Raw genomic sequence first — 223922 nt, 5'->3', positions numbered from 1 at the left:
GGCGCGGGGGCGATGATGTCCTTCCTGTCGGCCTTCGGGCAGACCTTCCTGCTGTCCGTCTTCGCGGCCGAGATCATGGCCGAGTTCGGCCTGACCGACGGCGGCTGGGGCCTGACCTACACGGTGGGGACGGGGCTGTCGGCGGCGATCATGGTCTGGGCCGGGGGCCTGGCCGACCGGTTCCGGGTGCGGGTGCTGGGCAGCGCGGTGCTGGTCTGCCTCGCGCTTTCCTGCCTGTTCATGGCCGGCAACCGGATGGTGGCGCTCCTGCCGCTCGCCATCCTCGCGCTCCGGCTCTTCGGGCAGGGCATGGCGTCCCATGTCGCCCTGGTGGCGATGGCGCGCTGGTTCGTCGCGACGCGCGGCCGGGCCCTCGCCGTCGCCACCTTCGGCTTCGCGGCGGCCGAGGCGACGCTGCCGCTCACCCTCGTCGCGGCGAAACGCGTCCTCGACTGGCGCACGCTCTTCGTCCTGATGGCGCTGGTCGCCCTGCTGGCGATCCCGCTGCTCTGGGCGCTGCTGCGGACCGAGCGCACGCCGCAGGCCGATGCCGAGGTGAACGTGCAGGCCGGGATGGACGGGCGGCACTGGACGCGGGCAGAGGCGCTGCGCCACCCGCTCTTCTGGGCGCTGGCGCCGTCCCTGATGGCCTTCCCGGCCTTCGCGACCGCCTTCTGGTTCCACCAGGTTCATTTCGCCGAGCTGAAGGGCTGGTCGCATCTCTCCTTCGTCGCGCTCTTCCCGCTGGGAACGGCGGCCTTCCTCGGCTCGACCATCGTCTACGGCTGGCTGATCGACCGGTTCGGGACCGGGCCGCTGCTGCCGATCTACCTGTTGCCGGTCGCGGCCGCCTTCACCGTCCATGCCTGGGGGCCGACCCTGCCCTGGGGCCTCGCCGGGGTGGTCCTGATGGGGCTGGCGGGGGGCGGGCAGGCCACCCTGCCCTCCGCCTGCTGGGCCGAGTTCTTCGGAACGCGGCATATCGGGTCGATCAAGGCGGCGGTCGCGGCGCTGATGGTGCTGGGATCGGCGCTGGGGCCCGGGATCTCGGGGCTTCTGATCGATGCGGGGGTGGACCTGCCCATGCAATACCAGGCCTATGCGGTGATCTTCCTCGCCTGCGCGGCGCTGGTGCTGCCGGTCTCGCGCCGGGCGCGGGCGACGCTACCGGCGCCGGCGTAGCGTCACGTAATAGGCCCCTGCCCCGCCATGGCGCTGATGGGCCTGCGTCACCTGCAGGACGGCCCGGTCGAGCGGCGGCAGCTCCAGCCAGTGCGGCACCTGGTGGCGCAGCGCCCCCTCCACGACCGGCATCGGCGCCAGCTCGTCCCGCGCGCGGCCCTTGCCCGTGATGACGAGCAGGTGCCGCCGCCCGTTCATCTGGCTGGACAGGACGAAGGCGACCAGCGCGGAATGGGCCTGGGCCAGCGTCATGCCGTGGAGGTCGATCCGGGCGTCGGGCGGGGTCTTGCCGCGCGAGAGCCGCTTGTGGGTCTTGGCGTCCATCCGCACCGGCTGCGCCGCGACCCGCTCGGCGATGGTGGGCTGCAGGTCGTGCGGCCGGCCGGGGGATGCCCGCTCGCCCACGCGGAAGGACGGTAGCGGCGCGGCGGGTGGGGCGGGCGGATCCGGCACGCGCGCCGGCGGCGCCTTCGGCGGCGGCGGGGTGCCCTCGGTCGCGGCCCGCGCCCGGTCCAGCGGATCGGCGCTCTTCGCCACCCGGTCCCAGAGCGCCCGCTCCTCCGGCGACAGATGCCGAGGACGTCGCATCAACCGTCCCCCGACCCGGGACCGGGAACGGGATCCGGCAGCATCGCATAGGCGCGCTGGATCGGCAGCAAGGCCACCATCCGGCCGCCGTCGCGGATCCGCCCCGCCAGCGCGCCCGCCGCCGCGCCGGTCCCGTAGAAGATGTCGGCCCGCTGCGCCCCGGTGATGGCCGAGCCGGTATCCTGCGCGATCATCAGCCGCGCCATCGGATCGGCGCCCGCCTTCTCGATCCAGACCGGCGCGCCCAGCTGGTAGACCGACGGATCGACCGCGATCGACCGCAGCGGCGTGACCGACCGGTTCATCGCGCCCAGGGGACCACGCTCGGGGGGGACCTCGTTCACCTCGCGGAAGAAGACGTAGGACGGGTTGTGCCAGAGCAGCGCCCGCCCGTCCTCTCCGTTGCGGCGGACCCAGGACCGGATCACGTCGGCGCTGACCTGGTGCGGCTCGTACTCGCCGCGCGCGACTAGTTCCTGCCCTAGCGAGGCGTAGGGATGGCCGTTCGCCCCGGCAAACCCCAGCCGGATCGCGTCGCCCCCCGGCAGCGAGATCCGGCCGGAGCCCTGGATCTGCAGGAAGAACAGGTCGAGCGGGTCGTGGACCCAGGCGATCTCGAGTCCCTGCCCGTCGAACGCGCCCTCGTCGATCTCCTGCCGGGTCGGCCAGCCGGCCTCCGGCGGGTCGGGCAGACGGTAGACGGGGATCGAGTAGTAGGCGCTGGGAAAGCGGTCGCCGCGGATCTCGGGCTCGTAATAGCCGGTGAACAGCATGTCGGCCCCGTCCTCGATCAGGACCGGCCGGAAGGCATGCTCGAAGAAGGCGCGGGGATCGGACCGGGCGGCATCGCCGAGGGCGCAGAGCGCCGACCAGTCGGCGCCGCGCATGTCGCCGCAAGTCGAGAGGAAGACGTCGAGCGCGGCGGCGTGATCGTCCTCCGCCCAGCCCGACAGATCCTCGAAGTCCAGGAGGCTGATCTGCCTGTCGGCCATCGCCGCCCCCCCGCAGAGGACCGGGCCCGCCGCGAGGGCCAGGCCTGCCGCGACCCGCCGCAGCACCCGCCTATTCGCCCGTCGCGACGAGCGTCCAGTTCGGGTCGGCACTGCCCATCGTGCGGGCGAAGGTCCAGACGTCGCGCTGGCGCCGGATCGCGGTCGGGTCGCCCTCGACGATCTGGCCCGAGGCGTCGCGCACGACCGAGGTCAACTCGCCGGCGAAGCGCACGGTGATCTCGGCCTCCTTCGTGGCCTCGTCCCAGGTCGCGTCCTTGACCGTGATCTCGCCCAGTCCGACGAAGGTCGCCTCAACCTTCAGGCCCTTGGCCTTGCGCTCCTCCACCACCTCGGCGAAGGCCTGGTAGATCTCGTCGCTGATATAGGGCTTCACCGCGGCGAGGTCGTCGCGCTCGAACGCCATCAGGATCATCTCGTAGGCACCGCGGGCGCCCTGCAGGAACTCCGACAGGCTGAAGGACCGGTCGGCCTGCTTCATCCGCGCCAGCGCGGCGGCGGCGTCGGACCCTTCCGGCACGTGGTCGACGATGTCGCGGTCGGGGCCGCCCTCGATCACCTCGAAATCGTGGCGTTTCGGCGCGGGATCGTCGCGGTCGACCTGCGGCGGCTTCTCGAACCCCTCGCGGGTGCCGAGAACGGAACGCAGCCGCAGGATCAGGAAGATCGCGATCCCCGCGAGGACGAGCAGCTGCAGGATGGGTCCGTTCATCTTTGGTCCTTCCGGGCCATGGCATAAGGGGGCGTCGTGCCTATGTAGGGTCCGCCGGGGCCTGCGTCTACCGCTGGCCCGACAAGCTGGAAAGGGCCCGCCCATGTGGCTGTTCGCCGCCTTCGTCGCCGTTCCCCTGATCGAGATCGCGCTGTTTATCAGCGTCGGCGGCTGGATCGGCCTGTGGCCGACCCTCCTCATCGTGATCGTGACCGCGCTGATCGGCACCGCCCTCGTCCGCAGCCAGGGGGCGCAGGCCATGCGCGACCTGCGCTCCAGCCTCGACCGGCTCTCCGACCCGACAGAGCCGCTGGCCCATGGCGCGATGATCCTGTTCTCGGGCGCGCTGCTGCTGACGCCCGGCTTCTTCACCGACGCCGTGGGCTTCCTGCTGCTCGTGCCGGGGGTGCGCGTCGCGGTGCTGCGCGAGGCGAGAAAGCGGGTCCGGGTCGAACGCTTCGCGATGGGCGGCGGCGCCGGGCCGCGGCCCGGCCCCCGCCCTGGCCCGGGTTTCGATCCGCGTCCCCCCCGCGGCGCCGGGCCCGACGACCGCGTTATCGAGGGCGAATGGGAAGAGGTCACGCCGAGGCGACCGACCCACCGCCCCTCGGGCTGGACCCAGCACTGATGGGGCCCGGCCGCGGTTGAGCAGGCCCGTCCCCGCTGCTACCAACACCGCCGAAGAACAGACGCATCAGGGAGAGACGCGACATGGGCGAGACGCCGGACACGCCGCAGGGCGACGCAGCCGCCGGGGGCCAGCAGGCCCAGAAGGTCAACATGAAGGTGCTGACCCAGTACATCCGCGACCTCAGCTTCGAGAACGGCCTGGCGCGGAACGGGATCACCGGGCAGGTCGAGCCGGACATCTCGGTGCAGGTCAAGCTCGACGCCCGCAAGCGCGGGGCCGACAACCAGTACGAGGTGATCACCAAGCTCACCTGCACGTCGAAGTCGAAATCGGGCGGCGAGACCCTGTTCGTGCTCGAGCTGGAATATGCCGGGATCTTCCAGGTGGAAGGCGTGCCCGAGGCGCAGCTGCATCCCTACCTGCTGATCGAATGCCCGCGCATGACCTTCCCCTATGTGCGGCGGATCGTCGGCGACCTGACGCGGGACGGCGGCTTCCCGCCGCTGAACCTCGACCAGATCGACTTCCTCGCGATCTACCGGCAGGAGATCCAGCGCCGGATGGAGGCCCAGCAGGCCGCCGGCGCCCCGACGAACGGCGCGACGCAGGCCTGAGGAAGGTCCGGGGCGGCTTCGGTCCCTCGGTCCCTCGGGGGCCCGGGCAGCTGCGGCCCTAGCCGAAGCTGCGCCAGACCGCCCCGTCGCCCAGCCGCTCGACGAAGGCGGCATGGGCGGCGGCCTCCTCGTCGGTCACCCGCGACGGCAGTGCGCGGGGCCGGGGACCGGGCCGCCAGGCGCCGCCCGTCTCGCCCTCGCCCGAGGATCGCGCGGGCCCGGCGAGCACCAGATCCGGCTGCCGCCCCCCGATCAGTTCCAGGTAGACATCGGCCAGGATCTCGCTGTCGAGCAACGCGCCGTGCAGCGTGCGCGAGGAATTGTCGATCCCTAAGCGACGGCAGAGCGCGTCGAGCGAGGCGGGCGCGCCGGGAAAGCGGCGGCGTGCGATCAGCAGCGTGTCGATGGCGCGGTCGTCCGGCAGGCGGGGCAGGTTGCACCAGCCCAGCTCGGCATTGAGGAACTTCATGTCGAAGGCGGCGTTGTGGATCACCAGCCGCGCATCGCCGACGAAGTCGAGGAAGGCCTGCCCGATCTCCTCGAAGACTGGCTTGTCGGCGAGGAACTCGTCCCCGAGACCGTGGATCTCGAACGCGCCCTGCGGCATCGACCGCTTGGGGTTGATGTACTGGTGGTAGGTGCGGCCCGTGGGGACGTGGTTCAGCAGCTCCACCGCGCCGATCTCGACGATGCGGTCGCCCTGCTCGGGCTCGAACCCCGTCGTCTCGGTATCCAGAACGATTTCGCGCATCTAGCTGCCCCGCCGCATGTCCTCCACGATATGTAGCACGTCCGCGCGGGCGGATTCCAGCGATCCGCTGTCGATCAGGTAATCGGCGCGGGCCCGTTTCTCGGCATCCGGCATCTGCCGGGCGAGGAGCGCGTCCAGCTGGTCCCGGGTCATGCCGGGCCGGGCGAGGACGCGGGCGGCCTGGGTCACGGCATCGGTCGAGACGACGGCGACGGCATCGCAGAGGCCCTCGAGCCCCGTCTCGTAGAGCAGCGGGATGTCGAGCAGGACGAGCGGCGCCTCGGTCCCGGCGAGGAAGGCGGCGCGGTCGGCGGCGACGAGCGGATGGACGATCGCCTCGAGCCGGGTCAGGGCGGAGGGATCGGCCGCGAGGATGGCCTTCAGGCGGGGCCGCGACACGGCGCCGTCCTTGATCGCGCCGGGAAAGGCGGCCCCGACCGGGCCCGTGCCCGCGCCGCCGGCAGCGTAGAGCCGGTGGACGGCGGCGTCGGCATCCCAGACCGGCACGCCGAGATCGCGGAACATCGTGGCGGCGGTGGACTTGCCCATGCCGATGGACCCGGTCAGGCCGAGGATCCGGGTCACTTCAGGACGGCGTCCCGCGCCTCGCGGTCGACCTCGGGCCGCTTGCCGAACCAGCGCTCGAATCCCGGGACCGCCTGGTGCAGCAGCATGCCGAGCCCGTCGACGGTCGTGCATCCCTCGTCCTCGGCCACGCGCAGCAGGCGGGTCCGGAGCGGGGCGTAGACGATGTCGGTCACCAGCTTGCCCGGGCGCAGCCCGTCCAGCGGTACGCGGAGCTCGGGCTGCCCCTCCATCCCGAGGGAGGTCGTGTTCACCACCGTCTCGGCCTCGTCCACGGCGTTGCCGGCCTGCACCCAGTCGAGCACGCGCACCCGGGTCCCGAGATCGGCGCGCAGCGCCTCGGCCTTGGGGCGGGTACGGTTGGTCAGGATCACCTCGGGCACCCCGGCCTCGAGCAGGGCCGCGATCACCGCGCGCGCCGCGCCGCCCGCGCCGAGCACGCAGGCCGGGCCGCGGGAGGGGTCCCAGTCCGGCGCTTCCTGCCGGAGATTGGCGAGGAAACCGTGCGCGTCCGTGTTGTCGGCCAGGATCCGGCCGTCCTCGAGGAAGGTGAGCGTGTTGGCCGCCCCCATCAGGATCGCCCGGTCGCTGGCCTGGTCGGCGATGTCGAGCACCGCGCGCTTGTGCGGAATCGTGACGTTGGCGCCGACGAAACCCATGCGAGGCAGGGCGCGGATCACCTGCGCAAGGTCGTCCTCGCCCACCTGGAGCGGAACGTAGTGCCCCCGGATCCCGTAGCGGCGCAGCCAATGCCCGTGCAGCCCGGGCGACAGCGAATGGCCGACCGGGTTGCCGATCACGCCGGCGAGGGGGATTGCGGGGCGGGTCACGATGTCAGTCGGCCGGTCAGGGTCAGGTGATTCAGAACTTCGAGGAGCGGCAGCCCCAGGATCGCAAAGTAATCGCCCTCCACCCGCGAAAACAAGCGCACGCCTTCCTCCTCGAGCTTGTAGGCCCCGACCGCGTGCCGGATGCTGTCCCAGTTCCGCTCGACATAGCCTGCGATCCATTCGGGGGACCGGGGGGCCATGTGCATCCGCACGGTGGAGACATGGCGCCATTTCGGCGCGCCGTCCTCGGCCAGGACCGCGGCCGAGAGGAGACGGTGGGTGCGCCCCGACATCGCCGTCAGCTGGGCGATCGCCTCGTCCGGATCCTCCGGCTTGGCGAGAACCGCCCCGTCATGGTCGAGCACCTGATCGCAGCCGAGGACCAGCGCGCCGGGCCGCTTGGCCGAGACGCGGATCGCCTTCGCCTCGGCCAGCGCATCGGCGGTGTCGCGGGGCGAGGCGCCCTCGGCCTCCAGCGCCCGGCGCAGCGCCGGCTCGTCGATCGGTGCCGGCTGGACGGCGATGGCGAGCCCGGCATTGCGCAGGAGCGTCGCGCGGATCGCGCTAGCGGAGGCGACGATCAGGTCGGGATCGGTCGGGTCGGTCTCTGTCATGGGCTCTCGGACGGCTCCTCTGGGCAGCCCTGTGGAAAAGGGCGGGACGGAACGGGGGCGGCCTGGGGAGGACCGGCGGCCCCGCGGGCGTCCCGGCGCCGCCCGGCCCGCGGCGACCGAATCCGTCCCTTCGTCGACGGCGGTTCTCCCTTGAGGACGGGGAGGAATCGGTTCTGTGGAAAACCCCGGCCCGGTCCGGGAGTCAAGGCGGATCCGGTGGGAAACGGGGGACGACAGCGAAGGGTAAGATCATGTTCTGGAACGGAATAATGAATGATCAGCCCTGCCATGCGGAATGCGCCCGGCACGGCAGCCTGTGGACAGAGCTGTAGACTGTCCCGGCCGCGCGACTTCTCCACACCCCCTACTACCACATCATCCTTCTTTTCTTTTTCTTTCTATTGAGGGAAAGCGGGGCATGACCTGGCTCTCGACCCTCTATCCCTGGATCAAGGCGTTTCACGTGATCGCGGTGGTCGCCTGGATGGCCGGGCTCTTCTACCTGCCGCGGCTCTTCGTCTATCACGCCGAGCGGGCGGAGCGGGGCAGCGCGCTGGAAGAGACCTTCCTCGTGATGGAGGGCAAGCTGCTGCGGCTGATCATGCGGCCGGCGATGATCGCGGCCTGGCTGGCCGGGCTGGCCCTGATCGCGATGGGTGCTCTGGATTTCGGCGCGGTCTGGGGCTGGGCGAAACTGGGCGGCGTGGTGGCGATGACGGTGTTCCACATCTGGCTCGCACGGCGGGCCAGGGATTTCGCGGCCGGGACCAACACGCTCGGCGGCCGGTCCTGGCGCATGGCGAACGAGGTGCCGACGCTGCTTCTGGTGGTGATCGTGGTGGCGGTGATCGTCCGCCCGTTCTGAGCCCCCGGCGCGCGCGAGCGTTGACAGGGCGTCCCGGGCCGCTTACCTGCTGCAATCAGCGGCCCGTCCGGGATCCGCGTCTCATTGCCATGACCTGCGTCAGACCCCGCCTGCGAGCGGCGGTCCGCGCCCGCCCATCCCACGGATATTACCGATGACCCTCGACCGTCTGAACCTCGCCGATCTCAAGGCGCAGAGCCCCAAGGATCTTCTCGCCCTCGCCGAGGAGCTGGAGATCGAGAACGCCTCGACCATGCGCAAGGGCGACATGATGTTCGCGATCCTGCGCGAGCGCGCGGACGAGGAATGGGTGATCGGCGGGGACGGCGTCCTCGAGGTCCTGCAGGACGGCTTCGGCTTCCTGCGCTCGCCCGAGGCGAACTACCTGCCGGGCCCGGACGACATCTACGTCTCGCCCGAGATGATCCGGCAGTATTCGCTGCGGACCGGCGACACGGTCCAGGGCGTGATCAAGGAGCCGAACGACAACGAGCGCTACTTCGCACTGATCACGGTCGAATCGATCAATTTCGAGAGCCCCGAGAAGGCCAAGCACAAGGTTGCCTTCGACAACCTGACGCCACTCTACCCGGACGAGCGCCTGACGATGGAGATCGAGGACGACCCGACGATCAAGGACCGCTCGGCCCGGATCATTGATCTGGTCTCGCCGATCGGGAAGGGACAGCGCTCGCTCATCGTGGCGCCGCCGCGGACCGGCAAGACAGTGCTGCTGCAGAACATCGCCCACTCGATCGAGCGCAATCACCCTGAATGCTACCTCATCGTGCTGCTGATCGACGAGCGGCCGGAGGAGGTGACGGACATGCAGCGGTCGGTGAAGGGCGAGGTCGTGTCCTCGACCTTCGACGAGCCGGCGACGCGGCACGTGGCGGTCAGCGAGATGGTCATCGAGAAGGCCAAGCGCCTGGTGGAGCACAAGCGGGACGTGGTGATCCTGCTCGATTCCATCACGCGACTCGGCCGGGCCTACAACACGACCGTACCGTCGAGCGGCAAGGTGCTGACGGGCGGCGTCGACGCCAATGCGCTGCAGCGGCCGAAACGCTTCTTCGGGGCGGCGCGGAACATCGAGGAGGGCGGGTCGCTGACGATCATCGCGACCGCGCTGATCGATACCGGCAGCCGGATGGACGAGGTGATCTTCGAGGAGTTCAAGGGGACCGGCAATTCCGAGATCGTCCTCGACCGCAAGGTGGCGGACAAGCGGGTATTCCCGGCGCTCGATATCCTCAAGTCCGGCACGCGGAAGGAGGACCTGCTCGTCGACAAGACGGATCTGGCCAAGACCTACGTGCTGCGGCGGATCCTCAACCCGATGGGCACGACCGACGCGATCGAGTTCCTCTTGTCCAAGCTGAAGCAGACGAAGACGAACTCGGATTTCTTCGATTCGATGAATACCTGATAAACAAATAAAATCAGTACCTTGTCGTCGGATACCATCTTTGCGGAGGCTACGGCGCAGGGGCGGGCCGGGGTCTCTATCGTCCGGATCTCGGGTCCAAAGGCCCGGGAGGCGGGGGAAGGTCTGGCCGGCGCGCTGCCCGAGCACGGACGCGCGCTGCGGCGGCTGGTGGACGCGTCGGGCGCGCTGATCGACGAGGCGCTGGTCCTGACCTTTGCCGGGGGGCGAAGCTTCACCGGGGAGCCGGTGGTGGAGCTCCAGTGCCACGGCAGCCTCGCCGTGGTTCGCGCCCTGCTCGACCGGCTTGCCGCGATGCCCGGGCTGCGCCTGGCCGAGCCGGGGGAGTTCACCCGGCGGGCCCTCGTGGCGGGCCGGTTGGACCTCGTCCAGGTCGAGGCGCTGGCGGACCTGATCGACGCCGAGACCGAGATCCAGCGGCGGCAGGCGATGGAGGTCATGTCGGGGCAGCTCGGCCGCGCGGTGGAAACGTGGCGGGGTCTGGCGGTTCGGGCCATGGCTCTGGTCGAGGCCACGCTCGATTTCTCGGAGGACGAGATCCCGGACGGGTTGATGGACGAGGTCGGGGCGATGATCGCCGATCTCTCCTCGCGAATCGAATCGGCGCATCGGAACGGGCAGGGGGCGGAACGGGTGCGGCGGGGATTCGAGGTCGCGATCGTGGGGCCGCCGAATGCCGGAAAGTCGACCTTGCTCAACCGCCTCGCCGGACGTCAGGCGGCCCTCACCTCCGAAATTGCCGGTACGACGAGAGACGTGATCGAGGTCAGGCTGGACCTGGGCGGCTTGCCGGTGACCGTGCTCGATACCGCGGGGTTGCGAGAGGACGCCGACGGGGTCGAAGCGGCCGGCATCGATTTCGGTCGGCAGAGGGCGGCGGCCGCCGACATTCGCGTGTATCTCGGTGACGCGGAAGATGCCGGTCCGGATGACCTCGTCCTGGTACCGAAGGACGACGATGGGTTGGCAGGCGGTATTTCGGGCCGAACCGGGGCCGGCGTCGATTCCCTGATCGGGCAGGTCGTGGACAGGCTTCGGACGCGTGTCCCGACGGGAGCCTACGCCATTCGGGATCGGCATCGTCTTGCGATGGAAGCAGCGATGGGCTACCTCGCAGGGGCCGAGGACGGCATACTTGCGGGCGCCTCGCCCGAGCTGATCGCGGAGGATCTGCGGCTGGCGATCAGGGCGCTCTCGTCCATTCTCGGCCATGTCGACGTCGAGGATCTGCTCGGTGACATCTTCGCTTCGTTCTGTATCGGGAAATAGGACGTTTCACGTGAAACATTTCGATGTCGTCGTCGTCGGTGGCGGTCACGCCGGAACCGAAGCAGCCGCAGTCGCGGTTCGCGGTGGCGCCCGGACGGCGCTCGTGACCATGCGGCGCGACACGATCGGGGCGATGAGCTGCAATCCAGCCATCGGGGGCGTGGGGAAGGGGCACCTCGTTCGCGAAGTCGACGCGCTCGACGGGATCATGGGGCGTGCTGCGGATGCGTCCGGTATTCAATACCGGCTCCTGAACGCGAGCAAGGGCCCGGCGGTCCACGGTCCACGGACGCAGTCCGACCGCGCGCTCTACGCCCGTTTCGTTCAATTCACGTTGGCGGGGCTACCCGATCTCGACATCGTCGAGGGCGAGGTCGTTGACGTGATCCTCGACGGCCAGCGGGTCCTCGGGATCCGCCTCGGCGACGGATCGGAAATCCGGTCGGAGGCGGTGATCCTGACGACCGGCACCTTCCTCGGCGGAGTCATCTACAGGGGCGAAGAGCGCGAGGTTGCCGGACGTGTCGGGGAGCGTCCGTCGAACCTGCTCGCGCGGCGCCTCTACGAGATGAAGCTGCCGATGGGGCGGCTCAAGACCGGAACGCCGCCCCGCCTCGACGGCCGAACGATCGCCTGGTCCCGGCTGGAGCAACAGCCGGCGGATGGCAATCCCGCCTACCTGTCGTTCCTGACGCATGGCGTTGGCTGCCGGCAGATCTCCTGCGGCATCACGAGGACCAATCCCCGAACGCATGACATCATCCGCGCAAACCTGGATCGTTCCGCGATCTACGGTGGGGCAATCCAGAGCAACGGACCCCGCTACTGTCCGTCGATCGAGGACAAGGTCGTCCGCTTCGCGGACAAGGACAGCCATCAGGTCTTCCTCGAGCCGGAAGGTCTGACCACGAACGTCGTTTATCCGAACGGGATCTCGACCTCGCTGCCGACCGACGTCCAGCTGGACTACGTGCGGAGCATGGAGGGGCTCGAGAAGGCCGAGATCCTGACCCCCGGCTACGCGATCGAATACGATTACGTCGATCCCAGATCGCTCGACACTTCGCTGCACCTTCGGGCTCTGCCGGGCCTGTTCCTCGCCGGGCAGATCAACGGCACGACGGGGTACGAGGAAGCGGCGGCCCAAGGTCTGGTCGCCGGCCTGGGGGCGCTTTGCCGTATCGGCCTCTCCGACGGCATTCCCTTCGACCGGTCGAATTCCTTCATCGGAGTGATGGTCGACGACCTGACCACGCGGGGGGTGACGGAACCCTACCGGATGTTTACCTCGCGTGCCGAGTTCCGGCTGAGCCTTCGTCCGGACAATGCCGACCGGCGTCTCACCCGGCACGGGATCGAGGCGGGCATCGTCGGGAAGGAACGCCAGGACCTCTTCGAAGCGAAGCAAGAGATGATCGCGTCCTTGGTCGATGGATTTGCCGGCGACCGTATCACGACTGCGGAACTCGAGGCTTCCGGGGCCAAGGCGCGGGAGGGGCGGAGCATCTTCGAGGCGCTCCGGCTGTCCGACTTCGACGAGAAGGCGTTGATCGCGTTGCGGCCGGATCTGGCTCGACTTCCGCCTGACGTTCTTCAAACGATCCGCGCCGACCGGCTCTATGCGACCCATGCGGAACGACAGGCGGCAGAAGCCGTCCGCCTGAAGGAGGAGGAGGCGACGGCCCTCTCGGCGGATCTTTCCTATGAGAGACTTCCCTCACTTTCGAACGAACTCGCGCGGAAGCTGTCCGCGGTGCGACCACGCACGCTGGGTGAAGCCTCCAGGATAGAGGGGATGACGCCCGCAGGTCTCGCCGTTCTTCTGGCAGCCAGCAGGACGAAGTCGGTCGAGCGTGTCTGAGGTCATGGGCGTTTCACGTGAAACATGGCAGGATATCGGCCGGTACGAGGCGCTGCTCCGTACCTGGAACAGCAGGATCCAGTTGGTATCTCCGTCCTCGTTGACGGAGTGGCAGACGCGGCACGTCGAGGACGCGCTTCAACTCGTCGACATTGCGCCGAGACCGCGCCGATGGGTTGACCTGGGTAGCGGCGGAGGATTGCCCGGAATCGTGGTTGCAATCGCGTTCCGGGGCAGTCTCACGCGGATCACGATGATCGAAAGCGACCAGAGGAAGGCGACGTTCCTGCGAACAGTCTGCCGCACACTGGACCTCGATGCGGACGTCCTCGCGGAACGGATCGAGACCGCGCCTCCGCAGGCGGCCGACATCGTCAGCGCCCGGGCACTTGCGCCCCTCCCGCGGCTCCTTCCGCTGGTGCGCCGGCATCTCGCCCCGGGCGGAACCGCGATCCTCCCGAAGGGGGCCTCTTACCGGCAGGAGCTGGAGGAGAGCGACCTTACGGGGTTCGACCACGAGATCCTGCCGAGCCGGACATCGCCCGACGGTGTCGTCCTCTGCCTGCACGCCGTTTCACGAGAGGGGTGACTACGATGGGTCCGCGCATCATCTCGATCGTCAACCAGAAGGGTGGCGTCGGCAAGACGACCACCGCGACGAATCTCTCCGCCGCCCTAGCCGCGACCGGCAAGAGCGTGCTGCTGGTCGACCTCGATCCCCAAGGCAACGCTTCGACGGGGCTGGGGATCGATGGCGCGCGGCGGTCTCTCACGACATACGATCTGATCGCGGGCGAGCATGAGGTTTCCGAGGTCGCCATCGAGACGCGGTATTCCGGCCTGTCCATCGTCCCGGCGACCACCGATCTCAGTTCGGCCGATCTCGATTTCGCCGGCGCACAGAACCGGGTTTCGCTCCTCAAGCGACGTCTGCAGAGCACCCCGCTCGACTACGACTACATATTGATCGATTGCCCGCCCAGTCTCAATATATTGACGATCAATGCGATGGTTGCGTCGGACTCGGTGCTGATCCCCCTCCAGGCGGAGTTCTTCGCGCTGGAAGGCCTGTCGCAGCTCATGCTGACGATCCGGCAGATCCGGTCGACCGCGAACGCGTCGCTCGGGATCGAGGGCGTCGTCCTGACGATGTACGATCGCCGCAACAACCTGTCCCAGCAGGTCGAGGCCGATGCCCGGGACAATCTCGGCGATCTGGTGTTCCGCACGCTGATCCCCCGGAACGTCCGCCTGAGCGAGGCGCCGTCCTTCGCCATGTCCATCCTCGATTACGACCCCGCCTCGGCCGGGGCCCGTGCCTATGTCGCGCTGGCCGAGGAACTGATCGCCCGTCATTCCGTCCCGCAGGAGGCCTCCCATGTCGCAGCCCGGTAACCGCCCGCGGGGCCTCGGCCGCGGCCTCTCCGCCCTGATGTCGGACGTCGCCCCCGTACAGGGGGATGAATCGGGCGCGGCGCGGCGGCCCGACACCCGTCTGCCGATCGAATCGATCGAGCCGAATCCCGACCAGCCGCGCCGCAGGTTCGACGAAGGTCACCTGCGCGAGCTCGCCGATTCGATCCGCGAGAAGGGGGTGATCCAGCCGATCATCGTCCGCGCCGCGCCGGGGCAGGAGGGGCGCTACCAGATCGTAGCCGGGGAACGGCGCTGGCGCGCCGCGCAGATGGCGCAGCTGCACGACATGCCGGTCCTGGTGCGCGACTATACCGACACCGAGGTGCTCGAGGTCGCGATCATCGAGAACATCCAGCGGGCCGATCTCAACCCGGTGGACGAGGCGGCGGGCTACCGGCAGCTGATGGACAGGTTCGGCCACACGCAGGAGCAACTGGCCCAGGCGCTCGGCAAGTCGCGCAGCCATATCGCCAACCTGATGCGCCTGCTCGGCCTGCCGGAAGAGGTGCGCTCGATGCTCTCCGCCGGCACGCTCACCGCAGGCCATGCCCGCGCGCTGATCGGCCATCCCGAAGCGGTCGAGCTCGCTCGCCGCGTCGTCGGCGCCGGTCTGTCGGTGCGCGAGACCGAGGCGCTGGCCCGAAAGGCGCCCGCCGCCAGCCGTCCGCGCCCCAGCCGGGCCAGCCGCGAGAAGGATGCGGATACCCGCCAGATCGAGGGCGATCTCGCCGCGACGCTCGGCATGGGGGTGAGCATCGACCAGGACCCGGGGGAAGAGAGCGGTTGCCTCACCCTGCGCTACAAGTCCCTGGCCCAGCTCGACGACCTGCTGCGGGTCCTGTCGGGCGGATAGGGGCCGCGCCCCTCAGGGCAGAAGGCGACGCAGGATCTCGTTCAGAAGGGGGCGCCCGGCATCGGTCGCCCGCAGGCGGCCCCCCTGGCGGGTGACCATTCCCAGGCCCTCCAGCTCGGCGACACGGCCCGCGAATCCGGGATCGGCCCCGCCGAGGCGGGTCTCGGCGATCCCCTCGCGGATCCGCAGCCCCATCAGCAGGGCCTCGCCGAAGATCTCCTCCCCGTCCAGCGCGACCTGCGCGGAATATCCCGACCCGGCCCGTTCCACGGCACCGATCCAGGCGCCGGGCGCCATGTGGGACTCCGTGGCGTGGCGGATCCCGTCCAGCGTCAGACGGCCATGCGCGCCCGGACCGATCCCGGCATAGTCGCCGCCGGTCCAGTAGACCCGGTTGTGCCGGCTCTCCTGCCCGGGCCGCGCATGGTTCGACACCTCGTAGGCGGGCAGGCCGGCCGCGTCCGTCATCTCCTGGGTCGTGTCCCACAGGTCGGCGGCCAGGTCCTCGCCCGGCAGGCCGTGCAGGCCCCCGGCGGCGAAGCGCGCGCCGAAGGCGGTGCCCGGCTCGATCGTCAGCTGGTAGAGCGACAGGTGATCGGGTCCCAGCGCCAGCGCCCGGGCCAGCTCGGCCTCCCAGGCGGCGAGCGACTGGTCCTGGCGGGCATAGATCAGGTCGAAGGACACGCGGTCGAAGATCGCGCGCCCCGTCTCGATCGCCGCCAGCGCCTCGGCCGCATCGTGCCGCCGTCCCAGCGCGCGCAGGTCTCGGTCATCGAGCGCCTGCACCCCGATCGAGACCCGGTCCACGCCCGCCTCCCGGTAGCCCCGGAACCGGCCCGCCTCGATCGAGGTCGGGTTCGCCTCCAACGTGATCTCGATGTCGTTGGCAAAGGACCAGGCCACCCGCGCGGCCGACAGGATCCGCTCGACGGTCCGGGGCTCCATCAGGCTCGGCGTGCCGCCCCCGAAATAGATCGACGAAAGCCGCCGCGGCCCGGTCTCGTCCCGCACCCGGGCGATCTCGGTCTCGAAGGCGGCGGCCCAGCGATCCTGATCGACAGCGGCGACGACATGCGAGTTGAAGTCGCAATAGGGACATTTTGCCTGGCAGAAGGGCCAGTGCAGATAGAGCGCAAAGCCCCCGTCCCGCCCCCCGTCTCCTGCCAAACCGCCGGTCGCTTCAGCCAAGGCAGGCGGCCTCGAAGGCGGCGAAGGCCCGCCCGCGATGCGACAGGCGGTTCTTCTGCCACCTGTCCATCTCGCCGAAGGTCTCGTCGAAGCCCTCGGGCTGGAAGACGGGGTCGTAGCCGTGTCCCTGCGCGCCGCGCGGGGGCCAGACGATCTGCCCCGGCATCGCGCCCTCGAAGACGGCGTCCTCCCCGTCCGGCCAGGCCAGGACCAGCGTGCAGCGGAACCGGCCGGTGAACGGGGCGGGGCGCCCCGTGGCGCCGATCTCGCGCCAGGCCCGCTCCATCGCCATCGCGAAGTCCCGGCCCGACCCGGTCTCGGCCCAGTCCGCGGTCCGCACTCCCGGTCGGCCGTCCAGCACGTCGATCTCCAGTCCCGAATCGTCGGCCAGGGCGGGCAGGCCGGTCGCCTTCGCCGCCGCATGGGCCTTGATCCGGGCATTGCCGACGAAGGTCTCTTCCGTCTCCTCGGGTTCCGGCAGGCCGTGATCGGCGTTCGACGTCGCCTCGATCCCGTAGGGACGGAGGAGATCGGCGATCTCCTCCAGCTTGCCGGCATTGTGGGTCGCGACGACGATCCGCGCGCCCCGCTCCAGCCGCCTCACCGCCCGGTCGCCGCGAGTTGCGCGGCGGACAGCGCCGCGCTGCCGGTCACGGCGAGATCCAGCAGCGCGTCCATCTCGCCCCGGCTGAAGGTCGCGCCCTCGGCCGACATCTGCACCTCGATCAGCCGGTCCCCGGCCATCACGAAATTGCCGTCGACGCCGGCCTCGCTGTCCTCGGGATAGTCGAGATCCAGCACCGGCTGCCCGGCATAGATCCCGCAGCTCACCGCCGAGACGGGAATCTCCAGCGGATCGACCGTGACCGCGCCCGCCTTCATCAGCTTGTCCACCGCCAGGCGCAGGGCCACCCAGCCCCCGGTGATCGAGGCGCAGCGCGTGCCCCCGTCGGCCTGGATCACGTCGCAATCGACGGTGATCTGCCGCTCGCCCAGCGCGACCCTGTCGACGCCCGCCCGCAGCGATCGGCCGATAAGGCGCTGGATTTCAACGGTTCTTCCGCCCTGCTTGCCGGCGGCCGCCTCGCGCCGCATCCGCGTCGTGGTCGCGCGCGGCAGCATCCCGTATTCCGCCGTCACCCAGCCGAGGCCGGAATTGCGCAGGAAGGGCGGCACCTTCTCGTCCACCGTGGCGGTGCAGATGACATGCGTGTCGCCGACCCGGATCAGGCAGGATCCCTCGGCATGCCGCGTGATCCCCGTCTCGATCGACACGGCGCGCATCTCGTCCGTCTTGCGTCCCGATGGCCGCATGGTGCTTCTCCTCGTGATCCCGGGTCCTGTCAGCGCCGCGCCATACGCCGCGGACCCCGCGAATCCAAGGGGCCGCCCGTTGACGCCCGCCCCCGCGGGGCGCTAACTCGGCCCGCCCCGAAAGCCGCCGTGCCCCCGCCGATGCCCGACCGCATTCCCGATCTCGACAGCCTGAACGACCGCTCGCGCGAGGTGTTCCGCCGCGTGGTCGAGGGCTATCTCGCGACCGGCGCCCCGGTCGGCTCGCGCACCCTGACCCGCGCCCTGTCGGAAAGTGTCTCGGCCGCGACGATCCGCAACGTCATGCAGGATCTCGAGCTGATGGGGCTGCTCGGCTCGCCCCATGTCAGCGCCGGCCGCGTACCCACGCAGGCGGGACTCCGGCTCTTCGTCGACGGGCTGCTCGAGGTGTCGGATCTCGACGGGACGGACCGCGCGATGCTGGACGACACGGTCGGCCCCGGCGGCGGCGATATCGGCGGGCTGCTCGACCGGGTGGGGCAGGCGCTCTCGGGCGTCACGCGCGGCGCGTCCCTCGTCCTCGCGCCCAAGCACGAGGCCCCGATCCGCCATATCGAGTTCGTCTCGCTGGGCCCCGACCGCGCCCTGGTGGTGCTGGTCTTCGCCGACGGGCATGTCGAGAACCGCGTCTTCGTTCCGCCCCCGGGCCAGACTCCCTCCTCGCTGCGAGAGGCGGCCAACTTCCTCTCCGCCATCGCCGAGGGTCAGACCCTGTCCGAGCTCGCCGATGTCGTGAAGCGCGAGATTGCGACGCGCCGGCAGGAGCTCGACAGCCTCGCCGCCGAGATGGTCGAGCAGGGGATCGTCACCTGGGTCAATCGCGGCACGAGCAACGAGCGGCTGATCGTGCGCGGCCGCGGCAACCTTCTCGGCGGGGACGAGACCGATCTCGACCGCATCCGCAGCCTGTTCGACGACCTCGAGCGCAAGCGCGACATCGCCGATTTCCTCGAGCTGACCGAGGGCGGCGAGGGGGTGCGGATCTTCATCGGATCCGAGAACAAGCTCTTCTCGCTTTCGGGTTCATCTCTGGTGGTTTCTCCCTATATGAACGCCGACCGGAGAATCGTGGGCGCGGTCGGCGTGATCGGCCCCACGCGGCTGAATTACGGGCGCATCGTGCCCATCGTGGATTACACCGCGCAGCTGGTCGGGCGGCTCATCGCCGACCGCAGCGGCGGTCTGGACTGAACGGGAAAGAGAGCAGCAATGGCACAGGACCGCGACGAACCGCAGAGCCTCGACGACCTCGCCGCCGAGGCCGACGCGATGGAGGCCGAGACCGAGGCCGCCGCGGCAGAGGGCGTGGAGGCCGAGCTCGAGGCCCTCCGGGCCGAGCGCGACGAGCTGAAGGACCGCTTCGTCCGCGCGCTGGCCGAGGCCGAGAACGTCCGCAAGCGGGCGGAACGTGACCGCAAGGAGGCCGAGAACTACGGCGGCTCCAAGCTCGCCCGCGACCTGCTTCCCGTGCATGACGCCCTCGCCCGCGCCCTCGAGGCCGTGCCGGAGGAGAAGCGCAGCGAGACGGCCGGCCTGATCGAGGGAGTCGAGCTGACGATGCGCGAGCTGCTCAACGTCTTCAAGAAGCACGGAATCGAGCCGATCTCGCCCGCGGTCGGCGAGCGTTTCGATCCCAAGGTCCATCAGGCCATGTTCGAGGCGCCGGTGCCCGAGACCAAGGCCGGCGACATCATTCAGGTGATGGCGCAGGGCTTCCTGCTGCACGACCGCCTCCTGCGCCCGGCGCAGGTCGGCGTCTCCTCGACGCCGGCGGCCTGACGGGATCCGGCGGTCCTGCCCCCGGGCGGGACCGCCATGCCCGCCGGGCCGCGGCCCGGCCGGGCCGATCCCCTCCGGCCCGGGCCGCCGCTCAGTCGGGGCGGCCCAGCAATCCCTTCAGCTCGTAGAGCCGCTCCAGCGCCTCGCGCGGGGACATCGCGTCGGGCTCCAGCTCCCGCAGGCGGGCCTCCACCTCCGACGCGCGCACCGGGGCGGCCGGCGGGGGCGGCGGCGCGGCGGCGAAGAGCGGCAGGTCGTCGATCAGCGTCTCGCGCTTTCCGCCGCCCTCGCGCTCGCCCTTCTCCAGCGCGTCGAGCACGACCCGCGCGCGCTCCACGACCGAGGGCGGCAGCCCCGCCAGCCGCGCGACCTGCACCCCGTAGGACCGGTCCGCGGTGCCGTCCCGCACCTCGTGCAGGAACACCACCTCGCCGTCCCATTCTTTGACCGTCACGGTCGCGTTGGCGACGCCGTCCAGCCGGTCGGCCAGCCGCGCCAGCTCGTGGTAATGGGTGGCGAAGATCGCGCGGCATCGGTTGACCGCGTTCAGATGCTCCAGCGTCGCCCAGGCGATGGACAGGCCGTCATAGGTCGCCGTGCCCCGTCCGATCTCGTCGAGGATGACCAGCGCCCGGTCGTCCGCCTGGTTCAGGATGGCCGCCGTCTCGACCATCTCGACCATGAAGGTCGACCGCCCCCGCGCGAGGTCGTCGGACGCGCCGACCCTGCTGAAGACCTGGCTGACCAGCCCGATCCGCGCGGTCCGGGCCGGCACCCAGGCCCCCATCTGCGCGAGGATCGCGATCAGCGCGTTCTGCCGCAGAAAGGTCGACTTGCCGGCCATGTTCGGCCCTGTCAGCAGGCGGATCGGGGTCTCGCCCAGCCGGCAATCGTTGGCGACGAAAGGTTCGCCCGACCGGCGCAGCGCCGCCTCGACGACCGGGTGGCGTCCACCCTCGATCTCGAAGGCGCGTCCGCCCTCGATTCCGGGGCGGCACCAGTCGCCCTCCACCGCCAGATCGGCGAGACCGGCGGCGAGGTCGATCTCGGCCAGCGCCCGGGCCAGCCGCCCGAGCGGTCCGGCCGCTTCCAGCACCGCCGCGCGCAGCCGGTCGAAGACCGACCGTTCCAGCTCCAGCGCCCGGGCCCCCGCATTGAGGATCCGGGTCTCCAGCTCGGACAGGTCGACGGTCGTGAACCGCACCGCGTTGGCGGTGGTCTGCCGGTGGATGAAGGTCTCGCTCAGCGGCGGGGCCATCATCCGGCCGGCATGGGTGGCCGTCGTCTCGATGAAATAGCCGAGCACGTTGTTGTGCCGGATCTTCAAGCTCTGCACGCCGGCGATCCCGGCATACTCGGCCTGCATCCCGGCGATGACCGAGCGTCCCTCGTCGCGCAGCCGCCGCGCCTCGTCGAGATCGGGATCGAAGCCGGCGGCGACGAAGCCGCCGTCCCGCGCCAGGAGGGGCGGCTCGGCCACGAGGGCGGAGTCCAGCAGCTCCGACAGTCCCTCCGGCGCGGCAAGGTCCCGCTTGGCCTCGGCCAGGATCGCGGGCAGACCCTCCGGCAGTCGCGCCGCGACCCGCCCGGCCACCTCGAGCGTGGCGCGCACCGCGCCGAGATCGCGCGGGCCCCCCCGCTCCAGCGCCAGGCGCGACAGCGCCCGGTCTAGATCCGCCGCGCCGCGCAGGATGTCGCGCAGGTCGCGGCGCAGCGCCGCGTCCTCCACCAGCGCCGTGACCCCGTCCTGCCGACCGGTCACCACGCCCGCATCGCAGGACGGGGAGGAGAGCCGCCGCTCCAGCAGGCGCGCCCCGGCGGCCGTGACGCTCCGGTCTATGGCAGCCAGCAGCGATCCCGCCCGGCCGCCCTCGCTGCCCTGCACCAGTTCCAGCGACCGGCGCGTCGCGCCGTCGATCTGCATCGTCCCGCCCGGTCGTTCCTGCACCGGCGGGCGCAGCAGCGGCAGCCGGCCGCGCTGCGTCAGCTCCAGATACTCGACCAGCGCCGCCATCGCCCCGATCTCGGCCCGCCCGAACGTGCCGAACCCGTCGAGCGAGCCGATTCCGAAGACCTTGCACAGCCGCGCCGCCCCGCCCGTGCTGTCGAAGGCGCCACGGGGCAGGGGGGTCACCGCCGCGCCCTGGTCCTCCGCCACGCCGGCGAAATCGCGCTCCGTCTCCTCCGCCAGCAGAAGCTCGCGCGGGGACAGGCGCGCCAGTTCCGGGCCCAGTCGGGCCGGGGCGCAGGCCATGACGGCGAGGGCCCCGGTCGAGATGTCGACCCAGGCCAGCGCCCCCTCCTCGCGTACCGCGCAGAAGGCGGCGAGGAAGTTGTGCCGCCGCGCGTCGAGCAGGCTTTCCTCGGTCAGCGTGCCGGGCGTGACCAGCCGCACCACGTCGCGCGCCACCACGGATTTCGAGCCGCGCTTCTTCGCCTCGGCCGGGTCCTCCATCTGCTCGGCGATGGCGACGCGAAATCCCTTGCGGATCAGGCCCAGCAGGTAGCCCTCGGCGGCGTGGACCGGCACGCCGCACATCGGGATGTCCTGCCCCAGATGCTTGCCCCGCTTGGTCAGCGCGATGTCCAGCGCCTCGGCCGCCGCGACCGCGTCGTCGAAGAACATCTCGTAGAAATCGCCCATCCGGTAGAACAGCAGCGCGTCCGGATGCCCCGACTTGATGTCGAGATACTGCGCCATCATCGGCGTGACGGTCTCGCTCATGCGCTGTCCCCGGCCTTCGAAACGGCGGCCACCCTAGTGGCCGGCCCGGACAGGGGAAAGGCGCCTCCCCGTCGCGGGGATCGAAAATGCCCTCGGCGCCGTGCTCGGGCCCGGGCCCGGCCTAGGCGCCCCCGGGAATGGCGTCCCGCAGCATCGCCTCCGCCTCGTCCCGCTCGCCCCGGCCGACGATGGCGAAGGGGCGCTCGATCATCTCGTTGTAGGTGGCGAAGAAGTGCTCGATGTCCCAGGCGAAGCCGTGCCGCATGTCCGACAGCGTCTCCACCCCCGAGAAGACGCGGCTCATCTTCGCCACCGCGACGATGCGGTCGTTGCGCGTCATCTGGCCGTCCTCGTCGTTCTCCATCTTCAGCACGCCGATCACCCGCGCCTCGATCAGGGCCCCGGCAGGGACGGGGCCGGCGGTCACCAGCAGGATGTCGAGGGGGTCGCCGTCGGGCGCCTTCGTGTTCGGCACGAAGCCGAACGAGAAGGGGAAGCTCACCCCTTCCGGCAGCTCCACCGTGATCCGGACCAGCCCGTGATCGTCGACGTCGTATTTGTGGCGCGATCCCTTCGGCGTCTCGACGAAGACATGGACCGACCCGTCCTCCGTCAGCGGGGCGACATGGGTGAGGGCCTCGTGGAACATCGCGTCCTCCCGTCCGGCATCGCGTCCCCACCTAGCGCGTTCCCGCCCCGCGGGGAGGCAAGCGACTGGCGCCCGCCCGCGGGGCCGGGCACAAAGACCTGACGGCGCACCGGAGGAGACCCGCCATGGCCAAGGCCCGCATGACCCGCGAGGACGCGCTCGCGTTCCACATGAACCCGACCCCGGGCAAGTGGGAGGTGAACGCGACGGTGCCGATGGCCACGCAGCGGGACCTCAGCCTCGCCTATTCCCCCGGCGTCGCGATCCCCTGCGAGGAGATCGCGGCCAATCCCGGCCTCGCCTACGACTACACGAACAAGGGCAACCTCGTTGCCGTGATCTCGAACGGGACGGCGGTGCTCGGCCTCGGCAATCTGGGGGCGCTGGGATCGAAGCCGGTGATGGAGGGCAAGTCGGTGCTGTTCAAGCGCTTCGCCGACGTGAACTCGATCGACATCGAGCTCGACACCGAGGATCCCGACGCCTTCATCCAGGCGGTCCGGCTGATGGGTCCGACCTTCGGCGGCATCAACCTCGAGGACATCAAGGCGCCCGAATGCTTCATCATCGAGCAGACCCTGAAGGAGCAGCTCGACATCCCCGTCTTCCACGACGATCAGCATGGAACGGCGGTGATCTGCGCCGCGGGCCTGATCAACGCGCTGCACCTGTCGAACAAGAGGATCGAGGACGTGCGCATCGTCCTCAACGGCGCGGGGGCGGCGGGGATCGCCTGCCTCGAGCTGCTGAAGTCGATGGGCGCCCGGCACGACAACTGCATCATGTGCGACACCAAGGGCGTGATCTGGCAGGGCCGGACCGAGGGGATGAACCAGTGGAAGTCGGCCCATGCCGCCGCCACCGACGCCCGCACGCTGCAGGACGCGATGAAGGGGGCCGACGTGTTCCTCGGCGTCTCGGCCAAGGGCGCCGTGACGGCGGAGATGGTGGCGAGCATGGCCGACAACCCGGTCATCTTCGCCATGGCCAATCCCGATCCCGAGATCACGCCGGAAGAGGCGCATGCCGTCCGCGTCGACGCGATCGTCGCGACGGGACGCAGTGACTATCCCAACCAGGTGAACAACGTCCTCGGCTTTCCCTACCTGTTCCGGGGCGCGCTCGACATCCATGCCCGCGCGATCAACGACGAGATGAAGATCGCCTGCGCCGAGGCGCTGGCCGCGCTGGCGCGCGAGGACGTGCCCGACGAAGTGGCCGTCGCCTACGGGCGCAAGCTCACCTTCGGGCGGGACTACATCATCCCCACCCCCTTCGATCCGCGCCTGATCCACCGCATCCCGCCCGCCGTCGCCCGGGCGGGGATGGAGACGGGGGCCGCCCGCCGGCCCATCGTCGACATGGAGGCCTACGAGGCGCAGCTGCGCGCCCGGATGGACCCGACGGCGAGCATCCTGCGGGGCATCCATGCCCGGGCCCGCGCGGCGCAGGCGACGATGATCTTCGCCGAGGGGGACGATCCCCGCGTCCTGCGCGCCGCCGTCAGCTACCAGCGCGGCGGCTACGGCCGGGCGCTGGTCGTCGGGCGCGAGGGCGACGTGAAGGCCAAGCTCGAGGCCGAGGGGCTGGCCGACGCGGTGCGCGAGCTTCGGGTGGTGAACGCAGCCAACACCCAGCATCTCGAGACCTACAAGGATTTCCTCTACGAGCGCCTGCAGCGCAAGGGGATGGACCAGCAGGACGTGCATCGCCTCGCCTCGCGCGACCGGCACGTCTTCGCGGCGCTGATGCTGGCCCACGGGCACGGGGACGGGATGGTGACGGGGGCGACGCGCAAGTCGGCCCATGCGCTGGAACTGATCAACCACGTCTTCGACGCGGGACCGCATGACGGGGCCGTCGGCGTCTCGGTCGTCATGCATCGCGGGCGGATCGTTCTGGTCGCGGACACGCTGGTCCACGAATGGCCCGACGAGGAGGATCTGGCCGACATCGCCGAGCGCGGCGCGATCGTCGCCCGGCACCTGGGCCTGACGCCCCGCGTCGCCTTCCTGTCCTTCTCGACCTTCGGCTACCCGGTTTCCGAGCGCGCGACCAAGATGCATGCCGCCGCCGGTGTGCTGGACGGGCGGGGCGTCGATTTCGAGTACGAGGGCGAGATGACGGTCGACGTCGCGCTCAATCCCCGCGCGCGCGAGAACTACCCGTTCTCGCGCCTGACCGGGCCGGCCAACGTGCTGGTCGTGCCGGCGCGGCACTCCGCCTCGATCAGCGTGAAGCTGATGCAGGAGATGGCGGGCGCGACGGTGATCGGGCCGATCCTGACCGGCATCGACAAGCCCATCCAGATCTGCTCGACCGTCTCGACCGCGTCGGACATCCTGAACATGGCCGTCATGGCCGCCTGCGAGGTGAACTGATGGCCGTGGTCAATCTCGGCTCGATCAATGCGGACATGGTCTATTCCGTCCCGCATATCCCGGCCCCGGGCGAGACGCTTGCCGCGACCGGATTCAGGTCCTATCTCGGCGGAAAGGGCGCGAACATGTCGGTCGCCATCGCCCGCGCGGGCGGCCGGGTCCGGCATGTCGGCGCGGTCGGGGCGGACGGGGACTGGGCGGTCAGGCGGCTCGAGAAGGCAGGCGTGGAATGTCTTCACGTCGCGCAGGCGGACGAGGCGACGGGCACCGCGCTGATCTTCGTCGACCCGCAGGGCGAAAACGCCATCGTCATCCATCCCGGGGCGAACGCCGCCGTCCCCGCCCAGGCGCTTCAGGATGCGATCGAGGGGGCCGCGCCGGGCGACTGGTTCCTGACGCAGAACGAGACGAACCTGCAGGACGAGGGGATGCGGATCGCCCGGGACCAGGGCCTGCGGCTGGCCTATGCCGCGGCCCCCTTCGACGCCGCTAGGGTCACCGCGCTGCTGCCGCTCGGCCTGTCGCTGCTGGTACTGAACGCGGTCGAGGCCGATCAGCTGCGGCGTGCGACGGGGCAGGACCTGGCGGATCTGCCGGTGACGGACGTGATCGTGACGCTGGGTGCGAAAGGTTGCGACTGGATCCGGGGCGGGCAGGTCCGACGGTTCGATGCGATCCCGGTCACGCCGGTCGACACGACGGGCGCAGGGGACACCTTCTCCGGATACCTCGTCGCGGGCCTCGATTCCGGCCTCGGGATGGAGGCGGCGATCCGCCGCGCGCAGGCGGCGGGCGCGCTGATGGTCACGCGGCACGGCACATCGGACGTGATCCCCACCTCCGAGGAAACCGACGATTTCGCCCGGAACAGAGCCTAGGTGAGGGCGCCGGGTGCCGCGGCCCGACCGGCGGGGCCGGCCGGGGCCCCCTAGATGAAGGGCGCGTCCGGCCCCCAAAGCGCCTCGATCCGCTGGTCGCGGCCGCACCGGTCGCGGTAGCGCTCGTAGGCGACGGATTTCGGCACGGCCAGACCGACCGTGCTGAAGGCGAGCCGCTCGTCCGACTTGTAGTAGTCCTGGTGGTAATCCTCGGCGACGTAGAACTGCTCCAGCGGCAGGATCGGGGTCACGATCTCCTGACCCAGTTCCTCGGCCGCCTGCGCCTTGGCGGCTTCGGCCGCCTGCCGCTCGGCCTCGGTCTCGTAGAAGATCGCGGTGCGGTACTGATCGCCCCGGTCGCAGAACTGCCCGCCCGCATCGACGGGATCGACCGACCGGAAGAACAGGTGCAGCAACTGGTCGACGCTCACGACGCTCGCGTCGTACTCGATCCGCGCGACCTCGTAATGCCCGGTCCCACCGGACGAGACCTGCTCGTAGGTCGGGTTCGCGACCTCGCCCCCGGCATAGCCCGAGACGACCTCGCTCACGCCCTGCACCTTCTCGAAATCGGCCTCGACGCACCAGAAGCATCCGCCGGCGACGACGAGCTCCTCTGCCTTGGCGGCGGAGCCGAGGGCGGCGAGGGCGATGGCTGCGGCAAGCGTGCGGGTCATGGCGTGTCTCCTGTCGGGTCGCGGGATCAACCTTGTCACCCGCAGCCACGTTCCGGACAGGTTGCAGTTGCCCCGGTCACGGTCTCTTTACCCCGCGCGGGGCCGCCCCTAGCGTCGCCCCCGCGAAGGAGAGAGCCCATGACCGACGATCACGCCGCCACGCACGAGGCCGAGGAGGATGCCCGCAACGCCGAACTCCTGATCTGGGTGGACGGCCGGTTGACCCCCCGGGCCGAGGCGAAGGTCAGCGTCTACGACAGCGGTTTCATGCTGGGCGACGGCGTATGGGAGGGGATGCGGCTCTATGACGGGCGCTGGGCCTTCCTGGACGACCACATGGACCGGCTCTTCGAGGCGGCCAAGGCGATCGACCTCGACATAGGGCGGGACCGGGGCGCCGTGATCGCCGCGCTGGAGGAGACGCGCGAGGCCAACGGGATGACGACCGACGCCCATGCGCGGCTGATGGTGACGCGCGGGGTGAAGCGCCTGCCCTTCCAGCATCCGCGCCTGTCGGTTCAGGGGCCGACCATGGTCATCATCATGGAACATTCGAAACCGAGGATCCCCCGCCCCATCCGCCTTGCCACCGTGCCCCACCTGCGGGGACTGCCGATGACTCAGGACCCCAAGCTGAACTCGCATTCCAAGCTGAACTGCATCCTCGCCTGCATCGCGGCCGAGAAGGCGGGCGCGGACGAGGCGCTGATGCTGGACGTGCATGGCTTCGTGAACACGACGAATGCCTGCAACTTCTTCATCGTGCGCAAGGGCGAGGTTTGGACCTCGACCGGGGATTACTGCATGAACGGCATCACCCGGGCGAAGGTGATCGAGGTGTGCCGCGCGAACGGCATCCCGGTCTTCGAGCGGAACTTCAGCCTCGTCGACACCTATGGCGCGGACGAGGCCTTCCTGACCGGCACCTTCGGCGCGCAGACCCCGGTGGGCGAGATCGACGGCCGCGTGATCGGGACCGGGCAGCTCGGCCCGGTGACAGAGCGGATCCGGGGGCTCTACAAGGCGCTGGTCGCGGCATGAGGCTCGCCGTCTGGTCGGGGCCGCGCAACCTGTCGACGGCGATGATGTACGCCTTTGCGGGTCGCGCCGACTTCGCCGCCTGGGACGAGCCGTTCTACGCCCCGTTCCTCGCCGCGACGGGCCGGGACGATCCGATGCGGGACGCGATCCTCGCGGCGGAGGAGACCGATCCGGGAAAGGTCGCCGAAAGATGCGCCGGGCCGATCCCGGGCGGCAGACCGCATTTCTACATGAAGCACATGCCGCTCCACATGGTGGACGGCTTTCCGATGGGCTGGGCGCGGGACTGCGTCCATGTCCACCTGCTGCGGCATCCGGCCCGGGTCATCGCCAGCTACGGGGTGAAGCGCGAGGGCGCCACGGCCCACGACATCGGCTTCGAGAGCCAGGCCGGGCTCTACGACCGGATCGGCGGGGTGGTGATCGACAGCGCGGATATCCGGAACGATCCCGAGGGGATGCTGCGCGCGCTCTGCGCCGCCGTGGGGCTGGACTTCGACCCCGCCATGCTGTCCTGGCCCGCCGGCCCCCGCCCCTATGACGGGGCCTGGGCGCCGCACTGGTACGACGCGATCCATCGCTCGACCGGGTTCGCGGGGCCCGAAGGGCGGTTGCCGGTCCTCGACGGCGCGCAGGCGGCCCTGCTGGAGGGCGCGCTGCCGCATTACGAAAGGCTCGCGGCAAAGAGAATCCGCTCCTGATGCAACTCCTGCGGGGACTGCCCCGTGACTATGCGTGACGGTCCCGAAGACGGGGACCGAGACCGACAGGAGTAGACAATGACCTTCAAGACCTTTGCCCTCGCTGCCGCCACCACCGGCCTCGCCTCCGCGGCGATCGCCCAATCGGACATGACCCCGATGGTCACCGCCGCCGACCAGTCCGTCGAGAACGGCGTCGTCAGCGCCGACAGCATCATGGCGCCGCAGAACGGCTGGATGGTCGTGCATCGCACCGATGCCGAGATGGCCCCCGGCCCGGTCGTGGGCTACGCCCCGCTGCGCGAGGGCGAGAACCTCGACGTCGCCGCGATCCTGCAGGAGGACGTAGCCGCGGGCGACATGCTGATGCTGATGGTCCACGGCGAGGACGGCGGCACGCAGACCGGTGTGTTCGAATACACGCTCGGCGCGACCGAGGACGGCCCGATCCGCGTCGACGACGCGCTGGTCATGACCGTCATCACCGCGCAGTAACGCCGCACCCTGTCTCCGGCGGGCCCCTCTCGCCGGATCGACGGAAGGGGCCGGACCCGCTGTCATGGGTCCGGCCCTTTTTCCGTGCCGTTCGGGCCGGGCGGTCAGCCGCGCCCGATATAAGGCATCTTGCTCGCCATCACCGTCATGAACTGCACGTTCGCGTCCAGCGGAAGCTCGCACATGTGCAGGACCGACCGGGCGACGACCCCGACATCCATCACCGGCTCGGCCGCGATGCTGCCATCCGCCTGCGGCACGCCCTTCTGCATCTGGGCGGCCATCGGGGTGAGCGCGTTGCCGATGTCGATCTGACCGCAGGCGATATCGAAGGGCCGCCCGTCCAGCGACAGCGACCGCGTGAGGCCGGTGATCGCGTGTTTCGAGGCGGTATAGGGGGCCGAGCCCCAGCGCGGCACATGCGCCGAGACCGAGCCGTTGTTGACGATCCGACCGCCCTGCGGATCCTGCGCGCGCATCGCGCCGAAGGCGGCGCGCGCGGCGAGGAAGGCGCCGAAGACGTTGATCTGCAGCAGACGGTGGATCTCGCCCGGGTCCAGCTCGTCGATCGGGGCGCCGGGCAGGCCGATTCCGGCATTGTTGAACAACGCGTCGAGCCGCCCCCAGGCGCCCACCGCCTGCGCGACGGCCGCGTCGATCGCGCCCGTTTCGGTCACGTCGCAGGGCAGGACCAGCGCGCCGGCACGGCCGGCGGCCGTCTCCTCCAGCGGGTCCGGCCGGCGACCGACCAGACCCACATTCCAGCCGGCGTCGAGGAAGGCATGCGCCGTGGCCCGCCCGACGCCGCTTCCGGCGCCGGTCACGATGATGGTCTTCGTCATGGCGGGCCCTTCAGTGATTGTCGCGCGGCAGGTGCTTCACCACGCGCTGATAGGCCGTCGCCAGCTCGATGCAGCCGCCCTGGGCCAGTTGCCCGACGGTGGAGCGGTAGATCTCCTGCCAGGGGGTCTGGTGCACGATCTCGGGCGGGGTCCACTCGGACCTGCGCCGGGCCCACTCGTCCTCGGGCACCAGCGCGTTCATCGTGCCCTCGTTGAGGTCGAGCCGCACCATGTCGCCGGTCCGCAGATAGGCGAGGCCCCCGCCGACCACGGATTCGGGGCTGGCGTTCAGGATCGACGGGCTTTCCGACGTGCCGGACTGACGCCCGTCGCCGACCGTCGGCAGGTGGTTGATCCCCGCCTTCAGCAGCGCGTCCGGCGGCTGCATGTTCACCACCTCGGCGCTGCCCGGATAGCCGACGCAGCCGACCCCGCGGATGAAGAGGATCGAGTTCTCGTCGATGCCGAGCGAGGCATCGTTGATCCGGTCGTGGTAATCCTCCGGCCCCTCGAAGACGATGGCCCGCGCCTCGTGCACGCCCTCGTGCCCCGGATGCGACAGGAAGCGGCGGCGGAAATCCTCGGAGATGACGGAGGTCTTCATCAGCGCGCTGTCGAAGAGGTTGCCGTGCAGCACGATGAAGCCCGCATGCTCGCGCAGCGGCCGGTCGTAGGGGCGGATCACGTCGTGATCGACGCTCTCCTTGCCCTTCAGGTTCTCGCCCATCGTCTTGCCGGTGGCGGTCATCGCCCCCTCGCGGATGCGGCCGGCCTTCGCCAGCTCGGCCATGACGGCGGGCACGCCGCCCGCGCGGTGGAAGCTTTCGCCCAGATAGGTGCCCGCCGGTTGCATGTTGACGAGGAGCGGCTCTCCATGGCCGATTTCCTGCCAGTCCTTTACGTCCAGCTCGACCCCCGCATGCCGGGCGATGGCCTGCAGATGCGGCGGGGCATTGGTCGATCCGCCGATGGCGGTATTGGTGACGATGGCGTTCTCGAAGGCCTCGCGCGTGAGGATGTCGGAGGGTTTGAGATTCTCGAACACCATCTCCACCGCGCGCTTGCCGGTCTGGTAGGCCATTTCCATCCGCTCGCGAAACGGGGCGGGGATGGCGGAGCTGCCGGTCAGCGTCATGCCCAGCGCCTCGGCCATCGCGTTCATCGTGCTGGCGGTGCCCATCGTGTTGCAATGCCCCAGCGACGGGGCAGAGGCGCAGACCCGCTGCATGAACTCCTCGTAGTCGATCACCCCCTCGGCCAGCAGGCGCCGCGATTCCCAGACGATCGTACCCGATCCCGCGCGCTTGCCCTTCCACCAGCCGTCCAGCATCGGACCGCCGTTCAGGGCGATGGCCGGGATGTCGACCGTGGCCGCGCCCATCAGCTGCGCCGGCGTGGTCTTGTCGCAGCCGGTCGTCAGCACGACGCCGTCCAGCGGGTAGCCGTGCAGCACCTCGACGAGGGACAGATAGGCGAGGTTGCGGTCCAGCGCGGCGGTCGGGCGCTTGCCCGTCTCCTGGATCGGGTGGACCGGGAATTCCATCGGGATGCCGCCGCCGTCGCGGATGCCGGCCTTGATCCGGTCCATCAGGAAGACGTGGATCTTGTTGCAGGGCGAGATGTCGCTGCCGGTATTCGCGATGCCGATGATCGGCCGCTCGGATTGCAGCTCCTCCCGGGTGAAGGCCTGGTTCTGGTACCGCTCGAGATAGAGCGCGGTCATGTTCGCGTTGTTCGGATTGTCGAACCATTCCTGCGAGCGGAAACGCTTGTTGGCGCGGGTATTGCTCATGTCGTCCTCCCTGTCGGGGCGACGTGGCGGCCCCGGACCCGTTGCCGGCACAATCGGATTTGGTATACCAAAATGCAAGAGCCGGGCAGGCCCGATCGGGCCGCCGCCCCGGCGAAAGGGGGGACGACATGCTGCCGCAGAACGGAACGCTGGTGGGCCGGATCTGGCGCCCGGGCCATGGACCCGCCCTCGTCACGATCCGGGGCGAAGAGGTGGTCGACATCACCGGCCGCGAGGCGCCGACACTCTCGGCCCTGCTCGACCGCGAGGATCCGGCCGGTTTCGTCGCGGGCGCGGAAGGGGAGGGGGTCTGCACCCTGCCCGAGCTCTGCGCCGCCTCGACCGAAACCGCCGGGCCCGACGATCTGCGCTGGCTCGCCCCCGCCGACCTGCAGGCGATCAAGGCGAGCGGCGTGACCTTCGCCGCCTCGATGGTCGAGCGGGTGATCGAGGAGCAGGCCGCCGGCGATCCGGCCCGGGCGCAGGCGATCCGCGAGAAGGTGGGAGAGGTGGTCGGCGCCTCGCTGCGCGGCCTCGTCCCCGGCTCGGACAAGGCGCAAGAGGTGAAGCGCGTCCTCACCGAGGCGCGCCTCTGGTCGCAATATCTCGAGGTGGGGATCGGCCCCGATGCCGAGATCTTCACCAAGTGCCCGCCGATGGCGGCGGTGGGCTGGGGCGCGGCCGTCGGCCTGCACCCGGTCAGCCGATGGAACAACCCCGAGCCGGAGGTCGTGCTCGCCGTGTCGTCCCGCGGCGACATCGTGGGGGCCACGCTGGGCAACGACGTGAACCTGCGCGATGTCGAGGGACGCTCGGCCCTGCTGCTGGGCAAGGCGAAGGACAACAACGCCTCCGCCTCGCTCGGCCCGGTGATCCGGCTGTTCGACGAGGGCTATTCCCTGGACGATCTCCGCCGCGCCGAGGTGCGCCTGCGGGTGGAGGGGGAGGACGGCTTCGTCATGGACGGATCCTCCTCGATGGCCGAGATCAGTCGAGACCCGGCCGATCTCGTGGCGCAGACCATCGGCCGGCACCACCAGTATCCCGACGGGCTGATGCTCTATTGCGGGACGATGTTCGCCCCGGTGCAGGACCGGGGCGCCGCGGGCCAGGGCTTCACCCACCACCCGGGCGACGTGGTCACGATCTCGGAGCCGGGGCTCGGCGCGCTGACCAACACCGTGCGGCTGTCGACCGAGGCGCCGGAATGGACCTTCGGGACCGGCGCGCTGATGCGCAACCTCGCCGGGCGGGGCCTGATATGACGGATGTGGTCATCATCGGCGGCGGCGGCGTCGTCGGGCAGAAGCTGGCCCGGGCGCTGGTCGCGCGCGGCTCTCTCAAGGGCGCGCCGGTCGGCCGGATCACCCTCGCCGACATCGTGCAGCCTGCCCCGGTCGAGGGAACGGAAGGCGTGGTCTGCGACATCACGGATCCCGGCTCGGTCGCCGCCGCGATCCCGGATGGGACCGACGTGATCTACCACCTCGCCGCCGTGGTCAGCGCCCATGCCGAGGCCGAGTTCGACGAGGGCTGGGCGATCAATCTCGGCGGCACGCGCAACGTGCTGGACCGGGCGCGGGCGCTGGGCACCGCGCCGGTGCTCGTCTTCACCTCCTCCATCGCGGTCTATGGCGGCGCGGCGGCGGACCCGCTGGGCGATCACAGCTATCCGAACCCCCAGACCTCCTACGGGGCGCAGAAGGCGATCGGCGAGATCATGGTCAACGACTGGTCCCGCAAGGGCTTCGTCGATGGCCGTGCCGTGCGGCTGCCGACGATCAGCGTCCGGCCGGGCCGGCCCAACCGCGCCGCCTCGGGCTTCATGTCCTCGATCCTGCGCGAGCCGCTGAACGGGCAGGTAGCGGTCTGCCCGGTGGGGCGCGACTACCTGCATTACTACCTCTCCCCCCGCAAATGCGTGGAGAACCTGATCCGTGTGGCCGAGATCCCGGCCGAGACGCTGGGGGTGAACCGCGTCCTTCAGATGCCGGGGCGACGCTGGTCGATCGGGGATCTCGTGGACGCGCTGGAGGCCGTCGCGGGACCCGAGGCCGTCCGGCTGATCCGGTGGGAGGACGATCCGGACCTGCGCCGCATCCTCGACGGCTGGCGCCACGACATCCATGCGGACCGCGCCGAGGCGCTGGGGCTGGAGGCCGATGCCAGCTTCGAGGAGAACGTGCGATACTACATCGAGGACGACCGTCCCGCCCCCTGAGCCGCCGGGCGGGTTGCACTCCGCCCCCGGCCGGGCTTTGTCGCGGGGGACGAATAGGCAGGAGCCGCCGATGTTCACCGTGACTCTCCTCACCGCGCCGGAGGAGCGCCGCCTCGAAGGCGCGCTCGTCGCCTCGCTGCGAAACGCCTGGGGCGGGGGCGAGCTGCGCTGGCTCTCCCCCGACGAGGCGGCGGAGTTCGACCTGCCCGCCCTGCCGGACAATCTGGACCGGGTGCGCGCCGACCTGGACGCGGGCGGCACCGATCTGGTCGCCCAGCCGTCGGAGGGGCGGCGCAAGCGGATGCTCATCGCCGACATGGACAGCACCATGATCCGGCAGGAATGCATCGACGAGCTGGCCCGCGTCGCCGGAATCGGGGACCGGGTGGCCGACATCACCGCCCGCGCGATGAACGGAGAGCTCGATTTCGAGGCCGCCCTGATCGAGCGGGTGGCCCTGCTGAAGGACCTGCCGGAGACGGCGATCGACGAGGTGCTGAAGCGCCACATCACCTACACGCCCGGCGGGTTCGAACTGGTCGCGACGATGAAGGCGCAGGGCGCGCATACGCTGCTCGTCTCGGGCGGGTTCACCGCCTTCGCCGCGCGGGTCGGGGCGGCCCTCGGCTTCGACGCGCACCGGGCGAACATTCTGCTGGCCGAGAACGGAAGGCTCACCGGCGAGGTCGCCCGGCCGATCCTGGGTCGCGCCGCCAAGGTCGACGCGCTGGACGAGACGATCGGCGCGCTCGGCATCGGGGCGCAGGACGTGCTCGCCGTGGGCGACGGAGCGAACGACCTCGGCATGCTGCAGCGGGCCGGGACCGGTGTCGCACTGCATGCCAAGCCGACGGTGCAGGCGCAGGCGCGGCACCGGATCAACCACGGCGACCTGACCGCGCTCCTCTACCTTCAGGGCTATGCCAGATCGGACTTCGTGACATGAGTATCTACGCGATCGGCGACATCCACGGCCAGAGCGCCATGCTCGACGAGGCGCTGGACCGGATCGAGCGCGACGGCGGCCGCGATGCGCGGATCGTCTTCCTCGGCGACTATACCGACCGGGGTCCGGATTCGCGCGGCGTGCTCGACCGGCTGTCGACCGGGCTGGCCGAGGGGCGGAACTGGGCGCCGATCAAGGGCAATCACGACCGCATGTTCGAGCGCTTCCTCGACAGTGGACAGGTCCACGACGCACGCATCGCGTCGGGCAAGGGATGGCTGCACCCGGCGCTCGGCGGGCAGCGCACGCTCGGCTCCTACGGCGAGGTCTTCCTGCATCCGGACAATGGCGGGCGGGACACGCTGCTGTCCTACGAGGTCGACCTGTCCGATGCGGACAGGTCGGACGACATCGCCGCCGCCGCGCGCGAGGCGGTGCCGCGGGCCCATCTGCGCTTCCTGCGGGATCTGCCGCTGATGCACCGCGAGGACGGCCTGCTCTTCGTCCATGCCGGGCTGCGGCCCGGCGTGCCGGTCGAGGAACAGGACGAGGAGGATCTTCTCTGGATCCGCGAGGGCTTCCTCGAGGAGGATCACGATTTCGGCCCGCTGGTCGTCCACGGCCATACCGCGCTGCACTATCCGCAGGCCTACCGGACGCGCGTCAATCTCGACGGCGGGGCGGGCTACGGGCGCGAGCTGGTGCCGGCGGTGTTCGAGGACGGCGCGGCATGGCTGCTGACCCGGGTGGGGCGGCAGGCGCTGGTTCCGTAAGGGGGGATCACCTGGTCGGAGTGAGAGGATTCGAACCTCCGACCCCCTGCTCCCGAAGCAGGTGCGCTACCAGGCTGCGCTACACTCCGACCGGTGGCGCGGACCTAGCCCGGCCCGCGCCCCGATGCAAGAGCCGATCAGACCGATCTCCGCGGCCGTCCGCGCAGCGCGACGATGCCGCGGCGCGCGGTGCCCTCGGGCAGGCGCGGGGACTTGAGGAAGGTGCCGGTATCCGGTCGCAGCTTGGTCCGCAGCACCGGGGTGAGGCCCGAGGCGCCGCGGCTCTCGCGGAAGACGATGTAGAGACCGCTGGCGATGATGATGCCCGCGCCGATCATCGTCGTCCGGTCCAGCGTCTCGCCGAAGAAGATCAGGCCGAAGATCGTGGCCCAGACGATCTGCGAATACTGCATCGGCGCGACCACCGCCGCCTCGCCCGCCTTGTAGGCCGCGATCATGGCGAGGCCGCCGACCCAGCCCAGCACCGACATCATCGCGATCACGCCCAGATGCGCGATCGGCATCGGCTCGTAGAAGAAGGCGAGCGCGCCGCCCATCAGGACGAAGTTGGCGAGCATCGGGTAGAGCATCAGCACGACCGGCCGCTCGTCGGCGCCGATCTTGCGGACGATGATCGACGCGGCCGAGCCGCCGAAGGCGCAGACCAGCGCCGCCGCATGCCCCAGCGAGAGCTGCGTGTTGCCCGGCTGCAGGACGAAGATGACCCCGGCGAGTCCGACGACGATCGCCCCGCCCCGATGCAGGCCCACCTTCTCGCCCAGGACGGGGATGGCCAGCAGCGTGATGATGAGGGGCGAGGCGAAGATGATCGTGTAGACCTGCGCCAGCGGCAGCACGCTGAATGCGTAGAACCCGGACAGGCCGGTCGCGACCGCGGCCACGGTGCGGACGAGCACCCAGCGCGGATGCACCGGGATCAGCGTGCCCGGGTTGCTGTCGCGCATGATGGTCACGACCGCCAGCGGAAAGCTGAACATGACGGAGAAGAAGATCAGCTGGACGGGCGAGTAGCTCGCCCCCATCGTCTTCACCACCGCGTCGTGGCTCGAATAGAAGGCAAAGGCGAGGAGGGCGATCAGCGCGCCTCTGGCATTGTGGCCCATCGGGTCGATCCGGGATTGTCGTGACGGGGTCCGACAGATTCCGATCCGGCCGGAGGGTCAAGTCCCCCGGACGGAAAGATGCCGAGGATTGCGCGGGCTTCGGCCCGCGCAACCGCGCGTGGGGCCCGGATCAGCCCTTCGCCAGCGCCGCGACGATGGCGTCGCCCATCTCGCTGGTGGAGACGGGGGCCTTGCCCTCCTCTCCCAGCAGGTCGGCGGTCCGCAGCCCGTCGGCCAGCACCGTCTCGACCGCGCGCTCGACCCGGGCCGCGTCCTCGCCCCGGTCGAAGGAATAGCGCAGCGCCATCGCGAAGGAGAGGATGCAGGCGATCGGGTTGGCCTTGCCCTGGCCCGCGATGTCGGGGGCCGAGCCGTGGACCGGCTCGTAGAGCGCCTTGGGCCGTCCGTTCGCCATCGGCGCCCCGAGCGAGGCGGAGGGCAGCATGCCGAGCGAGCCGGTCAGCATCGCGGCGAGATCCGACAGCAGATCGCCGAAGAGGTTGTCGGTGACGATGACGTCGAACTGCTTGGGCCAGCGGGTCAGCTGCATGGCGCCGGCATCGGCGTACATGTGGCTGAGCTCCACCTCCGGGTAGTCCTTGCCGACCTGCGTCACGACCTCGCGCCAGAGCACGCCCGATTCCATGACGTTGGCTTTCTCCATCGAGCACAGGCGCTTGCCGCGCCGCATCGCCAGCTCGAAGGCGGAGCGGGCGACGCGGTCGATCTCGCTCTCCGTATAGCGCTGGGTGTTGACGCCGACGCGCTCGTTGCCTTCCTCGATGATGCCGCGCGGCTCGCCGAAATAGACGCCGGAGGTCAGCTCGCGCACGATCATGATGTCGAGCCCCGAGACCACCTCCGTCTTGAGGGACGAGAAATCGGCCAGGGCGTCGAAGCACTGGGCGGGGCGCAGGTTGGCGTAGAGGTCCATCTCCTTGCGCAGCCGCAGCAGGCCGCGCTCGGGCTTCAGCGAGAAGTCGAGGCTGTCGTATTTCGGACCGCCCACGGCGCCGAGGAGGACGGCGTCCACCTCCTGCGCCCTGGCCATCGTGTCGTCGTGCAGCGGCGTGCCGTGCGCGTCGTAGGCGCAGCCGCCGACCAGATCCTCGGACACGTCGAAGACCGGGCCGCCATTCGCCCCGAACCAGTCGATGACCTTGCGGACCTCGGCCATGACTTCGGGACCGATGCCGTCGCCGGGCAGGATCAGAAGGGACGGGTTGGTCATCTTGCGGCTCCTCTGTCGCGCATCGACCGGCGGGGTAGGCCGGGGGTGGCGCCGGGTCAAGGGTCGCACGGCCGGCCGCGGACGGGGCGCGAGCGGCAAGAGGCGCGGCCCCCGTGGGGCCGATGATGCGGGAGCGGGCCGTCAGGTGACCGGGCGCTGCCAGGTGGCCGGAATCGTCGGCCGATCGGGTTGCAAGGTGACCGGGGTTGCAAGGTGACCGGGGTTTTCGGTCGATCGGGGCAGCGCCCCGTTCGGACGCCGGGCCGAAGCCTTGCCGCAGATGGCTCGCGGATGACCGCCGGGGTCCCTGATCTGCTGCGAGCCGTTCACCGATCGTCCCCCCCATCCGCGCCTGCGGGCTGTCACCTCCGACGGGCCGGGATTCGGCCGAAGCGCGCCGTCGGGTGGGGGGGCGCCGGCTGGCACTCAGTCCGGGCGGGCGAGGTCCACCCAGACCAGCCGGTGCGGCCCGGCCGCTGCCACCGCCTCGGCCAGCGGGTCGCCGGGGGGCGGCCAGAGAACGCCGCTCTCCGTCACGATCCAGTCGCGCGACGGCAGGACGTAGCTGACGCGCAGGTTTCCCGGTCCGTCCCATTCCGCCGTATCGAGGGACGGGTCGCCCCGCTGGTCGGGATCGGCGGCGCCGGCCCCCCCGCCGCTCTGCGGGGCGGGATCCTGGAGGCGGGGATGGGCGAGCAGAGCGCGGATCGCCTCGCGCCGGCCCTCGCCGTCCTCGGGGTCGAGTTGCGCGTTCCCGAGGATGGCGACGGGGCCGTCCGGCGGCGCGCCCAGCACGCCGTCCAGCCAGAGCTGCCAGAGCCGGACCTCGTCCGCGTTGCGCAGCCCGTTCCGATCCTCCGCCCCGTCGAAGACGGGCGGCGTGGCCGAGAAGGCGGCGATTGCGACCGGCCCCCCGGGGGCGCGGACCGGCACGACCCAATGGGCCGTCGACGACAGGCGCTGGACGGCCTGCGCCCCCTCGGACGGGAAGGGGGCGCCGTCCGGGACGGGCAGCGTGGCCCCGGGCAGGTCGCGCCAGAGCAGGCCGGTGAAGTCCCGCAGTCCGGCGGTGTCGATCTCCCACCGGGAGAGGAGGGCGGGCGCCCCGTCGCCGGCGAAGCGGCCGTAGCCCTGCGCGTCGCGCGGCGTGCCGGTGCGGCCGTCGCCATCCATGTCGAGGCCCGTGGCCATGCCGGAATTGGGCCGGGGCGAGACGACATGCGGCAGCGCGAGGCCCCGTTCAGCCAGCGCGGCCGAGAGGGCCGCCAGCCCCGCGCCCCCCTCGTCCCAGTCGGTATCCGTCAGCAGCAGGATGTCGGGCGCGGCCGCCGCGATCACGTCGAGCGCGGCCTGCATCTGCGCGTCCTCGCCCCCCAGCAGGTCCCGCAGCATCAGCCCCGGCCCCCCGCGGGAGAAGGGGGCGGCATAGGTGGCGAGGCGGATCGTCTGGGCCTGGAGGGCGGTGCCGACGACGATCCCCGCGATCAGGGCAGAGAGGATCAGACCGGCGCGAAGGATCCGGCCGCGGCGGCGCTCTCGCGTTTGCGCTGATCGCTGATGAGGTCGGCGACCCGGTTCAGCGCGATCCCGCGCTTCAGCATGGAGGCGGGCAGAAAGGCCCATGCGGTCATCGTCCAGATCAGCGCGTGCGGGTTGGACAGGTCGATCGGGTCGACCAGGGCCGAGGTCACCTTGACCAGGGCCGGGATCAGGAATGGCAGCAGGAATCCTAAGATCAGGTTAAACTGTGCATCCGACCGCAGCCGGTCGACGACGTCGCCCCCGCGGGTCGGGTCGAAGGTGGGCAGGTTGACCCAGACGTTGAACGTCCCGTCCCGCGCCGGCCAGCCCCGCAGCCGCATCACCAGCACGAAGAGGCCGAGGCTGAGGATCGACACGAGGTAGCTCAGCCCCGCCGCGGTCCGGACCCCCTCGACCACCGGCTCGGGCGTGGGGTCGGGCAGCATCAGGACGACCAGCCGGACCGGCGAATAGGGAAAGTCGAGCGCAAGCGCGATCTCTCCGCCGAAGCTTTCGAACAGGCGGGTCAGCGTCGAGGGCTGCGTCTCGCCCCGCAGGATCAGCGTCAGCGCGAAGACCGTCAGGAACAGCGCACCGAAGCGGATGCGGTTGAACGGGGGCGCGTCGCGGAACTCGACGAGACTGGGGGACGAAGCGGAATATTCGACGAAGGTGAAGGCGGCCGCGATGATCGCGACCAGCCCCACGATGAGGGTCGTGTCCGAGGTCGTGTTGGGTAGCATCACGGAGGGAAAGGTGATGAGCGTGACGACGAGCAGCGCGCGCAGCGCGGCCCCGGCGATCCGGTTCAGTATCATGTGCCTGCCTTCGACCGGGTCGTCCCCGGTCTGACGCCAGGATCCGATCCGGGGTTCGCCCGCGAGACGCGGAGCGCTGTGCCTCGTTTCTGCCATAATGCTGCCCCCGTCCGGCCGTCCCGGCAATCGCCTCTCCGTGATCTTGGTCCCGGGTGCGGCCATTTTGCGGCAGGACTGGTGCGAAATTGCACCCCGGGTCGCGCAAGTGACTGGCGCACAACGACAATCCGAAACACTTGCGCCCCACAGCATGGTGGGGCGCAAGGGAGGGTCGAACGCCATATCTGGGGCGGAAGTCGAGGCGCGGATCAGACCCAGGGGCGATCCGCCGAGGCCTTCCTCTCGAACTCGTCAATCGCCGGCGCCTTCTCGAGGCTGAGCCCGATATCGTCGAGCCCGTTGAGAAGGCAGTGCTTGCGCCAGGGATCGACCTCGAAGGGAATCGTCGTTCCGTCCGACAGGGTGATCCGCTGTGCCTCGAGATCGACCTCGATCCGGGCATTGGCGCCCCGCGTCGCGTCCTCCATGCACAGATCGCGCTCGGCCTCGGGCAGGACGATCGGCAGGATGCCGTTCTTGAAGCAGTTGTTGTAGAAGATGTCGGCGAAGCTGGTCGAGATCACGCAGCGGATGCCGAAATCGAGCAGCGCCCAGGGGGCGTGCTCGCGCGACGAGCCGCAGCCGAAATTGTCGCCCGCGACGAGGATCTGCGCCTCGCGGTAGGCGGGCTGGTTCAGCACGAAATCCTCCACCTCCTCGCCCTTGTCGTCGTAGCGCATCTCGTCGAACAGGTTGATGCCGAGCCCCGAGCGCTTGATCGTCTTCAGGAACTGCTTGGGGATGATCATGTCCGTGTCGATGTTGACGAGGGGCATGGGCGCGGCGATGCCGCTGAGGGTCGTGAACTTGTCCATGTGTCAGGTCCTTTGCAATGTGAGATCGGGGCCGAGGCCGAGTCGCCGCAGGGCGGCGTCCGGGCGCTCGGCCCGCCAGAGGTCGAGGATCGCGGCGATGCGGGCGGGATCGCCCTGATCGGGTCGGTCGGCCAGCGCGGTGCCCGCCTGCGAATCGGTGGCGAGCGCGGCGCGGATCGCCGCGTGGCGGGCCGGGGGGACGGGCGCGCCGAGGCAGGTCTCCACCGCGGCCACGGGGTCGCGGAGGAGCGTGTCGTAGGTCAGGACGGGCGGCACGTCCGGAAGGGCGGCGACGTCGCGCAGGCCCTGGACGAGCGGATCGACCACCGCCTGCGGATTTTCGTCGCCGAAGGTGCGGGCGACGCTGGCGGCCCACTCCGCGATGTCCCGGACCATGAGGACCGGCGCGACAGTGCCCGAGGCGCAGATCGCCCGGGCCCCCTGGCTGGCTTGGCTGCGGAACTTCAGCACCGGCCGCGACAGCCCCCGCACCGCGTGCCGCACCGCCCGCCCGGCCCGGTCCGAGAGCGCGGCCTGCACGTCGGCCCTCGCCGGCCAGCGGCGGGCGAGCGTGCCGATCCCGGTGAAGACGTCGAGCTCGGACAGCACGTCCGCCCCGGCCGCGCCCAGCGCCCGTGCCAGCAGGGTCGAGCCGCAGCGCCCGATGGAGAAGATCGCGGGGACGGGGGCGGCGGGGACGGGTCCGTCCACCTCCTCCCACGGGAGCAGAAGGACGGACCGCGCCCGTCCGGCCTGGACCGCATAGGGGAAAGGGGCGCCCACGAGGTCGCGCATGGCCACGTCGACGGCCACGACCCCGCCCGAACCGGACAGGCAGTAGAGGGACAGCTCTGACGGAAGGTCGACCGCCCGTCCCCGGGCGAAGTCGCCGGGCGCGGCGATGGCGCGGGGATCGGGGCGGATCACGCGGTCGACCCGCCAGGCGCGGGCCGGCGCGCGGACGGGATCGACCAGCGCGGCACGCAGGTCGGTCCCGTCCGCTGCGGCGCCGCCATCCATCGCCCGTCCCGCCCCCGTCTCGTCCCGCCAGGTCCCGTCCGGCGTCAGGCCGGCGCGGCCATCATCTCGCGCACGTCGGTCAGCCGCCCGGTCAGCGCCGCGGCGGCCGCCATCTGCGGCGACATGAGATGCGTGCGCCCGCCGCGCCCTTGCCGGCCCTCGAAGTTCCGGTTCGAGGTGGCAGCGCAGCGCTCGCCCGGGGCCAGCTGGTCGGGGTTCATCGCGAGGCACATGGAGCAGCCGGCGAGCCGCCATTCGAAGCCGGCATCGAGAAAGATCTGGGCCAGCCCCTCCTCCTCGGCCTGCTTGCGGACGAGGCCCGAGCCGGGGACGACCATCGCCCGCTTCACCTTGATCTTCTTGCCCTCGAGGATCGCGGCCGCGGCGCGCAGATCCTCGATCCGGCCATTGGTGCAGGACCCGATGAAGACGGTGTCGATCTCGATATCCGTGAGCTTCGTCCCCGGCTTGAGGTCCATGTAATCCAGCGACCGCTGCGCCGCGCCGACCTTGCCGCCGGTGAAGTCGCTGGCGGCCGGGACGGAGGCGGTGATCGGCAGCACGTCCTCGGGCGAGGTGCCCCAGGTGACGACGGGGGCGATGTCCTCGCCCCGGATCGTCACGACCTTGTCCCAATGGGCGTCGTCGTCCGATTTCAGCGTCTTCCACCAGGCGAGCGCGCTGTCCCAGTGCTCGTCCTTCGGGGCGTGCTCGCGGCCCTTCACGTACTCGAACGTCTTCTCGTCGGGCGCGATCAGGCCGGCGCGGGCGCCGCCCTCGATGGCCATGTTGCAGACGGTCATCCGCCCTTCCATCGAAAGGGACCGGATCGCCTCGCCGCAATACTCGATCACGTAGCCGGTGCCGCCGGCGGTGCCGGTCTTGCCGATGACGGAGAGGGTGATGTCCTTGGCGGTGACGCCCGGCCCGAGCTGGCCGGTGATCTCCACCTTCATGTTCTTCGACTTCTTCTGGATCAGCGTCTGCGTGGCGAGCACGTGCTCCACCTCCGACGTGCCGATGCCGTGGGCGAGCGCGCCGAAGGCGCCGTGCGTCGCGGTATGGCTGTCGCCGCAGACGACGGTCATGCCGGGCAGGGTCCAGCCCTGCTCGGGCCCGACGATGTGGACGATGCCCTGCCGGATGTCGCTGACCGGATAGTAGTGGATGCCGAAATCCTTGGCGTTCCGGTCGAGTGCCTCGACCTGGATGCGGCTCTCCTCGTTCATGCCGCCGCGGATGCGGTCGGGCGTGGTGGGCACGTTGTGGTCGGGCACGGCGATCGTGCGCCCCGGCGCGCGGACGGTGCGGCCCGCCATGCGCAGCCCCTCGAAGGCCTGCGGGCTGGTGACCTCGTGCACGAGGTGGCGGTCGATGTAGAGCAGGCAGGTGCCGTCCTCGGCCTCGTGGACGACATGGGCATCCCAGATCTTGTCGTAGAGCGTCTTGGGGGACATCGGTCCTCTCCCTTCGTGACGATATGAAACGGACAGGTATCGCGGCGGCGCCCGGGCGGGCGCCGGCGGCGGTCAGAGCCGGGCGAGGACGGAGCGCGTGGCGCCGTGGAAGCGCCACGGAAGGCGGGCGCGGTCGTCCATGTCGAAGACCTGTGTCATGCGCGTCGCGATACACGATTCCCCCTCGCTTCGACAAGATGGCGCGAATGGGGCGGAAAGACGGTCCCCGCGCACGAAAGGCGCGACAATGATCGTTCGGCAGGCACTCTGTTTCGCTGAAAGACGGCAACCTGCGATTGTAATGAAAATTTTCTTCAGACCGCCGCCGCCACGCCGCCGAAGCGCCCCACGCCGGACAGGGCGTCGCCACTGCATCGCCACATTCGCGGCTGTATGCCCCGGTATGGCCCCGATCCCACGTTCCGGATCCTCGGGTCCTGGCTCCATTTCCGCGAAAATTGGACCCGATGACCGCCCTTTGCCGCGATTGTTGCCGGCCCGCTGCCGGGTCCGGACGGATGGCCGGACGGTGCGGCCCAGGCCTGCCTCCTCTCGGGCGCCGCGCGGCAGACCGGCTCGCCGCACCCTCCTCGCTACAGCCTGGAGTTGAACGCCCCCGGGCGGGCCGGATCCGGCCGCGATCCGGCGATTGACCTCGGGGCGGCGCGGCCTCTAATCGGCGCTGCATAAAGGGTTTTTCGAATGCTCCGCATGCCGGCGGGTGGGCCGGCAGGGGCGAGGATCGGATCGTGGCGCGACCCTCGAAGCGGGGGGTCGCCGGGGCCGCCACGGGGCCGGATTTCGATTTTCAGGTCTTGCGCGGCGGTCTCTGGACCGACCGCCGCGCAAGGTTGGGACGCCGCCCGAGAGGGCGCGCCAAGGGTGATGCGATGTCGACGATTCCGAGATACGGCCGGATCGCTGCGATCCGTGCCGTCGCCGCCGAGGCGGCCGCGCCGGCCCGTGTGGACGGCGTCCGCGCGGAGGGCCCCGGGCGGACCTTCTACCGCGACCGGGCCAAGCGCTGGATCGACATCGCGCTGGTGCTCGCCGCCGCGCTGCCCGTCCTGATGGTCGTCCTGCCGCTCGCCCTCCTCGTGGCGCGGGACGGGGCGAACCCGTTCTTCGGACAGGCGCGGGTGGGGCTGGACGGGCGGACCTTCCGGATGTGGAAGCTGCGCTCGATGGTCGTCGACGCCGAGGCGGCGCTCGAGAGGCACCTCGCCGCCGATCCCGCGGCCCGGGCGGAGTGGGATCTGCAGCAGAAGCTGCGCCGCGACCCCCGCGTCACGCCGATCGGGCGGATCATCCGGCGCACCTCCCTTGACGAGCTTCCGCAGCTCTGGAACGTGCTGCGCGGCGACATGAGCCTGGTCGGTCCGCGTCCGATGATGGTGTCGCAGCGCGCGATCTATCCCGGCAAGGAATACTACACCGTCCGTCCGGGCCTCACCGGATTGTGGCAGATCTCCGAGCGCAACGAGACGAGTTTCCACGAGCGGGCGGTCTTCGACCGGGCCTATTGCGAGACGCTCTCGCTCGGGGCGGATGCACGGATCCTGTCGCGGACCCTCGGCGTGGTGGTGCGCGGGACGGGCTACTGAGCGCGGCGGCGGGGCGCCGCCACGGCGGGATCGGGCGCGGTCGCATCTGTCCCGTCCCCTGCGACGCCAGCGGCCCGCGTCGCCGCCGCGGCGCGGATCAGGGTCAGCGTCCGGTCGGCCCAGGCGGTCCAGTTGAGGCGGGTCTCGTATTCGCGGCGCGAGGACAGGCGCAGCGCGTCGTAGGCCGCGGGATCGGCGAGATAGGCCGTCACCCGCGCCGCGAAATCCGCCGCGCGGGCATCGGCGGGCAGGGCATGGCCGTTCCGGCCCTCGCGCACCGGCACCCCGCCCACGTCGTAGCAGAGCGACGGCAGGCCGTAGGCCGAGGCTTCGCAGAAGGCGAAGCCGTAGCTTTCGAACGAGGGCATGACGAGGAAATGCGCGCTGCGGAACAGCCGGGTGAAATCCGCGAACTGGGCCGGATCGGCTTTGTCGAGATGCCCGTGCACGGTCACGCCCGGCGCCGCGCGGGCGTCCGGCGGGTCGCAGCCGACCACGTCGAGCCGCACGTCCGCCCCCTCAGCCCGCAGGCGTTGCAGGATCCGCAGGACGAGCGGGCCGCCTTTCGCCTCCCACTGGCGGCCGACGATCAGCAGGCGCGTCGGCCCGGTCCCCAGCCGGGGCGGATCCTCGGCCGGCCCCGGATCCGGCACGTTGGCACCCCAAGGCACGTGGAGCGAGCGGCCGGGGTCGAGCCCGTAGCGCGCGGTCGCGGCCTCGGCCAGCCAGCGCGAGGGCCAGAGGAGCAGGTCGGTCGAGCGGAAGACCCGCCGCTCCGCCGCCTCGATCAGGGGGTCGAGCAGCCGGGATGCCCGCAGGTAGGAGCCGAAATGCCGGCCCACCTCGGAATCGCGGTAGATCGCGGGCGTCGCGTCGGAGGTATGGACCGAGACGGTCCCCGGCGGCGGCCGGACGCCGAGAAGGGCGTGGAAGGCATAGGGGCAGAAGACCGCGTCGAAGCGGCCGGCCCGCAGCGCCCGGTTGACGGGGGCGGCGGCCAACCCCCCGGCGGCCAGCCGCGCCCGCCAGAAGGCGCGGACCCGGACCGAGGCGGGCATCGCCTGCACCGCGCGGCGCAGCGGCTCGGCCGCGCCCCAGTGCAACGGCAGCTCGGTGATCTGCGCCCCCCGCGCGGCGAGCGCGTCGCGCAGGCGGGCATTGCCACCGGAATAGCTGCCGTGATCGTCCGGCGACTGGTCGCAGAGATACGCGATCCGGAGGGCGGCGCGCGGGGCGTCCGCAACGTCTCTCATCGAGGAGCTCCCACCAGGACCGACCCTTCCCAGATCCACCTTCCGGCCATGCCGCCCGAAAAGCAAACGCGCAGGGCCCGATTCCCGCCCTACAGCGCGGTCAGGGTCGAAAGCTGATCGCGCGGCGGGCAATTTCGCGTCAGGAGCGCGGCGATCGCGTCCCGCGGCGTCGCTTCGGCGGAAGGCGCGGGGTAGAACGGACCGGCCCGGGACCCGGGCCGGGCTGAGAGTCGCAACAGGGACGGAACGGACGACGATCCACGATGCCGAACGCGATCGCCATCCTCGCGCTGCTGTCCTGGCCGCTGGTCTCGCTGGGCCTGTTCCGCTGGCTGCCCGCCGGGCGGGCGCTGATCGCCTCGATCGTCGTCGCCTACCTGCTGCTGCCGCCGCTGCCCGCCGCCTTCGACCTGCCGCTGCTGCCGCCGCTGACTAAGGACACGCTTCCGCCGTTGGTCGCGCTGGTCCTGTGCCTCCTGCTCCATCCGGGCCGGATCGAGCTGATCCCGCGCAGTCCGCCGCTGCGGGCGCTGCTGGCGCTCTACATCCTGGCGCCGGTCGCCACGGTGCTGACCAATGGTGAGCCGATCTTCTTCGTCACGGCCGCGCTGCCGGGGCTTGGCCCGCACGAATCGCTGGCGATGATGGTGCAGCAGGGGCTGCAGATCCTGCCGCTGCTGCTGGCGCGGTCGCTGCTGCGCGAGTCGCGGGACGCGCGCGACATGCTCTGGGCGCTGGCGATCGGGGGCCTCGTCTACTCGCTGCCGATGCTGCTGGAGGTGCGGCTCGCCCCGGTGCTGAACCTGCGCATCTACGGGTATTTCCAGCACGATTTCGGCCAGATGGTCCGCGACGGCGGCTATCGCCCGATGGTGTTCCTCTATCACGGCCTCTGGGCCGCGTTCCTCGCCATGTCGGCCGCCCTCGCCGCGTTGGCCCTGGCTCGGGAGGAGGGGGGGCGCCGTTCGGTCTCGCTGCTCGCGGCGGCCGGCTACATGCTGGTCGTCCTCGTCCTGTGCAAGTCGATGGCAAGCCTCGTCTACGCAATCGCCTTCGCCCCGCTCGTCGCCTTCGCCCCGGCGCTGACGAAGGTGCGGCTGGCCGCCGCGATCGCGGTGCTGGCCCTGGTCTACCCTATGGCGAAGGGCGCCCATCTCGTGCCCGAGGACGAGATGCTGGCCGCCGCCACGTCGATCGACGCCGAGCGGGCCAATTCCCTCGCCTTCCGGTTCGAGCAGGAGCGCCTGCTGCTGGACCGCGCGGCCGAGAAGCCGCTCTTCGGATGGGGCAGCTACGGGCGCAACCACCTGCACGACCCGGTGGACGGCACGATCCTGACCATCGCCGACGGGCGCTGGGTCATCACCATCGGCGTGCTGGGCTGGCTGGGCTTCCTCGCCGAGTTCGGGTTGCTGACGCTGCCGATCCTGACGCTGGCCTGGCGGGCGCGGGGCATGGAGGGCGGGACGGTGCCCGGCGCGGTCGCGGCGCTGACGCTGCTGCACGCGATCAACCTCGTCGACCTGCTGCCCAATGCGACGCTCTCGATCCTGACCTGGACGATCTGCGGCGCACTGATCGGCCAGGCGGAGCGGTTCGTCCCCGTCCGGCGCAGCGCCGCGCAGCCCGTCCGGACGGTGCTGTGAGGCGCCGCATCCTCGTCATCGCCGAGGCGGCCAATCCCGAATGGGTGAGCGTGCCGCTGATCGGCTGGTCGCTGGCCCGCGCGCTGGCCGACATCGCGGAGGTGCATCTGATCACGCAGGTCCGCAATCGGGGCGCGATCCTGCGCGCGGGGCTGGAGGAGGGGCGCGACTTCACCGCCATCGACAACGAGGCGATGGCCCGCCCGCTCTGGCAGCTGGCCGAGCGGATGCGGATGGGTCAGGGCCGGGGCTGGACGGTGATGCAGGCGCTGGGCGCGCTGTCCTACCCGTCCTTCGAGCGGGCGATCTGGCGGCGGTTCGGTCCCGGGCTCCGGGCCGGCGAGTGGGACCTGGTGCACCGGATCACGCCGCTCTCGCCCACCAATCCCTCGCCCCTCGCGCCGCGGCTGAAGGCGGCGGGCGTGCCCTTCGTCCTGGGGCCGCTGAACGGCGGGGTTCCCTGGCCCCGCGCCTTCGACGCCGAGCGCCGGGCCGAGCGGGAATGGCTGTCCTACGTCCGCGGCGCCTACAAGCTGATGCCCGGGCGCGGACGCACGCTGGAGGCCGCCGCCGCCATCGTCGCCGGGTCGCGCCACACCGCGTCGGAGCTGCCGGAGCGACAGCGGCACAAGGTCGTCCACCTGCCCGAGAATGCCGTCGATCCGGCCCGTTTCCCCGCGCTGGCCGCGCCGCGCGGGCCCCGTGCGCCGGGGCCGCTGCGCGCCTGCTTCATCGGCCGGATGGTCCCCTACAAGGGCCCCGACATGGTGCTGGACGCGGCCGAGCCGCTGCTTCGCGACGGCCGGATGAGCCTTGACCTGATCGGCGACGGCCCGCTCATGCCCGCCCTGCGCGCGCGGGCGGCGGCGATCGGGCCCGGCGTCACGCTGCATGGCTGGCTGGGCCACACGGAGGTGGCGCAGGTCGCGGGGCGGGGCGACGTGCTGGCCTTTCCCTCGATCCGCGAATTCGGCGGCGGCGTGGTGCTGGAGGCGATGGCGATGGGCCTCGTCCCGGTCGTCGTCGACTATGCCGGCCCGGCCGAGCTGGTGACCGCGGCGACGGGGGTGAAGCTGCCCCTCGGGCCGCGCGCCGACATCGTGCGCGACCTGCGCGCCGCGCTGGAACGGATGGCCGCGGATCCCGCCGCGCTCGCCCCGATGGCCGAGGCCGGCCGCCGGATGGTGGCGAGCCGCTACACTTGGGCCGCGAAGGCGCGGCAGGTCTCGCGCATCCACGACTGGGCCAGGGGCCATGCCCCGCGCCCCGACTTCGACCTGACGGGAGAGACCCGATGACGACCCGCCTGATGCTGACCCTCGCCCTGGTCCTCGGCCTCGCCGCCCCGGCGGGGGCGCAGACCACGAAGCTGTGGTTCTGGGGGCACTCGCTCGTGAACCACGTCTCGGGCAGCGACGAGACGACGGTGCCGCACTGGCTGGCACATCTGGCCCGGGCCGAACGGCGCCGGTTCGCCGCCGAGGGGATGTTCGGTTTCCTCCAGCAATATGCCGAGCTGCCGCCCGAGCCGGGCTGGTCCTTCGGCCGGGTGGAGCGGGCCTGGCGGTCCAACCGGCTGCCCTTCGGCGAAGTCGGCTGGGACGCCGCGATCCTGTCGCCGCCGAACTTCGTCCAGTACCAGGCGCCGGACCGGCCGCTCGACTGGGACAATCCCGACAACCTCTCGCCCGTAGAGCTGGTCTCGACCGCCTTCGGCTGGGCCGAGGCGGAATCGCCCGGCGTGCCGCTCTGGCTCTACGAGGGGTGGGCGGACATGGCCGAATGGGGCTACCCGCCCTCGCCCCGCTCCTATCGCGACTGGGCCGAGTACAATGCCGGGCCCTACCACGACTGGACCCGCCGCCTCGCCGAGCAGGTGGGGGCCGAGATCGGCCGCGAAGTCGGCGTGATCCCGACGGCGCGGGTGCTGGCGCGGCTGATCGACGGGCCCCTGGCGGACCTGCCCCCGACCGAGCTCTTCTCGGACGACGCGCCGCACGGCACGCCGACCATGTACCTGATCGCCGCCATGGTCGTCTGGGCGCAGATCGAGGGGCGCCCGCCGCCGCCCGACACCCGCCTGCCCGAGAGCATCCACCCGCTCGTGCGGGACGATTTCGCCACGATCTCGACCGCGATCTGGCTTGCCGTCACGGCGCCGGAGGCGGAGCCGGCCGCCGTCTTCACCGCCCCGACCATCGCGCCCGAGCCCGAGGTCGAGGTCGAAGCGGGGATCGAGCCGGCCGTGCTGATCGTCCCGGACGTGCCGGAGACGGGCCTCGCGGATCCCGCGCTGTCCTTCGGGCTGAACGGCGTGAACGACTGGACGGCGGAGCAGCCCTTCGTCGACCTGATGAGGACCGCGCGGCCCTGGATCGGCCACGCGGGGGAGGAGTGGGGCGCCTGGGATTTCGACGCGCTGATGGCGGGCGGCTACCTGACGGCCGAGGGCTGGCCCCGCGCCCTGCCGGAGGGGGTCGACGCGCTGGAGACCTTCGTCCTTACCGACCAGGATCCCGGCGCGGTCTCGCTGATCGGGCGCTACGTCGTGACCTGGGCGGGGGAGGGCACGCTCGAGGTCGGCGGCCTCGCCTTCGACCAGGAGCGGCGCGGCAAGGAGATCGCCTTCTCCTACGTGCCGGGCGAGGGTCTGGTCTCGATCCGGCTGACCGCACTCGATCTCGAGGACCCGATCCGCGACATCCGCGTCTTCCGCGAGGCCGAGCGCGAGCTGGTCGAGCTGGGCGAGGTCTTCAACCCCGCCTTCGTCCGGCGGATCGCCGATGCCCGGCAGCTGCGCTTCATGGACTGGATGCTGACCAACGGCTCGCCCGTGACCGCCTGGGAGGATCGCCCCCGGATGACCGACGCGACATGGTCCTGGCGGGGCGTCCCGCTGGAGGTCATCGTCCGGCTCGCCAACGAGACGGGGGCCGAGCCCTGGGTGAACATGCCGCATGCGGCAGAGGACGATTACGTCGCGCGGGCCGCCCAGCTGGTGCGCGACTCCCTGCGCGCCGACCTGCGGGCCTGGGTGGAATACTCGAACGAGACCTGGAACTTCATCTTCCCGCAGACCGCCCATGCGGGCGAACGCGCGCGCGAGACCTGGGGCGAGGACGCGCCGGAGGAGGCGTGGATGTGGTGGGCCGGCGCCCGCTCGGCCGAGGTGGCGGACATCTGGTCCCGCGTCTTCGCCGGACAGGAGGACCGGCTGGTCCGGGTGGTCGGCGTCCATACCGGCTGGCCGGGCCTCGAGGAGGCGCTGCTCGGGCCCGACGGGTCCCGGCTCGATCCGGCGGCGCATTGGGACGCCTATGCCGTCAGCGGCTATTTCGGGCACGACCTGGGATCCGAGCGGGTGGACGAGCTGCGCGCGGCGATCCGCGACGGCGGCGGTGCCGAATGGGCCGAGGCAACGCTGCGCGAGGGATCCGTGGCCGAGCTCACGGGCGAGCTCTGGCCGCATCACCGCGCGGTCGCCGACGATTGGGGCCTCGACCTCGTCATGTACGAAGGCGGCACGCATGTCGTCGGAACCGGGGACGCGGTCGAGGATGCGGGGCTGACGGCCTTCTTCACCGCGTTCAACTACTCGCCCCGGATGGCGGATCTCTACCGCGAGCTCGCGGCGGCGTGGCGCGAAATCGGGGATGCGCCGTTCAACGCCTTCGTCGACGTGGCGACCCCCTCGAAATGGGGCAGTTGGGGCGCGCTGCGGCATCTCGACGACGCGAACCCCCGCGCCGCCGCCTTGGCCGGGATCGCGGCCGAACCATGGGGCGAGGCGCGCGACGCCTTTCGCCACGGCCTGTGGATCCGCGCCGGGTCCGAGGGCGGCCGGATCGAGGGGACGCCCTTCGGAGACCTGATCCAGGCTGGCCCGGGCGACGACGTGATCGTCGCGACGCCGGGCGACCGGATCCACGGCGGGCCGGGCCGCGACCGGGTGATCCTGCCCGGCGGGCCGGACGGGCTGAGCGAGAGCTGGGACGGCGGCGCGCTGGTCCTGTCCGGCCCCTGGGGCCGGGTCCGCGTCGCGTCGGTCGGCGAGATCGGCTTCGCCGGGGACGACACCGTCCTGACCGTGATGGAGGACGGGCCATGAGACGGGCCGACCCGGACCCGTCCGGCGGACCGGGGCGGGCGACCCGGCCGTCCCGTAGGGCGACCGGCCGGCGCGGCGCGACGCGGTGCGCCCTGTCGGGCCGTCCGGCCCTGCGCCGGCCCGTAGACCCGCCGGCCCTGCGGGTGCCGGACGGCCCCGTCGATGCCGGACGGGGCGCAGGGGCCGCCCGCTCAGCCCGCCCCCTGCCGGATCAGCCGGATCAGCGTATCGGCCCCCCGACCGGCATGGAAGGCGGTCTCGACCCGCGCGCGGCCGCCCGCCGACAGGCGGAGGGCGAGGTCGGGATCGTCCGCGATCCTTGCGATGGCGGCGGCGAGGGCCGGGGGATCCCGCGGCGGGACGAGAAGCCCCGAGATACCGTCCTCGATCAGCTCGGTCACGCCGCCCGCGCGGGTGCCGATGGTCGGTACGGCGCAGCTCATCGCCTCCATGTAGGCGACGCCCAGTGGCTCGTGCCAGCTGGCCAGCGCGAAGATGTCGGCCCGGACGAGCCCGTCCCGGACCGCGCCCTCATCCACCGCGCCCAGGAGCCGCACCCTGTCGCGCAGGCCGAGGGCGTCGATCCGCGCCTCGAGCTCGGCGCGGTAGCCGCTGCCGCCGGCATCGTCCTGGCCCGCGATCCGCAGCGTCACGTCGCGCCCGGCCTCGACCAGCAGGCGCACGGCCTGCATCAGGTCCTGGTGCCCCTTCACCACGTTCAGCCGCCCGCAGGCGAAGAGGCGCAGCGGACGGCCCGGCCCCCATGGCACGTAGGGCGCCGGCCGGACGAGGCGGTCGGTATCGACGCCCATCGGCTGGATCCCGATCACCGGCGGCAGGTCGGGGGCGAGCGCGTCCTCCACCTCGCGTCTCAGCCGCTCGGTGATGATCGTGGCGAAAGCGGCGCGGCGCCACTTGAACCGCTGCCCCGCGCCGTAATCGGACAGGGGGCCGTGCAGCGTCATCGACCAGCGCGGCCCGCCCGCCGCCTCGGCCAGCGCGGCCACCAGCGCGGCGCGGGCGCAGGAATGGACATGGACGTGATCCAGCCCGCGCGCGCGGGCATGGCGCAGCAGCCGCCCGGCCGCCGGCAGGGCGAGGGCCACGTCGCGGGCGAAGGCGCGCCCCTCGCGCCGTGCCTCGCGCAGCAGCGCGGCCCAGGGCTGGCGGGGTGCCGCGCGCAGGGCCGAGAGCGGGTCGGCGGCGCCCAGATAGGTGGTGCGCGCGATCGCCTCGCGCGACCAGTCATGGGCGACCAGCCCGGGCGGTGGAAGACGGGTCGACAGCAGGTCGACGGCGATTCCCCGCGCCTCGAGCTCGGCGATCTCGCGCCAGTAGAAGATGTGCGTCTGCCCCGGGAACTGGGGCACAAGGTAGCCGAGCCGCATCGTCCCTCCCGCTGCCGCGGGCCGGACCTTGGCGGCGGCGCCGCCACCGGGCAAGGAAAAACCGGGCAGGGACAAACCGGGCAAGGTCAAACCGCGCAGGGGAAAAGCCCGTGACCCTCGCCGTCCTGATACCCGCCGCGAACGAGGCGGGCCGCATCGGCCCCTGCCTCGACGCCGTGCTCGCCTCGACCGGGATCCCGGCCGGGGCGCGGATCGTCGTCGCCGCCAACGGCTGTACCGACGGCACGGTGGACGAGGCGCGGGACCGCGCGGGGCGGGCGGCGGCGTCGGGCTGGCGGCTTGAGGTGCTCGACCTGCCCGGACTCGGCAAGCCGGGGGCCCTGAACGCGGCCGAGGAGGCGCTGGGCCCGCACGGGGGCCCCCGCGTCTATCTCGACGCCGACGTGACCGTCTCGGCCGAGCTGATGTCCCAGCTCGCAGCCGCGCTCGACCGCCCCGGTCCCGCCTATGCCAGCGGCAGGCTGCGGATGACGGCGCGCGGACCCGCGGCCCGGGCCTATGCCGCGACCTGGGCGCGCGTGCCCTTCATGGCCGAGGGCGTGCCCGGCTGCGGGCTCTACGCGGTCAATGCCGCGGGGCGGGCGCGGTGGGGCCGCTTTCCCGACATCATCGCCGACGATGCCTTCGTGCGGTTGAACTTCGCGGAACACGAGAGGATCGGGGTGCGGGCGAGCTACGACTGGCCGGTGGTCGAAGGGGCCGCCGCGCTGCTGCGGGTGCGCCGGCGGCAGGATGCCGGCGTGCGCGAGGTCGCGGCGCGCTTCCCCGGGCTGATGGCGAACGAGACCGGGCGCCGGGCGCGGGCGGCCCCGCTCGCGGCGCGCGCGCCGCTGTCCTTCGCCTTCTATGCCGGGATCGGCCTGCTCTCGCGCGTGCTGCCGCACCGCTCGACCTGGAGCCGCGGCCGATGATCGCGCTGCGGCCCCGGTTCCTGTCGGGCAGCGGCCTCGTCGCGCGCGCGGCGCGGTCCTCGCTCATCACCTTCCTCGGTTTCGGCGGCGGTCAGGCGCTCCGGCTGGCCTCGAACCTCGTCCTGACCCGGCTGCTCTTTCCCGAGGCGTTCGGCCTGATGGCGCTGGTGACGGTGGTGCTGATCGGCCTCGGCATGTTCTCGGATGTGGGGATCGGCCCGTCGATCATGTCCTCGAAGCGGGGCGACGATCCCGATTTCCTCGACACCGCCTGGACGATCCAGATCCTGCGCGGCCTGGTCCTCTTCGCCGCGATCTGCGCGCTGGCCTGGCCGGTGGCGCAGTTCTACCGCGAGCCGGCCCTGCTGGCGCTGCTGCCGGCGATGGGGGGCACGCTGATCGTCGACGGGTTCCGGCCGACCGCCTACGAGGTGCAGAACCGGCATCTGCGCGCCGGCCTCGTGACCGCGGTCGAGCTGGCGATCCAGGCGATCGGGGTGGCGGTCGCGATCCTCTTCGCCTGGGCGTGGGGGTCGGTCTGGGCGCTGGTCGTCTCGGGCTATGCCGCCTCGCTCGCGAACGTCGTGCTGGCGACGCTGATCCTTCCCGGCCCCCGCAACCGGCTGCGCTGGGAAAGCGCCGCCGCGCACGAGCTGGTCCATTTCGGCAAGTGGATCTTCCTGTCCACCGTCTGCGGCTTCTTCATCATGCAGGCCGACAAGCTGATCCTCGGCCGGGCGCTGACGCTCGAGAATTTCGGCGTCTATTCCATCGGCTATTTCCTCGCCTCCTTCCCGATCATCCTGGGCGGGGCGCTGATGCGGCGCCTCGTGATCCCGGTCTACCGCGAGAGCCCCCCGGCCGAGAGCCGGGCGAACGCGCTGCGGGTCCGGCGGATGCGGGCCGTGGCGACGGCGGGGCTGGGCACGCTGCTCCTCGCCGTGGCGGCGCTGGGGCCCTGGCTGGTGCGACTGATGTATGACGACCGCTACGAGGCGGCGGCGGGCATCGTCACCGCCGTGGCGGCGGCGCAGATCCCGGTGCTGATCATGCAGTCCTGCGACCAGGCCGCCCTCGCCTATGGCGATTCGCGGCGCTTCTTCCGGCTGACGCTCGTTCGCGCCGTGGCGACGGTCGCAGGGATCGTCGCCGGATTGTTCGTGGGCGGGCTTCTGGGCGCGGCGTGCGGCATGGCGCTGGCCGGGATCGCGGTCTATCCCGTCCTCGCCTGGCTGAACCGGCCGCACGGGGCGTGGGATCCCGTCCACGATGCCGGTTTCTTCTTCCTTCTGAGCGTTCTCGCCGCGATCGTGCTCTGGTATCATCGCGCCGACCTCCTGCCGTTGCTGCAGATGGGGCACGGTCTGACGGCGCGGTAACCGGACGACCGGAATCATGGCGGGGCGCCGCATTCCCGCCGCAATGCGCTGACACCACCGGGCCCCGTGGGGGGCGCGTCCAAGGATCGAGGCTGACATGGCCACACGCCCGGGATCGCATGCCGTGGCTAGGGTATCGGACATCGCCATCGTCGGGATGGCCGCGCATCTGCCGGGATCGGCGGATGTCGACGGCTATTGGCGCAACCTGCGCGACGGGGTGCGGTCGATCCGGCGGCTGAGCGAGGCCGAGCTCGATGCCTCGGGCGAGGCGCCGCAGCGGCGCTCGCACAAGGATTACGTCCCCTTTGCCGCCCCGCTCGAGGGGCACGACCTGTTCGACGCGGAGTTCTTCGGCTTCTCGCCGAAGGAGGCCGCGATCCTCGATCCGCAGCACCGCCACTTCCTGGAAGTCGCGTGGGAGGCGATGGAGAATGCGGGCCATCCGCCCGAGACGCTGAGCGGCCCGGTCGGGGTCTATGGCGGCTGCGGGATGGGGTCGTATTTCTACTTCAACCTGATGACGAACCCCGATCTCGTGGCCGAGACGGGCGAGTTCCTGCTGCGCCATACCGGCAACGACAAGGATTTCCTGACCACCCGCGTCTCCCACGTCTTCGATCTGCGCGGGCCGAGCGTGAACGTGCAGACGGCCTGCTCGACCTCGCTGGTCGCGGTGCATTACGCGTGCCAGGCCCTGATGATGGGCGAATGCGACATGGCGCTGGCGGGCGGCGCCACGATCGAGCTGCCGCAGGGACGGGGCTACCTCTACAAGGAGGGCGAGATCCTGTCCCCCGACGGCGAATGTCACGCCTTCGACCACCGGGCGCAGGGCACCGTCTTCGGCTCGGGCGCGGGGATCGTGGTGCTGCGGCGCCTGTCCGACGCGCTGCGCGACGGCGACCACATCTGGGCGGTCATCAAGGGGACCGCGATCAACAACGACGGGTCGGACAAGGCCGGGTATCTCGCCCCTTCCGTGGATGGACAGGCCGGCGCGATCCGCGAGGCGCAGCGCGTGGCGCGCGTCGATCCCGCCACGATCGACTATGTCGAGTGCCACGGGACCGGCACCTATCTCGGCGATCCGATCGAGGTCGCGGCCCTCAGCGAAGCCTTCGGCGACAGCGGGACCGGCCATTGCCGCATCGGATCGGTCAAGACGAATATCGGCCATCTCGACACCGCCGCGGGGGTCGCCTCGCTGATCAAGGCGTCGCTCGCGCTGCATCACCGGCAGATGCCGCCCTCGCTGGGATACGAGGCGCCGAACCCGGCCATCCCGTTCGAGGGCTCGCCCTTCGTGGTGAACGATACGCTGCGCGACTGGGAGCGCGGGACCCATCCCCGCCGCGCCGGCGTGCAGTCGCTGGGCGTCGGCGGCACGAACGCCCATGTCGTGCTGGAAGAGGCGCCGGAGCCGCCGGCGGCGGAGGAGAGCGACTGGCCGTTCCAGCTGCTGACGCTGTCGGCCCGGTCGAAGGCCGCGCTCGACGCGGCGGCGGACCGCCTGGCGGATCATCTGGAGGCGCGGGGCGACCAGCCGCTGGCCGATGTCGCCTGGACGCTGAAGGAGGGCCGCCGTGCCTTCGACCGGCGGCGCGTGGTCGTCGCAGCCTCGCACGAGGAGGCGGCCGAGGCGCTGCGCGCGAACGATCCGCGCCGGGTCTTCACCCACACGGTCGTCGCCGAGGATCCCGGCATCGTCTTCATGTTTCCCGGCGGCGGGGCGCAATACGCGGATATGGCGCGCGGCCTCTACGAGACCGAGCCCGTCTTCCGCGAGTGGATGGACCGGGGCCTCGACGTGCTGGCGGCGGAGACGGGCGACGATCCCCGCGCCGACTGGCTGACGGACGGAAATGCGGACGAGGTGAGCGCGCGTCTGCAGCGACCCTCCGTCCAGCTGCCGCTCATCATGATCGTGGAATACGCGCTCGCGCAGCTCTGGATGGGCTGGGGCGTGCGGCCCGCCGCGCTGATCGGCCATTCGATGGGCGAGAACACGGCGGCCGCCGTGGCCGGGGTGATGGGGTTCGACGACTGTATCCGCCTCGTCAGCCTGCGCGGGCGGCTCTTCGACACGGTGCCCGAGGGCGGGATGCTGTCCGTCGCGCTGCCGGAGGCCGAGCTGAGGGCGCGGCTGGGGGAAGATCTCGACCTTGCCGCCGTGAATGCGCCCGGCCTCTGCGTGGCGTCCGGCCCCCGCGCGGCGCTGGATGCGCTGGAAGCGGCGCTGAAGGCGGACGAGATCGAGTGCCGGCGCATCCCGATCGACATCGCCGCCCACAGCCGGATGCTGGAGCCGATCCTGGACGAGTTCCGCGCCTTCCTCGCCGCGCTCGACCTGAAGGCGCCGGCGATCCCCTTCGTCTCGAACCGCTCCGGGGACTGGATCACCGACGACGAGGCGACTGATCCGGACTACTGGGTGCGGCACCTGCGCGGCACGGTGCATTTCGCGGACGGGCTGACGACGCTCTCGCAGGACCCCGAGCGGATCTACATCGAGGTCGGGCCGGGCAAGGCCCTGTCCTCGCTGGCCGGACAGCACGGGCAGGTGACTGCGAACCAGGTGATCGGCTCGCTCCGCCATCCCGAGGACGGCGCCGCGGACGATGCCTATTTCGTCGCGCAGCTCGGCCGGGTCTGGGCCACGGGCGGGCGGTTCGACTGGTCGCAGCTCTGGGGCGCGGCGCGGCGCAGGCGGGTGCCGCTGCCGACCTACCCGTTCCAGCGGTCGCGCTACTGGATCGACCCCGGCCGGACCGCCGAGGCGCCGGACTGGCCGATGCGGATCGAGGACCGGGAGCGTTGGGGCTGGGTCGAGAGCTGGCGGCCCGCCTATGCCGAATGCGGCGTGGACGTGGCGGGCGACCTGTCGGACGCGCCGGCCGCGCGCTGGCTCGTCTTTGCCGATGGTGGCCCGCTGGGCGCCGACGTGACCCGGCGGCTGATGGCGGCGGGGCACGAGGTCGTCGTGGTGCGTCCGGGCGATTCCTTCGCCCGGACGGAGGCGGGCTACACAATCGCCCCCGAGCGCGGGCGCGAGGGGTTCGACGCGATGATCTCGGCCCTAGCGGCCGAGGAGAGGATGCCGGACCGTGTGCTGCACCTGTGGCTGGCCACGGCGGACGAGGGGGCGCGGCCGGGCTCGTCCTTCTATCACCGGGTGCAGGAGCAGGGCTTCTGGTCGCTGTTCTTCCTCGCCCAGGCCTGGGGCGGGGCCGATGGCGGGCCGCTCGACATCACGGTCGTCACCTCCGAGGCGGCGCAGGTGCGGGGAGAGGCGCTGCGCCATCCCGACAAGGCCACCGTGCAGGGGCCGCTCCGCGTGATCCCGCGCGAATTCCCGCAGGTGACCTGCCGCTCGCTCGACCTGCCCGCCCCCGACGGGTCGGAGGCCCAGGTCGCGGCGGTGCTGGCCGAGGCGCTGTCCGATCCGGATAGCGGCCGCGCCGCGTGGCGGGACGGCATCCGCTACGCGCCGCGCTGGACCCGCGCCGACTTGCCGCCGACCGGGCAGATGCCGGTGGCGGAGGGGTCCGTCGTCCTGTTCACCGGCGGCTATGGCGGGATCGGCCTGACCATCGCCGAGGCGCTGATCCGCGAACGCGGGGCGAAGGTGGCGCTGGTCGCGCGCCAGCCGCTGCCGCCGCGGGGAGAGTGGGACAGGGTGCTCGCCCGGTCCGCCCCCGGCGACCGGCTGGCCGGGCGGCTGCGGGCGATCCGCCGGTTGCAGGCCGCGGCCAGCGCGTCGGGCGGGGCGGTCGCGACCTTCGCCGCCGACGTGTCCAACGTCGAGGAGATGCGCCGCGTCGCCGCGCAGATGCACGAGACGCTCGGCCCGATCTCGGGCGTGGTCCACGGGGCGGGCGTGATCGACGACGCGCCGATCCTGGGCAAGAGCCCGGTCTCGGTCGAGGACGTGTTCACGCCCAAGATCCACGGCGGGCAGGTGCTGGACCTGCTCTTCCCGGACGGGGCGGTCGAGTGGATCGCGCTGTTCTCGTCCTCCTCCGTCGCCACGGCCCCGGCGGGACAGGTCGACTACGTCGCCGCCAATGCCTGGCTCGACGCCTTCGCCGCGTCGCGTTCCGGCGGCCGGACCCGCGTCCTCGCGCTGAACTGGGGCATCTGGGCCGAGGTCGGCATGGCGGCCGAGGCGATGCGCGCCCGCGAAGGGGTGACGCCGCCGCCGCCGCAGGTGATCGACGCCGCCCTGCTGGACGCCGCGAGCTTCGACGCGGCCGCCAACCGCGTCTTCACCGCGCGCTGGCGCAGCGCCGCGCGCTGGGTTCTGGACGAGCATCGCACCCGTGACGGCGGCGCGCTCCTGCCCGGGACCGGTTACCTCGAACTCGCGGCCGAGGCGCTGGCCGCGCAGGGCGAGCCGACCACGTTCGAGCTGCGCGACCTGACCTTCGAACGGCCGCTCTCGGTCCCCGATGCCGGCGAGACGACGGTCCGGGTGACGCTGCCGCGCAGCGACAGAGGCTATCGCCTCGTGGTCGAGAGCGATCGCGGCGCGGGGTGGGAGCAGAACGCGACGGGCGAGATCCGGCTCTACGACCTGCCGACGCCGCCGCGCGTGGATCTGGAGGCCATCGCGCTGCGCTGCGGGCGGCTGACCCTGGCCGAGGAGGGCGGCACGCTGCGCTCGCCGCAGGAGGCGCATCTGCGCTTCGGCCGGCGCTGGCGGGTGATGACCGCGACGCGGACGGGCGAGGGCGAGGGTCTCGCCCAGCTCGAACTGCCGGAGGGCGATGCCGAGTACCACCTGCATCCGGGGCTGATGGACATCGCGACCGGCTGGGCGATGGACCTGATCGAGGGCTACGCACCCGATCACCTGTGGGTGCCGGTGAGCTACGCCGCCCTGCGCGTCCACGGCCCCCTCCCGGCCGAGATGGTGAGCTGGGTGCGCAGCGCCGGCCGCAACGTCGCCGACTCGGGGACCGCCCGGTTCGACATCAGCCTCTGCGCCCCGGACGGCACGATCTGCGTCGACATAAGGGGCTTCACCATCCGCAAGGTGGCGCAGGGCCTGTCGCTGGGCGCGGCGCCCGCCCGCCGCGCGGTCGAGGCCGTGCGCCCCCTCTCGCCCGAGGAGGAGCGGCTGCGCCACGCCATCTCGCAGGGGATCCCGCCGAAGGACGGGGCGGCGATGTTCTTCCGCGCGCTCGCCTCGGGCCGGCCGCGCGTGCTCGTCTCGTCGATGGACCTGACCGCGCTGATCGCGCAAGCCGGCGCCCGCGCCGAGGCCGGGCCGGCCCGCACCTTCGAGCGTCCGGCGCTCGACGGCGATTTCGTTCCGCCCGAGGGCGAGGTGGAACGGCGGCTCGCCGCGATCTGGTCCGAGCTTCTGGGCGTGAGCCGGATCGGGGCCGAGGACAGCTTCTTCGATCTCGGCGGTCATTCCCTGATCGCGGTGCGCCTCTTCGCCCGGATCAGGAAGGCCTTCGACGTCGATTTCCCGATCTCGGTCCTGTTCGAGGCGCCGACGATCCGCTCCTGCGCGCGCCTGATCGCCGAGGCCGGCGGCGATGCCGGACCGGAGGACACCGCGCGGAGCGAGGCCGCCCCGGCCCGCCGCTTCACCCATGTCGTGCCGATGCACGAGGGGGAGGGCGGGCCGAAGACGCCGTTCTTCCTCGTCGCGGGCATGTTCGGCAACGTGCTGAACCTGCGCCACCTGGCGCATCTGATCGGGGCCGACCGCCCGGTCTACGGCCTGCAGGCGCGCGGTCTCTACGGCGATGCCGAGCCGCACCGCGACATCGAGGCGGCGGCGCGCGACATGCTGGCCGAGATGCGGCAGGTGCAGTCGCGCGGCCCCTGGATGATCGGCGGTTTCTCGGGCGGAGGGATCACCGCCTACGAGATCGCCCGACAGCTGAAGGCGGCGGGCGAGGAGGTGTCGGCGCTGGTGATGCTCGACACGCCGCTGCCACGCCGCCGCCCGCTCGCCCGGGCCGACCGGCTGGCGATCCAGCGCCTGAAATGGCGCGAGGAGGGGGCGTTCTACCCGGTAAAATGGGCCGCGCGGCGCATCGCCTGGTCGCGGGCGCGGCGGCGCCCGGTGATCGAGACGGCCGCCGAGGCGGAGTTCCACGACAAGGCGATCGAGGCGGCCTTCTACGACGCCATCGCGCGCTACGAGGTGCGGCCCTGGGACGGACCGCTCGACCTGTTCCGCCCGCCGCTGGTGGGCCGGTGGGAGGTCGCGCCGGGCCGCTGGGTCTCGGACGAGCGGGCCTATGTCCTGCCCGACAACGACTGGACCGCCCATGCCCCCGCCATCGCGGTGCACGAGGTGCCCGGCACCCACGATTCGATGGTGCTGGAGCCGAATGTCCGCGTCCTCGCCGCGCGGATGCGCCGGGTGATCGAGGCGGCGGAGCGCGAGGCGGAGAGCGCGGCCTGGCCCCTGCTGCGCGCGGCGGAGTGAGCGCAACGGTGGCGGCGCCCGTGATCCACACGATCGTGCTGAACTGGCGCACGCCGGACATGACCCTGCGCGCGGTCGAGGCGGCCCTCGCGGCGATGGAGGGGCTGGCCGGCGGGATCACCGTTGTCGACAACGATTCGCGGGACGGCTCGTTCGAGCGGCTTTCGGCGGCGCTGGCCGGGCAGGACCGGGTGCGGGTGATCCAGTCGGGCCGCAACGGCGGCTTCGGCGCGGGCAACAATGCCGGGATCCGCGCGGGGCTGCCCGGCGGCGCCGTGCCGGACCTCGTCTACATCCTCAATTCCGACGCCTTCCCCGCGCCGGATGCGATCCGCGCGCTCGCTGAGGATCTGGCCGCCCATCCCCGCGCCGGCCTCGCGGGGAGCCTGATCCACGGCGAGGACGGCGCGACGCACCTGACCACCTTCCGCTTCCCTTCGATCGCCAGCGAGTTCGAGGAGGGGGCGAGGTTCGGCCCGGTCTCGCGCCTGCTCGCCGCGCGGCGGGTGCCGCTCGACACGCCCGGTCGCGCCTGCGAGGTGGACTGGCTCGCCGGGGCGAGCCTGATGATCCGCCGCGCCGTGCTCGAGGAAGTGGGCGGCTTCGACGAGACGTTCTTCCTCTATTTCGAGGAGACGGAGCTCTGCCTGCGGGCGCGCCGCGCCGGATGGACGACGCGCTTCGTTCCCGGGAGCCGGGTCGCGCATATCGGCTCGGTCTCGACGGGGATGAAGGACTGGGCGCGGGTGCCGGAGTACTGGTTCGACTCGCGCCGCCACTATTTCCGCAAGAGTCATGGCGCCGCATTTGCGGCCGCCGCCGATGTCGCGCGGGTCGCGGGCGGGCTGGTCCACCGGGCGCGCAACCTGGCCCGAGGCCGTCGCGCGGACGATCCGCCACACTTTCTTCGCACCTTGGTGCGACATTCCCGCGACTCGGCCCGCCGTGCCCGGCGGCCGGACCCCTCTGCGCGCGCCTGATCCGAAAGTCCGTTCCCCGTGCCGAAAGACCACGTCATGCCCAGCTTCACCGCCCTGCTCGTCGGTAGCGACACCCTCACGATCGAGGCGGGGAAGATGCTGCTCGAGGCGGGGCACCCGGTCCGCGGACTCGTCACCCGGTCGGACGAGGTGCGGGCCTGGGCCGAATCGCGGGACCTGCCGCTCTTCGCCCCGGGGCCGAAACTGGCGTCGCGCATCGGCGGCCTGCAGGTGGACTGGCTGCTCAGCGTCGCCAATCTCGACCTGCTGCCGGACGACGTGCTCGCCCTGCCCCGCCGGGGGGCCGTCAACTTCCACGACGGCCCGCTGCCCGCCCATGCCGGCCTCAACGCCCCCGTCTGGGCCCTGCTGGAGGGGGAGAGGGCGCACGGCATCTCGTGGCACCTGATCGAGGGCGGGGTGGACGAGGGCGACCTGCTCGTCACCCGGCCGGTCGAGATCGGCGAGGGCGAGACGGCGCTCAGCCTCAACCTCAAGTGCTTCGCCGCCGCGATCGAGAGCTTTCCCGAGGTGATGGAGGCGCTGTCGCGGTGGGAGCTGCCGCGCACGAAGCAGGACCTGTCGCAGCGCCGCGTCCACCGCGCCGCCGACCGGCCTCCGCAGGGGGGGCTGCTGGATTTCCGCACGGTGGAGGGCACGCTGCGCCTCGTCCGCGCGCTCGATCATGGCGGCTACCGCAACCCGGTCGCGCTGCCGCGGATCCTCGTCTGGGACCGCACGCTGATCGTCCGCAGCGCCGAACCGGCCGATGGGGAGGGCGAACCGGGCGCGATCCTCGCCTCCGGCCCCGGGACGCTGACGGTCGCGACCGGCGACGGCGCGATCCGCCTGTCGGGGCTGCAGACGCCGATGGGGCTGGCCGCGACCGACCTGCCCGGTTCCGGCGCGACCTGCCGGACAGAGGTGGCGGGGGCCGAGGCCGCGGTGGCCTGCGCCGCCCGGTTCGAGCCGGACTGGGAAAGGCGGCTCGACCGGATGGCGCCCGCCGCCTGGGGCGCGACCCCGGGCCCCGGGGGCGCCCCCTGGCAGAAGGGCATCGTCCTGCCGCCGCAGCTGACGACCGAACAGACGCTCGCGGCCTTTCCCGCGCTGATCTGCGCGATGACCGGGGGCGCGGCGGTCGACATCGCCCTGGGCCACGGGCGCGGCCTGCCCGGCATCACGGCGGACTGGATGCCGCTCCGCTACGACCCCGAGGACGGCTTCGCGGCCGCCGCGACGGCCCTGGTGGCCGAGGTCGCCGACCTGTCGCAGCGCGCGCCCTTCGCCATCGACCTGCCGGCGCGGCTGCCGGCCCTCGCCGGGGGCGCGATGCCGATGGCGGCGCTCTCGCTCGACGCGCCCGTGGAGGGGGCGGCGGTCACGCTGGTCGTCGGCGCGCATGGGCTGCGCCTGCATGCCGATCCCGCCCGGATCGCGCCGGCCGAGGCGGCGCTGATCGCCGCCCGGCTGGAGGGTCTGCTCGCCGCGCTGCCCCGGCTCGACGACGACACCGCGATCACCGCGCTGCCGATCCTGCCGGAGGCCGAGCGGCGCCTGCTGGTCGAGGGGTGGAACGCGACGGAACGCGAGGTGGATCGCCGCACGATCCACGCCCTCGTGGCCGAGCAGGCGGGTCGGACGCCGGACGCGCCGGCCGTCACCTTCGAGGGCACCACCCTCTCATTCGCCGAGCTGGAGGACCGGGCCGCCCGGATCGCCGGCGCGCTGCGTGCCCGGGGCATCGCGCCCGGCGCGGTGATCGGCCTGCACGCCGCGCGGGGCACCGACCTCGTCGCCGGGGCGCTGGGCATCCTGCGGGCGGGCTGCGCCTACCTGCCGCTCGACCCGGCCTACCCGGCCGACCGGATCGCGCTCTACCTCTCCGACAGCAACACCGCGCTGGTGCTGAGCGACGCGCCCGGCGACCTGCCGGAGGGGACGCCTGCCCTTGCGCTGGGCGCGGACGAGATCGCCGGCGCCGAGCCGCTGGTCGAACTGACGGGCGGCCCGGACGACCTGGCCTATCTCATCTACACCTCCGGCTCGACCGGTCGGCCCAAGGGCGTGATGATCGAGCACGCGCAGGTCGCGAACTTCTTCGCCGGGATGGACGAGCGGATCCCGCACGCGCCGGGCGATGCCTGGCTCGCCGTCACCTCGCTCTCCTTCGACATCTCGGTGCTCGAGCTGTTCTGGACGCTGTCGCGCGGGATGCATGTCGTCGTGGCGAGCGAGGCGGCCCGTACCCTGACGGCCGAGGCGCCCGCCCGCGGGATGGAGATGTCGCTCTACTACTGGGGCAACGACGACGGGGCCGGGCGCGACAAGTACGCCCTGCTGCTGGACGGCGCGCGGTTCGCCGACGAGAACGGGTTCTGCGCCGTCTGGACGCCCGAGCGGCATTTCCATGCCTTCGGCGGGCCCTATCCCAACCCGTCCGTCACCGGGGCGGCCGTGGCGGGACTCACCCGCAACATCGGCGTCCGGGCCGGCAGCTGCGTCGCGCCGCTGCACCATGTCGCCCGCATCGCCGAGGAATGGGCGGTGATCGACAACCTGACGGACGGCCGCGCCGGTCTCGCCATCGCGAGCGGCTGGCAACCCGACGACTTCGTCCTCCGGCCGGAGAACACGCCCCCGGCCAACAAGCCCGCGATGATGGACGCGATCCGCGATCTGCGGCGGCTCTGGGCCGGCGAGGCGGTCGAGTTCCCGAAGGCGGACGGGACGATGCATGCCATCGTCACCCAGCCGCGTCCCGTTTCGCCGCAGCCGCGGCTGTGGGTCACGACGGCGGGCAATCCCGACACCTGGCGCGAGGCGGGGGCGAACGGGTGCAACGTGCTGACGCACCTGCTGGGACAGAGCGTCGAGGAGGTGGGGCAGAAGATCGCCCTCTATCACGAGGCGCTGCGCGCGGCGGGGCACGACCCGGCGCAGTTCACCGTCACGCTGATGCTGCACACCTACCTGGCGGACAGCCGCGCGCAGGCCCGCGAGATCGCGCGCGAGCCGATGAAGGACTACCTGCGCTCTGCCGCCGGCCTCATCAAGCAATACGCCTGGGCCTTCCCGGCCTTCAAGAAGCCGCAGGGCGTCGAGACCCCGATGCAGCTCGACCTCGGCTCGCTCGAGGCCGAGGAGCTGGACGCGATCCTCGACTTCGCCTTCGAGCGGTATTTCGAGGAGTCGGGCCTGTTCGGCACGGTCGAGGACGCGGTCGCGCGGATCGACGGGCTGAAGGCGATCGGCGTCGGCGAGGTGGCGTGCCTGATCGACTACGGCATCGCGCGAGAGACCGTGCTCGAGGGTCTGCGCCCGCTGGCCGAGGTGCTGCGCCGGGTCAACGACGGCACCGGCGGCGCGGACCACTCGCTCGCCGGGCTGATCGCGGCGCATCGCGTCAGCCACCTGCAATGCACGCCCTCGATGGCCCGGATGATGCTGGCCCATGACGAGACGCGCGCCGCGCTCGGCCGGTTGCGCCACCTGATGATCGGGGGCGAGGCGCTGCCGGGCGGCCTGGTGCGCGAGCTGCGTCAGGCGACCGGCGCCGAGATCGAGAACATGTACGGCCCGACCGAGACGACGATCTGGTCCTCCACCCAGCCCGCGCGGGCCGACCAGGTCACGAACGGGATCGGCACGCCGATCGCGAATACCCGGCTCTACGTCCTGGACGAGGCGATGCGGCCCTGCCCGGTGGGCGTCACGGGCGAGCTCTGGATCGGCGGCGACGGCGTCGCGCGCGGCTACTGGGACCGTCCCGACCTGACGGCAGAGAGGTTCCGGCCCGATCCCTTCGCCGAGGGGCGGGTCTACCGGACCGGCGACCTCGCCCGTTGGCGCGCGGACGGGACCGTCGACTTCCTCGGCCGCGCCGACGGACAGGTGAAGCTGCGCGGCCACCGGATCGAGACCGGCGAGATCGCCGCCACGCTCGAGGCGGCGGGCGCGGCGCAGGCCGTGGTCCTGCTGCGCGAGGACAGGCTGGTCGCCTACGTGACCGGCGGCCCGGGCGAGGCGGAGCTGCGCGCCGCGCTGTCCGCCCGGCTGCCCGCCGCGATGGTCCCCGCCCGGATCGTGGGGATGGAGGCGTTTCCCCTGACCCCGAACGGCAAGGTGGATACCCGGGCCCTGCCCGCGCCGGCCGCGCCCCGCCCGGCGGACATGCCCGCCCCGGCGCAGATGCGGGACATGGATCCGGCGCCGGAGGATCGGCCCGCCCGGACCGGACCCCCCGCCATCCCGCCGGCCTCGACCCTGGCCGGGTCGGCGGACGCGACGGCGACCGCGCCGGCCGGGTCCGGCCCCCCGGCCGACGAGGTGGTCCGGCAGGTCTGGTCGGCCACGCTCGGCGTGTCGGACATCCGCGCGCGGGACAGCTTCTTCGAGCTCGGCGGCCATTCGATCCTGGCGGTGCAGGCGCACCGGGCGCTGCGCGAGGCGACGGGCCTGCGGGCGCTGTCGATCACCGACGTGTTCCGCTTCCCGACCCTCTCGGCCCTTGCCGGGCGGATCGAGGCGCTGGGCTACCGGGCCGGTCCCGGGCCCGAGGCGCCCGCCCCGGATGCGGGGCCGACCGACGGCCCCGCGACACCGACGCCCGGGCCCGATGTCGGACCTGCCGCGCCGGCCCCTGGTGCCGGCGACCCGCCGGAGGATGTACGCGCCGCCGTGCTGCGCGCGCTCGCTGCGCCGGCGGAGGCCGAGCCCGACGAGACGAGAGAGCGGACCGAGGTGATGGACCGGCGCAAGGCGCTGCGGCTTCTCAAGTCCGGAGAGCCGTGACCCATCGGCGCCTGGAGGCCGCGCTGAGCGGCCTGTTCGGCCCGGGCGTGCGGTCCGCGATCGTGCGGCCGGGCGCGCCGGCCCCGCCGTTTCCGGGGGAGGGGGCCGGCCCCCGCGCCGTGCCCCTGCGCCGGGCGGAATACGCTGCCGGCCGGCACGCGGCGCGGCTGGCCCTCGCCGCGCTGGGCCATCCCCCGGCCGCGATCCCCTCCGGGCCCGATCGCGGCCCGGTCTGGCCGCCCGGATTCGTCGGCAGCATCGCGCATCACGGCGGCCTCGCACTCGCGGCGCTCGCCCGGGGGCCGGGCCTCGTCGGTCTCGACATCGTGCCGGACGCCCCCCTGCCGCCCGAGGTCGCGGCAGAGATCGCCGGGCCGGGGGACGAGGGCGCGGCAGAGGCGGTGTTCGCGGCGAAGGAGACGGTCTACAAGGCGCTCGCCCCCGCCCACGGCGCCGTCTTCGGCTTCGACGCGGCCGAGGTCCGGCTGACGGGGACCGGGTGGGAGGCGCGGCTGACCCGGGCGCTGCCGCCCTTCGAGGCGGGCCTCGTCCTGCGTGGTCGGCTCGCCCGCGCGGAGGGCTGGATCCTGGCGGGGCTGCACCTGCCGGGCTGACCGGCAACGCAGTGTTTCGCAACCGGGCTCTCGGCAAATCTGGCCAGATCGGGGCGGGATGCCTAGATTGTGACCCGGGTGTGGCGGCGACGGGGCCGAACGGGGATGCGCGCGGTTCGGCCGCCGGGCATCCTTGTCGGCGACACGGGAACGGAGCGGCCGCATGGGACCCTTCACCTCGATCAAGGACGTGATCCGCGCGCTTCTGCGGCGCTGGTACGTCATCCTGCTGGTCGGCCTCGCCGGGTCGGCCCTGTCGGTCTGGTTCGCCCTGCAGCAGCCGAAGGTCTACCAGGCGATCGCGCTGATCCAGATCGAGGCGCCCCGCGTGACCGAGAGCCTGACTGGCGCCGGCACCGGCACGACCCTCACCGCCGACAGCCAGCTCGACCTGATCCAGGGGCGGGTTCTGGCCCGCGACTCGCTGATGGGCGTGGTCGAGCGCCTCGGCCTGTTTCCCGAGGTCGAGTCCCCGATCGAGCGGGTCGAGGCGCTGCGCGACAGCGTGACGATCGCCAAGATGATCGACCCCGCCCTCGCCTGGCGGCCCGACGTGCAGCCTGCCGGTCTGTCGATCACTGTCCGCATGGGCGACCCGACCGAGGCGGCGGCCGTCGCGAACGAGCTGTCGGACCGCATCATCGAGGAGGGACGCCGCCGCGCGCAGGGCCGGGCCGCGCTGACGCTCGACTTCTTCCAGTCCGAGGAGGCGCGGGTGACCGGCCTGATCGAGGACACGGAAGAGGCGCTGACCCGCTACCGCGAGGCCAATGCCGAGAGCCTGCCGACCGCGCAGACCGCCCAGCGCGAGCAGATCGCCCGCCTGTCCGAGCAGCGCCTGACGCTGGAGCGCGAACTAGTCGCGCTGGCCGGCAGCGCCGACCGCCTGCGCGAGGGCGAGCTGGCCCAGCAGCGCGCGCTCCTCGAGCAGCAGGTCGACCTGATCGACACGAGGCTCGCCGATGCGCAGGCCGCGATCGACGCCGGCCCGGAGGTCGAGCGCCAGATCGGCGTCTACGAACGGCAGCTGGCGCAGTACCGCGACGAGCTGGGCGTGCTGACGCAGCGCCGGACCGAGGCGTCGATGACCGAGATCATCGAGAGCCAAGAACAGTCGCAGCGATTCGAGGTGCTGGAGGAGGCGATCGTGCCCGAGGGGTCCGTCTCGACCAGCCGGGCCAAGCTGGCGCTGGCCGGGGGCGTCGTTTCGGGTGCCCTGGCGCTGATGCTGGCGCTGGCGCTGGAAGTGTCGGCCGGCCGGATCAGGACGGCCGCGCAGCTCGAGCGGCAGATCGGCGCGAAGCCGGTCGTGGTGATCCCGCGTCTCGGCCGCCCGCCCGAGCGGCGGCTGCGGCGGGTGGTCGTGGGGTTTGCCGTGCTGATCGGCGCGGGCGCGACGCTGCTGATGTCCGGCGTCTGGCGCGTGACGGGAAGCGGCGGCGGCGCGGGCCGCCTCGTCACCCGCTGAGGGCGGGGCCGGCCCGGCCCCCTCGTCCCGGTCAGGCCAGGTCGTCGCCCGGATCGGCCATGTTGAGCACGATGCCCACGACGGGCCGGTCCTCGCCGATCCGCCGGACCGCCTCGCGCACTTCCGAGGCGCGGGTGATCCCCCCTCCGACCACCATCAGCACGCAATCGAAATGCGGGCGGAAGGCGATCACGTCGTCGTGGTCCAGCGCCGGCGGCAGGTCGAACAGCATCACGTCGGGCCGGAGGCCCTGCTGCAGCCGCGCCAGCGCGTCGGCGGTGCTGCCCGACTGGAACAGCTCGGCCGCGTAGGTCTCGGCGCGGGCGTTCAGCCCGATGGCCAGATGCCGGCCCAGCTGCAGGCCGCTCGGCTCCACCGCCAGCAGCCAGTCCTCGGCCGCGATCTGGCCGCGCAGGTAATCCCCGGTCGCGGCGGGCGCCGTCAGCCCCAGATACCCGGCGAGGCCCGGATGCCGCAGGTCGGCGTCGATCAGCGCGGTCCGGGTGTCGTGGTAGCGCGACAGGGTGAGGGCGAGGTTCGCGGCGGCGAAGCTCTTGCCGCAGCCGCGGGTGGGCGAGGTGATGGCGACGCGCGTCCAGCCGTGATCGGCCATTGCCTGGACCAGCCGCGTGCGCAGCACGTCGAAGGCGGCATAGGCCGGATCGGTGCGCGCCGCGGTGATGACGAGGTTCCGGGCCAGCGTCCGCTTGTCGAGTGCGACCCGCGGCAGCGCGGGCCAGAGGTCGACGATCCGCGGCAGCGGCGCCTCGGTCGGGTCGATGTAGTCCACCTCTGCCGCGTCGTCGGCCAGCGCGTGTCGCAGGTCCGACAGGTCCGGCGGCGGCGTACCGGGCCGGGGGGGCAGCGTGCGGCGCGGCGGGCGGGCGGCCGCGGACCCGGCCTCGATCCGCGCGATCTCCTCGACCAGCCGGTCGCGATCCGCCCGGGTGAGGCGGGGGCGCTTGCGGGCCTTCTGCGGACGGTCGGTCATGGTCTCGCTTCGCGGTTGGTCGGGTCGTTCAAAGTCTACAAAGGCGGCGCAAATGCGCCATTGTCGCGGTGATCGTCGGGTTCCGGCCCGCCCTCACAGTCCGAACAGGGCCCGTCCGTCGATCGCCCGGTCGAGGAAGCGGGCCCGCGTCTCCTCCGGCGACCAGCCGAGGCGGCGTTTCGGCAGGGCGTTGTCGAAGCGCGCGAGATGGGCCCGGCTCTTCCAGTCGGCGAGGCTGGGCAGCACCGCGTCCCGCCGGCCGAGCGCATGGCGCTTGAGCGCCCATTTCACCGCGTCCGTGGCCCAGAGGCCGTGCAGGTAGCCGCTGCGGACGCGGATGCGCGCGTGCAGCCGGTCGTGGATCGCCTGGAAGTAGTCGCGCGCCGACAGGATCGGGCCGCCGACGAGATTGAAGCTCTCGCCCTCGATCCCGTCCGTGGTGCCGCAGAGGATCAGCCCCTCGACCACGTCCTCGACCAGCACGAAGGGCAGGACGTTGCGCCCGTCGCCCCAGAGCGTGACCGCCCCCGGCCCGTGCCAGCGCCCGATGCCCCAGTGCTGCAGGGGGCCGTCCCCGCCGACCACGATGCCGGGCCGCGCGACGACGAGCGGCAGACCCGCGCTCTCGTGCATCTCCATCAGGCGGCGTTCGCATTCCGCCTTGGACCGGGCGTAGAGGTTGCGGTCCTCGATCTCGCCGAAGCCCGTCTCCTCGGTGATGACGGTTCTAGGATCGCTCATGTCGTAGGAGGCGATGGTCCCCGTGTAGACCAGCCGGTCCACCTCGGCCGCGTGGGCGGCCCGCGCGATCCGCAGGGCGGTGCCGACATCGTTCCGCAGCGCCGCCTCCCACGTGTCCTCGAGCGCACGGGCGAGGTTGTAGACGATGTCGATCCCCCGCATCGCCTCGGTCAGCCCCGCTTCGTCGGACAGCGACACGCGCACCGTCTCGACCCGGTCCGCGATGTCGTCGAACGGGCCGTGCCGCCCGCGCGAGACGACGCGGACATGCGTGCCGCGCGCGGCGAGGGCGCGGGTCAGGGCCCGACCGATATAGCCCGTACCGCCGATCACCATCGCCGTCGGGGACGGGGTGCCGGTCGCGATGGAGGGGGCGGGCTGCGGCGGGATCAGCCGCTCGATCTCCGCCAGAGTCTGCGTTACCGCCCGCGCCGCGCCGGGGGCGAAGCGGCGGTCGGGATCGCCCGACCGGATCCCGTCGTGGAAGGCGGCGACCATCCCGCGGAAGCTCTGCGCATAGGGGCTGCGCCTGTTCAGCGTGCCGCCCTGGATCGCGGCGTTGCGGGCGCCCTCGCGCAGATGCTCCCATCCCTCGGACAGCTGGCGCATCAGCGGATTGGCGACCAGCTCGGCCGTGTTGTCCCGCGCCACGGTCAGGGTGTCGGAGGCGTAGTCCAGCACGGCCCGGCCGCCCGATCCGCGCACCGTGACGAGGCGGGTATCGATCGTCTCGACCAGCGACAGCGCCAGCGTCACGTCCACCGCCCCGGCCCGGGCGAGCACGCGCCAGCTCTGCGGCCGCTCGGCGCCGCCGGGCAGGCGGGCCGGCTGCCCGAGGTCGAGCATCCGCACGTCGAGCCGCCCCGCCAGATCCTGCGCGAGCGAGACCGGGTGCGGCCCCAGCTCCCACAGCAGGTTGCGCGTCTCGTTCAGCAGCCACAGCCCGTAGGGCCCCGAGCGGAGCGGAGCCAGCGGCAGGGCCCAGTCGACGCGGATGTCGCTGACCCGGCCGAGCGCGCCGGAGGCCATCAGCCGTTTCAGCCGCCCGTAGCGGGGCAGGCCGAGGAAGTTGTGACCCGCGGCGAGGTGACGGCCGGCGCGGGTTGCCGCCTCTTCCATCCGGGCGAACTCGTCCACCGACAGGGCGGCGGGCTTCTCGACCAGCACGTGCAGCCCGGCATCGAGGCACCGGACGGCGAGATCGGCATGCAGAGCCGGCGGCGTCAGGATGTGGACCGCCTGCGCGGTGCCGCTGGCGACGAGCGCGTCGAGTTCGGTGAAGGCCTCGGCCCCGTACCGGTTCGCCAGCGCCTCGGCCGACGCGCGGTCCGGATCGCACACGGCGGCCAGCCGCACGCCCGGCGTCGCGGCGATGGCGGCGGCGTGCCAGTCGGCGATGTAGCCGGCCCCGAGGATCGCGGCGCGGATGTCGGTCATGCAGGTCTCACTTGTATTCGATGATCTCCGGGGGCCGTTCGCGCCGGCGCAGGTGCCACATCGCGATGCCGACGAGGTTCGGCAGCTTCGTGGCGAGCAGCCAGGCCGCCTGGTGCAGCGCCTCGGCCATGTCCATGTCGTGCGCCCGGCGCAGTCCCCGGGCCGTCCGGACCAGAGAGATCGCGAGGATCGCAAGGACCGCGCCCCCCGCCCAGGGCGTGATCGCACTCGCCAGCACGCCGAACGCGGCGAGGGCGCAATAGCCGATCACCCGCAGGCGGTCGCGCCGGCAATGCGGGGGGTGCATCTCGCCCACCTGCGCGAAGCCGTGTCCGCTGCGGACCGCGCGGCGCCACCATTGGCGGATGTTCGTCATGTCCATGTCGTGCTCGGTCATCGCGACGGGCAGCCGCTGCAACCGCCAGCCGGCCTTTCCGAGCCGCAGGCAGAAATCGTCGTCCTCGGCGGCGATCAAACCGGCGTCGAACCCCCCGATCTGCCGGAAGGCCGCCGCCCGGACCGCCATATCCCCGCCGCAGGTACGAATCTCTCCTGCGGGGCGGTGCCATTCCACCTCGGCCATGCGGTTGAAGATGCTGCGTTCGGGATACCGCTCGCGCCGCCAGCCGGTGACGAGGCCGAGGCCGGGATCGGCGTCCAGCGCAGCGCGGGCCGCGCCGGGCCAGCCGGGATCGACGGTGCAGTCGCCGTCGACGAAGAGCAGGTGCCCGTCCCAGTCGCCCAGCGCGGCGGCGCCGGCATTGCGGCCCCGGGCGGCGGTATGCGGCGGGGACAGGGCCACCGTCTCCACCCCGAGCGCGGCGGCGGCGGCGAGCGAGCCGTCGGTGGAGCCGCTGTCGGCATATATCAGCCGGTCGACCCGGCCCTGCAGGCTGCGGAGACAGGCGAGAAGCCGGTCCTCTTCGTTGCGACCGATGACGATGGCGGCCAGGGGGGTCACTGATCAACTCCGGAACGTTCGACCGGTCGGGGCAGGCCGGCATGGCAGGCGACGAAGTGGGCGCCGAGACGCAGCGCTTCGGCGGCGGCGTCGAATTCCGCCTTTACCTTGCGGCGTCCGGCCTGCGCCAGATGGTTCCGCAGCGCCGCATCGCCCGCGACGCGTCGCATCGCGGCGGCCAGCGCGCCGGCATCTCCCGGCGGGATGAGCAGCCCGGTCTCGCCCTCCACGATCAGCTCGGACACGCCGCCGACATTGGTGGCGATGGCGGCCCGGCCGGCCGCCAGCGCCTCCATCAGGACGACGGGCACCCCTTCGGCGAAGGAGGGCAGGACGAGCATGTCGTGCGCGGCGAGCGCCTCGGCCACCTCGGCCTGGCTGCGATAGCCGAGGAAGGTCACCGGCAGGTTCCGGGCGCGCGCCGCCGCCTCGAGCGCCGGGCGGTCGGGGCCGTCGCCGATCAGCGTCAGCGTCACGCCGGGCGTCCGTTCCAGCGCGTCGAACAGGACCGGCACGCCCTTCACCGCCGAGAGGCGCCCGACGAAGAGGGCGCGGGTTCCGGCCCCCTCGGCCGCGCCGGCATATCGGGCGGGATCGACCCCGCAATGGACGATGTGCAGCCTGTCCCAGTGCGCGGAGTCCGACCAGAGCATCGCCTGCGCGCGGGCGAAGCGCGAGATGCAGGCGACGAAGGCGGCGCGCGCGATCTTGGCATCCAGCCGCCAGTGCTCGGGCGCGAAGAAGATGTCCGGTCCGTGCAGGGTGAAGCTGTGGGGGATCCCCGACGCCTCGCCGGCCAGCATCGCCACGGTGCCGGAGGATTTGGCGATGTGGTTGTGCAGGTGCACCGCGCCGATGGCCCGCAGATGCGCGGCGAGGACGATCGCCTCGTGGAAGTAGATCAGTCCGTAGAGCCGCCCGCGCAGCCCCCTGGCCGAGACCGACCAGGCGAGCCGCAGCGTGCGCCCCCAGCGTCCCGCCCGCATCGCGGCGAGGTGGGCGCGCAGGGCGGCGGGGCGCTTCGCCGCCTCGAGGACGTGGAACGTGCGCGCCTGGAGATCCCGCTGCTCGGGCCCTGTCAGGTGTTCGGCCCCCGTCCGGCGGACCGAGCAGGGCCGTATGTCGAAGCCCGCCGCCTCGAGTCCCGCGATCTCGCGCTGGATGAACGTGTCTGAGGCGCGGGGAAACTCTCCCGTCAGGTAGGACACCGGACCGGGCAGGGGAGGGTGCAGGGGGGCGCTCATTCCAGCGCCTCCGCCATCGCCTCGGCGAAGGGCGTGCCGCCGCGCCAGCCCAGACGCGCCTCGGCGCGGGCTGTGTCGTAGGTCATCGGCGCCAGCCGCGCGCGCAGCGCCGGCCGCCGCAGGAGCCCCGGCTTCCCCGGCAGCGGCAGGCCGGCGGCCGCGTCGAGCAGGCGCCAGGACAGGGCCGGGCCGGTGCGGCCCGTCGCGGCATCCCAGGCGGCGCGGGTCGGACGGTCGGCGTCGAGGACGTTCAGCACCTCCGCCCCGTCCGGCGCGGTCTCGGCGGCCCGCACGAGGGCCTCTCCCGCATGGGCCCGCTGCAGGATCGGCAGCTCGCCCGGGCCTGTGACGCGGACCGGCCCGAGCCGCGCGACATGGCCATGCGCCAGACGGCCCGCGCCCCAGACCGCCCCCAGACGCAGGACCCACAGGCCGGTGCCGCCCCGGTGCTCGCGCGCGACCGCCTCCTGCGCGATCTTGGCGCGGGTATAGACGTCCCGCGCCTCGGGCCGCGGCTCCACCGGCGAGGTCTCGTCGATCCGCGCCTCCGGCCGACCGGCGTACACGCCCATCGATCCGGCAAGGACGAGGCGCCCCACCCCCGCCGCGGCGGCGGCGCGGAACAGCCGGGCCGTGCCGGTCACGGTGATCCGGGTCATCTGCCGGTCGTCGGCGACGAGGGGGGAGGCGCAGTGGATCACCGCGTCGATCCCGTCCACCGCGCGGGCGAGGGTGTCCGCATCCAGCAGGTCGCCGGTCACGACGCGGACCCGCCCGCCGCTGCGCCCGTCGCGCGACAGCACCCGCACCGCGTGGCCCCGGGCGAGCGCCTCGCGCACGACGGCGGCGCCGACATAGCCGGTCGCCCCGGTGACCAGCAGCCTCAGCGCGCCCACGGCATCGGCTCCATCGGGGGGCAGGCGGTCGTCATCTCGTGCACGCCGGTGCGCTGGCAGGCCAGAGTCACCTCGGTCAGGTGCAGCGCGTAGTCCCCGGCGAGGCGCGGCGCGCGGCCGGCGGCGATCGCCCCTGCCATCTCGAGCGGGCCGAGGGCGAAGTTCATCGACGCCGCCCCCTCGCGCGTGACGAAGGGGTGGCTCTGCCGCCCCGGCAGGCGGTGGCGGCGGCGCAGCGGGCTGTCGACCAGGCGCCGCCGGAGGCGGAAGCGGGGCCGGACATGGACCGGCGCGGCATTGTCCCAGGCGGCATCGACCTCCAGCGCGCCGCGCTCGCCGATGATCCGCAGCCTGTGATCGTGCGGCGCGACGATCGAGCAGGTGAGCCGGGCCATCGGCCCACCGCCGCGGAAGGTCAGCGTGGCGACCGAGGCGTCGGGCGCCCCGCCGGCCGGCTTGTCCGGCAGCACCTCCTCGGCCGCGGTGACGACCCGGGAGACGGGGCCGAAGGCGGCGATCAGCCAGCTCAGCCAGTAGCCCGCATGTTCCAGCGTGCAGCCGGTGCGGAACTCGTCGGCCCAGGGCCAGGGCGCGCCGCTCGCACTCTGCCAGTCCCGGACGGGGGCCTGCGGGATGAAGCCGTCGTCGAGCTCGGCATAGACCAGCCGCGGCGCGCCGATCCGTCCGGCGCGCAGGGCGTGCAGCAGGGTCTGCGCGGCGCGCGACAGCACGCTCGACGGCGCCGAGGCGAGGTGCAGGCCCGCCCGCCCCGCCGCCTCTGCCAGGGCGCGCGCCTCGCCCATGTCGGATGTCAACGGCTTTTCCGAGAAGACATGCGCACCGGCCGCCAGCGCCGCGCGGGTCACGCCGGCATGTTCGGAAGGGTTCGTCAGGTTCAGCACGATACCGCCCCGCGCCGCGGCGAAGGCGGCCTCCGCCCCCGGAAAGGCGTCCAGCGACCAATGGTCGGTAAAGGCGCGCAGCCGGGCCGGGTCGCGATCCCAGGCGCCGAGGATCCGCGCCTCGCGATGCAGCCGGAACGAGCGCATGTAGAGATCGGCCACGAACCCGCAGCCGATCAGAACGATCGGGATCGTCGATGCTGTCTCTGCCATGCCTGTTCGGTCTGCTCTGCCGGCGGATGTCTCGCCCCAACATGGAAGCGTGGCAACACTTTGTCGCCCTTTCGCCCATGCTGCCTTGCGGCGGGGGCGGGGGCCAGACGAGATCGCGCCATGGCCGCAGCGACACGCATGACCTTCCGGGCGGGCGAGACCGAGATCGCCCTGACCGCCCCCGACCGGGCGGCCCTGCTGGCCGGGGTGGGCGCCCGGCTGGCCCGGGGCGAGGGCTTCTCCCTCGTCACGCTCAACCTCGACCACCTGGTGAAGCTGCGCCGCGACGCGGCCTTCCGCGCGGCCTATGCCCGGGCGGAGTTCGTGACGGCGGACGGCAACCCGGTCGTCTGGCTGTCCCGCCTGGCCGGGCGGGGGGTGGAGCTGGTGCCGGGCGCGGACCTCGTCCTTCCGCTGGCGCGCCTGGCCGCCCGGGCCGGCGTTCCGGTCGGCCTCCTCGGCGGGACGGAGGCGGCGCTGGACGCGGCCGCCGCGCATCTCGAGGCGCAGGTGCCGGGTCTGCGCGTGGCCGCCCGGATCGCGCCCCCGATGGGCTTCGACCCTGCCGGCGCGCCGGCGGCCGCGCTCCTGCGCGAGGCCGAGTCCTCGGGCGCGCGGCTCGTCTTCCTCGCGCTCGGCGCGCCGAAGCAGGAGCTGCTGGCCGCGCGCGGCCGCGACCTGACGCCGGGGCTGGGCTTCGCCTGCATCGGGGCGGGGCTCGATTTCCTCGGCGGGTCGCAGAGGCGGGCGCCGGCTTGGATCCGGCGGCTGGCGATGGAATGGGTCTGGCGCATGGCGACCGATCCCCGGCGTCTCGTCGGGCGCTACGCCCGCAGCGCCGCGATCCTGCCGGGCCACGCCCTCGCCGCGTGGCGTCTGCGGCGGCGCTAGGCGCGGCCCCCTTCCGAGGAGAGGACCAGAGGGTCGATGCCCAGCGCCCGCACGGCGGCGGTCCATTTGTGCTCGTTCGCGCGGCCGAAGACGATGTCGTCGCGCGCCGGGGCGATCAGCCAGCCGTTCTGCGCGATCTCGGCCTCGAGCTGGCCCGGCCCCCAGCCGGCATAGCCGAGCGCCAGCATCGACGCGCCCGGCCCGTCGCCGCGCGCGATCGCCTGCAGCACCTCGAGCGAGGCGGTCATCGAGGTGCTGTCGTCCACCTCGAGCGTGGCGTCGCCCGCGCTGTAATCGGGCGAGTGCAGGACGAAGCCGCGCGCCGTCTCGACCGGGCCGCCGAAATGGACCCGGATGTCGGGGATCGTGTCCGCCACCTCGATGCCCAGCTGCTTCAGCAGGTCGCGGAAGCGGATCTCGGGTGCCGGCTTGTTGACGATCAGGCCCAGCGCCCCCTCGCCCGAGTGGGCGCAGAGATAGACGACGCTGCCCGAGAAGCGGCTGTCGCCCATCCCCGGCATCGCCACGAGCAGGGACCCGGCGAAGCTGTCGCCGCCCGGATCTTCGGGGTAATCGTCGCCGGAGGCGTGGTCGGGATCGGTCATGACCCGATGATGTGGTGCCGTCCCACCACTGGCAAGGGCAGGGCAGGCGCTCTCTCGCCCATTCGTGACTTCCCATTTCAGCGGCCGGGGGCGAGGGGTAGCGCCATGACACGCCTTCTCCTCCTGCTGCTGGCGCTTGCCCTGCGCCCCGCGCTCGCCGCCGCCACCCCGCCCGAGGACCTGGTCCGGGCCGAGATCCTGCCCGGCTGGCAGGACGGAGAGGGCCGCCATGTCGCGGGGCTGCGCCTGACCATGGCCCCGGGGTGGAAGACCTACTGGCGCGCCCCGGGCGATGCCGGCATCCCGCCCGAATTCGACTGGACCGGCTCGCACGGGGTGGCGGGGGTCGAGGTGCGCTGGCCGGTGCCGCAGGTCTTCGACCAGTCGGGGATGAAGAGCATCGGCTATCACGACGAGGTCGTCCTGCCGCTGGAGATCCGCACGACCGGCGCCGGCCCGGTGCGGCTGGCGGGCGAGATCGACCTCGGGATCTGCCACGAGATCTGCGTGCCGGCGCGGCTCGCCTTCTCGCTCGACCTGCCCGACCCGGGCGCCCGCGACCGCGAGATCGTGGCGGCGCTGCTCGACACGCCGCTCACCGGCGCCGAGGCGGGGATGGGCGCCGCGACCTGCCGGTTGCGGTCCACCGCGCGCGGGGTCGAGATCACCGCCGAGCTGGACCTGCCGCCGCAGGGCGCCGACGAGACGGTGGCGATCGAGGCCGGCCTGCCCGGCATCTGGGTGAGCGAGGCGGAGGTGACCCGCACCGGCGACCGGCTGACCGCCCGGGCCGAGGCGCGGGCCGAGAGCGGGGCCCTGATGCTCGACCGCTCCGCCCTGCGGCTGACGGTGATCGGCGCCGGTCGCGCGGTCGAGGTGACGGGCTGCCCGGCGGGATAGGCCGGGGCGCCCCATCGGCGGGCCGGCCCTGACGGGCGAGGGCCCCGCACCGGCCGGTCGATCCGGGGCGGTCGGGTGTGACGATCCGCGCCGGGGGGGGGCGGGTGCGACCCACCCTACGGGGCCGCACGAAGGGGAGGCGAGGTCGTCCGCGCGGCCGAGGTGACGGATGACCGGGCGGGTATGGGGCGGGGAACCCGTCGGCGGCCCGGGCCATTTCCCGGGTGATGGAAGCGGCTCCGCCGGTCGATCGGCGGCGATCCGGGCCGGGGGTGGGTGCGACCCACCCTACAGGCAGCGCGACTTGGAGGCGAGGTCGCCCGGCTAGCCCGATTCCGTGGGGCGGGCCGCACCCACCCCGCCGATCCCCGCGCGTCGCGGATGGACCGACGATGCGCCTCACTCCCCGCCGGCCCGTAGGGTGGGTCGCACCCACCCCCCGATCCCCGCGCGTCGCGGATGGACCGACGCTGCGCCTCACCCCTGCCGGCCCGCAAGGTGGGTCGCACCCACCCCGCCGAACCCGAGGGCCGGTCCGCCCCGGGGCAGGCCGTCACTTCCGGCGCAGGTGCTCGTCCAGCCGCGGCATGATCTCGACGAAGTTGCAGGGACGGTGACGGTAGTCGAGCTGGGGGGCGAGGATCTCGTCCCAGGCGTCGCGGCAGGCGCCGGGGCTGCCGGGCAGGGCGAAGAGGTAGGTACCCATCGCCACGCCGCCGGTCGCGCGGGACTGCACTGCGCTCGTTCCGATCTTGTTCATCGAGACGAGGGTGAAGACCGTGCCGAAGGCGTCGATCTCCTTCTCGTAGACGTCGCGATGCGCCTCGACCGTCACGTCGCGCCCGGTCAGCCCGGTCCCCCCGGTCGTCAGGATGACGTCGATGCCGTCATCGGCGCACCAGCTCCGCAGGCGCGCCGCGATCGCCGCGCGATCGTCCGGCAGGATCCCGCGGGCGGCGAGGACGTGGCCCGCGCCCTCCAGCCGCTCGACCAGCGTGTCGCCCGAGCGGTCGTCGGCACTGCTGCGGGTGTCCGAGACGGTCAGCACCGCGATGCGGACGGGCAGGAAGTCCCGCTCGCTCACGGCTCTGCCCACCAGCCCTCGGGGCCGAGGTTGCGGCACCGCGTCTCGCCGATCGTGCCGCCCTGTCCCCAGCAATCGTGGACATGGCCGAAGACCATCAGCCGCGGCGCCAGCCGTTCGGCCGCGCGGCGCAGCGCCTCCGAACCGAGGGGGCCGAGCTCGGAATGCTCGTCCGCGATTCCCTGCGGCGGCGAATGGGTCAGCAGGATGTCGCAGCCCTCGAACGGGGCGAGCAGCGTCTCGGCCGCGCTCTCGCCGAGATCCCAGCTCTCCCAGTCCTTCGTCCCGAGGGGCGGGATCCCGGCGCCGAGGCCGAGGATCGTCAGGCCGCCCCGCTCCACGCTCTGACCGTGCAGGACCGTGGCCGAGGTGGCGCCGCGCAGGGCCTCCACGCTCTCGTTGTTGCCGGGCACGTAGACCGCCTTGCCGGCGATCGGCTCCAGCCGGTCCATGAAATCGGCGAGGCCCATGTGCCGGTCGGCGAAATCCCCGGCCCCGAGGACGAGGTCGGCGTCGGCGGCCATGGCGAGCAGCCTGTCGGCGGCCCCTGTATCGAGATGCAGATCGGAAAAGGCGAGTATCTTCATGAGGAGGCGGCCTCCAGCCTGGCTCGGAGAGATAGCAGGTCCGCCCATGCCTGGCGCTTGGCGGCGGGCCTCTCCAGCAGGTAGCCCGGTGGACGCATGGGCAAGGCCGGGCGGCCCAGCGCCTCGCCCCACTGGCCGCGCAGGCGGGTGATCCCGTCCTCGCCTAGCAGGGCCTTGCACGGCAGGTTGCCCATCAGGACCAGCAGATCGGGCTGCGCCAGCGCGACGTGCCGCGCGAGGAAGGCGGAGAGCACCTCCATGTCCGGCGCCTCGATCCGGCCGTCGGGGGGCAGGCGCCAGGGGCTGACGAGGGTCAGGTAGGCGGCGCGCGCGGGATCGGACGCCTGCCGCGACAGCCCGATCGCGGCGAGCATCCGGTCGAGCAGCGCGCCTTCCGCCCCGGCGAAGGGGCGCCCCTCGCGGTCGGCGGCGCGGTCGGGCGCCTCTCCCACGATCATCACCCGCGCCTCGATCCGCCCGTCCGCGAAGGCGAAGCTGCGCGCCCCGCGCCGCAACTCGCAATGGGGGAAGGATTGCAGCGCCGCGGCCAGATCCTCGACCGATCCGGCGCTCTGCGCGGCCGCCTGCGCGGCGGCGGCGGCGTCCACCTCGGCCGGGCGCTCGACCGGCGGCGGGGCGTCCGGCGCGGCGGCCGGTGCGGCGGGGCGCCGCTCGGTCGGGACGGCCTCGTAGCGGTCGAACGGGTCGTCCGCGATGGCCTCGTCCGCGCCGAGCTCGACCTGCCAGGCGAGCGCGGCGAGCAGGGCGCGTGCCTTTGCCGGGTCGGGCGATTCGGTCGGTGTGTCGGACATGGGCCCAGCCTAGCCCAAGCCCGGGGCAGGGGCGACGGGGGCAATCGGGGCAAGGGAGGCAATGGGGGGCGGGCCGGGCGGCGCCTTTCCCTCCGGCCCCGCGGCGCGTATCACCGGCCCGCACAGGCGGAAGGAGCCCCCCATGCTGCGCCAGTCCCACCTTCTCGGGATCGAGCCGCTCGCCCCGGCCGAGATCGGCGCGCTGCTCGACCTCGCCGACCGCTACGCTGACCTGAACCGCTCCGGCCGGGGGCATCTCGACGTGCTGACCGGGCTGACGCAGATCAACATGTTCTTCGAGAACTCGACCCGCACGCAGGCCAGCTTCGAGCTGGCCGGCAAGCGGCTGGGCGCCGACGTGATGAGCATGGCGATGGCGCAGTCGAGCGTGAAGAAGGGCGAGACGCTGATCGACACCGCGCTGACGCTGAACGCGATGCGGCCGGACCTGCTGGTGGTGCGGCACGGCCAGTCCGGCGCGGTCGACCTGCTGGCGCAGAAGGTGACCGATTGCGCGGTGCTGAACGCCGGCGACGGGCGGCACGAGCATCCGACGCAGGCCCTGCTCGACGCGCTGACGATCCGCCGGCGCAAGGGGCGCCTGCACCGCCTGTCCGTCGCGATCTGCGGCGACATCGCCCATTCCCGCGTGGCGCGGTCGAACATCCTGCTGCTGGGAAAGATGGAGAACCGCGTGCGGCTCGTCGGGCCGCCGACGCTGATCCCGGCGGGGGCCGGGGATCTGGGGGTCGAGGTCTATCACGACATGCGCGAGGGCCTCCGGGACGTGGACGTGGTGATGATGCTCCGCCTGCAAAAGGAGCGGATGGACGGCGGCTTCATCCCGTCGGAGCGGGAATACTACCACCGCTACGGGCTGGATGCCGAGAAGCTGGCCTGCGCCAGGGACGACGCGATCGTCATGCATCCCGGCCCGATGAACCGGGGGGTGGAGATCGACGGCACGCTGGCCGACGACATCCACCGCAGCGTGATCGGCACGCAGGTCGAGATGGGCGTCGCCGTGCGGATGGCCGCGATGGACCTGCTCGCCCGGAACCTGCGCGCCGCGCGCGGCGCCCGGGTGGTGGAGGTCTGACGGCCGGGCCACGCCACCCCCCGGGCCCGGACGGATCGCGGAAGGCGGTCCTGCCCGGCCCGCACGCCGTCCGTGGCGCGACGGGGTGGCGCGGGCCACGATCGGCCGCCCGGCCACGCCGCCCCGCCGAGCCGGATGCATCGTAGCGGGGCCGGTTGCGGCCCCGGGACCGACCGGCCGGAACTGCCCGGCCGCCCCGTGCGTCGGTTCCCGACAGGAGGGCCGTCCATGACCGAGATGCACATTCCCCCGCACGAGCGCGGCCAGGTCCGCGTCTTCGACGTGGACCTGCCCCCCGGGGAGGCGAAACGCTTCGCCGAGGCCGCGCCGGGCAGCGTGGCGCAGGCGCTGGGCGTTCCCGGCCTGTCCGCCCGGCATGTCGAGGTCTTCGACCTGTCCGATCTGCGCGGGCTCGGCCTGCGGGGGTACCTGCATAGCGGGCAGGGCGTCGCGCATGAGGCGCTGGAGCCGGACGCGGCGCTGCTGGACGGGCTGGAGGGGCATGTCGCGCTGGTCATGTCCGGTGCCTTCGAGGGGCGCGGGACCGCGGTCGTGGTCCGCCCGCCCCTGCGCTGGGTCGGCACCTGGACCGAGGCCGAGGCCGAGACGCCGGGGATCGTGCTGGACAGCGGGTCGGCGAAGGGTCCGGCCGACATGGCCGAGGCGGGCGCCCCGGTCCGCGGTCCCCGCAGCCGCGGCGCCCTCGTCGTGACGCTGGCGCTGCTGCTGCTGGCGGTCGTGCTGTTCCTCTGGCTCGCCGGTTGACGCAGGGGCGCGGCGCGGGGACCATCCCCCCGCGCAACTTTGCACGGACGCCCATCCATGACCCTGACCGATCCGCCGGCCGCTGCCGGTCCCGCCCCGACACCGCCCGCCGGGTGGGAGGATATCCTCGCCCCGGGCGAACGCATCCTCTGGCAGGGCCGGCCTCGGGCCGGGATCGACTGGGGCCGCATCCTGTCGGTCGAGGCGGTGTTCGGACTGGTCTTCGCGGGGTTCGGCCTTCTCTGGACGGGCATGGCGGCGAGCATGGCGCCGCCGGGAGACGCGCCTGCACTGTTCTCGATCTTCCCGCTCTTCGGGCTGATCTTCGTGGCGATCGGGCTTCATCAGGCGATCGGGCGGCATGTTCTCGATGCCTGGCGGCATGGCCGGACGTGGTACACGCTCACCGACCGCGCCGCCTATATCGCGACGCAGTCCCTCGGCCGGCGGAACCTGCGCTGCATCGAGACCGGAGACTGGGAGGACCTGCGGCTCGAGGACGGCGATCCCGGGACGGTCTGGTTCGCCCGCGACCGGCATCAACGCCCCGCAAGGCGGCGCAACGGCCGGATGCGGCCGGCGCGCAGCTGGACGACGCCGGTGGGGTTCCGACGGATCGACGACGCCCGGCGGGTCTTCGGCCTGATGCGGCGGCAGATGCGCGAGTGACCGCGCCCGCTTGCCAGCCCCCCGCCCCCGCGCTACCCCGCCGCACATGGCGACACTCTTCCGCGACGCGAGGCTGATCGACCCCGAGGCCGGGGAGGAGCGGCGTGGCGACCTGCTGGTGCAGGACGGCCGCATCGCGGACGGGCCCGTGCCCGAGGATGCCGAGGTGATCGATTGCGGCGGCCTCTGCCTCGCCCCCGGGATCGTCGATCTCGGCGTCAAGGTCGGCGAGCCGGGGGCCCGCCACAAGGAGAGCTTCCGCTCCGCCGGGCGGGCCGCGGCGGCGGGGGGCGTGACGACGATCGTCACCCGCGCCGATACCGACCCGCCGATCGACACGCCCGAGACGCTGGAATTCGTCGCCCGCCGCGCCGCGAGCGAATCGCCCGTGCGCGTGCTGCCCATGGCCGCGCTGACCAAGCGCCTGGCCGGGCGCGAGATGACCGAGATCGGGTTCCTGTCGGATGCCGGCGCCGTCGCCTTCGGGGACGGGCTGCGGGTGGTCGAGGACACGCGCGTCCTGTCGCGTGCGCTGACCTACGCCCGCTCCTGCGGCGCGCTGGTGGTGAGCCACGTGCAGGATCCCGGCCTGTCGCGCGGCGCGGTCGCGACCTCGGGCAAGTTCGCCTCGCTGCGCGGCCTGCCCGCCGCGTCCCCGATGGCCGAGCGGATGGCGCTGGACCGCGACATCGCCCTCCTCGAGATGACCGGCGCACGGCTGCACGTCGACCAGATCACCACCGCGCGGTCGCTTCCGGCGCTGGAACGGGCGAAGCGGGGCGGCCTCGACATCACGGCTGGGGTGAGTGTGCATCACCTGACGCTGAACGAGTTCGACGTCGGCGATTACCGCACCTTCTTCAAGCTGACCCCGCCGCTCCGGGCCGAGGACGACCGGATGGCCGCGGTCGAGGCGCTGGCGAGCGGCCTGATCGACGTGCTCTGCTCGATGCACGAACCGCAGGACGAGGAGAGCAAGCGCCTGCCCTTCGAGGCCGCGGCCAGCGGGGCGGTGGGGTTGCAGACCCTGCTGCCCGCCGCGCTGCGCCTCGTCCATGCGGGGCATCTGGACCTGCCGGCGCTGTTCCGGGCGCTGTCGACCAACCCCGCCCGCCGGCTGGGGCTGGAGTGCGGGCGGCTGACGACCGGCGCGCCGGCCGACCTCGTCCTCTTCGACCCCGACCGGCCCTTCGTGCTGGACCGCTTCACGCTGAAATCGAAATCGCTGAACACCCCCTTCGACGGCGCGCGGATGGAGGGGGTCGTGACCGGGACCTGGGTCGCCGGGGACAGAGTGCATCATGCCTGACCTCGTCACCCCCGCCGGGGCGCTCGCCCTGTGGGCCCTCATGGGCTACCTCGCCGGGTCGATCCCGTTCGGCATCCTCGTGGCACGGATGATGGGGCTGGGCGATCTGCGCAGGATCGGGTCCGGCAATATCGGCGCCACCAACGTCCTGCGGACCGGGAACAAGACGGCCGCGGCCGCCACGCTGCTGCTCGACGCGGCCAAGGGGGCGGCGGTCGTCCTCTTCGTCCGCGCCGTCGCGGCCGAGGATGCGGTGCAGGTCGCCGGGGCGGCGGCCTTTCTCGGCCATTGCTTCCCGGTCTGGCTGCGGTTCAAGGGCGGCAAGGGCGTCGCCACCTTCCTCGGCATCCTCATCGCCTATCACTGGCCGCTCGGCCTGATCGCCTGCGCGATCTGGCTGGCCATGGCCTTCGCCCTGCGGATCTCGTCGCTCTCGGCGCTGGTCGCGGCGGCCGCCTCGCCCCTGGTCGCCCTGCTGGTGGGCCGACCCGGGGCCATCGCGCTCTGCCTCGTCCTCGCGATCCTCATCTTCGCACGTCACCGGGCGAACATCGAACGGCTGCTGGCGGGAACGGAAAGCCGGATCGGCCGCTGAGGCCCCGGCGGCCCCCCGTCCCCGCACCCGGCCCCGCGGGAGGGAGGGGGCGCTGCCCCCGTCGCCTTGCGGCGACTCCCCCGGAGTATTTCGCGGCAAGATAAGGGGGGCGCCGGCTTCCCCCCGCAGGCTCAGGGCCGGCGGTCCATCGCCTCGGCCATCCTCTTGGTGTTGTGGTAGATGCCGAGGCCCAGATACATGAAGCCGCCGACGAAGGTGACGTAGATCAGGCCGACGATCAGGAAGACGAGGCCGCCGATCACGCCGCCGCCGCCGGGCATCCCGGCCATGCCGCCGCCGCCGGCCATCATGCTCAGCGCGCCGACCACGACCACGATGCCCATGATGACCACGACCACGCCGATCAGCTTGTCGAGCGCGCCGATGAGGAAATCCCGCATGTCTCAAATCCTTTCGTTCGAAATGGGGTTTCGTGACGGAAGGATTACCGGAGCGGGGCGCCGGTCAATCGGGGCCGGACCCGCGGCGCCGCGCCTGGGTCCGCGCGGACACGGCCCGGCGCCGGATCGCGGGCGTCAGTAGCTGTATTCGCGGTAGATCATCGGCCGCAGCTCCTCGCCCCAGGCGCCGCGGTAGCGCTCCAGCAGCTCGTCGGCGGGGGTCTGGCCGCTCTCCACGCTTTCCTTGAGGGCGTTGAGGAAATGCGTCTCGTCGGGGACCAGCCCGCCGGAGCCGGGGCGGGCCCGCGCCCTGAGGCCCGCATCCGCGATGGCGACCGCCTCGCGCGCGAGGTCGTGCAGCCGCACCCCGTTCGCCGTGCCCTGCAGGCCGTCCACCGCGGCCGCGACGCGCAGGCCGTCCCGCGTCTCGGCGTCGAAGCCCTTCACCAGGTCCCAGGCGGCGTCGAGCGCGCCCGGATCGTAGGTGAGCCCGACCCAGAAGGCCGGCAGCGCGCAGAGGCGCCGCCAGGGGCCGCCATCGGCGCCGCGCATCTCGATGAACTTCTTGGCCCGCGCCTCGGGGAAGACCGTCGTCAGGTGATCCGCCCAGTCGGACAGGGTGGGCTTCTCGCCCGGCAGGGCGGGCAGCTGCCCCTTCAGGAAGTCGCGGAAGGACTGGCCGAGCGCGTCGATATACTTGCCGTCGCGGTAGACGAAGTACATCGGCACGTCGAGCACCCAGTCGACATAGACCTCGAACCCCATCCCGTCCTCGAAGACGAAGGGGAGCATGCCGGTCCGGTCGGCGTCGAGATGGCGCCAGATATGCGCGCGCCAGGATTTCTGGCCGTTGGGCTTTCCTTCCCAGAACGGCGAATTGGCGAAGAGGGCGGTGGCGACGGGCTGGAGCGCCAGCGCCACGCGCAGCTTCTTCACCATGTCCGCCTCGGAGGAGAAGTCGAGATTGACCTGCACCGTGCAGGTCCGCCGCATCATCGCGGTGCCGAGCGTGCCGACCTTCTCCATGTAGCCGTTCATCAGGCGGTAGCGGCCCTTGGGCATGAGCGGCATGTCCTCGTGCCGCCATTCGGGCGCCGCGCCGAGGCCGATGAAGCCCGCGCCGATCCCGTCCGCGACCGTCTTCACCTGGGCGAGGTGGTCGTTCACCTCGTCGCAGGTCTGGTGGATCGTCTCGAGCGGGGCGCCCGACAGCTCCAGCTGGCCGCCGGGTTCGAGGCTGATGTTCGCCCCGTCCTTTTCCAGCCCCAGCAGCTTGCCGCCCTCCAGCACCTCGGACCAGCCGTAGCGGTCGCGCAGGCCCGAGAGCATGGCGTGGATCGAATTGTCGCCCTCGTAGGGGAGCGGCCGGAACGTCGCCTTGTCGTAGCCGAACTTCTCGTGCTCGGTCCCGATGCGCCAGTCGTCCCGCGGCTTGCAGCCCGCTTCCATGTAGCCGGCGAGCTGGTCGAAGCTCTCGATCGGGCCGCCGCCGGACTGGGGTATCGACATGGGGGCATCCTTTCCGGCGGTCCGTCGCCGGGGGGAGGTGGCCCGCCGGGCCGGGTCTGTCAATGGCGCGCTGGCGCGGGGCGAAGCTGCGCCAGCGCGGGGCGGGTGCGCTGCCAGACGACGTGGCGGCCGGGCGCGGTGCCGGAGCGGGCCTCGATCAGCTGCGAGGGGGTCAGGCCCGGCAGCGTCGCGAGCGCGTCGAAGAGCGCGCCCTGCCCTTCGGCGTCGACGGGGATGGCGAGCGTGGCGCCCCCCGGGCCGGCCAGCCACCAATGCGCGGGCTTCGCGTCGCGGTCGATGTCGAGGCGCTGCAGGTCGCCCAGTTCGGCCGTGCCGCCGCCCAGCGGGCCGTAATAGGTGACCTGCGCCTCCACCACCTCGACCACGCCCATGCCGCCGCCCCCCGCGAATCGCAGCCGCTGCACCGCCGAGACGGCGAGCGCGGCCCCGGCGAGGATGACGGCCCAGCCGACCCACGAGAGCAGCCCGGCGAAGCCCAGCGCGAACCACAGGCCGAGGGCGATCACCCCGCCGGCGGCGATCGCCTCGCGCCAGCGCCACAGCGCCGCACGCGCCTCGGGGCGGAGGAAGTCAGCCATCGGCCGATCCCCGCGCGGGCACCCGTACGGGCGTCTTCATCAGGAACAGGGTCCAGGTGCCGATCCGCTGGAAGCCGATCGCCTCGTAGGCACGGATCGCGGGCGGTCCGGAGGCGAAGAGCGTGGCGCGGGTGGCGCCCGCCCTCCGCGCCTCGGCCAGGTGCAGCGCGACCGCGCGGCGGGCATGGCCCCGCCCGCGCAGGCCGGGCGGCGTGTAGACCCCGCCGATCTGAACGCAATCGGGAATCGTCGCATTGAAGCCGGTCATGGCCAGCGGCGCGTCCCCCGCCATCAGGACGCGGTGCGAGCCGGTTTCGATGCGGAGGTCGAGATCCCGCATCGCCTCGCGCCGCGCGGCCTCGGGCTCCTGTCCCAGCGTCTCGGCATTGTAGGCGGCGGTCCAGTCCAGCAGGACATCGCGATCCGCCTGCCTCAGCGGGTGGAGGATGCCGGGGCCGTCCGGCACGCGCAGATCGGCGAGATCCATCGCGAAATGCGGCTCGTCTTGGTCCAGATCGACCGGGCGACCGGTCAGGCCGAGCCCGTCGATCAGCGGGCGGCATTCCTCGGCCGGTCCGATGACGCGACAGACCTCGCGCCCGCGCAGCACCTCGAGGGCGGGGCCGGCATCGCCCGAGGGCAGGACCGGCATCACCGTGCCGTTGGTCGACAGGCACAGGACGTCCGTGACCGACGCGCCGGACCACGCCGCCCAGAACCGCGGCGCGTAGGGGTGCTCTCCGTCCAGCCCGTAGCGGGCGAGGTTCGACAGCGGGAACATCGCGCGGGGCGTGCGGGCGCGGAGGAATGCCTCGATGGCGGGGAGATCGCCCGGGACGACGCGTCTCACCGCCAGTCCCCCAGCGCGAGCTGCCAGAGCGTCAGCGCGGCCACCGCCGCCGTGTCGGCGCGCAGGATCCGGGGGCCGAGCCCGACGATCCGGGTGAAGGGCAGGGCGCCGAGCCGTGTGCGCTCGCCGTCGGAGAAGCCGCCCTCGGGGCCGATCAGGATCGCCCAGGATCCGGTCCCGGCGCCGTCGCCGGGGGGCAGGCCCGCCGCCTCGCCGGTCCGCGCCTCGTCGCAGAGCATCAGGTGCCGCGCGTCGTCCCAGCCGTCGAGCACCGCGCCGAGCCGGGACAGCTCCGCCACCTCGGGGACGAAGGTCGCGCCGCATTGCTCGGCCGCCTCGACCGCGTGGGCCTGCAGCCGATCCTGCCGGATGCGCTCGGAATTGGTGTGCTCGGTCTGGACGGGCACCAGGCGGCGCACGCCCATCTCGACCGCCTTCTCGACGATGAAGTCGGTGCGCGCCTTCTTCACCGGGGCGAAGAGCAGCCACAGGTCCGGCGGCATCGCCAGCGGACGGGTCCGGGCGCGGCAGAGAAGCGTTCCGACGCGCTTGCCCGCCTCGGCCACCTCGGCGTCCCACTCGCCGCTGCGCCCGTCGAACACCGACAGCACGTCGCCCGGGCCCAGCCGCATCACCCCGAAGAGGTAATGCGCCTGGTCGCGCGACAGGGGGACCGATTGTCCCTGCCCGAGCGGGTGGTCTACGTAGAGGCGGACCTTGGAAGCCATGCGGCGGACCATATGGGCGGGGAGACAGGGGTGCCAGAGCGGACGGAGACGGGAGAGGCCACGGACCCGGGGACAGGCGCAGGCACGCCCGCCGGCACGAACCCGGGCACGGACAGAGGCGCGGTCCGCGACGCGGTGCGCGGCAACTGGGTCGACCGCCGCGCGCCGGACCGGCTGCGCCCCTATCTGCGCCTGTCCAGGGCCGACCGGCCGATCGGGACGTGGCTGCTGCTGCTGCCCTGCTGGTGGGGGCTGGCGCTGGCGATGCTCTGGGACGGGCGGGCGAGCCTCTACGACGGCTGGATCGCGCTCGGCTGCGCCATCGGCGCCTTCCTGATGCGGGGGGCCGGCTGCACCTGGAACGACATCACCGACCGGCATATCGACGGGTCGGTCGCGCGGACCCGGTCGCGGCCGATCCCCTCCGGCGCGGTCGGCGTCCGGCAGGCGCTGGCCTGGCTGGTCGCGCAGGCGCTGGTCGCCCTCGCCATCCTGCTGACCTTTCCGCCCCTCGCCATCGCGCTGGGCGTGGTCTCGCTGCTGCCGGTCGCGGTCTATCCCTTCGCCAAGCGCTTCACTTGGTGGCCGCAGGTCTTTCTCGGCCTCGCCTTCAACTGGGGCGCGCTGCTGGCCTGGGCGGCCCATGCCGGAACGCTGGGCCCCGCGCCCTTCGTCCTCTACCTCGCCGGGATCGCCTGGACGCTGTTCTACGACACGATCTACGCCCACCAGGACACCGAGGACGACGCCCTGATCGGGGTCAAGTCGACGGCCCGGCTGTTCGGCGCGCGCTCTCCCGTCTGGCTGAGGCGGTTCCTGGTGGCGACGGTCGCGCTGATGGGCCTGGCCGTGCTGCTGGCGCGGGGCGAGGCGTCGGTCCTGGCGCTGGTCGTGGCGCTGGGCGGGCCCTGGGCGATGGGCTGGCACATGACCGGGCAGCTCGCGAAGTTCGATCCCGACGACGACGGGTGCCTTCTGCGGCTGTTCCGGTCGAATCGCGATGCGGGTCTGCTGCCCCTGCTGTTTTTCGCCGGTGCCCTCGCGCTCTGAGGGCGCGTCGATTGCACAAGTGGGGCGCTGGGGATAACAGGGCGGTTGTTGCGCCCGCGCCACGTCAGGACCCCATGCGACTCGCCCCGATCATCGCCACTGTCGCCGCCTTCTTCCTCGCCGGGGCGGGGTCGGTCGTGGCCGCGCGCACGGTGACGACATCGCTCGAGAAGGTGTCGACCACCTCGGTCCGCGAGGCGCTGATCGACCACGGATACGAGTGGGTCAGCGTCCAGTCCGACGGGCTGCAGGTCGTGCTCGAGGGCGAGGCCCCGTCCGAGGCGGCGCGGTTTCGCGCCATCTCGACCGCCGGCGGCGTCGTCGACGCGAGCCGCGTGATCGATTCGATGCGCGTGGCCGAGACAGACCGGATCGAGGCGCCGGATTTCGCGGTCGAGATCCTGCGGAACGACAGCGGCATCTCCCTCATCGGGCTGATCCCGGCGGCGATGGATCGCGGCCGGCTGGACGCGCGCATCGACGATGCCAGCGGCGATCAGCCCGTGGCCGATTTCCTCGAGGCGGCCGACTACCCGATGCCGCCCACCTGGCGCGCGGCGATGGACTACGCGCTCGCCTCGCTGCGGGACCTGCCGCAATCCAAGATATCCGTCACGGCCGAGCGGGTGACGATCACCGCCATCGCCGAGAGCGAGGCCGAGAAGTCGCGGATCGAGACGCGCCTTGCCCGGACCCTGCCCGACGGGGTCGGCCTGTCGCTGGTCGTCACCGCGCCCCGGCCGGTCGTGACCCCCTTCGCCGTGCGGTTCCGCATCGACGAGACCGGCGCCGGGTTCGAGACCTGCAACGCAGATACCGAGGAATCGCAGCGCCGCATCTCGGCCGCCGCGATGGAGGCGGGGGCCGAGGCCCCCCTCTCGTGCCCGCTGGCGCTGGGCGTGCCCTCGCCGGACTGGGGCGCCGCGGTCGAGACGGGGATCGACGGCCTGGCCGAGATCGGCGGCGGCAGCGTGACCTTCACCGACGGGGACGTGCTGCTCGTCGCGGCCGAGGGGACGGACCCCGACCTGTTCGACCGCGTCGCGGGCGAGCTGGCCAACGCCCTGCCCGAAGGCTTCGCCTTCGAGGCTGTCCTGCCCGAGGCCCCCCGGGTGGGCGAGACCGAGCCGCCGGCCTTCACCGCGACGCTGAGCCCGGAGGGGGCGGTGCAGATCCGCGGCCGGGTGCCGGACGAGATGGTCAATTCGATGGTCGAGAACCTCGCCGTCGCCCGGTTCGGGCGCGAGGACCTGACGATGGGCACCCGCGTCGCCGCCGACCTGCCGCAGGGCTGGTCGGTGCGGATCATGGCGGGGGTCGAGGCGCTGTCGATGCTGTCGAACGGCTCTCTCGTCATCGGCCCGGACGAACTGGCGATCCGCGGCAGCACCGGCGACCCCGAGGCGAGCGCCGAGATCTCGGCCCTGCTGGTCGAGAAGCTGGGCGAGGAGGCGACCTTCACCGCCGACATCGCCTACGAGGAATCGCTCGATCCCGTGGTCGGGCTGCCGACGCCAGAGGAGTGCATCCGCCGCATCGGCATCGTGACCCAGGGGCGTCGCATCCTGTTCGATCCGGGCAGCGCCACCCTGACGGGCGAGACGCAGAACGTGATCGACGACATCGCCGAGATCCTGCGCCAGTGCCTCGACCTGCCGATGGAGATCGCGGGCTACACCGACAGTCAGGGCAGCGAGGACGGCAACCAGCGGCTCAGCCAGCAGCGCGCCGACGCCGTGCTGTCGGCGCTGCGGGCGCGGCGGGTGCCGGTCTCGACCTTCTCGGCCGTGGGCTACGGCGAGGCGGACCCGATCGCCGACAACGAGACCGAGGCTGGCCGCGAGGCGAATCGCCGGATCGAGTTCCGTATTGCGGGCGCCGGGGCGGCGGGCGATGACGGGGCCGATCCGGAGTCCGACGCGGACGGCGCCGGGGAAGAGGCCGGCGGCGCGGACGATGCCGACGCCTCCGAAGAGGCCGCGGCGGACGAGGCGGCGACGGAACAGGACGGCTAGCGCGGCAGCGCGCGGCCAGGGACGAACGGGGACGACCATCGCATGAACCGTCTGGAATTCATCGTCGCGACGGCGATCATCCTCTTCGTGGCCTTCTGCCTGGGCTGGTTCGCCGGCTGGCTGGTCGACCGTTTCACCCGCGTGACGCGGGCCGAGATCGGCGAGCTCGACCGGATGGCGCAGGCGCTGCACGACGCAGAGGAAACGCGGGACGAGACGCAGATGCGGGCCGAGCAACGCGAGGCGGAGCTGTCGAACCAGCTCGCCCAGACCGAGGCCGAGCTGCGCGCCGCGATGGACGGACTGCGCGACGCGCGGCGAGAGGCCGAGGAACTGCGCGCCTATGTCGAGCGGCAGAACGCGGGGGCCTGAGCCGACGGGTTGGCTGCGTGCGACCGGCCCGGCCGATCGTTCCGTGACCGATCCTTCCGTGGCCAAGCGGCGCTCCGCGGCTTCGGGCGGGGGACTGCGCCGGACCGACGACCGACCGGACCGATGACCGGCGCGCCGACCGGAAGGATCCGGAGGGGCCGCCGCGCCCGGCCCGGTGCGATCGCGGCCGGGTTCAGGCCTTCTTCACCTCGGTATGGGACTTGAGGACCTCGTCCCCGTCCTCCTGCTCGATCCGGTAGGCGGGCTCGTCCTCGCTGGCGTCGCGGGTGACCTCGTTGCCCTTGATCTTGAGCGTCTGCTTGCGGGTGTAGACCTTCACGATCTTGCCGGTCGCGGTGCTGTCGCCCCACTCCCACTTCACCTTGTCGCCTTCCTTATAGCCGGCCATGTCGGCCCCCCTTCCTTGCGGTTGCGAAGGGGCGAACCGGCGGGCGGGCCGGGCGGTTCCCGTCAGGTCGCGTCCTGCGGGACCAGCATCCGCCATTCCCGCACCGCGCGGCCGAACGCGTCGGCCACGGCGGGCTCGGGCGGGGTGCCCGCCTCGCGCGCGGCGGTCACGGCCGGCTGCAGGTCGCGGATGCGCTGCGCGGTGGCGAGGCGGCGGATGTCGCGGTTGGCCGCGTTCGCCTCCGGCAGGATCGTCCCGAAGCGGCGGTTGGAGATGCTTGGCTTCTCCTCCATCAGCTTCTGCAGGGCGGGCCGTTCCTCCTCCGCGACCTCGGCGCGGAAGAAGACCTGTGCGGGGACGAAGAGATAAGCGGTGAGGTTGCGCGACGCCTCGCGCAGGCGGACGGTCGCGAATTCCGTCTCCATCACCACGGTGTAGTTCACCGCCTTGTCGAAGGGACGGAACCTCTCGCGCGGCAGACCGACCCGAGGCAGGGGCAGCACCCGGGCCAGCGGGCGCAGCACGCCCAGCACGTCGCGCGCGCCCACCGCGGCGAGGAAGCGCTCGGCGTTCTTCTGCGCGAGCTTGTCGTTGTTCGACACCGTCCCGTCCGATCCCACGCGCGGGACGAAGAAGGTCAGCGCGTTGCCGAGCGGGATCGCCCCGTCCTTGACGGTGCGGGCGATCATCCGGCCCTTCCCGGCCTCGCGGTCCCAGGCGAAGATCTCGCGCCGCAGGCCCTGGCGGACGATCGGGTCGGCCTCGACCGCCCGGCGGATGTCGGCGGGGACCGATTCGATCTCGAAATCGATCTTGTTGATCGTCAGGCGCATGTCGGTCACTCCCCTCTGTCCTCTCGCGGCACTGCTAGCAGCGGCGCGGGGCGCGGACCAGTGCCGTCGAGGGCGGCCTAGCGGGCCGCCGCCACCTCGTCCTCGATCGCCTTGCGGGACTTGCGGGCGCGTTCGGTCGCGGATTTCAGCTGGCCGCAGGCGGCCATGATGTCCTCGCCCCGCGGGGTGCGGATCGGCGCGGCGTAGCCGGCCTGCATCAGGATCGTGGCAAAGGCACGGATTCGGTTGTTCGACGACCGCTTGTAGGGTGCGCCGGGCCATTCGTTGAACGGGATCAGGTTCACCTTGGCCGGGATCCCCTCGAGCAACGCCACGAGCCGATGCGCGTCCGCATCCGTGTCGTTCACCCCGTCCAGCATCACGTATTCGAAGGTGATCCGCTCGGAATTGGACGCCTTGGGATAGGCCCTGAGCGCCTCGAGCAGCGCCTCGATGTTCCACTTCCTGTTGATCGGGACGAGCCGGTCGCGCGTCTCGTCGGTCGTGGCGTGGAAGGACACGGCGAGCAGGCAGCCGATCTCGGTCGCGCAGCGCGCGATCTCGGGCACGACGCCGGAGGTGGAGAGCGTGATGCGGCGGCGCGACAGGGCGATCCCCTCGCCGTCCATCGCGATCCTCATGGCGTCGCGGACGCCTTCGAAATTGTAGAGCGGCTCGCCCATGCCCATCAGCACGATGTTCGACAGCAGGCGCGGCCCGTTCTCGCCCGTGCCCTGGCCGGGCTCGGGCCATTCGCCCAGATCGTCGCGCGCCAGCATGATCTGGCCCACGATCTCGGCCGGGGTGAGGTTGCGCACCAGCTTTTGAGTGCCGGTATGGCAGAACGAGCAGGTCAGCGTGCACCCGACCTGGGACGAGATGCAGAGCGTGCCGCGATCCTCCTCGGGGATGTACACCGTCTCGACCTCGTGCCCGCCCGCGATCCGGACGAGGTACTTGCGCGTGCCGTCCTCGCTGACCTGGCGCGAGACGATCTCGGGCAGGCGGATCTCGAAATGCCGGGCCAGCAGGGCGCGGTAGTCCTTGCCGAGATTCGTCATCGCGGCGAAGTCGCGCACCCCCCAATGGTAGATCCATTGCCAGAGCTGGCCCGTCCGCATCTTCGCCTGCTTCTCGGGCGTGCCGGCGGCGATCAGCGCCTCGCGCATCGCGTCGCGCGGCAGACCGACGAGGTTCGGCTTGCCGCCGTCCACGTCGCGGCGCGGGATCGTCATCACGTCCTGCGTGATCGGCGCGGGGCGGGGGGCGCCGCCGTTCGGGGCCGGAATCGAGGGGGCGTCGGTCATGGCGAATCGTCCGATGGCTCGGGGAAGCGGGGTCTCTAGCGCAATATGGGGTTCCGCCCAAGGGGCGGAAGGGGCGGCGTCAGGACGGCGCCATCCCGCAGCGCCGCGCCGCGTCGGCAAAGGCCTCTGCCGCGCCGGCGGTCGAGAAGGCGAGCGATCCGGTGCCCGTCTCCACCAGCACGAGGCGACGCGCGCCTGCGGCGATCCCGGCCCGGATGCGGTCGTCGGTGGCGGGCCCCTCGGTCCAGGCCCAGTCGACATCGGCGTAGAGCGGGGCCGAGGCGGCGCCGGTGTCGATCGACATCCCCTCCCCCTCGCGGAACGCGCCGGCCAGGCTCAGCACCGTCAGCTCTCCCGCCACGCCGTCGCGCGGCCACCACGTCACCATCAGCTGCGCGACGGGGGACCGGCCCTTGCCTGCGCCGCGATCGTAGGTGGAGGCCCAGCACTCCGTCCCGCCCGCGGCGACGAAGACGCTCCAGTCCGAGAAGGATGCGACGCGGTCCTCTTCCGTCGATTCGGCCGCCGCCGGCAGGGCCGGCAGCAGCGCGAGGGCGAGGCTCCTCAGCCCGGGCACCGCTCGAGCGCGGCGTCCACCGCCTCGTCGAAGCCTTCGAGCGGGAAGGTGTCCTGCGTCTGCGTGCCGCGGGTCGACAGGCCCGTCAGCGTCGCCGATTCGCCGGCGCGCAGGGCGGCCAGGATCTCGGCATCCGCCTCGGGCGAGGGGGAATAGGCCCACTCGCCGTCATTCGTCATCTCGAAGGTCTGGCCGTTCGTGGCGAGGGTCACGGGCCGTTCGGGATCGAACGGATAGCCGCCGGTGAAGCTCACCTGGCCGACCATCCCGTCGGCGGGGCGCCAGCCGACGACGAGCCGCGTCACCCCGCGGCTCACCTCCACCTCCTCGCCGTCGCGGGTATTGACCGACGTTCCGGCGGGGGAGGAGACGTAGCAGGCGCTCGCATCCTCGGAATAGAGCGTCCAGACGGCGTCCTGCGCCAGGGCGGGCGCCGCGGGCAGGACGAGGGCGAGGGCGGCGGCGAGGCGGCGCATCAGCCGGCGCACCGACGCTGCGCTTCCTCGACCGATGCGGTGAAGCCGAGGAGAGAGAAGGTGTCGCGGGTCTGGGTGCCGCGGCCCGACTGGCCGGTCAGCACCGCCTCGGCCCCGGCGCGCATCGCCGTCACGATCCGGTTGTCGTCCTCCGGGGTCGCGGGCCAGGCCCACTCACCCTCGGTGAAGAGCTGGTAATCGGTGCCGCCGATGTTGAGCGACACGGTCGAGCCGGAGGCGAAGGGATAGCCGCCCGTGAAGGTGACCTGCCCGTTCACGCCCTCCGACGGGCGATAGAACACGAAGAGCAGCGTCTCGCCCCGGTTCACCTCGACGGGGGAGCCGTTGCGCGTGTTCAGGCTCTCCTTCGGGGCCGACACGGCGAAGCACTCCACCGGGTCCGATTCCTGGAAGACGCTCCAGTCCGTGGCCGCGGCGACGCGGTTCGTCGCCTCGTCCTGGGCCGAGGCGGCGGGCGCCGTGAGGGTGAGGGCCGCGAGGATCAGGGCCGCCGGGCCGACTGCGCGAATGGTGCGGGAGTGCATCGAATGAGCCTTTCGTTCCGTCCTTGCCTCGTCGGTTCGACCGCGAGAGGACCGGTTCGTCTGCCGGACCTTCCCTCGCGGGCCCCATTGGAACTCGACGGAGAGACTCCTACCAATATTCGGCGCTTGGGGAAAAGCCCCCGGGCCTTTCACGAATGCGCGGGACTCCGCGCGGAGCGGACGCGGCGCGGCGTCGCGGATCGAGGACGGCGGCGCCGGGATCGGCGCGGAGAGGGGACGACATGACGGACGGACTGGACGACGGCGTGGTGATGGTCGAGACGACCCGGGGCGGACGCACCGAATGCGTCCACCGGGGGCATGCGGTCGTGGTCGATGCCGGCGGCGACATCGTCGAGGCCTGGGGCGATCCGGCCCTCGTCACCTATCCCCGCTCGTCCGCCAAGATGATCCAGGCCCTGCCGCTGGTCGAGAGCGGGGCCGCCGATGCGCACGGGCTGACGCCGCGCCAGCTCTCCCTCGCCTGCGCCAGCCACGAGGCGGCGGCGATCCATGTGGATGCGGTCAACGACTGGATCGCGACCCTGGGTCTGTCCGACGACGATTTCCGATGCGGCGCGCAGGAGCCGCGCAACAAGGCGGTGCGCGACGCGATGATCCGGGCCGGCGACTCCCCCTGCCAGGTGCACAACAACTGCTCGGGCAAGCATGCCGGCTTCCTCACGCTGAACCGGCATCTGGGGGGCGGGCCCGATTACGAGAAGGTCGGTCACCCCGTCCAGCAGGCGGCCAGGGCCGCGTGGGAGGAGGTGACGGGCGAGACCTCGCCCGGCTACGGGATAGACGGTTGCTCGGCGCCGAACTTCGCGACCTCGATGACCGGCATGGCGCGGGCGATGGCCGCCTTCGCGGCGGCGGCGGGGGGGCATGGCGGGCGATCCGGCACCCGGACCGAGGCGCAGGCCCGACTGGTGGAGGCGATGATCGCCCATCCCGAGATGGTCTACGGCGAGGGCCGCGCCTGCACCGAGATGATGCGCGCCGCCGGCGGCGCCGCGGCGGTGAAGGGCGGCGCCGACGGGTTCTACGCCGCGATCCTGCCGGAGCGGGGCCTCGGCGTCGCGGTCAAGCTGGCCGATGGCGGCGACCGGGCGAAGGACATCGCGATGGGCGCGATCCTGGCGCGGCTCGGGGTGCTGCCGGAGGCGGCACGACCGCGTTTCGTCGACCGGGCCCTGACGAACTGGCGCGGCGTCGAGGTGGGCCGCCTGCGCGCCACGGGCGCCCTGGCCTGAGGCCGCACGGACCGGATGACGGAGCGCGAACGGGGATCGCGCCCCCTGGCGGTCCTCCGGGTCCGCGGCCCCGGGAACGGCCGGGGGGATGCGGATCGCCCGTACCGGAACGGCGGGAATCCGCCCGCCCGGGCCCCATCCAGCCCCCGTGGCGCAGAGTGAGCCCGGTTTCCCGAATCGCAACTTTCCCCCGCTGCGCCGGTGATCTAGGGTCGCCTCAAAGACGCCGCCCTTGTGGAGACGACGCTTCATGTCCCGCCCTTCCTGCCGCCTTCCGGGCGGCCCGTTCCTGGCCCGGTTGGCCGGGACCAGCCTGATCGCGCTGGCGGCCGGCAGTGCCGCCGCGCAGGACCGGGGCCTCAGCTATTCGCTCTACGGCACGCCCGGCCTGTTCGACATGCCGACCGCGATGGCGGCCGATGACGGTCAGATCACCACCTCGATCGGCTACGTCGCGGGGCAGGTCCGCACGTCGCTGTCGTTCCAGGTCACGCCGCGCCTGTCGGGCACGTTCCGGTATTCCGCGATCTACGATTTCAACCCGCCCGATGTCGTGTCGAAGTACGACGACGAATTCTATTTCGACCGCAGCTTCGACCTGCGCTACCAGCTGGTCGAGGAATCGGAACTGCTGCCCTCGGTTTCCGTGGGCCTGCAGGACTTTCTCGGCACCGGAACCTATGGCGGCGAATACCTCGTCGCCACCAAGACGGTCTCGGACAGCATCCGCGTGACCGCCGGGATCGGCTGGGGCCGACTCGGCGGCGACGGCATGCTCGGCCAGCCCTTCGGCGAGCGTCCCCCGATCGATTTCGGGCAGGGTGGCGAGATCGAGGCGGACCAATTCTTCCGCGGCGACGCGGCGCTGTTCGGCGGGATCGAGTACGCCTATTCCGATGCGTTGACCTTCAAGCTGGAATATTCGTCGGACACCTACGAGTTCGAGGAATTGCAGGACCTGATCGAGGTCAATTCCCCGATCAATGTCGGTCTGGCCTACCGGCCGACCGACGGGGTCCAGATCGGCGCGGCCTACATGTACGGCTCGACCTTCGCGCTGACGGGGACGGTATTCCTCAACCCGGCGAACCGGCCGATCGTCAACGGCCTCGACCCCGCGCCGGTGCCGGTCTCGGTCAGGGGCGCGGACGCGCAGGCGGCGCGCAGCTGGGCCGAGGGGCCGGTGGACGGCGCGACGCTGACCGACCGGATCCGCCGCGGACTCGCCACCGAGGGTCTCGACCTCGAGGGGATCGAGATCGGCGCGGACACGATCCGCATCCGGTTCGAGAACGAGGCCTTTCGGGCCGAGCCGCAGGCGCTGGGCCGCGCGGCCCGCATCCTGACGCAGCTCGCCCCGCCGCAGGTCGAGACCTTCGTGCTCGAGCCGTCGCGCCAGGGCGTGCCGCTCAACGCCACGACCCTGTCCCGGTCCGATCTCGAGCGGCTCGAGAACACCGCCGGCGCGTCGCAGGCGATTCTCGACCGCGCGGTCATCGCCGATGCGGGGTCCGCGGCCGACTTGGCCCCGGTCGCGCCGACGCAGCGGCTGACCTACGGGATCCGGCCCTATGCCAGCCTTCTGGTCTTCGACGGCCCGGCGGATCTCGTCCTGGGATTGCGGGGAGAGGCGGCCTACGAGATCACGCCGAACCTCGTCGCGAGCGGCCAGATCAGCTATCGGCTCACCGATCTCGACGACGACGATGTCGAGCGGGCCCCGCCGGCCCTGCAGCCGGTGCGGACCGATGCGGGGGATTACCTGCGCGAGGGCAACCCCAGCCTCGATCGCCTGCATCTCGCCTATTACGGCCGGCCCGGTCCCCAGCTCTACAGCCGCGTCACGGTCGGCTATCTCGAGCGGATGTTCGGCGGGGTCTCGAGCGAGCTTCTCTGGGCGCCCGTGGCGTCGAACCTCGCCCTCGGGGCCGAGGTCAACTACGTGCGCCAGCGCGAGTTCTCCGGCCTCGGCTTCATGGATTACGAGGTCGCGACCGGTCACGTCTCGGCCTATTACGCCTTCGACGACGGGTTCCATGCCCAGCTCGACGTCGGGCGCTACCTGGCCGGAGACTGGGGCGCGACCGTGGCGCTCGACCGCGAGTTCGAGAACGGGTGGAGCGTCGGCGCCTATGCGACGATGACCGATGTCTCGGCCGAGGATTTCGGCGAGGGGTCCTTCGACAAGGGGATCCGGGTGACGATCCCGTTCGACTATTTCCTCGGTACGCCGACCCGGGCCTCGGTCAGCAACACGCTCGCCTCGCTGACCCGCGACGGCGGCGCGCGACTGAACGTTGACGGACGGCTCTACGACACGGTCCGCGACGGGCGGCTCGTCGATCTCGAGGACGGCTGGGGGAGGTTCTGGAGATGAGCGTCACGGGTTTCGCGGGGCGCCGCAGCCTCGCCGCGATCGCCATGCTCGCCCTGCTGGGCGCCTGCGCCGCCGACGATGTCGCGGCTCCGGGCGGGACGAGCACCGGGGCCGAGATCACGCGCTCGCCCCTCGCGGCGATCGCCGATTTCCTGCCGGGCGATTTCGGGGGCGGCGGGGCCGCGGCGCCCGCGGTCGATGACGCGGCCTACGCCGCCGAAGGCGTGGCCGGTGCGATGTGGCTGCCCAGCTATTCGGTCCCGGCCCCGATGCGGCTGGTGCAGGACAACGGGGGCGATCGCACCTATTCCAGCCCCTACGGCTTCGACGCCGCCTTCGATGACGGGCTCCTCGTCGGGACGCGGGGCCTGCCGGACGACCTGATGGGGGCGAACGTCACCCAGGTCGCGCAGGCGATTCGCGCCGGAGGCGGCTCGGCGGTCCGGATTCACGACCGGCTCGACTCGCTCGACCGGGTCGTCCAGGAAAGATTCGATTGCGAGATCGTCGCCTCCGGGGCCGAGCAGATCGATCTCGGCGGGCGCATGGCGAGCCTGCCCAGGTTCACCGAAACCTGCAGCAGTCCGACCTTAGTCTTTGAAAACCTTTACTGGTTGGGCGCGAACGGCGAGATCGCGGCCTCCCGCCAGTTCGTCACGCAAACTGTTGCATATTTGCGCTTTGCCCGCTTCTGAAGCCGCCCGGGGGATCGCAAACGGGGCACGAAGACTTGATCAGGTGTCAACCGCTGGATATAGCCGGTTACAACGCCTTGTTATCAACTGGAGAAGTGACATGCGCCTCACCAAGACCCTCGTGGCCTCGACGGCCGCCATCGCCTTTGCCGGCTCCGCCGCCCTCGCCGGCGGCTTCGCCGACGAGATCGTCGAAGCCCCGGTCGTGATGGTCGAGCCCGCGGCCCCCGCCGGCTCCATCCCCGGCTGGGTCATCCCCGCCGCTCTCGCCGCCGCGCTGATCGCGGTCGCGGTGTCGGGCGACGATTCCGACGACTGATCGGTTCATCGCGACGGGACAGTGCGGTGTCCCTTCGCACGGAGCGGCCGGCACGGGCGACGTGCCGGCCGTTTTGCGTTCCGGGCCGAGAAACCGCCCGTCATCGGGGCGTTCGCCCACTGAATCGCCTCGGCCGATCCTTGCTCATGTTGCCGGCGCGCAATGTCTGGGCGAACCATCGCCGTTTTCCGAAGGATCGGTTGCGCCTGCTCACTGCCCCGCTAATGTCCCGATTGCAGTTACCGCACCAACCAAGGACACCGAAATGTCTGTGACCAAGACCCTCCTCGCCGCGACCGCCGCTTCGGCCTTCGCCGCGACCTCCGCGTTCGCCGGCGGCTTCGCCGACGAGATCACCGAAGCCCCGGTCGTCGCCCCGACCGTGATGGTCGAGCCCGCGGCCCCCGCCGGCTCCATCCCCGGCTGGGTCATCCCCGCCGCTCTCGCCGCCGCGCTGATCGCGGTCGCGGTGTCGGGCGACGATTCCGAAGACTGATCTTCGGCTGCTCCGGTGCCGGCCCCGGCCGGCCACGGACAAGGCGTTACAGTGGCGGCGGTCCCCCAGCGGGGCCGCCGTTCTCTTTTGTGCTGCCGTTGCCCTGGTGTCAGCCGCGCCCGCGCGCCATCAGGGTCAGCCGGATCAGGGCCCGCTCGACCAGCGCCCGGTCGGGCGCCGTTCGCGCCGCCGCGCGAATCGCGAGGTCGGTGTCGATCAGCGTGGCAAGCGCCTTCTCCAGCCCCGCCCGGCCCCAGCGCCCCGCCTGGGCGGCCATCGCGTCGCGGCGCGGGCCGAAGACCGGCGGGCGTGCGCGGGACAGGCCGTTCACCGGCCCCCCGGGATCGGACGCGGCGGCGTGCAACTGCCGGAAGTGCCGGGTCGTCGAGATCAGCAGCGAGACCGGCGTCACGCCCTGGGAGTCGAGCCGGCGCAGCACGTCCGCCAGCTCGTCCTGCCGCCCGTCGGCCACGACCGCGATCGCGTCGTCCAGCGCCGCCTCCATGCTGCGGGGGGCGATGGCGGCGATGTCCTCGACCGTGACGGCCCGGTCCTCGCCATGCAGGTAGAGGCCCAGCTTCTCGATGGTCTGTCGGAAATCGCCCGGCGACAGGTCGCGGGACAGGGCCATGAGGGCCCCGCGCGCCTCGCCCTCCGGCGGTCGCAGACCCGCGCGGGCGCAGAGATCCAGCGTCTCCGCCTCGCTCGGGGGCTGGTCGTAGAGCGCCATGCAGGCGGCGCGCCGATCCCCCTCGAAGAGCTTGCGCAGGGCCGAGCGCGCGGTGAGCGAGCCGGCCGTCGCGACGATGGTCGCATCGCCCGCGCGCCAATCCTCCAGCGCGGCGCGGAACAGGTCGGCGAGGCCGTCCGTCGCGCCCTCGACATGGACGGCGCGGGGGCCGGGAAAGAAGCCCTGCGCCCGCATCGCCCCGTCCAGCGCGGCGCTGTCCGACCGCAGGTCCGAGCCGTTCAGCCGCGTCAGCCGCATCTCCTGCTCTGCCTCCGGCCCGACGAGGGCTTGCAGCAGGTCCTGCCGCCGCAGCGCGACGCGCCCGGCATCGTCGCCGTAGATCAGAATCCCGGGCAGCGTCTCCGGCGGCTTGCGGACGAAGGCGGCGGCATCGCGGGGCGCGATCTTCATGCGACCGCCAGGATCAGCCGGTTCAGGATCTGGTCCGCGAGGAGGATGGCGAGGCGCCGTTCGGCATCGTCGCGCGCGGTGCCCGTCGCGACGGTGGAGGCGGTGGCGGAATAGGCGGTGAAGCCGTCGACGCTGCCTTCTGCGATCAGGGCGCTGCCCTCGACCAGCCGGTAGCCCGCCTCGCCCAGCAGGGTGAAGCGCGTGTAGCCGGCGTCGCGGGCGAAGGCGGTCGCCTCGCGCTCCACCCCGATCGTCACCGACAGGGCGTAGCGCGGGGCGTCGGGCCGGCCGCCCAGGCGATCCTCGAGCCGGCCCTGCAGACGGTAGCCCATCGTCGTCTCGGGCGCGTCGACGCGGACCTGTCCGCGCAGCGCCTCGCCCGGGCCCCCCGGTCCGTAGACCGGGGAGAAGCCACAGCCGGCCAGCGGCAGGGCGGCAAGACCGCGCAGGACAGCGCGGCGATTGACCGCTCTGGGATCAAGCGACCACATTGACGATCCGACCGGGCACGACGATCAGCTTGCGGATCTCGGCCCCGTCCAGGGTCCGCAGCACCGCCTCGTCCGCGCGCACCAGCGCCTCGATCCCCGCCTTGTCCATGTCCTTGGGGACCGTGATCTCGCTGCGGCGCTTGCCGTTGACCTGGATCGGCAGGGTGACCTCGTCCTCGACCAGCAGGGCCGGATCGGCGACGGGCCAGGGCGCCGTCGCGCAGAGGCCCTCGCCCCCCAGCATCGCCCAGAGCTCCTCGGCGATATGCGGGGTCACCGGCGCCATCAGCTGGGCCATGGTGCGGGCCGCCTCGCGGCGCGCGGTGCCGCCGGCATCGGATCTCTGCAGCGCGCTGGTGAGGGCGTAGAGCCGGGCGATCGCGGCATTGAAGCCGAAGCTCTCGATGTCCCGCGTCACGCCGTCGACGGTCCGCGCCACCTCTCGGCGCAGGGCGGCGTCGCCCGCCCCCGTGCCGTCCGGTAGCTCCGCCGCCTCGGCGGCGATCCGGAACACGCGGGCGAGGTGCTTCGCCGCCGCCTCGGCCCCCGAGGCGGTCCATTCCACGTCGCGTTCCGGCGGGCTGTCGGACATGACGAACCAGCGCGCGGTGTCGGCGCCGTAGTCGCGGACGATGTTGACCGGGTCGACGACGTTGTTCTTCGACTTCGACATCTTGGCGGAGGGGACCACCTCGACCTCGCGGCCGTCCGCGCGCAGCCATGCACCGCCGTCGCGCAGCTCGACCTCCTCGGGGTAGTGGTAGACCGCACGGCCCGACTTGTTGCGCGACTGGTAGATCGCGTGGGTCACCATGCCTTGGGTGAAGAGCGCGTCGAACGGCTCGATCGCCGCCTCCGGCAGGTGGCCGGTGCGCTGCATCGCCCGGGCGAAGAACCGGGAATAGAGGAGGTGCAGGATCGCGTGCTCGATCCCGCCGACATACTGGTCGACGTTCATCCAGTAGGCGACGTCCTCGGCCACGGTGGGCGTGTCCGCGCGGGGGGCCGTGAAGCGGGTGAAGTACCAGGACGAATCGACGAACGTGTCCATCGTGTCCGTCTCGCGCCTCGCGTCGCCGCCGCAGGCGGGACAGGCGCAGGAAAGGAAGCCCTCGTGCCGGTCGAGCGGGTTGCCGGGGATGTCGAAGGACACGTCACGCGGCAGCTCGACGGGCAGGTTCTCCTTCCTTTCCGGCACCACGCCGCATTCGGGGCAATGCACGACCGGGATCGGGCAGCCCCAGTAGCGCTGGCGGGACAGCCCCCAGTCGCGCAGGCGGTACTTCGTCACGCCCCGGCCGACGCCGTGCCCCTCGCAGAAGGCGATGGCGGCGTCGACGCCGTCATTCCCGGTCTGGACCTCGTCGCCCGCGATCCGCCGGACATAGCGCACGGCCACGTCCTTGGCCGGCACGTAGGCGGATCCGCCCTCCTCGGGGGAGGCGTAATCTCCGGTGATCTCCACCGGTTCGTAGGTCGAGGCGACGGGAAGCCCGTATTTCCGCGCGAAGTCGAGGTCGCGCTGGTCATGGGCCGGGCAGCCGAAGATCGCGCCGGTGCCGTAATCCATCAGGATGAAGTTCGCGATCCAGACCGGCAGCTCCCACGACGTGTCGAAGGGGTGCCGGACCCGCAGACCGGTATCCATGCCTCGCTTCTCGGCCGTCTCCAGCGCCTCTTCCGTGGTGCCGCCCTTGCGGACCTCGGCACAGAAGGCCGCGATCTCGGGATCGTCCTTCTCCAGCGCGCGGGCAAGCGGATGGTCGGGCGAGATGCCGACGAAGCTCGCGCCCATCAGCGTGTCGGGCCGGGTGGTATAGACCTCTACCCGGTCGTGGCCATGCGCCTCCTCGGTCAGGCCGAAGGCGAATTGCAGCCCGCGCGAGCGGCCGATCCAGTTCGCCTGCATCAGCTTGACCTTGGCCGGCCAGTCGTCGAGACGGTCCAGCGCGGCCAGAAGCTCCTCGGAATAGTCGCTGATCTTGAAGAACCACTGCGTCAGCTCGCGCCGCTCGACCTCGGCGCCCGAGCGCCAGCCGCGGCCGTCGATCACCTGCTCGTTCGCCAGGACGGTCATGTCGACCGGGTCCCAGTTCACGACGGCGTTCTTGCGGTAGACCAGGCCCTCTTCCAGCATGTCGAGGAACAGCGCCTGCTGCTGGCCGTAATATTCGGGATCGCAGGTCGCCAGCTCGCGCGACCAGTCCAGCGACCAGCCCATCGGCTTCATCTGCGCCTTCATCTCGGCGATGTTGCGGTAGGTCCAGTCGGCGGGATGCCCGCCCTGGGCCATCGCCGCGTTCTCGGCCGGCATGCCGAAGGCGTCCCAGCCCATCGGGTGCAGCACGTTGAAGCCCTTGGCCAGCTTGTAGCGCGCGATCACGTCGCCCAGCGTGTAGTTCCGCACGTGGCCCATGTGGATCCGGCCGGACGGGTAGGGGAACATCTCGAGCACGTAGTATTTGGGCCGGCTCTCGTCGCGCTGCGCGCGGAAGATGCCGGCCGCGTCCCAGGCCTGCTGCCACTTCGTCTCGATGGTCGCGGGGTCGTAACGGGTCATGTGGCGGAATCCGTGGGGTCGCGTGGAAATAGGCCGCTGGCGGCCCGGTCCTGTTAGACCGATCGTGTCGGCGGGGGAAGGGCGGGGGCCCTAGAGACGGGAATCCGCGATCCGCAGCTGCCGGGCGCGGGTCAGGATCGCGTCCACGATGGCCGCCTGGGTGGCGGCCGGGACGGGTCCCGACCGCGTGGCGAGCGCGACATCGAGGGCGCGCGCGTCGAGGGCCGGGTCGCTGACATGGATCGTGGCGCGGTAGGCCGTGCTGCCGCCGGGGGGCGTGCCGTAGCCCATGACGATGACGCCGGTGAAGGGATCGACGGATTCGATGGGCAGGAAGCTCAGCGTGTCGAGCGAGGCCGCCCAGAGGTAGCGGTTCACGGCGACGCTTTCCGCGCCGCGCGTGCGCGCCGCCTCGCGGACCGCGTCGGGACCGGCGCCGCCGCCGAACAGGCCGCAGCCGGACAGCGCGATCGCGCAGGCGAGTAGGGGGGCCGCGGCGCGGAAGGGTCGTGTCATCGCGGAGGCTCCTGCAAGGCGGTCGCGGCGGGTCGTGCCGGCCCGCCTACCGATACAAGACAGGCCCCGAAATGCAAGAAGCGGCCCCGAGGGGCCGCTTCCCGTATCACCGGAGGCGATGGCTTCAGAAGGTGAAGCTGATGCCGACGGTCGTGCCTTCGTTGACTTCGTAGGCGTTGCCGATCTCGTCGTTGGCGCCGGTGTAGCCGTCGCCGGACTCGCCGTAGGCGGCGAAGACGGTGGCCGCATCGGAGAGGCCGTATTCCATCGCCGCGTAGGCTTCGTAGTTGTCGTCGATGTCGTCACGGTTGTCGATGTAACCGGCGTAGAACGTGATCGCGTCGAAGGTGTAGGAGCCTTCGATGCCGATCTCTTCGTCGGTGCCGTCGTGGTAGTAGCCGAGGACGCTGATCGGGCCGTTCGAGTAGGCCATCTGGACGCCGTAGTTGTCGTCGACGGCATCGTCGTCACCGTCCGGGCCCTGCTCGAGCGAGTAGAACGCCGTGGCGACGACCGGGCCGATCGCGTAGCCGACCTCGAAGCCGAGCGAGGAGGCTTCGGTGGTCAGGTTCTCGGAGTAGGCGACGGTCAGGTCGGCACCGTAGACGGTGGTGCCGGCGTAGACGCCGAACAGCTCGTCGATGGTGCCGGGCTCTTCCGCGATGTCGTCGTCGGTGCCGACGATGCCGTCATCGCCCGGGCTGGAGTCGACGGCGTTCACGATGCGGCCGGGGACCTCTTCCTGGTAGACGGCGCCGACTTCGAAGTTGCCGAAGACGGTGCGGGCACCGACCTGCAGGCCCTCGAGCGCGTCGACGTCGTCCGTGTCCACGTCGCCGTTGTCGGCGATGAAGTAGGACACCGACATGTCGACCGACCCGAAGGTCAGGTCGCCGCGCAGCACGCCGTCGACGAAGTCGCCGTCATCGGCACCGTCGTCCACGTCACCGACCTCGAGGAAACCGTCGGTCTCCATGTTGGTCGTGCCGTTCCAGATCTGCTGCGACGCGGTCTCGGTGTCGCCGATGTACAGGCCGCCGGCATAGGCCGAGTCCATGTCCGTGGTCTGGACGAACACGACGAAGTCGGACGCGTTGACGCTGATGCCGGAGAAGGAGCCGCCGAAGCTGTTGAACACGCCGTCGTCTTCGTTCTCGGAGAAGCCGAGATCGACGTCGAGCGCGATACCGGCCTCGAGGCCCATATCCAGCTCAGCCGCGGCGACGACACCGAGGCCGCCGTCGAAGTAGAAGCCGCCCTCGACCTCTTCGTTGTAGCCGAACTCGGCGTCGGCCGCCCAGATGACCTCGGCTTGAGCGGCGCCCGCGAAGGCGACGATCGAAGCGGAGGCGAGGAGGATGCTCTTCATGAATTTATCCCTCGTGTTTCGCATTCCCGAGAATGCCAGTCCAACCAGCATTGATGCTGGCTATGCGCCCTCGCGCCCCGTCGCTCAAGTCGCTTGCGGGGGCGGTTCGGCCCGCGCCATGGAAATGATGCAGGTGGGACACAGATTGCCCGGGGCCGTCGGCGAAGCTTTGCCGGACAGGGCAGGCGGCCGTCCGGGACCGGAAATCGAGCGGGGAGCGTCATGGGTCTGAACGAGATTGCGCAGCGGGTGCGACAGGCGGCCGAGCGGGCCGGGCGGGCCCCGGCGGAGGTGACGCTGATCGCCGTGTCCAAGGTCCAGCCGGAGGAAAGGATCGATTCCGTGCTTGGCCAGGGACAGCGCGTCTTCGGCGAGAATCGGGTGCAGGAGGCGCAGGGGCGCTGGTCCGCGAGGCGGGACGTGCATCCGGACCTCGAGCTGCATCTGATCGGCCCGTTGCAGACGAACAAGGCCCGCGCCGCGATCGAGCTGTTCGACGCGATCCACTCCGTCGATCGGCCGAAGCTGGTGGATACCCTTGCCCGCCTGCGGGACGAGACGGGGGCCTGCCCGCGCCTCTTCGTGCAGGTGAATACCGGGGCGGAGCCGCAGAAGGCCGGCATCCTCGCCGCCGACGCCCCCGCTCTGGTGGAGCGGGCGCGCGGGCTGGACCTGCCGGTGGAGGGGCTGATGTGCATTCCCCCGGCCGACGAGGCGGCCGAGCCGCATTTCGCCCGCCTCGCCGCGCTGGCGGCCGATCTGGGGCTGCCGGGGCTGTCGATGGGGATGAGCGCTGATTTCGAGGCCGCCATCGCGCATGGCGCGACCCATGTCCGCGTCGGCTCGGCCATCTTCGGCGAGCGGCAGCCGGGCTAGCGGACGAGCAGCGGCGTGCCGGGCCGGGCCGCGGCGGCCAGGCGCCGCAGCGCGGCAGGCGGCAGGGCGACGCAGCCCTCGGTCGGCCGGCCGGGGGCTCGCCAGCGATGCACGAAGATCGCCGAGCCCCGGCCCGGCACCGCGTCCGGCCAGTTCCAGTCGAGCACCATGACGATGTCGTAGAGGCGGTCGCCGCGCCGCAGCCGCTCGTGCCCGGCGGGGAAGGGGGCGCGGACATGGGCATTGTAGGCCGGGTGGTCCGGCGCGTCGCACCACAGGTCGCCCGGCCCGATGGGGATCGCCCAAGGCGCCGGGCGCGGGACGCGGTCGGGGCGATACCAGCATTGCACGACCCGGTGGGGTCCGCGCGGCGTCGCCCCGTCGCCTTCGCGCTTCTCCCCCGGCGGGACGATCCCGCCCCGGCCCAGCGCGCAGGGCGCGGCCAGACCGTCGAAGGACAGGATCCCGGCGCGGGCCGCGACGGGGCGCACGAGGATCGGCCCGGCCCTCATCGCCGCATCCGGCACAGCACGTTGAGCGCGACCAGCACGGCGAAGGGCGCCAGCATCGCCGCCCAGGGCCCGCCCAGCAGCGACAGCGGCAGCCCGAGCACCGTCAGGACCATCGCCGCGATCGCGCCCCACCCCTCCGGCAGGACGCCCCCCGACAGGGCGAAGACCAGCAGGGCGATCCCGTAGACGTAGGAGAATGCGGCGAGGCCGACGCGGCAGCGCGGTCCGGGCTTCGGAACCTCTCCGGTCACAGGAGGTGCCCCGACTTCGCCGCCTTGGTGGCGAGGTAGTGGTGGTTGAACCGGGTCTGGCCGACCTTGAGCGGCACCCGCTCGACCACGTCGATCCCGGCGGCCCGCAGGCGGTCCACCTTGCGGGGATTGTTGGTCAGCAGCCGCACTGCCCGGAAGCCCAGCCGGTCCAGCAGGCGGGCCCCGATGCGGAAGTCCCGCTCGTCATCCTCGAATCCCAGCCGGTGGTTCGCCTCGACCGTGTCGAAGCCCTGGTCCTGCAGCGAATAGGCCCGCATCTTGTTGCTGAGGCCGATGCCCCGCCCCTCCTGGTTGAGGTAGAGCAGCACGCCGGCCCCGGCCTCGCCCATCTGCTCCAGCGCGGCGTGGAGCTGAGGGCCGCAATCGCATTTCAGCGAGCCGAGCACGTCGCCGGTGAAACAGGCCGAATGAAGCCGCGCCAGCACCGGCGCGTCGCGGGACGGGCGACCGATCTCGACCGCGTAGTGCTCCTCGGCCCCGTCGGTGGGGCGGTAGACGTGCAGGCGCGTCGTCACATGGGCCGCGATCGGCAGGCCGGCGGCCACGACCTCGGGCAGGTCCGGCACCTCGGCGAGGCGGGCATGCAGCCCGTCGAGCGGCAGGACGGTCAGCCCCTCCGGCGCGTCCGGCGCCCCGGCGAGCAGGGCGGCCGGCAGCAGCCGGGCGCTCTTGGCCAGGGCGAGGGCGGCCCGGGCGGGGGCGTCGTCACCGGCGCGCAGCGTCTGCAGCGGCCCCTTCATCGGCGTGGCGAGATCGCCCGAGGGGTCGGCCACGGCGCGGATCCAGTGCAGATCGGCGTCCCGGGGCAGGGGAATCCGGGCCAGGTCGGCCGCGTAGGCCCGCGCCTTCAGCGTGTCGGCCCGGCGGCGGGTGATCGCGAGGGCCGGCCCCTCCAGATGCGCGAGGTCGGCCAGACGCTCGGTCCCCAACGTCTCGGCCGCGGCGGCCAGCACGATCCCGCCGGGTCCGCGCAGGGCGACCGGCAGCCCCATCCGCAGGTCGGTGCGGGCCCGGGCGATCAGGTCGGACAGGCTGGGCAGGAGGCTCATGGAGGGTCTTCGGCAGGGGGGGGTCGGCCGGGTGGCCCGGACTTGTAACATTTCCCGCCCCCGCGACAACTCGACGTGAGAGACGTTTCCGCAACCTTCCTGTGCACGCCCGCGTGACACATCTCGAACCCTGAAGACGAACACCGATCCGAATGGAGGTAGGACCGATGGCACAGCTGAAGAAGATTCTCCTCGTGGACGACGACGACGACCTGCGCGAGGCCCTGTCCGAGCAACTCGTCATGACCGAGGATTTCGACGTGTTCGAGGCCGCGGACGGCGCCGACGCGATGGTGAAGGCGAAGGCGCAGCTCTACGATCTGGTCATCCTCGACGTCGGGCTGCCCGATACCGACGGGCGCGAGCTCTGCCGGCGGATGCGCAAGTCCGGGGTGAAGTGCCCGGTCCTGATGCTGACGGGGCACGACAGCGACAGCGACACGATCCTCGGGCTCGACGCGGGCGCCAACGACTACATCACCAAGCCGTTCAAGTTCCCGGTGCTACTGGCCCGGATCCGCGCCCAGCTGCGGACCCACGAGCAGTCCGAGGACGCGGTCTTCCAGCTCGGCCCCTACAGCTTCCGTCCGGCGCACAAGCTTCTCGTGACCGAGGACGACAGGAAGGTGCGCCTGACCGAGAAGGAGACGAACATCCTCAAGTTCCTCTACCGCGCACAGGACGGCGTGGTGGCGCGGGACGTGCTGCTGCACGAGGTCTGGGGCTACAATGCCGGGGTCACGACCCACACGCTCGAGACGCACATCTACCGTCTGCGCCAGAAGATCGAGCCCGACCCCTCGAACGCCCGTCTGCTGGTCACGGAAAGCGGCGGATACAGGCTGGTCGCCTGATCCCGGCGACCGCGCGGTTTTTTCCGGGAACCGCGCGGCCCGATCCGCGTTCGACTCCCCGAAGCCCCTGATGGCGGGGTCAGGTCCATCATCGCATTCCCTCCCGGAACGGGGTCCGCGGCACACAATGCCCCGGGCCCCGTTCCATGTCGGGGGACCGGCATGCGGCCGGCCCGGAGACCCGGATCCGGCCTGTATCATCATTTCTTCTTTATCAATCGACGCCCCGCCCCTAGGATTCCGCAGGGGCAAGAGGAGGGGGGCCAGACCGGTCGCCCGCGATTTCGAAGAAGGGAATTGTCATGGTCTCGATGAAGAAGACGCTGGTCGCCGCGGCGATCGCGATGGGCACGCTGGCCTCGCCGGCGATGGCGGAACTGTTCCGGGTCTACAACCAGACCGGCCAGTCGATCACCGGCGTGTGGTTCACCTCCGAGCGGGTGGACGTCTGGGACGCCGAGCGCCTGCGCGGCAACGTCGTGCGCAACGGCCAGTACTACCAGGCCAACATCACGAACCCGCTGGGCTGCATCTACGACCTGCGCGTGCAGTACGGGAGCGGCCAGATGGAGGAATGGTACGGCATCAACATCTGCGGGTCCGGCAGCTACACCATCCGCTGACCGCACCATACGCGGCGGATCGCGGCGCCCGGCGGGATCCCTGTCCGGGCGTTTCCCGCCGCACGATCCGCCGAGCGGAGCGCCGGCCCATCCGCGGCCCGGCGCGCCGCTGGTCGGGCCCCGCGAGATCGGGCCCGGCGGGATCGGGCGGATCCCCCGGCCCCGGCTCCGGCATCCGGACGCGTCCGGCGCCGCCCTTGCGCAGGCCCAGGCCGCGCTGCCATAGGGGGCGCATGACCTTCACGCTCGCCACCTGGAACATCAATTCCGTCCGCCTGCGCGAGGCGCTCGTCGCCCGCCTGCTGGAGGAGGAATCGCCCGACATCCTGTGCCTGCAGGAATGCAAGTCGCCGGTCGAGAAGATCCCCCGCGAGCGGTTCGAGGCGCTGGGCTACCGCCACATGATCGCGCGCGGGCAGAAGGGCTATAACGGCGTGGCCATCCTGTCGAAGCTGCCGATCCGCGAGGTCTCGGCGCTCGATCACGCCGATCTCGGCCATGCGCGGCACGTCTCGGGGCAGCTCGAGAACGGGGTGACGATCCACAACTACTACGTCCCCGCGGGCGGCGACGTGCCGGACCGCGAGGCCAACGTGAAGTTCGGACAGAAGCTCGACTACCTGACCGCCATGCGCGACGCCTTCCGCGCCGAGCGGCCGGAAAAGGCGATCCTCGTCGGCGATCTGAACATCGCGCCCCGCGAGGACGACGTCTGGAGCCACAGGCAGCTGCTGAAGGTCGTCAGCCACACCCCGGTCGAGGTCGCCCATCTGGGCGAGACGCAGGAGGCGGGATCCTGGGTCGACGTGACCCGGTCCCACATCCCCGAGGGGCAGCTCTATTCCTGGTGGTCCTACCGCTCGCCCGACTGGGACAAGGCGGACAAGGGCCGGCGGCTGGATCACGTCTGGGCCACGCCCGATATCGCGGGCGCCGCCCATTCGAGCCGGATCCTGCGCCCCGTCCGCGGCTGGGAGCAGCCGAGCGACCATGCGCCCGTCCTCGCCACGTTCGACCTCTGAGATCGGTCGGATCCCGGTGCCGGGGCGCACGACCCCGGCGCGCCCGAGGGGCGGGGAGGCCGGGGGCGCTTCGCCCCCCGGACCCCCAGAGAGTATTTCCGGCAAGATAAGAGCCGGGGCGCGGACAGGCCGGCCCCGGATCGCCTGATCCGGGGAGCCGGGACGGCATGGCGGCTCTCCTGCCACAGCGGCGGAGGGGCGACCGGGACGGGGACCTATGCCGGTGCGGGGCGCGCCTGTAGGATCGGTCCGGCGGATCGGGGCATGCGAGGGACGGGTGCGGGCATGCGGACACTCACACGGCGGACGGCGCTCTTCGTGGCGGGCGGCGCGGCGGGCTGGGGGCTGGCGCGGGCCTCCGGCGCGGCATTGCCCGATCTCGCGGGGACCGAGCGGCTGGGCGGCAACGCGCCCGAAGGCTGGCTGAACGATGCGAGCCTGCTGGAGCCGACGCCCGTCGCCTCGCACGAGATGCTGGGCGAGGGGGGCGAGGCGCTGGCCGATGCGTTCCGCGCGCGGCTAGCCGGGGGGCCGCCGGTGAACGTCGGCGCCGCGCGGCACTCGATGGGGGGGCACGCGATCCCGCCGCGGGGACAGGCGCTGACCCTGGCCAATGCCGCCGTCGAGGTGGCGCCGGACCGTCGGACGATGCGGGTCCACGCCGGGGCGCGCTGGGGCGAGGTGATCGCCGCGCTCGACCCGCTGGGCCTGTCGCCGAAGGTCATGCAGTCGAACAACGATTTCGGCGTCGCCGCGACCTTCTGCGTGAACGCCCATGGCTGGCCGGTGCCGCACGGGCCGATGGGGGCGACGGTCCGCTCGGTGCGGATGGTCCTGCCCTCGGGCGAGTGGGTGAGGGCGAGCCGCGAGGAGAATCCCGGCCTCTTCGCGATGAGCATGGGCGGCTACGGGCTGACCGGCCTGATTACCGATCTCGAGGTCGAGGTGGCGGAGAACCGGCGCCTCGTCCCCGCCTTCACGGACCTGCCCGGGGCCGGGATGGCGCAGGCGTTCCGCGCGGCGATCGCCGATCCGCAGGTCGAGATGGCCTATGGCCGGCTGGACGTGGCGCGCGAGAGGTTCTTCGAGGACGGCGTCTTCATCGCCTACCGCCCGGATGCCGACCAGTCGGACCTGCCCGCGGCGAGCGGGTCGGGGATGCTGTCCCGCGCCGCGCGCGGGATCTTCCGGGCGCAGCTCGGCAACGAGGCGTGGAAGGGCGTGCGCTGGGACGTCGAGACCCGGCTCGCTCCCCGGATCGGCGGCGGGCCCGTGACCCGCAACAGCCTGATCAACGAGCCGGTCGTCACGCTGGACGACCGGGATCCCGACCGCACCGACATCCTGCACGAATACTTCGTGCCGCCGGACGCCTTTCCAGACTTCCTGCAGGCCTGCCGCGAGACGATCCCCGCCTCCTACCAGGAGCTGCTGAACGTCACGCTGCGCTGGGTCGACACCGACGGGGAGAGCTGGCTGGCCTACGCGGCCGGGCCGCGCATCGCCGCGGTCATGCTGTTCAGCCAGGAGATGACGGCGCGGGGCGAGGCGGACATGGCGCGGATGACGCGGGCGCTGATCGACCGGGTGCTGGACCTGGGGGGCAGCTACTACCTGCCCTACCGGCCCCATGCCACGCAGGAGCAGTTCCTCCGCGCCTATCCGCGCGCGCCCGACTTCGCCGCCCGCAAGCGGCAGCTCGACCCCGAGGGGCGGCTGACCTCGACATTCTGGGACAATTACCTGGTGGACCTGTGACCGCGACCCCCTTCCGTGCCGGCCCGTCCTTCCACCAATGGGGGGCCTGGGGCTATTTCGTCATCCTCGCCGGGGTGGCGAGCCTCAACTACCTGCCGATCCCCGGGATCGTCGACGAGAACGGGCTCTGCTTCGGGATCTTCGCGCTCGATCTCTTCGACGACGCGCTGCATGTCGGCTCGGCCCTCTGGGCGGGGCTCGCGGCCTGGCGCTCGCCCCGCGCGGCGCGGTTCTTCCTCCTCGCCTTCGGGGCGCTCTATCTGGCGGACGGGCTTCTCGGGCTGGCGACGGGGTCGGGCTACCTAGATGCCGGAATCCTGCGCTGGGGCGTCCAGGATTACGGCTTCGTCGAGAAGGTCTACATGAACCTGCCGCATGTCGGGCTCGGCCTCGTGGCCGTGCTGCTGGGCGCGGCGCCCCGGACATGAGGCGGCTCGGCCGGTGGCTGCGGCGGCTGCTCGCCGCGCTCGTGGCGGTGGCGGCGTTGCTGCTGGTGCCGGTCGCCTGGGTCGAGCTGGCCTGCCGGGGAACGCCGGTCGAAGGGGGCGCGGCGCCGCTGATCGCCGATCCCGCCTGGCAGCGGCCCGAAAGCCGGACGCTGATGACCTATCCCGAATGGTCCATCGTCCATGCCTACCAGGATTACGCGCGGGTCATCGGTACCGGCGATCCGCACGAATTCGGCTTCCTGCAGGCGATCCGGTCCTTCTGGAACCCGCTCTGCCCGCTGAAGCGCGCCGCGATGGAGCTGGGGCCGGTCCCGCTGGACAGCAAGCTGACGATCTACACGATCGGCGTGAGCTTCACCGCCGAGATGCTGCTCAAGGCGGCCTACGAGGAGAGCCTGGGCCGCGCGGCCGCCTGGCTGCGGGGGCCGGGGCGGGCGGCGATGGACGAGCTGACCGGTGCGCAGGCCGCGCTCTATGCCGACTTCCTGCGGCAGGTGCCCTGGTACCGCTACGACTTCGCCGCCGACCGGGCCGAACTGCTGGCCGCCGGGGGCAGCGGGCTGCGCGACCGCGAGCGGCGCGTCGCCATCGGGACGGAATACGCGGCCAAGGCCGCCTATGCCCGGCTCATCGCGCAGGGCGTGGCGGGGATCGGCCCCGACGCGCTGCGGATGCGGTCGGTCCTGCGGGGGATCGGGGCCGACGCGCTGGCCGGGATCGAGGGGGTGGAGGTGATCGGCCCGGTCCCGCCGTCGGGCCTGCTGGTCGAGACGCCGCGCTACCGCGCCTTCACCGAGCTGCTGCTGCGGCTGGCGCGGACGGAGGCCGATCTGGTCGAGATCGCGGGCAACGACGTGATCCTGCTCTCCGCCCTGTCGGACCGGCCGGCAGTGGCGGGGGCGCTGCGCTCCGTCCCGCTTCAGGGGGCCAGTGAGTGGCGGCACCTGTTCCTCGTGCCGGTGCCGGCGCTTCTGGACACGCTCCGCGCGATGCCCGCAGGCGGCCTGCGGCTGGAGCATGTCTACGATTACTGAAGGGCGGGGCCCATGAGGGCGCGCACCGCGTCGGCCACGGCCTCGCCGAGGGTGCGGTGGGCGGCGGCGTCGTAATGGACGCCGTCCATCGGATCGACCGCGATGAGCCGCCCCGCATCGAGGAAGCCGCAGCCGCGATGCGCCGCCAGCGCGGCATAGAGCGGCGGCAGGGCGCGCGAGACCTCGGGCCCGCCGTAGAACTCCCCCGCAAGCCGGCCGGCCAGGATCACGGGGGGCGGGCAGATCACCAGGATCCGGAAGCCCCCGTGGCGGTCCTGCCATTCGTCCGACAGCGCGATGTCGAGCAGCCCGGCGATCCCCGCCGTGACGGCCAGCGGCGTCGGGGCGAAACGCGCCTTCACGTCGTTGGTACCGAGCATGATCGTCAGCACGTCGATGGGCCCGTGGCTGCGCAGCGCGATCTTCAGCCCCGTGCGCCCGTCCATCTCGGCCCCCATCACCGGGTCGGGATGGCAGGTGGTGCGGCCCGGCAGCCCCTCCTCGACCAGGGTCCATCCCCCTCCGAGCGCGGCATGGGCGATCGTCGGCCAGCGGGTGCCGGGGCCGAAGCGAGGATCCGACGTGCCGTCCGGCCGCAGCGCCGGGCTGCCATGGGTGTTGCTGTCGCCGAAGGTCAGCAAGGTGGGCATCGTGGTCTCCTCCCCGGGCGGGCGCCGGAGGGCGCGTCCCGCGCGGCGCAGACTAGCGGTCCGGCCCCCCGGCGCAACGGCTGTTGTCCCGGGCCGGGCGGGCGCACATATAGGGGCCGACCGAAGACACCCGGCGCCCATTCCGCGCCACGCCACCCGAGAGGATCCGACCATGCTGCTGGGCCCGAACGACACCGCCCCCCGACCGGCCGCCGACACCGCCGACCTGATCAAGGACGGCAGCGACCAGACGTTCATGCAGGACGTGGTCGAGGCGTCGAAGACCGTGCCGGTCATCGTCGATTTCTGGGCGACCTGGTGCGGCCCGTGCAAGACGCTGGGCCCCGCGCTCGAATCCGCCGTGACCAAGGCGAAGGGCGCGGTGAAGCTGGTCAAGATCGACGTCGACCAGAACCAGCAGATCGCGGCGCAGCTGCGCGTCCAGTCGATCCCGACCGTCTACGCCTTCTGGCAGGGCCAGCCGGTCGACGCCTTCCAGGGGGCGCTGCCCCCGTCCGAGGTCGAGAGCTTCGTGAAGAAGCTGGCCGAGCAGGCGGGCGGCAGTGCCGATGGGGGCCTCGCCGAGGCGGTCGCGGCGGCCGAGGAGATGCTCGAGCAGGGCGACGCGGCCAGCGCGGCCGAGACCTTCGCCGCGATCCTCGAGGAGGATCCCGAGCAGGCGGCCGCCTATGCCGGCCTCGTCCGGGCGCAGATCGCGCTGGGCGAGGTGGACCAGGCCGAGGCGATCCTGAACGGCGCGCCGGCCGCCATCGCCCGCGCGCCCGAGCTCGACGCCGCGCATGCCGCGCTCGGCCTCGCGCGGCAGGCGGCCAATGCCGGGCCGATCGACGAGCTGCGCGGCAAGGTCGAAGCCGACCCGGACGACCACCAGTCGCGCTACGACCTGGCCGTCGCGCTGCATGCCTCCGGCCGTACGCAGGAGGCGGTGGACGAGCTGCTGACCCTGTTCCGCAAGGATCGGGAATGGAACGACGCGGCGGCCAAGACGCAGCTCTTCACCATTTTCGACGCGCTGCCGCCGAAGGACCCGATCGCGCTGACCGGGCGGCGGAAGCTGAGCTCGCTGATCTTCGCCTGATTCTTTCGGCCCGGGCACGTCCCGGGCCGTTGCCCCCGGGGGGCCGAGGGCTAACTGCCGGGTCATGCTTCAGGCGTCCGACCTGCCCCCGACGATCCCGATCTTCCCGCTTCCGGGGGCGCTTCTGCTGCCCCGTTCGCGGTTGCCGCTGCACATCTTCGAGCCGCGCTACCTCGCCATGCTCGACGACGTGATGAAGACCTCCGCCCGGCTGATCGGCATGGTCCAGCCCTATGACGGGCCGGACGGGACGCGGCACCTGCAATCCATCGGTTGCGCCGGGCGGCTGACCGCCTTTTCCGAGACCGAGGACGGGCGGTACATGATCACGCTGTCCGGCGTGTCGCGATTCCGCATCCGCAAGGAGATCGAGGGCTTCACCCCCTATCGCCGCTGCGATGTCAGCTGGGACGGGTTCGGCCGCGATCTCGGCGCCGTCGAGACGGATGGCGATTTCGACCGCAGGCCGTTCATGTCCCAGCTCTGCCGGTTCTTCGAGGAACAGGACCTGTCCACCGACTGGGACGCGCTGAAATCGGCGGAGGACGAACTTCTGATCAACTCGCTCGCCATGCTCTGCCCGTTCGAGCCCGAGGACAAGCAGGCGCTGCTCGAGGCGCCCACCCTGACCGAGCGGCGCGAGACGCTGGTCACGCTGATCGAGTACGCGCTGCATGGCGGCGGCAACGAGGGACGGCTGCAATGACCGAAGAAGCGGGGGAGGGGGCCGGGGCCGAGGGCGGGCGCGGACCCGGGATCGACCGGCGGATGCTCGAGGCGATGGTCTGCCCGGTGACCCGGGGCGTGCTGTCCTACGATGCCGACCGGCAGGAGCTGGTCTCGCGCGCGGCCCATCTCGCCTTTCCGATCCGCGACGGCATCCCGATCATGCTCGCCGACGAGGCGCGGCCGCTGGACTAGGATCGTCCGGCCCCCGGCCCCGGCAGCAGCCGACGCCGACACCGACGAGGACCTGCCGCGGGTGGCTCAGCGCATCAGGCGGGGCAGCTCGCCCGTCAGGCCCGCCGCTTCGCGGATGAAGCCCCGCCGCAGGCCCGGCAGCGCGTTCACCGCGCCGAGGCCGAGGTCGCGGATCCCCCGCAGCAGCGGGTTGTCGTTCGAGAACAGCCGGTTGAACCCGTCGGTCGCCAGCGCCAGCGTCGCGGTGTCGAAGCGCCGCCAGCGCTCGTAGCGGGCCAGCACGGCGGCCGCGCCGATATCCTCGCCCGATTGCCGTGCCTCGCCCAGCACCTCGGCCAGAGCGGCCACGTCCTTGAGCCCCGCGTTCAGGCCCTGCCCGGCGATCGGGTGCACGCCATGCGCCGCATCCCCCACCAGCGCCACCCGCGCCGCGACGAAGCGGTGCGCCAGCGACAGGCCGAGCGGGTAGGAGAACCGCCGCCCTTCCAGCGCGATCTCCCCCAGGTGGGAGCCGAAGGCGGGCCGGAGCGCGGCGAGGAACGCCTCGTCGTCCATCCCCATCAGCGCCTCGGCGCGGCGCGCCTCCTCCGACCAGACGATGGACGAGCGGTCCCCGGCGAGCGGCAGGATGGCGAGCGGGCCGCCCGGCATGAAGAACTGGTGCGCCACCCCGCCATGCGGCCGCGCGTGCGAGACGGCGCAGACCACGGCCCGCTGGCCGTAGCCCCATTCCATCCGCCCGATCCCGGCGCGGCGCCCCACGCCGGTCGCCCGCCCGTCCGCGCCGACCAGCAGGCGGCCGGCCAGCCTTTCGCCCCCCTCCAGCGCGACCGTCACGCCGGCGGGCCCGATCTCCTGTCCGGTGACGCGGACGCCGCCGCGATGGGTGACGCGGGGGTGGGCGTCCATCGCGTCCAGCAGGGCGGGGCGCAGGTGGCGGTCCTCCACCACGTGGCCCATCGGCCCCTCCTCGATCTCGGCCGCCTCGAACTGCAGCGCGAAGGGCGAGGGGCCCTCGCCGGCGCGGCCGTCGCTGACGCGGATCTCGGTGATCGGGCCGGCGCCGTCCTCCAGACCGTCCCACAGGCCGAGATGATCCAGCAGGCGGCGGGACGCGACCGACAGGGCGTAGCCCCGCCCGTCGAAGCCGGCATCGGCCCGGACCTCGCGCGGGGCGGCATCGAGCACGGTGACGGTGAACCCCTCCCCCGCGAGGGCGAGGGCCAGCGCGCCGCCGTTCAGGCCGCCGCCGACGACGAGGATGTCGCTGATCGTGTCGCTGTCCATGGGGGCGGACTATGGCCCGCTTGGCGGCATTGTCCATGGGACGCCGGGTCGCTACCCCTTGGGCCGGAAGCAGACGCGAACGGACCCCGCCATGACCGACCTCCTTCATCGCAGCGCCGCCGATCTGGGGCGGGCCATCGACGCGGGCGCGGTCGATCCGGTCGCGCTGGCCGAGGCCTATCTCGAGGCCGCGGAAGCGCAGGGCGATCCCGGCATCTACGCCCGCCTGACGCCGGACCGGGCCCGGGCCGAGGCACGGGCCGCCGCCGCGCGGGCGCGGGCGGGCACGCGGCGCGGACCGCTCGACGGGGTGCCGCTGAGCTGGAAGGACATCTACGACACGGCGGGCGTTGCGACCGAGGCGGGCACCGCCCTGATGGCCGGCCGGGTGCCCGAGCGGGACGCCGAGGTGCTGCGCAACGCCACGCTCGGCGGGTCGGTCTGCCTGGGCAAGACCCATCTGAGCGAGATCGCCTTCTCGGGGCTCGGCTACAATCCGGTCACGGCGACGCCGCGCAACCGGCACGATCCCGAACGCGTCCCGGGGGGCTCCTCCTCCGGCGCGGCGCTGTCGGTCGTGCACGGCCTCGCCGCCGCTTCCATCGGATCCGATACCGGCGGCTCGATCCGGCTGCCCGCCGCCTGGTCGGACCTCGTGGGGTTCAAGCCGACGCATGGCCGGCTGCCGTTGACCGGTATCGTCTCGCTCGCCGCGTCCTTCGACACGGTGGGGCCGCTCGCGCGCAGCGTCGAGGACGCGGCGCTGGTTACCGCCCTGCTGGAGGGGTCGACGGCCCCTGACCTGACCGGCGCGACGCTGGAGGGCGCGCGTCTGGTGATCCCGGACGCGCTGGTGATGGAGGATGTCGAGGACGCCCCGGCCCGCGCCTTCGACGACGCGGTGCGGCGGCTGGAGGCGGCGGGCGCCCGGGTCGAGACCCGCGCCCTGCCCATGATCGCCCCGGCCTACGACCTCGCCGGGATCCTCTATGCGGGCGAGGCCTGGGCCGCGTGGGAGCCGCTGATCGCCCCCGCGCCGGAGCGGATGTTCAAGGAGATTTACGAGCGCGTCTCGGCCGGGGCCGAGGTGAGCGCGGCGCAGTTCCTGCAGGGATGGGCGGCGCTGCGCGCCCATCGCCGTGCCTATGCCGCGGCCACGGCAGGCGCCGATGCGGTGATCCTGCCGACCGCGCCCCTGGTCGCGCCGCGGATCGCCGAGATCACCGCGGACAGCGCCTATTACAAGTCGGCGAATCTCAGGACGCTGCGCAATACAAGGCTTGCCAACCTCTTCGGGCTCGCCTCGCTGCAGCTTCCCACGGGGCATCCCGGCTGCGGGATCTGCCTCAACGTGGCGCCCGGGGCGGACGACCGGCTTCTCAGGCTCGGCGCGGCGGCCGAGGCGGCGGTGGGCGGGCCCGTCCGGGGGTGATGCGCGATTGCCACCCTATTGCCACAGGGGGGCGGCCGCCTTCCCGTTGACCCGGCGGAGCTTTCTGGACATCGGCATGGCCGGGGCGCTACCCTCGGCTCGTTAATCCGGGGCGCCAAGGATCCCGGGAACGAGGCAGTAGCAGGACATCCCCGATGTTCCCCGAAAGGTTCGCGGACCTTCCCGATTACGCGTTTCCGCGGCTGCGGAAACTGCTCGCGCCCCATGACCCGGGCGGCGAGGAGATCGCGATGTCGATCGGCGAGCCGCGGCATGCCTTTCCGGACTGGGTAGGCGACGTGCTGGCCTCGCATCTCGACGGCTTCGGGCGCTACCCGCCGAACGAGGGATCGGCCGAGCTGCTGGATGCCATCTCGGGCTGGCTCGGGCGCCGCTACGGGGCCTCGATCGGTCCGGACCGGCTGATGGCGTTGAACGGCACGCGCGAGGGGCTCTACAACGTCGCGATGGCGCTCTGCCCCGAGACGAAGGGCGGCAGGCGCCCGGTCGTGCTGACCCCGAACCCGTTCTACCAGGTCTATGCGGTCGCCGCGCTCGCCGTGGGGGCCGAGCCGGTCTACGTCCCGGCGGGGGAGGGGACGAACTTCCTGCCCGACTACGCGGCCCTGCCGGCCGAGGTGCTGGAGCGTACGGCTCTCGCCTATGTCTGCTCGCCCGCGAACCCGCAGGGCGCGGTGGCGGATGCCGGTTACTGGTCCGACCTGCTGGCGCTGGCCGAGAGGCACGATTTCACCGTCGTCGCCGACGAATGCTATTCCGAGATCTGGCGCGACGCCCCGCCGCCCGGCGTGCTCGAGGCGGCCGCGCGGACCGGGACGGAACCGGACCGGGTCGTCAGCTTCCACTCGCTGTCCAAGCGGTCGAACCTGCCGGGCCTGCGCTCGGGCTTCGCGGCGGGCGGGCCCGGCGCGATCGCGCGGATGCGGCAGCTGCGGAACTATTCCGGCGCGCCGCTGCCGCTGCCGCTGCAGGCGGTGGCCGCCCGCGCCTGGGCGGACGAGGACCACGTGACGGCGAACCGCGCGCTCTACGCCGGGAAATACGATCTCGCGGACCGGATCCTCGGCGGGGTGCCGGGCTACCGCGCGCCGGAGGCGGGGTTCTTCCTGTGGCTGCCGGTGCAGGACGACGAGACGGCGACGGTGCGGCTCTGGCGCGAGACCGGGGTGAAGGTGCTGCCGGGCAGCTACCTGTCGCGCGATGTCGAGGGGGGAAACCCCGGCAAAGGATATATCAGGGTCGCCATGGTGGCCCATGCGGAGGAGTTCGGCCGTGGCCTGACGCTCCTGCGTGACTGTCTCTATGGCTAGAGGACGACGGACGATGGCGTATCAGACTCGCGGACGGGACCCGCTTCTCGACAGCTCCATGCAGGCGGCGATCGAGAAACGCGGCAAGGAGCTGATCGGCCTCGCGCTGATCGCCGCGGGTCTCGCCGTGGCGGCGATGATGTGGTCCTACACGCCCGACGATCCGAACTGGCTGCTCGCCTCGGACGCGCCGGTGCAGAACTGGCTCGGCCGGTTCGGCGCGTCGCTGTCGCATCCGCTGGTGATGATCGTCGGCAAGGCGACCTGGGCGATCCCGCTGATCCTGGTCGTCTGGGGCCTGCGCTTCGCCGCGCATCGGGGCGAGGACCGCGCGCTGTCGCGCGTGCTGGTCGCGCCGATCGCGGTGGCCGCGACGGCGATCTACGCCGCGACGCTGACGCCGGGCGCATCCTGGTCGCAGAGCTTCGGCCTCGGCGGCCTGTTCGGCGACACGGTCCTGTCCATCGTGCTGACGGTGCTGCCGCTCGGCGGCTGGGTCGGCTCGCTGCTGCTCGGCCTCGTCGCGCTGGCGGGAACGGCGCTGGCGCTGGCCTTCGCGCTCGGCTTCACCACGCGCGAACTGAACCTCGCCCTGCGCTGGGCGATCTACGGCGTGATCGTGGCCTACGACCTCGCGCTGCGGGCCGCCGGGCGGACGGGGGATGTCGGCCTGCACGTGGCGCGCGGGGTCCAGGGCCGGGTCAGCGAGCGGATGGCCGCGAAGCGCGAGGAGGCCGCCGCCCAGCGGGCCCGGATCGAGGCGGAAGCGGCGGCCGAGCGGCTGGTTCCCGGTCCCGGCGCCCGGTCCCGTCACGCCGAGGCGGACGAGCCCGCACCGCCCCCCGCGTCCCGCCTGTCGGGCCGCGCCGCCGCGATCATCCGCCCGGCCACCAGCCGGATGCCCGAGCCGGATCCGCAGCCGGACTGGTCGGACGACGTGATCGATGCCGGGGACGGGCGCGCCGAGGCCGAGTGGCCCCGCCCCGCCCCCGGTTTCCTCGCCGCGCCGGCGCGGGACGCGTCGCCCCGCCCCGCCCGGGCGGAGCGTGCGGCCGAGGGCCGCGTGCAGCCCCCCGTCACGGGCGAGCGCAAGATGCCGCCGATGCCCGGCTTCGGCGCCGGGTCCGACCCGGCGCAGGCGGGCCCCGCATCCCTCGCGGCGCCCCTCGCCGCGCCGAAACGGGCAGAGGCGCGCCCGCCCCGGGCCGAGCCGGCGCCGCGCCGGTTCCTCGGCGGGCTCTTCGCCCGCAGCGAGAGCGCGGCGGAGCCCGAGATGCCGGAGATCGACGAGGATAGCGACGGCGCCCCGGACGACCGGATCAAGAGCCGGATCGCCGACGCGATCCGCGCCCGCCGCGCCGCGGTCGAGGCGCCCGTCGCCCCGCCGCCCAAGGTGCGTCCCAAGGGCCCCCGCCCGCTGATCCTCGACACAACGCGCAAGCCGCGGGCCGAGCCGCCGGTCGCCGCGATGGGCACCGGGGCCGGTCCGGCCATCGCGGGGGCCGCGGCCGCCCTGGCGACCCCGGCCGGCGCCGCGCTGCGGGCCGAGCCGCCGGTCCTCGCCGGCAGCCGCCGCCCCGAGCCGACATTGCCGCGGGCGATCCCGGCCGCGCCGGACAGCTTCGACGCCTTCGGCAGCGACTGGCAGGAGGCCGCGGCCGAATGGCCGGTCGAGACCACGCTGGACGCGGCCGAGGTCGCGGCGCCCGCACCGCTGCGCGCGCCCGCCCGCGATCCGGCGCCGCAGCCGGCCCTGACCCGCGGCGCCCGCGCCGAGGAGGAGAGCCCCGGCCTGACGGCCGAGCCCCTCTTCGACCCCGAAGCCCCCGCCCGCGCGGCCCCGGCCGAGGCGCGCAAGGCCGTCGTGCACACGCCCTCGACCCGCAAGCCGCAGCCCTCGACCCGCGCCCGGGCCGAGGCGGAGCCCGCGCTGCCCTTCGACGACCGCTACCCGGGCTACGAGCCGCCGCCGCTGAACCTGCTGGCCGATCCGGCCGACATCACCCGGCACCACCTGTCGAACGAGGCGCTGGAAGAGAACGCCCGCATGCTGGAGAGCGTGCTCGACGATTACGGCGTGAAGGGCGAGATCGTCAGCGTCCGCCCCGGCCCGGTCGTCACGATGTACGAGCTCGAGCCCGCGCCGGGCCTGAAGGCGAGCCGGGTGATCGGCCTCGCCGACGACATCGCGCGCAGCATGTCCGCGCTGTCGGCCCGCGTCTCGACCGTGCCCGGGCGCAGCGTCATCGGGATCGAGCTGCCGAACGCGAACCGCGAGAAGGTCGTCCTGCGCGAGATCCTGAGCGCCCGCGACTTCGGCGACAGCCAGCAGAAGCTGCCGCTCGCGCTCGGCAAGGACATCGCGGGCGAGCCCATCGTCGCGAACCTCGCCAAGATGCCGCACCTGCTGATCGCGGGGACCACCGGCTCGGGCAAGTCGGTGGCGATCAACACGATGATCCTCAGCCTTCTCTACCGGCTGACGCCGGAGGAATGCCGGCTCATCATGATCGACCCCAAGATGCTGGAACTCTCCGTCTACGACGGCATCCCGCACCTGCTCTCCCCCGTCGTCACCGACCCCAAGAAGGCGGTCGTGGCCCTGAAATGGGTCGTCGGCGAGATGGAGGAGCGCTACCGCAAGATGTCCAAGATGGGCGTGCGCAACATCGACGGCTACAACGGCCGGGTGAAGGAGGCGCAGGCGCGGGGCGAATGCTTCGAGCGGACGGTGCAGACCGGATTCGACGAGGAGACGGGCGATCCGATCTTCGAGACGGAAGAGATCCAGCCCGAGGCGATGCCCTACATCGTCGTCATCGTCGACGAGATGGCCGACCTGATGATGGTCGCCGGCAAGGAGATCGAGGCCTGCATCCAGCGCCTCGCGCAGATGGCGCGGGCCTCGGGCATCCACCTCATCATGGCGACGCAGCGCCCCTCGGTCGACGTCATCACCGGCACGATCAAGGCGAACTTCCCCACCCGCATCTCCTTCCAGGTGACGTCCAAGATCGATTCGCGGACCATCCTGGGCGAGCAGGGGGCCGAGCAGCTGCTGGGCATGGGCGACATGCTCTACATGGCGGGCGGCGGGCGGGTGAACCGCGTCCACGGGCCGTTCTGCTCGGACGAGGAGGTCGAGGAGATCGTCTCCTACCTCAAGGGATTCGGCCCGCCGGAATACGTCTCGGGCGTGGTCGAGGGCCCGGCCGAGGACAAGGAGAGCGACATCGACGCCGTGCTCGGCCTCGGTGGAGAGGGCAAGGAGGGCGACGAGGCGCTCTACGATCAGGCGGTGCATATCGTGGCCAAGGACCGCAAGTGCTCCACCTCCTACATCCAGCGCAAGCTGGGCATCGGCTACAACAAGGCCGCGCGCCTGGTGGAGCAGATGGAGGACGAGGGCGTGGTCTCGGCCTCGAACCATGTCGGCAAGCGCGAGGTGCTGGTCCCGGAGGTCCAGTAACGGGGAGGCGCGGGCGGTCGCCCGCGGCCGGTCGCGCACCAGACCTGCCGCCGGGGGGGCGGCCGGCCATGTGCCGGGAAAGCTCCGCGGCCGCGCCTCCGGCGCCGATGCGGCTCGGGAATCGCTCCCCTGCCTGCCGTTGCGCCCCCGTCGGGACCGGCCGGCGGGGCTCGTCCCTCGGGACGGGCGAGGCGGACGGATCCCACGATATGCCGAGAAAGGGGACGGCGGCCCGAAGGGCGGCGCTATGTCCGGCGGGCCTGCGGGACCGGACCGGGACTTCGACTGGCGGAGCGGTCGCGCTCTCTGGTTGCCCATGGGGGCGGGGCCGGCTGGGCCGGGGTGCAGGGTTTGCTCGCTCCGTCCTCGAGTCGATCCTGCGGTTCAGTCGTCCCGGACCGAGGAGGCGAGGGCGCGCATCCCGTCCGCCAGGATCGCCACGTCGATTCCGATCCCGACGAAGCGGGCGCCGGCCGCGCGGCATTCCCCGGCGAAGCCGGGATCGAGGGCGAGCACCCCGGCCACCTTGCCGGAGGCGGCAATGCGGGCGATCGCGTCCAGCGCGGCCCGCCGCACCTCGGGCGCGGCGGGCCCGTCGCGGTGGCCCATGTCGATGCCGAGATCGAAGGGCCCGACGAAGACGCCGTCCACGCCCTCGGCCGCGCAGATCGCGTCCAGGTTCCCGATGCCGCGCCGGCTCTCGACCTGGACCATCAGGAAGACCTCGTCGTCGGCATTGTCCATGTAGCCGCCGCGCGCCCCGAAATCCGACGCGCGGGCGAGCGAGTAGCCGACGCCGCGGATCCCCCTCGGCGGGTAGCGGCAGGCGCGCCCGAGCGCGGCGGCCTCCTCGCCCGTCTCGACCATCGGGACCAGCAGGCTCTGCGCGCCGATGTCGAGCATCTGCTTGATCCGCGAGGGGGAGTGGTCGGGCACGCGCACGACCGGGGCCGAGGCGGACGCCTCGAGCGCGGTCAGCTGGGCGAGAATCGAGCGTAGGTCGTTCGGCGCGTGTTCCCCGTCGATCAGCAGCCAGTCGAAGCCGGCTGTGGCGGCGATGCGGGCGGCGTAGAAATCGGCGAGGCCGAGCCAGCAGCCGTGGAGCGGGCGGCCGGCCTCCAGTTTCCGCCTCAGGGGGTTCGGGGGCGCGCGCATGTCCGGGGATCCTTCGCTGGCGGGAGGGGGGACGGGGGCTGCCCGCCCCCCGCGCCTGCGGCGCCCCCCCGGGGAGTATTTCGGGCAAGATAAGGGGGGGTCTCAGCCCGCCCCGGCGACCTCCGCCTCCAGATCGAGGCCGTTCATCCGCGCGATCTCGTCCGCGAGGAAGGGCATGAACCTCTCGCCCGCGCCGGTCGCGAGGGCCTGTGCGTAGAGGTTGCGCACCGCCGCCGCCATCGGGTTGGCGATCCCGGCCTCCTGCCCCATCGCGCAGACATAGCCGATATCCTTGCCGGCATTCGCCAGCGTGAAGCGGTGGGCGCCCTCGTCGCGGCCGACCGCGCCGGCCATGAAGGTCTCGAAGAAGCCGCAGCCCATGCGGCTGCCCCCGATCACCTCGCGGACCTGTTGCGGCGCGAGGCCGGCCCGCGCGCCGAGGACCAGCGCCTCGGAATAGAGGGCGGAATAGCCGGTCGAGATGAAGTTCATGATCAGCTTCATCCGGTGCCCCGACCCGGTCGGGCCGAGATGGGTGACGCTGCCCGCCCAGCACGCGATCACCGGGCGGATGCGAGCGAAGACCTCGTCGCTCGCGCCGACCATCGCGTCGAGCGTGCCGGCCGCCGCCTCCTTCGGGGTGCGGCCGAGCGGGGCGTCGGCCATGTGCATGCCGGCCGCCGCGAGTTCGGCCGCGAGGGCGGCGGTCGAGACGGGGTTGGCGGTGGTGCAGTCGACGACGATCAGGCCGGGCCTGTCGGCCGCGAGGATGCCGTCCTCGCCCCGGATCACGCCCTCGACCTGCGGCGAGCTCGACAGGCAGAGAAAGACGATGTCGCTGGCCTCGGCCACGGCGCGGGGGGTCGCCCCCTCCTGCGCGCCCTTCGCCACGAGATCCTCGACCGGGGCGCGGTTGCGGTTGCCCTTCACGGTGAGCGGGTGACCGGCCGCGAGGATGTTCGCGGCCATGCCGTGGCCCATCAGGCCGGGCCCGAAGAACCCGATGCGGGGAAGATCGGCCATGTCAGTTCACCTGCGTGAGCAGCGGCTTCCCGGCCAGGAAGGCCGAGACGTTGTCGCGCTGGAGCCGGCCCATCGCGGCGCGGGTCGCATGGGTGCCGCTGCCCTGATGCGGCTGCAGCACCACGTTGTCGAGCGCCGAGAAGCGGGGGTCGATGTCGGGCTCGCCCCGGAACACGTCGAGGCCGGCCCCGGCCAGGCGGCCGTCCTCGAGCCGGTCGAGGAGGGCGTCCTCGTCGATCGTGGTCCCGCGCGAGATGTTGATGACGATCCCGTCCGGGCCCAGCGCGTCCAGCACCTCGGCCGAGACGATGCCCTCGGTCGCGGCGCCGCCGACGGTGGAGACGACGAGGATGTCGACCGCCCGGGCCAGCGCGACGGGATCGTCGTGGAAGGTCCAGCCGGCGGGCGTGTCCTTGGCTTTGCGGGACCAGTAGTGGATCTCCATCTTGAACGCGGCGAGCCGGTCCGCGATCTCGTGCCCGATCCGGCCGAGGCCGAGGATGCCGGCGCGGCTGCCGCTGAGCTTGCGGTTCAGCGGGAACTCCCCCTTGCCGCCCCAGCCGCCCTGCGCATGGGCATGGCCCTGCAGCATCCGGCGGCCCTGCATCAGCAGCATCGCCACGGCGAGGTCGGCCACGTCGTCGTTCAGCACGTCCGGCGTGTTGGTCACGGCGATGCCGCGGGCGCTGGCCGCCTCGACGTCGATGCTGTCGTAGCCGACGCCGTAATTGGCGATCAGTCCGAGCTCGGGAAACCGGTCCATCAGCGCGCCGTCGACGGGGCCGTGCCCCTTCCAGGCGAGGGCCGTCACGCCGTCGGTCGGCGCGTCCCGCACGTCGTCCACGATCTCGGCGCCCATCTCGCGCAGCGGCTGCGCATCCACGTCGGTGAACTGCCCGACGGCCACGATCCTCGTCATTGTCCTGCCCCCCGTCCTTCTCTGGTCGCGGGGGACCATAGCCCGGTCGGCGCCGGATGGTATACCGTTTCAGAGCCGCTCCAGGGTGAGCGGATCGCGAGCGCCGCCGTAGAGTCGGTCCAGCACCTGCGCCACGACCGGCGGGGCGCCCGGCACGGCCTCGAACAGGGTCATCGAGGAGCGGACCTTCATCGCGTCGACGCCGCCCAGGATCGACGCGGGATCCGCCCCCTCATGGGCGAGGAGGAGGGCGGCGGCCTCTTCCAGCCGCGCGCGGAGGACAGGGTCGGCGAGGTAGCTCGTGGCCTCCGCCAGGTCCGCGAGGCCGAAATGCCGCGCGGTCCCCGACCGGCCGAGGGCGGCGAGCTGGGGAAAGACGAACCAGATCCAGTGGCCCGTCTTGCGGCCCGCCCGCAGCTCGGCGGTGACCTGCGGCCAGACCCGGTCCTGCGCGGCGACGAACTCGTGCAGCGCGGCCATCAGGGATCCGCCGGGGCGGGATGCGTGCCGGGCGGGCGCGGCGGTACGAGGCGCAGGTCGGCGGCGGCCTCGATCGCCCGGCCATCGACAAGCGAGGCGGCGGCGCGGCCCCGCCGGGGGTGGCGAGGCGCGGCCCCCCGCACCCGGGACCCGGCCGGCGCCCGGTGTCCCGCAGCGCGCCGGCATCCCCATCCCTGGGGGAGTCTCGCCCCGTCCGCCCTCACCGGAAGTAGCGCAGGGTGAGGGGGACGCGGGCACCGCCGGGGCCCAGCTCGAAGGCGGCGTCGGCGAAGCGGGGCGGCCCCATCCGCATCGGCGCGTCCCGCGAGAAGCCCATGCCCTCGTCCGGCAGGAAGCCCGACCGGTCGAGCGTGCCGTTGCCGTTCTCGTCGTGGATGACCTGCACGGCATAGGTGCCGGGCGGCGCGCCCTCGATCGTGACGGTGACCGGCCCCGCCGCCGCCGGGGCGCTGCCGGTCCAGGCGCAGGAGGGCTGGGTGAACTCCGCCTCGGTGCAGAGCGCGGCGTAGACGATGCCGGCCCCGCTGCGCAGGCCCGAGACCTCGACGCTGACCGTCTGGGCCGCGGCGAGGGCGGGGAAGGCGAGCAGCGCCACGGCAAGGGTGGCTCGGCGCCGGAACGGGCCGGATGGGGGTCCGAATTGCGCCATCGCCAGTCCCTCGCGCCGCGTGCCCCGGGGGGCGGTCCGGTGCAGAAGGTATGGCATCCGCCCGCATTGTCACGTCCCTCGGGAGCGAAGCGGGGCGGGGCGGAGCGAAGCGGGGCGGGGCCGGGCAGGCTCGCAGGAACGGGGGCGTGAGCCGGGGGCGCCCGGGATCGTGGCGCCCCCCGGCCGGCCGGCCCCGGGGCCCTGGTCAGCCGAGCAGTTTGGCGAGTTTCAGCGCCACGCCCATGTCGCCCGAGACCTTGATCTTCCCGGTCGCGAAGGCGGTCATCGGGTTGAGCTGGCCCGCGATCAGCTTTGCCAGGTTCGCCTCGCTGATGCGGATGGTGCAGTCGGCCGGGTCGTCGGCGAGCCGCGCGGTCCCGCCCTCCAGCGTGATCGCGCCGGCCGCGCCGCAATCGAACTTGAGGCTGTCGGACAGCGGGTGGCGGTCCAGCCCCTTCTGCAGGCGCGCGGCGATCTCGGGCAGGGTCGTGGGATGCGTCGTCGACTTGGTCATGGGCCGGTCCTCCGGTCCGTGACAGGCACCCCCCGCGCCGCCCCGCGCAAGCGCAACGTGGCGTCGCGGGGGGCGGCCGGATGCCGGGGGGGCGTCAGCCCTTCGTGCGGCGCGCCCGGGTGGCCAGCAGCTTGAGCCGCAGGGCGTTCAGGCGGATGAAGCCGGCGGCGTCCTTCTGATCGTAGGCGCCGGCATCGTCCTCGAAGGTGACATGCGCTTCGGAATAGAGGGAATTGTCCGACCAGCGGGCGACCGTGCGGACGGATCCCTTGTAGAGCTTCAGCCGCACCGTGCCGTCGACACGGTCCTGGCTCTTGTCGATGGCGGCCTGAAGCATCTCGCGCTCGGGGCTGAACCAGAAGCCGTTGTAGATCAGCTCCGCGTAGCGGGGCATCAGCGAGTCCTTGAGGTGGCCGGAGCCGCTGTCGAGGGTGATCTGCTCGATCCCCCGATGCGCCGCCAGCAGGATCGTGCCGCCGGGCGTCTCGTAGATGCCGCGGGACTTCATGCCGACGAAGCGGTTCTCGACGAGGTCGAGGATGCCGATCCCGTGCCTGCCGCCGAGTTCGTTCAGCCGGGTGAGGATCGTGGCGGGGCTGAGCCGTTCGCCGTCGATGGCGACGGCGTCGCCCTTCTCGAAGGTGATCTCCACCATTTCCGGCGCGTCCGGCGCGTCCTCGGGGCGGGTGATCCGCTGCAGGACGTAATCGGGCGCCTCCTCGGCCGGGTTCTCGAGCACGCGGCCCTCGGACGAGGTGTGCAGCAGGTTGGCGTCCACGCTGAACGGCGCCTCGCCGCGCTTGTTCTTGGCGATCGGGATCTGGTGCGCCTCGGCGAACTCGATCAGCTTCGTCCGGCTGGTGAGGTCCCATTCCCGCCACGGCGCGATCACCCGGATGTCGGGGTTCAGCGCATAGGCGGCCAGCTCGAACCGGACCTGGTCGTTGCCCTTGCCGGTCGCGCCGTGGGCGATGGCGTCGGCGCCGGTCTCCTCGGCGATCTCGACCAGCCGCTTGGAGATCAGCGGCCGCGCGATGGAGGTGCCGAGCAGGTATTCGCCTTCATAGAGCGCGTTGGCGCGGAACATCGGGTTGACGAAGTCGCGCACGAATTCCTCGCGCACGTCCTCGATGTAGATGTTCTCGGGCTTGATGCCGAGCAGCTCGGCCTTCTGGCGCGCCGGCTCCAGCTCCTCGCCCTGGCCGAGATCGGCGGTGAAGGTCACCACCTCGCAGCCGTATTCGGTCTGCAGCCACTTGAGGATGATGGAGGTGTCGAGTCCGCCGGAATAGGCGAGGACGACTTTCTTCGGCGCGTTCATCGGCGGGCTCTCTTCGGTGGATCGTGGGCAGGTCGTGAAACGCGCGTGGCATAGTGGCTTTCCCGCCCGGTCACAAGAAGCGGCACGGGTCGCCCCGTTGACCGGGCTGCGGGGGGCTGGCACCCCTGCGGCACGAAGTGGAGGAGACCCGCGATGGGATGGCAGATCGTCAGGCACAGCTTCGCGCTGCTGGGGCGCAACCTCGGGGCCGCGGCGCGCGCCTCGCTCGGGCCGATCCTGATCGCGGTGCTGGTGATCCTGCTGATCGGGGCCGCGTCCGGCGTCTCTCCCGCCGCGCTGGCCGCGCTCGATCCGGCGAACCCGGCCGCGCCGGGGCTGGCGGGCGGCGCGCTGCTGGTCGGGCTGGCCACGCTGCTGGTCGTCCTCTTCGTCTCGGCCTGGGTGGCGGTGACCTGGCACCGCTACGTCCTGCTCGAGGAGGAGCCGGCCCTCGTCCCCGCCCTGGGCGGGCGGCCGGTCTGGCCCTATCTCGGGCGCACCATCGTGCTGTCGATCGTCCTGATCCTCTGCGCGATCCCGCTCTCCTTCGTGACTGGCCTCGTCGCCGCGCCCTTCATCGGTGCGGACCCGGGGGCGGGTACGGCCCCGGCGCCGGGCTTCGGCCCCGCCTTCGTCATCGGGGTGCTCTTCGCCGCGGTGCTGACCTGGCTCTGGCTGCGCTTCGGGCTGATCCTGCCCGCCACGGCCGTGGGCCAGCCGATGCGGATGGGCGAGAGCTGGGCGCGGACGAAGCCGGCGGCCGGCGCGATCTTCCTCGCCACGCTGATCCTGATGGCGATCACCTTCGCCGCCGGGATCGTGGTGGACCTCGCCCTCGGCGGCACGATCCTCGCGACGATCCTGTCGTTGCTGGTGAACTGGGTCAGCCTGATGGTCGGGATCTCGATCCTGACGACGCTCTACGGCCATCTCGTCGAGGGGCGCGAGATCCCGCGCTAGATCAGATCCAGCAGGTGCCGCCCGACGCGGTCGTCCAGCGACCGGCGGGCTTGCGCCAGCGGCATCCACAAGGCCATGTGCCCCGCCTCCGTCGGCGGGCCGACGCGGCGGACCGGGCGGGCGAGGTAGAGGGTGCAGACCTTCTCGGCCCAGAGATCGTAGTCCGGCATCCAGTTGAACCGGCGGAACAGGCCCAGCCGGCGGGGGGCGGTCATGGTCCAGCCCGTCTCCTCCATCACCTCGCGGTGGAGGGCGTGGATCGGATGCTCGCCGGGGTCGATGCCTCCGCCGGGGAACTGGATCAGGGGGTCGCCCTCCTGCGCGGTGAGCAGCAGCTCGTCCCCGCGCAGCAGCACCGCATAGGCCCCGGGCCGGGCCCTGTAGCGGATGCCCCCTCGGATCGCCTCCCCCACTCGGCGCATGGCCGGCCCCTTTCGCGTCAGCTTCGCTTCCCTATATGGGGGGTCGATATGCCCCTCCCGACAGCGAAGGCAACGCCATGACCCTCGGCTCCCGCATCGCCTGGGACGACACCGTGCTGCCGTTCCAACTCGACGCTTCCGACATCCGCGGCCGGCTCGCCCGGCTCGACGGGGTGCTCGACCGCATCCTCGAGCAGCACGACTATCCCCCGGCGATCGAGGCGCTGGTGGCCGAGATGGCCCTGCTGACCGCGCTGATCGGCCAGACGGTCAAGCTGCGCTGGAAGCTGTCGCTGCAGGTGCGCGGCGACGGGCCCGCGCGGCTGATCGCGACAGACTACTATGCGCCGCAGACCGAAGGCGAGCCGGGGCGGATCCGGGCCTATGCCTCCTACGATGCCGACAGGCTGGACCCGACGGGCCCCGCCTTCCCGCAGATCGGCAAGGGCTACTTCGCCATCCTGATCGACCAGGGCGAGGGCACGACCCCCTACCAGGGGATCACGCCGATCGCCGGCGGCTCCCTGCTGTCCTGCGCCGAGACCTATTTCGCCCAGTCCGAGCAGCTGCCGACTCGCTTCGCCCTGTCCTTCGGGACGAGCCGCGAGGCGGGGGGCGTGACCGGCTGGCGCGCCGGCGGGGTGATGCTGCAGCACATGCCCAAGGCCTCGCCCTTCGCGGCCTCGCCCGAGGGCGGCACCGGCGAGGGCGGCCTGCTCGCCTCGTCCGACATCGTGGACGGCGAGGAGGGCGAGAACTGGAACCGCGCCAACCTGCTGCTCGACACGGTCGAGGAGCTGGAGCTGATCGGGCCCAGCGTGCAGCCGACCGAGCTGCTCGTGCGTCTCTTCCACGAGGAGGGACCGCGGGTCTACGACGCCCAGCCGGTGCAGTTCGGCTGCTCCTGCTCGGCCGAGCGGGTGCGGCGGTCGCTGTCGATCTACTCGGCCAAGGATATCGGCCACATGACCACCGACGAGGGCATCGTCACCGCCGATTGCCAGTTCTGCGGCGCGCATTACGAGTTCGACCCCGAGACGCTCGGCTTCGAGGCCGAGAACGGCGGGATGGGCCCGGATGCGGAGGCGGATGGCGGCGACGCGGATGACGCGGCCTGAGGTCGCGCGCGATCTCGATCTCCTCCGGCGGGCGCTGGACCGGCCGGGGGAGGCGACCTCCGATTTCGACCTGAACCCGGACCTGCCCCTGCCGGCGGGCCACGCCCTGCGGCCGGCGGGCGTGCTCGCCGCGTTCACGCCCGGCCCGGCGGGGCTGGAGCTGATCCTGACCCGCCGCTCCGCCGCGCTGCGCCACCATCCCGGCCAGATCGCCTTTCCGGGCGGCAAGCAGGATCCGGGCGACGCCACCGTGATCGACGCCGCCCTGCGCGAGGCGGAGGAGGAGGTGGGCCTGCCGCGCGGCGCGGCCCGGATCCTCGGCACGCTGCCGCCGCACCGCACCGTCACCGGCTTCCACGTCACGCCGGTCGTCGGCTGGGTGCCCGCGCCCTTCGCCGAACTGGCCGAGCCTGACGAGGTGGACGAGATCTTCCGCGTGCCCTTCGCCTTCGTGACCGACCCCGCGAATTTCCGCGTCGAGGCGCGCAGCTGGAACGGGACGCGGCGGCACTACTACGTCGCGCCGCGCGGTCCGTGGTACATCTGGGGCGCGACGGCGCGGATGCTGCGCGGCCTGGCGGAAAGGGTGGCCTCATGCAGGTAGAGGCGGAATGGCTGTCCGCGCCGGGCGCGCGCGCGGTGATGCGGATGCTGACGGGCGCCGGGCACCAGGCCTGGTTCGTCGGCGGCTGCGTCCGCAACGCCGCCCTCGGCGCGGGGGCGAGCGATGTCGACATCGCCACCGACGCCCGGCCCGAGCGCGTGATGGAGCTGGCGCGGGACGCGGGCCTCAAGCCGGTCCCCACGGGCGTCGCGCACGGGACCGTCACGGTGGTCGCTGACGGCGTGCCCTACGAGGTCACCACCTTCCGCCGCGATGTCGAGACCGACGGGCGGCGCGCGGTTGTCGCCTTCTCGGACGATCTGGAGGAGGATGCCCGGCGGCGCGACTTCACGATGAACGCGCTCTATGCCGATGCCGCGGGGGCGGTGCGCGACCCGGTCGGCGGGCTGCCCGACCTCGCGGCCCGGCATCTGCGCTTCATCGGCGACCCCGCGCTGCGCATCCGCGAGGATTATCTGCGCATCCTGCGCTTCTTCCGCTTCCACGCCTGGTACGGCGATCCGGACGGAGGGATCGACGCCGAGGGGCTCGCCGCCTGCGCCGAGCTCGCGGACGGGATCGACACCCTCTCGCGCGAGCGGGTGGGCGCGGAGATGGTGAAGCTGCTCGGTGCGCCCGATCCCGCGCCGGCCTTAGGCGCGATGGGGGCGGCCGGGGTCCTGCTGCGGGTGCTGCCGGGGGCCGACCCGGTCTCGGTCGCGCGGCTCGTGCATCTGGAGCCGAACCTGCGACTCACCCCCGATCCGATGCGCCGGCTCGCCGCCGCGGGGGGGCAGGGCCGGGACGATCTGCGCCTGCCGAAGGCCGAGCTGCGCCGCGCCGGGACGACGCGCGCCGCGGCCCTGTCGGACGATCCGCCCGCCGTGCTGGGCTACCGCCACGGCGCGGCGGCGGGGGCCGATGCGCTGGCCGTGCGGCAGGCGCTGATCGGCCAGCCGATCCCGCCTGGCGCCCTTGCGACGCTGGAGGACGGGGCGGGGCGGACCTGCCCCGTCACCGCCGCCGACCTGATGCCGGACCTGTCCGGTCCCGCCCTCGGCGCCCGGCTGAACCGGCTCGAATCCGCGTGGCTCGCCTCCGGCTTCACGCTGGGCCGGGACGCGCTTCTCGCCCTGCCGGACGAAGACGGGTGACAAACCCGTGAGGATGGTCTAGAAGCCCCTCACCAATCTCGGAGGTCACGATGCCAGACAGGATGTACGCAGCAGCGGCCTAACGGCCCGGCTCGACCCCTGTCATCCGCGGTCGACCGGTGCCCGGTCCCGCCATCGTCTTTCCCTTTCGTCCATTTCCGGACCCTCCGACATGACTACCCCTTTCCTGCCGTCCGCGCGCCGCGTCGCGTGCCGGTTCCTGCCCGCCCGCAGCGCCGGCGCCGGCCCGTTCGCGTTTTCCCGACCCTTCACGACCCTGACGATCCGCCGGGGCCTGCCCATAGGAGCCCCGACATGCTGACCAGTCCCAGGAACCGCTTCTTCCGCTGGATCGAGGGGCTGTCCGATCCCTTTGCCGACCACCCGCGCAAGGTGCCGCCCAAACAGGCGGGCGCCTTCCTGTGGGACCAGCTGCAGCCTTTCCGCCTCGTCATGGTTCTGGCCAGCCTCGCCGGGATCACCGTGGCGCTGCTGGAACTGGGCCTGATCTGGTATGCCGGGCGGATCGTCGATCTCATGGCCGAGGGGCCCGAGACCTTCTGGGACAGCTACGGCACCGAACTCGTGATCGCGGCCGTGGTCCTGCTGGCCTTCCGGCCGGTCGCGATGGCCTTCAACGCGGCGATCACCTTCTCGGGGATCTCGACCAACATGCTGCCGCAGGTCCGCTGGCGGGCGCACCGGCTGATGCTGGGCCAGCCCGTCAGCTTCTTCCAGAACGACTTCGCCGGGCGACTGGCGAACCGGGTGATGAATACCGGCAACGCGATGGAGGATACCGCCTTCATCGCCTTCGAGGCGTTCTGGCAGGCCGGCGCCTTCGCCATCGCGACGCTGATCCTGCTGTCGGGCATGGACTGGCGCCTGGCCGTTCCGATGGCGATCTGGATCGTCGGCTTCGTCACCTACACCTTCACGCTCGCGCCTCGGCTGGGCCGGATGGGCGAGAAGTTCAGCCATGCCAACTCGATGGTCACCGGCCGCGTGGTCGACAGCTACACCAATATCGAGACGGTGAAGCTCTTCGCCCATGCCGAGCGGGAAGAGGCCTTCGCCCGGTCGGGCATGCAGCGGATGAAGCTGCGCTTCGGCGCGCTGATGCGCGGCTTCGCCGAGATGCAGGGCGGGCTGGCGCTGTTCAACTCCGCCGCGCTCCTGCTGGTCGTGGGTCCGGCGCTCTGGCTCTGGACGAACGGCGCGCTCTCCATCGGCGAGGTGGCGGCGGCGGTCGCCATGGCATTGCGCCTGAACACGATGACCGGCTGGATCATGTGGATGACCGTGCGCCTGTTCGAGCATCTGGGCACGATCCGCGAGGGGCTGGAGAGCATCGCCGTGCCGCTCACCGTCACCGACCGCCCCGGCGCGCGGCCGCTGGCCGTGACGGGCGGCGGCATCCGCATCCGGGGGCTGACGCACCATTACGGGCGCGGACATGGCGGGCTCGACGGGATCGACCTCGACATCCGCCCGGGCGAGCGGGTCGGCCTCGTGGGGCCGTCGGGCGCGGGGAAGTCGTCCCTCGTCAACCTGCTGCTGCGATTCCGCGACGCGGAGAGCGGCACGATCGAGATCGACGGGCAGGACGTGGGCGCCGTGACGCAGGACAGCCTGCGCCACGCCATCGGGATGGTCACGCAGGACAGCTCGCTGCTGCACCGCTCGGTCCGGGCCAACCTTCTCTACGGCCGGCCCGAGGCGAGCGAGGCGCAGATCGTCGAGGCGGCGAAGCGGGCCGAGGCGCACGACTTCATCCTCACGCTCGAGGACGGCAAGGGGCGCCGGGGCTACAACGCGCATGTCGGCGAGCGCGGAGTCAAGCTGTCGGGCGGCCAGCGGCAGCGGATCGCGCTGGCGCGGGTCATCCTGAAGGACGCCCCGATCCTGGTGCTGGACGAGGCGACATCCGCGCTCGACAGCGAGGTGGAGGCCGCCATCCAGGAAACGCTCGAGACGATGATGGAGGGCAAGACCGTCATCGCCATCGCGCACCGCCTGTCCACCATCGCGCGGATGGACCGGATCGTCGTCATGCGGGAGGGCCGCGTGATCGAGGACGGCCCCCACGCGGCGCTGCTGGCGCAGGGCGGTCTCTATGCCCGGCTCTGGGCGCGGCAATCGGGCGGGTTCCTCGGGGAGGAGGCGGCGGAGTAACGCCGCGCCGCCCCCCGTGACGGGACCCGTGACGGGACGCATCCCGCCGGAACGCTATGTCCGGCGGGGTGCGGTCCCCGGCGGCCGCGATCCTGCCGGAGTGTCCCATGCGCGACGCCGTCATCGACCGCCTCAGCGGCCTGATCCCGCCCTTCCGCGAGGTGCGGGTGGCGCCGCCGGATACGCTGCTGCGCTTCTTCGGCTGGGCGCTGAAGGGGTCGTGGCCGGGACTGGCGGTGGCCGGCGTGATCTCGGCCCTGGCCGGGGCGGTGGACGTGATCGCCGCCCTCTTTCTCGGCGTGGTGATCGACGCGGCGGTGGCGGCGGGGCCGGGCTTCGTCTTCAGCGCGAACGTCTGGCTGTTCCTCGGGATCGGGGCGTTCCTGATCTTCCTGCGCCCGCTCGCCTTCGGCGCCTCGGCGGCGATCCAGACGCTGGCGATCCAGCCCAACCTGATGGTGCTGGTCCTCAGCCGCCTGCACCGCTGGACGCTGGGACAGGCCATCGACTTCTTCGACAACGATTTCGCGGGGCGGATCGCGCAGAAGCAGATGCAGACCGCCCGCGCCCTGACCGAGGCGACGGTCGAGACGATCAACACGCTCGTCTTCGCGCTGGCCTCGGTCGTGGCGACCGCCATCCTTGTCGTCAGCATCGATCCGCTGGCGGCGGGGCTGCTGGTGGTCTGGCTGGTCGGCTACCTGCTGTTCATCCGCGCCTTCCTCCCCCACATCCGGTCACGGTCCAAGGCGCGGGCCGCGGCACGGGCCGCCGTCACCGGGCAGGTGGTCGACACGATCACCAACATGCGCACGGTCAAGCTCTTCGCCCATGCCGCGCACGAGGACGAGGCGGCGATCGGCGCGATGCGCGGCTACCGCGAGCGCACGCTGCATTTCGGCGAGGTCTCCACCGCGTTCCGCTTCCTGCTGATGATGATCGCCGGGATCCTCCCGGTGATCCTGGTCGGCTCCACCCTCGCCATGTGGGGGCAGGGCAACGCAACGGCCGGCGATATCGCCGCCACCGGGACCGTGGCGCTGCGGATCGCGCAGATGACCGGCTGGGTCAGCTTCACCATGATGGGGATCTACGCCAATGTCGGCGAGGTCGAGGACGGGATGCACACCCTCTCCGCCGCCTACGGCCTGACCGACCGGCCGGGCGCGACGAAGCTGACCCGCGCGGGCGGCATCGCCTTCGAGGACGTGACCTTCACCTACGGGCGGCGCGAGGGCGGGATCCGCGACCTGACCCTGCGGATCGCGGAGGGCGAGAAGATCGGCATCGTCGGCGCCTCGGGCGCGGGCAAGTCGACGCTCGTGGCGCTGCTGCTGCGGCTCTACGACGTGGAGAAGGGCACGGTCCGCGTCGGCGGGAGCGACGTGCGCGAGGTCACGCAGGAAAGCCTGCGCGGCCATGTCGCGATGGTCACGCAGGAGACGGCCATGTTCAACCGCACCGCGCGCGACAACATCCGCTACGGCCGGCCGCAGGCGTCGGACGAGGAGGTCGCGGCGGCGGCCCGCCGGGCCGAGGCGCACGACTTCATCCTCGCCATGCAGGACCACAAGGGCAATCGCGGCTACGACGCCTTTCTCGGCGAACGGGGGGTCAAGCTGTCGGGCGGCCAGCGGCAGCGCATCGCGCTCGCCCGCGCCTTCCTCAAGGACGCCCCGATCCTCGTGCTGGACGAGGCGACGAGCGCGCTCGATTCCGAGGTCGAGGCGAGCATCCAGCGCGCGCTCGAGGACGCGATGGAGGGCAAGACCGTCATCGCCATCGCGCACCGGCTGTCCACCATCGCCCGGATGGACCGGATCGTGGTGATGGAGGACGGCCGCATCGTCGAGGAGGGGGCGCATGACGACCTGCTCGCCCGGGGCGGGGTCTATGCCCGCTACTGGAACCGGCAATCGGGCGGTTTCATCCCCGCGGATGCGGCAGCGGCGGAGTAGCTTGCACGCCCCGCCCCCTTCGGCGTAGAGGCCGCCTCCTCTCGCGGAGGGCAGGGGATGCAGCGCGTCATGATCATCGGGGCGCCGGGCTCGGGCAAGTCGACCCTGGCCCGGACCCTCGGCGGCCTCACCGGCCTGCCCGTCTTTCACATGGATCACATCCACCACCTGCCGGGCTGGCAGCAGCGCCCGCGGGCCGAGCGGCTGGAGATGGCGGGCGAGATCGAACGGTCCGAACGCTGGATCTTCGAGGGCGGCCTGTCCGAGACCTATCACCGCAGGGCCGAACGGGCCGACGTCATCGTCTGGCTCGACCTGCCGCTGTGGCTGTTGCTCTGGCGGGTCGCGCGGCGGATCGTGAGGTATCGCGGAACCGTCCGCCCCGACATGGCCCCCGGCTGCCCGGAGCAGTTCGATCCGGACTTCTTCCGGTACATCCTCACCTCGGACCGCCGCACGCGCGACCGCAACCGCCGGTTCTGCGAGGCCTGGCCGGACAAGGCGGTGCGCCTGCGCTCGCCCCGCGCCGTGGCGCGCTGGCTGGAACAGGTCCGCGCGGCGGGGTAGGGCGGGGCATGGAGATCGAGAGCCTCACGCTGCAGGGACAGGGCCGCGCCACGGACGGCACGCTGGTGCCCCGAACCCTGCCGGGCGAGGAGGTGGACCCGGTCGACGGCGCCCCCCGCATCCTGCGCCCCGCGCCCGAGCGCGTAGTGCCGCCCTGCCCGCATTTCCGGTCCTGCGGCGGCTGCGCGATGCAGCACGCCTCCGACGCCTTCGTCGCGGAATGGAAGGCCGGGATCGTGCGCCGCGCCCTTCAGGCGCAGGGGATCGAGGCGCGGATCGAGGGCGTCCATACCTCGCCGCCCAATTCCCGCCGCCGGGCGAAGTTCGCGGGCCGCAGGACGAAGAAGGGCGCGCTGGTCGGATTCCACGCGCACCGCTCCGACGTGATCGTCGAGGGGCCGGACTGCCGGCTCGTCCTGCCCCGGATCCTCGCGCTCCGTCCCGCGCTGGAGGAGCTGACCCGCGCCGCCGCCTCCCGCAAGGGCGAGGTCGCGCTGACCGTCACCTGGAGCCTCGAGGGCGCGGACGTGGCGATGGAGGTCGGGCGTGCGATGACGGGGGAGGACCGCGTCGCCCTCGCCGCCATCGCGGGGGCGCGGGGCCTCGCCCGCCTGTCCTGGGACGGCGAGCCGGTGGCGATGCGCGCCCCGCCGGCCCAGCGATTCGGCGCCGCCCGCGTCGTGCCGCCGCCCGGCGCCTTCCTGCAGGCGACGGCAGAGGGCGAGGCGGCCCTGCTGGAGGTGGTGCGCCGCGGCACGGAGGGCGCGGGACGGATCGTCGACCTCTTCGCCGGCTGCGGGACCTTCGGCCTGCCGCTGGCCGCGGCGGCCGAGATCCACGCGGTCGAGGGCGACGGCGCGATGCTGGCCGCCCTGGACCGGGGCTGGCGCGACGCGCCCGGCCTGCGCCGGGTGACGACCGAGACCCGGGACCTGTTCCGTCGCCCGCTGATCGCGGACGAGCTGGCCGGGTTCGAGGCCGCGGTGATCGACCCGCCCCGCGCCGGCGCGGCCGCCCAGGTGGCGGAGCTGGCGGCCAGCGGGATCGGGACGGTCGCGATGGTCTCGTGCAATCCCGTCACCTTCGCCCGCGACGCGGCGGCGCTGGTGGCGGCGGGCTTCGCGATGGACGGGGTCCGGGTCGTCGACCAGTTCCGCTGGTCGGCCCATGTCGAACTTGCAACAATCTTCCGCCGGGCCTGAGCGATCCCCCCTGTTGCGGGCAGGGGATCGGTAGTAATCATGGCGGCAAAAGGGACACCGAACCGTTCCGGGGCAGAATCATGATCGTCGACCGCAGGACGCTACTTCTCGGCGGGGCCGCCGCGCTTGCCGGCTGTGCCGCGCCGTCCAAGTTCCTCACCTATGACGGGCCGCAGGTCACCTCGGCGCTCGTGCTGAAGGGGCAGCGCACGCTGCTGCTGATGAACGGGCAGACCGTGCTGAAGCAGATGCGCTTCGAGCTCGGCTTCAACCCGACGGGGCACAAGCAGTTCAAGGGCGACGGCCGCACGCCCGAGGGCGGCTACGTGATCGACCGCCGGAACCCGAACAGCGCCTATCACCTGTCGATCGGGATCTCCTATCCGAACGATCGCGACCGCGCCTTCGCCCGGGAGATGGGCCGCGATCCGGGCGGCGACATCTTCATCCACGGCACGCCCGAGGCCTATGTCGGCAAGGCCGACTGGACGGCCGGCTGCGTCGCGGTCGACAATTCCGAGATGGAGGAATGCTACGCCATGGTGCAGGACGGCACGCCGGTCTTCCTCTACGCCTGATCGCCGGCTCGCCCCCCCGGGCCGCTGACATGAAGAAAGGCCGGGTCGCGCGCGCGCCCGGCCTTTTCAGTTCGGGCAGCGTCGCCCCCCGGCGTCGCCCCGATGCCGGGCTCAGTTCCCCAGCACCATGTCCCACCAGATCTTGCCGTTCGATTCCTGCGACCAGGCCAGACCCATCCGCGTCGCCGTGCGGTCGAGGATGACGGACCGGGTCGAGGGCTCCTCCATCCAGGCGGCGAGGGTCTCGAGCTCGGTCTCGAAGGTCTCCGAGATCGCCTCGCCGACCAGCCCGCCCGGATAGCCGACCCGCCGCAGCCGGTCGAGCGGCGAGGATCCGTCCGAGCCGAAATGCCATGGCCGGTTCTGCCGCTGCATGTCCTGCGCGTGGGTCGCCGCGGCGGCCGTCAGCTGCGAGTCGAGCGTCAGCGGCGCGGCCCCGGCGGCGGCGCGCAGCGTGTTGACTCCGTCGAGCATCCGGTAGGGGATCTCCTGCGCGTCGGCCGGGGTGATCTGGTAGACGGTCGGCAGGGGAAGGCCGTCCGGCCCGATCCGGCCCGCTGGCGCGCCGCCGCAGGCGGCGAGGGCGGTGGCGAGGAGGAGGGCGAGGACCGGCGCGCGGCGGGGCATGGGCGTATCCCGGATGTGGAAGGGTGGTACCGAGCGCGTCCTTAGCGCCCCGCAGGGTGTGTCGCAAACCCCCGATCGGCGGGAAAGCGCCCGCGCGCACGGGGGCGTGAGTGGACAGGCCCGCGCTGCCGGGCGTATGCGCGGGGCGATCCTCGACGCGAAGGAAAGCCCCGATCATGTCGTCCGTCCTCGACCGCCGCGCCCTCCTGACCTCCGGCCTCGCCGCCGGGGCCGCCGCCCTCGGCGCGCCCGCGCTGGGCCAGCAGGCGAACTCCACCGAGTTCGAGAGCGACATCAGCTCGAGCGTGCAGCGCAACGTCTCGGCCTTCCGGATGCTGGACTGGCGCCCCTATTTCGACACGCTGGCGAAGGGCGCGATCCTCTGCGACATCCAGTCCCGGGCGCTGCATTACTGGTCCGAGGACGAGTCGATCTACCGGCTGTTCCCGACCTCGGTGCCGCTGACCAACGACCTCACCCGCCTCGGCCGGACCGAGGTGGTGCAGAAGGTCGTCGCTCCGACCTGGCGGCCCACCCCGTCGATGCGCGAGCGCAACCCCGAATGGCCCGAGGTGGTCGAGGGCGGCGATCCGATGAACCCGCTCGGGCCCTATGCGCTCTACCTGTCCTGGACCTATTACCGGATCCACGGCACCCACGACACGCGCAAGATCGGCCGTCGCTCCTCCAACGGCTGCATCGGCCTCTTCAACGAGCACATCACCGAGCTGTTCGGCTATGCCGAGGTCGGCACCCAGGTCCTGCTGATCTGAGATCGGCCTGCCGATCGGGGTCGGCGTCCCGCGGGGGATCCTGCGCGGCGCCGCCCCCCCTTATCTTGCCGCAAATACTCCGGGGTCGGGGGCGGAGCCCCGGCCGGGCCCGCCGGGCGGGCCCGGGCCTGACCGTCAGTCCAGCCAGCCCGCGAGATTGGCCTCCACGACCCCTGCCAGCGCGTCCATGTGCGCGGCGTCGTCGTTGAGGCAGGGGATGTAGGTGAAACGTTCGCCCCCCGCATGCTCGAAGCTCTCGCGGATCTCCTCGTTGATCTCCTCCAGCGTCTCGATGCAATCGGCGCTGAAGGCCGGGGCGCAGACGGCGATGCTCTTCTTCCCCTGCCGGGCGAGCCGGGCGACTTCCTCGACCGTGTAGGGCTTCAGCCATTCCTCGGGGCCGAAGACCGACTGGAAGGTCGTCGCGATCTCGGTCGTCTCCCATCCCAGCCGCTCGCGCAGCAGCCGCGTCGTCTTCTGGCACTGGCAATGGTAGGGGTCGCCCTGCATCAGGTAGCGCTTAGGCATGCCGTGATAGGAACAGACGAGGATGTCGGGGCGGTGGTCGAGCTCGGCATATTTGCGCTCGACCGAGGCGGCGAGCGCGTCGATATAGGCCGGTTCGTCGAAATAGGGCGGCACGATGCGGGCGACGGGCTGGCGCACCTCCTCCATCAGCGCGCGGAAGAACTGGTCGTTCGCGGTGGCCGAGGTCGCGCCGGCGTAATGCGGATAGAGCGGGAAGAAGAGGATCCGGGTGCACCCCGCCTCGACCATCTGCCGTACCTTCGCCTTCGTCGAGGGATTGCCGTAGCGCATGCAGAAATCGACCACGACGTCCTCGCCGTAGCGGGCGGCCATCCGCTCGGCCATCGCGGCGGTCTGGTCCTTCGTGATCGTCAGGAGCGGGCTCTCGTTCCGCTCGGTGTCCCAGATCGAGCGATAGGCCGCGCCCGAGGTGAAGGGCCGTTTCGTCAGGATGATCGCCTGCAGCAGCGGCTGCCATTTCCAGCGCGGGTAGTCGATCACGCGTCGGTCCGACAGGAACTCGTTCAGGTAGCGCCGCATCGACCAGTAATCGTGCCCGTCGGGCGTGCCGAGATTGGCGAGGAGGAGGCCGGTCCGTTCGCGCGGGACCTTCGGGTGATCGCCCGGGGCATGTTCGGGCCGCCGGGCCTCGTCGGTGAAATCGCGCATCTGTCGCCCCCTGTCCTTCTGCTCGCGTCTGGTGTCCCGCGCCTCGGCGGGGAGGTAACGGCCCGGGCGGCGGAATCAATCGGGCGCTTTGTCGCCGGTCCCGGTCCCGATCCCGGCCCTCGTCCCGGTCCCGGTCCCGGTCCTGCCGGCGCCGGCGCCCGACGCGGTCTCTCCGGCCGGCCGCTCGTCCGTGCCCAGCGCGTCGGCCAGGCGCTGCGCGGCGCTGCCGGGGCGCAGCGGCTGCGGCTGGCTCTCGTCCGGCGCCCAGCCGGCGAGGTGGATGGTCTCGAAGGTGGCGGCGACGCGCCCGTCCGGCTGCCCGTAGGCCTGCGCGTAGAGCCGCGCGGCCTCCATCATCACGGCGCGGCGGGTCGGGCGGCGCAGGCGCGCGGTCAGGGCATTGCTCTCGCCCATCGCACGCAGGTCGCGCATCAGCGCGAAGGGGTCGGCATAGGTGACGCGCGTCGTCTCGACATCCGCGACCGGCAGGGCGAGCCCGGCCCGCTGCAGCAGCGCGCCGACATCGCGCACCTCGCCCATCGGGGCGATGCGCGGCGACAGACCGCCCGTCACCGCGATCTCGGCCTGACCGAGCGCGGCGCGCAGTTCCGCCAGGGTCTGCCCCCCGAAGGCCGCGCCGAGGAACAGCCCGTCGGGGCGGAGCGCGCGGCGGCACTGGATGATCTGGCCCACGGGGTCGTTGGCCCAATGCAGGGCGAGGGCATGAAGGACGAGGTCGTGCGCCCCCGGCTCCAGCTCCAGCACCTCGTCGTCGGGGACGATCCGCGCGCCGGGCAACCGCCCCTCCCAGACCTGCGGCCACGCCGTCACCACGGCGGGCGCGGTGAACGATCTGTTAACCTCGGCCAGCCTATCGAGAAGGCCCTCGGCCACGTGGTCCTGCAGGAACAGCTCCGGCGCGCGGGCGGCGCGGGCCCGGCGGCGGGCCAGCGCGGGGCGGTCGATCAGGGGCGTCGGCGCGGCGGGGTCGGACATGGGGGGCAGATAGGCGGATGGCGGGGGCATTGCAAAGGGACGCGGGCGGTCCGGGGCGCCCGCCGCGCCGCGCCCGTGGTCCGGGTGCCCTGCGGCGCGTCGCGGGCGCGGCGTCGCGCCTGCTCTACCCGGCGCAATGCGTTGCCTGCGGCAGCTTCACCGAGGCGGCCCATCACCTCTGCGGGCCGTGCTGGCGGGACTGCCGGTTCATCGGCGGCACGATATGCGACGGCTGCGGCACGCCGCTTCCGGGCGAGGCGGTCCTGGCGCGCGAGCTCTGCGACGACTGCCGGGCGGCGGACTTCCCCTGGAGCCGGGGCCGCGCGGCGATGGTCTACCGCGATACCGCCCGCAGGCTCGTCCTGCAACTGAAGCATTCCGACCGGACCGACCTCGCCCGGGCGGGGGGGCTGTGGATGTCGCGCGCCGGCCGCGACCTGATCGGGGCGGACACGCTGCTGGTGCCGGTCCCGCTGCACTGGTCGCGGCTCTGGCGGCGGCGCTACAACCAGGCCGCGCTGCTGGCGCAATGGCTGGGAGTCGAGTCCGGGGCCGAGGTGGCGGTCGATGCGCTGGTCCGGCCCCGCCGCACGATCAGCGCGGCGGGCCGCGCGGCGCGCTTTGCCGCGCTGGAGGGGGCGATCCGGCCGCATCCCCGCCGGGGCGCCGCGATGGCGGGCCGGCCGGTGGTGATCGTCGACGACGTGATGACTAGCGGCGCGACCCTGACCACGGCCGCCCTGGCCGCGACCGGGGCAGGCGCGGCAAGCGTCGACGTGCTGACACTGGCGCGCGCCGTCCGGGGGGCCTAGATCAGGGGCGACGTTTCCCAGCCCCGCCCCCAAGCCCCCGGGAGGCCCGCCATGGCCATGATCGAGATCTATACCAAACCCACCTGCGGCTTCTGCCACATGGCGAAGCGCCTGCTCGCCCAGAAGGGCGCCGGCTTCGCCGAGGTCGACATCGCCGCCGCGCCCGAACGGCGCGCCGAGATGGTGCAGCGCGCGAACGGGCGCGGGACCGTGCCGCAGATCTTCATCGACGGGGAACATGTCGGCGGCTGCGACGACCTCTTCGCCCTCGACCGCGCCGGCAAGCTCGACCCGATGCTGGCGGCGTGAGGGCGGCGCTCCTCCAGCTCTGCTCCGGCGACGATCCGGAGGCGAACCTCGTGGCGACGACCGACCTGCTGCGCCGCGCGGCGGGGGAGGGGGCGGGTTTCGTCCTGACGCCCGAGGTCACCAACTGCGTCTCGGCCAGCCGGGCCCGGCAGGAGGAGGTACTGCGCCACGAGGAGGACGACCCCACGCTCGCCGCCCTGCGGGACGAGGCCGCACGGGCCGGGATCTGGCTGTCCATCGGCTCGCTGGCGCTGAGGACGGACGATCCGGACGGCCGCTTCGCCAACCGGTCCTTCCTCATCGGCCCTGATGGCGGGGTCGCTGCCCGCTACGACAAGGTCCACATGTTCGACGTGACCGTGTCCGAGGCCGAGACCTACCGCGAATCGGCCGGCTACCGCCCGGGCGACCGGGCCGTCGTCGCCGACACGCCCTTCGCCGCGATCGGCCTGACGATCTGCTACGACCTGCGCTTTCCCCACCTCTACCGCCGCATCGCGCAGGCGGGGGCCGAGATGCTGCTGGTCCCGTCCGCCTTCTCGCCCGGCACCGGCGCCGCCCATTGGGAGCCGCTGCTGCGCGCGCGCGCCATCGAATGCGGCGCCTGGGTGCTGGCCGCGGCGCAGACCGGCACTCACCCGACGACGACGACGCGCGAGCGGCGGACGCACGGCCACTCGCTCGTCGTCTCGCCCTGGGGCGAGGTGATTGCCGATGGCGGGACCGAACCGGGCATCGTCTTCGCCGAACTCGACCGGCAGGCGGTCGCCGAGGCGCGGGCCCGCATCCCCTCGCTGAGCCACGACCGCGCGGTGACCGGGCCGTGAGCGCCGGTCAGGACAGGGGCGCGGACAGGTCCGACCCGCTGGCGGTCTCGCTCTTCACCGAGATCATGACGATCGACCAGCTCGCCCGGAACTCCATCGCGCGGGCCCTGCCGAAGGGGATGGAACTGAGCCATTTCTCGGTGCTCAACCTGCTCGCCCATACCGGGGACGAGCGCACGCCGGGGCAGCTCGCCCGGTCCTTCCACCTCACGCGCGGGGCGATGACGAACACGCTCTCGCGGCTGGAATGGGCAGGCTGGGTCCATGTCCGGCCCGACTGGGACGATGCGCGCAAGAAGCGGGTCTCGATCAGCCCCGCCGGGCGCCGGGCGCGGGACGACGCGCTGGCCGCCATCGCACCGCTGATCGCCGAGGTGGCCGGCCGGATCGGCGCCGAGCGGGTGCGCCCCCTGCTGCCGGTCCTGCGCGAGCTGCGCCTGCAACTGGCCGAATCCGAGCCGCGGGATGAATGATGCGGCCCGGTCCGAGGCGGAGGCGGGGCCCGCGAGGTGGCCCGGCCGGCCGGTTGCCGTCGCGCCGCGGGCCGCGATCGCCGTGACACCTGCCGATCCGGAGACGCCGAATGAGTGACGACGACCGCGCGGGCCGCCTGATGCACGGGCGGCCGGGGCTGGAGCGGGGCGACCCCGTCGCGCTGCCGTTGACCATGGCCTCGATGTTCCACCTGCCGGGCGATCCGGCCGGGGCGCCGGGCTACGGCCGCGTCGACAACCCGGTCTGGGAGGAGGTGGAGCGGCAGCTTTCGATCCTCGAGGGGGCGCCCGCGCTGCTCTTTCCCTCCGGCATGGGCGCGATCTCGGCCGCCCTGATGGCGGGGCTGAAGGCGGGGGACCGGGTGCTGCTGCCCTCCGACGGCTACTACACGACCCGCCTGCTCGCGGACCGGGTGCTGGCGCGGTTCGGGGTCGCGGCAGCCTACCGCCCGACGGCGCGCTACGGGGAGGGCGGCTTCGACGGCTTTGCGGCGGTCTTCGTCGAGACGCCCTCGAATCCGGGGCTCGACCTGTGCGACCTCGCCGCGATCTGCGCCGCCGTGCGCGCGGCGGGGGGCGTCACGCTGGTCGACAACACCACGATGACGCCCTTCGGCCAGCGCCCGCTGGAGCTGGGCGCGGACGTGGTGGTCGCCAGCGACACCAAGGCGCCGAGCGGCCAGTCCGACGTGATCCTCGGCCATCTCGCCACGCGCGATGCGGCCCTCTTCGAGGCGGCGAAGGACTGGCGCAAGCTGTCGGGCGCGATCCCGGGGCCGTTCGAGGCGTGGCAGCTGAACCGCTCGCTCCCGACGCTGGAGATGCGCTTCGCCCGGATGTGCGACAGCGCCGAGGCGCTGGCCCCGCGTCTCGCCGCGCATCCCGCGGTGCGGGCCCTGCGCTATCCCGGCCTGCCGGACGATCCGGGGCACGCGCTGGCCCGGTCGCAGATGGCACGGTTCGGATTCCTCATCGGCCTGACGCTGAAGGACCGGGACACGGCCGAACGGTTTATCGAGGCCGCGGGGCTGACGCCCGCCACGTCCTTCGGCGGGGTCCATTCCAGCGCGGAATGCCGGGCGCGCTGGGGCGACGACGTGCCCGGGGGCTTCGTGCGGCTGTCGGTCGGGTGCGAACCGGTGGCGGACCTGAGCGCCCGGATCGTGGCGGCGCTGGACGAGATCGCCTGAAGGGTCAGCCCGCCCGCTTCACCGCCGCGGTGACGTAGTTCACCGACAGGTCGCGGTCCGAGATCGACCAGGACCACGAGACGGGATTGAAGACGAATCCCTTCCGGTCGACCGGGTCGAGCCCCGCCTTGCGCAGCAGGTCGAAGAGCTCGTCCGGGGTGATGAACTTGCGCCATTCGTGCGTGCCCCGGGGCAGCCATCGCATGACCCATTCCGCGCCGACGATGGCCATGGCGAAGCTCCTGGGGTTGCGGTTGATGGTCGAGCAGAGATGGAGCCCGCCGGGCTTCAGCAGCTGCCGGCAGGCGGTGAGATAGGCGAGCGGGTCCGCGACATGCTCCACCACCTCCATGTTGAGGACGGCGTCGAACTGCTCGCCCGCCGCGGCCATCTCCTCGGCCGTGCCGACGCGGTAGTCGATGGCGAGGCCCGACTGCTCGGCATGGACCTGCGCGACGGGGATGTTGCGCGGGGCGGCGTCGACGCCGACGACATCCGCGCCGAGCCGGGCCATCGGTTCGCACAGCAGGCCCCCGCCGCAGCCGATGTCGAGGATGCGCAGCCCCGCGAAGGGGGCGGGGTCGGTGAGGTCGCGGCCGAACTCGCCCGCGATCTGGCGGGTGATGTAGCCCAGCCGCACCGGGTTCATCATGTGCAGCGGCTTGAACTTGCCGGTCTCGTCCCACCATTCGGCGGCCATCGCCTCGAACTTGGCGATCTCGGCGGCGTCGATCGTGCTCGCGCTCTGCATAACTTTATCCCTCAAGCATGGCTCCGGCAGGTCCTTGCCTATATAGGTCGGGCATGGACAGAGCCTCGGGCCATAAACGCGTCTCGCAACGACTTTATCCGCCGATCGACCCGTTCGATCAGCGCATGCTCGACGTGGGCGACGGTCACCGCGTCTATGTCGAGCAGTGCGGCAACCCGGACGGGCTGCCGGTCGTCGTGCTGCATGGCGGGCCGGGGGGCGGCTGCTCGCCCGCGATGCGGCGCTACTTCGATCCCGCGATCTACCGGATCGTCCTGTTCGACCAGCGCGGCTGCGGCCGTTCGCGCCCCCATGCCAGCGTCGAGGACAACACGACCTGGCATCTCGTCGCGGATATCGAGCTGATCCGGCAGGAGCTGGGCATCGACGCCTGGGTCGTGTTCGGCGGCAGCTGGGGCGCGACGCTCTCTCTCGTCTACGCGCAGGAGCATCCGCACCGGACCCGGGCGCTGGCGCTGCGCGGCGTGTTCCTGATGACCCCGCCCGAGCTGAAATGGTTCTACGGTGGGGGCGCGGGCCTGTTCTGGCCCGAGCTGTGGTCGCGGTTCGCCGGGCTGGTCCCGGAGGAGGAGCGCGGCGACCTGATCGCCGCCTACAACCGGCGGCTCTTCTCGGGCGACCTGCCGACCGAGACCCGCTTCGCCCGGGCCTGGGCGGCGTGGGAGAACGCGCTGGCCTCGATCGACAACGAGGGGCTGGGCGGCGAGGGGCCGGCGGATTACGCCCGCGCCTTCGCCCGGCTCGAGAACCACTACTTCACCCACCAGGGTTTCCTGGGGCCCGAGCAGCAGATCCTCGCCCCGCAGCGGATGGCGCGCATCGCCGAGGTGCCGGGAATCGTCGTGCAGGGAAGATACGACATGATCTGCCCGCCCGCTTCGGCCCATCGGCTCGCCGCGGCCTGGCCCCGGGCGCGGCTCGTGATGGTCGGCAAGGCGGGGCACGCCCTGTCCGAGGCGGGGATCAGCGACGAGCTGGTCTCGGCGATGGACGCCTTCGCCCGGGTGCTGGTATGACCGCGATCTCCCGCCGCCTGCTGATGCGCGGCGGCGCGGCGGCCGGGTTGCTGGCGATGTCGGGCGCGGCCCGCGCCGCGGGGGGACTACCCGCGGGAACCCTGCGGCTCGCCCTGCCCGACCTGCCGGCGACGCCCGGCATCGGCGATGGGCGCGGTCTCGCGGCCGCCGTGCTCGGCCCCGGCGCCGTCTGGGAGACGCTGACCGAGATCGCGCCGAGCGGCGAGCTGACGGGCGATCTCGCGACCGGATGGACGATGGAGGAGGGGGGGCGTGCCTGGCGCCTGACCCTGCGCCCGGCGGCGCGGTTCCAGGACGGCGATCCGGTGACGGGCGAGGCGGTCGCGGCCCATCTGTGGCGCGTCCGCGCGCCCCTGCTCTCCGACATGGTGGCGGCGGAGCCGGAGGCGGGCGGCCTGCGCCTGGTCTTCGCCGCGCCGCGCCCGGACCTGCCCTTCGTCCTCGCCGACCCGGCGCTCGCCATTGCGGGGCCGGGGGGCGCGGGCTCCGGCGCGTTCCGCGTCGAGCGTTTCGACGCGGCCGGGGCGGTGCTCGAGCGCGACCCGGACCATCCGCGGGCGGGCGGGGTGGCCCGGCTGCGGCTGACGGCCGTTCCCGACCCGGCGGCGCGCCTCGCCGCCCTGCGGGCCGGCGAGATCGACGCGGCCCCGGTGACGGCCGCCGAGGCCGGCGCACCCGGCCGGGGGCTGCGGCTGATCCGGACCCCCGGACACCAGCATTTCGTGCTGGAGGCGGAGCCGGCGCTGGCCGGCGCGCTGGCGGTCGGGCTGGACCGGGCCGCGCTGGCGGGCGGGCAGGGCCCGGTCGGGGCCGATTCGCCGATGCCGGGCGGGGTGCCGGCCCCGGCCGATCCGTTCCGCGCCCGGGCGCTTCTGGCGCAGGCGGGGCTGGCCGGCCGGCGGCTCGACCTGCGCGCGGCAGGGGACGTGCCGCCGGCCTTCCTCGCGCGGCTCGAGTCGGCGCTGGCCGAGCTCGACCTCGCCTCCGGCGGCGCGGGGCCGGCGTTGACGGTGAGCCGCGCCTCGGGCCGGCTGACGGCCCGCTGGGCCGAGGCGCGGCTGGGCCTTCCGCGCGAACGCGTCGTGATCCCCGCCTTCGCGGACTACGTCCTGGCCCATTCGGTCCGCCTGCTGCCGCCGCGGCGGATCGGCGCGCTGTGGGACCTCGACGACGGCCGGATCGCCCAGCGCTGGCAGGTCGCCTAGGCGGGCCGCCGCGCCCGCTCCGTCCTTCGCCCTTGCATTTCCGGCGCGAGGGGCGCATATGCCCGTCACGACAGCGGCGCGCTGGCCTCCACCCCCAGCGCCCACCGGAACATTCGCGGGCCGCTTCGGCCCGTTTTTCGTTTCCGGCGCCCGCCCGGTCCCTCTCCCGCAAGGAGCCCCGATCATGTCCGACCTCGTCGCCAAGGCCGCCATCGACCGCCGCATCGCGGAGATCGTGCGCCCCGTGATCGAGGACATGGGCTGCGAGCTGGTGCGCGTACGCCTGCAGGGCGGCAAGACCGAGATCCTGCAGATCATGGCGCAGAAGCCCGACGGCACGATCGACGTCGACACGCTGGGCGAGATCTCGACCGCGCTGTCGGCCACGCTCGACGTCGAGGACCCGATCGAGGGGAACTACACGCTCGAGGTGTCCTCGCCGGGAATCGACCGGCCGTTGACCCGGCTCAAGGATTTCGAGCAGTGGGACGGCTACACCGCCAAGCTCGAGACCGAGGAGCTGATCGACGGCCGCCGCCGCTTCAAGGGCGAGCTGCGGGGGATCGAGGGCTCCGAGGTGCTGATCGAGATCGAGGAGGGCGGCGCCCCGGTGACGATCGGCCTGCAGTTCGACTGGCTGAGCGACGCCAAGCTGGTCCTGACCGACGAACTCATCCGCGACGTGCTGAAGGATCGCAAGGATGCCGGCACGATCGACGAGACCGAATACGACGAAGTGCAGACCCTGATGGACGGGGACGAGGAGTAAACGACGATGGCCATCACTTCCGCCAACCAGCTCGAGCTGCTGCAGACCGCCGAGGCTGTCGCCCGCGAGAAGCAGATCGATCCCGGCCTCGTCGTCGAGGCGATGGAGGAGAGTCTCGCCCGGGCGGCGAAGTCCCGCTACGGCTCCGAAATGGACATCCGGGTCAAGATCGACCGCAAGACCGGTCGCGCGACCTTCACCCGGGTGCGCACCGTGGTGTCCGAGGACGAGCTCGAGAACTATCAGTCCGAGCTGACCGTCGAGCAGGCCGCCGACATCATCAAGCACGAGCGGCCCCGCGTCGCGACGAGCCGCGTGACGGTCACCCGCATCCCGCATTTCGAGGAGGGCGAGGAGCCGCCCGAGGCGATCACGCTCGAGGTCAACCGCTTCCAGGTGAAATCCGCCCAGCCGGGCGATTCGACCGTGATGCCCGAGATCGGCGACGAGATCGTCGACGAGGTGCCCCCGGTCGAGCTGGGCCGTATCGCCGCGCAGAGCGCCAAGCAGGTCATCCTGCAGAAGGTGCGCGAGGCCGAACGCGAGAAGCAGTACGAGGAATTCAGGGACCGCGTCGGCACGATCATCAACGTGCTGGTGAAGCGCGAGGAATACGGCAACATCATCGTCGAGCTGAATCCCGGCGAAGGCGTGCTGCGCCGCAACGAGAAGATCGGCCGCGAGGCCTACCGCCCCGGCGACCGGATCCGCGTCTTCATCAAGGATGTCCGCCGCGAGCCGCGCGGCCCGCAGATCTTCCTCAGCCGCACCGCGCCGGAATTCATGGCCGAGCTGTTCAAGATGGAGGTGCCCGAGATCTACGAGGGCATCATCGAGATCAAGGCCGTGGCCCGCGACCCGGGCAGCCGGGCGAAGATCGCCGTCATCTCCTACGACAACTCGATCGACCCGGTCGGCGCCTGCGTCGGCATGCGGGGATCCCGCGTGCAGGCCGTGGTCGGCGAGCTGCAGGGCGAGAAGATCGACATCATTCCGTGGAACGAGGACATGCCGACCTTCCTCGTCAACGCACTGCAGCCGGCCGAGGTCAGCAAGGTCGTGTTCGACGAGGACAGCGAGCGGATCGAGGTCGTCGTGCCGGAGGAGCAGCTGTCCCTCGCCATCGGCCGGCGCGGCCAGAACGTGCGCCTTGCCAGCCAGCTGACGGGCCTCGACATCGACATCCTCACCGAGGAGGAGGAGAGCAAGCGCCGCCAGGCCGAATTCGAGGCGCGCACGAAACTCTTCATGGACACCCTTGATCTGGACGAGTTCTTTGCCCAACTCCTGGTAGCGGAGGGGTTCACCAATCTCGAAGAGGTCGCGTATGTCGACCAGGGCGAGCTTCTCGTGATCGACGGGGTGGACGAGGGCACGGCCGAGGAACTCCAGGCCCGCGCCCGCGACTACCTCGAGGCGCAGGCCCGCGAGGCGGTGGAACGCGCCCGCGCGCTCGGCGCCGAGGACAGCCTGATCGGCTTCCCCGGCCTGACGCCGCAGATGGTCGAGGCGCTGGCCAAGGACGACGTGAAGACGCTCGAGGACTTCGCCACCTGCGCCGACTGGGAGCTGGCCGGCGGCTGGACGACGGACGGCGACGGCAACCGGGTCAAGGACGAGGGCATTCTCGAAAGCTTCGAGATGAGCCTCGAGGAAGCGCAGGAACTGGTGATGACGGCGCGCGTCGCCCTTGGCTGGGTCGATCCCGAAGAGGTCGCCGCGCAGGAAGCCGCCGCCGCCGAAGAGGCGGGCGCGGAGGCCTGATGACCCGGGGCGGACGGACGAAGACGCGGCAGGACGGCCCCGAACGGCGGTGCATCGTCACCGCCGAGACGGCCCCGGCCTCCGGACTCGTCCGGTTCGTCGTGGGGCCGGAGGGTCAGGTCGTGCCCGATATCCTGGGCAAGCTGCCCGGACGCGGCATGTGGGTGACGGCGGATCGCGCCGTCATCGAGAAGGCCGGCAAGGGCCAGTTCGCCCGCGCCGCCAAGGCGCAGGTCACGGTCCCGGAGGGTCTGGCCGACGAGGTGGAGCGACAGCTCGCCCGCCACGTGGTCGACCTGGTGGCGCTGGCCCGCAAGGCCGGGCTCGCCATCGCCGGGTTCGAGAAGGTCAAGTCGGCCCTCGCCGACGGCGAGGTGAAGGTGCTGCTGCAGGCCTCGGACGGGTCCGAGCGGGGCAAGTCGAAGCTCTGGACCCCGACCGGGGCGCGGTACTTCAACTGCCTGACCGGCGACGAGCTCGGACTCGCCTTCGGTCGGCAAAACGTGATCCACGGCGCCCTCGCCTCTGGCGGATTGGCTGACCGTGTTATAGAGGAAGCCGCGAAACTCCGTGGCCTCCGTCAAGGACGACTGGAGACACCAGGCGCAGCATCGGCCACCGGGCCGGGCGCCGGGAAGGAAGCATAGGTTTGATGAGCGATACCGACGGCAAGAAACCCCTTGGTCTTCGCGGCTCCGGCCGCCCCGGTCAGGTGAAGCAGAGCTTCAGCCACGGACGGACCAAGAACGTCGTGGTGGAGACCAAGCGCAAACGCGTCGTGGTGCCGAAGCCCGGCGCCGCGCCTGCGGGCGGCGCGGCCTCCGGCGGCGCGCCCACCGGCGGCGATCCCAAGAAGCGCCCGGCCGGCATTTCCGAGGCCGAGCTCGAGCGCCGGATGAAGGCGCTGGCCAATGCCCGTGCCCGCGAGGCCGAGGAAAAGGCCGCCCGCGAGGCCGATGAGAAGGCCCGCGCCGAGGAGCGCGAGAAGCGCAAGGCCGAGATCGAGGCCAAGGAACGCGAGGACCGCGAGCGCGAGGAAGCGCTCAAGGCCCGGCAGGAAGAGGAAGAGCGCAAGGCGCGCGAGGCCGAGGAAGAGAAGGCCCGCCGCGCCGCGGCGAAGGCCGCGCCGGCCGCGCCCGTGGAGGACGACCGCCGTGGCGGCGCCCCGTCGGCCGGCGCCCGCAAGCCCGACCGCGAGCGCGCCGATCCGCGCGGCGACAAGACCGCCAAGCCTGCCCGCGGGCGCGAGGATGGCGGCCGCCGTGCCGGCAAGCTCACCCTGAACGAGGCGCTGGGCGGCCAGGGCGGCCGGCAGCGCAGCATGGCCGCGATGAAGCGCAAGCAGGAGCGGGCCCGCCAGAAGGCGATGGGCCAGTCCGGCGAGCGCGAGAAGGTGGTCCGTACGGTTCAGCTGCCCGAGGCGATCACGGTGGCCGAACTCGCCAACCGGATGTCCGAGCGCGTGGCCGACGTGGTGAAGTCGCTGATGCAAAACGGCATCATGGCGACGCAGAACCAGACCATCGACCAGGACACTGCCGAGCTCATCATCGAGGAATTCGGCCACAACGTGCAGCGCGTCTCCGACGCCGATGTCGAGCAGGTCATCTCGCAGGAACAGGACCGCGAGGAGGATCTGCAGCCGCGGCCCCCGGTCATCACGATCATGGGCCATGTCGACCACGGCAAGACCTCGCTTCTCGACGCGATCCGCAAGGCGAACGTCGTCGCGGGCGAAGCCGGCGGCATCACGCAGCATATCGGCGCCTACCAGGTGACGACCGACAGCGGCTCGGTGCTGACCTTCCTCGACACGCCCGGCCACGCGGCCTTCACCTCGATGCGCGCCCGGGGCGCGCAGGTGACGGACATCGTGGTGCTGGTGGTGGCGGCGGACGACGCGGTCATGCCGCAGACGATCGAGGCCATCAATCACGCCAAGGCGGCGAAGGTCCCGATGATCGTGGCGATCAACAAGATCGACCGCCCGGCCGCGAATCCCGACAAGGTCCGCACGGACCTGCTGCATCACGAGGTCATCGTCGAGAAGATGTCCGGCGACGTGCAGGACGTGGAGGTGTCGGCCATCAAGGGCACCGGCCTCGACGACCTGCTGGAGGCCATCGCGCTGCAGGCCGAGTTCCTGGAGCTCAAGGCGAACCCGTCCCGCGCCGCGTCCGGCGCCGTGATCGAGGCCAAGCTCGACGTGGGGCGCGGCCCGGTCGCGACCGTCCTCGTCGAGAACGGCACGCTCAAGCAGGGCGACATCTTCGTCGTCGGCGAGCAGTGGGGCAAGGTCCGCGCGCTGATCAACGACCAGGGCGAACGCGTGAAGGAAGCGGGTCCGTCCGTTCCGGTCGAGGTGCTCGGCCTCAACGGCACGCCCGAGGCCGGTGACGTTCTGAACGTCACCGAGACCGAGGCGCAGGCCCGCGAGATCGCCGAGTACCGGGCCAACGCCGCCAAGGACAAGCGCGCGGCGGCGGGTGCGGCCACGACGCTCGAGCAGCTGATGGCCAACGCCAAGGCGAACGAGAACGTCAGCGAGCTGCCGATCCTGGTGAAGGCCGACGTGCAGGGCTCCGCCGAGGCGATCGTCCAGGCGATGGAGAAGATCGGCAACGACGAGGTGCGCGTGCGCGTGCTGCACTCGGGTGTCGGCGCCATCACCGAGAGCGACATCGGTCTCGCCGAGGCGTCGGGTGCGCCAGTCTTCGGCTTCAACGTCCGGGCCAACGCTCCGGCGCGCCAGGCCGCGAACCAGAAGGGCGTGGAGATCCGCTACTACAGCGTGATCTACGACCTCGTGGACGACGTGAAGAACGCCGCCTCCGGCCTGCTCAAGGACGAGGTGCGCGAGAACTTCATCGGCTATGCCAACATCAAGGAGGTCTTCAAGGTCTCCAACGTGGGCAAGGTCGCGGGCTGCCTCGTCACCGAGGGCGTCGCCCGTCGCTCCGCCGGGGTCCGTCTGCTGCGCGACAACGTGGTGATCCACGAGGGGACGCTGAAGACGCTCAAGCGCTTCAAGGACGAGGTCGCGGAGGTCCAGTCGGGCCAGGAATGCGGCATGGCCTTCGAGAACTACGACGACATCCGCGAAGGCGACGTCATCGAGATCTTCGAGCGGCAGATGGTCGAGCGGTCGCTCTGATCTTCGCCGCAGTGGAAAAAAAAGGGCGCCCCGCGGGGCGCCCTTCTTCGTTTCCGGCAGATGTCCGGGTCCAGCTGCTCAGAGCCAGTCGCGCAGGATGGGAATCAGAGGCAGGTCGGCGGGCGGCATCGGGTAGTCGCGCAGCCGGTTCACGCGCGCCCAGGCGAGGCGCTGCCCCTCGCGCCCCTCGGGTGTGCCCTGCCAGCGGCGGCAGGCGAAGAGGGGCATCAGAAGGTGGAAGTCGTCGTAGGAATGCGAGGCAAAGGTGAGGGGGGCGAGGCAACTCTCGGCTGTATCGATCCCCAGCTCCTCGCGCAGCTCGCGGATCAGCGCGGCCTCGGGGGTTTCGCCCGCCTCGACCTTGCCACCCGGGAATTCCCAGAGCCCGGCGAGGGACTTGCCCTCGGGGCGCTGCGCGAGAAGGACGCGCCCGTCGGGATCGACGAGCGCGACGGCCGAAACGAGGACGACCCTCATCAGGAGCGGTAATCGGCGTTGATGTCGATGTAGCCGTGCGTCAGGTCGCAGGTCCAGACGGTCGACCGCCCCGAGCCGAGGCCGAGATCCACGCCGATCTCCAGTTCCTGCCGTTTCATGTAGGCGGAGGCGTCCTCTTCGGAATAATCAGGCGCGCGCCAGCCGTCCCGCGCCACCTCGATCTCGCCGAAGCGGATCGAGAGCCGGTCGCGGTCGGCCCGCGCGCCGGACTTGCCGACGGCCATGACGATCCGGCCCCAGTTCGCGTCCTCGCCCGCGATCGCGGTCTTGACCAGCGGGGAGTTCGCGATGGACATCGCCACCTTGCGCGCATCGGCATCGTCCGCCGCGCCGGTGACATTCACCTCGACGAACTTCGTCGCGCCCTCGCCGTCGCGCACCACCTGCTTCGCGAGATCCAGCATCACGCCGTGCAGCGCCTTGGTGAAGGCGGCGCTGCGGGTCACGTCGACGCCCGAGGCGCCGGTCGCCGCCATCAGAAGCGTGTCGGAGGTGGAGGTGTCGCTGTCGACCGTGATCGCGTTGAAGGTGCGGTCCGTCAGCTCGCGCAGGGTGGCCTGCAGCGGCCCGTGCGCGATTCTGGCGTCCGTGAAGAGGTAGACCAGCATCGTCCCCATGTCGGGCGCGATCATTCCGCTGCCCTTGGCGATGCCCATGATGGTGACCGGATGCCCGTCGACGATGATGGTCGTGGACGCCCCCTTGGGGAAGGTGTCGGTCGTCATGATGGCGCGCGCCGCCTCTTCCGCGCCAGTCACGCTCAGCTTCTGCGCCAGCTCGCCCAGCTTGGCGGCGATCCGGTCGTGCGGGAGGGGCTCGCCGATGACGCCGGTGGAGGAGGTGAAGACGCGGTGCCGGTCGATGCCGGTCACCGTCTGCACCGCCGCGGCCAGCGTCTCGACCGCCTCGACCCCGGCACGGCCGGTGAAGGCGTTGGAATTGCCGGAATTGACGAGGATCGCGGCGCGCCCCGTGGCGGGCCGGCCGTTCTTCGCCTCGCAATCGAGGACGTTGGCCGAGCGGGTGGAGGAGCGAGTGAAGGTGCCGGCGATCACCGACCCCTCCGCCAGCTCCGCCAGCATCACGTCGGTGCGGTCCTTGTACTTCACCCCCGCCTTGGCGGTGGCGAAGCGCACGCCGCCGACCACCGGCAGCGAGGGGAACGCGGCGGGCGCCAGCGGCGAGACCTTCGTCATCGGATCACGGCTCCAGCAGGTCGAGATTGTTCAGCACGGCCGGGTCGAGCTCGCCCGTCTCGGCCATCTCGATCTCCGCCTCGCCCATGAGCGCGTCGATCCGCTCCTGCAGCGCTTCCTGCTGGATCGCGCTGGCGATCTCGCCCTGCACTTCCGTCAGCGGGGGCGGCTCCTGCTCGCGCGTCTCGTTCAGCAGGACGACATGGTAGCCGAACTGGGTCTGCACCGGCTCGGACACCTCGCCGACCTCGAGCCCGCTCACAGCCTCCTCGAAGGGGGCCACCATCATGCCGGGGCCGAACCAGCCGAGATTGCCGCCGTTCATGCCGGAGCCGGGGTCGATGCTGACCTCCTGCGCCACCTCGGCGAAATCCTCGCCGCCCTCGAGCCGGGCGATCACGTCCTGGATCTCCTCCTCGGTCTCGACGAGGATGTGGCTCGCGTTCCATTCCGTGACCGGCTCTGCGGCACCGAACTCTTCCTCGTAGCGCTGCTGGATGGCCTCGTCCGTGACGGCGGTGTCGACGATGTCGGTCACCGCCTCGCCCGCCAGCAGGGCGCGGCGCTGGTTCTCGAGCGCGTAGTCGACGCGGGCGGGCACGCCCTCGACCGTCTCGGACAGAAGCTGCTGCTGGATGATCTGGTCGAGCACGCCCTCGAACAGCACGTCGGGCGGGAATTGCTGGTATTGCTGCGGCAGCTGTGCGCGCGCGATGATCATCTGGCCCAGCGTGATGTCGGTGCCGTTCACGGTCGCGATGACCGTGGCGGGATCGGCGGTCGGCATCTCGGCGGGCGCGGCGGCCTCGCCCTCGGGGGCCTCGGCCTCGTCCTGCGCGGCGGCGGGCAGAGCGGCGGCGAGCGCGAGCGCCGAGACCGCGAGCGTGGCGGTGATGCGGGTCATGGAAATCCTCCTCGGCCGCCAGTCCAGCAAGGGGCCGGGAGGCGACGTTGACTATGTGTCGGGCGGCCCTTATCTCCCGCGGATGGTGCCGCGAGGGCCGGTCTTGGCCCCTACTTAGGCGTGCGCAACGGGGGCGACAACCGTCCCGCGCCGAGGCGCCGCCACAGCCGGAGAGAGACCTCATGCTCGGATTGGGAAACATCGCCAGGAAGGTGTTCGGCACCCCCAACGACCGCAAGGTCAAGGCGACGGCGCCCATCGTCGAGCGGATCAACGCGCTGGAGGACGAGTTCCGGGCGCTGACCGACGAGGGCCTCAAGGACCGCACGCAGGCGCTGGCGCAGCGCGCCATGGGGGGCGAGAGCCTCGACGACCTGCTGCCCGAGGCCTTTGCCAATTGCCGCGAGGCGGCGCGCCGCGCGCTGGGCCTGCGGGCCTTCGACGTGCAGCTGATGGGCGGGATCTTCCTGCACCAGGGCAACATCGCCGAGATGAAGACGGGCGAGGGCAAGACCCTCGTCGCGACCTTCCCGGCCTATCTGAACGCGCTGACCGGCAAGGGCGTGCATGTCGTCACCGTGAACGATTACCTCGCAAAGCGGGACTCGGAGTGGATGGGCAAGGTGTTCGGCGCGCTCGGTCTGACGACCGGCGTCGTCTACCCGCAGCAGCCCGAGGCAGAGAAGAAGGCGGCCTATGCCGCCGACATCACCTACGCCACGAACAACGAGCTCGGCTTCGACTACCTGCGCGACAACATGAAGTCCGACCTCGGCCAGATGAACCAGCGCGGCCACAACTTCGCGATCGTCGACGAGGTGGATTCGATCCTCATCGACGAGGCGCGGACCCCGCTCATCATCTCGGGGCCCGCGCAGGACCGCTCCGACCTCTACAAGGCGATCGACGAGCTCGTCCCCTCCCTCACGGAGGAGCATTACGAGATCGACGAGAAGACCCGCCGCGTCGGCTATACCGACGAGGGCAACGAGTTCATCGAGGCCCGGCTGCGCGAGGCCGGCCTGCTGCCCGAGGACCAGTCGCTCTACGATCCGGAATCGACGACGCTGGTCCACCACGTCAACCAGGGCCTGCGCGCGCACAAGCTGTTCCAGAAGGACAAGGACTACATCGTCCGGAACGACGAGGTCGTCCTGATCGACGAGTTCACCGGCCGGATGATGGCCGGGCGTCGCCTGTCCGACGGTCTGCACCAGGCGATCGAGGCGAAGGAGAACGTCGAGATCAAGCCCGAGAACGTCACCCTCGCGAGCGTGACCTTCCAGAACTACTTCCGCCTCTACGACAAGCTCTCGGGCATGACCGGCACCGCGCTGACCGAGGCCGAGGAATTCGCGTCGATCTACGGTCTCGGCGTGGTCGAGGTGCCGACGAACCGCCCCATCGCCCGCCAGGACGAGGACGACGCCGTCTACCGCACCGCCAAGGAGAAGTTCGACGGCATCGTCGAGGCGATCCGCGTCGCGCACGAGAAACGGCAGCCGATCCTCGTCGGCACCACCTCGATCGAGAAGTCCGAGACCCTCTCGCAGCTGCTCACGCAGGCCGGGATCAGACACAACGTCCTGAACGCCCGCCAGCACGAGCAGGAGGCGCAGATCGTCGCCGATGCCGGCAAGCCGGGCGCGGTGACCATCGCCACGAACATGGCCGGCCGCGGCACCGACATCCAGCTCGGCGGCAATGTCGAGATGAAGGTGCTGGAGGCGCTCGCCGCCGATCCCGAGGCGGATCCCGACGCTCTGCGCGCCCGCATCGAGGAGGAGCACCGCGCCGACAAGGAGGCCGTTCTCGCCTCCGGCGGGCTCTTCGTGCTCGGCACCGAGCGGCACGAGAGCCGGCGCATCGACAACCAGCTACGCGGCCGGTCGGGCCGGCAGGGCGACCCGGGCCGGTCGTCGTTCTTCCTCTCGCTCGAGGACGACCTGATGCGGATCTTCGGGTCCGAGCGGCTGGACAAGGTCCTGTCCACCCTCGGCATGAAGGAAGGCGAGGCCATCGTGCACCCCTGGGTGAACAAGAGTCTCGAGCGCGCCCAGGCCAAGGTCGAGGGGCGCAACTTCGACATCCGCAAGCAGCTGCTGAAGTTCGACGACGTGATGAACGAGCAGCGCAAGGTGATCTTCGCCCAGCGCCGCGAGATCATGGAGGCGAAGGACATCTCCGAGATCGCCGAGGACATGCGCCACCAGGTGATCGACGATCTCGTCGCCCAGCACATGCCCGCCCGGTCCTATGCCGATCAGTGGGACGTGGACGGCCTGGCCGAGGCCGCGCGGACCGAGCTCGGCCTCGACGTGCCGGTCGCCGAATGGGCCGCCGAGGAAGGGGTCGAGGACGAGATCGTCCGCGAGCGGCTCGAGACCGCCTCGGACGAGATGATGGCCGAGAAGGTGCAGGCCTTCGGCGAGGAGACGATGCGCTCGGTCGAGAAGCAGATCCTGCTCTCGACCATCGACAAGAAGTGGCGCGAGCATCTGCTGACGCTCGAGCACCTGCGCTCGGTCGTGAACTTCCGCGGCTACGCGCAGCGCGACCCGCTGAACGAGTACAAGACCGAGAGCTTCCAGCTCTTCGAGAGCCTGCTGGACGGGCTGCGCGCCGACGTCACCAGGCAGCTCGCCAACATCCGCCCGATGAGCAAGGAGCAGCAGGACGCGCTGGTCCAGCAGCTGATGCAGCAGCGCGCCCGCGCCGGCGCCGCCGGAACACCGGCCGACGGAGGACAGCCCGCCGGCACGCCAGGCGGCGCCCCGGCGGCCCCGCGTCCCGCCGCCGCCCCGGCCGCGGCGCCCGCCACGGCCGGCGCGCTGATCGGCGCCGGGACCGAGGCGATGCGCGGCCCCGACGGCGAGACCGCGACCGCGCCCCGCCCGGGCTTCGACGAGAGCGACCCCGCGACATGGGGCACGCCGGGTCGGAACGATCCCTGCCCCTGCGGGTCGGGCAAGAAGTTCAAACATTGCCACGGCGCGATCTAGGATTGTGGCGGATCGGGCGACAACGCCCGGTTCGCGCCACAAAGCCGTCGCCGCATTTCCCCCGAATCCGCGCCCTCGGGCCATGACGCTCGGGCAATCTCATCCGCGATCTTGCTGGATTGGGGAATCGGGCGATGGGACGGCTTCGCAAATTGGCTGCTGCCGGCGCGACCTTCGCGGTCGCCCTCGGCATCGGCTTCGTGATGCAGAACGAGGGTGTCCTCGCCGCGCGGTTCGGCGCGGATGATCGCATGCCGTCCGGGCAGGACGAGGCCGCTGCCCCCGGCGGGCGGGCCGTCTTCGGGATGGAGATCACGGCCATGGCCCCCGGCGTCGATCCCCGGGCCGCCGCCGCCCCGCTCGTCGACGAGCCCCCCACCATGGCGCCGGCGGAGATCGTCGGTCACATGGCCGATCCGGCCGGGATGGGCCTTCCCGGGCATGCCGTTCCCTTCGCCGGGACGGACCTGCCCCCGCTGCAGGCGGATTTCTCGTCCGACACGCCGATGATGGCGCCCGACATCCCCGGCGGCGCCCGGCCGGAACGCGCGCCCAGCCTGGAAGAGGTCGAGGCACTCTACGGCGGTGCCGAGCCTGATGACCCGTCCGTCGACGTCCCGGAGGACGCGGCCGGCCCCGGGATCGTCTTCCGCCCCGTTCCGCAGGGGGCCGCCCCGGCCCCCGCCGCCGGGGATGCCGACCCCGCCGCGGACGGGGACACCGCCCTGCCGCCGACCGGAGCCGGGCCGGACCTCCCCGCCGCCCGGCCCGCCTCGCCTCCGGAAGTGCCCGCCACGGGGTCCGTCACGGAGGACCAGCCGGTGCCCGCGACCGCCGCGTCCCGGGGCTGCGCGCCCTCGCTGGTGGCCGAGACCCGCCCGGCGGCGATGGTGGCGCTGTCGCTCGACGCGCCGTGCCACGCCAATGCCGTCGCGACGATCCACCACCAGGGCATGATGTTCACCCTCGCCCTCGATCCGGAAGGCCGCGCCCAGGTCACCGTGCCGGCCCTGGCCGAGACCGCGGTCTTCATGGCCGATCTCGGCGATGCCGATGGCCTCGCGGCGCTGCAGGTGCCCGAGATGGCGTCCTACGACCGGGCCGTCCTGCAATGGCAGGGCACGTCCGGTCTCGCCCTGCACGCGCTCGAGGACGGGGCGGCCTATGGCGGGCCGGGACATGTGTCGCGGGCGACGCCACGCGCCCCCGAAGCGGCGCTGGCGGGGGAGGGCGGCTTTCTCACGCTCCTCGGCGACGGGATCGCGCCCGAGACCTACCGCGCGGAGGTCTATTCCGTCCCCGCAGCGATGAACCGCGCCAGAAGCGTCGCCCTGAACGTCGAGGCGGTCGTCACCGAGGCGACCTGCGGCCGGCCGGTCGCCGCGCAGACCCTGCAGGTCGCCCCCGGCATGGCGCCGCAGGCCCGCGACCTGACGATGACGCTGCCGGAATGCGAGGCGGTGGGCGAGTATCTGGTGTTGTCAAATCTCCTGCAGGACATGACACTCGCCATGAGATGACGAGCAGGCTTTTCGGTCGGCCCCTCGCGGCCTGGACAGGCGCGGCGATCTTCGCCGCGCTTCTCTTTTGCGCGTCGGCGCTCACGGCCCAGCCCGTCAGCCTCCGCCTCGGCGGGATGGAGCTGTCGGGCGAGGCGGTCGGCTATGACGGGACCTATCTGCGGGTGATGACGCCGGGCGGCGAGGTGACGATCGACCTGCGCGGCGCGGATTGCGAGGGGCCGGGCTGTCCCGGGGCGGACTGGATCGCGACCCTGCGCCTCTCGGGCACGCCGCGTCTCGGCGAGGTGATCCTGCCGGCCCTGGTCGAGGGCTATGCGAGATCGCGCGGGTTCTCGGCCGACCGGACCGAGGGGGCGGAGGGCGCGGTCTACACGCTGCGCGACGCCGAGACCGGGGCCGGCTTCCTGTCCGTCGCCTTCACCGTGAAACCGACGGAAGAGGGGTTCGAGGACCTGCTCGCGCGACGGGCCGACGGGGTCATGGCCGCCCGCGTTCCGACGGCGGCCGAAGTCGCGGCGGCCGAGGCGGCGGGGCTCGGCGCGCTGGACGGCCCCGGCCGGGTCCGCGTTCTCGCTCTCGACGGGCTGGTCCCCGTCGTAGCGCCGGGCCAGGCGGCGCGGCGGCTGACCCTGGCGCAGCTTGCCGGGATCCTCGGCGGCACGATCCGCCGCTGGGAGGAGCTGGGCGGCACCGGGCCGATCACCCTGCATCTCGCGGCCGAGAATGCCGGCCAGGTCGAGGGGATCGCCCGGCGGCTGGGGGTCGGCATGGTGGCGGCGGCCGTCTCGCATGACGGCGTCGATTCGGTAAGCGCGGCGGTGGCGGCCGATCCCGGCGGGCTCGCGCTGGTGCCGCTGGGCGAGACGGGATTCGCCGTACCACTGGCGCTGGAGGGCGCCTGCGGGATCGTCATGGCGCCCCGTCCCGGGGCCATCCGGACCGAGGACTACCCCCTTTCGACCCCGCTCATGCTGTTCCTGCCCGAGCGGCGACAGGCCGTGCCGATCCGCGACTTCCTCGCCTGGCTGCCCAGCCCCGAGGCGCAGCTCGTCCTGCGGCGGGCGGGGGTACTGGGCCTGTCGGCCGTACCGATCCCGCTGGCGGAGCAGGGAGAGCGGCTGGCCGCGGCGATCGCCGCGGCGGGCGAGGGCACTTCTCTGGCCGACCTGCAGGACATGGTCGGCTTTCTGCGCGACAAGACGCGGCTCTCGCCGACCTTCCGATTCGAGGAGGGGCAGATCGCGCTCGACCCCGTCTCGCGGTCGCAGTTCCTCGCCCTCGTCGCGGCGATCCGCGAGGGGGAGCATGCGGGCCGGGCGCTCTGGCTCGTGGGGTTCAGCGACGGGCTCGGCTCTGCCCCGCGCAACGTCGCGCTGTCCGAGGCCCGGGCCGAGGCGCTGGCCGCCTCGATCCTGGCCGCGCTGGGCGGCGAGATCCCGGAGGGGACGGGGCTGAACGTCGCCGCCTTCGGCGAGGCGCTGCCGCTGGCCTGCGACGACACCGCGCTGGGCCGGGCGCTCAACCGCCGGGTGGAGCTCTGGGCCGGTCCGCCCGGCTGATCACAGCAGCCCCTCCGCCCGGAAGGACAGCTCGCGCGAGCGACCGACGACGATGTGGTCGTGGATGGTGATCCCCAGCGCCTGCGCCGCCGCGTCGATCCGGCGGGTCATGTCGATATCCGCCTGGCTCGGGGTCGGATCCCCGGACGGATGGTTGTGGACGAGGATCAGCGCCGTCGCGTTCAGCTCCAGCGCCCGCTTCACCACCTCGCGCGGGTAGACCGGGACGTGATCGACCGTGCCCTTCGCCTGCTCCTCGTCCGCGATGAGGACGTTCTTGCGGTCGAGGAAGAGGATGCGGAACTGCTCCACCTCGCGGTGCGCCATGACCGTATGGCAGTAATCGATCAGCGCTTCCCAGGAGGAGACGACCTGCCGGCCCATGACTCGGGCGCGCGCCATGCGGTGCGCCGCCGCCTCGACCAGGCGGAACTCGCAGAGGACGGCCTGCCCGACCCCCTTCACCTGGGCGAGGCGGCTGTCCGGGGCGGTGAGGACGCCGTTCAGGTCGCCGAAGGCGTCGATCAGGGCGCGGGCGAGCGGCTTGACGTCCTGCCGCGGGATCGCGCGGAACAGGATCAGCTCCAGCAGCTCGTAATCCGGCATCCCCTTGGCCCCGCCCGCCATGAAGCGCGCGCGCAGGCGTTGGCGATGATCGGCGAGATAGGAAGGAACCCTGGTCCCCCGGACGGGACCCGGCACCTCGTCCCCGGCCAGGTCGGGAAAGGGCAGGGGGCTCTCGGCGAAGGCATCGGACATGGGTCCGAGATTGCGCCGGGCAGGGTTAAGCCGGGGTTAATCCGCCCGGTCGCCGCGTTTGGCCCGGCGCCTGTCGTAGGTGACGACCCGCCAGAGATAGAGCGCGACGATCCCGACGACGATGGCGGTGGAGATCGGGTTCAGCCAGGCCTCGACCGCCTCGTAGCCGCTTTCCAACCAGTAGCCGAGGCCGGCGAGCAGCGCCGTCCAGGCGACGGTCCCGACCGCCGAATAGCCGAGGAATTTCGGCAGCCCCATCCCGTTGATGCCTGCGGGGACCGAGATCAGCGTGCGGACCGTGGGGATCAGGCGCCCGATCAGGACGGCGATCCCGCCATGCCGGTCGAACCAGCCCTGCGCCTTTTCCAGCTCCTCGGGCGAGATGCCGACCCAGCGGCCATGCCTCTCGGACAGGCGGCGCAGGCGGTCCATCCCGAACTTCGCCCCGATCCAGTACCAGAGCGCCGCCCCCGCCAGCGAGCCGATGCTGCCGGCGAGGATGACGAGGATCAGGGACATGTCGCCGCGCGCGGCGTTGAACCCCGCCAGCGGCATGACGAGTTCGGACGGGATCGGGGGAAAGACGTTCTCGAGGAACATCAGGAGGCCGACGCCGAACGCGCCCATCGAATCGATCCAGCCGGTGATCCAGTCGAACATGGGGGCCTCGCGCTTGACGTCAGCGGTTTAACGGAACCGGTGGAGCGGGGTTCCGACAAGAGGGCGGACCGGTGCCGGTGCCGGCGTCACGCCCCGCCGGGGGGCGGAGCGTCGGTGCGCGGCGGTGTGCACCGCGCCGGGGTACCGGAGCGCCCATGAGCCGGGGAAACGCGATGCGTTTCCGGACTCCGCCTCACCCCTTCATCGAATCCCAGAAGCTCTTCACGTTCCTGAAGAAGCCGGCGCTCTGCGGATTGTTCTCGGCCGAGATCTGCTCGAACTCGCGCAGCAGGTCTTTCTGCCGCCCGGTGAGATTGACCGGCGTCTCGACGCCGAGCTCGATGAACATGTCGCCGAACTCGCGGCCCCGGATCGCGGGCATGCCCTTGCCGCGCAGGCGCATCTGCCGGCCGTTCTGGCTGCCCTCGGGGATCTTCACACGCGCCTTGCCGCCGTCGATCGTCGGCACCTCGATGTCGCCGCCCATCGCGGCGGTCACCATCGAGACGGGCACCTTGCAGAACAGGTTCGTCCCCTCGCGCTGGAACAGCGCGTGCTCGCGCACCTCGAGGAAGATGTAGAGATCCCCCGTCGGTCCGCCGCGCAGCCCGGCCTCGCCCTCGCCGGCGAGGCGGATGCGGGTCCCGGTCTCCACCCCCGGCGGGATGTTGACGGAGAGGGACTTCTCCTTCTCGACCCGGCCGGCGCCGTGGCAGACCTTGCAGGGGTTCTTGATCGTCTGGCCGAGGCCGTTGCAGGTCGGGCAGGTCCGCTCGACGGTGAAGAACCCCTGCTGCGCGCGCACCTTGCCCATGCCGGAACAGGTGGGGCAGGTCTGCGGCTCGCTCCCGCCCTCGGCGCCGTTGCCGTCGCAGGCGGTGCAGGGCACGGCCGTGGGCACCTGGATCGTCTTCTGCAGGCCGGAATAGGCCTCTTCCAGCGTGACGCGAAGGTTGTAGCGCAGGTCGCTGCCGCGCGTCGCGCGGGCCCGGCCGCCGGCGGCCCCGCCGCGCTGGCCGCCCATGAAATCGCCGAAGAGGTCGTCGAACACGTCCGAGAACGCCGAGGCGAAATCGCCCTGGCCGCGGAATCCGCCCGCGCCCCCGGCGCCGCCCGGACGGCCCCCCATCCCGCCCTCGAAGGCGGCATGGCCGAACCGGTCGTAGGCCGCCTTCTTGTCGGCGTCCTTCAGGACGTCATAGGCCTCGTTCGCCTCCTTGAACTGGGCCTCGGAGGCGGGATTGTCCTTGTTGCGGTCGGGGTGAAGCTCCTTCGCCTTCTGGCGATAGGCCTTCTTGATCTCGTCGGCCGACGCGCCCTTCGAGACCCCCAGCACCTCGTAGAAATCGCGTTTCGCCATACTGGTCGCGTCTCCTGTCGTTCAATGAAAAGACCGGCCCGGGTCGCGGGCCGGTCTCCTCTCGTTCCGGTCAGGCCGCGTTACTGGCCACGCTTGTCCTCGCCGAGGTCCTCGAAATCGGCGTCGACGATGTCGTCGTCGCCCTGATCCGAGGCCTTGGGCTCGTCCGAGCCGCCATCCTCTTCGGACTGCGACTTGTAGATCGCCTCGCCCAGGCGCATCGACGCTTCGGTGACGTTCTGGATGCCGGAGCGGATCTTCTCCGGCTGCTCGCCGTCCAGCTCGTCCTTGAGCGCCGCGATGGCCAGCTCGATCGCCTCGACGGTGGAGGGGTCGACCTTGGAGCCGTGCTCCTCGATCGCCTTCTCGGTCGAGTGGATCAGGCTCTCGGCCTGATTGCGGGCCTCGACCAGCTCGCGCCGCTTCTTGTCGGCGTCCGCGTTCTCCTCGGCGTCCTTCACCATCCGCTCGATGTCGTCGTCGGACAGGCCGCCGGAGGCCTGGATGGTGATCTTCTGCTCCTTGCCGGTGCCCTTGTCCTTGGCGCTGACCGACACGATGCCGTTGGCGTCGATGTCGAAGGTCACCTCGATCTGCGGCATGCCGCGGGGCGCGGGCGGGATCTGCTCGAGATTGAACTGGCCGAGCATCTTGTTGTCGGCCGCCATCTCGCGCTCGCCCTGGAAGACCCGGATCGTCACGGCCGACTGGTTGTCCTCGGCGGTGGAGAAGATCTGGCTCTTCTTGGTCGGGATCGTCGTGTTGCGGTCGATCAGCCGGGTGAACACGCCGCCCAGCGTCTCGATGCCGAGCGACAGCGGCGTCACGTCGAGCAGGACCACGTCCTTGACGTCACCCTGCAGCACGCCCGCCTGGATGGCGGCGCCCAGCGCCACGACCTCGTCCGGGTTGACGCCCTTGTGCGGCTCCTTGCCGAAGAACTTGGTCACTTCCTCGACTACCTTCGGCATCCGGGTCATGCCGCCGACGAGCACGACCTCGTCGATGTCGCCCTTGGAGAGGCCGGCATCCTTCAGCGCGTCCTGGCACGGCTTCATCGACTTCTTGATGAGGTCCGCGACGAGGCTTTCCAGCTTGGCCCGGGTCAGCTTCATCACCATGTGCAGCGGCTGGCCGCTGGAGCCCATCGAGATGAACGGCTGGTTGATCTCGGTCTGGGTGGAGGAGCTGAGCTCGATCTTCGCCTTCTCGGCCGCTTCCTTCAGGCGCTGAAGGGCCATCTTGTCGGCCGTGAGGTCGACGCCGTGCTCCTTCTTGAACTCGTCGGCGAGGTAGTTGACGATCCGCATGTCGAAATCCTCGCCCCCGAGGAACGTGTCCCCGTTGGTCGATTTCACTTCGAACAGGCCGTCGTCGATCTCGAGGATGGTCACGTCGAACGTGCCGCCGCCGAGGTCGTAGACCGCGATCGTCTTGGTGTCCTTCTTGTCGAGCCCGTAGGCCAGCGCGGCGGCCGTCGGCTCGTTGATGATGCGCAGCACCTCGAGGCCGGCGATCTTGCCGGCATCCTTGGTCGCCTGGCGCTGGGCGTCGTTGAAATAGGCCGGGACGGTGATGACCGCCTGCTCGACCTTCTCGCCCAGATAGGACTCGGCGGTCTCCTTCATCTTCTGCAGGATGAAGGCGGAGATCTGGGACGGGGAGTATTTCTCGCCGCGGGACTGGACCCAGGCGTCGCCGTTGCCGCCGTCGATGATGGTGTAGGGGACGAGCTTGCGGTCCTTCTCCACCTCGGCATCGGTCGTGCGGCGGCCGATCAGGCGCTTCACGGCGAAGATGGTGTTGTCGGGGTTGGTCACCGCCTGCCGCTTAGCGGACTGGCCGACGAGGCGCTCGTCCTCGGTGAAGGCGACGATGGAGGGCGTGGTGCGCGCCCCTTCGGAATTCTCGACCACGCGGGGCTGCGAGCCGTCCATGATGGCGACGCAGGAGTTCGTCGTGCCGAGGTCGATGCCGATGACTTTGGCCATTCTTCAAATCCCTCTCTTAAGGCGGTCTGAGCGGCGCGGGGCCCACATGGGCGAGGCACCCCGGCCTGTATGGGTGTTCAGCTCTGGTTCCTTGGGCGGGGCGAGGTGTCTCTCCCTGCCGACTGGCCGTATATAGGGAGGCGGTCTTGGGCCTGCAACACGCCCGGCCGACGAGTTTGTGACATTTTTGCCGCGGCGCGGCACGGGGAGGGAATGGACGGGGAAAGCCTTGATTTGCGAGGGGTTCGGCTCTGGCCCGGCCTGCTGGACCAGCCCGCGCAGGAGGCGATGGTCGCCGATCTGCGCGCCGTCGTCCGGGCGGCGCCCCTGATCCGCCCCGAGACGCGGCGCGGGCAGAAGATGAGCGTGCGGATGACCTCGGCCGGGGCCTTCGGCTGGGTGTCGGACCGGCGCGGCTACCGCTACGAGCCACGCCATCCCTCGGGCACGGACTGGCCGCCCATCCCCGCCTCGATCCGTGCCGTCTGGGACCGGGTGTCCGGCAGCGGGCGGGCGCCCGAGAGCTGTCTCGTCAACTTCTACGACGCGGATGCCCGGATGGGGATGCACCAGGACCGGGACGAGGCGGACATGGATGCCCCCGTCGTCTCGATCTCGCTCGGCGACGAGGCGCTGTTCCGGATCGGGAACATCGAGCGCGGCGGCCGGACCGAGAGCGTGCGCCTGCGCTCGGGCGACGTGATCGTCATGGGCGGCGCGGCACGTCTGATCCATCACGGGATCGACCGGATCTATCCCGGCACCTCGACCCTGTTGGAGGGGCCGGGCCGGATCAACGTGACCTTGCGGGTGGTGACCTGAGGGGTCGACCGATCGGCCCGCGACGGCGGCGGCAGAGGCTGTCGTCGCCGCCGCCTTTCAGAAGTTGCCGTCCAGGGTGCAGCAGCCGGCCTGCACCTCCGACCCGTCGGGCGCGTCGTTGAACAGCATCGCCCGCCAGCCGTATTCCCGGTCGCTCATCCCGTCGGAGCAGGCGCCGCGCATGACCGTCAGGGTCCGGTTCAGGGTCGGCCCTTCCTCGAACGTAGCGAGATAGCCGTTCGGCGCCGTCCGGGCGGAGAGGAGCGAGAGGAAGCGGTAGCCGGTCCCGGGGGAATCGTATTCGTCGCCGCGCAGCGTCATGTTCAGCGACCAGAACGGCTCGGTCCCGCCGCAGTTCAGCGGGCGGGGGATCTCGGCCGGGTCGGTCTCCTGCGCGGCGAGGTAGCGCATGGAGACCCAGCCGTTCCCCTCCGGCAGGCCGACGAGGCCCCAGCTGCCGTCCGGTGTCGTGCGCAGCACCTCGACGTTCATGGCGTAGGGAAAGTAGCTGTCCAGGATCGGAGAGGAGGCGTCGGGCTCGGCCCGGATGTTCAGCCGGTCGTCGTCGGCCACGCCGGTGACGGAATACTGCGCGGGGAAGGGCCCGGCCGACATCTGCGCCGGGGCCGGCCCCGCGATCAGCCCGGCCAGCGACCCGGCCAGCAACCCGGCCCGCAGCGCCGCCGCGATCCGGCGGCCGGTCATCGCGCCGCCCCCCAGCTGCGCGAGGCGTGGCGTCGGGTGTAGAACTCGCCCATCAGGCCGACCATGAAGAGGCCCAGCGTCACGTAGACGGGGTAGCCGATCGAGGTGTTGTGCGGGTTGTAGTTCAGGAAGACGAAGCCCCGGCACTGGTCGATGATGTGGAAGAGCGGGTTCCACGAGAACAGGACCAGCATCGAGACCGGCAGCGAATTGGCGACGAACATCTTGCCGCTGAAGATCATGTTGGCCCGCCCCCAGACCGACGATCCGATCTGCGTGACCTCCGGCGCCCAGGGCTTGATCGCGGTGAAGATGAGCCCGATCGCGAGGCCGCTGAACCAGGCGAGCAGCAGCATCCCCGCCGCCCCGGCCCAGTCGTCGATCACGACCGGCGTGACGAGCACGTGGTAGAAGAACAGCACCACCGCCAGCGACAGGACCTGGATGTAGAGCGCCGACAGCGCGGCCGCGGTGATCGTGATCGCGGTGTTCAGCGGCAGGTGCTGCATGATCGAGCTGGCGGGCCCCTCGGCCCGGACCACGGCGCCCATCGTCTTTGTATGGGTCAGGAACAGGAAGATGCCGGAGAGCAGGTACAGCATGAAATCGCCCCGCAGCGCGGCGCCGCGGGCGCCCAGCAGGGTGAACATCAGGTAGAAGGCCAGCACGAAGGTCAGGGTCTGCACGATGTTCATCGCCAGCCCGGCGAGGGCGTTGCGATGGGACTTGCGGATGTCGCGCACCGTCGTGTGGTAGATCAGCTCCAGCAGGCCGAGGGCCGTCCTGGTGCCGGAGCGTGTGCGTCTCGCCTCGAACATCGCGCCTCGCCGTGCTGTCCCGGTGTCGCATGCTGCCATGCGGAGCTTGCCGTTCCGTTGCCGCCCCAGCATAAGGTCCGGGCACCCGCCGGGCAATCGCGCCCGCCTCACTTCCCCCGGGCGACAGGATTTTTCCCATGGATCATGGCAAATTGGCCGAGACGATGCGCCGCCTCGCGCTCGAGGCCGGGGCGAGCATCATAAAGATCTACGGCGCCGACGATTTCGAGGTGAAGACCAAGTCCGACGCCTCGCCCGTGACCGAGGCGGACGAGGCCGCCGACGCCCTGATCTCCGCCGGGCTGCGCGCGGCCTTTCCCGACGTGCCGCTGGTGACCGAGGAACAGGCGGGCACGCACGACCTGTCCGTTTCGACCTTCCTGATCGTCGACCCGCTCGACGGGACGAAGGAATTCGTGCAGCGGCGCGGCGACTTCACCGTCAACATCGCCTATGTCGAGGACGGCGTGCCGGTGCGCGGCGTGGTCTATGCCCCCGCCAAGGGCCGGCTCTTCTACACCGATGCAAACGGCGTCTCGGTCGAGGAGACCGGGGATCACGATCCCGCCGCCGCGGGGCCGACCGCGCCGATCCGCGTCTCGTCCCCCGACAACGCGGCGCTGATGGTGGTGGCGTCGAAATCGCACCGCGACCAGGCGACCGACGACTACATCGGCAAGTACGCCGTGCGCGACATGACCAGTGCGGGGTCCTCGCTGAAGTTCTGCCTCGTCGCGACGGGCGAGGCGGATCTGTATCCCCGCCTCGGGCGGACGATGGAATGGGACACCGCCGCGGGTCACGCCGTCCTGGCCGGGGCGGGCGGCGCCGTGGTGCGGTTCGACGACCACACGCCGCTGCGCTACGGCAAGGACGGGTTCGCCAACCCGTTCTTCATCGCGCACGCGCCGGGCGTCGACCTCCGGCCCGCCTGATGGCATCGGCCCCGGCAGGCGTGGCCGGGGCGCGGGTCAGCGTCGTCGTCGTCAGCCGGGGCAGGCCTCGGGCCCTGCTCCGCGCGCTCTGCGGGCTGTCGCAGCTCCTTCATCCCGCCTTCGAGGTGATCGTGGTCGCCGATCCGGCCGGGCTGGACGCGATCGCGGCCTCGCCCCGGGCCGGGGCGGTGAAGGCGGTGCCCTTCGACGAGCCGAACATCTCGGCCGCGCGCAATCTGGGACTCGCGCGGGCGGCGGGCGGCATCGTCGCCTTTCTCGACGACGACGCGGTGCCCGAGCCGACCTGGCTGGACCGGCTGGCCGCGCCCTTCGCCCGGGGCGATGTCGACGCGGCCGGCGGGGCGGTGCGCGGGCGCAACGGCATCTCGTGGCAATGGCGGGCCAGCGTGATCGAGGCGTCCGGCCGGACCGTCCCGCTGGCCGCCGGGAGGCGGACCAGCACGTTGACGGGCCGCCCGGGGCGGGGCGGCAAGACCGAGGGCACGAACATGGCGTTCCGCCGTGACCTCCTCGCAGCGATGGGCGGCTTCGACCCGGCCTTCCGCTTCTATCTCGACGAGGCGGACCTGAACCTGCGGCTCGCCGCCATGGGGCGGACGATCGCCTTCGTGCCGGGAGCCGAGGTGCATCACGGCTTCCTGGCCAGCGCCCGGCGCCGCGCGAACCGGGTGCCGACCGACCTGACCGAGATCGGCGCCAGTCTCGCCGCCTTCCACCTGCGGCACGATCCGCGCGCCGATCCTGCCGGTCTGCTGGCGGCAGAACTGGCGGCGCAGCGGGCGCGGCTGCGCCGCCACGTGCTGCACGGCCGGCTGACGCCCTGGGGCGCGCGGCGATTGCTGCGGGGGCTGGCGGCGGGCTTCGCCGCGGGGCTGGACCGGGCGCCCCACCCGCTCCCCGCGATCCCGCCAGCCACCGAGGCGTTCCGGCCGTTCCCGACCGCGACAGGCGCCCCGGTCCTGCTGACCGGGCGCCTCCTGTCGCGGCGGCGGCTCCTGCGGCGGGCGGAGGCGCTGGCCGCGGGGGGCGGGCGGCCGACGCTGGTCGTCCTGTCGCGCACCGCGCGCCCGTGGCGGGTGACCTTCCTGCCGCCCGGCATCTGGCTGCATCGCGGCGGCATCAACGGCCCGTCCGAGCGGTCGCAGCCGCTCTGGCGCCGGGCCGGGCTGCAGCAGCGGCTGCGGGAGGAGCGGGCGCGGATCGCCTCGCAGCGCGGGCTCGACTGACGCGGCGGGCCTTTCCCCGCCGTCAACAAGTTGCGACAATTTCGACATATCGCCATGATTGTGCCCGGTCCCGGGCCTAGGGACCGGAACGAAGCCGTGAACGCCGACGTTCGCGCCATGCAGACACAGCAGAGAGAGCCGATGCCCCAACGCGTAACCAAGGCCGTCTTTCCCGTCGCCGGGATGGGCACACGTTTCCTTCCCGCGACCAAGTCCGTCCCGAAGGAGATCATGACGCTCGTCGACCGGCCGCTGATCCAGTACGCGATCGACGAGGCGCGCGCCGCCGGCATCACCGAGTTCATCTTCGTGACCTCGCGCGGAAAATCCGCGCTCGAGGATTATTTCGACAGCGCGCCCGAACTGCAGTCGAAGCTCGAGCGGGACGGCAAGAAGGACCTGCTCAAGGTTCTCGAGACGACGAACATGGCCGACGGCGCGATCGCCTATATTCGCCAGCACCGGGCGCTCGGCCTCGGCCACGCCGTCCATTGCGCGGCGCGGCTGGTCGGGGACGAGCCCTTCGCCGTGATCCTGCCCGACGACGTGATCGCCGCCGACAAGCCGTGCCTCGCCCAGATGGTCGAGGCCTACGAGGAGACCGGCGGCTGCATGGTCGCCGCGATGGAGGTGCCGGACGACAAGATCAGCGCCTACGGCGTGCTCGACGTCGAACCCGAGAAGGGCCGCCTGGCCGGCAACAAGCGTCTCGCCCGCGTGCGCGGCATGGTCGAGAAGCCGCCGAAGGGCGAGAATCCGTCCAACCTTGCCGTCATCGGCCGCTATATCCTGCCCGGAGCGGTGATGCGCACGCTCGGCGACATCGACCCCTCCGCCGGCAACGAGATCCAGCTGACCGACGCGATCGCGCGGCAGATCGACACGCAGAGCGGCGTGCATTCCTTCACCTTCGAGGGCGACCGCTACGATTGCGGCTCCAAGAGCGGGTTCCTCGAGGCCACGGTGGCCTTCGGCCTCGCCCGGCCCGACCTGCAGGCGGAGTTCTCGGCCTTCGTCGACGGCATCTGCGCGAAGCGCGCGGCGGCCAAAGCCGGCTGAATGGCGCCCCCGGGCCGGGTCCTGAGCGTCTCGCGGCTGCTGTCGCGGGCGGGGATGCGGCCCACCGGGGTCGACCGGGTCGAACTGGCCTATCTCGCCCGGTTCCTGTCCGACGAGGTCCCGCTCTGGGGGCTGGCGCGGACGGGGCCGGGCTGGCTGCTTCTGGATCGTGCGGGGCTGCGCGCCGCGGTGCCGCTGCTGACGGGCGAGGCATCCCCGCCCGCGCCGGACCTGCTGTCCCGCCTGTGGTGGCGCGGGCGCCCGGCGCGCGCGGGGGCCGAGACGGCGCTGCGGCGTCTCGCCGTCGGCCGGGCCCGCAGGGGCGGGCTGGAGGGGTTGCTCCGGCGGACCATCCCGCCGGGTGCGGCCTTCCACCTCGTCGGGCTGTCCGACCTGACCGAGCCCGCGCTCGCCGCGATGCGCGCCCATCCCGGCGCCCGCATCTCCGCCCTGATCCACGACACGATCCCGCTCGACCATCCCGATCTCGTCCGGGCGGGGGCACCCGCGCGGCTGCGCGCCCAGCTCGACGCGGTGGCGGGGGCGGGGGCCCGGGTCGTCGCCAATTCGCAGGCCACGGCGGACCGGCTGCGCGCCGAGATGTCCACCTTCACCGAGATCGTCGCCGCGCCCCTCGGCATCGACGTGGCCGCGCCCGCGCCGGAGGACCTGCCTTCCGGGCTCGACCTCGCCGGGCCCTATTTCGTCGCGCTGGGCACGATCGAACCCCGCAAGGAGATCGGCCTGCTGCTGGACGCCTGGGAAGGGTTCGGCGCGGACCGGCCGCGTCTCTACCTCTGCGGGCGGCGCGGCTGGCGGATCGAGGATGTCGCCCGCCGTCTCGATGCCGGGGTGCCGGGCGTCACCGAGCTGCCGGGCCTCGGCGACGGCGCGGTGGCCGCGCTGCTGGGCGGGGCCCGCGCGCTGCTGATGCCCTCGCGGGCCGAGGGGTTCGGCCTGCCCCCGTTCGAGGCGCTGGCCCAGGGCACGCTGCCGGTGTGCTGCGATCTGGCCATATGGCAGGAAAAGCTCGGCCCACGCGCCATTTACCTGCCCCCGGGCGATGTCTATTCCTGGTCGCGGGCGATCCTCTCCCTCGCCGCCGGGCCGAAACGGGTCCCGCCGCCCGGCCCGCTTCCGGACTGGGACAGCCATTTCAAGGCCGCATTAGGCGGCGATCGGTAGGGGGACGCGGAAGGGACGGAAAGCGGTAACGACGTGGGCGCCTGGCAATCCTATCGGCTGAGGCTGCGCCGGCAGCGCTGGCGCGCACGCGCCTGGCGCAAGCGGCGCGAGCTGACCCCCGTCACCGACCGGACCGACGCGATCCGGCGCGGCGACATCCTCGTCCTGTCCACCTTCCGGAACGAGAACGTCCGCCTGCCCTGGTTCCTGCGGCATTACCGTGACCTCGGCGTGCAGCATTTCCTCATGGTCGACAACGGCAGCGACGACGGCGGGGCGGAATACCTCTCCACCCAGCCCGACGTGTCGCTCTGGCGGACCGAGGCGGGCTACAAGCGGGCGCGGTTCGGGGTCGACTGGCTGAACCACCTCGCCTCGCGCCACGGCCACGGCCACTGGTGCCTGACCGTCGATCCCGACGAGATCCTGATCTACCCGTTCTGCGACACGCGGCCCCTTCGCGCGCTGACCGACTGGCTCGACGCCTCCTCGATCCGGTCCTTCTCGGCGATGCTGCTCGACATGTATCCCAAGGGGCCGATGGGGGCGCAGCCCTACCGGCGGGGCAGCGACCCGCTGGAGGTCGCGCAATGGTTCGACTCCGGCAATTACGTGATCGAGCGCAACAGCCGCTTCGGCAATCTCTGGATCCAGGGCGGCCCCCGGGCCCGCGCCTTCTTCGCCGACCGGCCCGAGCGGGCGCCCGCCCTGAACAAGATCCCGCTGGTGAAGTGGGACCGGCGCTACGTCTACGAAAGCTCGACCCACATGCTGCTGCCGCGGGGCCTCAACCTCGTCTACGACGAGTGGGGCGGAGAGAAGGCGTCGGGTCTGCTGCTGCACTTCAAGTTCCTCGACACCTTCTCGGGCAAGGCGGAGGAAGAGCTGGAGCGGCGCCAGCATTACGGTGCCAGCCGCGAATACCTGGCCTATGCCCGGCGGATGGAGGCGGATCCCGACCTCTGGTGCAAGTGGAGCGAGCGCTACATCAACTGGCGCCAGCTCGAGATCCTCGGCCTCATGTCCAAGGGAAACTGGGCGTGACGGCCGCGCGCGGCACGCTCGGCGTGGTGATGCTGGTCCATACCGCGCTGGGCCGGGCCGAGCAGACGATCCGCCATTGGGTCGCGGGCGGCTGCCCGGTCGTGGTGCATGTCGACCGCCCGGTCGACGACGCGACGTTCCGGGCGTTCCGCGCCAGCCTCGCCGATCTGCCGCAGGTGTCCTTCTCGCCCCGGTTCCGCTGCGAATGGGGCACCTGGGGCATCGTGGCCGCGACCCAGGCCGCCGCCGAGCAGATGCTCGCCGCGCATTCGCAGGTCCGGCATGTCTACCTTGCCAGCGGGTCGTGCCTGCCGCTGCGCCCGGTGGCCGAGCTGACGGCCTGGCTCGCCGCCCGCCCCGAGACCGACTTCATCGAGAGCGCGACGACCGCCGACGTCCCCTGGACCGTCGGCGGCCTGTCGGAAGAGCGGTTCACCCTGCGCTTCCCCTTCTCGTGGAAGACGCGGCGCCGCGCCTTCGACTGGTATGTCGGCTTCCAGCGGCGATGGGGGTTGCGGCGCCGGATTCCCCCGGGCGTGGTGCCGCATATGGGCTCGCAATGGTGGTGCCTCACCCGGGCGACGCTCGAGGCGATCCTGCGCTCGCCCGACCGGCCGGCCCACGACCGCTATTTCCGCAGGGTCTGGATCCCGGACGAGAGCTATTTCCAGTCACTCGCCCGGCTGCATTCCCGCCGGATCGAGAGCCGGTCGCTGACGCTGGCCAAGTTCGATTTCCAGGGCAAGCCGCACATCTTCTACGACGATCACTTGCAGCTCCTGCGGCGGTCGGACTGCTTCGTCGCGCGCAAGATCTGGCCCCATGCCGACCGCCTCTACGACGCGTTCCTCACGGCCGAGACCGGCACGCCCGCGCTCGCCGATCCCAATCCCGGCAAGATCGACCGCCTCTTCGCCAAGGCGGTGGAGCGGCGCACGCGGGGCCGGCCCGGCCTCTACATGCAGTCGCGCTTCCCGAACCGGGACTGGGAGAACGGGCTCACCTCGTCGCGCTACTCGGTCTTCGAGGGGTTCGCCGAGCTGTTCGACGATTTCGAGAGCTGGCTCGCCCGCGCGACCGGCACCCGCGTCCACGGCCACCTCTTCGCGCCGGGGCGGGTGGAATTCGAGGGCCGGCAATCCGTCTTCACCGGGGCGCTGACCGACGACGCGCGGCTGCGCGACCGCGACCGCTGGATGTTCCTGACGAACCTGCTGTGGAACACGCGGGGCGAGAGGCAATGCTTCCAGTTCGGGCCGGGCGACGCGCTGCCCCGCGCCGCGGCACCCGGCGGCCCCCGCGGCGCGGCCCAGCCGGAGGCGGGGGCCCTGCGCGCGACCTCGACCCAGGCGGAATTCTCGTGGCGGCTGGCGCGCGATCCCAATGCCGAGATCTTCGTCATCTCGGGCGCGTGGGCGATCCCGCTCTTCCGGTCGGGCGGCGGGTTCGCCGAGCTGCGGCGGCAGGCGGCGCGGCTGCAATCGATCGAGGCGGATCACCTGGGCATCCTGCGCTCGCCCCATGCCAAGGCACGGGTCCGGATCTGGACCATGGCCGATTTCGTCGACGCGCCGATGGAGGGGCTGCAGGCGGTGGTGGACGAGATGGGCCACGGAATCTGGCGTCGCCTGGCCGAGGTGCCGCGGATGGCCGATCTGGACGGGTTCGGCCAATTCCTGCAGAACCTCAAGAACCAGGGGATGCACCCTTACCTGATGGGCGATTTCCCTGCCGGGCCCGCCCCGGTGCGCCGCCCGCCGGCCAAGCGCAAACCCTACCTGGTGCGATAGATCATGCCGTTCGAGATGTTCGTGGTCCTCGCCGAGATGCGGACCGGCTCCAACTTCCTGGAAGCCAATCTCAACGCGCTGGACGGGGTGATCTGCCACGGCGAGGCGTTCAACACCCATTTCATCGGCTACCCCAACCGCGACGGGATCCTCGGCATCGGGCGCGACGCGCGCGACGCGGCGCCGGCGGACCTGCTGGACGCGATCCGCCGCGCGCCGGGGCTGAACGGATTCCGCTATTTCCACGACCACGACCCGCGCGTGATCGACCCGCTGCTCGACGATCCGGCCGTGGCCAAGGTGGTGCTCACCCGCAACCCGATCGAGAGCTATGTCAGCCGCAAGATCGCCGCGGAAACCGGACAGTGGAAGCTGACCAATGCCCGCAACGCCAGGCCCGGAAAGGCCGCGTTCGACGCGGCCGAGTTCGAGGCGCATCTCGCAGGGCTGCAGGAGTTCCAGGTCCGTGTCCTGAACCGGCTGCAGACCACCGGGCAGACGGCGTTCTACGTCGATTACGAGGATCTGCAGGATCTCGCCGTGATGAACGGCCTCGCCACGTGGCTGGGCGTGCCGGCCCGGCTCGACGCGCTGGACCGCAAGCTCAAGAAGCAGAATCCCGACCCGCTGGAAGAGAAAGTCGCCGATTTCCCTGCGATGCAGGCGGCGCTGTCGCGGATCGACCGGTTCAACCTCTCGCGCACGCCGAACTTCGAACCGCGGCGCGGCCCGCAGGTGCCGAGCTACCTGGCCGCGGCGGAGTCGCCGCTGCTCTACCTGCCGATCGGGGGCGCGCCCGTCGCGGAGGTGACGGACTGGCTGACCGCGCTCGATGGCGCGGCCCCCGCCTCGGGCTTCACATGGGGGAGCCTGCGCCGCTGGAAGGGCGCGCGGCCGGGGCACCGGACCTTCACCGTGATCCGCCACCCGCTGGAGCGGGCGCATGCCGCCTTCTGCGGGCAGGTCATCGCGCCGGGCGACGAGGGGGCGGCCCTGCTGCGGCGCAAGCTGCGCAACCAGATGGGGCTCGACTTCGCGCCCGAGGGCGAAGGCTACGGCCCGGCCGAGCACCGGGCGGGGTTCCTCGCCTTTCTCGGCTTCCTCAGGGCCAACCTCGCCAACCAGACGAACCTTCGCGTCGATCCCGCCTGGGCGAGCCAGGCGGCGGTGCTGCAGGGCATGGCCGATTTCGGGGTGCCGGACGCGGTCCTCCGCGAGGACGAGCTGGCCCGCGACCTGCCCTGGCTGGCCGGGACAGTCGGCCGGCCCGCGCCGGACTGGACCCCGCCGGACCGGGCAGAGCGCCGGCTGCTGGCGCAGATCCACGATGAGGAGGTGGAGGAGGCGGGACAGGCGGCGCTGGGGCGCGACTACCTCGCCTTCGGGTTCGGCCCCTGGCGCGGGTAAGGCGGCTCAGGCCGCCTGCATCCCCGGCGCCTCGGTCAGGATCGCGTGCAGGGTCGACGGGTCGGAATTGGCCCGGAGCTTTGCGCAGATCGAGGGCTGGCGCATGGTGCGGGACACCAGCGCCAGCGCCTTGAGGTGCTCCACACCCGCCGAATCGGGCGCGAGCAGGCAGAAGACGAGGTCGACCGGCTGACGGTCCACCGAATCGAAGTCGAGCGGCTTGTCGAGACGCAGGAACAGGCCCCGCACGCGGTCGATCCCCGCAAGCCGGGCATGGGGCAGGGCGACGCCGTCGCCGACACCCGTCGGTCCCAGCCCTTCCCGCTCGATCAGCGCCTCGGTGACGACGGGCGCCGGCAGCGCGAATCGCTGCGCGGCGAAGTCGCCGAGGTCGTGGAAGAGGCGCTTCTTGCTGCTCAGCCCGCCGACCGCACGCACGCAATCAGGCCGCAGGAGTTCGGCAAGCTGCATCAGGCACTTATCCTCTGCTCGTCAGGCCTCTGCCGGGCCTATCCGTTCCCTCGGGGGTCGATCCAGCCGATGTTCCCGTCGTCGCGGCGATACACCACGTTGACCCCGTTATGCTTCTCGTTGCGGAAGACGAGCATCGGCGCATGCGCCAGCTCCATCTGCATCACCGCCTCGCCGACCGAGATGGAGGGGATGTTCGTCTCCATCTCCGCCACGATCATCGGCGACCAGTCGGTCTCCGCCCCGTCGGTATCGTCCCCGTCGTCCCCGGTTGGCGCGAGGATATAGGAACCCGCGGCCGAAACTTCAACCGGCTGGGTCCGGTCCTTGTGGTGGTCCTTCAGCCGGCGCTTGTAGCGGCGCAGCTGCTTGTCCATCTTCTCGCAGCAGCCGTCGAAGGCGGCGTAGATCTCGGTCGCTGTGGCCCGCGCCTGCGCGGTCAGGCCGGTGGACAGATGGACCACGGTCTCGCAGACGAATTCGTGGCCCGACTTGGAGAACACGACCTGGGCCTCGGTCGGGCGGCCCGCATACTTGTCCAGCGTGGATCCGAGCTCGGTCTGCACGTGCGTCTGCAGGGCCTCGCCGATATCGATCTGCTTGCCGGAAACATGAAAGCGCATGGGATCCTCCTGGGTCGTTGCTCCGCCTGGATCCGGCCCAGCGGGCGGATCCGTCGCGGCGTGGTGCCGATGGTCGGGAGCGGGGATGAACGTGCCCCTAACTTCCGGCCATGGCATCGAGATATGCCGTGATCGGGGCCAAGGAAGGGCAGGGTGCGACGTCATCGCCCCCATTCGGCACCAGCCGGCCGCATCCTGTCAACGGACTCGCGGCGCCCCGCCGATGCCCGTCCGTCAGCGCACCCGGAAGCCCTGGCCGAGATAGACGCGGCGCACCGTCTCGTCCGCGACGACCTCGTCGGCGGTGCCCGACATCAGCACGCGGCCGTCATGCAGGATGTAGGCGCGCTCGACGAGGCCGAGCGTCTCGCGCACGTTGTGATCGGTGATCAGCACGCCGATCCCCCGCGTCTTCAGCGCCTGCACCAGCGTCCGGATCTCGCCGACCGCGATCGGGTCCACCCCGGCGAAGGGCTCGTCCAGCAGCACGAAGGACGGTCCGGCGGCGAGGCAGCGGGCGATCTCGCAGCGGCGCCGCTCGCCGCCCGACAGGGCCAGCGCCGGCGCCCGCCGCAGGTGCTCGATCGAGAAGTCGCTCAGCAGCTCTTCCAGCCGCTCGCGCCGCGCATGGGCGTTGTCGACACTCATCTCGAGCACGGCCAGGATGTTCTCCTCGACCGAGAGGCCACGGAAGATCGACATCTCCTGCGGCAGGTAGCCGATGCCGAGCCGCGCGCGGCGATACATCGGCAGGCCGGTCACGTCGCGCCCGTCGATGCGGATCTCGCCGCCCTCGGCCGGGATCAGCCCGGCGATGCAGTAGAAGCAGGTCGTCTTGCCCGAGCCGTTCGGCCCCAGCAGGGCGACCACCTCCCCCCGCTGCAGTTCGAGCGAGACGTCGCGGATCACGGGGCGCTTGCGGTAGCTCTTGCGCAGGCCCGACACCGACAGCCCGCCGGTCCCCTCGGTCACGGCGAAGCTCATGCCCGTCGGCTCACTGGGCGCCGCTCCCCTGGCCGCCGAAGACGGTCCGCACGCCGCCCGTCAGCTCGGCCGTGCCCGAGGCGAGGTCGATCACCATCCGGTCCGAGGACAGCGCGTTCGGCCCCTGGGTCAGCAGCACGTCGCCGGTCAGCGTCAGCAGTCCGCTCGCGATGTCGTAGACGGCGGCGTCGGATTCCGCCGCCTCGGTCGCCGTGGCGAAGGTGACCCCGCCGGAGGCGTCCAGCTCCGCCACCTCGCCCGTCGCCTCGTCGTAGAGCACGTCGACATTCGCCGCGGCGAGGCGCAGTTCGCCCTGCCCGACGCGGACATTGCCGGTGAAGGTCGCGCGCCCGGTCTCTCGGTCGACGGACAGGCTGTCGGCCGTGATCTCGACCGGGGCGGTCGGATCCACGTCGATCTGGCCGAGCGAGAGCGAGGATTGCGCGGATGCCGGCCCGGAGAGGAGGGCGAGCGCGGCGAGAACGGGAAGAAGGCGGGTCATTCGTCCTCCGGGACGGCGGGATCGGGCGTGTATACCAGCCGGACGCCCCCGCTGAAAAGCAGCGGCCCCCCATCGGTCCCGGCGGACATCCGCGCGGCGGTCAGGGCCCCGAACGGCGCCTGCACCTCCAGCGGGCCGGTCGAGCGGATCTCGCCCGCGGCGAGGTCGGCCTCCAGCCCCGAGGTCTCCATCTCGAAGCCGTCGGAGGTGACGACCCGGGCGAGGCCGGTCAGCGCGGCGCGGCGCGCGGCATCGTCGAACGTTCCCGCATCGGCCCGCATCTCGATCCGGCGGCCGTCGGCCATGTCCATCGTCGCGCGCAGCGCCGTCGCCGTGCCGGCCCCGCCCTCGCGCCCCTGTGGGCGGATCTCGTCGGCGCGGAGCGACACGACCGCGCCGTTGCGGGCGATTCCCGCATAGGCGGGGGCGGTGACCCGCGGCTCGCGCGCGATGTCCTCGATCCCCTGATAGGTCAGGTCCGACGGCTCGGCCGGACCGCGGGCCCAGAGGAACAGCGTCGAGAGCAGCGCGACCGCGATCAGCGGCAGCAGGACCTTGGCCCCGGCCACGAACTGCGAATAGGCGTTGTCGTAGGTGGCCATGCGGCGCCCCCCTCGCGCTGCGCCAGAGGTAGGACCGGCGGGCCCGTCCGCCAAGCCGCCAGCCCCGGGCCCGTGACAGGACCCTTGCCGGGACCCTTGGGGAACGACCCTTCGGGTTCAGTGATGAACGACCCTTCGGGTCAGCGACGAACGGCCCTACGGGTCAGTGACGAACGACCCTTCGGGTCAGTGCGAGAAGATGTCCGGCTCGTCCCAGCCCAGCAGGTCGAGCCGCGCCCGCGTCGGCAGGAAGTCGAAGCAGCTCTGCGCCAGCTCGGTCCGGCCCTCGCGGGCGAGGCGGCGATCCAGCTCGTCCTTCAGGCGGTGCAGGTGCAGCACGTCCGAGGCCGCGTAGTCGAGCTGCGCGGGGCTCAGCTCCTCGGCGCCCCAGTCGCTCTGCTGCTGGTGCTTCGAGATGTCGACGCCGACGAGATCGCTCAGCAGGTATTTCAGCCCGTGCCGGTCGGTGAAGGTGCGCACCATCTTGCTCGCGATCTTGGTGCAGTAGACCGGCGCGGTCACGGTCCCGAACGCATGGTACAGCGCGGCGATGTCGAAGCGTCCGAAATGGAACAGCTTCAGCACGTCCGGATCGGCCAGCATGCGGACGAGGTTCGGCGCCTCGGTCTGGCCCGGCGCCACCTGGACGAGGTGGCAGTTCCCGTCGCCGCCCGACATCTGGATCAGGCAGAGCCGGTCCCGGTGCGGGCGCAGGCCCATCGTCTCGCAGTCGATCGCGACCACGGGGCCGAGGTCCAGCCCGTCCGGAAGGTCGCCCTGGTAGAGGTGATTGGCCATCGCGTTCTCCTGTTCCGCCCGGCTTTGCCAGCGGCGGCGCGCCCGTTCAAGGGCGCCGGGTCAGATGTGACCCTCGGTCCTGATGTGGATCGTGGTGCCGCAATGCTTGCAATGCACCGCGTCGGGGTCGTGCAGCTCGAGCCCGCATTGCGGACATTCGTGGTGCACCTTGTTGGGGCGGAACACCACCTGGGCGAGCCGCAGGAACAGCGTCACGCCGACGAACATCACCAATACCGACAGCATCCTGCCCGACGTCCCCTCGAGCGTGATGTCGCCGAAGCCGGTCGTCGTCAGCGCGGTCACGGTGAAGTAGAGCGCGTCGGCGTAATTGCCGATCTCGGCATTGATCCGCGCCTGGGTGGCGTAGATCAGCCCCGTCATCACGAAGAGGAAGACGACGAGGTTCACCGTGGCGACGATCACCTCCTCGCGCTCGGTGAATCCGGGGAAATCCTGCCGGAAGCGGCGCAGCAGCTGGTAGGAATGCAGCAACCGCAGCGTGCGCAGGATCCGCAGGAAGCCGAAGGCCTCTCCCGTGATCGGCGCGAGGAAGGACGCGATGGCCGCGATGTCGGCCCAGGTCGCGAACCGGGTGAACTGGCGGATCGGCTGCGGATCTATGATGGCCCGCAGCGTGAAATCGGTCAGGATGACCAGGCCGAGCGCGAAATCGACCAGCTCGATCCAGCCATAGGCCGGGAAGAAGCTGGTCACGATGACGAACAGGATCGTGGCGAGGTCGAAGAAGATGAGCCCGTAACGGAAACGCACGGCGCGGGGCGTGTCGTCCTCGTAGAGTTCGCGCAGAATCGGCAGCATCGTGTCCCGGGGCAAGGCGGATTGCAGGTCCGGGGCAGCCAATCAGGTTCGCGCGGCCGCTTCCATCCCCGCCCGGCGCGGCGCGGCGCGGCGAAGGGGGCGGCGCGTCCCGGGGATCACGGGTCGGGAGGGAGGAGGGCGCGGAGCCGGGCGCCCCGGCGCGCCGTCCGGGGTCAGTTCAGCGCGATCTGGACCGACGCCTCGCCCGCCGCGGGCACCCAGGCCAGCGTGTTCGAGGTGACGAAGCCGTCGGCCATCAGCGCCGCCGCCACGATGGCGAGGCTGACGAGGATCGTCCGCCCGTAGCCGGCGGCCTTGCGCGGGGCGGGGGGCGCATCGATCAGGGGGGAGGGGGGCATCGACGCGGTCCTCGGCGCGGGGGGCGGGCTGACCGGGGCGGGACGGGCCCGGCCGAACCGCCCGGCACGGCCCCGCCGCGGGGCCGGGGCGGCGTTGTCGGGACTGCCGGACCGCGCCACGCCATCCGCCCGGCGGCGCAGGGCCTCCACATCGATGGAGGGGAACTTGCTGGTCATGTCGGCTCGTCCTCTGTCGCGTCCCGTCACCTCGGGGCCGCCCGCGCGGCCTGTCGGGCGCAGGTCTTCCGGGATTAGTTAACGCCCCCGATCCGGCCGCATTAAGGCATTGACAGTACTTTTGGACGGGTCAGGCGGTCCGTTCCGGAAACCATGTCGACCAAGAGGCGCGACTGTACGCCATAAGGGATCAATCCACCTGCCCGAAAGTTTGCTCAGCCTGTCGAGCGTGGCGCCGGAATGGCCGAATCGAGGCGGAATGGCCTATCTTTTCGGTCAGGTCCGGCCCGGCGCACAGGCCCGCGCACGCATCGCCGGCACGCCACGGGCTGCCATGCGAAAGCATGGTGCGGGACGGATTGGATGTCGGGGAGAGTGGTGCCCAGGAGAGGACTCGAACCTCCACGTCCTTTCGGACACTGGCACCTGAAGCCAGCGCGTCTACCAATTCCACCACCTGGGCAGGTCGTGTGAGGCGGCGATCTAAGGAAGCGCGCGGGGGCTGTCAACAGCGTTCCGCGCCCGGCGGGCACCTTCCCGGTCCCGCGGGGATTGCCCCGAGGGGGGCGGGGGCGCTACATCCCCCTCGCAGGAGCCCGCGAACAGGATCACGCCCATGGCAAAGCTCGTCACCATCTTCGGCGGATCGGGATTCGTCGGCCGCTACGTCGCCCGCCGGCTCGCCAAGGACGGGTGGCGGGTGCGCGCCGCCTGCCGCAATCCCAACGAGGCGCTCTTCCTGCGGACCTACGGCGTGGTCGGGCAGGTCGAGCCCGTCTTCGCCAATATCCGCGACGACGACAGCGTGAGGGCGGCGATCCGCGGCGCGGACGCGGTGGTGAACTGTGCCGGGACCTTCGACACGCGCGGCCGCAACGATGCCGAGGCGGTGCAGCAGCACGGCGCCGGCCGCGTCGCGCGGATCGCGGCGGAAGAGGGCGTGCGCCGGCTGGTCCACATCTCGGCCATCGGCGCGGATGCGGACGGGAAGAGCGAATACGCCCGGACCAAGGCCCGGGGCGAGGCTCTGGTGAGCGGCGCGTTCCCCGGGGCCGTCATCCTGCGGCCCTCGGTCGTCTACGGTCCGGAGGACCAGTTCTTCAACCGCTTCGCCGGGATGGCCCGCACCTCGCCGGTGATTCCGGTCGTCGGCGGCCGGACCCGGTTCCAGCCCGTCTTCGTCGATGACGTGGCGGCCGCGGTCGTCGCGGCGGTGGACGATCCCGCCGCCTCCGGCGTCTACGAGCTGGGCGGACCGGACGTGCACACGTTCCGCGAGCTGATGGAGCAGATGCTGGACGTGATCCGCCGCAAGCGCGCGGTGGTGAACCTGCCCTTCGGCCTCGCCGGACTGATGGCCCGGGTGGCGGAGGTCGGCAACGTGATGACCTTCGGCCTCTCCCCGCAGCCGATCACGCCCGACCAGGTCGCGCAGCTGCACCATGACAACGTCGTGGCCGACGGCGCGAAGGGCTTTGCCGATCTCGGCATCCAGCCCCGCGCGATGGAGGCGGAGCTGGCGGATTACCTGTGGCGCTTCCGTCCGTCGGGCCAGTATTCCGACATCAAGCAGAGCGCGCAGAACATCCGGGGCGGCGGGTCGGGCCGCGCCGGGTTCTCCTGACCGTCAGAGATAGGCGATCCCCAGCAGGATCAGTCCCAGGATCACGCGGTAGACCACGTAGGGCGTGTAGCTGACGCTGCGCAGCAGGCGCATCATCAGCGCCAGCGCCGCCAGCGCGGAGAGGAAGGACAGTCCCGCCACGATCGCGCCGTCGCGCGCCACCCCGGCATCGGCGGTGCGCGCCACGTCGAGGCCGAGCAGCAGGCCCGAGGCGGCGATGACCGGGATCGACATCAGCATCGACAGCCGCGCCGCCTCGCGCCGGTCGAATCCCAGCGTGCGGGCCCCGGTGATCGTGATGCCCGACCGCGACGTGCCGGGGATCAGCGCCAGCACCTGCCACAGCCCCATGACCAGCGCGTGGCGCAGGCTCCAGGACCGCGCGGTCCGCCCTTCCGGAAAACGGGTATCCGCCCAGTAGAGGACGAGGCCGAAGAGCAGCATCGTCCAGCCGATCACGGCGGTGGAGCGCAGATGCTCCTCCAGCCCCGTCGCGCTGAGGACGAAGCCGACGAGAACGACCGGGATCGTCGCGACCACGATCCCCAGCGCCAGCCGCGCGCCGTAGGTGTCGCGTCGCCCGGAGGCCAGGTCGCGCAGCCCCGCGATCCCCTCGCCCACGTCGCGGCGGAAGAACAGGATCACGGCGAGCAGCGTGCCGACATGGGCGGCGACGTCGATCACCAGCCCCTGGTCGTCCAGGCCGGTGAGCGCGGGCAGCAGGATGAGGTGCCCCGAGGAAGAGACGGGAAGGAACTCCGTGATCCCCTGGATGAGGGCCACGAGGACGAGGTGGAAGAGAGGCATGACACGGCTCCGCGCGATTCGCGCGCACCCTAGTCCCCTGGTTTGCAGGGGCCAGAGGGGATATGTGAATCGAACCGGACCTAATATCGGGGTGACTGGCGCCGGAATTTTGCGGCCAGCATCGAAAAACCTCGATTTAGGTCAGCACTTATGACTTTTCATGCGCCGTGGCCTCGTCTATCACGCCCGCACGACACATGAGGGGGCGCCCATGGCCAAGGAACCGATGCTCAAGTTCGTCAGCGTCTCGCGCGACATGCCCGAGAAGCGCGCGGCGGACCTGCGCCGCGCGGATTTCGACGAGATCTACCGCGAGTTCGCCGAGGCCAAGGCGGCGGAGCAGTCGAGCCGTTGCTCGCAATGCGGCGTGCCCTACTGCCAGACGCATTGCCCGCTGCACAACAACATCCCCGACTGGTTGCGGATGACCGCCGCGGGCCGCCTGCGCGAGGCCTACGAGATCAGCCAGTCCACCAATACCTTCCCCGAGATCTGCGGCCGCATCTGCCCGCAGGACCGGCTCTGCGAAGGCAATTGCGTGATCGAGCAATCGGGCCACGGCACCGTCACCATCGGCGCGGTCGAGAAGTACATCACCGACACCGCATGGGAGAAGGGCTGGGTCCAGCCGTTCCGGCCGGCGGAAGAGCGGGCCGAGAGCGTCGGCATCATCGGGGCGGGCCCCGGCGGCCTCGCCGCGGCCGACATGCTGCGCCGGGCCGGCGTGCAGGTCATCGTCTACGACCGCTACGACCGCGCCGGCGGGCTGATGGTCTACGGCATCCCCGGCTTCAAGCTCGAGAAGGACGTGGTCGAGCGCCGCGTCGACCAGCTGGCGCAATCGGGCGTCGAGTTCGTGCTGAACTGCAACGTGGGCGAGGACATCTCGTTCGACGCGATCCGGGGCAAGCACGACGCGGTGCTGATCGCCACCGGCGTCTACAAGAGCCGCGAGCTGCCGGAATCCGATGCCGGCGGGATCGTCCGCGCGCTCGACTTCCTCACCGCGTCGAACCGCAAGAGCTTCGGCGACGAGGTCGAGGAGTTCGACAGCGGCGAGCTGAACGCGGCCGGCAAGAAGGTTGTGGTGATCGGCGGCGGCGATACCGCGATGGACTGCCTGCGCACCGCGATCCGTCAGGGCGCGACCAGCGTCACCTGCCTCTATCGCCGCGACCGCGACAACATGCCGGGCAGCCAGCGCGAAGTCGCCAATGCCGAGGAGGAGGGCGTCGAGTTCTCGTGGCTCTCGGCCCCGCTCGGCTTCGAGGTGGACGGCACGCAGGTGCGGGGGGTCGAGATCAGCCGGATGCGCCTCGGCCAGCCCGACGCCACGGGCCGCCGCATGCCCGAGATCATCGAGGGGGCGGAGTACCTCGCCGAGGCCGACCTGGTCATCAAGGCGCTGGGCTTCGAGCCCGAGGACCTGCCGAAGCTCTGGGGCGTGGACGGGCTGGAAGTGACCCGCTGGGGCACCATCCGGGCCGAGGCGGTGACGGGCCGCACCTCGCTGGACGGGGTCTATGCCGTGGGCGACATCGTGCGCGGCGCGTCCCTCGTCGTCTGGGCGATCCGCGACGGTCGCGATTCGGCCGCCGCGATCCTGGACTATCTCGGCACCGGGGCCGAGGCGGCGGCCGTCGCGGCGGAATGATGCGGCGCCTCGCCCTGACCCTCGCCCTGGTCGCGCCCGGCGGCGCCTGGGCGGACTATGCCCTGCCGCAGGGCTGCACCGCCTATGCCACGATCCAGAAGCGCGCCTGCATCGTCAGCCACCTCTATACCTGCGCGGGGGACGCGCCCGGGATGCAGTGGCGGGTCGATCTGGGCGAGGACGGGCCGACCTTCTACGGCCGGATCGACGCCGAGACGCAGTGGGTCGAGAGCCACCACCTGGAGGCCGGCCGCGTCGAGGAGCTGGAGGGCGGGACGGATCCTGCCTCGTTCAGCGCGCTACTCGCGACGAACCGGGACGATTACGATTTCGTCACGATCGACGATGCCGGCTACCGTACCCGCTTCACCGGAATCGATCTGCTGACGGGCGAGAGCCGTGTGATCGACGGTGTGACGCTCGAACAGACCGAATTCAGCATCACCGCGACCGATGCCGATACCGGCGCCTTCCTTTGGTCCTCGTCCGGCAACGAATGGATCCAGCGCGACTGGCGGACCTTCATCTCGGGCACCTCGACCCTGCAGACCGGGTCCGAGGAATGGCAGGACGACCGCTCCCCGATGGAGATCGCCCGCCCCGGCGAACCCGGCTTCCTGGCCGAGAGCCCGCGCCACGATTGCGGGGCGCTGATGTCCTTCGCCGTGCCCCTTCCCCTTCCGAACGAGAGACTCTGACCCATGCGTCTTCTTCTCGCCCTCGCCGTGCTGCCGCTGCCCGCCTTCGCCCAGCAGGTGGAGATCCCGCAGGGCTGCACCGCCTACCTGACCGTGCAGGCGATGTCCTGCCGGGTGAGCCATCATTTCACCTGCGAGGACGACCCCGAGGGGTGGCAGCGCCGGATCGACATGGATCAGAGCGGCATCACCTATTTCGGCGCCATCGATTCCGAGACGCAGTGGGTCGAGAGTTTCCACCTGCTGTCGGGCACCACCGAATACCTGTCGGAGGAGGTCGACCGCCCCGCCTCGTTCACCTCGCTGCTTGAGGAAGGGGTGAGCGATTACGACTTCACCACCACGAACGATGCGGGCGAGGTCACGCGCTATGTCGGCACCGACCGCCTGACCGGCGAGAGCGTGGAGATCGACGGCGTCACGCTGGACCGGACCGATTACGACATCACCGCCTTCGATTCGGAAGGCGAGATCCTGTGGTCGAGCGCGGGCAACGAATACATCAGCCGGGACTGGCGGATGTTCCTGTCGGGTCAGTCCACCTACGTCTCGCCCGAGGGCAGCTTCGAGAGCGACGACAGCCCCGTCGCCTTCATCGAGCCGGGCGAGCCCGGCTTCCTCTCTCCCGCGCCGATCTACGGCTGCGGACAGGAGCTCTGATGGACGGGGCAGGGGAGTCCGCGATCCGGGGGGCCTGCCTCTGCGGTGCCGTCACGATCGCGGCCGTCCCGGCGCAGCCGCGTCTCTGGGCCTGCCATTGCGGCTATTGCCGGACCTGGACGGGCAGCGTGCAGGTCGGGTTCGAGGCGGCCCCGGACGGCGTGTCGGTGGAGGGCCCGGTGCGGACGCGCCGCCCGACCGACTTCTCCGAGCGGGCCTGGTGCGACAGCTGCGGCACCGGCCTGTGGATGCGCGATGCCGAAGAGGGCAGCCCCTACGAGTTCACCGCCGGTCTGTTCCCGGCAACGCGGGACTGGCCGCTGAGGAGCGAGAACTACGTCGACCGCGCCTGGCACGCCCTGCGCCTGCCGGGCGATCACCGGCGGCTGACGCAGGCCGAGTACGAGGCCGCGAACCGCCACGTCCCGGATGCGGGGGCCGCGCCGTGAGGACGGGACGCTGCCTCTGCGGGGCCGTGACCTTTCGCGCGGCGGAGCTCGGCGCTTTCGGCATCTGCCATTGCCGGCAATGCCAGCGCTGGTCCGGCGGGCCGATGATCGCCGTCTCGGTGCCGCAGTCGGCGATGGAGGCGACGGGGCCCGTCGCCCCGCGCCGCACCTCCGGCTGGGCGACGCGTGCGCGCTGCGCCGAGTGCGGCTCGCCGCTCTGGTACCGCTGGGACAAGGGGATCGACGGGGCCGGCGATTACGAGGTGCCCATCGGCCTGTTCGACGATGCGAACGGCCTGACGGTGCGGCACGAGATCTTCGCCGCCGAGAAACCCGACAGCTTCGCCTTCGCCGGGGATCATCCCCGCCATGCCGGTCCACCGCCACGGGAGGATTTCTGATGCGTCTCGCCCTTCTGTTCGCCCTCGCCCCCTTCCCCGCGCTCGCGCAGACCTTCCCGCTGCCCGCCGCCTGCGAGGGGATCGTCACGGTCCAGCAGGCCGATTGCACCGTGACCAGCTATTTCGACTGCGCGGGCGAGAATCCCGAGCATCTGCGCTTCGTCTCGCACGGGGCGACCGGGCTGATCGCCGCGGGTGTCCTGACGCGCGCCTGGCAATGGCTCGAGCAGGACTGGCCGACCGGCCGCGAGACGCTGGTGCCCGGCGCCGCCGACCCGATCGACCAGGTCGCGGTCCTTGCCAACGGCGAGGACACCTTCGACTTCGAGATGGACAGCGCCGAGTTCGGCCGCACCCGCTACCGCGGCCATGACCGCCTGACCGGAGCGAGCGTGAAGGTCGGCGGGGTCGAGATGCTCGAGGCGACCTTCGGCATCGAGGCGAGCCAGAACGACACCGTCACGATGTCCGCCGAGGGGACGGAATACTACATCCCGGCCTTCGGCATCCTCGCCAGCGGCACCGCCCGCTTCGACTACCCCGATCAGGGCAGCTTCGAGACCGACGCCACGCCCCGCGCCTTCGCCGCCCCCGGCGAGGACGGGCACATGTCCATCATCCCGCAATTCGGCTGCGGCGGCTGAGGCCGCCCCTTTCCACAAGGAGTCCCGCCATGACCACCTACGACCAGGCCTGGGCCGCCGCCGAAGAGGCGAAGCGCAAGTGGATGGCCGAGAATTCGCTGTTCCGCGAGGATGACGAGCATGCCTCCTGCGGGGTCGGCCTCATCGTCAGCATCGACGGCACCCCCTCGCGCGGGGTGGTCGAGAAGGGGATCCAGGCGCTCAAGGCGGTCTGGCATCGCGGCGCGGTCGATGCCGACGGCAAGACCGGCGACGGTGCCGGCATCCACGTCCAGATCCCCGTCCCGTTCTTCGACGACCAGATCCGCCGCACCGGGCACGAGCCGATCGAGGGCCGGATGATCGCGGTCGGCCAGGTCTTCCTGCCGCGCAACGATTTCGGCGCGCAGGAGACCTGCCGCACCATCGTCGAGACCGAGGTCCTGCGGATGGGCCACTACATCTACGGCTGGCGGCACGTGCCGGTGAACATCGACGTCCTCGGCGAGAAGGCGAACGCGACCCGGCCCGAGATCGAGCAGATCCTGATCCGCTGCGAGAAGGACATCGACGAGGAAGCCTTCGAGCGCGAGCTCTACATCATCCGCCGCCGGATCGAAAAGGCGGCCGCTGCGGCGCAGGTCGGCGTGCTCTACCTCGCCTCGCTGTCCTGCCGGTCGATCATCTACAAGGGCATGTTCCTCGCCCAGGACGTGGCCGAGTTCTATCCGGACCTGAAGGACGAGCGCTTCGTGTCGTCCTTCGCGATCTACCACCAGCGCTACTCGACCAACACCTTCCCGCAATGGTGGCTGGCGCAGCCCTTCCGCATGCTCGCCCATAACGGCGAGATCAACACGCTGAAGGGCAACCTGAACTGGATGAAGAGCCACGAGATCCGCATGGCCTCCGGCACGTTCGGAGAGCATGCCGAGGACATCAAGCCGATCGTCGCGCTGGGCAGCTCGGATTCGGCGGCGCTGGACAGCGTGTTCGAGGTGCTGGTCCGCGCCGGCCGGACCGCCCCGATGGCCAAGACGATGCTGGTGCCCGAGGCCTGGTCCAAGCAGGCGGTCGAGATGCCGCAGCCGTGGCAGGACATGTACGCCTATTGCAACGCGGTGATGGAGCCGTGGGACGGCCCCGCCGCGCTCGCCATGACCGACGGGCGCTGGGTCTGCGGCGGTCTCGACCGCAACGGCCTGCGGCCCATGCGCTACGTCGTGACGGGGGACAACCTGCTGATCGCGGGGTCCGAGATCGGCATGGTCCCGGTCGACGAGAAGACCGTGGTCGAGAAGGGCGCCCTCGGCCCCGGCCAGATGATCGCCGTCGACATGAAGGAGGGCCGCCTCTTCCACGACGCCGAGATGAAGGACAAGCTGGCCGCCGCCCAGCCCTTCGGTGACTGGATCGAGAAGGTCGTGGACCTGAACGAGATCCTGCGCGACGTGCCCGAGACCGCGATCCACGAGGGCGACGAGCTGCGTCGTCGGCAGGTCGCGGCCGGCTACTCGCTGGAGGAGCTGGAGCAGATCCTCGCCCCGATGGCCGAGGACGGCAAGGAGGCCCTCGCCTCGATGGGCGACGACACGCCCTCGGCCGTGCTGTCCGCGCAGTATCGGCCGCTGTCGCATTTCTTCCGGCAGAACTTCAGCCAGGTCACGAACCCGCCCATCGACAGCCTGCGCGAGAACCGCGTGATGAGCCTCAAGACCCGGTTCGGCAACCTCAAGAACGTGCTCGACGAAAGCTCCGCCCAGACCGAGATCCTCGTGCTGGAGAGCCCCTTCGTCGCCAATGCCGAGTTCGAGGTGATGACGGCGCAGTTCGGCGACCAGGTCGCCTGGATCGACTGCACCTTCCCCGCCGGCGGCGCGCCTGACGCGCTGAAACAGGGACTGGAGCGGATCCGGGCCGAGGCGGAGGATGCCGTGCGCTCGGGCGCGGGGCACATCGTGCTGACCGATCAGGACCAGGGCGTCGACAAGGTGCCGATGCCGATGATCCTCGCAACCTCGGCGGTGCACAGCTGGTTGACGCGCAAGGGCCTGCGGACCTTCTGCTCGATCAACGTCCGTTCCGCCGAATGCATCGATCCGCATTACTTCGCGGTGCTCATCTCCTCCGGCGCGACGACGGTGAACGCCTATCTCGCGCAGGACAGCATCGCCGACCGCGTGCGGCGCGGCCTGATCGAGGGACCGCTGATCGAGGCGACGCGCCGCTATCGCGCCGCCATCGACGCGGGCCTGCTGAAGATCATGTCCAAGATGGGGATCTCGGTCATCTCGTCCTATCGCGGCGGCCTCAATTTCGAGGCGGTCGGCCTCTCCCGCGCGATGTGCGCCGAATACTTCCCCGGCATGCATTCGCGCATTTCCGGCATCGGCCTGACCGGCATCCAGAAGAAGCTGGAGGAGGTCCACGAGAAGGGCTGGCGGCAGGGCACCGACGTGCTGCCGATCGGCGGCTTCTACAAGGCCCGCCGCTCGGGCGAGAAGCACGCCTGGGAGGCGACGACCATGCACATGCTGCAGGCCGCCTGCGACCGGGCGTCCTACGAGATGTGGCAGGCCTACTCCAGGCAGCTGCAGGCCAACCCGCCGATCCACCTGCGCGACCTCTTGGCGATCAAGCCGATGGGATCGCCCGTCCCGATCGAGGAGGTCGAGAGCATCACCTCGATCCGCAAGCGGTTCGTGACGCCGGGCATGTCGCTCGGCGCGCTGTCGCCCGAGGCGCACAAGACGCTCAACGTCGCGATGAACCGGATCGGCGCGAAATCCGACAGCGGCGAGGGCGGCGAGGATCCGGCGCATTTCACGCCCGAGGCGAACGGCGACAACCCGTCCGCCAAGATCAAGCAGGTGGCCTCCGGGCGCTTCGGCGTCACGGCCGAATACCTCAACCAGTGCGAGGAACTGGAGATCAAGGTCGCGCAGGGCGCCAAGCCCGGCGAGGGCGGCCAGCTGCCCGGCATGAAGGTGACGAAGCTGATCGCGCGGCTGCGCCACTCGACGCCGGGCGTGACGCTGATCTCGCCGCCGCCGCACCACGACATCTACTCGATCGAGGATCTCGCGCAGCTGATCTACGACCTCAAGCAGATCAACCCGCGCTGCAAGGTGACGGTGAAGCTCGTCGCCTCCTCCGGCGTGGGCACGATCGCGGCCGGCGTGGCGAAGGCGAAGGCCGACGTGATCCTGATCTCGGGCCATAACGGCGGCACCGGGGCCAGCCCCGCGACCAGCATCAAGTATGCCGGCCTGCCCTGGGAGATGGGCCTGACCGAGGCGCACCAGGTCCTCGCGATGAACAACCTGCGGGGCCGGGTCACGCTGCGTACCGACGGGGGCCTGCGCACCGGGCGCGACATCGTCATGGCGGCGATGATGGGCGCCGAGGAATACGGCATCGGCACCGCCGCGCTGATCGCCATGGGCTGCATCATGGTCCGCCAGTGCCAGTCCAACACCTGCCCGGTGGGGGTCTGCACCCAGGACGAGCGGCTGCGGGCCAAGTTCACCGGCAACGCGGACAAGGTGGTGAACCTCATCACCTTCTACGCGACCGAGGTGCGCGAGATCCTCGCCTCCATCGGCGCGCGCAGCCTCGACGAGGTGATCGGCCGGGCGGATCTGCTGACGCAGGTCAGCCGCGGGTCGGCCCATCTCGACGATCTCGACCTCAACCCGCTGCTCATCACGGTCGATGGGGCCAAGACGATCCGCTACGACCGGAACAAGCCGCGCAACGACGTGCTCGACACGCTGGACGCCAAGATCGTCGAGGACGCCGCGCGCTTCCTCAACGATGGCGAGAAGATGCAGCTGGAATACGCGGTGCAGAACACGCTGCGGACCATCGGCACCCGGACGTCGAGCCACATCGTCCAGAAGTTCGGGATGCGGAACCAGCTGCAGCCCGACCACCTGACGGTGAAGCTGAAGGGATCCGCCGGTCAATCGCTCGGCGCCTTCCTCGCCCCGGGGATGAAGATCGAGGTGTCGGGCGACAGCAACGACTATGTCGGCAAGGGCCTGAGCGGGGGCACCATCGTGGTCCGCCCGCCCATGGCCTCGCCCCTCGTCGCGGCGGACAACGTCATCATTGGCAACACCGTGCTCTACGGCGCGACGGATGGCTTCCTCTTCGCCGCCGGCCGCGCGGGCGAGCGTTTCGCCGTCCGCAACTCGGGCGCGAAGGTGGTGATCGAGGGCTGCGGCTCGAACGGGTGCGAGTACATGACCGGCGGCGTCGCGGTGATCCTGGGCTCCATCGGGGCCAATTTCGGGGCCGGGATGACGGGCGGCATGGCCTATATCTACGACCCCGACGGCACCGCCCGGGACATGATGAACATGGAATCGATCGTCGCCTGCCCGGTCACGGTCGATCACTGGGAGGGCGAGCTGCACCGCCTCGTCCAGCGCCATGCCGAGGAGACGGGCTCGCGCCGCGCGGGCGAGATCCTGACCCATTGGGACAGCGAGATCGCGCATTTCGTGCAGGTCTGCCCGAAGGAGATGCTGCCCCACATCCCGGTCCCCCTCGGCATCGAGGAGACGGCGATCCCGGCGGAATAGGCACTGCCGCGACTCCCCTGACGGGCCGGGCACGATCCCGGCCCGTTTTCGTTTGACCGCCCCGCGCGGGCTGCGGCACATCGCGGGGCATGGCACGACGGAAGACAGAGGCGGAGAGGCCGCGGCGCAGGGTCAGGCCGCTGCGCTGGCTGGGCAGATGGCTGCGGCGCGCCGTTCTGGCGGCCGTGGCCCTGCTGCTGGCGCTGATCGCGCTCTACGCGGTCGTGAACCCGCCCGGCACGATCTACATGGCGCAGCAATACGGCCTGCACGGGCGGCTCGACCGGGACTGGGTGCCGATGGAGGAGATCGCCCCCGTCATGGCGCGCGCCGCCGTCGCGGCGGAGGACGCGAATTTCTGCCTGCACTGGGGGCTGGATCTCGACGCGATCCGCGCCGCGATGGCGGCAGGCGGCGATCGCGGCGCCTCGACCATCAGCCAGCAGACGGTCAAGAACGTCTTCCTCTGGCATGGCCGGTCCTGGCTGCGAAAGGCGCTCGAGGCGGCGATCACCCCCGCGGTCGAGCTGGTCTGGCCCAAGCGGCGGATCCTCGAGGTCTATCTCAACGTGGCCGAATTCGACACCGGCGTCTTCGGGGTGGAGGCGGCGGCCCGGCACTATTTCGGAACCTCGGCCGCGGACCTGACGGCGCCGCAGGCCGCGCTGCTCGCCGCGATCCTGCCCGACCCGCAGGGACGCTCGGCCGCGAGCCCGTCCGATTTCGTGCGCCGCCGCGCCCGGTCGATCGAGGGGGGCGCCGCCACGATCCTGGCCGATGGCCGCGACGCCTGCTTCGCCGGCTGAGCCCCCCTCGCCTTGAACGAGGCGCGGCCTTCCGGCATCAGGGGGCAGCCTTCCCGAGGATGTCGCCGATGTACCGCCTCTACCACTACCCGCTCTCGCCGTTCAGCCGGAAGGTCCGGCTCGTCCTCGCCGAGAAGCGGGTGGAGTTCGACCTGCAGGAGGTCCGCTACTGGGAGCCGGAGCCCGACATGCTGCGCCGCAACCCGGCCGGCAAGATCCCGGTCCTGCGCACCCAGAACGGCTTCTATGCCGAAAGCGCGGCGATCTGCGAATATCTGGAGGACCTGCATCCCGACCCGCCGCTGATGCCGCAGAGCATCGAGAAGCGCTACGAGGTGCGGCGCCTGAACGGCTGGTTCGACGACAAGTTCTACCGCGAGGTGACCGAAAAGCTGCTGGGCGAGCGGGTCTTCCGCAAGGTGCAGGGCACGGGCTACCCGGTCAGCGAGAACGTCAAGTCGGGGTTGAAGGCGATCAAGCTCCATCTCGACTACATGGCCGAGCTGCTGGACCAGCGGCGCTGGCTGGCCGGCGGCGAGATGTCCCTCGCCGATTTCACCGCCGCGGCGCACCTCTCGTGCCTCGACTACATCTCGGACGTGGACTGGAACCGCTCGGCGACGGTCAAGGACTGGTACGCCAAGATCAAGTCGCGCCCCGCCTTCCGCAAGATCCTCGCCGACCAGGTGCCGGGCTTCCAGCCGCCGCCGCATTACGCGGATCTCGACTTCTGAGACGTCGCGCAGGCGGGACCGGCCTGCCGGAGTATTTGCAGCAAGATAAGAGCAGGGAGGCGCGCGTCTGACACCCGAGGAGCTGAAACGGGCGTTGGTGGCGGAGGCGCGCGCCGCGGGCTTCGTCTCGGCCGGGATCTGCCACCCCGATGCCGCGCCGGAGACGGCCGAGCGGCTCGCCGCCTTCGTCGGGGCGGGGCTGCACGGGCAGATGGGCTGGATGGCCGAGCGGATGCACTGGCGGGGGGATGCCGCCGCTCTCTGGCCCGCGGCGCGGTCGGTGGTGATGCTGGCCGAGAGCTACAGGCCCGAGCACGATCCGATGGCGGTGCTGGACCGGCCCGAGAAGGGCGCGATCAGCGTCTACGCGCAGGGGCGGGATTACCACGACCTCGTCAAGAAGCGGCTGAAGCGCGTCGGGCGCTGGCTGCTGGAGCGCTGCCCGGGCGAGGAGATCAAGGTCTTCGTCGACACCGCGCCGGTGATGGAGAAGCCGCTCGCCCAGGCGGCCGGCCTCGGCTGGCAGGGCAAGCACACGAACCTGCTGAGCCGGGATTTCGGCAACTGGGTCTTCCTCGGCGCGATCTTCACCACGATCGAGCTGCCGCCCGACCCGCCGGAGACGGAGCATTGCGGAAGCTGCACCCGTTGCCTCGACATCTGTCCGACGAACGCCTTTCCCGCGCCCTTCCGCCTCGATCCGCGGCGCTGCATCTCGTACCTGACGATCGAGCATGACGGCCCCGTGGACGAGGAGCTGCGCGCCCTGATGGGCAACCGGATCTACGGCTGCGACGATTGCCTCGCGATCTGCCCCTGGAACAAGTTCGCGGCCCAGGCGCGCGAGACGCGCTACCTGCGGGCCGGCGGGGCCCCCGACCTGGCCGAGCTGGTGGCGCTGGACGATGCCGCCTTCCGCGCGCGATTCTCGGGCAGCGCGATCAAGCGGATCGGGGTCGAGCGCTTCCGGCGGAACGTGCTCTACGCGATCGGCAATTCGGGCCGGGCCGAGCTGGTGCCGGCGGCGGCGGCGCATGTCGGGGCGGCGGACGCGGCGGTGGACGACGCCGCGCGCTGGGCGGTGGCGCGGCTGGCGAAGGCGTGATCGCCGGGCGGGGCGCCCGCGGGGAACGCAGGCGCGCGGGAGGCATTGGTCCGGCGAGCCGATCCTTCGCCGAGCCAACAGAAAAGGCCCTCCGATGACCCATCCGATCCGCCCCGCCCTCGCTCTCCTCGCGCTGCCGAGCCTCGCCTTCGCCCAGGTGTCGGAGGGGGAGCCGAACGCCACCTTCGCCCCCGCCTTCGAGAACCAGACCGACGCGCCGGCCCTGTCGCCGACCGCGACACAGGTGGAGACCTGGGTCGCCGGCCTCGACACGCCCTGGGGGATCGAGGCGTTGCCCGATGGCGGCTTCCTCGTCACCGAGCGGCCCGGGACCCTGCGCATGGTCTCGGCCGACGGCACGCTCGGCGAGCCGATCTCGGGCGTGCCCGAGGTGGACGCGCAGGAGCAGGGCGGCCTGCTCGACGTGGCCGTGCGTGACGATTTCGCCGAGACGCGCCGCGTCTGGATGACCTATGCCAAGCCCGTCGATGGTGGCACCGCGACCGCGGCCGCCACCGCGATCCTGTCCGAGGACGGCACCGCGCTGTCGGAGGTCACCGAGATCTTCGTGCAGGAACCGCCCTCGCAGACCTACATGCATTACGGCAGCCGCCTCGCCTTCGAGCCCGGGACCGACAACGTCTGGATTACCACGGGCGAGCATTTCACCGTCGAGAACCGCCAGCTCGCCCAGGATCTCTCGACCACCTACGGCAAGATCGTCCGGGTGAACGCCCTCGACGGCTCGGCCCCCGAGGACAATCCCTTCGTCGGGGAAGACGGGATCGACACGATCTGGTCCTTCGGGCACCGCAACATCCAGGGCGCGGCCGTGGACGGCAACGGCGATCTGTGGATCATCGAGCACGGCCCCGCCGGCGGCGACGAGCTGAACCGCCCCGAGGCCGGCCTGAACTACGGATGGCCCGTCATCTCCTACGGGATCAACTACGACGGCTCGGAGGTCGGCAGCGGCGAGGCCGCGCAGGAGGGGATGGAACAGCCCGTCTACTACTGGGACCCTGTCATCGCGCCGGGCGGCATGATCGTATATGACGGCGACGCCTTCGACTGGAACGGCGACGTGATCGGAACCGGCCTCGTCACCCAGGACATCGTCCGGCTGGAGCTGAACGACGAGGGTCGCGTCTCGGGCGAGGAGAGGGTATCGGTGCCCGGCCGGGCCCGCGACGTGGTGCAGGCGGCGGACGGAACGCTGCTCGTCCTGATCGACGCGCCGGCGCCGGACGGTGCCATCGTCGAGATCGCCCCGGCCGAGTGACGGGCCCGGGGTCGCCGGGCGCAGCGGACGAGGCGTCGATGGCAGTCCCCGAATGAGCCGGCTGGCCCGGATCGCGCAGGCGGTCGACCGGCTGACCTACCGGGCCGCCCGCGCCCCGCTCGGCGCGCCGGTGATCGAGCCCTATCTCGGCTACGCGACCCCGGACGGGATGATCGTCCGGGGTCGCGTGCTGCGCGCCCTGCGGCGCAGCGAACCGCGCGCCGGCCATGGGCCGATCCGTCGGCTGCGGCAGATGGCGGCCCTGTTCCTCACCCACGAGATCGCGGGGGCCGAGATCCGCGCCTCCGCCTTCGGCGTCGCTACGCGGAGCGATCCCGAGGGGTATTTCCAGCTCGAGATCCCGATGCGGCCCGCCACGGGCTGGGCGGAGGTGGAGGTGGCGCCGGAGGGGGGCGCGGCGGTCGACTGCCCGGTCCGCGTTCCCGCGCCGGGGGCGGAGTACGGCATCGTGTCCGACATCGACGATACGGTGATCCGAACCGGGGCCTGGTCTCTGGCGCGCAACCTGTGGACGACCTTCACCGGCTCGCTCGACACGCGCGAGGTGTTCGACGACGCGGTCGCGCTGCTCGAGCGGCTGTCGGGCGGGGGCGTCAATCCCGTCTTCTACGTCAGCTCCTCGCCTTGGAACCTGCACCACTTCCTTCTCTCGCTGTTCGACCGCGCCGGCGTGCCGCGCGGCCCGCTCTTCCTGCGCGATTACGGCCTGTCGGTGACGCGGCAGGGCGCGGCGGCGCATCTGGGGCACAAGGGGGCCGCGATCGGCACGGTGCTGGACGCCAATCCCGGCCTGCCCTTCGTCCTGATCGGCGATACCGGACAGCACGACGCCCATATCTACCGCCGTGTGGCCGAGGCCGCGCCGGGCCGGATCCGCGCGGTGATCCTGCGCCGGGCCGGCCGCGAGGCCGAGGCGGCCGAGGTCGCCGCCCTGCGGGCCCTCGGCGTCCCGGTCGAGGTGGTCGCCCATTACGGCAGCCTGTCCGCCGCCGCGATCGTGCGGCGCGCCGGGGGATAGGACTTTCGCCCTGCGCCGCCCGGGCGTAGGCAGGGGGGATGAACCCGCTCCGCGGCATCGCCCTCAAGATCCTGTCCGTCTGCATCTTCGTCGCCATGGCGTCGCTGATCAAGGCGGCCTCGGACCATGTCCCGCCGGGCCAGGCGGTGTTCTTCCGCTCCGCCTTCGCGATCCCGGTCATCGTCGTCTGGCTGGCCCTCCGGGGCGAGCTCTCGGTCGGACTGCGGACGACCAATCCGATGGGGCATCTCTGGCGCGGCCTGGTCGGGACGGTGGCGATGGGGCTGACCTTCGCCGGGCTCGGCCTCCTGCCGCTGCCGGAGGTCACGGCGATCGGCTATGCCGCGCCGCTGCTCGTCGTGGTCTTCGCCGCGATGTTCCTCGGCGAGGAGGTGCGTCTCTTCCGGCTTTCCGCGGTGGGGCTGGGGCTGGTCGGGGTGTTGATCGTCCTCTCGCCGCGCTTCTCGGTGGGCGCCGAACCGGACGAGGGTCAGTTGCTCGGCGCGGTGGTCGTCCTCGGCGGGGCGGTCTTCGCCGCCCTCGCGCAAGTCTTCGTCCGGCGCCTGGTCTCGACGGAATCGACCGCGGCGATCGTGTTCTACTTCTCGGTCACCGCGACCGGCCTGTCGCTGATCACGCTGGTCTGGGGCTGGGTCTTGCCCGGGCCGGGCGAGGCCGCGATGCTCGTCCTCGCCGGGATCGCGGGCGGGGTGGGGCAGATCCTGCTCACCTCGTCCTACCGCCATGCCGACGCCTCGCTGGTCGCCCCGTTCGAGTACACCTCGATGCTGCTTTCGATCCTCGTCGGGTATCTCGTCTTCTCCGAAGTGCCGACCGGCACGATGCTGGTCGGCGCGGGGATCGTCGTGGCGGCCGGGGTCCTCATCATCCTGCGGGAGCGGCATCTGGGACTGAAGCGCGCCCGCCAGCGCCGGGCCATGCCGCCGTCCAACGGGTAGGGCGCCCAGCCGTCCGGTCCCCGGGCCCTCGCCGTCGGGGATCCCGGCAAGGGCCACGTGGCGGTCGGGCCTGCGGGGGGAACCACGAACGGGCGCGATCCGCTGCCAGCGCGTCCGGAGGATCCTCGGGGAACCGACATCTACCGCACGATGAACTCGGCATGCAGGGCACCGGCGGCCCGGATGCTCTTGAGGATGTCGATCATGTCGTAGGGCGCGACGCCGAGGGCGTTGAGCCCGGCCACGACCTCCGACAGCGAGGTCCCCTCGCCGACTTCGGCGAGGCCGGTGCCGGGATCCAGCGTGATCCCGGTCTCGGTCCGGGGCACCACGACGGTCTCGCCCGGCGAGAAGGGATTCGGCTGCACGACGGCCGGCGCCTCCTCGATGCGGATCGTCAGGTTGCCCTGGCTGACCGCGACCCGGCTGATCCGAACGTCCTCGCCCATCACGATCGTGCCGGAGCGCTGGTCCACGACGACCCGGGCCCGCCGCTCGGGCTCGACGAGGATGTTCTCGATCCGTCCGATCGCGTGCGCGGGTGAGGGCATGTCGGTGCGGGCGATATCGACCGCGACGGTGCCCGCATCGGTCATCACCGCCACGGCGCGCCCGAAATCGGCGTTGATCGCCTGCTCGATCCGGCCGGCCGTGGTGAAGTCCGGGCTGCGGAGCGCCAGCCGCACGGTCGACAGGTCGCCGAGGTCGAAGGCCACCTCGCGCTCGACCGTCGCGCCCGCGGGGATCGAGCCCGAGGTCGGCACGCCCATCGTCACGCTCGCCGCCTCGCCCTCGGCGGCAATGCCGCCGGCGATGATGGTGCCCTGCGCCACGGCGTAGATCTCCCCGTCGGCGGCGTTGAGCGGCGTCATCACCAAGGTGCCCCCGAGCAGCGAGGTCGCGTCGCCGATGGCCGAGACGGTGACGTCGACGGGGGATCCCGCCCGCGCGAAGGGGGGCAGCCGGGCGGTGACGAGGACGGCCGCCACGTTGCGCGGGCGGAACTGCTCGCCCGTGACGTTGACGCCGAGCCGCTCGAGCATGTTGGACATGATCTCCTCGGTGAAGGGCGCGTTGCGCAGCCCGTCCCCCGTGCCGTTCAGCCCCACCACCAGCCCGTAGCCGACGAGCTCGTTCGAGCGGACGCCATCGAACTCGACGAGGTCCTTGAGCCGGATCGGGGTCGCCGCGGCGGCCGCGGCGGCGAGCGTGGCGGCCAGGCAGAGCAGGAGGGACGGCAGGAGGCGGGTCATCGGAGGTACTTCGCGAGAGAGAGGTTCGAGAGCCGCGCGGTCACCGTGTAGTGCGTCTGCAGCAATGTCTCGACCTCCTGCAATTGTGAGGCGGTCTCGTAGGGATCGGCGCCCACCATCTCGTTACGCAGGATGCCGAGCGTCACCGCCCGGCCGCCATGGCGGACCACCGCGTCCTCGACCCGGTTCTCGGCGAGGCCGAGGGCGGACTGGATGGCGAGGATCCCGGACGGTGTGGAATAGAGGCGCTGCGAGGCGGCGCCCATCGCGTCCTTTCGGGCCGAGAGGTCGAGACCGAGCGTGGGATCGGCGGCCAGGGCAACGAGGGCCACGGCCTTCATCACGTCCCGGAAGGCGGGGTCGTCGGCGCGCGCCTCGATCGCGACGCTCTCTCCGGCATCGATCGGACGGGTGATCCGGCCGGGTCCGGAATCGCCGACATAGCCCGCGACCTCGAACCCGCCGCCGGGCGTATCGAACCAGGCGTCGACCGCCGCCTGCAGCCCCGCGGCGTCGGTGACGCCGCTCGCGGCTGCCTGCAGCGCCGCGAGCATCGTCTCCGACGCGGCGACGGCACGCCCGTCGGTCGCGATTCCCGCGAACAGCGTGGTGCCGCCATAGCTGGTGTTCAGCACCTGCACGATCCGCGAGAACCCGTCCCGCGCGGCCGTCCCGGCATTGGCCACATCGGCCGTGGTGCCGCCGAGCGGGATGCCCGAGGTCTGGTTGGCGAGGTCGGATTGCAGGTCCTGCAGGCCGTCCAGGGCCTGCTGCATCGTTGCGAGCATGCCCCCTGCCGAGAGGGCCGAGCGGCGATGCGCGCCGCTGAGCGAGAGCGACCGGTCCAGCTCGGCCAGCCGGGAGGTGTCGCGGCCGAGATGCCGGGAGAGATCCGAGACCTGGCCGGTCGAGAGCTCGTTCGTCAGGCGGTAGAGCCTTTCCTTCAGCATGACGTTCTGGCTGCGGGTGGCGAGGAGCTGGCTGAGATCGCCGATCGTGCGGAAACTGGCGGAGGTCATGGACTACATCTCCAGCAGGCGTTGCAGCAGACCGTCCACCGCCTCGATCACCTTGGCATTGGCGGCATAGGCCTGTTCCAGAAGCATCAGGTTCTGCAGCTCGGCATCGCTGTCGACGCCGAGGGCGAGCTCGGAGGATCGGAAGGCGGCATGGCGGGCGGCGGTGAAGGCCTGCCGGTCCTCGGCGGCCGCGCGAGCGCCGCCGATCAGGGTCACGCGGTCGGAGGCGTGGCCTGCGGCGCCCCGGGCCATGCCGCCGGTGAGAAGCGGGCGATCCGCGGCGAGGGCCGCGCCCCACCTGTCGATCTGCGTGCCGTTTCCGACCGGGCCCGGGTGGAGGCGGCGGTCCCGTCCCGCAGCCGCCAGAGGGCCCCGCCCGCGGCCGGATCGATGGCGGCGCTGACGCCCATCCTGGCGGCAAGGCCGGTGATGTCGGATGTATCGAGCGGCCCGCCGCCATCGGTCAGAAGGCCGGTCGCACCCGGGGACCAGGTGGGGTCGACGGCCGCATCCTCGAACCGCGCGATCAGGTCGGCGGCCCGCGCGTCGAGGTCGCGCTGCTGCGCCGGCAGCACCTCGTCCCGCAGGCGGAAGGCCGCCCCCAGCGAGCCGCCGTCCAGCCTGGCGAAGCCGTTGGAGGGAGAGACCGGGTCGCCGTTGAAGGTCAGCCCCTGCAGCTGGCCGCCGGCATAGGTCATGCCGGGGACGATCACGTTGGCCGGGGTGAAGCCGATCTCGGCGGGACGGGAATCCACCAGGACCGCGCCGGACGTGGACAGAACGGCCAGCTTGCCGCCCGGCCGGTCCAGCGTGCGGACCGGGACGATGGACGAGACCTCGTCGATGAGAAGCTGGCGGGCATCCATCAGGGCCGTCGCGTCCTGCCCGCCCGTGAGCGCGCGGGAGATGTCCTCGTTGAGCCGGTGGATGCCGCCCAGAGCGCGGTCGAGCGCCTCGACATCGGCGGCGATCGCCGCCTCGGCATCGTTGCGCATGCCGGTGATCGCGCGGGATTCGGCGGCGAACCCCTCGGTGACCGAATCGAGCGCGGCCAGCACGTCCTCGAGCCGGACGGCGGAGGACGGGTCGCTGGAAGCCGCGACCAGCGTCCCCTCGAGGCGGACGATGCGCCCGGCGAGGCTGTCGGGCGAGTCCGCCCGGCCTGCGACCTGCTCCAGCCGCGAGAAGGCCGCCGCCATCCGGTCGTCGCGGGCCAGGGCGGCGTCGGCGAGCCGGCGATCGGCCAGCAGGCCGCGATCCACGATGCGGATCACCCCGTCGACGCGTACGCCGCCGCCGCGTCCGCCGATATCCTGCGACGAGATCTGGACGATGCGCCGCGCATAGCCGTCGGTCAGTGCATTGGCGAGGTTGGACGAGACCACCTCGGCCATGCGGGAGGCCGCGCCGAGACCGCTGAGGGCGTTGGACATGGAGGCGGACAGGCTCATCGGGGGTCACTCCGGCCGGGCTGGGCGGGGCTCAGCGCTTGATGTTCGTGGTTTCCTGCAGCATGTCGTCGACGGTCTGGATGACCTTGGCATTCGACGAATAGGCCCGCTGGGTCTGGATCAGCGATGTGAGCTCGGCGGCGATGTCCACGCTCGATTCCTCGAGCGCGAAGCCGATCACGTCGCCCGTCGGCCCGTCCCCGGCATCCCACAGGAACATGTTCCCGCTCTGCGGGGTGAGGCCGTAGGATTGCCCGTCGCGGGTCTGCAGGCCGTTCGGGTTGGGCACGTCGATCAGCGGGATCTGGTAGATCACGGCGCTGCGGCCGGACTGGAAGAAGGCGTGGACGAAGCCGTTGGCGTCGACCTCGACCCCGGTCAGGTTGCTGACGGGGTAGCCGTTCTTGTCGATTGAGATCGGCGCGAACCCGTCCGAGAGCTGCGAGAGCCCGCCAGGCTCGTTGAGCGTGCCGATGCTGAAGGTCAGCGGCCCGCCCGGCAGGGTCAGGGCGAGAGTGCCCGCCGCCGGATCGTAGGGGCCGCCCGACACGGGGGTGACCGAGGCGAGCGTGCCGCCGCCGGGATTGGTGTCGTTGAAGGTGAGGGTGTATTCGCCGATCACCGTGCCCGAGGCATCGTCCTCGATCGTCAAGGTCCATTCGTTGGACGCGCCGGTCGCCGGGACGGTCGGTGTGAAGGTGGCGGAGAGGTACTGCGACTTCCCGAGATTGTCGAAATACTCGATCGAGATCGATTCGGGGTCGCCGACGGCCCCCGCCTCGGTCGAGGTGGCGGGCAGATTGAGCGAGATGTCGATCTCGGTCGTGGGGCGCCCGGAGGTGCTGCGCAGGGTGATCGGCTCGAGCCCCACGGTCGTATCGCGCGGGAAGGCGGGGATGTTGCCGTCCGCGTCGGCCGGCCATCCCAGCAGCACGTGGCCGAAGGACGAGACGAGGATCCCGTCCTCGTTCGGGCGGAAGGATCCCGTCGAGGTCAGGCTGATCGGCAGGGCCCCGTTGCCGACATTCGCCTCCGCCAGGGTTGTGATCGGCAGGTAGCCGCGCCCCCGGACCGCGAGATCGGTGGAATTGGTCGAGGAGGCGAGCGATCCGCGCTCGTCGATCAGCCGTGTGGTCGAGGTGCGGACCCCGCCGGCCACGTGGCGCGTCCCCCCCTCCGACACGACGAGCGAGCTGAAATTGGTGATCACCCGCTTGTAGCCGTAGGTCGAGCTGTTGGCGATGTTGTCCGCGATCGTGGCGAGGCGGCTGGCATTCGCTGACAGGCCTGAAACACCCGCGTTCAGGGAGGAGGAGATCGTCATGGGGGCATGCGCCTTTCTGCGGCAGGGGGTCCGTCCCGCCATCCCTACCGCCCCGCGCTTAACGCGCGCCTAACCCGTAAAATGCGCGACGTTTCCCGCCCGCCGCTCATCGCGCGAGGATGATCTGCAGCCGCTCGTTGCGCGGCTCGGACGGATCGTCCGTGACGGGCTCGCGGTCGGCACTGGCGGCGACCTGCTCGATCCGGGCCGTCGCGATGCCGCCGGCCTCGAGCTGCAGTCGCGCCTCCTCGGCGCGGTCGTGCGACAGGTCCCAGACCGGGTTGTCGGCGAGAGTGACCGGCCGGGTGGCGAGGTGGCTCTCGATCCGCACCGGATTGGTCACCAGCCGGGCGACCCGCGCCACCATGCCCAGCACCTCGCGCGTGGGGTCCGTCGGCTCGGCGGTGCCGGGGGCGAAGATCGGCTCGCCCGGCAGCGAATAGACCTCGATCACCAGCCCCTCGTCGGTCAGCCGCGTCACGACGTGCCGCAGCGCCCGGTCGGAGACGAGGCTCTCGCCCCCCGCCCCGACCAGCATCCGCTCGATCTCGCGCAGGGCGGCGACAGCGGCGGCCTCGTCGGCGGTGGCGCCCGCGCCGATGGGCACCGGCACGTCGGGGCCGTCGGCACCGCCGATCCCGTCCAGCACGCCCTCGTCCGCCAGCAGGCGCAGCGTCCCCTCGAAGGCGCCGTCGCCCCCGCCCGAGACCCGGTTGATCGGGATCGTGGGGGCGAAGTAGTCGGCGATCCCCTTGCGCTGCTGTTCGGTCGTGGCGTTGAGCAGCCACATGAGCATGAAGAACGCCATCATGGCGGTCACGAAATCGGCGTAGGCCACCTTCCAGGCGCCGCCGTGATGGCCGTCGCCGCCGGACACCTTCTTCCGCTTGATGATGATCGGTCTGTTGCTGGCCGCTGCCGACATGCTGGTCCCACCTTTCCTGCGCCACCCGGGCAGCGGGATGGCGGGGCAGGGGTTAACGGAACCTTGGCGGATTCAATCACCCCGAAAGGTCGGGGCGGTGCCATATTTCATCGGGTCCGCAGAAATCGGCGAGGACGTAGCCGGCCGCCTTCATGATCTCGCCGATGCGGGGGGTGCCGGTGTTGTTCTCGATCGCCCAGACGCGCACATTGTGGCGGGAAAAGGGAAAGGTTTCCAGCACCTTCTCCTCTCCGCCCTCGATGTCGAGCGAGACGAAATCGGGATGGTCGAGGCCCGATTCGGTCAGCAGGCGATCGAGGGTGCGGGTCTCGACCTCGATCTCGGCCTCGGCATGGCGGGGGTCGGCGCGCACCCGGTCCAGCAGGCCGCTCTCGTAGCTGTCGAGAAGGCCCGACATCTGGGTGAAGCCGCCGGTCACGGCGAGGAACCGGGCGGTGCCGTCCTGCGGGGCGACGGCATAGGGCAGGCAGGGGCAGCGGCGCAGGCGCGCGGCGGCGGCACGCTGCGCCTCCACCGGCTCGGCCAGGATCCCGGTCCAGCCGCGCCAGGCCTCGAAGAACAGCGTGTTCGACCCGGTCACCCCGTCATAGCCGCCGATATCGGCAAAGGTCCCGCCGGTCCTGCCGCCGAGGAGGCGGTCGACGACATGGTCCTGACCGGCCTGGCTGGCATAGCGGTAGCGCTCGGGCAGCCGGTGGCGCCGCGTCTCGTGCAGCAGGCGGTGGATCTCGCCCCGGCGGCGGCCGCGCTCCTGCCCGAGGGCTGCGACGAGGCCGCGCTCGGCCTCCTCGAGCGCGGCGAGGCCGGCGCGCAGCCGGTCGGCGGGGCCTCCGCTCACGCGGCGCCGGGCCCGGCCTCGCCGGCATAGCTCTTCTCCTCGAGAAGGTCCGAGCCGAGGGCGAGGTTGATCTGCCGCTTCACCTCGGCCCGGCGGTCGTTGGTCTGGTAGACCGCCCGGGCGAGCGCGATGTAGTCGGGGCCGAAATAGCCCTGCGCGTCGAAGGCGCGGATGTCGTCCTCGACCTGCCAGAGCCGGGCGTTGATGCCGTAGAGCTCGTCCTCCAGCGCGGGGAGGTCGGGGTGGTCCGGCAGCCCCTCCTCGGCCACGGCCTGCAGGGCCGCGCGCTCGCGCCGGATATTGGCCAGCTTGGCCTCGTCCTCGATCCGCTCCTCCTTGAGGCGCAGGATCGTCAGCTTGTCGATCAGTTCGCCGGGCGAGACCGGCACGCGTATCTCTTTCATCCTGCCCTTCCTCTGCGGGCCGTTTCGGCCGCGATGCCGTCGCGGACGCGCGCGATCACGCCGTCCCAGTCGCGCGGCCGGTCCTGACGGAACAGCCTGGCCGAAGGATACCACGGGCTGCGGTCCCCCGTCGCCCCCCACATCCAGAAGCTGTCCCAGTGCAGCAGGATCCATGTGGGCACGCCGAGCGATCCGGCAAGATGGGCGGTGACGGTGCAGGTGGTCACGACGAGGTCCAGCTCCTGCATCATCGCGGCGTTGTCGGCGAAATCGCGCTCGGTCCTGGCGACGTCGTGGATCAGGGCGGCGGTGCCGTCGGCCTCGAACTCCGCCACGCGGGGCCCCTGGTAGAGCGAGTAGAACCGCGTTCCGGGCAGGTCGAGCAGCGGCCAGTAGGCGCTGTGCGGAAAGGACCGGAAGCGGTCGCCGCGATAGGTCACCGACCCGGCCCAGACCAGCCCGACGCGCATCCTGTCGGCCGCGGGCCGGGCGAGCGCGCGGGCGCGGTCGCGGCTGTCCTGCGGGACGTGGATGCGAGTCGGCGGGGGCGCGGCGGGATCGGCCTCGAACTGGGGGGCGCAGAGATCCATGAGGTAGCACCAGGTGTCGTAGTCGCCGGCGGGCGGCTCTTCGGTGACGACGCGATCCGCCCCCTCCACCCGTGACAGGGCCCGGGCGAGGGGGGGCTTGACCAGCAGGGTGACCTCTCGCGCGCCGAGGGCGCGGGCGCGGGGCAGCATCCGGGCGAAGGCGATGGTGTCGCCGAAGCCCTGCTCGGGCACGACCAGCAGCCGCTTGCCGTCCAGCGACGTGGCGCCGTCCCAGGCGGGGACCGGCATGGGACGCGGCGCCAGCTCGCCGGTCTCCCAGCGCGCGGACCACAGGCGGAACCCCTCGGCGTAGCGGCCGGCGGCCAGCAGCGTGAGGGCGAGCTGGATCCTCATCTCGGCATCGTCGGGAAAGCGGTCCACCCCCTGCCGCAGCCAGTCGATCCCCTCGTCGAAGCGGCGCAGGGACCGCAGGCACTTGCCGATCATCGCGGTCAGCGCGGGATCGCCCGGCTGCTCGTCCAGCAGGGCGCGGCGCAGGGCCAGCGCCTCCTCGGTCTCGCCGATATCGGCAAGGGCATTGGCGAGGTTTCCCCGGGCGATCCGGCTGCCGGGATCCGCCTCCACCGCGCGGCGCTGGGCGATCCGCGCCAGGTCGGCCCGGCCCTGGCGACGGAACAGGACGCCGAGATTGGCCAGAGCCTGCGCATCGTCCGGCCGGGCCTGCAGGATGCGGCCGATCAGGTCGAGCGCGACCGCCGGTTGCCCGGCCTGGATGGCCCGGACCGACGCCGCGCGCGCCTCGGCCAGAGGCATCTGGCCGGCGGCCGTGCCGGAGGCGGGACCGTCGGCGGGCCCGGGACCGGACGCGGCAACGCGAGCGGGACCGGGGGTCGGCCCCGGGACCGGACCCCGGCCGCTCATCCCGGTGCGCCGCCCGTGCCGCCCCGCCGGCGCACCGGCTTGACCAGCGTCTCGGGTCGCACCCGCTCGGCCGCCTCGAAGAGCGAGAAGGTCTGGTTCACGTAGTTCACCGCGCCCGAGATGTGCTCGAGATAGGCCTTCAGCTCGGGCGTCTTCTCGGCCTCGACCACCGTGACGGGGCGGTCGGGGGACCAGGTCTCGAACTGGGCGTAGAACAGCGGCTCGCCCCGCCGCAGCACGATCGGCTTCGACGGATCCGCCCATTCGAAGGCCCACATCAGGGGGCGGGGCCAGACGTTGATCGGGAACCGCCCGCCGAAGATCGTGCCCGGCAGCTGCTCGCGCCGGTAATGCATGAAGGGCGAGACCTGGTTGATGTAGACGGGCTCGTCAGAGACGAAGACGTAGGGCAGCGACAGCTGGATCGTCGGCACGTCCTTGCGCCGCCACTCGCTCTCGTTGGTGACGTGCAGCTTCTGGCCCAGCTTGTTGCCGCGGATCGCGCTCGCCTCGCCCGACAGGTTGCGCAGGCCGGGCTTGCCCTTCTCGTCCCGGACGAAGCCTATATTGATGTCGAACGGGCACTTGATGACGAAGTAGCGGCTCTCGAGATTGATGACGGCCGGGCAGCGCGACGCCGACTTGGCGTGGGTGCGGTTGAGCTCGGTCGAGCGTACCCGCTCTGGCGGATCGTAGATCACCGCGCCCGCCTCCTCGGTCAGGAACCAGCCGACCTGGACGGGGCCGGACCGGGGCGGGGTGCCGGGGGCGTTGTCGAACCGGACCGAGAATTCCATGGCGGGCACTTCCTGTTGCGGCGTTTATCGGGGGGCGGGGGCGGGGGCGGGGGCGGCTGGCGACGCGGCGGGGACCCGCGCCGGATCCGGACCCGCCTCCGGCCCGGTCACGGACCCGGTCTCCGCCCCGGACGTCTCCCCGATCTCCGGCGCCGGATCGGGAATGTCGTCGGGCGGCCTGTGCGGGACCGGACAGAGTTCGGCATGGCCGGCCTTCACCAGTGTCATCATCAGCGTCATGGCCTTGGCGGGCGGGACCGACAGCGCCCGCGCGATCTCGGCGAGGCCGCGCGGGGCGCCGCCGAAGATCGCGGGCAGACGCGGCAGGACGGCCGTCGGCAGGGTCAGCCGGTTGGCGAGGGCCCGGCCGCTGGCGCGATCGAGCGCGGCGGCCTCCGCCTCCGTCGGGACCGAGAGCAGGCGGAAGACGGCATCCGGTCCGACGAGCCGGGCGGGATACTGGCGATAGAGGTCGAAGACGTCGATCTCGACGGGGGACCGCGCCCCGGTCGGACCCTCGGGTGTGGTCGCGCGCGCGCCCTCCCGCCGGGCGGCAAGGTCGCGCGCGAGATCGAGATAGAGCGGCACCACCGCCCGCCAGTCGAAGCGGTCGGCCGCGTGCCGCGCCGCGCGCGCGCCCATCTGCCTGCGGATACCGGGATCCGCGACGAGACGCGCCAGCGCGTCCGCATAGGCGGCGACGTCGATCGCCACGTGGGTCTGCACGGCGGCGAGGTGGGGCAGATATCCGTCCCGCCCGTCGAGGGCCCGGGCCGCCATCCCGGCGCCGAATCCCGGCCCGGCCATCGCGGTCGGCACGAGCAGGCCCGTCTCGCCGTGGCGCACCGTGTCGCGGAACCCGTTCCAGTCGGGCATGACGACCGGCAGGCCGGCGGCCATGGCCTCGACCGGGACGAGGCCGAAGGTCTCCTGGATCGAATCGGCGGGCAGGGTGAAGATGTCGGCAGCGGCCCAGAGATCGCGCCGCAGTTCGGCGTCGCGCCCGTCGTGGAAGACGACCTGGCAGTCGCCGGCGAAGGCGGCGGCGCCCTCGCGCATCGCTTCCTCCTCCTCCTTCCGGCTCGCCCAGCCGGTGATCCAGAGATGGATCCGCGTCTTCGTTCGCCCTGCCGCGAGGCGGGCCGCCTGGTACAGCGGAACGGGATTGGCCTTCTCGAGGACCGACCAGCGGCCCATGGTCATCACCACCACGTCTCCCTCGGCCACGTCGAACCGCGCGCGCAGGGTCTCGCGCGCGCCGGGGCGGGGGGCGAAGGCGGCGGTGTCGATGCCCAGCGGGATGACCGGCAGGCGCGGCAGGGGAACCCGGGTCGCGCCGAAGCGGCGGACGAAGAAGTCGCGCTCGACCTCGAACTGGCGCTCGACCACGGACTGGACCGCGCGCGAGGTGCAGATGATCGCGTCCCAGTTCTCGACCGGCTGCGAGACCAGCTCGTGCAGCCCCTTCACCACCCGCCGGGTGGACACGGTGTGGGTCAGGCCGACGAGCGAATAGGCCGCCGGATCGATCCGTTGCCGGATCCACGGCGCCTCCTGGAAGCCGGGGCCGGGATAGAACACGGTTCCCGCCTCGCGCAGCGCGGCGATGTCGTGGGCAGCGCTGATCCGGACCGCGCGGCCTTCGCCCCGCTCCGCCAGGACCGCGCGCAGGGCGCGGGCATGGCCGTCGCCCTCGACCACGAAGCGCAGCACGTCGCCGGGCACGTGGTCGAGCCAGCCCCCGAGGAAGCTGCTCCCCGCCGAGCGGCGGCCGACGAGATCCCGGCCGGCGCCCTCGATCGCGTCGGAATGGAAGAATATGGCGGGCGTCCGGGGCACGGGGGAAAAGGACACGCTTCTCAAATCCCCCGCAGGTTCGGCCCGGCCCGCCCCGGGTGCAAGCCGGGCGGGCCGACCGCCGTTCAGAGTGTGACCGACACGCCCTTCGCCGCATCCGATTCGACCGCCGCGTCGATGATCTTCTGCAGGTCCGCCCCGCGCCGGAAATCGGGCAGCACCACCGCCTTCTCGCGCACGGCGGCGACGAACCGCGCATAGTTCGTCGGGACGGGGGGCGCCTCGACCTCGCGCCAGGTGGCGGTGAGGCGGTCGTCGCCGATGCAGGCCTTGAGGCTGGAGATGTGGTTGGTATCCCGCACGTCGAGCGCGCCGAGCGTGCCGTGGATCCGCAGCCGCAGGTCGTTCATGTGCCCGGTCGCGAAGCGCGAACCGTGGATCACGCCGGAGGCGCCGTTCTGCAGCGTCATGGTCATCGCGAAGCTGTCGTTGGCGTCGAGCGTGTAATCCCCGATCCTCCCGCCCGGCGCCTTGTCGAAGGTGGTCAGCCGGCACGACACCTCGGCCCCGGCCGAGCCGGCGGCATAGGTCGCGAAGTCGAGGATGTGCACGCCCACGTCGCCCAGCACCCCGTTGGATCCGTGCGCGGTGGACAGCCGCCACAGCCACTTGTCCTCCTCGCTCCATTCGCCCCAGGCGGGCTGGGTGAGCCAGGATTGCAGGTAGGACGCCTCGAAATGGCGGACCTCGCCGATCTCGCCCGCCGCGATCATGGCTTGCGCCTGGATCAGGGCCGAGACGTTCCGGTAGGTCAGGTTGACCATGTTCACGACGCCCGCCCGCTCGGCCGCGTCGGCCATCTCGGCCGCCTTGCCGTAGCTCTCGGCGAGCGGCTTCTCGCACAGGACGTGCTTGCCGGCGCCGAGAAGGGGCATCGTCGTCGGGTGGTGGACGGCGTCGGGGGTGACGTTCGACACCGCGTCGAACTCGCCCCATTCGATCGCGTCCTGCAGCGAGCCGAAGCCGTGCTGCAGCCGGTGCTTGGCGAGGAAGTCGAGCCGGCGGCCGGGATTGGTATCCACCCCGCCGACCAGCTTGACCCCCTTCATCCCTGCATAGGCATTGGCATGCGCGCTCGCCATCCCGCCGGTGCCGACGATCAGGACGCGGACGGGGCCGCTCACCGGAAGCCCTCCTCGCCCTCGGCGTGGAGGCCCTTGCCGCGGCGCTCGATCTTCTCGGGCGCGCTCTCGACCGGCACGTTCGGCGCCGCGTTGGGATCGGCGATCCGCGCGGCGGGGTTGTAGGCCCATTCGACCGCGTTGGCGATGACCTTCAGCACGTTCGCATCGTGGTAGGTCGGATAGGTCTCGTGGCCCGGGCGGAAGTAGAACACCTTCCCCGCGCCGCGGGTCCAGCAGGCGCCGGAGCGGAAGACCTCGCCGCCCTGGAACCAGCTGACGAAGACCGTCTGCTCGGGCTCGGGGATGCCGAAGGGCTCGCCGTACATCTCCTCGTTCTCGAGCACGAAGGGGTTCGGCACGCCGGCCGCGATCGGGTGGTTCGGCGCGGTCAGCCAGATCCGCTCGCGCTCGCCCGCCTCGCGCCAGGTCAGGTTGCAGGGCGTGCCCATCAGTTTCTTGAAGGGTTTGGAGAAATGCCCCGAATGGAGGACGATGAGGCCCATCCCCGCCCAGACCGCCTCGGCCACGCGCTGGGCGATAGCGTCGTCCACATCGCCATGCCTGGCATGGCCCCACCAGAGCAGGACGTCCGTCTGCGCCAGACGCTCCTCGGTCAGGCCGTGCTCGGGCTCGGGCAGGGTGGCGGTCGCGGCCTCGATCCCGGCGGCCTGCAGCGCCGCGGCGATCGTGCCGTGGATGCCGTCCGGATAGATGTCGGCCACCGTCCTGTTGGTCTGTTCGTGGTGGTACTCGTTCCAGACCGTCGCGCGGATCGTCATGGTGCTGGTCCCGTTCCTGATGTGCCGTGATGTTCCGATGTGGAATGACAAGTCGGCCCGCGAGGCGCAATGGCCCGGGCCGGCCCGGCCCCTGCTCGGGGCCCGGATCGCGCGGATGTGTTGCGGCCGATCCGCGGCCGGCCCCCGGGGACGGTCGCCGGCCGGCGCTCGGCTGACGCCGTCGCCCCGCCCGCCGTCCCGTATCGGCCGGTCCCCGGGGCGGACGGGGGCAGACCCGGCGGAGGCGCGGGGCGGAGGGGACGGACGGTATTTGCGACCCTGCGAAGGGGAGGGCGTGCGCCCGGCAGGGACGCGAGGCGACGGGTGGAGGCGTGGACCGGGGGGGAAGGCCCGTGGGGCGGGCGGGGACGTCGGCCCGGGGGATGCCGGGGGCATGGATCGCGGGCGGACGGCGCGGATTTCGGGGGTTGGGGGGGCGCCGGACGGCGGACCGCGGGTCGGCCCCCGGGGCTGCGGGACAGGGGGGGGCGGCAAGCGCCGCGAAAAGGGGGGGAGCCGGGCCGGCGTCGCGGGGCGGGGCCGCGCGTCCCGCCGGTGGCCGCCCCCCCGTTCCCGCACCGCCCGGCGGAGGCGCGTGGTCGCGGACCGTGAGCCGCCTTGTCCCCGGGCGGGGAATTGTCTTTGCTCCCGCCATGAGCACCGCCCTGATCTCGCATCCCGATTCCGCCGGTCACGTCACCCCGCCGGGCCATCCCGAACAGCTCGCCCGGATCGACGCGGTGATGGAGGCGCTGGAGGACATGGACCTTCTGCGCCTCGCCGCGCCGATGGCGGCGGAGGACGACCTGCTGCGGGCCCATCCGAAATCCTATGTCGAGAGCCTGCGCGCGGCCGCGCCGGAGGAGGGGTGGCATTCGCTCGACGCGGACACGCACATGTCGCCCGGCACGCTCGCGGCGGCCTGGCGCGGGGCGGGGGCGGCGGTGCGGGCTGTGGACGCGGTGCTGGGGGGCGAGGCGGACAATGCCTTCTGCGCGATGCGCCCGCCCGGCCACCATGCCGAGCGCGAGACGGCGATGGGCTTCTGCCTCCTCGGCAACGCGGCGATCGCGGCGCTGCACGCGCTCGACCATCACGGGCTGTCCCGGGTCGCGATCCTCGATTTCGACGTTCATCACGGCAACGGCACGCAGGATCTCGTCGAGGGGGATCCCCGGATCCTCTTCGCCTCGACCCACCAGATGCCGCTCTATCCCGGGACCGGGGATCCCTCGGACAGCGGACCGCACGGGACCGTGATCAACGTCGCCCTGCGCGAGGGCGACGGGTCCACGGCGTTCCGCGCCGCCTGGGAGCGCATCCTGCCGCGGGTCGAGGCGCACCGGCCGGAGCTGATCGTGATCTCGGCCGGGTTCGACGCGCACCGGGACGATCCGCTCGCCTCGCTGGAGCTTCGGACCTCGGACTTCCAGTGGGTGACCGGGGCGATCTGCGACATGGCCGAGCGGGTCTGCGGCGGCAAGGTGGTCTCCCTGCTCGAAGGCGGCTATGACCTCGATGCCCTGGCCGATGGCGTCCGGGCGCATGTGAGCGTGCTGATGGAGCGAGGCGGATGAGCGAGACGCAGGGATCCCCCGACAGGCCGGTGGCCGGGATGAGTTTCGAGGAGGCGATCCGCGAGCTCGAGCAGGTGGTGAACCGGCTGGAGCGGGGCGAGGTCGCGCTGGACGAATCGATCCGCCTCTACGAACGCGGGGCCGAGCTGCGGGCGCGCTGCGAGACCAAGCTCGCCGAGGCCGAGGAGAAGGTCGCGCGGATCACCACCGATGCCGGCGGCGCCGCGACGGGGACCGAGCCGCTCGATGCGGGATAGGCCCGGGCCGGACCGGCTGACCGAGGCGCTGTCCGCCGCGGGGCGCTGCGCGGCGCTCTGTCTCGACGAGGCGCTGGGCGCGGAGGACGGCACGGTCGCAGAGGCGATGCGCTACGCCCTCACGGGCGGCAAGGCGCTGCGCGGCTTCCTCGCGCTCGAGGGGGCGCGGCTGCACGGCGTGCCGGCGGCCGAGGCGCGCTGGGCGGCCGGGGCGATCGAATGCCTGCACGCCTATTCGCTGATCCACGACGACCTGCCGG

207 protein-coding genes and 2 tRNA genes (2 of these 209 running past the window's edge) are annotated in these 223922 nt (G+C 71.7%); 109 read left to right on the top strand and 100 right to left on the bottom strand.

All coding sequences use genetic code 11. The features are described from left to right. Nucleotides 1-1182, top strand: the 3' portion of a protein-coding gene (locus BUE30_RS12930) for an MFS transporter (RefSeq protein ID WP_073331361.1). 60 nt of this gene lie to the left of the window's left edge; only the last 1182 of its 1242 coding nucleotides appear in the window; the start codon falls outside the window, past its left edge; the stop codon is at nucleotides 1180-1182. On the opposite strand, the gene BUE30_RS12925 is transcribed toward BUE30_RS12930, so the two are convergent. From BUE30_RS12925 to BUE30_RS12915, 3 genes are all read right to left on the bottom strand, one after another. Further along, nucleotides 1165-1770, bottom strand: a complete 606-nt coding sequence (locus BUE30_RS12925) for a Smr/MutS family protein (RefSeq protein WP_073331358.1) — start codon at nucleotides 1768-1770, stop codon at nucleotides 1165-1167. The two genes, BUE30_RS12930 and BUE30_RS12925, sit on opposite strands and share 18 nt — an antisense overlap. After that, entirely contained in the window at nucleotides 1770-2762 is a 993-nt protein-coding gene (gene mltA, locus BUE30_RS12920; protein WP_073331924.1) for a murein transglycosylase A, read from the bottom strand. The genes BUE30_RS12925 and mltA overlap by 1 nt, the downstream gene beginning before the upstream one ends. Nucleotides 2763-2832: 70 nt before the next feature. Next, the gene (locus BUE30_RS12915) at nucleotides 2833-3492 is read right to left on the bottom strand and encodes a Tim44/TimA family putative adaptor protein (protein WP_073331355.1); all 660 of its coding nucleotides are present in this window, start codon (nucleotides 3490-3492) and stop codon (nucleotides 2833-2835) included. A 103-nt stretch (nucleotides 3493-3595) separates the two neighbouring features. Here BUE30_RS12915 and BUE30_RS12910 point away from each other — a divergent pair, with 103 nt between their 5' ends. After that, nucleotides 3596-4120, top strand: a complete 525-nt coding sequence (locus BUE30_RS12910) for an FxsA family protein (protein WP_073331352.1) — start codon at nucleotides 3596-3598, stop codon at nucleotides 4118-4120. Nucleotides 4121-4203: 83 nt separating this feature from the next. Next, nucleotides 4204-4737 (top strand): protein-export chaperone SecB, encoded by a 534-nt coding sequence (secB, locus tag BUE30_RS12905; RefSeq protein WP_073331349.1) that lies wholly within the window; start codon nucleotides 4204-4206, stop codon nucleotides 4735-4737. 58 nt (nucleotides 4738-4795) lie between these two features. On the opposite strand, the gene dnaQ is transcribed toward secB, so the two are convergent. From dnaQ to BUE30_RS12885, 4 genes are read right to left on the bottom strand one after another with little or no spacing between them, the layout of a single operon-like run. Then, complete coding sequence (dnaQ, locus tag BUE30_RS12900; protein ID WP_073331346.1) at nucleotides 4796-5488, bottom strand: DNA polymerase III subunit epsilon; 693 nt, start codon at nucleotides 5486-5488, stop codon at nucleotides 4796-4798. Beyond that, nucleotides 5489-6073, bottom strand: a complete 585-nt coding sequence (coaE, locus tag BUE30_RS12895; protein WP_073331343.1) for a dephospho-CoA kinase — start codon at nucleotides 6071-6073, stop codon at nucleotides 5489-5491. Beyond that, a complete protein-coding gene (locus BUE30_RS12890) occupies nucleotides 6070-6903 on the bottom strand; it encodes a shikimate dehydrogenase (protein ID WP_073331340.1) in 834 nt (277 codons plus the stop codon). Before BUE30_RS12890 ends, coaE begins: the two co-directional genes overlap by 4 nt. Further along, complete coding sequence (locus BUE30_RS12885) at nucleotides 6900-7517, bottom strand: Maf family protein (protein WP_073331337.1); 618 nt, start codon at nucleotides 7515-7517, stop codon at nucleotides 6900-6902. Before BUE30_RS12885 ends, BUE30_RS12890 begins: the two co-directional genes overlap by 4 nt. Nucleotides 7518-7935: 418 nt before the next feature. On the opposite strand from BUE30_RS12885, the gene hemJ reads away from it, so the two are divergent. The 7 genes from hemJ to BUE30_RS12850 all read left to right on the top strand — a co-directional run bounded on the left by hemJ (nucleotide 7936) and on the right by BUE30_RS12850 (nucleotide 15228). Continuing rightward, nucleotides 7936-8382: a protoporphyrinogen oxidase HemJ gene (gene hemJ, locus BUE30_RS12880; protein WP_073331334.1), complete on the top strand. Its 447-nt coding sequence runs from the start codon at nucleotides 7936-7938 to the stop codon at nucleotides 8380-8382. Nucleotides 8383-8536: 154 nt separating this feature from the next. Beyond that, nucleotides 8537-9811 (top strand): transcription termination factor Rho, encoded by a 1275-nt coding sequence (gene rho / locus BUE30_RS12875; protein ID WP_073331331.1) that lies wholly within the window; start codon nucleotides 8537-8539, stop codon nucleotides 9809-9811. Nucleotides 9812-9832: 21 nt separating this feature from the next. Then, the gene (gene mnmE / locus BUE30_RS12870; RefSeq protein ID WP_073331328.1) at nucleotides 9833-11098 is read left to right on the top strand and encodes a tRNA uridine-5-carboxymethylaminomethyl(34) synthesis GTPase MnmE; all 1266 of its coding nucleotides are present in this window, start codon (nucleotides 9833-9835) and stop codon (nucleotides 11096-11098) included. Nucleotides 11099-11108: 10 nt separating this feature from the next. Further along, entirely contained in the window at nucleotides 11109-12959 is a 1851-nt protein-coding gene (gene mnmG, locus BUE30_RS12865; RefSeq protein WP_073331324.1) for a tRNA uridine-5-carboxymethylaminomethyl(34) synthesis enzyme MnmG, read from the top strand. Beyond that, the gene (gene rsmG, locus BUE30_RS12860; RefSeq protein ID WP_244526360.1) at nucleotides 12952-13548 is read left to right on the top strand and encodes a 16S rRNA (guanine(527)-N(7))-methyltransferase RsmG; all 597 of its coding nucleotides are present in this window, start codon (nucleotides 12952-12954) and stop codon (nucleotides 13546-13548) included. The genes mnmG and rsmG overlap by 8 nt, the downstream gene beginning before the upstream one ends. Nucleotides 13549-13553: 5 nt before the next feature. Continuing rightward, the gene (locus tag BUE30_RS12855; RefSeq protein ID WP_073331321.1) at nucleotides 13554-14354 is read left to right on the top strand and encodes a ParA family protein; all 801 of its coding nucleotides are present in this window, start codon (nucleotides 13554-13556) and stop codon (nucleotides 14352-14354) included. Continuing rightward, on the top strand, nucleotides 14338-15228 hold the full coding sequence (locus BUE30_RS12850; RefSeq protein WP_073331318.1) for a ParB/RepB/Spo0J family partition protein: 891 nt from the start codon (nucleotides 14338-14340) through the stop codon (nucleotides 15226-15228). Before BUE30_RS12855 ends, BUE30_RS12850 begins: the two co-directional genes overlap by 17 nt. 12 nt (nucleotides 15229-15240) lie before the next feature. Here BUE30_RS12850 and hemW read toward each other — a convergent pair whose 3' ends face one another. The 3 genes from hemW to rph are packed head-to-tail and all read right to left on the bottom strand — an operon-like array spanning nucleotide 15241 to nucleotide 17730. Further along, nucleotides 15241-16416 (bottom strand): radical SAM family heme chaperone HemW, encoded by a 1176-nt coding sequence (gene hemW / locus BUE30_RS12845; RefSeq protein ID WP_244526359.1) that lies wholly within the window; start codon nucleotides 16414-16416, stop codon nucleotides 15241-15243. Continuing rightward, on the bottom strand, nucleotides 16409-17020 hold the full coding sequence (locus tag BUE30_RS17945) for a non-canonical purine NTP pyrophosphatase (protein WP_073331311.1): 612 nt from the start codon (nucleotides 17018-17020) through the stop codon (nucleotides 16409-16411). Before BUE30_RS17945 ends, hemW begins: the two co-directional genes overlap by 8 nt. Next, the gene (rph, locus tag BUE30_RS12835) at nucleotides 17017-17730 is read right to left on the bottom strand and encodes a ribonuclease PH (protein ID WP_073331308.1); all 714 of its coding nucleotides are present in this window, start codon (nucleotides 17728-17730) and stop codon (nucleotides 17017-17019) included. Before rph ends, BUE30_RS17945 begins: the two co-directional genes overlap by 4 nt. Before the next feature lie 141 nt (nucleotides 17731-17871). Between rph and hrcA the strand changes: the two genes are divergently transcribed. After that, complete coding sequence (gene hrcA / locus BUE30_RS12830) at nucleotides 17872-18942, top strand: heat-inducible transcriptional repressor HrcA (protein WP_073331305.1); 1071 nt, start codon at nucleotides 17872-17874, stop codon at nucleotides 18940-18942. 18 nt (nucleotides 18943-18960) lie between these two features. Continuing rightward, complete coding sequence (locus tag BUE30_RS12825; RefSeq protein WP_073331301.1) at nucleotides 18961-19530, top strand: nucleotide exchange factor GrpE; 570 nt, start codon at nucleotides 18961-18963, stop codon at nucleotides 19528-19530. A gap of 91 nt (nucleotides 19531-19621) precedes the next feature. Here BUE30_RS12825 and mutS read toward each other — a convergent pair whose 3' ends face one another. Both mutS and BUE30_RS12815 read right to left on the bottom strand, forming a co-directional pair. Next, the gene (gene mutS, locus BUE30_RS12820) at nucleotides 19622-22255 is read right to left on the bottom strand and encodes a DNA mismatch repair protein MutS (protein ID WP_073331298.1); all 2634 of its coding nucleotides are present in this window, start codon (nucleotides 22253-22255) and stop codon (nucleotides 19622-19624) included. A 121-nt stretch (nucleotides 22256-22376) separates the two neighbouring features. Next, entirely contained in the window at nucleotides 22377-22904 is a 528-nt protein-coding gene (locus BUE30_RS12815; protein ID WP_073331295.1) for an inorganic diphosphatase, read from the bottom strand. A 125-nt stretch (nucleotides 22905-23029) separates the two neighbouring features. Between BUE30_RS12815 and BUE30_RS12810 the strand changes: the two genes are divergently transcribed. Together BUE30_RS12810 and BUE30_RS12805 are read left to right on the top strand one after the other, a co-directional pair. Continuing rightward, a complete protein-coding gene (locus BUE30_RS12810) occupies nucleotides 23030-25285 on the top strand; it encodes an NADP-dependent malic enzyme (protein WP_073331292.1) in 2256 nt (751 codons plus the stop codon). Continuing rightward, nucleotides 25285-26163, top strand: a complete 879-nt coding sequence (locus BUE30_RS12805; RefSeq protein WP_073331289.1) for a ribokinase — start codon at nucleotides 25285-25287, stop codon at nucleotides 26161-26163. Before BUE30_RS12810 ends, BUE30_RS12805 begins: the two co-directional genes overlap by 1 nt. A gap of 50 nt (nucleotides 26164-26213) precedes the next feature. On the opposite strand, the gene msrA is transcribed toward BUE30_RS12805, so the two are convergent. Further along, nucleotides 26214-26840: a peptide-methionine (S)-S-oxide reductase MsrA gene (gene msrA / locus BUE30_RS12800; protein WP_073331286.1), complete on the bottom strand. Its 627-nt coding sequence runs from the start codon at nucleotides 26838-26840 to the stop codon at nucleotides 26214-26216. Nucleotides 26841-26978: 138 nt separating this feature from the next. On the opposite strand from msrA, the gene BUE30_RS12795 reads away from it, so the two are divergent. The 3 genes from BUE30_RS12795 to BUE30_RS12785 all read left to right on the top strand — a co-directional run bounded on the left by BUE30_RS12795 (nucleotide 26979) and on the right by BUE30_RS12785 (nucleotide 29077). Further along, nucleotides 26979-27881, top strand: a complete 903-nt coding sequence (locus BUE30_RS12795) for a D-amino acid aminotransferase (RefSeq protein WP_073331283.1) — start codon at nucleotides 26979-26981, stop codon at nucleotides 27879-27881. After that, nucleotides 27878-28582, top strand: coding sequence for a sulfotransferase-like domain-containing protein (locus tag BUE30_RS12790; RefSeq protein ID WP_073331280.1), 705 nt, complete (start codon nucleotides 27878-27880; stop codon nucleotides 28580-28582). The genes BUE30_RS12795 and BUE30_RS12790 overlap by 4 nt, the downstream gene beginning before the upstream one ends. Before the next feature lie 78 nt (nucleotides 28583-28660). Further along, a complete protein-coding gene (locus BUE30_RS12785; RefSeq protein WP_170865644.1) occupies nucleotides 28661-29077 on the top strand; it encodes a DUF7282 domain-containing protein in 417 nt (138 codons plus the stop codon). A gap of 104 nt (nucleotides 29078-29181) precedes the next feature. On the opposite strand, the gene BUE30_RS12780 is transcribed toward BUE30_RS12785, so the two are convergent. Both BUE30_RS12780 and BUE30_RS12775 read right to left on the bottom strand, forming a co-directional pair. Continuing rightward, nucleotides 29182-29919 (bottom strand): SDR family oxidoreductase, encoded by a 738-nt coding sequence (locus BUE30_RS12780; protein WP_073331277.1) that lies wholly within the window; start codon nucleotides 29917-29919, stop codon nucleotides 29182-29184. 10 nt (nucleotides 29920-29929) lie between these two features. After that, nucleotides 29930-31711 (bottom strand): IlvD/Edd family dehydratase, encoded by a 1782-nt coding sequence (locus BUE30_RS12775; RefSeq protein WP_073331274.1) that lies wholly within the window; start codon nucleotides 31709-31711, stop codon nucleotides 29930-29932. Between the two features lie 128 nt (nucleotides 31712-31839). On the opposite strand from BUE30_RS12775, the gene BUE30_RS12770 reads away from it, so the two are divergent. The 4 genes from BUE30_RS12770 (at nucleotide 31840) to BUE30_RS12755 (ending at nucleotide 35651) form a co-directional block, all read left to right on the top strand. Beyond that, nucleotides 31840-32976, top strand: a complete 1137-nt coding sequence (locus BUE30_RS12770) for a fumarylacetoacetate hydrolase family protein (RefSeq protein ID WP_073331271.1) — start codon at nucleotides 31840-31842, stop codon at nucleotides 32974-32976. Further along, a complete protein-coding gene (gene denD, locus BUE30_RS12765; protein ID WP_073331268.1) occupies nucleotides 32973-33932 on the top strand; it encodes a D-erythronate dehydrogenase in 960 nt (319 codons plus the stop codon). The genes BUE30_RS12770 and denD overlap by 4 nt, the downstream gene beginning before the upstream one ends. Before the next feature lie 70 nt (nucleotides 33933-34002). After that, nucleotides 34003-34878, top strand: a complete 876-nt coding sequence (gene serB / locus BUE30_RS12760; RefSeq protein ID WP_073331266.1) for a phosphoserine phosphatase SerB — start codon at nucleotides 34003-34005, stop codon at nucleotides 34876-34878. Then, nucleotides 34875-35651, top strand: coding sequence for a metallophosphoesterase (locus BUE30_RS12755; protein ID WP_073331263.1), 777 nt, complete (start codon nucleotides 34875-34877; stop codon nucleotides 35649-35651). Before serB ends, BUE30_RS12755 begins: the two co-directional genes overlap by 4 nt. Nucleotides 35652-35663: 12 nt before the next feature. On the opposite strand, the gene BUE30_RS12750 is transcribed toward BUE30_RS12755, so the two are convergent. From BUE30_RS12750 to leuC, 8 genes are all read right to left on the bottom strand, one after another. Further along, nucleotides 35664-35740 (bottom strand) — tRNA-Pro (locus BUE30_RS12750). Between the two features lie 48 nt (nucleotides 35741-35788). Further along, on the bottom strand, nucleotides 35789-36775 hold the full coding sequence (locus BUE30_RS12745) for a DMT family transporter (RefSeq protein WP_073331259.1): 987 nt from the start codon (nucleotides 36773-36775) through the stop codon (nucleotides 35789-35791). Nucleotides 36776-36905: 130 nt separating this feature from the next. Continuing rightward, entirely contained in the window at nucleotides 36906-38006 is a 1101-nt protein-coding gene (leuB, locus tag BUE30_RS12740) for a 3-isopropylmalate dehydrogenase (protein WP_073331256.1), read from the bottom strand. Nucleotides 38007-38432: 426 nt separating this feature from the next. Continuing rightward, nucleotides 38433-39398 carry an endonuclease/exonuclease/phosphatase family protein gene (locus BUE30_RS12735; protein WP_244526358.1) on the bottom strand — a complete coding sequence of 322 codons (966 nt, stop codon included), beginning with the start codon at nucleotides 39396-39398 and terminating at the stop codon, nucleotides 38433-38435. 107 nt (nucleotides 39399-39505) lie between these two features. Next, complete coding sequence (locus BUE30_RS12730) at nucleotides 39506-40345, bottom strand: hypothetical protein (protein ID WP_073331253.1); 840 nt, start codon at nucleotides 40343-40345, stop codon at nucleotides 39506-39508. A 308-nt stretch (nucleotides 40346-40653) separates the two neighbouring features. Further along, nucleotides 40654-41259, bottom strand: a complete 606-nt coding sequence (gene leuD, locus BUE30_RS12725; protein WP_073331250.1) for a 3-isopropylmalate dehydratase small subunit — start codon at nucleotides 41257-41259, stop codon at nucleotides 40654-40656. A gap of 3 nt (nucleotides 41260-41262) precedes the next feature. Then, the gene (locus BUE30_RS12720) at nucleotides 41263-42279 is read right to left on the bottom strand and encodes a hypothetical protein (protein ID WP_073331247.1); all 1017 of its coding nucleotides are present in this window, start codon (nucleotides 42277-42279) and stop codon (nucleotides 41263-41265) included. A gap of 44 nt (nucleotides 42280-42323) precedes the next feature. Then, nucleotides 42324-43736 (bottom strand): 3-isopropylmalate dehydratase large subunit, encoded by a 1413-nt coding sequence (gene leuC, locus BUE30_RS12715; protein ID WP_073331244.1) that lies wholly within the window; start codon nucleotides 43734-43736, stop codon nucleotides 42324-42326. Between the two features lie 890 nt (nucleotides 43737-44626). Between leuC and BUE30_RS12710 the strand changes: the two genes are divergently transcribed. Next, complete coding sequence (locus BUE30_RS12710; RefSeq protein WP_083601380.1) at nucleotides 44627-45340, top strand: sugar transferase; 714 nt, start codon at nucleotides 44627-44629, stop codon at nucleotides 45338-45340. Here BUE30_RS12710 and BUE30_RS12705 read toward each other — a convergent pair. Next, nucleotides 45334-46593: a glycosyltransferase family 4 protein gene (locus BUE30_RS12705; RefSeq protein ID WP_073331241.1), complete on the bottom strand. Its 1260-nt coding sequence runs from the start codon at nucleotides 46591-46593 to the stop codon at nucleotides 45334-45336. The genes BUE30_RS12710 and BUE30_RS12705 overlap by 7 nt on opposite strands. A 263-nt stretch (nucleotides 46594-46856) precedes the next feature. Here BUE30_RS12705 and BUE30_RS18055 point away from each other — a divergent pair, with 263 nt between their 5' ends. From BUE30_RS18055 to BUE30_RS12690, 3 genes are read left to right on the top strand one after another with little or no spacing between them, the layout of a single operon-like run. After that, entirely contained in the window at nucleotides 46857-48239 is a 1383-nt protein-coding gene (locus BUE30_RS18055) for a hypothetical protein (protein ID WP_073331239.1), read from the top strand. Continuing rightward, nucleotides 48236-49537 (top strand): glycosyltransferase family 4 protein, encoded by a 1302-nt coding sequence (locus BUE30_RS12695; protein ID WP_073331236.1) that lies wholly within the window; start codon nucleotides 48236-48238, stop codon nucleotides 49535-49537. The genes BUE30_RS18055 and BUE30_RS12695 overlap by 4 nt, the downstream gene beginning before the upstream one ends. Continuing rightward, nucleotides 49534-52347 carry a hypothetical protein gene (locus BUE30_RS12690; RefSeq protein ID WP_073331233.1) on the top strand — a complete coding sequence of 938 codons (2814 nt, stop codon included), beginning with the start codon at nucleotides 49534-49536 and terminating at the stop codon, nucleotides 52345-52347. The genes BUE30_RS12695 and BUE30_RS12690 overlap by 4 nt, the downstream gene beginning before the upstream one ends. 191 nt (nucleotides 52348-52538) lie before the next feature. Here BUE30_RS12690 and epsE read toward each other — a convergent pair whose 3' ends face one another. After that, nucleotides 52539-53735 carry an exopolysaccharide biosynthesis GT4 family glycosyltransferase EpsE gene (gene epsE, locus BUE30_RS12685; protein ID WP_073331230.1) on the bottom strand — a complete coding sequence of 399 codons (1197 nt, stop codon included), beginning with the start codon at nucleotides 53733-53735 and terminating at the stop codon, nucleotides 52539-52541. 110 nt (nucleotides 53736-53845) lie between these two features. On the opposite strand from epsE, the gene BUE30_RS12680 reads away from it, so the two are divergent. The 7 genes from BUE30_RS12680 to BUE30_RS12650 all read left to right on the top strand — a co-directional run bounded on the left by BUE30_RS12680 (nucleotide 53846) and on the right by BUE30_RS12650 (nucleotide 70356). After that, complete coding sequence (locus tag BUE30_RS12680; RefSeq protein WP_073331227.1) at nucleotides 53846-54667, top strand: glycosyltransferase family 2 protein; 822 nt, start codon at nucleotides 53846-53848, stop codon at nucleotides 54665-54667. After that, nucleotides 54664-56046 (top strand): oligosaccharide flippase family protein, encoded by a 1383-nt coding sequence (locus BUE30_RS12675; RefSeq protein ID WP_073331224.1) that lies wholly within the window; start codon nucleotides 54664-54666, stop codon nucleotides 56044-56046. The genes BUE30_RS12680 and BUE30_RS12675 overlap by 4 nt, the downstream gene beginning before the upstream one ends. 97 nt (nucleotides 56047-56143) lie before the next feature. Then, on the top strand, nucleotides 56144-62500 hold the full coding sequence (locus tag BUE30_RS12670; RefSeq protein ID WP_073331221.1) for a type I polyketide synthase: 6357 nt from the start codon (nucleotides 56144-56146) through the stop codon (nucleotides 62498-62500). A 20-nt stretch (nucleotides 62501-62520) separates the two neighbouring features. After that, entirely contained in the window at nucleotides 62521-63480 is a 960-nt protein-coding gene (locus BUE30_RS12665; protein ID WP_280157195.1) for a glycosyltransferase, read from the top strand. Nucleotides 63481-63516: 36 nt separating this feature from the next. Beyond that, nucleotides 63517-68274, top strand: coding sequence for a MupA/Atu3671 family FMN-dependent luciferase-like monooxygenase (locus BUE30_RS12660; RefSeq protein ID WP_073331215.1), 4758 nt, complete (start codon nucleotides 63517-63519; stop codon nucleotides 68272-68274). After that, nucleotides 68271-68888: a 4'-phosphopantetheinyl transferase family protein gene (locus BUE30_RS12655; protein ID WP_083601378.1), complete on the top strand. Its 618-nt coding sequence runs from the start codon at nucleotides 68271-68273 to the stop codon at nucleotides 68886-68888. Before BUE30_RS12660 ends, BUE30_RS12655 begins: the two co-directional genes overlap by 4 nt. A gap of 163 nt (nucleotides 68889-69051) precedes the next feature. Then, complete coding sequence (locus BUE30_RS12650; protein WP_073331212.1) at nucleotides 69052-70356, top strand: GumC domain-containing protein; 1305 nt, start codon at nucleotides 69052-69054, stop codon at nucleotides 70354-70356. 31 nt (nucleotides 70357-70387) lie between these two features. On the opposite strand, the gene BUE30_RS12645 is transcribed toward BUE30_RS12650, so the two are convergent. The 6 genes from BUE30_RS12645 to BUE30_RS12620 form a co-directional block, all read right to left on the bottom strand. Further along, nucleotides 70388-71347, bottom strand: coding sequence for a CpsD/CapB family tyrosine-protein kinase (locus BUE30_RS12645; RefSeq protein WP_073331209.1), 960 nt, complete (start codon nucleotides 71345-71347; stop codon nucleotides 70388-70390). Between the two features lie 93 nt (nucleotides 71348-71440). Continuing rightward, on the bottom strand, nucleotides 71441-73525 hold the full coding sequence (locus tag BUE30_RS12640; RefSeq protein ID WP_073331206.1) for an NAD-dependent epimerase/dehydratase family protein: 2085 nt from the start codon (nucleotides 73523-73525) through the stop codon (nucleotides 71441-71443). 7 nt (nucleotides 73526-73532) lie between these two features. Continuing rightward, a complete protein-coding gene (locus tag BUE30_RS12635) occupies nucleotides 73533-74486 on the bottom strand; it encodes a glycosyltransferase family 2 protein (protein WP_073331203.1) in 954 nt (317 codons plus the stop codon). Beyond that, the gene (locus BUE30_RS12630) at nucleotides 74483-75730 is read right to left on the bottom strand and encodes a glycosyltransferase (RefSeq protein WP_073331200.1); all 1248 of its coding nucleotides are present in this window, start codon (nucleotides 75728-75730) and stop codon (nucleotides 74483-74485) included. The genes BUE30_RS12635 and BUE30_RS12630 overlap by 4 nt, the downstream gene beginning before the upstream one ends. Continuing rightward, nucleotides 75727-76626 (bottom strand): NAD-dependent epimerase/dehydratase family protein, encoded by a 900-nt coding sequence (locus BUE30_RS17830; RefSeq protein ID WP_170865642.1) that lies wholly within the window; start codon nucleotides 76624-76626, stop codon nucleotides 75727-75729. The genes BUE30_RS12630 and BUE30_RS17830 overlap by 4 nt, the downstream gene beginning before the upstream one ends. Continuing rightward, nucleotides 76614-77741: a Gfo/Idh/MocA family protein gene (locus BUE30_RS12620; RefSeq protein WP_073331197.1), complete on the bottom strand. Its 1128-nt coding sequence runs from the start codon at nucleotides 77739-77741 to the stop codon at nucleotides 76614-76616. Before BUE30_RS12620 ends, BUE30_RS17830 begins: the two co-directional genes overlap by 13 nt. A 138-nt stretch (nucleotides 77742-77879) precedes the next feature. Here BUE30_RS12620 and BUE30_RS12615 point away from each other — a divergent pair, with 138 nt between their 5' ends. Beyond that, nucleotides 77880-78632 carry a WecB/TagA/CpsF family glycosyltransferase gene (locus BUE30_RS12615; protein ID WP_073331194.1) on the top strand — a complete coding sequence of 251 codons (753 nt, stop codon included), beginning with the start codon at nucleotides 77880-77882 and terminating at the stop codon, nucleotides 78630-78632. Here BUE30_RS12615 and BUE30_RS12610 read toward each other — a convergent pair. After that, the gene (locus BUE30_RS12610) at nucleotides 78629-79237 is read right to left on the bottom strand and encodes a YqgE/AlgH family protein (protein WP_083601377.1); all 609 of its coding nucleotides are present in this window, start codon (nucleotides 79235-79237) and stop codon (nucleotides 78629-78631) included. The two genes, BUE30_RS12615 and BUE30_RS12610, sit on opposite strands and share 4 nt — an antisense overlap. Nucleotides 79238-79342: 105 nt before the next feature. On the opposite strand from BUE30_RS12610, the gene BUE30_RS12605 reads away from it, so the two are divergent. Continuing rightward, nucleotides 79343-80137, top strand: coding sequence for a protein-disulfide reductase DsbD domain-containing protein (locus tag BUE30_RS12605; protein ID WP_073331191.1), 795 nt, complete (start codon nucleotides 79343-79345; stop codon nucleotides 80135-80137). 553 nt (nucleotides 80138-80690) lie between these two features. Here the strand turns inward: BUE30_RS12605 and moaB are convergent. From moaB to BUE30_RS12590, 3 genes are read right to left on the bottom strand one after another with little or no spacing between them, the layout of a single operon-like run. Then, nucleotides 80691-81221: a molybdenum cofactor biosynthesis protein B gene (moaB, locus tag BUE30_RS12600; protein ID WP_139300557.1), complete on the bottom strand. Its 531-nt coding sequence runs from the start codon at nucleotides 81219-81221 to the stop codon at nucleotides 80691-80693. After that, nucleotides 81218-81808 (bottom strand): metallophosphoesterase family protein, encoded by a 591-nt coding sequence (locus BUE30_RS12595; RefSeq protein WP_073331186.1) that lies wholly within the window; start codon nucleotides 81806-81808, stop codon nucleotides 81218-81220. The genes moaB and BUE30_RS12595 overlap by 4 nt, the downstream gene beginning before the upstream one ends. Next, nucleotides 81805-82620 carry a uracil-DNA glycosylase gene (locus tag BUE30_RS12590; RefSeq protein ID WP_073331183.1) on the bottom strand — a complete coding sequence of 272 codons (816 nt, stop codon included), beginning with the start codon at nucleotides 82618-82620 and terminating at the stop codon, nucleotides 81805-81807. Before BUE30_RS12590 ends, BUE30_RS12595 begins: the two co-directional genes overlap by 4 nt. Nucleotides 82621-82762: 142 nt before the next feature. Between BUE30_RS12590 and BUE30_RS12585 the strand changes: the two genes are divergently transcribed. The 5 genes from BUE30_RS12585 (at nucleotide 82763) to plsY (ending at nucleotide 87057) form a co-directional block, all read left to right on the top strand. Continuing rightward, nucleotides 82763-83719, top strand: a complete 957-nt coding sequence (locus BUE30_RS12585; protein WP_073331181.1) for an aspartate carbamoyltransferase catalytic subunit — start codon at nucleotides 82763-82765, stop codon at nucleotides 83717-83719. Between the two features lie 228 nt (nucleotides 83720-83947). Beyond that, the gene (locus tag BUE30_RS12580) at nucleotides 83948-84484 is read left to right on the top strand and encodes a hypothetical protein (protein ID WP_073331178.1); all 537 of its coding nucleotides are present in this window, start codon (nucleotides 83948-83950) and stop codon (nucleotides 84482-84484) included. A 57-nt stretch (nucleotides 84485-84541) separates the two neighbouring features. Then, a complete protein-coding gene (locus tag BUE30_RS12575) occupies nucleotides 84542-85153 on the top strand; it encodes a hypothetical protein (RefSeq protein WP_073331176.1) in 612 nt (203 codons plus the stop codon). A gap of 46 nt (nucleotides 85154-85199) precedes the next feature. After that, nucleotides 85200-86462 carry a dihydroorotase gene (gene pyrC, locus BUE30_RS12570; protein ID WP_073331173.1) on the top strand — a complete coding sequence of 421 codons (1263 nt, stop codon included), beginning with the start codon at nucleotides 85200-85202 and terminating at the stop codon, nucleotides 86460-86462. Next, the gene (gene plsY / locus BUE30_RS12565; RefSeq protein WP_139300556.1) at nucleotides 86455-87057 is read left to right on the top strand and encodes a glycerol-3-phosphate 1-O-acyltransferase PlsY; all 603 of its coding nucleotides are present in this window, start codon (nucleotides 86455-86457) and stop codon (nucleotides 87055-87057) included. Before pyrC ends, plsY begins: the two co-directional genes overlap by 8 nt. 131 nt (nucleotides 87058-87188) lie before the next feature. On the opposite strand, the gene BUE30_RS12560 is transcribed toward plsY, so the two are convergent. The 5 genes from BUE30_RS12560 to BUE30_RS12540 all read right to left on the bottom strand — a co-directional run bounded on the left by BUE30_RS12560 (nucleotide 87189) and on the right by BUE30_RS12540 (nucleotide 91144). Further along, nucleotides 87189-87458 (bottom strand): hypothetical protein, encoded by a 270-nt coding sequence (locus BUE30_RS12560; RefSeq protein WP_073331167.1) that lies wholly within the window; start codon nucleotides 87456-87458, stop codon nucleotides 87189-87191. A gap of 135 nt (nucleotides 87459-87593) precedes the next feature. After that, entirely contained in the window at nucleotides 87594-88967 is a 1374-nt protein-coding gene (locus BUE30_RS12555; protein ID WP_073331165.1) for a glutamate--cysteine ligase, read from the bottom strand. 59 nt (nucleotides 88968-89026) lie between these two features. Continuing rightward, on the bottom strand, nucleotides 89027-89566 hold the full coding sequence (locus BUE30_RS12550) for a hypothetical protein (RefSeq protein WP_073331162.1): 540 nt from the start codon (nucleotides 89564-89566) through the stop codon (nucleotides 89027-89029). Then, nucleotides 89559-90416, bottom strand: coding sequence for a GNAT family N-acetyltransferase (locus BUE30_RS12545; RefSeq protein ID WP_083601376.1), 858 nt, complete (start codon nucleotides 90414-90416; stop codon nucleotides 89559-89561). Before BUE30_RS12545 ends, BUE30_RS12550 begins: the two co-directional genes overlap by 8 nt. Continuing rightward, nucleotides 90413-91144, bottom strand: a complete 732-nt coding sequence (locus BUE30_RS12540; protein WP_073331884.1) for a 16S rRNA (uracil(1498)-N(3))-methyltransferase — start codon at nucleotides 91142-91144, stop codon at nucleotides 90413-90415. The genes BUE30_RS12545 and BUE30_RS12540 overlap by 4 nt, the downstream gene beginning before the upstream one ends. 30 nt (nucleotides 91145-91174) lie before the next feature. Here BUE30_RS12540 and ubiA point away from each other — a divergent pair, with 30 nt between their 5' ends. The 3 genes from ubiA to BUE30_RS12525 all read left to right on the top strand — a co-directional run bounded on the left by ubiA (nucleotide 91175) and on the right by BUE30_RS12525 (nucleotide 94581). After that, entirely contained in the window at nucleotides 91175-92194 is a 1020-nt protein-coding gene (gene ubiA / locus BUE30_RS12535; RefSeq protein ID WP_425303931.1) for a 4-hydroxybenzoate octaprenyltransferase, read from the top strand. A 74-nt stretch (nucleotides 92195-92268) separates the two neighbouring features. Then, nucleotides 92269-94209: an OmpA family protein gene (locus BUE30_RS12530; protein ID WP_073331155.1), complete on the top strand. Its 1941-nt coding sequence runs from the start codon at nucleotides 92269-92271 to the stop codon at nucleotides 94207-94209. A 42-nt stretch (nucleotides 94210-94251) separates the two neighbouring features. Beyond that, a complete protein-coding gene (locus BUE30_RS12525) occupies nucleotides 94252-94581 on the top strand; it encodes a hypothetical protein (protein ID WP_073331152.1) in 330 nt (109 codons plus the stop codon). A gap of 193 nt (nucleotides 94582-94774) precedes the next feature. Here the strand turns inward: BUE30_RS12525 and BUE30_RS12520 are convergent, their stop codons facing one another. The 6 genes from BUE30_RS12520 to BUE30_RS12495 all read right to left on the bottom strand — a co-directional run bounded on the left by BUE30_RS12520 (nucleotide 94775) and on the right by BUE30_RS12495 (nucleotide 98728). Beyond that, nucleotides 94775-94990: a hypervirulence associated TUDOR domain-containing protein gene (locus BUE30_RS12520; protein ID WP_073331149.1), complete on the bottom strand. Its 216-nt coding sequence runs from the start codon at nucleotides 94988-94990 to the stop codon at nucleotides 94775-94777. Between the two features lie 62 nt (nucleotides 94991-95052). Next, nucleotides 95053-95832, bottom strand: coding sequence for a hypothetical protein (locus tag BUE30_RS12515; protein ID WP_073331147.1), 780 nt, complete (start codon nucleotides 95830-95832; stop codon nucleotides 95053-95055). A gap of 68 nt (nucleotides 95833-95900) precedes the next feature. Next, entirely contained in the window at nucleotides 95901-97130 is a 1230-nt protein-coding gene (rlmN, locus tag BUE30_RS12510; protein WP_073331144.1) for a dual-specificity RNA methyltransferase RlmN, read from the bottom strand. A 79-nt stretch (nucleotides 97131-97209) separates the two neighbouring features. Beyond that, on the bottom strand, nucleotides 97210-97707 hold the full coding sequence (locus tag BUE30_RS12505) for a hypothetical protein (protein WP_073331141.1): 498 nt from the start codon (nucleotides 97705-97707) through the stop codon (nucleotides 97210-97212). Next, on the bottom strand, nucleotides 97695-98195 hold the full coding sequence (locus BUE30_RS12500; protein ID WP_244526356.1) for an invasion associated locus B family protein: 501 nt from the start codon (nucleotides 98193-98195) through the stop codon (nucleotides 97695-97697). Before BUE30_RS12500 ends, BUE30_RS12505 begins: the two co-directional genes overlap by 13 nt. Next, nucleotides 98183-98728, bottom strand: coding sequence for an invasion associated locus B family protein (locus tag BUE30_RS12495; RefSeq protein WP_073331138.1), 546 nt, complete (start codon nucleotides 98726-98728; stop codon nucleotides 98183-98185). Before BUE30_RS12495 ends, BUE30_RS12500 begins: the two co-directional genes overlap by 13 nt. Nucleotides 98729-98970: 242 nt before the next feature. Between BUE30_RS12495 and BUE30_RS12490 the strand changes: the two genes are divergently transcribed. The 5 genes from BUE30_RS12490 to BUE30_RS12470 all read left to right on the top strand — a co-directional run bounded on the left by BUE30_RS12490 (nucleotide 98971) and on the right by BUE30_RS12470 (nucleotide 103871). Further along, nucleotides 98971-99984 carry an asparaginase gene (locus tag BUE30_RS12490; protein ID WP_244526355.1) on the top strand — a complete coding sequence of 338 codons (1014 nt, stop codon included), beginning with the start codon at nucleotides 98971-98973 and terminating at the stop codon, nucleotides 99982-99984. Between the two features lie 250 nt (nucleotides 99985-100234). Further along, nucleotides 100235-102361 carry a YjbH domain-containing protein gene (locus tag BUE30_RS12485; protein ID WP_073331136.1) on the top strand — a complete coding sequence of 709 codons (2127 nt, stop codon included), beginning with the start codon at nucleotides 100235-100237 and terminating at the stop codon, nucleotides 102359-102361. Then, a complete protein-coding gene (locus BUE30_RS12480; protein ID WP_073331133.1) occupies nucleotides 102358-103056 on the top strand; it encodes a YjbF family lipoprotein in 699 nt (232 codons plus the stop codon). The genes BUE30_RS12485 and BUE30_RS12480 overlap by 4 nt, the downstream gene beginning before the upstream one ends. A 100-nt stretch (nucleotides 103057-103156) precedes the next feature. Beyond that, a complete protein-coding gene (locus tag BUE30_RS12475) occupies nucleotides 103157-103375 on the top strand; it encodes a hypothetical protein (RefSeq protein WP_073331130.1) in 219 nt (72 codons plus the stop codon). 265 nt (nucleotides 103376-103640) lie between these two features. Beyond that, nucleotides 103641-103871: a hypothetical protein gene (locus tag BUE30_RS12470; RefSeq protein WP_073331128.1), complete on the top strand. Its 231-nt coding sequence runs from the start codon at nucleotides 103641-103643 to the stop codon at nucleotides 103869-103871. A 109-nt stretch (nucleotides 103872-103980) separates the two neighbouring features. Here the strand turns inward: BUE30_RS12470 and holA are convergent, their stop codons facing one another. From holA to BUE30_RS12445, 5 genes are all read right to left on the bottom strand, one after another. After that, a complete protein-coding gene (gene holA / locus BUE30_RS12465) occupies nucleotides 103981-105012 on the bottom strand; it encodes a DNA polymerase III subunit delta (protein WP_073331125.1) in 1032 nt (343 codons plus the stop codon). Then, nucleotides 105009-105503, bottom strand: coding sequence for an LPS assembly lipoprotein LptE (gene lptE / locus BUE30_RS12460; protein ID WP_073331124.1), 495 nt, complete (start codon nucleotides 105501-105503; stop codon nucleotides 105009-105011). The genes holA and lptE overlap by 4 nt, the downstream gene beginning before the upstream one ends. After that, a complete protein-coding gene (leuS, locus tag BUE30_RS12455) occupies nucleotides 105490-108063 on the bottom strand; it encodes a leucine--tRNA ligase (protein WP_073331121.1) in 2574 nt (857 codons plus the stop codon). The genes lptE and leuS overlap by 14 nt, the downstream gene beginning before the upstream one ends. A gap of 90 nt (nucleotides 108064-108153) precedes the next feature. Further along, nucleotides 108154-108579, bottom strand: a complete 426-nt coding sequence (locus tag BUE30_RS12450) for a DUF3576 domain-containing protein (RefSeq protein WP_073331118.1) — start codon at nucleotides 108577-108579, stop codon at nucleotides 108154-108156. 124 nt (nucleotides 108580-108703) lie between these two features. Next, nucleotides 108704-109948: a porin gene (locus tag BUE30_RS12445; RefSeq protein WP_073331115.1), complete on the bottom strand. Its 1245-nt coding sequence runs from the start codon at nucleotides 109946-109948 to the stop codon at nucleotides 108704-108706. 222 nt (nucleotides 109949-110170) lie between these two features. Between BUE30_RS12445 and BUE30_RS12440 the strand changes: the two genes are divergently transcribed. Continuing rightward, nucleotides 110171-110824, top strand: a complete 654-nt coding sequence (locus BUE30_RS12440; RefSeq protein ID WP_073331112.1) for a YggS family pyridoxal phosphate-dependent enzyme — start codon at nucleotides 110171-110173, stop codon at nucleotides 110822-110824. On the opposite strand, the gene BUE30_RS12435 is transcribed toward BUE30_RS12440, so the two are convergent. From BUE30_RS12435 to ribA, 3 genes are read right to left on the bottom strand one after another with little or no spacing between them, the layout of a single operon-like run. Further along, nucleotides 110821-111336, bottom strand: coding sequence for a L,D-transpeptidase family protein (locus tag BUE30_RS12435; RefSeq protein WP_073331109.1), 516 nt, complete (start codon nucleotides 111334-111336; stop codon nucleotides 110821-110823). The two genes, BUE30_RS12440 and BUE30_RS12435, sit on opposite strands and share 4 nt — an antisense overlap. Further along, nucleotides 111333-111587: a hypothetical protein gene (locus BUE30_RS12430; RefSeq protein WP_073331107.1), complete on the bottom strand. Its 255-nt coding sequence runs from the start codon at nucleotides 111585-111587 to the stop codon at nucleotides 111333-111335. The genes BUE30_RS12435 and BUE30_RS12430 overlap by 4 nt, the downstream gene beginning before the upstream one ends. Further along, the gene (gene ribA / locus BUE30_RS12425; protein WP_073331104.1) at nucleotides 111584-112657 is read right to left on the bottom strand and encodes a GTP cyclohydrolase II; all 1074 of its coding nucleotides are present in this window, start codon (nucleotides 112655-112657) and stop codon (nucleotides 111584-111586) included. The genes BUE30_RS12430 and ribA overlap by 4 nt, the downstream gene beginning before the upstream one ends. Nucleotides 112658-112824: 167 nt before the next feature. Between ribA and BUE30_RS12420 the strand changes: the two genes are divergently transcribed. The 6 genes from BUE30_RS12420 to BUE30_RS12395 all read left to right on the top strand — a co-directional run bounded on the left by BUE30_RS12420 (nucleotide 112825) and on the right by BUE30_RS12395 (nucleotide 118397). Then, entirely contained in the window at nucleotides 112825-113511 is a 687-nt protein-coding gene (locus BUE30_RS12420; protein ID WP_073331101.1) for a response regulator transcription factor, read from the top strand. Between the two features lie 302 nt (nucleotides 113512-113813). After that, nucleotides 113814-114134, top strand: coding sequence for a hypothetical protein (locus BUE30_RS12415; RefSeq protein WP_073331098.1), 321 nt, complete (start codon nucleotides 113814-113816; stop codon nucleotides 114132-114134). 233 nt (nucleotides 114135-114367) lie between these two features. After that, nucleotides 114368-115156 carry an exodeoxyribonuclease III gene (locus BUE30_RS12410; RefSeq protein ID WP_073331095.1) on the top strand — a complete coding sequence of 263 codons (789 nt, stop codon included), beginning with the start codon at nucleotides 114368-114370 and terminating at the stop codon, nucleotides 115154-115156. A 285-nt stretch (nucleotides 115157-115441) separates the two neighbouring features. After that, entirely contained in the window at nucleotides 115442-116914 is a 1473-nt protein-coding gene (locus BUE30_RS12405; protein WP_073331093.1) for an FAD-binding oxidoreductase, read from the top strand. Then, the gene (locus tag BUE30_RS12400; protein WP_073331090.1) at nucleotides 116911-117342 is read left to right on the top strand and encodes a hypothetical protein; all 432 of its coding nucleotides are present in this window, start codon (nucleotides 116911-116913) and stop codon (nucleotides 117340-117342) included. The genes BUE30_RS12405 and BUE30_RS12400 overlap by 4 nt, the downstream gene beginning before the upstream one ends. Continuing rightward, nucleotides 117339-118397: a hypothetical protein gene (locus BUE30_RS12395; RefSeq protein WP_073331087.1), complete on the top strand. Its 1059-nt coding sequence runs from the start codon at nucleotides 117339-117341 to the stop codon at nucleotides 118395-118397. The genes BUE30_RS12400 and BUE30_RS12395 overlap by 4 nt, the downstream gene beginning before the upstream one ends. Here BUE30_RS12395 and BUE30_RS12390 read toward each other — a convergent pair. Beyond that, nucleotides 118391-119047 (bottom strand): SGNH/GDSL hydrolase family protein, encoded by a 657-nt coding sequence (locus BUE30_RS12390; RefSeq protein ID WP_073331083.1) that lies wholly within the window; start codon nucleotides 119045-119047, stop codon nucleotides 118391-118393. The two genes, BUE30_RS12395 and BUE30_RS12390, sit on opposite strands and share 7 nt — an antisense overlap. Before the next feature lie 172 nt (nucleotides 119048-119219). Between BUE30_RS12390 and trxA the strand changes: the two genes are divergently transcribed. From trxA to BUE30_RS12375, 3 genes are all read left to right on the top strand, one after another. Next, nucleotides 119220-120146: a thioredoxin gene (trxA, locus tag BUE30_RS12385; RefSeq protein WP_073331080.1), complete on the top strand. Its 927-nt coding sequence runs from the start codon at nucleotides 119220-119222 to the stop codon at nucleotides 120144-120146. 64 nt (nucleotides 120147-120210) lie between these two features. Continuing rightward, nucleotides 120211-120852 carry an LON peptidase substrate-binding domain-containing protein gene (locus BUE30_RS12380; RefSeq protein WP_073331077.1) on the top strand — a complete coding sequence of 214 codons (642 nt, stop codon included), beginning with the start codon at nucleotides 120211-120213 and terminating at the stop codon, nucleotides 120850-120852. Next, the gene (locus tag BUE30_RS12375) at nucleotides 120849-121067 is read left to right on the top strand and encodes a Trm112 family protein (protein ID WP_073331074.1); all 219 of its coding nucleotides are present in this window, start codon (nucleotides 120849-120851) and stop codon (nucleotides 121065-121067) included. The genes BUE30_RS12380 and BUE30_RS12375 overlap by 4 nt, the downstream gene beginning before the upstream one ends. 66 nt (nucleotides 121068-121133) lie before the next feature. Here the strand turns inward: BUE30_RS12375 and BUE30_RS12370 are convergent, their stop codons facing one another. Further along, complete coding sequence (locus BUE30_RS12370) at nucleotides 121134-122354, bottom strand: UbiH/UbiF/VisC/COQ6 family ubiquinone biosynthesis hydroxylase (protein WP_073331071.1); 1221 nt, start codon at nucleotides 122352-122354, stop codon at nucleotides 121134-121136. A gap of 91 nt (nucleotides 122355-122445) precedes the next feature. Here BUE30_RS12370 and BUE30_RS12365 point away from each other — a divergent pair, with 91 nt between their 5' ends. The 3 genes from BUE30_RS12365 to BUE30_RS12355 all read left to right on the top strand — a co-directional run bounded on the left by BUE30_RS12365 (nucleotide 122446) and on the right by BUE30_RS12355 (nucleotide 128586). Further along, the gene (locus BUE30_RS12365) at nucleotides 122446-123786 is read left to right on the top strand and encodes an amidase (RefSeq protein WP_073331069.1); all 1341 of its coding nucleotides are present in this window, start codon (nucleotides 122446-122448) and stop codon (nucleotides 123784-123786) included. Between the two features lie 155 nt (nucleotides 123787-123941). Next, nucleotides 123942-125117 (top strand): aminotransferase class I/II-fold pyridoxal phosphate-dependent enzyme, encoded by a 1176-nt coding sequence (locus BUE30_RS12360; protein ID WP_073331066.1) that lies wholly within the window; start codon nucleotides 123942-123944, stop codon nucleotides 125115-125117. Nucleotides 125118-125130: 13 nt separating this feature from the next. Continuing rightward, nucleotides 125131-128586, top strand: a complete 3456-nt coding sequence (locus BUE30_RS12355) for a DNA translocase FtsK (protein WP_073331063.1) — start codon at nucleotides 125131-125133, stop codon at nucleotides 128584-128586. A 384-nt stretch (nucleotides 128587-128970) separates the two neighbouring features. Here the strand turns inward: BUE30_RS12355 and BUE30_RS12350 are convergent, their stop codons facing one another. From BUE30_RS12350 to BUE30_RS12320, 7 genes are all read right to left on the bottom strand, one after another. Beyond that, a complete protein-coding gene (locus tag BUE30_RS12350) occupies nucleotides 128971-129741 on the bottom strand; it encodes an aldolase/citrate lyase family protein (RefSeq protein ID WP_073331060.1) in 771 nt (256 codons plus the stop codon). 102 nt (nucleotides 129742-129843) lie between these two features. Then, nucleotides 129844-130764 carry an NAD(P)-dependent oxidoreductase gene (locus BUE30_RS12345; protein ID WP_073331057.1) on the bottom strand — a complete coding sequence of 307 codons (921 nt, stop codon included), beginning with the start codon at nucleotides 130762-130764 and terminating at the stop codon, nucleotides 129844-129846. A gap of 1 nt (nucleotide 130765) precedes the next feature. Next, nucleotides 130766-131623 carry a 2-hydroxyacid dehydrogenase gene (locus BUE30_RS12340; protein WP_425303934.1) on the bottom strand — a complete coding sequence of 286 codons (858 nt, stop codon included), beginning with the start codon at nucleotides 131621-131623 and terminating at the stop codon, nucleotides 130766-130768. 129 nt (nucleotides 131624-131752) lie between these two features. Then, a complete protein-coding gene (locus BUE30_RS12335) occupies nucleotides 131753-132163 on the bottom strand; it encodes a DUF1810 domain-containing protein (RefSeq protein WP_073331051.1) in 411 nt (136 codons plus the stop codon). 220 nt (nucleotides 132164-132383) lie between these two features. After that, nucleotides 132384-132833 carry a DUF2141 domain-containing protein gene (locus BUE30_RS12330; protein ID WP_073331870.1) on the bottom strand — a complete coding sequence of 150 codons (450 nt, stop codon included), beginning with the start codon at nucleotides 132831-132833 and terminating at the stop codon, nucleotides 132384-132386. Between the two features lie 205 nt (nucleotides 132834-133038). Then, the gene (locus tag BUE30_RS12325; RefSeq protein WP_073331048.1) at nucleotides 133039-133347 is read right to left on the bottom strand and encodes an SCP2 sterol-binding domain-containing protein; all 309 of its coding nucleotides are present in this window, start codon (nucleotides 133345-133347) and stop codon (nucleotides 133039-133041) included. Between the two features lie 94 nt (nucleotides 133348-133441). Next, a complete protein-coding gene (locus BUE30_RS12320) occupies nucleotides 133442-134668 on the bottom strand; it encodes an argininosuccinate synthase (protein WP_073331045.1) in 1227 nt (408 codons plus the stop codon). 153 nt (nucleotides 134669-134821) lie between these two features. Between BUE30_RS12320 and BUE30_RS12315 the strand changes: the two genes are divergently transcribed. After that, entirely contained in the window at nucleotides 134822-135628 is an 807-nt protein-coding gene (locus BUE30_RS12315) for a hypothetical protein (RefSeq protein WP_073331042.1), read from the top strand. Here BUE30_RS12315 and BUE30_RS12310 read toward each other — a convergent pair. After that, nucleotides 135625-136050: an NUDIX domain-containing protein gene (locus BUE30_RS12310; RefSeq protein WP_073331038.1), complete on the bottom strand. Its 426-nt coding sequence runs from the start codon at nucleotides 136048-136050 to the stop codon at nucleotides 135625-135627. The genes BUE30_RS12315 and BUE30_RS12310 overlap by 4 nt on opposite strands. 77 nt (nucleotides 136051-136127) lie before the next feature. Between BUE30_RS12310 and hslO the strand changes: the two genes are divergently transcribed. From hslO to BUE30_RS12270, 8 genes are all read left to right on the top strand, one after another. Next, nucleotides 136128-137168, top strand: a complete 1041-nt coding sequence (gene hslO, locus BUE30_RS12305) for an Hsp33 family molecular chaperone HslO (RefSeq protein WP_073331034.1) — start codon at nucleotides 136128-136130, stop codon at nucleotides 137166-137168. After that, nucleotides 137155-137772, top strand: coding sequence for a CoA pyrophosphatase (locus tag BUE30_RS12300; RefSeq protein ID WP_073331866.1), 618 nt, complete (start codon nucleotides 137155-137157; stop codon nucleotides 137770-137772). Before hslO ends, BUE30_RS12300 begins: the two co-directional genes overlap by 14 nt. Then, nucleotides 137763-138926: a CCA tRNA nucleotidyltransferase gene (locus BUE30_RS12295; protein WP_073331030.1), complete on the top strand. Its 1164-nt coding sequence runs from the start codon at nucleotides 137763-137765 to the stop codon at nucleotides 138924-138926. Before BUE30_RS12300 ends, BUE30_RS12295 begins: the two co-directional genes overlap by 10 nt. A gap of 315 nt (nucleotides 138927-139241) precedes the next feature. After that, the gene (locus BUE30_RS12290) at nucleotides 139242-141101 is read left to right on the top strand and encodes an ABC transporter ATP-binding protein (RefSeq protein ID WP_073331025.1); all 1860 of its coding nucleotides are present in this window, start codon (nucleotides 139242-139244) and stop codon (nucleotides 141099-141101) included. Between the two features lie 107 nt (nucleotides 141102-141208). Continuing rightward, entirely contained in the window at nucleotides 141209-143059 is a 1851-nt protein-coding gene (locus tag BUE30_RS12285) for an ABC transporter ATP-binding protein (RefSeq protein ID WP_073331863.1), read from the top strand. Nucleotides 143060-143116: 57 nt separating this feature from the next. Further along, the gene (locus BUE30_RS12280; protein WP_073331022.1) at nucleotides 143117-143626 is read left to right on the top strand and encodes a P-loop NTPase family protein; all 510 of its coding nucleotides are present in this window, start codon (nucleotides 143117-143119) and stop codon (nucleotides 143624-143626) included. An 8-nt stretch (nucleotides 143627-143634) separates the two neighbouring features. Continuing rightward, nucleotides 143635-144828: a class I SAM-dependent RNA methyltransferase gene (locus BUE30_RS12275; protein WP_073331018.1), complete on the top strand. Its 1194-nt coding sequence runs from the start codon at nucleotides 143635-143637 to the stop codon at nucleotides 144826-144828. Nucleotides 144829-144908: 80 nt separating this feature from the next. Continuing rightward, nucleotides 144909-145406, top strand: a complete 498-nt coding sequence (locus tag BUE30_RS12270; protein ID WP_073331012.1) for a L,D-transpeptidase family protein — start codon at nucleotides 144909-144911, stop codon at nucleotides 145404-145406. Between the two features lie 111 nt (nucleotides 145407-145517). Here the strand turns inward: BUE30_RS12270 and dalA are convergent, their stop codons facing one another. Then, nucleotides 145518-146033: a divisome-associated lipoprotein DalA gene (gene dalA / locus BUE30_RS12265; protein WP_073331007.1), complete on the bottom strand. Its 516-nt coding sequence runs from the start codon at nucleotides 146031-146033 to the stop codon at nucleotides 145518-145520. A gap of 176 nt (nucleotides 146034-146209) precedes the next feature. Between dalA and BUE30_RS12260 the strand changes: the two genes are divergently transcribed. Beyond that, on the top strand, nucleotides 146210-146806 hold the full coding sequence (locus BUE30_RS12260) for a L,D-transpeptidase (RefSeq protein WP_073331002.1): 597 nt from the start codon (nucleotides 146210-146212) through the stop codon (nucleotides 146804-146806). Between the two features lie 135 nt (nucleotides 146807-146941). On the opposite strand, the gene hemH is transcribed toward BUE30_RS12260, so the two are convergent. After that, entirely contained in the window at nucleotides 146942-148003 is a 1062-nt protein-coding gene (hemH, locus tag BUE30_RS12255) for a ferrochelatase (RefSeq protein WP_073330996.1), read from the bottom strand. A 75-nt stretch (nucleotides 148004-148078) separates the two neighbouring features. Beyond that, nucleotides 148079-148999: a methyltransferase domain-containing protein gene (locus tag BUE30_RS12250; RefSeq protein WP_244526354.1), complete on the bottom strand. Its 921-nt coding sequence runs from the start codon at nucleotides 148997-148999 to the stop codon at nucleotides 148079-148081. Between the two features lie 89 nt (nucleotides 149000-149088). Here BUE30_RS12250 and BUE30_RS12245 point away from each other — a divergent pair, with 89 nt between their 5' ends. The 5 genes from BUE30_RS12245 (at nucleotide 149089) to BUE30_RS12225 (ending at nucleotide 152631) form a co-directional block, all read left to right on the top strand. Next, the gene (locus BUE30_RS12245; protein ID WP_073331860.1) at nucleotides 149089-149811 is read left to right on the top strand and encodes a double zinc ribbon domain-containing protein; all 723 of its coding nucleotides are present in this window, start codon (nucleotides 149089-149091) and stop codon (nucleotides 149809-149811) included. A gap of 51 nt (nucleotides 149812-149862) precedes the next feature. After that, nucleotides 149863-150120, top strand: a complete 258-nt coding sequence (gene grxC, locus BUE30_RS12240; protein WP_073330989.1) for a glutaredoxin 3 — start codon at nucleotides 149863-149865, stop codon at nucleotides 150118-150120. Then, the gene (locus tag BUE30_RS12235; RefSeq protein ID WP_073330985.1) at nucleotides 150117-150947 is read left to right on the top strand and encodes a carbon-nitrogen hydrolase family protein; all 831 of its coding nucleotides are present in this window, start codon (nucleotides 150117-150119) and stop codon (nucleotides 150945-150947) included. The genes grxC and BUE30_RS12235 overlap by 4 nt, the downstream gene beginning before the upstream one ends. Before the next feature lie 65 nt (nucleotides 150948-151012). Further along, nucleotides 151013-151420, top strand: coding sequence for a MarR family winged helix-turn-helix transcriptional regulator (locus BUE30_RS12230; RefSeq protein ID WP_073331856.1), 408 nt, complete (start codon nucleotides 151013-151015; stop codon nucleotides 151418-151420). Nucleotides 151421-151530: 110 nt separating this feature from the next. Further along, nucleotides 151531-152631 carry a cystathionine gamma-lyase gene (locus BUE30_RS12225; RefSeq protein ID WP_073330980.1) on the top strand — a complete coding sequence of 367 codons (1101 nt, stop codon included), beginning with the start codon at nucleotides 151531-151533 and terminating at the stop codon, nucleotides 152629-152631. A 4-nt stretch (nucleotides 152632-152635) separates the two neighbouring features. Here BUE30_RS12225 and ubiG read toward each other — a convergent pair whose 3' ends face one another. Next, nucleotides 152636-153382, bottom strand: coding sequence for a bifunctional 2-polyprenyl-6-hydroxyphenol methylase/3-demethylubiquinol 3-O-methyltransferase UbiG (gene ubiG, locus BUE30_RS12220; RefSeq protein WP_073330975.1), 747 nt, complete (start codon nucleotides 153380-153382; stop codon nucleotides 152636-152638). Nucleotides 153383-153435: 53 nt separating this feature from the next. On the opposite strand from ubiG, the gene pip reads away from it, so the two are divergent. From pip to infB, 6 genes are all read left to right on the top strand, one after another. Next, nucleotides 153436-154419: a prolyl aminopeptidase gene (gene pip, locus BUE30_RS12215; protein WP_073330971.1), complete on the top strand. Its 984-nt coding sequence runs from the start codon at nucleotides 153436-153438 to the stop codon at nucleotides 154417-154419. Further along, complete coding sequence (locus tag BUE30_RS12210; RefSeq protein WP_073330967.1) at nucleotides 154416-155645, top strand: ABC transporter substrate-binding protein; 1230 nt, start codon at nucleotides 154416-154418, stop codon at nucleotides 155643-155645. Before pip ends, BUE30_RS12210 begins: the two co-directional genes overlap by 4 nt. Before the next feature lie 184 nt (nucleotides 155646-155829). Then, nucleotides 155830-156414, top strand: a complete 585-nt coding sequence (gene rimP / locus BUE30_RS12205; protein ID WP_073330963.1) for a ribosome maturation factor RimP — start codon at nucleotides 155830-155832, stop codon at nucleotides 156412-156414. 6 nt (nucleotides 156415-156420) lie between these two features. Then, entirely contained in the window at nucleotides 156421-158178 is a 1758-nt protein-coding gene (gene nusA, locus BUE30_RS12200) for a transcription termination factor NusA (RefSeq protein WP_073330960.1), read from the top strand. Next, the gene (locus BUE30_RS12195) at nucleotides 158178-158825 is read left to right on the top strand and encodes an RNA-binding protein (RefSeq protein ID WP_073330957.1); all 648 of its coding nucleotides are present in this window, start codon (nucleotides 158178-158180) and stop codon (nucleotides 158823-158825) included. Before nusA ends, BUE30_RS12195 begins: the two co-directional genes overlap by 1 nt. Nucleotides 158826-158830: 5 nt before the next feature. Continuing rightward, the gene (gene infB / locus BUE30_RS12190) at nucleotides 158831-161332 is read left to right on the top strand and encodes a translation initiation factor IF-2 (RefSeq protein WP_073331852.1); all 2502 of its coding nucleotides are present in this window, start codon (nucleotides 158831-158833) and stop codon (nucleotides 161330-161332) included. Nucleotides 161333-161410: 78 nt separating this feature from the next. On the opposite strand, the gene mutT is transcribed toward infB, so the two are convergent. The 3 genes from mutT to BUE30_RS12175 are packed head-to-tail and all read right to left on the bottom strand — an operon-like array spanning nucleotide 161411 to nucleotide 163930. Then, nucleotides 161411-161809: an 8-oxo-dGTP diphosphatase MutT gene (mutT, locus tag BUE30_RS12185; protein WP_073330953.1), complete on the bottom strand. Its 399-nt coding sequence runs from the start codon at nucleotides 161807-161809 to the stop codon at nucleotides 161411-161413. Beyond that, on the bottom strand, nucleotides 161809-163026 hold the full coding sequence (gene argJ / locus BUE30_RS12180) for a bifunctional glutamate N-acetyltransferase/amino-acid acetyltransferase ArgJ (protein WP_073330949.1): 1218 nt from the start codon (nucleotides 163024-163026) through the stop codon (nucleotides 161809-161811). The genes mutT and argJ overlap by 1 nt, the downstream gene beginning before the upstream one ends. Before the next feature lie 4 nt (nucleotides 163027-163030). Beyond that, nucleotides 163031-163930 carry a peptidylprolyl isomerase gene (locus BUE30_RS12175; RefSeq protein ID WP_073330944.1) on the bottom strand — a complete coding sequence of 300 codons (900 nt, stop codon included), beginning with the start codon at nucleotides 163928-163930 and terminating at the stop codon, nucleotides 163031-163033. 182 nt (nucleotides 163931-164112) lie between these two features. Here BUE30_RS12175 and secA point away from each other — a divergent pair, with 182 nt between their 5' ends. From secA to BUE30_RS12160, 3 genes are all read left to right on the top strand, one after another. Continuing rightward, complete coding sequence (secA, locus tag BUE30_RS12170) at nucleotides 164113-166932, top strand: preprotein translocase subunit SecA (RefSeq protein WP_073330940.1); 2820 nt, start codon at nucleotides 164113-164115, stop codon at nucleotides 166930-166932. A gap of 134 nt (nucleotides 166933-167066) precedes the next feature. Further along, nucleotides 167067-168452 (top strand): hypothetical protein, encoded by a 1386-nt coding sequence (locus BUE30_RS17825; protein ID WP_170865641.1) that lies wholly within the window; start codon nucleotides 167067-167069, stop codon nucleotides 168450-168452. Beyond that, nucleotides 168449-170014 (top strand): substrate-binding domain-containing protein, encoded by a 1566-nt coding sequence (locus BUE30_RS12160; RefSeq protein WP_083601373.1) that lies wholly within the window; start codon nucleotides 168449-168451, stop codon nucleotides 170012-170014. The genes BUE30_RS17825 and BUE30_RS12160 overlap by 4 nt, the downstream gene beginning before the upstream one ends. On the opposite strand, the gene radC is transcribed toward BUE30_RS12160, so the two are convergent. The 4 genes from radC to dnaK form a co-directional block, all read right to left on the bottom strand. Then, complete coding sequence (radC, locus tag BUE30_RS12155) at nucleotides 170015-170773, bottom strand: RadC family protein (protein WP_073330933.1); 759 nt, start codon at nucleotides 170771-170773, stop codon at nucleotides 170015-170017. A 36-nt stretch (nucleotides 170774-170809) separates the two neighbouring features. Next, nucleotides 170810-171433: a DedA family protein gene (locus BUE30_RS12150; protein ID WP_073330929.1), complete on the bottom strand. Its 624-nt coding sequence runs from the start codon at nucleotides 171431-171433 to the stop codon at nucleotides 170810-170812. Between the two features lie 193 nt (nucleotides 171434-171626). After that, nucleotides 171627-172793 (bottom strand): molecular chaperone DnaJ, encoded by a 1167-nt coding sequence (gene dnaJ, locus BUE30_RS12145; RefSeq protein ID WP_073330924.1) that lies wholly within the window; start codon nucleotides 172791-172793, stop codon nucleotides 171627-171629. 80 nt (nucleotides 172794-172873) lie between these two features. Beyond that, nucleotides 172874-174784, bottom strand: a complete 1911-nt coding sequence (gene dnaK / locus BUE30_RS12140; protein WP_073330920.1) for a molecular chaperone DnaK — start codon at nucleotides 174782-174784, stop codon at nucleotides 172874-172876. A gap of 213 nt (nucleotides 174785-174997) precedes the next feature. On the opposite strand from dnaK, the gene BUE30_RS12135 reads away from it, so the two are divergent. After that, nucleotides 174998-175606: an alpha-ketoglutarate-dependent dioxygenase AlkB family protein gene (locus BUE30_RS12135; protein ID WP_073330916.1), complete on the top strand. Its 609-nt coding sequence runs from the start codon at nucleotides 174998-175000 to the stop codon at nucleotides 175604-175606. 57 nt (nucleotides 175607-175663) lie between these two features. Here the strand turns inward: BUE30_RS12135 and BUE30_RS12130 are convergent, their stop codons facing one another. Then, nucleotides 175664-176311 (bottom strand): SH3 domain-containing protein, encoded by a 648-nt coding sequence (locus BUE30_RS12130; protein ID WP_073330912.1) that lies wholly within the window; start codon nucleotides 176309-176311, stop codon nucleotides 175664-175666. After that, nucleotides 176308-177129 carry an ABC transporter permease gene (locus tag BUE30_RS12125; protein WP_073330907.1) on the bottom strand — a complete coding sequence of 274 codons (822 nt, stop codon included), beginning with the start codon at nucleotides 177127-177129 and terminating at the stop codon, nucleotides 176308-176310. Before BUE30_RS12125 ends, BUE30_RS12130 begins: the two co-directional genes overlap by 4 nt. 137 nt (nucleotides 177130-177266) lie before the next feature. Between BUE30_RS12125 and cysQ the strand changes: the two genes are divergently transcribed. From cysQ to BUE30_RS12090, 7 genes are all read left to right on the top strand, one after another. After that, complete coding sequence (gene cysQ / locus BUE30_RS12120; RefSeq protein ID WP_073330903.1) at nucleotides 177267-178064, top strand: 3'(2'),5'-bisphosphate nucleotidase CysQ; 798 nt, start codon at nucleotides 177267-177269, stop codon at nucleotides 178062-178064. Continuing rightward, on the top strand, nucleotides 178064-179311 hold the full coding sequence (locus BUE30_RS12115) for a glycosyltransferase family 2 protein (protein WP_073330899.1): 1248 nt from the start codon (nucleotides 178064-178066) through the stop codon (nucleotides 179309-179311). Before cysQ ends, BUE30_RS12115 begins: the two co-directional genes overlap by 1 nt. Before the next feature lie 141 nt (nucleotides 179312-179452). Then, nucleotides 179453-180370 carry a UTP--glucose-1-phosphate uridylyltransferase gene (locus BUE30_RS12110; RefSeq protein ID WP_073330895.1) on the top strand — a complete coding sequence of 306 codons (918 nt, stop codon included), beginning with the start codon at nucleotides 179453-179455 and terminating at the stop codon, nucleotides 180368-180370. Further along, nucleotides 180371-181555, top strand: coding sequence for a glycosyltransferase (locus BUE30_RS12105; protein ID WP_073330891.1), 1185 nt, complete (start codon nucleotides 180371-180373; stop codon nucleotides 181553-181555). Nucleotides 181556-181588: 33 nt separating this feature from the next. Then, nucleotides 181589-182599, top strand: a complete 1011-nt coding sequence (locus BUE30_RS12100; protein WP_073330886.1) for a glycosyltransferase family 2 protein — start codon at nucleotides 181589-181591, stop codon at nucleotides 182597-182599. Between the two features lie 29 nt (nucleotides 182600-182628). Next, nucleotides 182629-184389, top strand: coding sequence for a DUF5927 domain-containing protein (locus tag BUE30_RS12095; RefSeq protein ID WP_073331842.1), 1761 nt, complete (start codon nucleotides 182629-182631; stop codon nucleotides 184387-184389). 3 nt (nucleotides 184390-184392) lie between these two features. Further along, nucleotides 184393-185796 carry a nodulation protein NodH gene (locus BUE30_RS12090; RefSeq protein WP_073330881.1) on the top strand — a complete coding sequence of 468 codons (1404 nt, stop codon included), beginning with the start codon at nucleotides 184393-184395 and terminating at the stop codon, nucleotides 185794-185796. A 6-nt stretch (nucleotides 185797-185802) separates the two neighbouring features. On the opposite strand, the gene BUE30_RS12085 is transcribed toward BUE30_RS12090, so the two are convergent. The 9 genes from BUE30_RS12085 to BUE30_RS12045 form a co-directional block, all read right to left on the bottom strand. Next, on the bottom strand, nucleotides 185803-186267 hold the full coding sequence (locus BUE30_RS12085) for a PTS sugar transporter subunit IIA (RefSeq protein ID WP_073330870.1): 465 nt from the start codon (nucleotides 186265-186267) through the stop codon (nucleotides 185803-185805). Nucleotides 186268-186305: 38 nt separating this feature from the next. Beyond that, entirely contained in the window at nucleotides 186306-186890 is a 585-nt protein-coding gene (gene hpf, locus BUE30_RS12080; RefSeq protein ID WP_073330866.1) for a ribosome hibernation-promoting factor, HPF/YfiA family, read from the bottom strand. A gap of 234 nt (nucleotides 186891-187124) precedes the next feature. Then, nucleotides 187125-187874 (bottom strand): LPS export ABC transporter ATP-binding protein, encoded by a 750-nt coding sequence (gene lptB, locus BUE30_RS12075; protein WP_073330861.1) that lies wholly within the window; start codon nucleotides 187872-187874, stop codon nucleotides 187125-187127. 10 nt (nucleotides 187875-187884) lie between these two features. Then, nucleotides 187885-188376, bottom strand: coding sequence for an LptA/OstA family protein (locus tag BUE30_RS12070; protein ID WP_073330858.1), 492 nt, complete (start codon nucleotides 188374-188376; stop codon nucleotides 187885-187887). Next, nucleotides 188373-188978, bottom strand: coding sequence for a hypothetical protein (locus tag BUE30_RS12065; protein ID WP_073330854.1), 606 nt, complete (start codon nucleotides 188976-188978; stop codon nucleotides 188373-188375). The genes BUE30_RS12070 and BUE30_RS12065 overlap by 4 nt, the downstream gene beginning before the upstream one ends. 186 nt (nucleotides 188979-189164) lie before the next feature. Then, entirely contained in the window at nucleotides 189165-189776 is a 612-nt protein-coding gene (locus tag BUE30_RS12060) for a ribonuclease D (RefSeq protein WP_073330851.1), read from the bottom strand. A 60-nt stretch (nucleotides 189777-189836) separates the two neighbouring features. Next, on the bottom strand, nucleotides 189837-190598 hold the full coding sequence (locus BUE30_RS12055; protein WP_170865640.1) for an ion channel: 762 nt from the start codon (nucleotides 190596-190598) through the stop codon (nucleotides 189837-189839). Nucleotides 190599-190771: 173 nt separating this feature from the next. Continuing rightward, the gene (locus BUE30_RS12050; RefSeq protein WP_073330848.1) at nucleotides 190772-191134 is read right to left on the bottom strand and encodes a hypothetical protein; all 363 of its coding nucleotides are present in this window, start codon (nucleotides 191132-191134) and stop codon (nucleotides 190772-190774) included. A 376-nt stretch (nucleotides 191135-191510) separates the two neighbouring features. After that, nucleotides 191511-191597: transfer RNA gene (locus tag BUE30_RS12045), tRNA-Leu, on the bottom strand. Between the two features lie 153 nt (nucleotides 191598-191750). On the opposite strand from BUE30_RS12045, the gene BUE30_RS12040 reads away from it, so the two are divergent. Further along, complete coding sequence (locus BUE30_RS12040; protein WP_073330845.1) at nucleotides 191751-192758, top strand: complex I NDUFA9 subunit family protein; 1008 nt, start codon at nucleotides 191751-191753, stop codon at nucleotides 192756-192758. A 3-nt stretch (nucleotides 192759-192761) separates the two neighbouring features. Here BUE30_RS12040 and BUE30_RS12035 read toward each other — a convergent pair whose 3' ends face one another. Continuing rightward, nucleotides 192762-193565 (bottom strand): undecaprenyl-diphosphate phosphatase, encoded by an 804-nt coding sequence (locus tag BUE30_RS12035; protein ID WP_073330842.1) that lies wholly within the window; start codon nucleotides 193563-193565, stop codon nucleotides 192762-192764. 211 nt (nucleotides 193566-193776) lie between these two features. Here BUE30_RS12035 and BUE30_RS12030 point away from each other — a divergent pair, with 211 nt between their 5' ends. From BUE30_RS12030 to BUE30_RS11970, 13 genes are all read left to right on the top strand, one after another. Continuing rightward, nucleotides 193777-195219 carry an NAD(P)-dependent oxidoreductase gene (locus BUE30_RS12030; RefSeq protein WP_073330838.1) on the top strand — a complete coding sequence of 481 codons (1443 nt, stop codon included), beginning with the start codon at nucleotides 193777-193779 and terminating at the stop codon, nucleotides 195217-195219. Then, nucleotides 195216-195917 carry a hypothetical protein gene (locus tag BUE30_RS12025; protein WP_073330836.1) on the top strand — a complete coding sequence of 234 codons (702 nt, stop codon included), beginning with the start codon at nucleotides 195216-195218 and terminating at the stop codon, nucleotides 195915-195917. The genes BUE30_RS12030 and BUE30_RS12025 overlap by 4 nt, the downstream gene beginning before the upstream one ends. 3 nt (nucleotides 195918-195920) lie before the next feature. Beyond that, nucleotides 195921-196577, top strand: a complete 657-nt coding sequence (locus BUE30_RS12020; protein ID WP_073330834.1) for a hypothetical protein — start codon at nucleotides 195921-195923, stop codon at nucleotides 196575-196577. Then, nucleotides 196577-197026 carry a GFA family protein gene (locus BUE30_RS12015; RefSeq protein ID WP_073330832.1) on the top strand — a complete coding sequence of 150 codons (450 nt, stop codon included), beginning with the start codon at nucleotides 196577-196579 and terminating at the stop codon, nucleotides 197024-197026. Before BUE30_RS12020 ends, BUE30_RS12015 begins: the two co-directional genes overlap by 1 nt. Beyond that, on the top strand, nucleotides 197023-197427 hold the full coding sequence (locus BUE30_RS12010) for a GFA family protein (protein WP_073330830.1): 405 nt from the start codon (nucleotides 197023-197025) through the stop codon (nucleotides 197425-197427). The genes BUE30_RS12015 and BUE30_RS12010 overlap by 4 nt, the downstream gene beginning before the upstream one ends. After that, a complete protein-coding gene (locus BUE30_RS12005; RefSeq protein ID WP_073330827.1) occupies nucleotides 197427-198071 on the top strand; it encodes a hypothetical protein in 645 nt (214 codons plus the stop codon). Before BUE30_RS12010 ends, BUE30_RS12005 begins: the two co-directional genes overlap by 1 nt. A 29-nt stretch (nucleotides 198072-198100) precedes the next feature. Then, nucleotides 198101-202639 carry a glutamate synthase large subunit gene (gene gltB, locus BUE30_RS12000; RefSeq protein WP_073330824.1) on the top strand — a complete coding sequence of 1513 codons (4539 nt, stop codon included), beginning with the start codon at nucleotides 198101-198103 and terminating at the stop codon, nucleotides 202637-202639. Between the two features lie 89 nt (nucleotides 202640-202728). After that, entirely contained in the window at nucleotides 202729-203445 is a 717-nt protein-coding gene (gene mtgA, locus BUE30_RS11995) for a monofunctional biosynthetic peptidoglycan transglycosylase (protein WP_073330821.1), read from the top strand. A 68-nt stretch (nucleotides 203446-203513) separates the two neighbouring features. Continuing rightward, on the top strand, nucleotides 203514-204179 hold the full coding sequence (fzlA, locus tag BUE30_RS11990) for an FtsZ-binding protein FzlA (protein ID WP_073330818.1): 666 nt from the start codon (nucleotides 203514-203516) through the stop codon (nucleotides 204177-204179). A gap of 94 nt (nucleotides 204180-204273) precedes the next feature. Beyond that, a complete protein-coding gene (queG, locus tag BUE30_RS11985; RefSeq protein WP_425303930.1) occupies nucleotides 204274-205284 on the top strand; it encodes a tRNA epoxyqueuosine(34) reductase QueG in 1011 nt (336 codons plus the stop codon). Nucleotides 205285-205378: 94 nt separating this feature from the next. Then, nucleotides 205379-206566: a PQQ-dependent sugar dehydrogenase gene (locus BUE30_RS11980; RefSeq protein ID WP_073330813.1), complete on the top strand. Its 1188-nt coding sequence runs from the start codon at nucleotides 205379-205381 to the stop codon at nucleotides 206564-206566. A gap of 52 nt (nucleotides 206567-206618) precedes the next feature. After that, a complete protein-coding gene (locus BUE30_RS11975) occupies nucleotides 206619-207605 on the top strand; it encodes a phosphatase domain-containing protein (protein WP_073330810.1) in 987 nt (328 codons plus the stop codon). A 38-nt stretch (nucleotides 207606-207643) separates the two neighbouring features. After that, nucleotides 207644-208564 carry a DMT family transporter gene (locus BUE30_RS11970; RefSeq protein WP_073330807.1) on the top strand — a complete coding sequence of 307 codons (921 nt, stop codon included), beginning with the start codon at nucleotides 207644-207646 and terminating at the stop codon, nucleotides 208562-208564. A 140-nt stretch (nucleotides 208565-208704) separates the two neighbouring features. Here BUE30_RS11970 and BUE30_RS11965 read toward each other — a convergent pair whose 3' ends face one another. The 13 genes from BUE30_RS11965 to BUE30_RS11910 all read right to left on the bottom strand — a co-directional run bounded on the left by BUE30_RS11965 (nucleotide 208705) and on the right by BUE30_RS11910 (nucleotide 221828). Further along, entirely contained in the window at nucleotides 208705-209817 is a 1113-nt protein-coding gene (locus BUE30_RS11965; RefSeq protein WP_073330802.1) for a flagellar basal body P-ring protein FlgI, read from the bottom strand. Then, nucleotides 209814-210836: a flagellin gene (locus BUE30_RS11960; protein WP_073330800.1), complete on the bottom strand. Its 1023-nt coding sequence runs from the start codon at nucleotides 210834-210836 to the stop codon at nucleotides 209814-209816. Before BUE30_RS11960 ends, BUE30_RS11965 begins: the two co-directional genes overlap by 4 nt. Before the next feature lie 3 nt (nucleotides 210837-210839). Continuing rightward, nucleotides 210840-211052: a flagellar basal body rod C-terminal domain-containing protein gene (locus BUE30_RS17355; RefSeq protein ID WP_170865639.1), complete on the bottom strand. Its 213-nt coding sequence runs from the start codon at nucleotides 211050-211052 to the stop codon at nucleotides 210840-210842. Then, on the bottom strand, nucleotides 211049-212287 hold the full coding sequence (locus BUE30_RS11955) for a FlgK family flagellar hook-associated protein (RefSeq protein WP_083601370.1): 1239 nt from the start codon (nucleotides 212285-212287) through the stop codon (nucleotides 211049-211051). Before BUE30_RS11955 ends, BUE30_RS17355 begins: the two co-directional genes overlap by 4 nt. 31 nt (nucleotides 212288-212318) lie before the next feature. Then, nucleotides 212319-213611: a flagellar hook protein FlgE gene (locus tag BUE30_RS11950; RefSeq protein ID WP_073330797.1), complete on the bottom strand. Its 1293-nt coding sequence runs from the start codon at nucleotides 213609-213611 to the stop codon at nucleotides 212319-212321. Nucleotides 213612-213717: 106 nt separating this feature from the next. Beyond that, on the bottom strand, nucleotides 213718-214536 hold the full coding sequence (locus BUE30_RS11945; protein ID WP_073330794.1) for a flagellar motor protein MotB: 819 nt from the start codon (nucleotides 214534-214536) through the stop codon (nucleotides 213718-213720). A 76-nt stretch (nucleotides 214537-214612) separates the two neighbouring features. Beyond that, nucleotides 214613-215395 (bottom strand): FkbM family methyltransferase, encoded by a 783-nt coding sequence (locus BUE30_RS11940; protein WP_073330791.1) that lies wholly within the window; start codon nucleotides 215393-215395, stop codon nucleotides 214613-214615. Next, nucleotides 215392-215799, bottom strand: coding sequence for a DUF6165 family protein (locus BUE30_RS11935; protein WP_073330788.1), 408 nt, complete (start codon nucleotides 215797-215799; stop codon nucleotides 215392-215394). The genes BUE30_RS11940 and BUE30_RS11935 overlap by 4 nt, the downstream gene beginning before the upstream one ends. After that, on the bottom strand, nucleotides 215796-217163 hold the full coding sequence (locus BUE30_RS11930; protein WP_073330785.1) for a tetratricopeptide repeat protein: 1368 nt from the start codon (nucleotides 217161-217163) through the stop codon (nucleotides 215796-215798). Before BUE30_RS11930 ends, BUE30_RS11935 begins: the two co-directional genes overlap by 4 nt. Nucleotides 217164-217267: 104 nt before the next feature. Beyond that, nucleotides 217268-218068, bottom strand: coding sequence for a hypothetical protein (locus tag BUE30_RS11925; RefSeq protein ID WP_073330781.1), 801 nt, complete (start codon nucleotides 218066-218068; stop codon nucleotides 217268-217270). Between the two features lie 24 nt (nucleotides 218069-218092). Continuing rightward, a complete protein-coding gene (locus BUE30_RS11920) occupies nucleotides 218093-219922 on the bottom strand; it encodes a glycosyltransferase family 4 protein (protein WP_170865638.1) in 1830 nt (609 codons plus the stop codon). A gap of 68 nt (nucleotides 219923-219990) precedes the next feature. After that, nucleotides 219991-221049, bottom strand: a complete 1059-nt coding sequence (locus BUE30_RS11915) for a Gfo/Idh/MocA family protein (protein WP_073330775.1) — start codon at nucleotides 221047-221049, stop codon at nucleotides 219991-219993. Next, nucleotides 221046-221828 (bottom strand): ThuA domain-containing protein, encoded by a 783-nt coding sequence (locus BUE30_RS11910; protein WP_073330772.1) that lies wholly within the window; start codon nucleotides 221826-221828, stop codon nucleotides 221046-221048. Before BUE30_RS11910 ends, BUE30_RS11915 begins: the two co-directional genes overlap by 4 nt. Before the next feature lie 653 nt (nucleotides 221829-222481). On the opposite strand from BUE30_RS11910, the gene BUE30_RS11905 reads away from it, so the two are divergent. The 3 genes in view from BUE30_RS11905 to BUE30_RS11895 are tightly spaced (each overlapping or abutting the next) and all read left to right on the top strand, a layout consistent with a single transcriptional unit that may run on beyond the window. Then, nucleotides 222482-223405, top strand: coding sequence for a histone deacetylase family protein (locus tag BUE30_RS11905; RefSeq protein ID WP_073330769.1), 924 nt, complete (start codon nucleotides 222482-222484; stop codon nucleotides 223403-223405). Next, a complete protein-coding gene (locus BUE30_RS11900; protein ID WP_073330766.1) occupies nucleotides 223402-223662 on the top strand; it encodes an exodeoxyribonuclease VII small subunit in 261 nt (86 codons plus the stop codon). Before BUE30_RS11905 ends, BUE30_RS11900 begins: the two co-directional genes overlap by 4 nt. Further along, a protein-coding gene (locus BUE30_RS11895) for a polyprenyl synthetase family protein (protein ID WP_073330764.1) crosses the window boundary here: on the top strand, nucleotides 223652-223922 show its beginning. The gene runs 620 nt beyond the window's last position; the window shows 271 of its 891 coding nt (coding positions 1-271); its start codon is at nucleotides 223652-223654; its stop codon lies beyond the right edge, outside the window. Before BUE30_RS11900 ends, BUE30_RS11895 begins: the two co-directional genes overlap by 11 nt.

Source organism: Wenxinia saemankumensis, from assembly GCF_900141735.1.
GTDB lineage: Bacteria > Pseudomonadota > Alphaproteobacteria > Rhodobacterales > Rhodobacteraceae > Wenxinia > Wenxinia saemankumensis.
The sequence above is the reverse complement of the archived record's forward strand: the minus strand, read 5'-3'. Positions and strand labels throughout refer to the sequence as shown.

What these genes read in the sequence shown, in the direction of transcription:
- secB (WP_073331349.1), top strand. Translation starts at nt 4,204, where the DNA reads ATGGGCGAGACGCCGGACACGCCGCAGGGCGACGCAGCCGCCGGGGGC.
- BUE30_RS12025 (WP_073330836.1), top strand. Translation starts at nt 195,216, where the DNA reads ATGATGCGGCGCCTCGCCCTGACCCTCGCCCTGGTCGCGCCCGGCGGC.
- BUE30_RS12780 (WP_073331277.1), bottom strand. Translation starts at nt 29,919, where the DNA reads ATGACGAAGACCATCATCGTGACCGGCGCCGGAAGCGGCGTCGGGCGG.
- BUE30_RS12365 (WP_073331069.1), top strand. Translation starts at nt 122,446, where the DNA reads ATGACCGACCTCCTTCATCGCAGCGCCGCCGATCTGGGGCGGGCCATC.
- BUE30_RS12605 (WP_073331191.1), top strand. Translation starts at nt 79,343, where the DNA reads ATGACACGCCTTCTCCTCCTGCTGCTGGCGCTTGCCCTGCGCCCCGCG.
- grxC (WP_073330989.1), top strand. Translation starts at nt 149,863, where the DNA reads ATGGCCATGATCGAGATCTATACCAAACCCACCTGCGGCTTCTGCCAC.
- BUE30_RS12670 (WP_073331221.1), top strand. Translation starts at nt 56,144, where the DNA reads ATGGCCACACGCCCGGGATCGCATGCCGTGGCTAGGGTATCGGACATC.
- BUE30_RS12175 (WP_073330944.1), bottom strand. Translation starts at nt 163,930, where the DNA reads ATGACCCGCATCACCGCCACGCTCGCGGTCTCGGCGCTCGCGCTCGCC.
- nusA (WP_073330960.1), top strand. Translation starts at nt 156,421, where the DNA reads ATGGCCATCACTTCCGCCAACCAGCTCGAGCTGCTGCAGACCGCCGAG.
- BUE30_RS12755 (WP_073331263.1), top strand. Translation starts at nt 34,875, where the DNA reads ATGAGTATCTACGCGATCGGCGACATCCACGGCCAGAGCGCCATGCTC.
- dnaJ (WP_073330924.1), bottom strand. Translation starts at nt 172,793, where the DNA reads ATGGCGAAACGCGATTTCTACGAGGTGCTGGGGGTCTCGAAGGGCGCG.
- BUE30_RS12770 (WP_073331271.1), top strand. Translation starts at nt 31,840, where the DNA reads ATGCTGCCGCAGAACGGAACGCTGGTGGGCCGGATCTGGCGCCCGGGC.
- BUE30_RS12015 (WP_073330832.1), top strand. Translation starts at nt 196,577, where the DNA reads ATGGACGGGGCAGGGGAGTCCGCGATCCGGGGGGCCTGCCTCTGCGGT.
- dnaK (WP_073330920.1), bottom strand. Translation starts at nt 174,784, where the DNA reads ATGGCCAAAGTCATCGGCATCGACCTCGGCACGACGAACTCCTGCGTC.
- hrcA (WP_073331305.1), top strand. Translation starts at nt 17,872, where the DNA reads ATGCCCGACCGCATTCCCGATCTCGACAGCCTGAACGACCGCTCGCGC.
- BUE30_RS12470 (WP_073331128.1), top strand. Translation starts at nt 103,641, where the DNA reads ATGTCTGTGACCAAGACCCTCCTCGCCGCGACCGCCGCTTCGGCCTTC.
- BUE30_RS12050 (WP_073330848.1), bottom strand. Translation starts at nt 191,134, where the DNA reads ATGACCAGCAAGTTCCCCTCCATCGATGTGGAGGCCCTGCGCCGCCGG.
- BUE30_RS12795 (WP_073331283.1), top strand. Translation starts at nt 26,979, where the DNA reads ATGACCGACGATCACGCCGCCACGCACGAGGCCGAGGAGGATGCCCGC.
- BUE30_RS12805 (WP_073331289.1), top strand. Translation starts at nt 25,285, where the DNA reads ATGGCCGTGGTCAATCTCGGCTCGATCAATGCGGACATGGTCTATTCC.
- hslO (WP_073331034.1), top strand. Translation starts at nt 136,128, where the DNA reads ATGACCCTCGGCTCCCGCATCGCCTGGGACGACACCGTGCTGCCGTTC.
- BUE30_RS12885 (WP_073331337.1), bottom strand. Translation starts at nt 7,517, where the DNA reads ATGACAGAGACCGACCCGACCGATCCCGACCTGATCGTCGCCTCCGCT.
- BUE30_RS12620 (WP_073331197.1), bottom strand. Translation starts at nt 77,741, where the DNA reads ATGGCAGAGACAGCATCGACGATCCCGATCGTTCTGATCGGCTGCGGG.
- hpf (WP_073330866.1), bottom strand. Translation starts at nt 186,890, where the DNA reads ATGCGCTTTCATGTTTCCGGCAAGCAGATCGATATCGGCGAGGCCCTG.
- BUE30_RS12310 (WP_073331038.1), bottom strand. Translation starts at nt 136,050, where the DNA reads ATGCGCCGAGTGGGGGAGGCGATCCGAGGGGGCATCCGCTACAGGGCC.
- BUE30_RS12710 (WP_083601380.1), top strand. Translation starts at nt 44,627, where the DNA reads ATGTCGACGATTCCGAGATACGGCCGGATCGCTGCGATCCGTGCCGTC.
- BUE30_RS12150 (WP_073330929.1), bottom strand. Translation starts at nt 171,433, where the DNA reads ATGTTCGACTGGATCACCGGCTGGATCGATTCGATGGGCGCGTTCGGC.
- BUE30_RS12610 (WP_083601377.1), bottom strand. Translation starts at nt 79,237, where the DNA reads ATGACCGATCCCGACCACGCCTCCGGCGACGATTACCCCGAAGATCCG.
- leuD (WP_073331250.1), bottom strand. Translation starts at nt 41,259, where the DNA reads ATGGACAAGTTCACGACCCTCAGCGGCATCGCCGCGCCCATGCCCCTC.
- rimP (WP_073330963.1), top strand. Translation starts at nt 155,830, where the DNA reads ATGTCCGACCTCGTCGCCAAGGCCGCCATCGACCGCCGCATCGCGGAG.
- BUE30_RS12735 (WP_244526358.1), bottom strand. Translation starts at nt 39,398, where the DNA reads ATGCTGCGGGACCTGCTGGGGGGCGAGGACGCGCAGATGCAGGCCGCG.
- BUE30_RS12275 (WP_073331018.1), top strand. Translation starts at nt 143,635, where the DNA reads ATGGAGATCGAGAGCCTCACGCTGCAGGGACAGGGCCGCGCCACGGAC.
- BUE30_RS12550 (WP_073331162.1), bottom strand. Translation starts at nt 89,566, where the DNA reads ATGGCTGACTTCCTCCGCCCCGAGGCGCGTGCGGCGCTGTGGCGCTGG.
- BUE30_RS12105 (WP_073330891.1), top strand. Translation starts at nt 180,371, where the DNA reads ATGGCGCCCCCGGGCCGGGTCCTGAGCGTCTCGCGGCTGCTGTCGCGG.
- BUE30_RS12485 (WP_073331136.1), top strand. Translation starts at nt 100,235, where the DNA reads ATGTCCCGCCCTTCCTGCCGCCTTCCGGGCGGCCCGTTCCTGGCCCGG.
- lptE (WP_073331124.1), bottom strand. Translation starts at nt 105,503, where the DNA reads ATGTGGTCGCTTGATCCCAGAGCGGTCAATCGCCGCGCTGTCCTGCGC.
- lptB (WP_073330861.1), bottom strand. Translation starts at nt 187,874, where the DNA reads ATGAGCTTCGCCGTGACCGAGGGGACCGGCGGGCTGTCGGTGTCGGGC.
- BUE30_RS11980 (WP_073330813.1), top strand. Translation starts at nt 205,379, where the DNA reads ATGACCCATCCGATCCGCCCCGCCCTCGCTCTCCTCGCGCTGCCGAGC.
- BUE30_RS12555 (WP_073331165.1), bottom strand. Translation starts at nt 88,967, where the DNA reads ATGTCGATACCCCAGTCCGGCGGCGGCCCGATCGAGAGCTTCGACCAG.
- BUE30_RS12375 (WP_073331074.1), top strand. Translation starts at nt 120,849, where the DNA reads ATGACCGAAGAAGCGGGGGAGGGGGCCGGGGCCGAGGGCGGGCGCGGA.
- BUE30_RS12915 (WP_073331355.1), bottom strand. Translation starts at nt 3,492, where the DNA reads ATGAACGGACCCATCCTGCAGCTGCTCGTCCTCGCGGGGATCGCGATC.
- BUE30_RS12160 (WP_083601373.1), top strand. Translation starts at nt 168,449, where the DNA reads ATGACGAGCAGGCTTTTCGGTCGGCCCCTCGCGGCCTGGACAGGCGCG.
- msrA (WP_073331286.1), bottom strand. Translation starts at nt 26,840, where the DNA reads ATGACCCGCACGCTTGCCGCAGCCATCGCCCTCGCCGCCCTCGGCTCC.
- dalA (WP_073331007.1), bottom strand. Translation starts at nt 146,033, where the DNA reads ATGCCCCGCCGCGCGCCGGTCCTCGCCCTCCTCCTCGCCACCGCCCTC.
- BUE30_RS12450 (WP_073331118.1), bottom strand. Translation starts at nt 108,579, where the DNA reads ATGACACGACCCTTCCGCGCCGCGGCCCCCCTACTCGCCTGCGCGATC.
- cysQ (WP_073330903.1), top strand. Translation starts at nt 177,267, where the DNA reads ATGGATCATGGCAAATTGGCCGAGACGATGCGCCGCCTCGCGCTCGAG.
- BUE30_RS12855 (WP_073331321.1), top strand. Translation starts at nt 13,554, where the DNA reads ATGGGTCCGCGCATCATCTCGATCGTCAACCAGAAGGGTGGCGTCGGC.
- BUE30_RS12225 (WP_073330980.1), top strand. Translation starts at nt 151,531, where the DNA reads ATGAGTGACGACGACCGCGCGGGCCGCCTGATGCACGGGCGGCCGGGG.
- BUE30_RS12300 (WP_073331866.1), top strand. Translation starts at nt 137,155, where the DNA reads ATGACGCGGCCTGAGGTCGCGCGCGATCTCGATCTCCTCCGGCGGGCG.
- BUE30_RS12850 (WP_073331318.1), top strand. Translation starts at nt 14,338, where the DNA reads ATGTCGCAGCCCGGTAACCGCCCGCGGGGCCTCGGCCGCGGCCTCTCC.
- BUE30_RS12330 (WP_073331870.1), bottom strand. Translation starts at nt 132,833, where the DNA reads ATGGCGCAATTCGGACCCCCATCCGGCCCGTTCCGGCGCCGAGCCACC.
- BUE30_RS12440 (WP_073331112.1), top strand. Translation starts at nt 110,171, where the DNA reads ATGGGTCTGAACGAGATTGCGCAGCGGGTGCGACAGGCGGCCGAGCGG.
- BUE30_RS12230 (WP_073331856.1), top strand. Translation starts at nt 151,013, where the DNA reads ATGACGATCGACCAGCTCGCCCGGAACTCCATCGCGCGGGCCCTGCCG.
- rph (WP_073331308.1), bottom strand. Translation starts at nt 17,730, where the DNA reads ATGCGGCCATCGGGACGCAAGACGGACGAGATGCGCGCCGTGTCGATC.
- BUE30_RS12825 (WP_073331301.1), top strand. Translation starts at nt 18,961, where the DNA reads ATGGCACAGGACCGCGACGAACCGCAGAGCCTCGACGACCTCGCCGCC.
- trxA (WP_073331080.1), top strand. Translation starts at nt 119,220, where the DNA reads ATGCTGCTGGGCCCGAACGACACCGCCCCCCGACCGGCCGCCGACACC.
- BUE30_RS12405 (WP_073331093.1), top strand. Translation starts at nt 115,442, where the DNA reads ATGCGGACACTCACACGGCGGACGGCGCTCTTCGTGGCGGGCGGCGCG.
- BUE30_RS12060 (WP_073330851.1), bottom strand. Translation starts at nt 189,776, where the DNA reads ATGGCCAATCACCTCTACCAGGGCGACCTTCCGGACGGGCTGGACCTC.
- ribA (WP_073331104.1), bottom strand. Translation starts at nt 112,657, where the DNA reads ATGAGCCTCCTGCCCAGCCTGTCCGACCTGATCGCCCGGGCCCGCACC.
- BUE30_RS11945 (WP_073330794.1), bottom strand. Translation starts at nt 214,536, where the DNA reads ATGTCGGCAGCGGCCAGCAACAGACCGATCATCATCAAGCGGAAGAAG.
- pip (WP_073330971.1), top strand. Translation starts at nt 153,436, where the DNA reads ATGGACAGAGCCTCGGGCCATAAACGCGTCTCGCAACGACTTTATCCG.
- BUE30_RS12110 (WP_073330895.1), top strand. Translation starts at nt 179,453, where the DNA reads ATGCCCCAACGCGTAACCAAGGCCGTCTTTCCCGTCGCCGGGATGGGC.
- BUE30_RS11970 (WP_073330807.1), top strand. Translation starts at nt 207,644, where the DNA reads ATGAACCCGCTCCGCGGCATCGCCCTCAAGATCCTGTCCGTCTGCATC.
- BUE30_RS12520 (WP_073331149.1), bottom strand. Translation starts at nt 94,990, where the DNA reads ATGGCCGGCTATAAGGAAGGCGACAAGGTGAAGTGGGAGTGGGGCGAC.
- BUE30_RS12645 (WP_073331209.1), bottom strand. Translation starts at nt 71,347, where the DNA reads ATGACCGACCGTCCGCAGAAGGCCCGCAAGCGCCCCCGCCTCACCCGG.
- BUE30_RS12790 (WP_073331280.1), top strand. Translation starts at nt 27,878, where the DNA reads ATGAGGCTCGCCGTCTGGTCGGGGCCGCGCAACCTGTCGACGGCGATG.
- BUE30_RS12410 (WP_073331095.1), top strand. Translation starts at nt 114,368, where the DNA reads ATGACCTTCACGCTCGCCACCTGGAACATCAATTCCGTCCGCCTGCGC.
- BUE30_RS12445 (WP_073331115.1), bottom strand. Translation starts at nt 109,948, where the DNA reads ATGAAGAGCATCCTCCTCGCCTCCGCTTCGATCGTCGCCTTCGCGGGC.
- BUE30_RS12360 (WP_073331066.1), top strand. Translation starts at nt 123,942, where the DNA reads ATGTTCCCCGAAAGGTTCGCGGACCTTCCCGATTACGCGTTTCCGCGG.
- BUE30_RS18055 (WP_073331239.1), top strand. Translation starts at nt 46,857, where the DNA reads ATGCCGAACGCGATCGCCATCCTCGCGCTGCTGTCCTGGCCGCTGGTC.
- fzlA (WP_073330818.1), top strand. Translation starts at nt 203,514, where the DNA reads ATGTACCGCCTCTACCACTACCCGCTCTCGCCGTTCAGCCGGAAGGTC.
- mltA (WP_073331924.1), bottom strand. Translation starts at nt 2,762, where the DNA reads ATGGCCGACAGGCAGATCAGCCTCCTGGACTTCGAGGATCTGTCGGGC.
- BUE30_RS12135 (WP_073330916.1), top strand. Translation starts at nt 174,998, where the DNA reads ATGGACGGGGAAAGCCTTGATTTGCGAGGGGTTCGGCTCTGGCCCGGC.
- BUE30_RS11975 (WP_073330810.1), top strand. Translation starts at nt 206,619, where the DNA reads ATGAGCCGGCTGGCCCGGATCGCGCAGGCGGTCGACCGGCTGACCTAC.
- secA (WP_073330940.1), top strand. Translation starts at nt 164,113, where the DNA reads ATGCTCGGATTGGGAAACATCGCCAGGAAGGTGTTCGGCACCCCCAAC.
- BUE30_RS12295 (WP_073331030.1), top strand. Translation starts at nt 137,763, where the DNA reads ATGCAGGTAGAGGCGGAATGGCTGTCCGCGCCGGGCGCGCGCGCGGTG.
- BUE30_RS12335 (WP_073331051.1), bottom strand. Translation starts at nt 132,163, where the DNA reads ATGGCCGCGCTGCACGAGTTCGTCGCCGCGCAGGACCGGGTCTGGCCG.
- BUE30_RS12340 (WP_425303934.1), bottom strand. Translation starts at nt 131,623, where the DNA reads ATGGGCGCCGAGATCGTGGACGACGTGCGGGACGCGCCGACCGACGGC.
- BUE30_RS12095 (WP_073331842.1), top strand. Translation starts at nt 182,629, where the DNA reads ATGCTGGTCCATACCGCGCTGGGCCGGGCCGAGCAGACGATCCGCCAT.
- BUE30_RS12260 (WP_073331002.1), top strand. Translation starts at nt 146,210, where the DNA reads ATGTCGTCCGTCCTCGACCGCCGCGCCCTCCTGACCTCCGGCCTCGCC.
- BUE30_RS12810 (WP_073331292.1), top strand. Translation starts at nt 23,030, where the DNA reads ATGGCCAAGGCCCGCATGACCCGCGAGGACGCGCTCGCGTTCCACATG.
- BUE30_RS12325 (WP_073331048.1), bottom strand. Translation starts at nt 133,347, where the DNA reads ATGACCAAGTCGACGACGCATCCCACGACCCTGCCCGAGATCGCCGCG.
- denD (WP_073331268.1), top strand. Translation starts at nt 32,973, where the DNA reads ATGACGGATGTGGTCATCATCGGCGGCGGCGGCGTCGTCGGGCAGAAG.
- ubiG (WP_073330975.1), bottom strand. Translation starts at nt 153,382, where the DNA reads ATGCAGAGCGCGAGCACGATCGACGCCGCCGAGATCGCCAAGTTCGAG.
- BUE30_RS12705 (WP_073331241.1), bottom strand. Translation starts at nt 46,593, where the DNA reads ATGAGAGACGTTGCGGACGCCCCGCGCGCCGCCCTCCGGATCGCGTAT.
- BUE30_RS12815 (WP_073331295.1), bottom strand. Translation starts at nt 22,904, where the DNA reads ATGTTCCACGAGGCCCTCACCCATGTCGCCCCGCTGACGGAGGACGGG.
- BUE30_RS12775 (WP_073331274.1), bottom strand. Translation starts at nt 31,711, where the DNA reads ATGAGCAATACCCGCGCCAACAAGCGTTTCCGCTCGCAGGAATGGTTC.
- hemH (WP_073330996.1), bottom strand. Translation starts at nt 148,003, where the DNA reads ATGCGCGATTTCACCGACGAGGCCCGGCGGCCCGAACATGCCCCGGGC.
- BUE30_RS12250 (WP_244526354.1), bottom strand. Translation starts at nt 148,999, where the DNA reads ATGTCCGACCCCGCCGCGCCGACGCCCCTGATCGACCGCCCCGCGCTG.
- BUE30_RS12090 (WP_073330881.1), top strand. Translation starts at nt 184,393, where the DNA reads ATGCCGTTCGAGATGTTCGTGGTCCTCGCCGAGATGCGGACCGGCTCC.
- BUE30_RS12320 (WP_073331045.1), bottom strand. Translation starts at nt 134,668, where the DNA reads ATGAACGCGCCGAAGAAAGTCGTCCTCGCCTATTCCGGCGGACTCGAC.
- BUE30_RS12030 (WP_073330838.1), top strand. Translation starts at nt 193,777, where the DNA reads ATGGCCAAGGAACCGATGCTCAAGTTCGTCAGCGTCTCGCGCGACATG.
- BUE30_RS12675 (WP_073331224.1), top strand. Translation starts at nt 54,664, where the DNA reads ATGATCGCGCTGCGGCCCCGGTTCCTGTCGGGCAGCGGCCTCGTCGCG.
- BUE30_RS12590 (WP_073331183.1), bottom strand. Translation starts at nt 82,620, where the DNA reads ATGTCCGACACACCGACCGAATCGCCCGACCCGGCAAAGGCACGCGCC.
- BUE30_RS11965 (WP_073330802.1), bottom strand. Translation starts at nt 209,817, where the DNA reads ATGACCCGCCTCCTGCCGTCCCTCCTGCTCTGCCTGGCCGCCACGCTC.
- hemJ (WP_073331334.1), top strand. Translation starts at nt 7,936, where the DNA reads ATGACCTGGCTCTCGACCCTCTATCCCTGGATCAAGGCGTTTCACGTG.
- BUE30_RS12115 (WP_073330899.1), top strand. Translation starts at nt 178,064, where the DNA reads ATGGCATCGGCCCCGGCAGGCGTGGCCGGGGCGCGGGTCAGCGTCGTC.
- BUE30_RS12560 (WP_073331167.1), bottom strand. Translation starts at nt 87,458, where the DNA reads ATGCGGGATTTCCTCATCGGCGCGCTCGACAAGCTGATCGGCGTGGTC.
- BUE30_RS12785 (WP_170865644.1), top strand. Translation starts at nt 28,661, where the DNA reads ATGACCTTCAAGACCTTTGCCCTCGCTGCCGCCACCACCGGCCTCGCC.
- BUE30_RS12480 (WP_073331133.1), top strand. Translation starts at nt 102,358, where the DNA reads ATGAGCGTCACGGGTTTCGCGGGGCGCCGCAGCCTCGCCGCGATCGCC.
- BUE30_RS12630 (WP_073331200.1), bottom strand. Translation starts at nt 75,730, where the DNA reads ATGAGCGCCCCCCTGCACCCTCCCCTGCCCGGTCCGGTGTCCTACCTG.
- BUE30_RS12285 (WP_073331863.1), top strand. Translation starts at nt 141,209, where the DNA reads ATGCGCGACGCCGTCATCGACCGCCTCAGCGGCCTGATCCCGCCCTTC.
- radC (WP_073330933.1), bottom strand. Translation starts at nt 170,773, where the DNA reads ATGTCCGATGCCTTCGCCGAGAGCCCCCTGCCCTTTCCCGACCTGGCC.
- BUE30_RS12745 (WP_073331259.1), bottom strand. Translation starts at nt 36,775, where the DNA reads ATGGGCCACAATGCCAGAGGCGCGCTGATCGCCCTCCTCGCCTTTGCC.
- BUE30_RS12615 (WP_073331194.1), top strand. Translation starts at nt 77,880, where the DNA reads ATGACCTTCCGGGCGGGCGAGACCGAGATCGCCCTGACCGCCCCCGAC.
- BUE30_RS12585 (WP_073331181.1), top strand. Translation starts at nt 82,763, where the DNA reads ATGCTGCGCCAGTCCCACCTTCTCGGGATCGAGCCGCTCGCCCCGGCC.
- BUE30_RS12210 (WP_073330967.1), top strand. Translation starts at nt 154,416, where the DNA reads ATGACCGCGATCTCCCGCCGCCTGCTGATGCGCGGCGGCGCGGCGGCC.
- BUE30_RS12475 (WP_073331130.1), top strand. Translation starts at nt 103,157, where the DNA reads ATGCGCCTCACCAAGACCCTCGTGGCCTCGACGGCCGCCATCGCCTTT.
- BUE30_RS12270 (WP_073331012.1), top strand. Translation starts at nt 144,909, where the DNA reads ATGATCGTCGACCGCAGGACGCTACTTCTCGGCGGGGCCGCCGCGCTT.
- rho (WP_073331331.1), top strand. Translation starts at nt 8,537, where the DNA reads ATGACCCTCGACCGTCTGAACCTCGCCGATCTCAAGGCGCAGAGCCCC.
- BUE30_RS12540 (WP_073331884.1), bottom strand. Translation starts at nt 91,144, where the DNA reads ATGGCTTCCAAGGTCCGCCTCTACGTAGACCACCCGCTCGGGCAGGGA.
- epsE (WP_073331230.1), bottom strand. Translation starts at nt 53,735, where the DNA reads ATGCGGCTCGGCTACCTTGTGCCCCAGTTCCCGGGGCAGACGCACATC.
- serB (WP_073331266.1), top strand. Translation starts at nt 34,003, where the DNA reads ATGTTCACCGTGACTCTCCTCACCGCGCCGGAGGAGCGCCGCCTCGAA.
- BUE30_RS12580 (WP_073331178.1), top strand. Translation starts at nt 83,948, where the DNA reads ATGACCGAGATGCACATTCCCCCGCACGAGCGCGGCCAGGTCCGCGTC.
- rlmN (WP_073331144.1), bottom strand. Translation starts at nt 97,130, where the DNA reads ATGACCGACGCCCCCTCGATTCCGGCCCCGAACGGCGGCGCCCCCCGC.
- BUE30_RS17825 (WP_170865641.1), top strand. Translation starts at nt 167,067, where the DNA reads ATGGGACGGCTTCGCAAATTGGCTGCTGCCGGCGCGACCTTCGCGGTC.
- BUE30_RS12345 (WP_073331057.1), bottom strand. Translation starts at nt 130,764, where the DNA reads ATGGCCGATCTTCCCCGCATCGGGTTCTTCGGGCCCGGCCTGATGGGC.
- BUE30_RS11930 (WP_073330785.1), bottom strand. Translation starts at nt 217,163, where the DNA reads ATGCCTCTGGCCGAGGCGCGCGCGGCGTCGGTCCGGGCCATCCAGGCC.
- holA (WP_073331125.1), bottom strand. Translation starts at nt 105,012, where the DNA reads ATGAAGATCGCGCCCCGCGATGCCGCCGCCTTCGTCCGCAAGCCGCCG.
- BUE30_RS12415 (WP_073331098.1), top strand. Translation starts at nt 113,814, where the DNA reads ATGGTCTCGATGAAGAAGACGCTGGTCGCCGCGGCGATCGCGATGGGC.
- BUE30_RS12195 (WP_073330957.1), top strand. Translation starts at nt 158,178, where the DNA reads ATGACCCGGGGCGGACGGACGAAGACGCGGCAGGACGGCCCCGAACGG.
- BUE30_RS12035 (WP_073330842.1), bottom strand. Translation starts at nt 193,565, where the DNA reads ATGCCTCTCTTCCACCTCGTCCTCGTGGCCCTCATCCAGGGGATCACG.
- BUE30_RS11900 (WP_073330766.1), top strand. Translation starts at nt 223,402, where the DNA reads ATGAGCGAGACGCAGGGATCCCCCGACAGGCCGGTGGCCGGGATGAGT.
- BUE30_RS11955 (WP_083601370.1), bottom strand. Translation starts at nt 212,287, where the DNA reads ATGAGCCTGTCCGCCTCCATGTCCAACGCCCTCAGCGGTCTCGGCGCG.
- BUE30_RS12130 (WP_073330912.1), bottom strand. Translation starts at nt 176,311, where the DNA reads ATGACCGGCCGCCGGATCGCGGCGGCGCTGCGGGCCGGGTTGCTGGCC.
- dnaQ (WP_073331346.1), bottom strand. Translation starts at nt 5,488, where the DNA reads ATGCGCGAAATCGTTCTGGATACCGAGACGACGGGGTTCGAGCCCGAG.
- BUE30_RS12280 (WP_073331022.1), top strand. Translation starts at nt 143,117, where the DNA reads ATGCAGCGCGTCATGATCATCGGGGCGCCGGGCTCGGGCAAGTCGACC.
- leuS (WP_073331121.1), bottom strand. Translation starts at nt 108,063, where the DNA reads ATGACCCGTTACGACCCCGCGACCATCGAGACGAAGTGGCAGCAGGCC.
- BUE30_RS12040 (WP_073330845.1), top strand. Translation starts at nt 191,751, where the DNA reads ATGGCAAAGCTCGTCACCATCTTCGGCGGATCGGGATTCGTCGGCCGC.
- BUE30_RS12380 (WP_073331077.1), top strand. Translation starts at nt 120,211, where the DNA reads ATGCTTCAGGCGTCCGACCTGCCCCCGACGATCCCGATCTTCCCGCTT.
- mutT (WP_073330953.1), bottom strand. Translation starts at nt 161,809, where the DNA reads ATGAGGGTCGTCCTCGTTTCGGCCGTCGCGCTCGTCGATCCCGACGGG.
- mtgA (WP_073330821.1), top strand. Translation starts at nt 202,729, where the DNA reads ATGGCACGACGGAAGACAGAGGCGGAGAGGCCGCGGCGCAGGGTCAGG.
- BUE30_RS12355 (WP_073331063.1), top strand. Translation starts at nt 125,131, where the DNA reads ATGGCGTATCAGACTCGCGGACGGGACCCGCTTCTCGACAGCTCCATG.
- BUE30_RS12435 (WP_073331109.1), bottom strand. Translation starts at nt 111,336, where the DNA reads ATGAGGGCCGGGCCGATCCTCGTGCGCCCCGTCGCGGCCCGCGCCGGG.
- BUE30_RS12910 (WP_073331352.1), top strand. Translation starts at nt 3,596, where the DNA reads ATGTGGCTGTTCGCCGCCTTCGTCGCCGTTCCCCTGATCGAGATCGCG.
- BUE30_RS12065 (WP_073330854.1), bottom strand. Translation starts at nt 188,978, where the DNA reads ATGGCCACCTACGACAACGCCTATTCGCAGTTCGTGGCCGGGGCCAAG.
- BUE30_RS12690 (WP_073331233.1), top strand. Translation starts at nt 49,534, where the DNA reads ATGACGACCCGCCTGATGCTGACCCTCGCCCTGGTCCTCGGCCTCGCC.
- BUE30_RS12420 (WP_073331101.1), top strand. Translation starts at nt 112,825, where the DNA reads ATGGCACAGCTGAAGAAGATTCTCCTCGTGGACGACGACGACGACCTG.
- pyrC (WP_073331173.1), top strand. Translation starts at nt 85,200, where the DNA reads ATGGCGACACTCTTCCGCGACGCGAGGCTGATCGACCCCGAGGCCGGG.
- BUE30_RS11960 (WP_073330800.1), bottom strand. Translation starts at nt 210,836, where the DNA reads ATGACCTCCGCCAGTTTCCGCACGATCGGCGATCTCAGCCAGCTCCTC.
- plsY (WP_139300556.1), top strand. Translation starts at nt 86,455, where the DNA reads ATGCCTGACCTCGTCACCCCCGCCGGGGCGCTCGCCCTGTGGGCCCTC.
- BUE30_RS11925 (WP_073330781.1), bottom strand. Translation starts at nt 218,068, where the DNA reads ATGGAATTCTCGGTCCGGTTCGACAACGCCCCCGGCACCCCGCCCCGG.
- BUE30_RS12575 (WP_073331176.1), top strand. Translation starts at nt 84,542, where the DNA reads ATGACCCTGACCGATCCGCCGGCCGCTGCCGGTCCCGCCCCGACACCG.
- BUE30_RS12925 (WP_073331358.1), bottom strand. Translation starts at nt 1,770, where the DNA reads ATGCGACGTCCTCGGCATCTGTCGCCGGAGGAGCGGGCGCTCTGGGAC.
- leuC (WP_073331244.1), bottom strand. Translation starts at nt 43,736, where the DNA reads ATGTCCCCCAAGACGCTCTACGACAAGATCTGGGATGCCCATGTCGTC.
- BUE30_RS11950 (WP_073330797.1), bottom strand. Translation starts at nt 213,611, where the DNA reads ATGACGATCTCCTCCTCCCTGAACGCGGGTGTTTCAGGCCTGTCAGCG.
- BUE30_RS12395 (WP_073331087.1), top strand. Translation starts at nt 117,339, where the DNA reads ATGAGGCGGCTCGGCCGGTGGCTGCGGCGGCTGCTCGCCGCGCTCGTG.
- BUE30_RS12660 (WP_073331215.1), top strand. Translation starts at nt 63,517, where the DNA reads ATGCCCAGCTTCACCGCCCTGCTCGTCGGTAGCGACACCCTCACGATC.
- BUE30_RS12390 (WP_073331083.1), bottom strand. Translation starts at nt 119,047, where the DNA reads ATGCCCACCTTGCTGACCTTCGGCGACAGCAACACCCATGGCAGCCCG.
- BUE30_RS12070 (WP_073330858.1), bottom strand. Translation starts at nt 188,376, where the DNA reads ATGACCCGCCTTCTTCCCGTTCTCGCCGCGCTCGCCCTCCTCTCCGGG.
- BUE30_RS12730 (WP_073331253.1), bottom strand. Translation starts at nt 40,345, where the DNA reads ATGATACTGAACCGGATCGCCGGGGCCGCGCTGCGCGCGCTGCTCGTC.
- BUE30_RS11935 (WP_073330788.1), bottom strand. Translation starts at nt 215,799, where the DNA reads ATGAAAGAGATACGCGTGCCGGTCTCGCCCGGCGAACTGATCGACAAG.
- BUE30_RS12650 (WP_073331212.1), top strand. Translation starts at nt 69,052, where the DNA reads ATGGGACCCTTCACCTCGATCAAGGACGTGATCCGCGCGCTTCTGCGG.
- BUE30_RS12525 (WP_073331152.1), top strand. Translation starts at nt 94,252, where the DNA reads ATGAACCGTCTGGAATTCATCGTCGCGACGGCGATCATCCTCTTCGTG.
- BUE30_RS11910 (WP_073330772.1), bottom strand. Translation starts at nt 221,828, where the DNA reads ATGACGATCCGCGCGACGGTCTGGAACGAGTACCACCACGAACAGACC.
- BUE30_RS12370 (WP_073331071.1), bottom strand. Translation starts at nt 122,354, where the DNA reads ATGGACAGCGACACGATCAGCGACATCCTCGTCGTCGGCGGCGGCCTG.
- BUE30_RS12350 (WP_073331060.1), bottom strand. Translation starts at nt 129,741, where the DNA reads ATGCGCGCGCCCCCGAACCCCCTGAGGCGGAAACTGGAGGCCGGCCGC.
- BUE30_RS12495 (WP_073331138.1), bottom strand. Translation starts at nt 98,728, where the DNA reads ATGCACTCCCGCACCATTCGCGCAGTCGGCCCGGCGGCCCTGATCCTC.
- BUE30_RS12315 (WP_073331042.1), top strand. Translation starts at nt 134,822, where the DNA reads ATGGGATGGCAGATCGTCAGGCACAGCTTCGCGCTGCTGGGGCGCAAC.
- BUE30_RS11905 (WP_073330769.1), top strand. Translation starts at nt 222,482, where the DNA reads ATGAGCACCGCCCTGATCTCGCATCCCGATTCCGCCGGTCACGTCACC.
- BUE30_RS12530 (WP_073331155.1), top strand. Translation starts at nt 92,269, where the DNA reads ATGCGACTCGCCCCGATCATCGCCACTGTCGCCGCCTTCTTCCTCGCC.
- BUE30_RS12020 (WP_073330834.1), top strand. Translation starts at nt 195,921, where the DNA reads ATGCGTCTTCTTCTCGCCCTCGCCGTGCTGCCGCTGCCCGCCTTCGCC.
- BUE30_RS12720 (WP_073331247.1), bottom strand. Translation starts at nt 42,279, where the DNA reads ATGGATGGCGGCGCCGCAGCGGACGGGACCGACCTGCGTGCCGCGCTG.
- BUE30_RS12125 (WP_073330907.1), bottom strand. Translation starts at nt 177,129, where the DNA reads ATGTTCGAGGCGAGACGCACACGCTCCGGCACCAGGACGGCCCTCGGC.
- BUE30_RS12490 (WP_244526355.1), top strand. Translation starts at nt 98,971, where the DNA reads ATGACGGACGGACTGGACGACGGCGTGGTGATGGTCGAGACGACCCGG.
- BUE30_RS12055 (WP_170865640.1), bottom strand. Translation starts at nt 190,598, where the DNA reads ATGCTGCCGATTCTGCGCGAACTCTACGAGGACGACACGCCCCGCGCC.
- BUE30_RS12290 (WP_073331025.1), top strand. Translation starts at nt 139,242, where the DNA reads ATGCTGACCAGTCCCAGGAACCGCTTCTTCCGCTGGATCGAGGGGCTG.
- BUE30_RS12005 (WP_073330827.1), top strand. Translation starts at nt 197,427, where the DNA reads ATGCGTCTCGCCCTTCTGTTCGCCCTCGCCCCCTTCCCCGCGCTCGCG.
- gltB (WP_073330824.1), top strand. Translation starts at nt 198,101, where the DNA reads ATGACCACCTACGACCAGGCCTGGGCCGCCGCCGAAGAGGCGAAGCGC.
- mutS (WP_073331298.1), bottom strand. Translation starts at nt 22,255, where the DNA reads ATGAGCGAGACCGTCACGCCGATGATGGCGCAGTATCTCGACATCAAG.
- infB (WP_073331852.1), top strand. Translation starts at nt 158,831, where the DNA reads ATGAGCGATACCGACGGCAAGAAACCCCTTGGTCTTCGCGGCTCCGGC.
- argJ (WP_073330949.1), bottom strand. Translation starts at nt 163,026, where the DNA reads ATGACGAAGGTCTCGCCGCTGGCGCCCGCCGCGTTCCCCTCGCTGCCG.
- BUE30_RS12640 (WP_073331206.1), bottom strand. Translation starts at nt 73,525, where the DNA reads ATGACCGACATCCGCGCCGCGATCCTCGGGGCCGGCTACATCGCCGAC.
- leuB (WP_073331256.1), bottom strand. Translation starts at nt 38,006, where the DNA reads ATGACCAACCCGTCCCTTCTGATCCTGCCCGGCGACGGCATCGGTCCC.
- BUE30_RS12085 (WP_073330870.1), bottom strand. Translation starts at nt 186,267, where the DNA reads ATGCAGCTTGCCGAACTCCTGCGGCCTGATTGCGTGCGTGCGGTCGGC.
- BUE30_RS12595 (WP_073331186.1), bottom strand. Translation starts at nt 81,808, where the DNA reads ATGAAGATACTCGCCTTTTCCGATCTGCATCTCGATACAGGGGCCGCC.